The sequence below is a fragment of the Ruegeria sp. HKCCSA071 genome (assembly GCF_017872555.1).
Classification (GTDB): domain Bacteria; phylum Pseudomonadota; class Alphaproteobacteria; order Rhodobacterales; family Rhodobacteraceae; genus Ruegeria.
In genome coordinates this window covers 1132881-1358213 of sequence record NZ_JAEDOX010000001.1, presented here as the reverse complement: position 1 = coordinate 1358213, position 225333 = coordinate 1132881, and the positions used below count along the sequence as shown (strand labels likewise).

Below are 225333 nucleotides of genomic sequence, written 5' to 3'. Positions count from 1 at the left end.
CTTGTTCTTCTTCTGGCGCGGCCTGAACGGCAGCTTCCCTTTCGGGGATGTCGTGGCTGTCCAACTCGGTCAGCTTTTCTTCACCCGCCGCGATGTACAGCGCCAGTTCATCGTAGAAACCCAGAGTTTTTTCATAAAGCAGGTCCAGCGATTTGATGTCCTTGAGCAGTGTATGCTCATGCCCCAGAAGATCGTCGGTTATGCGGTCGATCTGCCCCTGAACTTCTTCGAACTGAGCGGTAAATTTCGCAAATGGCGCGGCCCTGCCCAGCAGCCTTTCCCACCAGCTGCGCTCGCGGCGCACATCCAGTTCACTGACTGAAAAACCGCGGATGGTGGTCACGATATTGCGTAGGCTGTCGCCTGCCGGGCCAACATCCTTGTTGCGCACATCCGCAAGCATGGCTTGACTGATTTCCTGCAATTCGGCCTGAGCGGAAGACCCGAAAGCAACAATCGAATTGGTGTTGCTCATGTCGATCTCGTCCATGCGCTTACGAATCTCGGCACTCACAGGTTCGTCGGCTTCTTCAAGCGAGATTACCTCGGCCTTTGGTTCGGGCAGGGCAACTGCGGTGACTTCCTGCACCAGTGTTTCGGCCTGAGCCGCCTTGTTCTTGATCTCATCGGACATGGGGATGTTCCTCGCTCAAATAATGGCCGGTCAGTCCAACCGGACGCCTTCGCGCTGCAGCCTTTCGCGCAGCACGTCGATTTCGACCGTCAGATCACTGCGGTCATCCAATAGCATTTTGCGCGTACGCGCGGCGAAATTCTGTTCCAGATCATCCAGTAGCGCGATGTAGTCTGTCATCGCCTGCGCATCGCGGGTCCGGGCATAGACATCCGCGAACTTGACAGTCGCATCACGCGCGCCCTGAAGATAAACCGTCATGTATTTCCGCGCGCCCGCCAGATCGCGGGGGTCTTCCTCGACCGTTCGGAAAAGGTCACGTGCGGTGTCCTGGAACCGTTCCAAACGGGCTTCGATCCGGCGATCACCCGCGCGTTTGATGGCGTCAGTCATCTCGGAAAGACGGTTTTCCGCATCCTCAACGACCCTGGCAACGCGATCTTGCTGAAAGGTGTCAATTCCTTCCATGCCCTTGTCCTTCATCGGATCAAACCCGAAGGAGGCCGAATGCAGAACGGTTGCTGCCACGCCGAACAAGACAGGGGCAAGCAGGCTGACTTGTGATGCCGCTTCAGCATTCAGAAACTCGGTCCGGTAGGACGCAAGACCGGCGCCCAGCCCTGTCAAAAGGCTGGCAAAGATTTTACGCGGAAACGCAGGCCGGCGTGCGGTTTTACGGGCGTTAAACGCGGCTTCGGCCCGCAGACCTTCGCGCAGCAAGAACGCAGCTGCCGTCAGCAGGCCAGCTGCGATCAGACCTATGGTCATGCCAATCGCGCCGTCGTTCAGCGACAGAAATACCAATGGGATGGCCGGTATGAACAAGACATTGGCACGCGCGCCCGCAGGTTCGACCCGCGCGCCATCGAATTGCCCACGGGGCTGAAGAGTGTTGCCGGACGTATCATCCTGAGGGCTGTATTTGCCGCCAAATCGCTTTGCCATGCGTTACAAGCCCCCAAGCACGCCTGTGCACACGCCAAACAAGAGCACCAGCAATACGGCGTAGGCGAATTTTTGCACTCCGCTTCCGGACATCACGCTCCCCAATTAGCAGCAATCACAGAAAATTTAGGGGATACGCAGGCTTGGCGCTAGGGGGAAGGTTGCCGAACCTGCATCACTTGCGGGGATTCTTGCCGATGGGCGGACGTTTTCTTTGCGGTCGCGTCGGGCGTTTGGGGGCCGCTTCGGGTTTGGTATCCGAATCCAGCCCAAGTTGATCGCGTATAACCCGGCGGCGGATTTCTTCGACTTCTCCCGGCTTCAGATTGCCCAATTGGAACGGGCCGTAAGAAACCCGCAACAAACGGTTCACATTAAAACCGATATCTTCCATCGCGCGACGGATTTCACGGTTCTTTCCTTCGCGCAGGCCGATGGTCAGCCAGGCATTGGCCCCTTGCTGGCGATCCAGCGTGACGGTCATCGGCTGGAACCGCTCTCCCTCAATCACCAGCCCTTTGCGCAGCGGTTCGAAATCTTCGTCTTTCGGGCGGCCGTTCACCCGTACACGGTATTTGCGCAACCAGCCGGTCGCGGGCAGTTCAAGCTTACGCTTGATAGCACCATCATTAGTCAGCAGCAGCAGACCTTCGGAATTCAGGTCAAGCCGACCAACGCTCATCACCCGCGGCATGTCTTCGGGCAGCTTGTCGAAAATCGTATCGCGCCCTTTTTCGTCGCGGGTTGTCGTAACCAGCCCAGCAGGCTTGTGATACAGCCACAAACGCGAGGGTTCCGGTTCCGAGACCGGTTTGCCGTCGACAATGATCTTGTCTTTCGCCGTCACGTTCAGGGCGGGGCTGTCGATGGTCTTGCCATTCACGGCCACGCGGCCAGCTTCGATCATGCGCTCGGCCTCGCGCCGCGACGCGACGCCAGCACGGGCCAGGACTTTGGCGATCCGGTCGCCAGGAGGAGGGGTCTTGTTCATGTCTGGGCCATACCCTATCCCGCGCGCTTGCGAAAGGCAGGTTTCTGATGCAGTCAGGGGCATGGTGTTCAAATCGCATATGGAACAGGCGCTGTGTGAGGCGCGCGCAGCAGCGGATCGCGGCGAAGTGCCCGTTGGTGCGGTCATAGTCGGGCCGGACGGCTCTGTTGTGGCGGTGGCAGGAAACCGGACTCGTGAGTTGAACGATCCTACGGCGCATGCAGAAATCCTGGCTTTGCGCGCGGCCTGTGCGCAGACAGGTTCAGAACGTTTGCCGGATCATGACCTTTATGTAACGCTGGAGCCTTGCGCTATGTGTGCCGCGGCCTTAGCGGCCGTGCGCATCCGGCGCATTTACTACGGGGCCGCCGACCCCAAATCGGGGGGCGTGGCACATGGGGCCCGCGTGTTTTCACACCCTCAGGCACACCATGCGCCCGAAGTCTATGACGGTATCGCCGGGGAAGACGCCGCAGAACTTTTGAAAGACTTCTTTGCGTCGCGCCGGAAGGGTGAGCCGGGCTGAAGCACGGACTACAGTTTGATTGGGTGCATCACCTCAGGCTCGATCACGTCCACACCGGGTAACCCGTCAACCAGCGCCTGAGCGGATTGCTCAAGAATCGGGAAGGTCTTGTAGTGGCACGGAATTACAGTCTTGAAGTTAAAATATCTATCAGCAGCGTAAGCGGTAGCTTTCATATCCATGGTGAAATGCCCGCCCGCTGACAGGATGCCGATATCGGGTTTGTAGTAATCCCCCATCCAGTCCATGTCGGCCATGATGTCGGTATCACCCGAAACATAAAGCATGCGCCCCTCGGCACTGATCATGAAGCCGACCTCGCTGCCGCCCGTGCGCAGGCCATCCGGTGTCGAAAAGGTCGAGCTATGAGAGGCCGGGACCATTGTTACCTTGACCCCGTCAAGGTTGACCGTGCCGCCCTTGTTGAAACCAATGGTCTCGATGCCTTCGGCTTCGGCCCAGTACCCCATCAGGTCATATTGTCCCACAACCGGAATTTTCAGGTGTTTGGCCAACGGCAGAACGTCGACGACATGGTCAAAATGCGTATGGGTCAGAAGGATGTGGGTGGCGCCATCAACGGCGGCGTTATGCTGTTCCTCGGGCAAGGCCGGGTTGCCGGTCAACCAGGGGTCGATTAGCAGCACCTGTCCCTGGGTTTCGATACGGAAACTTCCATGGCCCAACCAGATAATGTTCATAATTATTTCCTCCCGATCATTCTGTTGGCGGCAGCCTAACATCGGTTAAGTAAATTTCCATGGATTGGTTTCGTGAAATAGACGGGTACTGCGAGCGGTTGTCTCCAGCCTACTGGGCAGAGCCCGTTAACGCGGTTACAAACGCTGTATTTCTGATTTGCGCATGGGTCATGTGGCGGCGCTTGCGCAATCAGGACATGCTACTGGCCAAGGTACTGGTGGCGCTTTTGGCGATTATCGGGGTTGGCAGTTACCTGTTTCACACGCATGCGCAGGTATGGGCGGCTTTGTTGGATGTTGTGCCCATACTGTTGTTCATATTAGTCTATATTTTTGCGGTGAACAAAGACATCTGGAAGATGCCTTCGTGGTTGGCGTTCGGGGGTATGCTTCTTTTTCTTCCCTATGCGACGGCTGCTGTCCCACTGTTCCAAATGGTTCCGGGGCTTGGAGGGTCGGCGGTTTATGCACCGGTCCCTTTGCTGATCCTGATCTATGCTGTTCTTTTGAGCGGTCGTGATCCGATTCTGGCCAAAGGGCTGAAAATCGGGGCGTTGATCCTGATCCTGTCGATAACCTTCCGTGCCCTCGATATGCGTCTCTGTGGTCAATGGCCCGTGGGGACACACTTCATGTGGCATATCCTGAATGCCATCATGTTGGGCTGGATGATCGAAGTATATTGTGCGGCTCTCATCAGGGGTCATGTCACCCAAACTCATGGGTCATGAGCATACGGCACGGAGGCCTGTCGAGACCATCCTTCAGACTTGGGCTGGCTGTCAGTGAAGCTGCGCAGAGCTTTCTCAGTCCTTGAAGGCTGCGGCCAGATGATCGGGCAGGTTGAATTCGCTCAAGACCCGTGCGCGGCCCTCAGGCGACATCTTGCGAGCGGTCTTTTCAACGATGCTCTGGATTTTCTCGACCGAGTGTTTCGCCGCAAAGGGCTGGAAATACCATTTCAGAAACACAAAGCAGATCACATCTTCAAGCGCCTGCACCTCTGCATCGCGTTTGATGCCTTGCTTGCGCAGCATTCGGCCTGCAGCTTCGGCCTGCTCGGCGTCATAGCCTTCTTGAGTCATCAAACTCATCACCACGTCCGCGTGATGTACACCCTGCGCCTTTCGCCAGGCCAGATAACCCGCCCGGCCTTCCGGGAATTCACTGCGGGCAAGTTTCCACCGCTCCACATGTTGACCACGCGCCGCAATCTGCAAGGCGTCGGACGCACCCGGAAAAAGGCGGTCAAGCTCTGCGCTCATACGTTCGCCGTAAAGCTGCGCTTCGGGGCGGCCATCATCGCGATTGGGGTCATTTGCGTTGGCTGCATCGATGGCATCCAGGACCGCTTGTTTTTGCGTGTTCATCAGCTGCTCCACTTGCTTGTCAGAACCGCAAGTGCCCTGTGCAGTTCCCTTTTGGTATTTGCAGCAATGCTAACGACTCGCTTAGGGCTGTGCACCCTCGAATATGCGCTATGGCCGGGTCAGAGAGGGGAAATCCAACCCGGCCGGGACCTGCGCGTCACTTTGCAGGTTTAACCTTGTCCTGTGTGACCGGTTCCGTCACGGGCGACGGGAAGGTCAACGTGCGTGTCAGGTTGCTTGTGTCGATACCCAATGCCATGGCCGGTGCGGCCAAAAAGGTGGCGGACAAGACCGCGGCAATCATCAGGGGTTTCATGTTTTTCTCCGGTTTGCGTTGTGTCGCATAACTAGAAATGAACAATATAGTTCAGTTTTCAAGATCAATATTGAACTAATCAGTTCACTTTTTTGCATACCACTCATTCAGTTTTGAATGGCGGGTGTCATGCGGCGAAACTTAAACTCGGTACGGCCCATGGCGCAGCGGTCTTGCGACTGCCGCGACAGACAGGTAAACGCCCCATAACGTAGATGAGGGAAGCCGATGTCGATTGACCAAAGCACCGCCGCCAAAGTGGCCAAACTGGCCCGGATCAAGGTCGAGGATGACGCGCTGCCGGCGCTGGCATCCGAGTTCAATACCATCCTTGGGTTCATCGAACAGCTGAACGAAGTGGACGTCGACGGTGTCGAGCCGATGGTCTCGGTCACGCCGATGCGGCTGAAACGCCGTAAGGACGAGGTGACCGACGGCAACCAGCAGGACAAGGTTCTGGCCAACGCGCCTGACGCCCGCGAAGGGTTCTTCGCTGTTCCCAAAGTGGTGGAGTAAGACATGAGCGATTTGAACAAACTGGGTCTGGCCGAGGCGCGCGATGCCCTGCGTTCCGGTGACGTCACATCTGTCGAGTTGACCGACGCCTGCCTGAAAGCCATTGACGAGGCAGATGCGCTGAACGCCTTTGTCCACAAGACACCCGAACTTGCGATGGAGCGGGCCAAGGCCGCGGATGAGCGGATCCAGCATGGCGACGCACCGTCGATGTGTGGCCTGCCGATCGGTATCAAGGATCTGTTTTGCACCAAGGGTGTGCCGTCGCAAGCGGCGTCGAAAATCCTGGAAGGGTTCAAGCCGGAATACGAATCCACTGTTTCTCAGCAACTGGCCGATGCAGGCGCGGTGATGCTGGGTAAACTGAACATGGACGAATTCGCCATGGGATCGTCCAACGAAACCTCGACCTATGGCAATGCGGTCAGCCCGTGGCGCCGTGGCAACGATGATGCGCAACTGACACCGGGGGGCTCGTCTGGCGGGTCTGCATCTGCCGTGGCTGCTGATTTGTGCCTGGCTGCGACAGGTACCGACACCGGAGGCTCGATCCGCCAGCCTGCGGCTTTCGTTGGCATCACGGGCATCAAACCCACCTATGGTCGTTGCTCGCGGTGGGGCATCGTCGCCTTTGCGTCCTCGCTGGATCAGGCAGGACCAATGACCAAGAACGTACGTGATGCAGCGATCATGCTGGAAACCATGTGCGGGCATGACCCCAAGGATTCGACCAGTGCCGAACTGTCCGTCCCGAATTTCGAGGCCATGCTGACCGGTGACATCAAGGGCAAGAAGATCGGTATCCCGAAAGAGTACCGTATGGACGGCATGCCCGCCGAGATCGAAAAACTCTGGGCCGATGGCGCAGCGATGCTGAAAGCTGCGGGTGCCGAGATTGTCGACATCTCGCTTCCGCACACCAAATACGCACTGCCCGCCTATTACGTGATTGCCCCGGCCGAGGCGTCTTCGAACCTCGCCCGTTATGACGGTGTTCGCTATGGCCGCCGCGCACAGCTGGCGCAGGGCGATGGCATCACCGAGATGTACGAAAAGACCCGCGCCGAAGGCTTTGGCCCAGAGGTGCAGCGCCGCGTGATGGTCGGCACATATGTGCTGTCCGCAGGTTTCTATGACGCCTATTACAATCGCGCGCGCCGGGTCCGGACATTGATCAAGAAAGACTTCGAAGACGTGTTTGCCGCAGGCATCGATGCCATTCTGACACCGGCAACCCCTTCGGCGGCTTTCGGTCTGGGTGAAATGACCGAGGCGGACCCTGTTCAAATGTATTTGAACGACGTCTTTACAGTTACCGTGAACCTCGCTGGCTTACCCGGTATCTCGGTCCCCGCAGGGCTGGATGCACAAGGTCTTCCCTTGGGGTTGCAGCTGATCGGGCGCCCGTGGGAAGAAGGTGACTTGCTCAACACCGCTTATGCGCTGGAAAACGCAGCCGGATTTGTGGCCAAGCCCGGCAAATGGTGGTAAGCCTTCGGGCAACTGGATTTCTGAAAACGGAGCCAAACAATGCGTGTTTTGCTTTTGGTCCCGGCCCTGACACTGGCTGCGGCTTGCACCAATGTCGCGCCGTTGACCAGCACGGGTTTCAACACGCCTGAATATCAGGCGCAGCGCGAGGCTCAATTGGCGGGCCAGGGTGGGGCGATCAATCCTCTGCTGGCTCCGGTCGATGTTTCCCAGCAACCGCTGGGCGCGTCGGGAGCATCGACCTTTGCAACGGGTGAGAATGCGGACATCGCCAACCAGACTGCCGCTGCGTTGGCCAGCACGTCCGGGCAATCCGCGGTCCCCGTGTCGCCGGCTTCCGGCTCCAGCAGCAGTGCGATCTCTGACGAGCAGGACTTCGCAGTCGTGTCCGAGAGGCGCAGCATCCAATCCGATGCCGCCCGGATTGAGCAAAACCGCCAGACCTACGAAGTCGTCGCGCCAACCGCCGTGCCCGAGCGCACGGCGAGTGGCCAGCCGAATATCGTACAATATGCGCTGAGCACCTCCAATCCGGTGGGCACGCAACTCTACAGCCGCTCTGGTTTCAACCTGCAAGCCAAGGCACAGCGGAACTGCGCGCAATTCCCGTCACCGGATCAGGCTCAGATCGAATTCCTGTCCAACGGCGGTCCGCAACGTGACCGCAAGGGGCTGGACCCGGACGGCGACGGCTATGCCTGTGGCTGGGACCCCAGCCCGTTCCGCAGTGCCGTTAACAACTGACGCCCTGGCGCCGATCTGGCACCCGTCTCCGAATTTCGGCAAGCGCCGGGGCGGGCTGGTGCCATCCTTAATCGTGATCCACTATACGGCCATGGACGGTGCGCAGGCGGCTCTGGATCGCCTGTGCGACCCGGCTTCCGAGGTTTCGGCTCATTACCTGATCGGGTGCGATGGCACCCTTTGGCAAATGGTGCGGGAAGAAGATCGCGCCTGGCATGCCGGGGCAGGGGAATGGGACGGCAAGGACGACATAAACTCGCGCTCGGTTGGGATCGAACTGGATAACACCGGGACACATCCGTTTTCGCAGCCGCAAATGGCGGTGTTGGAACAGCTGTTGCCCCTGATCATGACCCGCTGGTCCATTACTCCGTCCGGGGTTATCGGACATTCCGACATGGCGCCCGGGCGCAAATCCGACCCTGGGCCGCGCTTTGACTGGAACAGGCTCGAAAAGCAGGCGCTGGCCAAACCGCGCGGCACAGGAGTTGATCCGATGTCACCCGACGCAGAAGCATTTCGCACCTCTGCTCGGATGGCAGGTTTCACCGCCCCCGTGGACGATGTAAAACTGCTGGCCGCTGTCCGATTGCGATTTCGCCCCTGGGCGAAAGGTCCGCTGGACATGGCGGATATCAATGCGCTCACCCCGTCGGACACAACAACCTGATCCGCTCTTCATCTGGCCAAAAATATCCCGGGGTTGAATTGGCCGCAGGCCAAGAAGGGGCTGGCCCCTTCTCGAACCCGTCAGCTCTTGACGCCGCAGACCACAAAGCCTACCCAGCCCAGGCGCGGAGGGCCGGATGGCCGCTGGGGCGTACGCCCGAGAGGAAAGTCCGGACTCCACAAGACAACGGTGCCGGGTAACGCCCGGGCGGGGCAACCCGACGGAAAGCGCCACAGAAATCAGACCGCCCAGGGCCTCGGCCCCGGGTAAGGGTGAAACGGTGGGGTAAGAGCCCACCGCGCCGCTGGCAACAGGGGCGGCACGGCAAGCCCCACCGGGAGCAATGCCAAATAGGGTCCCCGCGCGGTCCGGTCGGCGTAAGCCGATACCGCCGCTAAGCGCGTCTTGGCCGAGAGGGACCGGGTTGGCAGCTTGAGCCGTGCAGCAATGCACGGCCTAGAGGAATGGTCATCGAAGGGGGCAACCCCGGAACAAGATCCGGCTTACAGGCCCTCCGCGCGTATCTTCTTATCCTCCGGGCGGCGTGTAGGTCCCCGCCAATCTTGCGGCTTTCTCAGTGACCGAAACGAACTCGTCCGCAGTCCAGGCGCGAACCGTTTCTATGTTCGTGACCGCACCCGATGCCGCGACCGCCATGCCGACCGCCACAGCATCTGTTCCGTCCGGCGCTTCGCTGATCACGACCACGTCATTGCTGCCGGTTGTCATGTAGAAGGATAGCAGTCGACCGCCGACTTTCTCCAACAATGCTTTCACCGGGCCGGTACGGTTCTCGGGCTTTTGCAACATGCCTTTGACACCAGCTTGCGAGTAAGTTGCGTAGGTAATGAAAACAGGCATTGGTACCTCCGTTTTAACGAGAAATCACGGGGCCTTTCAGTCAGCCGACCCCGAGGGCCGTCGTACGTCAAATGCCGGAGATCAGCGGTGCCGCGATGTGCCAAAGACCCGCGCCGATAAGCGCCACACCTGACACCGGCACCAGCCACCGGGCTGTCGGCAGAAGCTTTTCCAGCGCGACATAGGCGGCAATGCCAACGATCCAGTAGAGGTTCATGATTCCACCGACGAAAAGCAGCAGCATCAACGCCCAGCAGCACCCCAGGCAATATGTGCCGTGCAGGGCTCCGGTTCTGAGCGCGCCGAAGGGGCCGGGCCGGTTGTGACCGGCCAGAAACCTTACAGGGCTCTGGCAGTAACGAAGGCACGCATTCTTCAAACTTGAAAACTGATAGAATCCGGCAGCCAGCAGAACACATCCCGCGAAGGGGCCAGAGCGGATTGTCATCATCGGCCCGCTCGACAGCCCGATATGTTCCAACCCCCACTGCAATGCCGTTGCAGTCAGGCTGAACGCACCCCAAGTCACCAGATAGCCCAACAGGAAACACAGGCTGAACGTTGCGGCGCGGTCTTTCTCAGGGCCTATGCGCTTTGTCGCTGCAAACAAAAGCACGGCTGGCGCGGCACTTGGGGTCATCATGGCAATCATCATGATCCACCACATCAGGAAGATGAGCAGGGTGTAACCGAAGCTCCAGACGGTTGCGGAACCCATCTGCATGGGCTCTCCAACCGGGCCTGCCATGCGGGTCATTTCGACCGCAGACATATTCATCCCGACGCCGGCAACTGTGTACCAGGTGGCTGCAAGAATGATCAGAAGGACGCTGCCCAACACGATTGCATTGTCCTGCCTCAACAGCCGCTCAATCGCCCCGGCAGGGGCTGTCGCACTCTGTCTGGTCATGAGAGGGTCTCCGGCTACGCGCCCAGAACACCGTGACCGGAGAGGTTCAGATGTGCGAGATGAGCGTGCGTGGCGTCAAAGGTAAGACTAATCTCACCACCCGTTGTTTTGGCCGACCCCGAGGCAGCCTCGGCGTGGCGGTACTCAAAGCCGTTCGGCAACTGGATCGATGCCCTGTGCGCAGCGCCCGATACGATATGAGGAATCGGGCTGACCTCGACGTCGAAGACCCCTTGAACCCTGGCATAGCCACTGCGATCATCGCGGTTCCAGTTCAATTCGATCGGTACAAAAAGCGTTTCATGTTTCGTCGGTGCCATCGCACTGTAAACGTACCACATGGTCGCCATTTCATCGGTGTCTTCGCCGGTCATGATGGCCTGCAATGCTGCGCGCTGTTCGGCTGTAGCACTTTCGTCAATGATCAGTTGCATCTGACCATTGCCTTCGTGGATCGGTCCCGGCCAGTGATAAACACCTGCTGCCCGCAAACCTGCCAGATCAGTATCGCCATAATGTCCGCTTTCGATGTCGAAAACGACCACTGCCTCGCAATTGCCATGAGATGGAAGAACGCTGAATTGGCAGGGGCAACCGAAATTGCAATTACAATTGGCCAGTTCTTCGCCCTGAATAACCCACTCTGTCATGATAGCCCCCCAAGAAAAGCTGCGTAAAACAACACTGCTCCGCGCGGGCATTACCTGTTTACACTGCCTTGGCCGTCGAGCCTGAAGTCGGCCTCTTGGACGTATCAGCCGCGGTAAACCTATCACGATATCGTGATATGTACAAACTTAGTCACTGCCGTCCGGTCCTCACCGGCTTGGAAATACAGTCCAGAATCCCGTGGGGGTTGAACGTGGTATTCGCCTTTGCATTCCTCTGATAGAATTGGGGCATATTTTGAAAAACCGGGAGGATTGTCATGAGCTTTATGAAGACACTTGCGTCCGTTGCAGTTGGTTTCGCAGCCGCGAAGGGGCTGGAAAAATACCAGAAAATGGGCGGAATGGCTGGCTTGCAGGACATGATGCAAGGCGCAGGCGGTGGCCTTGGCATGGAACAGCTCGGCAAGATGGCCGAACAGTTCGGCCTTCCCGGAGGTGCGACAGGCCTCCAGGATATGATGGGCAAGATGGGGTTGGGGGGCAGTTCCGCCGGTGCCGCCGGTCTTGGCGGGCTTTTGAATGCGATGCAGGGGGCGGCCAGAACGGGCAGCCAGCAGACCACCGACATGATGGAGACCGTGTTTGGCGAAACACCAGCCGGTGCCGCGATGGAAGCTCAGGCCAAGCTCATGTTGCGGGCGATGATTCAGGCGGCCAAGGCAGACGGCGAGCTGGACGAGCACGAGAAAGAAACGATCCTCGGAGAGTTGGGCGATGACATCAGTGACGAGGAACGCGCATTTGTGCAGGAACAACTGAACGCACCCGTCGATGTCATGGGCCTGGCAGCTGATTCTGGGGCGCCTCTCAGAACGCAGATTTATGCGACATCTCTGGCGGCAATACGGTTGGACAACGATCGCGAGGCCGCATATTTGCGGCAATTGTCCACTGCGCTGGGTCTTTCGGACAGTGAAAGAGACCAGATTCACAGCTATATGGGTGCACCAACGTTACCGGGTTAAATCTGTGCCCGATTCCTGTGCTGGGTTGTCCGATTGGCCTTGACATGCACAGCGTAGCGCGTAAAAGCGCACGCTCATAGGAATTCAACCGAAAGGCCCCTGCCTTTCCGGACGCAGGAGATAACCATGGCGAAGCCGACGACAATCAAGATCCGTCTGAACTCGACCGCGGGCACGGGCCACTTCTACGTGACCAAAAAGAACGCGCGCACCATGACCGAGAAAATGACCATTCGTAAATACGATCCGGTCGTTCGCAAGCATGTCGAGTACAAGGAAGGCAAGATCAAGTAATCTTTCCGTTCCATTTGGACTTTCCAAAAAGGCTCTGCTTGGCAGAGCCTTTTTTTGTGCTGAATTCCGGTGGTTGGTTGCCAAGAACATCAACATACCCATCTGGGGCCGTTGCAGGAGCGCATCAGCCACCGATGCAATCGCATTGGCTGTGGCTTGCTTTTTGTGCCGACCTGCAAGTACGCTTGAGCAAACCGCCACAAAATGTTGACCGCCATGAAAAAAATCTTGTTATCCACAATAGCCGTTCTGACTTTGGCGGCTTGTGAAGACCCGTTCAACCGTGAAGGTGTCGGGTTTACCGGAATCGATGGCGAACCCCGCACGATTTCCGACGTCCCCGGAGCCGTTGCTTTTTTGCCGCCTGAAACGAATGTCCCGGCTGAGCTGGCAGAACTTCAGACCGTTACTCTATTGGCTGATGAAGTGGACCCCTCCAAGGTGGCAGCCGTTGCTATCGACAATGGCGGGCGGACGCCGGACAATGCGGTTCAGCTACAAGGCAGCGATACGAACCTGTTCCTGAGCACCGTCAGCGTCAACGGAACCTTGTTTGGTGTCCTTCGCACGCCGACGAACAGCGTAAAAGTCGACAACTCGATCGGTGTTGGTTTTGCGCAAGAGGCCGAGCGTTTTACCGGGTGCCTGCCTGCTGGTGATGTGTTCCGCAAAGGCACGTCCGAGCGTAGTTCGGGCTTTGCGGTGCCGTTGAACTGCAGCTAAATCTCATACCTTCTGATGTATCAAGCCCTCGCCGATCTGGTGGGGGCTTTTTCTTGTCTGGGTACGCGCGGACGCCAAAGCTTTGTCTGGAAGGACTTGTGCATCGGGCAAGCGCGATCATCAGTTGGTTCTAAACGAAAAAAGGCCGGTCTGACGACCGGCCTTTATCCCTTACATTGGTTTGCAATTACTCGCGGTTACCCAAGAATTGCAGCAGGAACATGAACAGGTTGATGAAATCCAGGTACAGGTTCAACGCGCCCATGATAGCGGCCTTGCCCAGCCATTCCTGATCGCCACTATGGGCCATTTGCAAGTATGTGTTCTTGATATTCTGGGTGTCATAGGCGGTCAGGCCCGCGAAGATCAGAACGCCGATGGCCGAGATTGCAAAGGCAACCGCCGAAGACGCCAGAAAGATGTTCACAACCATCGCGACGATCAGGCCGATCAGGCCCATCATCAGGAAAGTGCCCATGGCGGACAAGTCTTTCTTGGTTGTGTAACCATACAGGGAAAGGCCCGCGAACGCGATTGCGGTGATCAGGAAGACCTGAATGACTGACTCACCGGTGAAAACAAGGAAAATCCAGCTGATCGAAACGCCCATCACCGCTGCAAAAACGTAGAACACCAGCTGTGCGGCGGCCGCCGACATACGGTTGATCCCGGCGCTGAAGCCGAAGACAAACAGCAGGGGTGCAAACATGATGACCCAGCGCAGGGGCGATGCGTAAATGCTATAGCCCAGCGATGTCAGATAGGTATCGGCATTCAACTGTGCCGCCGCGGCTGACGGATCGCTAGTGGTTGCCAGGCCCGCGATGGCCCAGGCTGCTGCGAATGTGATCAGCATGCCTACGGACATAGTGCCATAGACTTTGTTCATATGGGCGCGCAGGCCCTCATCAATCTCGGCAGCGCGCGCGCCGGCCGCCGTCCGGATCGTGTCGAATTGTGCCATCAAAGGGTCTCCCTTTACATAATTATGCAGCCCCCGGCTGTGCGGGAAGCGTTCTAGGCAAATATCGGCAACTCAGGGCTGTGTTTCAAGTATTTACCGCGGAAAACCAACTAATTTACGCAACAAAAGTGGCGATCCGTAACAAGTGACCGCCACTCATGAACTAAAGATTTGTATTTGCATCATTTCTGCCAGAAATCCGGCGCGTCCCAGACGAAGCGTCTGGCTTCGGCGTCGGCCTCTGATCTGGAGATTCCGATGTCCTGAAGGGCGCGATTATCAAGTCGCGCCAGCTGGCGGCGTTGACGCTTCAGGGAAACAGCACGCCTGATGATAGTGCTGAGTGATTGCTTTTTCTGCTTGCAGGGGCGATGAATGGCAATTTGGGTCATATTTATTGTCCTTTCGTCTCTTTTCGATGGTTTCGCTTGTCTTCATCAATTTCCTTGATTGATATGGGAGAGTATGACATATTTTAAAAACGAATATTTTTGATGAAACCCATAAGGAATTGTGAAGATGCGGAATCTGGACATCACAACCCTGCGCTCATTTGTTGCTGTGGCAGATCAGGGGGGAGTGACACGCGCTGCCGGGTTCCTGCATCTGACGCAATCTGCGGTCTCGATGCAGTTGAAACGGCTGGAGGAGTTGCTTGGCCTGCAGTTGCTGGACCGCAGTGGCAGAACGATTGCCCTGACCGCGTCCGGTGAACAATTGCTGGCTTATGCGCGCCGCATGATCGCATTGAATGATGAGGTCATCTCGAAACTGACCGATCAGGCCTTTGAAGGTGAGGTGGTGTTGGGGGTTCCTCACGACATAGTTTACCCGGCCATCCCCAGGGTCCTGCAACGATTCAACGCGGATTTCCCGCGGGTCAGAGTTCAGCTGGTGTCGTCTTATTCCTTGCAGTTGAAAGATATGTACAAACGCGGTGAATGTGACGTGATCCTGACAACGGAACCGTCGTCGGTGGACGGTGCGGAAACCATTGCAGAGCTGCCCTTGCGCTGGATAGGTGCACCGGGCGGGTCAGCCTGGCGCAAGCGTCCGCTACCTTTGGCACTTGGACGTCGCTGCTTGTTTCGACCACAGGTGATATCCGCGCTGGATGCAGCCGGTATTCCCTGGGAGTTGTCGGTGGAAACTGAAAACGACCGCACAATCGAGGCCACAGTCAGTGCTGATCTGGCAGTGTATGCGGCACTGGAAGGTACCGAAGCCGCACATCTTGAGCAGATCGAAGGCGGCGGTGCGCTACCGGACCTGCCTGCGCATATGATCAACCTGTATGGTGGCGAGCCGGGTCGAGACGCGGTTGTCGAAGCACTGGCGCAGTTGGTGCGTCAGAACTTCCGCCTGCTTGCGGGAACGCAACTGCGTGCCGTGGTGGGTTGATTGCGGTCAGGGGGTGATCACGATTTTGCCCGTCGATTTCCGCTCTTTCAGCAACCGCATGCCCTGCGCGACCTCATCAAGAGGCAAGACGTGGCTAATGTGCGGATTGATACGGCCCTCGGCGTGCCAGCGGAAAAGGGTGCCAAAGCTTTCGCGTACGGCTTCCGGCCGGAACTTCAAATACCCGCCAATGTAAAAGCCGATCACGGTCAGGTTCTTGACCAGCAGATGATTGGCGGGGATTTGCGGAACATCTCCCCCGGCAAATCCGATGGGCAGCAGGCGGCCTTCAGGATTGGTGGCGCGAAAGGCCGCCTTGAACACATCGCCGCCGATTGCGTCATAAACGACATCCGCGCCGCCAAGCGATCTGACCCGATCCCTCAGATCCTCTGAGGCATCAATCAGGTGGTCGGCCCCTGCGGCGCGTGCAACGGCCAGCTTTTCGAGGCCGCGGGCCTGTGCGATGACGGTGGCGCCCATGAGCTTGCCGATTTCAACTGCGGTCAGCCCGACACCGCCCGCTGCGCCGGTAACCAGAAGCGTCTCGCCGGGTTGCAGTCGGGCGCGGTGGTCAAGCGCCATGTGGCTGGTGCCATAGGCAATCTGGATCGCAGCGGCGTCTTCGAAACGGGTCGTGCCCGGCAACGGGATCGCGCGATCGGCATCGAATACGCCAAATTCTGCGAGCCCTCCCTGACCGGAATAGACGGCAATCCGGTCGCCTAGTTTCAGGGTGGACACATCTGGACCTATGGCATCCACGACACCGGCGATTTCCATACCCAAAGTAAACGGTGCAGGCGGTGTATCCTGATACGTGCCTTTCTGCATCAACAGATCAGCGAAATTCAAACCGCAGGCTTTGATCGCAACCCGCACCTGACCTTCACCCGGTTCGGGTTTCGGTACATCGCACAGCTGGGCAACTGCCCCGTCAGATCGAATACAATAGGCCTTCATTTGGCTCCTCACGTGTTTGGGGCATAGGCACGTGGGCTGTGCAAGATGTCAATTCCTTATGCGCGGCGCCCCGAAACGACTGCAAATCTGTCGCATGTCCAACCGGGCCACGCGAAAAGCGGGCAGGGCATTTGACGCATACAACCACAGCCCTTGTGAGGGGGGATCGATTCAACCAGCTTGAAAAAAAATTTAAAACGGGCAATATAGACTATCAGTGCTGGTAAACGGGGGACGGCACAGTCCGGATCAGGGGGCGTTTAAGGGGAGCCCTCTTGGTATTGCGATATCGGACGTCGCACGATCCCGTACAAATGTGTGTAGTAGAGGAGAATACCAATGACTCATCACGTCGATGTTCATGTGGGCAAGCGCGTTCGGCATCGCCGCTGGCTGATTGGGATGACCCAGCAACAGTTGGCGCAGCAAGTTGGTATCAAGTTCCAGCAGATCCAGAAATATGAGACCGGAGCCAACCGAATCAGCGCGTCGCGCCTGTGGGACATTGCCGAGGCATTGGATGTTCCGGTCAGCTTCTTCTTCGAAGGATTGGAAGAAGCCCAGAAAAGCAGCTCGGAAAAGAAATCTGTTCCAGCTGATCTGATGGGCGATAAAGAAGCCTTGGATCTTGTCCGCTCTTACTACGCAATTCCGGAAAACCAGCGCCGCCGCCTGTTTGAACTTGCACGTGTCCTCAGCGACGTCGCCTGATCAGACCGGCTTGACTTTGCCAGGTAATGCCCGCACCAGAGTGCCATGCATCCGGCGAGTTTAAGCGACATTGAAATTGCAGAAGAAATGGCCGAAGCGGCACGCGCGGCCATTCTTCCTTTTTTTCGTCAGACCAATCTGGAAACTGCGAACAAGCTGACCGATGGGTTCGACCCCGTCACCGTGGCGGACCGGGCCGCCGAAAAAGCCATGCGAGAGGTTCTGTCCCGGTTGCGCCCCGAAGATGGCGTGTTGGGTGAAGAATACGGTGCGCACAAAGGCAGCAGCGGCCGAACCTGGGTCTTGGACCCCATCGACGGGACGCGCGGGTTTATCAGTGGTACACCAACCTGGGGCGTTCTGATCGCGCTCAGCACAGCAGATGGGCCGATCATGGGGGTGATTGATCAGCCCTACATTGGCGAACGCTTTGTCGGATCGACTGCTGGTGCGCAGCTTAAAGGGCCGCTGGGGACCAGTAAGCTGCAAACACGGGGGACGAAATCTCTGGCGCAAGCGACGCTGTTCACCACTTTTCCTGAAGTCGGCACCCCGGATGACCGGGCCGGGTTTCAGGCCGTATCGGAACAGGTGCAACTGACCCGGTATGGAATGGACTGCTACGCTTATGCCTTGTTGGCCGCTGGGCAGGCGGATCTGGTGATCGAAGCAGGGCTGAACTCGTATGATATTCAGGCCCCTATTGCGGTTATTCAGGCGGCCGGTGGAATTGTGACCGACTGGCAAGGCGGCCCGGCGCATGAGGGCGGTCGTGCATTGGCCGCAGCCAACGCAGAGATTCATGCAGAGGCGCTTCAGATCCTGCGTCGGTTCTGAAACCTGTTGTCGCAGATCCCGATGGCGGGTACATAATAGACAGTCGGTTCTTGAGCCCGTTTTCCACCGACCTTCGCACTCCTTGCAAGAGACGGGCAGATTCAGGAGCGCGACATGACAGAAATCCTACTCAAAAATGCTGACCTGATCCTGACGATGGACGAGTCCCGGCAGGAACTCCCCGGGGCTGACATTTTGATCCGCGACGGCCAGATCGCGGGAATCGGGCAGGGATTGCAGGCACAAGGCGAGGTTCACGATGTTTCGGGCTGTCTGGTGACACCCGGGCTGGTGAACACTCATCACCATCTTTACCAAACGTTGACCCGCGCGGTGCCGGGCGGGCAGGACGCATTGCTGTTCGGGTGGCTTCAGACACTCTATCCGATTTGGGCGAAGTTCGGTCCAGACGAGATGTTCACCTCGGCCCAGATCGGTTTGGCAGAGCTGGCACTGTCAGGCTGTACGCTCAGTTCTGATCACCTGTACCTCTACCCCAATGGTTCGCGGCTGGAGGATACGATTGCTGCCGCATCCGAGTTGGAGATTCGATTTCACCCAACACGCGGCGCGATGAGCATTGGTGAAAGCGATGGCGGCCTGCCACCGGACAGTCTGGTTGAAGAAGAAACAGCCATACTGGACGACATGATCCGTGTCGTGGATGCGTTTCACGATCCGTCAGAAGGATCGATGTGCCGTGTGGGTCTGGCCCCGTGTTCACCGTTCTCGGTCAGCCGGGACCTGATGCGCGATGCAGCCCTTCTGGCACGGGACAAAGGTGTGATGTTGCATACGCATCTGGCTGAAAACGATGAAGATATCGCCTATTCACAGGCTCAGTTCGGTTGTCGGCCCGGTCAATACGCCGAAGATCTGGGTTGGACTGGCCCGGATGTGTGGCACGCCCATTGTGTCAAGTTGGACGGGGCCGAGATTGATCTGTTTTCACGTACGAAAACGGGTGTCGCTCATTGCCCATGTTCGAACTGCCGTCTGGGATCAGGCATCGCGCCGGTGCGGACGATGCGCGATGCGGGGGTAAAGGTGGGTCTCGGCGCTGATGGTTCGGCCAGTAATGACAACGGCAATCTGATGCTTGAGGCTAGGCAGGCGCTGCTGTTGCAGCGGGTGGTCAATGGGGCAGATGCGATGTCGGCCCGTGAAGCGTTGGAGATTGCGACACGTGGCGGGGCCGATGTGCTGGGGCGTCCCGATTGCGGGCGGCTTATGCCGGGAAAACGTGCGGATGTCGCTGTTTGGGATATGCGCTGTGTCGAAAGCGCAGGCAGTTGGGACCCGGCAGCTCTGCTTCTTGCAGGTCCGATGCAGGTAAAGCACCTGTTTGTCGAAGGCCGCCAGATCGTGCGGGATGGGCATATCACGACGATTGACCTGCCCCGCGTGATTGAGCGTCAAAACAGTCTTGCCAAGGAGTTGCAGGCCTAGGCGGCCTGCCGCCCACCGATCCAGACCTCGGCCACAGCCCGATCATCACCCATCATGATGGTAGGGAAGATGGCCTCCCAAACATCGTTTGCGCAAGCTTCGCGCTGGGCGATGGCCGGGGTCGAGGCGAGATCAATCACGACCAGATCCGCCTCCATTCCCGGCGCAATGTTGCCGATACAATCATCCATCCGCAGGCTGCGCGCCGACCCGACCGTACCCAGCCACAGCAATTGCGCCGGATGCAGGGGTCGCCCACGCAACTGACCTATTTCATAGGCGGCAGCCATGGTGCGCAGCATTGAAAAACTTGATCCGCCACCGGTATCTGTTGCCAAACCGATCCGGTGGCCATCATGGATCAAGCCGTTCATGTCGAACAGACCCGACCCTATGAAGGTGTTCGAGGTGGGGCAGTGGATCAGTGACGCATCAACCTCGCGCAGACGATCGCGTTCCCGATCTTCCAGATGGATGACATGCCCATAAAGTCCGTTCTGCCCCAGCAGCCCGAACTTTTCGTAAGTGTCCAGATAGTCCCGGGCATCGGGGAACAGGGAGCGGACCCACTCGATTTCGTCTGTCTGCTCGCTCAGGTGTGTTTGCATCAGGCAATGGGGATGTTCCGCCCAAAGCGCGCCCATGGCCTCAAGCTGTTCAGGAGTGGACGTAGGCGAAAACCGGGGCGTGATGGCATAAGACAGGCGGTCGACACGGTGCCATTTCTCAAGCAGCGCGGCAGATTGGTCATAGGCTGTCTGGGCCGTGTCACGCAGACCTTCAGGCGCATTGCGGTCCATGCAGGTCTTGCCCGCGACCACACGTTGTCCCCGTTGCTGCGCGGCAGTGAAAAAGGCATCCACGCTTTCGGGGTGGATTGTGCAAAAACTGCACATCGTCGTTGTGCCATGGGCGGCAGTCAGATCCAGATAACGGTTGGCGATTTCAGAGGCGTATTCAGGATCACCAAACTTCATCTCTTCGGGGAAGGTGTAGGTGTTCAGCCAGTCGATCAACCGCTTCCCCCAACTGGCGATCATGGCCGTCTGCGGGTAGTGCACATGCGGGTCAACGAAACCCGCGATGATCAGGTGATTGCTATGGTCCTTGATGACGGCATCAGGGTGACGCCGCATCAGCGCATCAGACGCTCCGACATCAGCAACGCGCCCTTTGTCAATCACGACCGCTTCGTCCAGCCGGGTCGCTTCGGTTGGCTCTCCGTCAAAGGGTGAGCCTGTGAAACTCAGAACGTGCCCTTTCAAAAGCGTCTTTTGCGCCATTTGCCCTGTTCTCCACCTGTTTGGGACCACGCTGTAGCATAGGCAGACGAAAGAAGTGGGTAAATCGGCGCATTGTCATTGTTTTCTGGTAGCTGCTTCTTCTATTTAGGGGCCAATCGCCGAACGAAGGGGTCAGCGCATGACGACAGGCAGTGATCAAGCCGAACACGATCTGCCCCAGGACGATGACGCGTATGCGCTGGATCGCCGGACCGTGGCGGCGATCCTATACGCCGTCGATGTGGATGATCGCGACAAGCTGATTGAGCTGATGGAGCCGCTGCACGCGGCCGATATCGCTGACCTTTTGGAGCAGATCAATCCTTATGATCGGGCGCGGCTGATCCGGCTTTATGACAAGGAATTTGACGGCGACATCCTGTCTGAACTGGATGAATCGGTTCGCGAGGAAATCATCGCCGTCCTGACTCCCGAGGTTCTGGCGGAAGCCGTGCGCGAGATGGAAAGCGACGACGTCGTTGACCTTCTGGAAGACCTTGAGGAACCGCAGCAGGAGACCATTCTGGGCGCGCTCGAAGATTCCGAGCGGCTAGCAGCGCAACAAGCGCTTGCCTATCCCGAGAATTCGGCTGGTCGTTTGATGCAGCGCGAGGTCGTCATGGCGCCCGAGCATTGGACCGTCGGTCAGGCCATCGACTTTATGCGTGCCAATGACGATCTGCCCGAGCAGTTCTATCATGTTGTTCTGGTCGATCCGCGTCTGAAGCCAACGGCGCAGGTGACATTGGGCAAGCTGATGGCGTCCCGACGCGAAGTGCCGTTGTGCGATCTGGCGGAAGAGGAGTTTCACATCATCCCCGTTGATCAGGACGAGGAGGACGTGGCTTATGCCTTCAACCAGTATCACCTGATCTCGGCCCCCGTGGTGGATGCCGATGGGCGTCTGGTTGGTGTGATCACCATCGATGACGCGATGGTCGTTCTGGATGAAGAGCACGAAGAAGACATCCTGCGCCTTGCCGGTGTGAGCGACGAAAGCTCTCTGTCAGATAGTGTCGCGGCGACCAGTCGGCGACGGTTGCCCTGGCTGGCGGTAAACCTGTGCACGGCAATCTGTGCCTCGTTGGTTATCTCGCAATTTGCGGCGGCTATTGACCAGCTTGTCGCGCTGGCCATCCTGATGCCGATTGTAGCATCCATGGGGGGCAATGCGGGTACTCAGTCGCTGACCGTTGCAGTGCGCGCATTGGCGACACGCGACCTGACCAATTCAAACGTGATGCGCGTTATCAGGCGGGAACTGCTGGTGGGCATGTTGAACGGGCTCTGTTTTGCCATTGTGCTGGGGACCGTGGGAATGCTGTGGTTCGGTTCACCTTGGCTGGGTGTCGTGATTGGGTCAGCCTTGGTCGTGAACATGATCATCGCGGGCTTTGCAGGTACGGTAGTACCGGTGGTGCTGGATCGTCTGGGAATTGACCCGGCGCTGGCTTCAGGAACCTTTGTGACAACCACAACCGATGTCATGGGGTTCTTCATCTTTCTTGGGCTTGCCAGTGTGGTGCTATTGTGACCGATCTGACAGAAATCAAAGCGGCTGCACGCAAAGCGGCGTTTGCGCGCCGCAAAGTCGCGTTCGACACGCGTGTTCCCGGTGCGGCCGGACGTTTGTCCGAGGTTCTGGCGGGTTATCGCGGCGTGCCCTTGTCAGGCTACATGCCAATCCGAACCGAGATCGACCCGGTGTCTGCCATGGCTGAAGCTGCGGCTTATGGACTTGTCGGTGTTCCCGTGATCCAAGCCGCTGGAAAACCTCTGAAATTTTCGCGCTGGACGCCAGAAGGACCGCTGAAAGACGGCCCATTCGGCGCCAAAGTGCCTGAGGTTGATGATTATTTCGATCCCGAAATTCTGATTGTGCCGCTGGTGGCTTTTGATGCCAACGGCGGGCGCCTTGGATATGGTGGTGGATTTTATGACCGCACGCTGGAAGGATTGCGAGGCAAGCGCGCGACAATGGCAATCGGTTTCGCTTTTGACGCGCAAGAGGCGCAGGATCTGCCGCTGGAGCCGACCGATCAGCCGCTGGACATGGTTGTCACGGAAAGCCGGGTGCTGACGTTCTAGCTGCTACTGTTCGAAATGGCTGCGCAAGTAATCCCAGGCATCCACCTCGGTGCCGTCTTTCAGGATGCAGACCCCAAAGACGCTTCCGTCTTCGTTCTTCCGAAGTTGGTAAACCCCATCATTCTCGATGCAAAAGGTCGCGGCGGGGTTGGGCATGGATGTCTTCGTACCTTGGGCCATAACGCCCGAAGCGGCCACAAGGCCGACTGTCAGTATTGCCAATAATTTCACAACATGTCCTTTTGACTTATGCGCATGGCTATGATTTTGCCGCGCCTGCATGCAATTTCAAGTTCGGGCTCAACTTAAATTTCACGGTTCCGCCTTGTTATTGCCCAGCACAGCCCCTACGACCCGGATCATGAGGATTTTGTTTCTTGGTGATGTCATGGGGCGCGCGGGGCGCGCGGCCGTTCAGCAGCATTTGCCGCGCCTGCGCGACGAATGGCGGCTGGATTTCGTTGTGGTCAATGGCGAAAACGCGTCGAACGGCATGGGGTTAAGCGGCGATCACGCCAAGCTGCTGCTGGATGCCGGGGCAGATTGCCTGACATTGGGCGATCATGCGTTCGACCAGAAAGACATGCTGCAATATATCGAGAAAGAACAGCGCATCGTGCGCCCGGTGAACTATGCCAAGGGCGCACCGGGGCGGGGGCACCGGCTGTTCAACGCACCCGGCGGGCGCAAGGTTCTGGTGGTGCAGGTGCTGGGGCAGGTATTTATGAAACGGCCATTTGACGACCCGTTCTCGGCCATTGAACCTATCCTGAAGTCGCACCCACGGGGTGGACAGGCTCAGGCTATCATCGTCGATATGCATTGCGAAGCGACGTCTGAGAAGATGGCCATGGGTCACTATTGCGACAAGCGTGCCAGCCTTGTGGTGGGCACACATACCCATGTACCGACAGCGGATTCACAAATTCTGCCGGGTGGCACAGGCTATCTGACGGATGCGGGCATGTGCGGCGACTATGACTCGGTCATTGGTATGGACAAGCAGGAACCGATGCGCCGGTTCATAACCGGGATGCCCAAGACCCGATTTACCCCCGCCAATGGTGAGGCCACGCTGAGCGGCGTTTTTGTCGAAACGGATGATCGCGACGGCCAGGCCAAATCTGTTCGCATGGTGCGCGTTGGTGGGCGTTTGGAACAAGCCGGGCCTGATTAACGAACGTCGGGCTTGCTCTGCCACGCGCAATGCGTGAAACTGCATGTCATCAGGCGCTTGGGCCAGGGTTCGGACAGAATACCACGAATGCATTTCCTTCCACTGACAGAGACGGGCAGCGCGATTCTGGCGCTGCTGATTGTTGCGAGCATGTTCGTCATGTTCCTGCGCGAGGTTTATCCGACCGAGGTCGTGGCCATCGGCGGTGTCTCACTGATGCTGGTCACAGGGATATTGCCCTATCAAAGCGCGCTGGCGGTCTTGTCCAATCCCGCGCCTTGGACGATTGCGGCGATGTTCATCATCATGGGGGCCTTGGTGCGGACCGGGGCCTTGGACGCCTTCACATCGACCGCGCAAAGGCAGGCACAGGTCAACCCGCGCATCGCCATCGGTTTGCTGATGGGGTTTGTCGTGCTGGCATCGGCTTTTGTGTCGAACACGCCCGTTGTTGTGGTCATGATCCCGGTTTTTGTTCAGATCGCCCGCACGCTGAATGTACCCGCGTCAAAGCTGCTAATTCCACTCAGTTATGCCGCCATTCTTGGCGGGACACTGACACTGATCGGAACGTCCACCAACCTGCTGGTGGATGGTGTGGCCCGTGCGCAGGGGATGAAAGCATTCACGATATTCGAGGTCACGCCGCTGGGGATTGCACTGGTGATCTACGGCATGATCTATCTGCGTTTCATCGCCCCCAGATTGCTGCCCGAGCGGGACAGCATGGCCTCGTTGCTTAGCGACCGGTCCAGAATGAAGTTTTTCACTGAAGCGGTCATTCCGCCTGACAGCAACCTGATCGGGCGTGAAGTGACCGGCGTTCAGTTGTTCAAACGCCCCGGCGTGCGACTGATCGACGTGGTCCGGGGCGATGAATCGCTGCGGCGCAATCTGAAGGGCGTCGAATTGCAGGTCGGTGACCGCGTGGTCCTGCGGACCGAGATGACGGAACTTCTTAGCCTTCAGACCAACAAAGAGCTCAAGCGCGTGGATCAGGTTTCCGCTGTCGAGACCAAGACGGTCGAGGTGCTGATCACACCCGGATGCCGGATGGTGGGGCGGACATTGGGAATGCTGCGGTTGCGGCGCCGGTACGGTGTCTATGTGCTGGCCGTTCACCGCCGTAATCAGAATATCGGCCGTCAGTTGGATGACCTGGTGGTGCGGGTCGGGGATACATTACTGCTGGAGGGCGCCCCGGCAGATATCCAGCGCCTAGCGGCGGACATGGACATGGTGGATGTCAGCCAACCCTCTGCACGCGCCTTCCGTCGCAGCCATGCGCCGATTGCAATTGGCGCGCTGGTCGGGATCGTCGTCCTGGCGGCATTGGGTGTCGCGCCGATCCTGCTGCTGTCGATTGTGGCCGTAGCCGTGGTTCTTCTGACCCGCTGCATCGATGCAGACGAGGCGTTTTCCTTTGTTGAAGGTCGCCTGTTGGCGCTGATCTTCGCGATGCTCGCCATCGGTGCGTCACTGGACAGCTCTGGCGCGGTTTCACTGATTGTCGAGGCCGTGGCACCGGGATTAAGCGCTTTGCCGCCCTTCCTGATCATCTGGGCGATCTATCTGCTGACCTCGGTGCTGACCGAACTGGTTTCCAACAATGCGGTTGCGGTTGTGGTCACGCCTATTGCCATCGGGCTGGCCCAGGCCGTCGGAATGGACCCGCGCCCGTTGGTGGTTGCGGTTATGGTGGCGGCTTCGGCATCGTTCGCAACACCGATCGGATACCAGACTAACATGATGGTCTACGGCCCCGGCGGTTACAGGTTCACCGATTTCATGAAGGTCGGTGTTCCGCTAAATCTGACAGTCGGATTGCTGGCATCGCTGCTTATTCCGTTGATCTGGCCTTTGTGATTTCGGCGCAGAATTGCCACTTTGTCGAAGCGCATCTTGCAAAGATCCAAGGGCACACGATCTTTTGCGAAGAGGGTTTGCAAAAGGATTTGACCTATGCAGCATTTAAGTCGCGCAATATGGGTGGGTGCAGCAACTTGGGTAGCGTCAAGCGGTGTCGCCATTGCCGGTGCAGTTGAAGGGACTGCCACGTACCGAGAGCGCATTGCACTGCCACCGGACGCAACCCTTTATGTCGAGCTTCAGGATATCTCGCTGGCCGATGCCCCCGCTGTCACACTTGCCGCGCAACGGTATGCGCTGAGCGGGGTGCCCGCGCAGTTCAAATTGACTTATGACGATGCGCTGATCATGGATGCCCATCGCTATGCTGTGCGGGCGTCAGTGATGCAGGGGCAAAACCTGCTGTTCACCACAGATACCGTTTACCCCGTTCTGACGAATGGGGCAGAAAATGCCGCTGATCTTCTGTTGGTTCAGGTCCAGGGGCAAGGGTCGGCAGCGCTGGACAACACCCAATGGACCGCCTCGGGCCTGAATGGTGCGCCTGTCGAATCCGAAAAACGCCCCGAGCTTGTCTTTGGTCAGGATGGGGTCTTTTCAGGAAGCAGCGGCTGTAACCGGTTCAGTGGTCAGGCCGAAATTTCCGGTAATCGCATTGCGTTTCCAGACAACATGGCGGCAACACTCATGGCGTGCCCGCCCCCGCTGGACGCGGTTGAGCGGCAATTCCTGCAAGCCTTGCAAAACGTTACGACATTCGCGATGCAGGGCAACGCTCTGGCTCTGCTAGATGCGCAGGGCCAGCCGGTGATCAAACTGGTGCGCAAGTAACAGGGAAAGTGCGTCAGGCAACGGCCCTTGATCGCCCGGCATTTCGACCGGAAAAGATGCAGCCGCCCAGGAATGTACCCTCCAGCGCGTTGTAGCCGTGATAGCCGCCGCCGCCGAATCCGGCGACTTCGCCAGCAGCGAACAGGCCCGGTACCACATTTCCGTCTGATCCAATCATCTGACTGTCCAGATTGGTCTGCAACCCACCCAGAGATTTGCGTGTCAGAATATGCAGCTTGACGGCAATCAGCGGGCCGTTGGCCGGATCCAGAAACTTATGCGGTTTGGCTGTGCGGATCAGTTTATCTCCGCGATAATTGCGCGCGGCAAGGATCGCCATCATCTGCGCATCTTTCGAAAAAGGGTTGTCGACCTGCGAATCCCGGGCTTCGATCTGGGCACGCAGTTGAGCCTCATCTATCGGAGTGTCGCCCAGATGGTTCATGCCGTTGACCAGTTCGGTCAGCGTGTTGGCAACAACAAAGTCCTCACCCTTTTCCTTGAACGCCTCGACCGGAGCAGTTGCGCTGGAACCTGACAGAATGCGCTGACGGATAACCTCTTTCCAACTGCCCGAAGTGAAGTCGGGGTTTTGTTCCGACCCGGACAGCGCAAATTCCTTTTTGATCACCTTCTGGGTCAGAACGAACCAGCTGTATTCATATCCGGTTTTCAGGATCTCACGCAGTGTCCCCAATGTGTCGAACCCCGGCAGACAGGGCGGTGCCAGGCGGTTGCCCCTGGCGTCAAACCACATTGAACTTGGGCCGGGCAGGATGCGAATGCCGTGGGCGGGCCAGATCGGGTCCCAGTTGTGGACGCCTTCGGTGTAATGCCACATCCGATCACCATTGATGACATGGCCGCCCGCTTTTTCGCTGATTGCGATCATGCGGCCATCAACGTGAAAGGGTACCCCTGCAACCATGTCTTTGGGAGGCTCACCCAAACGGTCCCGGGGCCAATTTTGACGCACCATGTCAAAATTGCCGCCAATACCGCCGGAGGTGACGATGATCGACGGGGCATAAACTTCGAACTCGCCAACCTCATCGCGGTTGGTTTTGCCACCGCGCTGGGAGGTGTCATCGGCCAGAATTTCTCCGGAAACACCTTTGGCGGTTCCGTTCTGCATGATGATATGGCTGACCTGGTGGCGGAACTTCATCTGGATCAATCCGGCGCTGACATGGTCGCGGACACGTCGGATAAAGTGTTCAAGAACGCCGGGGCCGGTGCCCCATGTGATGTGAAAGCGCGGGACTGAGTTGCCGTGCCCCGTCGCATAAGCCCCGCCGCGTTCGGCCCAGCCAACGACCGGAAACCAGCGCAGGCCCATTTCGTGCAGCCACTGACGCATCTCGCCAGCCGCAAACTCGATATAGGCTTCGGCCCATTTGCGGGGCCATGCGTCTTCGTCACGGTCAAACTGTGCGCTGCCCATCCAGTCGCGCAACGCCAGATCGTGGCTGTCGCGTATACCCATGCGGCGCTGTTCGGGGGTGTCGACCATGAACAGTCCACCAAGGCTCCAGAACGCCTGACCGCCCAGAAAGGTTTCAGGTTCCTGATCGAGTATGATTACCTTTTTGCCTCGGTCGCCCAGTTCGGCTGCGGCGGCCAATCCGGCCAGACCAGCACCGATTACGATCGCATCAGCAGTGTCGTTTGTCATAACGGTCCTTTCAGCGCCTGCGGAACCAGACAAGAAACGGCAGAACCACGGCGTACATCGTAATGCCATAAACCGCCGAGGGCAGGGCCAGCGGGCTGAACCCGCTTTCGGTATTCGTGATCAGCGCCGCCAGTGTAATGCCCAGCGTGGAGTTTTGAATACCGGTTTCGATCGAGATCGTCTTGCACTCATTCCAGGACAGGTTTGATATCCGCGCAAGCCCCAGCCCGATGAACAGCAGGGCGATATTCAAAGAAATCAAGCCTGCGCCCATGATGCCAAGATTGTCGACGAACAATTGCCAGTTCCCGGCCAGTGCCGCGGCAACGATCAGCACGAACAAAACGGTCGCGAGCGTTGACAATCCCGGCTCTACGCGGTTTGCAAACCCCGTTGCAAAGTAGCGAATTCCGACCCCGATTGCCACAGGCAGCGTTGTTATCAGAAACAATGCAACAGCCAGCCCGGTGATCGAAACCTCGGGTGCTTCGTCGCCCATGAATTGCCTGATCGACCACGCGGCCAGTATTGGTACGGTCACCATCGACAAAAGGCTGATCACGGCGGTCAGGCTGACCGAAAGTGCGACATCGGCTTTGGCGAGCTTGGAGAGGATGTTGCTGGTTACGCCGCCCGGGCAAAAACTGAGCAGCATGAAACCAACCGCGATCTCGGGGGGCAATCCAAAGATTGTGACCGTCACAAAGGCTGCGACCGGCAAGAGAACAATCTGGCTTGCTGCCCCGATGGCAAAGGCGCGTCGCCGGCTCAGGATACGACGGAAGTCTGCCACTTCCAGCCCGATGCCCAGAGACAACATGATAATGGCAAGCGACACCGGCAAGCCGACATTCAAAAGCAAATCCAAGGACAACCCCTCCCAAAGTTGCGTCAGATCAGCCTATGCGAGGGGGCAAGGCGCAGGCAACCGCGCCGTTGGGTCACTCGTATCGCTGGACGAAACGGCGCAGGATTTCGCCGGGTTGCGTAACCTCTGCCGAATGGCAATGGTCGATCAGTTTCTGCGCGTCTTCGGGCGGGAAGTAGCCATGGTTCTTGTAGATGTTGATGCGTTGTTCAAAGTCTTTGGCATCGGCTTCCGGGTGGAACTGAGTGGCATAGACGTTCTGGCCCCAGCGGATCATCTGGAACGGGCAGGGGTCGGACGCAACAAGGTGAACGCAGCCCTCGGGCAGGGTTTGAACCGCTTCTTTGTGACCAACAAAAGCATCAAAGGTGGCGTCCAATTCTGCGGTAAGCGGGTCTTGTTGTCCTTCGGGAGTCAGGCGGCACCTGGATGGTCCCACAGGCTCGCCATACCGGGCTTTGCTGACGTTGCCATCCAAATGTACGGCCAGAATACCAAGGCCATAGCAGCACCCCATGAAGGGGTGATCCAGCGCGGTAATCTGCGGCATCAAACCCAGGATTGCGGCTTCGATCCGCGCATCCGTCGCGGATTTGGTTGCGGGGTCATCACTGACGCATCCCGGCCCACCGCCTACGATGACACCGGCATAGTCCGTGACATCCAGCCCTTCAGGCAGGTCGTCGCAATCCAGACGGATGCGGTGTGTGCGTTCGGGCGATAACCCGCTGCGGTTCAGGATCGAAGCATATTCTGCGTCGGAGGCATCCGTTTCCGGGCGCAGTTGCAGGATCAAAAAGCGTTTCATGAACAGCCTTTACCCGTCACAGCGGCCAAAAGACAAGGATGGCGGGGACGGAAACCGCGATGATCAGAGCCTCAAGCGGCAGGCCCATGCGCCAGTAGTCGCCAAAATGATAGCCGCCGGGGCCCAGAACCAGCGTGTTGTTCTTGTGACCGATAGGCGTCAGGAACGCAGCCGAGGCCGCAACGGCCACGGTCATCAGGAACGGGTCGGGCGACACCCCGAGCGTTTGGGCCATCTGGATGCCCACCGGGGCCGCGACGATGGCGGTGGCGGTGTTGTTCAGGACATCCGACAAGGTCATCGTCACGACCATCAGTACGGTCAGGATCGCCCATGCAGGCAGGCCGTTGGTCAGCTGGATCAGCGCATTGGCAATTAGCTCGGTGCCGCCGGATGTTTCCAAAGCGCTGCCCAGAGGGATCATCGAACCCAGCAGCACAACAACGGGCCATTCGATATGGTTATAGATCTCCGTGATTGGCATGACCTTGGTTAGCACATAGGCAATGACGACAAGACCCAATGCGACTGGAAGGTAAATCAATCCGACACTGGCCGCGAAAACGGCAGCGGCAAACAGACCGATGGCCAGCCAGGCTTTGTCGTTTGCCGTCACGTTCAATCCGCGTTCGGCCAGTGGCAGACACCCCAGCCAATCGGTCACATCAGGGCTGCGATCACGAGGGCAAAGCAGCAGCAGGATGTCTCCCGGTTGAACCTCGGTCTTGCGAACCTGTTCGGTGATCTGACGACCCTGACGCGAGATGCCCATCAGGACGGTACTTTGGCGCCAGGCCAGTCCAATACCCTGCGCAGTACGGCCGGTTATGCGCGCGCTTTCGGGAACGACCACTTCGATCACTTCAAGCCCGTCGCCTTCAGCCGTCAGCAGCTCCTGCCGTCGTGTGTCCGAGAAATCCAGTTTCAGCGCAGAACGGAATTCGTCCAGTGCCTCGGGGCGTGCTTCCAGCACCAGCGCGTCGCCATCGTTCAGTGTGGCATGGGTTGACCGGCCATATCGCCGTTTCCCATTCCGGATCAGGCCGATGATAGCCACGTCGGATTTTTCGGCCGTTTCATAAAGTTCGCTGACCCGTTTGCCGATATGGGCAGACCCCGGCGGAATCGTCAGTTCGGCAATGTATTCGGCCAGCACCTCGGATGTTTCTTGTTGCACGCCGCGATTGGGGATCAACCGCCATCCGATCAGCGCGACAAATGCCAGACCGGCAATCGCTGCTGTTCCACCAACAGGGGCGAAATCGAACATGTGAAACGGCTCGCCGAGCGTTTCCTGCCGGATCGAGGCGATGATGATATTCGGAGGGGTGCCGATCAGGGTGACCATGCCTCCCAGAATGGTAGCAAAGCTCAGCGGCATCAGGGACAGGCTCGGAGGGCGACCTGCTTTGCGCGCGGTCTGAATATCCACGGGCATCAGCAGGGCAAGCGCAGCGACATTGTTCATGAAAGCCGACAGAATGGCACTGATCCCGCCCATCAGGGCGATATGCGCGCCCAGTCCCCGTGACGCATCAACCAGAGTGCGGGTGATCAGAAAGACCGCTCCCGACCTGACCAAACCGGCAGAGACCACAAGCACCAGCGCGACGATAATGGTCGCCGGGTGGCCAAATCCCGCGAAGGCGTCACCGACAGGCACTACGCCCAGCACCACGCCGATCATAAGCGCGGCAAAGGCCACAAGGTCATATCGAAACCGACCCCATAGCAGCATTCCGAAGACGGTGATGAAAAGGGCAAAAAGTATGATCTGATCTGTCGTCATGCCGTCACCATACAAGGCGGTGAGGTCGTCGCAAGCCGCTCTCTTGATCCTGCCCCCCGCAAACGTCTATATGAGCGCCGAACACGCAAACATGATGACGAGGACGCACTATGGCAGGCCACTCCAAATGGGCCAACATCCAGCACCGCAAGGGGCGTCAGGACGCCGCGCGGTCCAAACTATTTTCCAAACTGTCGAAAGAGATCACCGTGGCCGCCAAGATGGGCGATCCCGATCCAGACAAGAACCCGCGCCTGCGTCTGGCGGTCAAAGAAGCCAAGTCGAACTCGGTCCCCAAGGATGTGATCGACCGTGCGATCAAGAAATCGCAAGCGGGTGAAGGCGAGGACTACGAAGAAATTCGCTACGAGGGCTACGGGCCCAATGGAGTAGCGGTAATTGTCGAAACCATGACCGACAACCGAAACCGGACCGCTTCGACCGTTCGTTCCACGTTCTCAAAAAACGGTGGCAATCTGGGCGAGACCGGCTCGGTTGGGTTCATGTTTGACCGCAAGGGTGAGGTCATTTACCCGGCAGATGCTGGCGATGCCGACACGATATTTGAGGCCGCGATTGAGGCCGGAGCCGAAGACGTCGAGAGTTCGGAAGACGGTCACATCATCTGGTGCGCGGATACTGATCTGAACGATGTCTCAAACGCTCTGGAAGGGGCGCTGGGCGAGTCTGAATCCACCAAGCTGGTCTGGAAACCGACCACAACGACGGAACTGGGCCTTGAGGACATGCAAAAGCTGATGAAACTGGTCGATGCACTGGAAGACGATGACGACGTTCAGCGTGTCACGACCAACTTCGAAGCCACCGACGAGGTCATGGCTCAGCTTTGAGCTGACCCATACCAACTCATTGAAACCCGGTCGCAACGGCCGGGTTTTTTGTTTTTTGACGGTTTTATTGAATTATTGGCTGAAACATTCGATGCGCTTAGGCTGAAAGTGCGGGAAATCCAGAAAACATGAAGACACAGTACGAATGACATTCAAACCTTCCGATCAGGCCAAGCGCAACGTGCCCGTTCTGGCTGGGCAGAGTATCCTGTCTCAGGTCGCGTGGACGCTCGGCAGCCCGTCGGTTGTTTTGCCGTTTCTAGCCGTTTCCTTCGAGTTGCCGATGTTTGTGGCGGGTGCACTGGTGTCGGTGCGGATGGTCGGTTGCTTGATTGCGGATTTCTTTCTGGCACAACCCGTTGCAGCAAGAAGCAAGAAGAAACGTGCGATTGCGTTGACCGAAGCGGTCATTGGCGCCTGTCTGCTTCTGGCAATAGCTGCGGCCGCAACCGGGGCTGTCCCATTGATCGCTGTGGTTTTCCTGTCTGTATTTCTTGTGATCGGGCTTGTCAGCGAAGTGCAGACCCTGATGCTTACGGATCTGTTAGGCGACCACGTTCAGGCACGTTCGCGCATGGTCATACAATATCTGCAGCTTGGTGCCGGGGGGCTATGTGCCATTGGCCTTGCGTTGCTGGTGCATCAGATCACCAAGGATAATCCACCCTTTTCGCGCCATTCAGTCATGATTGGCGTTTCGGTTTTATTCTTCCTGCTGTCGGGTCTGTTCATGCTGGCGATGACAGAAACCGTGCGTGAGGTCGCGCCGACGACACCGCAGCAGTCCGAAAGGGGTATTTCGATTAAGGCGAATATCAAGGGTATTCTGGGTATGTTCGAATACCAGTGGTTCCGGCGCTATATGATCATGCGTCTGCCCTCGGTTGCTGTGTCGCTGTCCGTTCCGTTCTTCGCGCTCATCGCAGCCGAAGCGCATCACAGCTCGACACAGGGATTGACCGCGATGATCGTCTCTTCCGCTTCGGGATATCTTGTATCGGGCCCTCTGTGGCAAACCATCAACATGAAGTCCCATCGTGCGGTCATGGTGGTCGGGACATTGATGGTCGCCGCAACAGGCAGTGTTCTTTTGGTGTTCCACTATTTGGGCATCGACCATCGGGTTCACTTGCATGCAATTGCGCTGTTCGTTGTCACCGTTGCGGTGACCGGGATCAGCAGTGCGCGCAAGCTCTATTTTCTGGATGTGGCACCCAAAGAACAGCGGGTGCGGGGATCGGCAGCGGTCAAGGCGTTTGCGCGTTTAACCGCAGTGTTGTTGTCCGCGGGCCTTGCCGCTGTCGCCCATATGCACGAGGTCGCAATGGCCGTGGCTTTCATCGTCGTCGCCAGTCTGGCGTCCTGTGTAAACTGCTACCGCATGATGCAACCGGAACAGAAATAGACAGTACAGCCCACGAATTGAGTTTTCGGCCACCGTTGCGACGGCCTCAGAAGAAGGATGAAATCTCTTCCAGGGGTTTCTTGAGTTTTGCCACAGCAGGCACAGTCGCGTCTTCTGACGGATGCCCCACCGCGATGATCATGGTTGGTTTTTCCGACGCGGGCCGGTCCAGCGCGTCGTTCAGAAACCGCATCGGGTTCGGGGTGTGGGTCAGGGTGCTGAGGCCCGCGTGATGCAGCGCGGCAATCAGAAAGCCGGTGGCAATGTTTACACTCTCCGGGACGTAGTAGTTCTTGTACCGCGTTCCATCCTCGAATTGCCCCCAGCGCTGGGCAAAAACCACGATCAGCCAAGGGGCGATTGTCAGATGTTCTTTGACCGCGTTGGTGCCGATGGGCTCCAGTGCCTTGATCCATTCATCCCCGGCGCCACCTGCGTAGAACCGGCGTTCTTCTTCTTCGGCTTCTTCCCGGATGCGGTGTTTCAGGGCAGGATCCGAGATAGCTGCAAAATGCCAGGGTTGGTGATTGGCGCCCGACGGGGCGGTGCCCGCGGTGCGCAGGCTGGATTCGATTACCTCACGGGCAACGGGGCGGGGGCTGAAATCCCGGACAGTGTGACGCTGACGCATCTTTTCGTAAAATGCCTGCGCCGCGCCCAGCATGTCTGCATCGCTGATGTCGCAACGGTCCGGCAGGGGAATCGGGTCATAGCCAAGAGCGTCACGTGAGAACATCGGTTCCTCCGAAAATGTCGTGTTTGTTTAGCTGCTTTGAGGCGAAAGCAAAATCCGTTCTGAGGCACGTTTGACAGCCTGGGTCAGAGGTTTGAGCGCGGGCGCAAGAACACGCCCAACCTGCCAGCTCAGCGCGACATCCAACGGCGCATCGGGCACGATGGGGCGCAACAGCCCATGTGTCAAAGCCTCCTGCACCAGAGCTGCGGGGTTCATGCCCCACCCAAGCCCAGCAATCGCCGCGTCCACAAATCCGTGTGAAGAAGGCAAGAAATGAGACGGGGGTGAAAGGCGTTTGCCAGTGTGCTGAACAATCCATGCCCTTTGTAGCCCGTCCTTTTGGTTGAAAACCAGGCAGGGTGCCTTGTCCAGCTCTGCCTCGGTCACTTTGTCCCGAAACCAGGTGTTGATGAATTCCGGGCTGGCTGTTGGCAGATAGCGCAACACGCCCAATGGGATCGCGTCGCACCCGGTCACTGTCTGGCCACCAACGGTGACGGCGGCGCTTACCTCGCCCCGTCGCAGCCAATCTGCGGAGTGATCCTGATCGTCGATCACCAGATCGAACAGCATGTCAGGCACCTGCGCCATCGCATCAACAAACCAGGTGGCCAGACTGTCTGCCGGTACAGCGATGCGGACGCGGGCGGACCTTGGTTCCTGCTCCAGCGTCAGTTCTCGAACCAACTGTGCCTCAAGCAGCCCGACATCTTCCGCGTAACGGGCAATGCGCAGCCCGGCGGGCGTTCCGGTGCAAGGGCTGCCCCGATGTATCAGGGTGGCTCCAATCCGATCTTCAAGCGCCCTGATCCGCTGGGATATCGCCGAGGGCGTCACCGCCAGCTCTGCCGCAGCCGCATCAAAGCTACCATGGCGCAGAATGGCAGACAAAGCGGACAGGTGAAGAGGATCCAGCAACATTAGCCAAACTTAACATGAGATAACATCTTTAATTTGATAGATCACAACGACGGCCTTAGTCAACGTCTTGCAATAGCAGGAGGTCCCATGCCCACGTCCATGATCGCCGGTTTCGCGCTGGGTTTCAGTCTGATCCTCGCCATCGGGGCACAGAACGCCTTTATTCTGAGACAGGGATTGCGGCGTGAACATGTGTTTCTTCTGTGCCTGACCTGCTCAATGTCTGACGCGGTTTTGATCGTTGCAGGCGTCACAGGATTCGGGACTCTGGCCCATTCAGTCCCCTGGTTTGAACCTGTAATGCGATATGGCGGGGCCGCTTTTCTGACGTGGTATGGGCTGCGCAGCTTCGGGTCTGCCCTGCGGGGTGGCGCGGTGATGGAAACGGGCAGCGGCCCGCGAACCAGCCTCAGAACCGCGATGCTTGCCGTTCTCGCCTTCACCTGGCTGAACCCGCATGTCTATCTGGATACAGTGGTTCTGATCGGCTCAATCTCGGCACAGTATGATGACCGGGTCGGATTTGCCATCGGGGCGGTCACGTCCAGCTTTGTCTTCTTCTTTTCACTTGGATACGGCGCGGGTGTTCTGTCACCGGTGTTTGCGCGCCCGCGCGCCTGGCAGGTGCTGGACGCAGTGATCGGGGTCGTAATGCTGGGTATCGCACTGAAACTTGTTATCATGTGAAGGGTTGTTCCCGGCAGGGTTTCGGTGTTCAACCTAAGCCATGACATCGCTTGCCGTTTCGTCGCGCCCGCTTGCCGGTATGTTCTGGATGTTTGCCGCCGGGCTGTCCTTTGTTGTGATGACCGCTTTGGTCAAATCTCTGGGCACGACGATGAATCCGATCCAGGCTGCATTCCTGCGTTATGCGCTGGGATTGGTGTTTCTGTTACCGGCCTTGCGGTCGATCATGGCGACCCGGCTGACACCCCGCCTGCTGACGTTGTTCGGTTTGCGTGGTGTCGTACACGCGATAGCTGTCATGCTTTGGTTTTTCGCCATGACACAAATCCCCTTGGCCGAAGTCACTGCCATGAACTACATGACGCCGGTTTATGTCACCTTGGGCGCAGCTCTGTTTCTGGGCGAGAAGCTGGCTTTTCGCAGGGTTGCCGCCATTCTGGTCGCCTTGGTGGGCGTGCTGGTTATCCTGCGCCCCGGGTTTCGCGAGGTCTCGCAAGGTCACCTTGCCATGCTCGGAACGGCCCTGATGCTAAGCGGGTCCTATTTGCTGGCCAAGCTTCTTGTCCGCGACGTTCCGCCTTCGGTTGTCGTGGCGCATCTGTCCATCTGGGTAACTATCGCCTTGATCCCATTTGCGGTTGCCGTCTGGACCCGGCCCAGTATGCAAGAACTCGGGGTTCTGTTTCTGGTCGCCAGCTTTGCGACCGCAGGTCATTACTTCATGACATTGGCGTTGCAGGCCGCGCCTGTGGCCGTCACACAACCCGTTACATTCCTGCAGTTGATCTGGGCCACGCTTGTGGGTGCAGCGATCTTCCACGAAAGTGTCGACCTATGGGTTGTGGCTGGCGGAACCCTGATACTGGGCGCTGTAAGCTTCATCTCATGGCGCGAGTTCATGTTGAACCGTCGGGACTTGACGCCTCCCAGTATTGCGCCGAAGCTGTGAAGTGACATCTCTGCGCTTACATTGATTGACGAGTCAATAAAAACATCCTAGCTTGGTCGCATGACACCTGTATGGGGAAAGCGATGCCAAAAGTTGGAATGGAGCCGATCCGCAAGGACGCGATTGTTCGAGCGACGATTGCTGAACTGGGTGTCAAGAAATCCCTGGATGTAACTGTCAGCCAGATTGCCAAACGCGCGGGCATGTCCAGCGCATTGGCCCACCATTATTTTGGCGGAAAGGATCAGATATTTCTTGCCGCAATGCGTCAGATCCTCGCCGACTTCAGCGACGAAGCCAGGGCCCAGTTGAAAGCGGCCAAACCGGGCAACCGGGCAGAGGCGATTATCCACGCCTGTTTTGCCCCTTCGTGTTTCACACCTGACGTGACTGCCGCTTGGATGACGTTTTATGTGTTGGCGCAGACCAACAGTGACGCGCTGCGATTGTGGCAGATCTATCAGGCGCGCATCAGATCGAATCTGGTTCATGCCCTGCGTCCAAGGATGCAGGATCCGGTTGAGGCTGCCGAGAACATGATTGCCCTGATTGACGGGCTCTATATTCGCGCAGCGCTCAGCGCCCCGGAAGAACCGCAATTGGCCGTGAACCACGCTATGCGTGTGCTCGATACTCTGCTCGAGGCTGAAAAATGACAAAACCGAACATTCTGATCCTGATGGTGGATCAGCTGAACGGAACCCTCTTTCCCGACGGTCCCGCTGACTGGCTTCATGCTCCGAACCTGAAGAAACTGGCCGAAAGGTCGACCCGTTTTGCCAACGCTTATACAGCGTCGCCGCTTTGTGCGCCGGGGCGGGCCAGCTTTATGTCCGGTCAATTGCCCTCGCGCACTGGTGTCTACGATAACGCGGCAGAGTTCCGCAGCGATATCCCAACTTACGCACACCATTTGCGCAGGGCCGGATATTACACCTGTCTGTCAGGTAAAATGCACTTTGTCGGCCCGGACCAGATGCACGGGTTTGAGGATCGCCTGACAACTGATATCTACCCGGCCGATTTTGGCTGGACACCAGACTACCGAAAGCCGGGTGAGCGGATCGACTGGTGGTATCACAACATGGGGTCGGTGACCGGCGCGGGTGTTGCCGAGATTTCCAACCAGATGGAGTATGATGATGAGGTCGCCTATAACGCCAAGGCCAAACTCTATGACCTTGCGCGCGGCAAGGATGACCGCCCATGGTGCGTGACGGTCAGCTTCACCCATCCGCATGATCCCTATGTCGCCCGTCGCAAATACTGGGACCTTTACGAGGATTGCGCGCATCTGCTGCCCGAAATCGCTGATATCGGCTATGACAACCAGGATCCTCACGCCAAGCGGATCTTTGATGCCAACGACTGGCGTAGCTTCGACATCACCGAGGAAGACATTCGCAAGTCCCGCCGTGCTTATTTCGCCAACATCACATATCTCGATGACAAGATCGGTGAAATCCTCGAAGTGCTCGAAACGACACGGCAAGAGGCGATCATCCTGTTCGTCTCGGATCACGGTGACATGCTGGGCGAACGTGGCCTTTGGTTCAAAATGAACTTCTACGAAGGCTCGGCGCGCGTTCCTTTGATGATTTCATCCCCGGACTTGCCTGCCGGGCGGATCGATACACCGGTTTCCACCATCGATGTGACACCCACACTTGGGGCTCTGGCAGGCGTTGACATGGCCGAGATCGCCCCATGGACGGACGGCGAAAACCTGGTGCCATTGGCGCAAGGTGGCGCGCGAACCGCGCCTGTGGCCATGGAATATGCGGCCGAGGCATCTTACGCGCCGCTGGTGTCGCTGCGCTATGGCAAGTGGAAATACAATCGATGTGCGCTGGACCCGGATCAACTGTTTGATCTCGAGGTAGACCCGCATGAACTGACCAATCTGGCAGACAGCTCCGAACATGCGGGCACACTGCAAACACTGCGCGCAAAGTCCGAGGCCCGATGGGATTTGGAGCGCTTCGACGCGGATGTCCGCGCCAGTCAGGCGCGGCGTTGGGTTGTGTACGAAGCGCTGCGGCAGGGCGGATACTACCCGTGGGATTATCAGCCGCTGCAAAAAGCGTCGGAACGCTACATGCGCAATCACATGGATCTGAACATCGTCGAGGAAAACGCCCGGTTCCCACGCGGCAAGTAACCTCTTCATCTTTTTGAAAATACTCCCGCCGGAGGCGTCATACCCGGCGGGTGAGGAGTTGTGAATATGGAAGCAGATTTTGTCATCGTTGGCGCAGGGTCCGCAGGCTGCGCAATGGCATATCGTCTGAGCGAGGCCGGGGCCTCGGTTCTTGTGATCGAGCACGGTGGCACCGACATGGGGCCGTTTATCCAGATGCCTGCCGCGCTCAGCTATCCGATGAACATGTCGCGCTATGACTGGGGATATCAATCCGAGCCTGAACCGCATCTGAACAACCGCCGTCTGGCCTGCCCGCGCGGCAAGGTGATCGGCGGGTCATCGTCGATCAACGGCATGGTCTATGTGCGCGGTCACGCACGCGATTTCGACACATGGGCCGAGATGGGGGCTGACGGCTGGTCTTATGCGGATGTTCTGCCCTATTACAAACGTATGGAGACCTGGCATGACGGTGGTCATGGCGGCGATCCGGCATGGCGCGGCACTGACGGCCCGTTGCATGTGTCACGCGGCCCACGCGCAAATCCACTGTTTCAGGCCTTTGTCGATGCAGGCCAGCAGGCGGGATACGAGGTCACCGGCGACTATAACGGCGAAAAGCAGGAAGGCTTTGGCCCGATGGAACAGACCGTCTGGAAAGGGCGGCGCTGGTCAGCGGCGAATGCCTATCTGAAGCCAGCGCTCAAACGCGACAATTGCGATATCGTGCGGGGTCTTGCGTCTCGGGTTGTTATGGAAAACGGTCGCGCCACTGGTGTGGAACTGATCCGTGGCGATAAGAAAGAAATCATCAAGGCCCGGCGCGAGGTCGTTCTGGCCGCGTCCTCGATCAACTCGCCCAAGCTGCTTATGCTGTCCGGAATCGGACCGGGCGCGCATCTGGCCGAGCATGGGATCGACGTCGTTGCGGATCGTCCGGGGGTGGGTGCGAACCTTCAGGACCATCTGGAGCTGTATATTCAACAAGCTTCGCTACAGCCGATCACGCTCTACAAGCACTGGAACCTGTTCAGCAAAGGCCTGATCGGGGCGCAATGGTTGTTTACCAAGACAGGTTTGGGCGCATCGAACCAGTTTGAAAGCGCGGCGTTCATCAGGTCGAAACCGGGCGTGGAGTATCCCGACATTCAGTACCACTTTCTGCCGATCGCAGTTCGCTACGACGGGCAGGCGGCGGCAGAGGGGCACGGGTTCCAGGCGCATGTCGGCCCGATGCGGTCCCCGTCGCGCGGGGCGGTCACATTGCGCTCTGCCCAAGCCGCAGACGCGCCGGTGATCAAGTTCAACTACATGAGTCACGAAGAAGATTGGGAAGATTTCCGCACTTGTATCCGGCTGACCCGTGAAATCTTTGGGCAAAACGCTTTCAAACCCTATGCGGGCAAGGAAATTCAGCCGGGTGCCGCTGTGCAAACGGATGAAGAGCTGAACGCCTTTATCGCGGAACATGCCGAAAGCGCCTATCACCCCTGCGGCACCTGCCGGATGGGGCGTGCGGATGACAAAGGTGCGGTGGTCGATCCCGAGGGTCGCGTCATCGGCGTGGATGGGCTGCGCGTCGCAGACAGTTCGATTTTCCCGCAGATCACCAACGGCAATCTCAACGCCCCCTCGATCATGGTTGGCGAGAAAGTATCGGATTCTTTGCTGGGCAAAGACCCGTTGCCCAAGGCCAATGACCGCCCGTGGATTCACCCCGGCTGGGCAACCGCTCAGCGTTAATCCTTCTGAACTGCCCCCGGTTGAATGCGTAAATTTTCGGCGGTTGCCGGGGGTATGCTGGCAAAAAGTTCAGTGTTCCTGTCCAGATAAGCCTGAGCCACGTTTCAGAACAACTTGCCCCCTGCACGGCAGGATGGCGCGTGGCGTTGTTTTGAAATTCGCGGGATTATTACGGCTAGTTGATCCGGGTCAAAGCGAAAGCCCGATCACGCTTCTATCACTGATTTGCAACGACATATGAAGGAGCGAACAGAGATGTCTCACACCCCGCATGAACTGGCCGAAGAGTTTCCGGACAAAGTTGAACTGATGAGCCAGCTCAAGCAGTCGGATGCGCATTTTGCCCGGCTGGCCGATGAGTATCATGAGGTCAACCGCGAAGTACACCGCGCCGAAACCAATGTCGAACCCATGGAGGAGCTGGCCGAGGTTGATCTGCGCAAAAAACGCGCCGCGCTAAAGGATGAGATCTGGGCGATCCTGTCCAAGGCTTAAACCACTGGCGGGGGCTCTGCCCCCGTCGTGACCAGAGACGCGACTGCGGTGGGATAATAAATCAGACTAAGATCAGGTCACTTCATAGGGCAGAGTGCCGCGAATATGGGTGTCGATGCTCAGACGACGTTCCAGCGGCGGAACCGAACGCTGGTGACATGTTTGCCGCTCGCAGATGCGGCAGGAGATACCGATGGGCTCGTAGGCGCTGGCATTGTTGATGTCGAGGTTGTCGGCATAAACAAGCGCCGGGGCATGACGGACCTCGCATCCCAGCGCTATGGCGTACCGTCTGACGGGCGCACCGAATGAGCCCCCCGATTTTGAGACATCCCGCGCCAGCGAGATATAGCGAACGCCATCTGGTGTTTCCGCCAGCTGCCGCAAGAAATGCCCGGGCGTTTCAAAGGCCCGGTGCACGTTCCAAAGCGGGCAAGCCCCACCAAAGCGCGCAAATTGCAGGCGTGTGGCTGAGTGCCGCTTGGTGATCGTCCCCGCCTGATCAACCCGAACGAAGAAGAACGGGATGCCCTTGGCGCCGGGACGCTGTAGTGTCGACAGCCGATGTGCAACCTGCTCGACCGACGCCCCGAACCGGTTGCTGAGCAGCTCCAGATCGTGACGCTCTTCCTGAGCGGCGGTCAAAAACGCGGTATAAGGCATCAGAGAGGCACCAGCGAAATAGTTGGCAAGACCGATCTTGGCAATGGCGCGGGCTTCGTCGCTTTGGAATTTGGCGAAATCCAGGGTCGCCTCCAGCAACTGGTCCTGACTGATCAGCGCGACCTGCAACAGAAGCTGGAACACCTGCGTCTGCGGCGCTGCACGGGAGGACAGGCGCAAAATTTTGCTGTCGACATCATAAGCGCGCAAAGGGCCCATATCTGAAAAAACCACCTGAATTCCGCGCTCTGAAAGGCTACTCAGGGCGGCTTGCCGGATACCACCAGGCCCGTCGGCGCGGTTGGCAAACAGTTCTGCGGCCCTGTCCACGGCGTCGATGTAGTTGTCGCAATAGTGGAAGAAATCGCGCACTTCTTCCCACGGGCTGGCCTGAATACGCGCATCTTCACGCCCCAAAGCCTCGTCCAGCGAGGCTAGTCGTTCATGCGTCTGCCGGTAGGTTTTGTGCAATTCGATAAACGCGCGCGCCAGGGCGGGGGCGTTGGATGCCGTCAGGCGCAGATCGGCCAGAGGGGGCTGTATGTCGGCAAAAACAGGATCGGCCAGCGCCTCGCGCATGTCTGAAACAAGACGTTCGCTGTCACCTGTGCTGAGTTCGGTAACATCCATTCCGAACTCCTGCGCCAGAGCCAGCACAACCGTAGTCGAGATCGGCCGGTTGTTGTTTTCCATCTGATTCAGATAGGGCAATGAAACGCCCAGTTTGGCGGCAAATTCACGCTGCGTCAGGGTCAGGCGCGTTCGCATTTCGCGCAGTTTCGCGCCGGCATAGAGCTTTTGGGTGGCCATTGGGTGCCTTTGCAAGTTTTCCAATCTCCGAGGTTAACTTTGCAAAGTCATTGGGGCAAGCGATTACAGCCCCAATTGCCGTTCTCTTCGTACGACAGTTGAAATTGCGACGATTGCCAGAACGGCTGTTGCCAGCATCAGCCAAAGCAGCGGCATCGCGCCGGTTTCACGTGTCAGCAGGGCACCTGCCAACGCGCTCAGCCCGGCGCCGCCACCTAACATGATGGCGCCACTCAGGCCCGAGGCGGTTGCAGCCAGTTGAGGGCGCACTGATAGCGCGCCCGAGGTTGCGTTGGGGATGACCATGCCATTGCCGACGCCCACAAATGTCATGAACCCAAAGAAACTGAGTGCGGTTCCACGGTCGGCCAGAAACAGCAATGCCGACACAGCGACGCCAAACGCATTGAGCAGGCTTCCCCATAGCACCATGCGGTTCACACCGAACCGCACTGAAAAACGTCCGCTCATGAAATTACCAACAAAATACCCAACCGCAGGTGCGCCAAAATAAATGCCAACCTGTGCCGCGCTCAACCCGAACAATTCGGTGCCGATGAAAGGTGCGCCGCCGAGATAGGCGAAAAACGAACCCGATGAGAAGGCACAAGCCAGTGAATATCCCCAGAACCGTGGCGAGGTCAGAAGTTCGGGATATTCCTTGAATTGCTGGACAAGCGTTTTACCGCTTTTTGCCGATGTTTCCCCAAAGTCCGAATAGGTCAGTGCCATAGTCAGCAGACCCACGGCAAAGGGCAGCCAGAAATTCGCTTTCCAACCAAAACTCACTTCCAGCAAGCCGCCGATGGCAGGGCCGATCATCGGAACCACGGCCATGCCCATCGTCACATAACCGATCATCGAGGCAGCTTGATCCTGATCGTACATATCCCGCACCGCTGCGCGGCTGAGAACCATACCGACGACCACTACCGCCTGACACATCCTGAACGCCAGAAAAACCGTGGCATTGGGGGCGAAGATGCACCCAAGGGTCGCCATCAGGAACAGGCCAAGGCCCCACAGTAAAACTGGTCTGCGTCCTGCCTGATCCGCAATTGGACCTATGAGAATTTGCAGAATGGCATTGATCAGCAGATAAAGCGCAATCGACAGTTGCATGACCTTGTAATCAGTTTCGAAATACTCGGCCATGTTTGGCAGGCTGGGCAGAAACAGGTTCATGCTCAGGGCGGACAGGCCCGAGAGTAAAACAAGCGTCGCCAATGTGGGTGGTGTGCGGTGGACCGTGTCAGAGCTGAACTGCATGGTTCACATGTATAGCCGTGGATTTTCGGAAAGCCAGCCATTCGCAAAATTGCCTACGAGAATTCGCAGTTTTGCAGTTATCCAAATTACTGTTGCTGAAAGTTTGCAAATTTGCCGAAAATAGCTTTGGATGAGCGGCCCAAACAGGTAGGGTCCCGTCAAATTTATAAGGGGATAGTCGTCATGAAAGACATTCTTTCCGAGTTGGAAGGCCGCCGCGATAACGCGCGTCTGGGCGGTGGGCAGAAACGGATCGATGCCCAGCACGCTCGCGGCAAACTGACCGCGCGTGAACGGATCGAACTGCTGTTGGACGAGGGCAGCTTTGAAGAGTTTGACATGTTTGTCAGCCACCGCTGCACCGATTTCGGGATGGAAAAACAAAAGCCTGCGGGTGACGGTGTTGTCACCGGTTGGGGCACGATCAACGGGCGCATGGTTTATGTGTTCAGCCAGGATTTTACCGTCTTTGGCGGATCGCTGTCGGAAACCCATGCTCAGAAGATCTGCAAGATTATGGACATGGCGGTCCAGAACGGTGCTCCGGTGATCGGAATCAACGATTCGGGCGGCGCGCGCATTCAGGAAGGTGTGGCTTCGCTGGCGGGTTATGCCGAAGTGTTCCAGCGCAATATCATGGCTTCGGGCGTGGTGCCGCAGATCAGCGTAATCATGGGGCCCTGCGCGGGTGGTGCGGTGTACAGCCCGGCGATGACCGACTTTATCTTCATGGTCAAAGACACCTCTTACATGTTCGTGACCGGCCCGGATGTGGTGAAGACCGTAACCAACGAAGTGGTAACTGCCGAGGAACTGGGCGGGGCTTCGACCCATACCAAGAAATCCTCGGTCGCTGATGGCGCGTTCGAAAACGACGTCGAAGCTATGGCCGAGGTGCGGCGCCTGGTGGACTTCCTGCCCCTCAACAACCGCGAAAAGCCGCCCGTGCGCCCGTTCTTTGATGAACCCGGCCGGATCGAGGCTTCGCTGGACACTCTTATCCCAGAGAATCCCAACACCCCCTACGACATGAAGGAACTCATCGCCAAAGTTGCGGATGAAGGCGATTTCTATGAAATTCAGGAAGATTTTGCCAAGAATATCATTACCGGGTTCATCCGGCTGGAAGGTCAGACCGTAGGCGTCGTCGCAAACCAGCCGATGGTGCTGGCCGGGTGTCTGGATATCGACTCCTCGCGCAAGGCTGCGCGCTTTGTACGCTTCTGTGACTGCTTCGAAATCCCGATCCTGACACTGGTCGATGTTCCTGGCTTCCTGCCGGGAACAAGCCAGGAATATGGCGGCGTCATCAAACATGGAGCCAAGTTGCTGTTTGCCTATGGCGAGGCAACTGTGCCGAAGGTGACAGTGATTACCCGAAAGGCTTATGGCGGTGCTTACGACGTTATGGCCTCCAAGCATTTGCGCGGTGATTTCAACTATGCCTGGCCCACCGCCGAAATTGCGGTCATGGGGGCAAAAGGGGCGACCGAGATTATTCACCGCGCCGATCTGGGGGATGCGGACAAGATCGCATCTCACACCAAGGATTACGAAGACCGATTTGCAAATCCCTTCGTGGCAGCCGAGCGCGGCTTCATCGATGAGGTGATCATGCCGCATTCGACCCGCCGTCGTGTATCCCGGGCATTTGCCAGCTTGCGCGGCAAACAGCTGAAGAACCCTTGGAAAAAGCACGACAATATCCCGCTGTGATCCTTCTGGGGGCGGGGTGGCCCGCCCCGCTCAATCTTAGACTGCCACAGCGGCTCTGAGGCTAAAACGCCCTCAAATTGAGGCGGAATTGACAAAAACCGGCAAATAGTTGAATGATCCGACCCGTCAGACATAGAACCGCGCAGACCAATCGTACTGCGCGCGCGACCCCGGAAGGAGGAGCTCGCCGCTGGTGGGTCCGGGGTCGCGCCATTTGTCTGGTTGCTCTCGCCTTCAGCCATCCTGCTTTTGCAGACTCCGATACTTTGCTGCCGGTTCCGTCGGGCCAGCCAGTGCAACTGAGCGATGTCCTGCTGGACAACAATCCCGGCGAGCTTTGGCTGCGCTTTCGCTTTATCGCGCCCAGAATAGGCGCGTCAGTGGGACGGATCGGATATGATGTGGCGTCGAAGGATATGGAGCACCTGTGCCAGATTCTGGCCGTTCCATATGTCGCGCAGCATGAATTGCATCCGGCGCGGGTCGTGATCTCTTTGTCCGATCGCCCGGTAGAGTTTGGTGATGCCGCCCCTGATGCGACCCAGTTTTTTGAGGCCTACCGGCTGGAGCAGTCCCAGTGTATCTGGGAGGGGCTTTGACCATGACCGCAGGAATCCATGAGTACAAAGCGTCTCAGACCAACTGTGCGGCTTTGGAGGTGCGCATCATGACCCCATCCCTTTTCGGGCTCGAATTGCTTTTGTCTGCAAGTATGACACAAGAGGGCCTTTCATGCTGAAGCATCGTGGTTTCCCCGGTCGCCTTTCAGGCACTGACTTTCAGTTCACCATTCGTCGCGCCAACCCAAAGGGCGCTACACCGTTAACGCGGCGCGAGCGGTTTCGGGACCGTAAACCTGCGGACAGGCGCGCTGATAGTGCGTTCATGGAAGCCCTTTGGGCCCATTTCGGCGACCAGCCGTTCGAACGGGGCAATCTGGATGCTGGGCGTTTGAGCTGGCTGTTCGGGCGCGAAGTCATCCCGGCAGAAGACCCCTTTGATCCGGCCAGTTATGATGCCTTGCTCGTTATCGACGTAAACGCTGCGCGCGCATCCTTCCCGGACATCATCGACGGGATGGACTGATTGTGACATTCGCTGCCGCACATAATCCGATCACTGCCAGTTTCGGGAAAATCCTGCCCGAAACCGGGCAGGATTTATGTGTGGTCTCAGAAGTTCAACTGGGCTGCAAGCTGAACGCGGCTGCCGTCAAAGGTTCTGCCGGTGGGCGCGTCATTCCGCTCGCCATAGATGTATTCGGCGCTGAGCGTCAGACTGTCCGTCGCCTTGTAGAACGCGTTGACATGGATCGTTTCCAGCTCGGTGAAGGACAGCGTCCCGGTCGAGGTTGGCAGATCATAGTCTTCACGACCGTAAGCAATACCGACATTCCACTTTGCGCCGAGGTCCTGCCTGAATTCCACGGTGTAGCCATCCACATCGTTGGCCTGCCCACCGACAATGGCATCGCCGAGACCGATCAGGTACGGGCCAAGTGCCTCACCTGTGACGTAGTTGACCTGAAACAACCCGCCTTGCCAGGGGCGGATGCCGCCCGAAAGCGTAAAGCCGGTTTGATCCACTTCGACATTGCCGGAATTGGCTTTACCGTACAAAACGGCACCACGGGCAATGTACGTACCGTCGTTATATTCCGCCGAGGCCGTCAGGACGGGATCATCGGAATTCGACCCGCTGACGTTCTCTTCGATCGAGACCGCAAACTGTGCATTGCTGCCAAGCTGTCCGGTGTATCTCAGCTGTGGGACACGAGCGAATGCGATACCCACCGGGCCGTTGAATTCGACAGTGGTCGGGTAGGTGTCCAATGGTTGGAAGTTGGTCCAGTACTGACCAATCAGGAACTGATCGCCGATGGTGATGTTGGCATGGCGAATGCGCAATTCAGCCGTGCCGCCGGAACCGAACAGGTCAAGCTCAAGCTGTCCGCCAATGTCACCGATCCCGCTTGGGGTGGTGGTACGCAGTCCGATCCGCGATTGGCGAACGGTTGCCCCGAAGGTGCCGTCGGTTGCGGCAGAGGGTTCGCCGATAACATTCACGAACGCCGTATCCCCCTGATCGTAGTCGAAGTCATAGAAGAAATCGGCCTTCACGTATCCGTAAACGTCCAGAACGGTGTTGCCGATGCGGAAATCTCCGTTGGCGGGGCCGCTTTTGTCGGCTTCCAGCGCCTCGACCCGGGCGCGCAAAGCGTCGAGTTCGGCCTGGGTCTGGGCGTCCTGGGCGACAGCAAACGTGCCGGTCACACTGAGCGCAGAGGCAGCGAGCAGGAGTGCCTTTTTTCTAGTCATAGTCATGTGGGTGTTCCTTTGAGTGCGAGTGTGCCCAGGGACCGTTTCACGCAGCAGAAATCTTTGGAAATCACGAGAAAGAGAATAGAACTATCTGATTTCTCAAGAAAATGTGCCTTTTTCGACTTCTTGAATCACAGCGTCTTGAACCTGTCATCTAACGCTCTGCTGCGCCGTAATTCCTCCGCCGGTGGAGTGGCGGCGATTCGTGATGCTGCAACCGCAGAAAGCATCGGCAGCGGCCCGTTTTGTAACGAAACTGTGACGGTGAACGGGGCTTTCGCGCTGGTAATTCACTTGAATGCTGTCGGCACGAAGTTGCGCGCCCTTTTGCGGCTTGGGCAGAAACCAGCCGAGTTGTCCCTAGGAAACAATACTGTGATTGCCCAACGGATTGTGCCGTGCAAACTGAATAGGCCGTGCGGCTCTACTTTGCCTGCGCCGCACATGCACCTACTATTCCGTACCCCTTCCTTGCGCGGGCAGGCTTGTGTTCCCCACATAGACCTGTCCGCGTTTTTCTTTTTGGCTCCCATGGCCAAAGAGAAGCGAAAACCTGCACAAAACCTGCCTGCAACTGCATTGATATTGAATAACAGGCCCCATTTCGCGCATCTGATCCCAAACGAACCAAGAAACCTAAAAGGGCAGACACAATGCGATTCTCGAAACTCATCCTTGTTGCGGCGACCTGTGCGGGTCTGGCCGCGTGCGGTGACACCACGGGCGAACAGGCACTCCTCGGCGGTGGTGCAGGGGCTGTGGGGGCCGCGGTCCTCAATGCCGACCCGCTGTTTGGCGCGGCCGTCGGTGCAGCGGGCAACGTGCTGTACTGCAAGACGCAGAACAACTGTAACTAACGCATATCATTCGGGGCGCCTGGCGCCTCAGCCATCATTGCGCATCACGCCGTCGTGGGGATCGTACCCTGCGGCGGCGTTTTGCGTTTCCGGAACACCAAGCCAAAGGACGTTTCATGTTCAATAAGATCCTGATCGCCAACCGGGGCGAGATCGCCTGCCGGGTCATCAAGACCGCCCGCAAGATGGGTATCGGCACCGTTGCCATTTATTCGGACGCGGACAAGAACGCGCTGCATGTGTCGATGGCCGACGAAGCCGTGCATATCGGTCCGCCCCCGGCGAACCAGTCCTACATTGTGATCGACAAGGTCATGGATGCCATCCGTCAAAGCGGCGCGCAGGCGGTTCATCCCGGCTATGGCTTCCTGTCGGAAAATTCGAAGTTCGCCGAAGCGCTTGAGGCCGAAGGTGTCGCTTTTGTTGGCCCCCCTGTCGGTGCAATCGAAAGCATGGGCGACAAGATTACTTCGAAGAAGATCGCACAGGAGGCCGGAGTTTCGACGGTTCCGGGTTACATGGGGCTGATCGAGGACGCCGACGAGGCGGTCAGGATCTCGAACGACATCGGTTATCCGGTCATGATCAAAGCCAGCGCCGGTGGCGGTGGCAAGGGCATGCGCATCGCGTGGAGCGATGAAGAGGCGCGCGAAGGCTTTCAGTCGTCCAAGAACGAAGCCGCAAACTCGTTCGGAGATGACCGGATCTTCATCGAAAAATTCGTAACTCAGCCGCGCCATATCGAAATTCAGGTTCTGTGCGACAGTCACGGAAATGGCATCTACCTGGGCGAGCGTGAATGCTCGATCCAGCGCCGGAACCAGAAAGTGGTGGAAGAGGCGCCGTCACCCTTCCTTGATCCCGAAACCCGCAAGGCGATGGGTGAACAGGCTGTCGCTCTGGCCAAGGCCGTGAACTACGCGAGTGCTGGTACGGTCGAGTTCATTGTGGACGGAGACAAGAACTTCTACTTCCTCGAAATGAACACGCGCCTGCAGGTGGAACACCCTGTCACGGAACTGATCACCGGCGTCGATCTGGTCGAGCAGATGATCCGTGTCGCAGCGGGTGAAAAGCTATCGATAACACAGGATGACGTGACCCTGACCGGCTGGGCGATTGAAAACCGTCTGTATGCGGAAGACCCGTATCGCAACTTCCTGCCGTCGATCGGTCGTCTGACCCGGTATCGCCCGCCGCAGGAAACCGCGGCCGGTCCGTTGCTGGTCAACGGTAAATGGCAGGGTGAAGCACCCGAAGGCGAAACCGCCGTACGTAACGATACCGGCGTCTACGAGGGCGGCGAGATCAGTATGTATTACGACCCGATGATCGCCAAGCTCTGCACTTGGGCCCCGACCCGCGAAAAAGCAATCGAAGCGATGCGCGTGGCGTTGGACAGTTTCGAAGTGGAAGGCATCGGTCACAACCTGCCGTTCCTGTCGGCAGTGATGGATCACCCGAAGTTTGTCAGCGGTGACATGACAACGGCCTTTATCGCTGAAGAATATCCAGACGGGTTCGAGGGCGTAACGTTGCCCGAAGTGGATCTGCGCCGGATTGCTGCATCCTGCGCCGCGATGCACCGCGTCGCCGAAATCCGGCGCACCCGCGTGTCGGGCCGGATGGACAATCACGAACGCAAAGTAGGCAAGCGCTGGGTTGTGACATTGCAGGGGCAGGATTTCGCCGTGCAGGTCAATGCCGACAAAGAAGGGTCAACGGTCAAGTTTGACGACGGATCGTCCCTGCGTGTCGCGTCGGACTGGACACCGGGCGATCAACTTGCGGTTCTGGACGTGGATGGCAGCCCGCTGGTTCTGAAAATCGGCAAGATCTCGGGCGGTTTCCGCGTTCGCAATCGCGGCGCGGACTTGAAAGTGCATGTACGCCGTCCGCGTCAGGCGGAACTGGCCAAGCTGATGCCGGAAAAACTGCCACCAGATACCTCGAAAATGCTGCTCTGTCCGATGCCCGGCCTTGTCGTGAAGATTGACGTCGAAGTGGGGCAGGAAGTGCAGGAAGGTCAGGCGCTATGCACAATTGAGGCGATGAAGATGGAAAACATCCTGCGCGCTGAAAAGAGGGGCGTGGTCGCCAAGGTCAATGCAGGTCCCGGTGACAGCCTTGCTGTGGACGACGTGATCATCGAGTTCGAGTGACCATGTTGGCGCTTTCGACATACAACCCAAAGTTCCCGGCGCATCGCACCGGGGCCTTAGGGCATGGCGAAAGCGTTCAGCCCCCTTCGCGCCGTTCGCGAATCTCGCGTTCGCGCAGGGGGGTCTTGTCAATAGACCTTCCAATCTCACGCACGCTCCACGGGCTGGGTTTGCGCAATTTGACCACGCCGTCCTTGTCGACGAACACCATCTGGAATCCACGCGGCCGCAGCTTGGTCCGGATCGGAGACCGGGCAGACGGGTCCGTGTCTGTCAGCACGATGACATCACGGTCGCGCATGGCTGCTTCTTCTGCGACAAGCATATCGACCTGCTGCTGGAACCGCGGATCGGCGGGTGTGTCAGCGAAAACCACGATGGGGCGTTTTACCCACAAAAACTCGCTGAGTTCACTTTCACCCACCGGGCGGACAAAACTGTCATCAGACGTCGCGGTTCCGTCTGCCGCCAGAGCAGCCAGAGGGATTAGTGCCGAGAAAACAAAGGCAAGCGTGCGTATCATGTGGCCTCCTGTTCTATCGAATATAGCCCCTGTGCCCGCGATTGCGACCGGCGATTTGCGCCGGGTGACCACATTTTCGCGCTTGCGCCTGGATGATCAGGCCAAGTGCAGGACCTTGGCGCGGACGCTTTCAGCGGCCGCCATCCGTATTGACGAGAGGAAATCGAAATGACCGACACAAAGGACTGGACAGCGCTTGCCGAGAAAGAGCTGCGCGGACGTCCGTTGGACGACCTGACCAAGGAAACGCTGGAAGGCATCGCGGTCAAACCGCTTTACACCCAGGAAGACACCGCCGATCTGCCGCATATGGGGTCGTTGCCGGGCTTTGGCCCGTTTACTCGCGGTGTTAAGGCCACGATGTATGCCGGGCGTCCATGGACGATCCGCCAATATGCGGGTTTCTCAACCGCCGAGGAGTCGAACGCGTTCTACCGGCGCAATCTGGCGGCGGGCCAGCAGGGCGTTTCGGTTGCCTTCGATCTGGCGACACATCGCGGCTATGACAGTGATCACCCACGCGTTGTTGGCGATGTCGGTAAGGCAGGCGTTGCCATCGACAGTGTCGAGGATATGAAGATCCTGTTCGACGGCATTCCGTTGGACAAGGTCTCGGTCTCGATGACCATGAACGGTGCGGTTGTTCCGATTCTGGCCAGTTTCATTGTTGCGGGTGAAGAACAGGGTCACGACAAATCTGTCCTGTCCGGCACCATTCAGAACGACATTCTGAAAGAATTCATGGTGCGCAACACCTATATCTACCCGCCCGAACCGTCGATGAAGATCATCTCGGACATCATCGAATACACGTCGAACGAGATGCCCAAGTTCAACTCGATCTCGATCTCGGGCTATCACATGCAAGAGGCCGGGGCGAACCTTGTACAGGAACTGGCCTATACGCTGGCTGATGGGCGTGAATACGTCCGTGCAGCGACTGAGGCCGGGATGGACGTGGACAAGTTCGCTGGTCGTTTGTCTTTCTTCTTTGCCATCGGCATGAATTTCTTCATGGAGATCGCCAAATTGCGCGCCGCGCGCACGCTGTGGCACCGGGTCATGACCGAGTTCGGCGCGAAATCCGAACGGTCAAAAATGCTGCGCACCCATTGCCAGACTTCCGGTGTATCGCTTCAGGAACAAGACCCTTACAACAATGTCATCCGCACCGCCTATGAAGCGATGAGTGCAGTTCTTGGGGGCACCCAGTCCCTGCATACCAATGCTCTGGACGAGGCAATTGCGCTGCCCACCGATTTCTCGGCCCGCATCGCGCGGAACACGCAGCTCGTGCTTCAGGAAGAAACCGGTGTAACTGATGTGGTCGATCCGCTGGCCGGTTCCTACTATGTCGAAAGCCTGACCAATGAACTGGTCGAAAAAGCCTGGGCCCTGATGGAAGAGGTCGAGGAGATGGGTGGCATGACCAAGGCGGTTGCCTCGGGCATGCCCAAGCTGCGGATCGAGGAAAGCGCGGCCCGTCGTCAGGCCATGATTGACCGGGGCGACGAAGTGATTGTTGGCGTCAACAAGTACCGCAAGGAACAGGAAGACCCGATCGACATTCTGGATGTCGACAACGTCGCCGTACGCGAGGCGCAGGTGGCGCGGCTGGAACGCATTCGCGCAACCCGTGATGAAGCCGCGTGCCAAGCCGCGCTGGACGCCCTGACCAAGACCGCCCAGGAGGGCGGAAACCTGCTGGCCGCTGCGGTCGAAGCCGCCCGCGCCCGTGCATCCGTAGGAGAGATCAGCATGGCAATGGAGAAAGAATTCGGTCGCCACCGCGCCGAGGTGAAAACCCTGGCCGGTGTCTATGGTGCTGCTTATGAGGGCGACGAAGGCTTTGCCGCGATCCAGAAATCCATCGAGGACTTTGCCGAGGCCGAAGGCCGCCGCCCCCGTCTGCTGGTGGTCAAGATGGGGCAGGACGGGCATGATCGCGGTGCCAAGGTTATCGCCACAGCCTTTGCCGATATCGGTTTTGATGTTGACGTTGGCCCGCTGTTCCAGACACCTGCTGAGGCCGCGCAGGACGCGGTGGACAATGACGTTCACGTGGTCGGCATTTCCTCGCAGGCGGCGGGGCATAAAACGCTGGCACCGCAGCTGGTGGAAGAGCTGAAGAAAGCAGGGGCCGACGATATCATTGTGATCTGTGGCGGGGTGATCCCGCAGCAGGATTACCAGTTCCTGTATGACCACGGGGTTAAGGCCATCTTTGGTCCGGGCACCAACATTCCCGAGGCCGCTCAGGACATTCTGCGCCTGATCCGCGAAGCGCGGCCCTGACATAAGGCAAGACTTTCAACGAAAGCTCTTGTGATCCTGCGCCAATGGCGAAAACATGCGACCGGATCCCTTTGGGTCCGGTCGTTTTCGCAGGAGGGTGCACATGTTACTCGATCATCTGGCCGTCGCGGGCGAAACGCTTGAAGAAGCGTCTGCGCATATCGAACAGGCGCTTGGTGTTGCACTGCAACCCGGTGGGAAACACGAAAAATTCGGGACACATAACAGACTGCTGGGGCTCAGGGATGGGCTCTATCTGGAAGCGATTGCCATCGATCCGCAGGCGCACCCTCCGGGCAGGCCGCGATGGTTCGATCTGGACAATTTTCAGGGCGGACCGCGTTTGACGAACTGGATATGCCGGGTCGAGGATATCGTGGCCACACTGTCGATCTTCCCCGATGGCACCGGAGAGCCCATCGATCTGACCCGCGGCGCGTTGCAATGGCGCATGGCGGTTCCGCCAACGGGGCGTTTGCCGTTCGACAATCTGTTTCCCGCCCTTATCGAATGGCAGGGCGACCTGCACCCGGCAAACATATTGCAGGACAGCGCGTGCCGGTTGCGGCGTCTGGTTGTCTACCACCCCGACGCCCTGACACTGGCACGTCAACTGGGGGAGCTGGATCATGTGGTATTCGATTCCGGCCCCGCCGCCTTGCAGGCAGAGATCGAGACACCGCATGGGCTTCGGGTGCTGGAATGAACATACGCCCGGCCACAGTGTCAGATGCACCAGCCATTGCCCGGATCACCAATGCGATAATCCGGGACACTTTGGTCACTTTCACGACGGACGAACGCAGCGCCGCCCAGATTGCCGAAGATATCAAGGCACGCGTGCCTGGTTATCTGGTTGCCGAGCACGACAGCCACGTTATCGGCTTTGCCACATATGGCCCTTTCCGAACCGGGCCCGGTTATGCGCAAACATGCGAACATACGATCCAGCTGTTACCGGACGCGCGCGGCAGAGGGGTGGGGCGTGCGTTGATGTCCGCGCTTCAGGATATTGCGCAAGCCCAAGGCGTTCATGTTCTGGTCGCGGGCATATCCTCGGCCAATCCGGGGGCCGAGGCGTTTCATGCCGCACTTGGCTATTCGAAAGTCGGGCTGATGCCCGAAGTCGGCTTCAAATTCGGTCAGCGGCTGGACCTTGTGCTGATGCAGAAAATTCTTGGTGCTGAATGACCTGTTGGACCTGACAGTCCTGAATTGTGACGCTAGGGTGCGGTCATGTCGATCTGGACCCGCATATCCGATGCGCTGAGCGCGCTTGCCCAAGGCGAAAGCCTGACCGCAGTTTTTGAAAAACTACGCTCGCCACCGGAACGGTCCGTGGCCTTTACGATTGCGGTCATCGCACTGGGTGCCAAAATGGCCAAGGCAGACGGTCAGGTGACCCGTGATGAGGTCACCGCTTTTCGCGACGTGTTTCAGATCGCACGCGAAGATGAGGAAGGTGCAGCCCGCGTCTTCAACATGGCCCGTACGGACGTGGCGGGATATCAGGACTACGCCCGCAAAATCGCACGCATGTTCTCGGAAGACAGCACAACCCTGTGTGACCTGATGGAAGGGCTTTTTCACATTGCGATGGCGGACGGTTTCTATCATCCGAACGAAAACGCATTTCTCGAAGATGTCAGCCAAATCTTCGGACAAACCGACGCGCAGTTCAAAGCACTGCGGGCGCGCTTTGTCCCGGATGCGCCAAACGATCCATACACGGTACTGGGCGTTCCACATGACATGCCGCTGACCGATATTCGCAAGGTCTGGCGGCAACTGGTTAGGGAAACGCACCCCGACGCCATGATGGCACGGGGTGTCCCCGAAGAGGCGATCCGCCTGGCCGAGAAAAAGATGATCGATATCAATCGCGCCTGGGATGAAATCAACGGCGCGCGGGCCTGATCAGATGCGGCTGGCGACCTATAATATCGAATGGTTCGCCAATCTGTTCGACCAGAAAGACAGGCTGATCGTCGATGACAGCTGGTCCGGCAGGCACAACGTCACCAAAGCGCAGCAGGTCGAAGCGATTGCCAAGGTTCTGACCGCAATTGACGCTGATGCGATTCTGATTGTCGAGGCGCCCAACACCGGCAGACACCAGAACACGGTTCGGGCCCTGCAAGCCTTTTCCGAAGCGTTCGACTTGCGCACGTCTGATGCGGTGATGGGCTATGCAAACGACACACATCAGGAACTGGCATTGCTCTATGACAGAACGGTGCTGAGTGTTCGCCATGACCCCAAGGGAGATATCGCAGATACGGTAGCCCCCCGGTTCGATGGCGTATTTAAAATCGACCTCGACATTGATGCGACCGAGGACGTCGTGCGGTTCTCCAAACCGCCGATGGAACTGGCGGTGACGACGCAAGCGGGGCACAAAATTCGCCTGATCGGGGCACATCTGAAATCCAAGGCGCCGCACGGTGCCGAATCGCGGGACGAGGCGATCCGGATCTCGATTGCCAATCGCCGCAAGCAGTTGGCGCAAGCGATATGGCTTGCACGGCGGGTCGAATGGCATGTTGCGCAAAAACAGCCCGTCATTTTGCTGGGTGATCTGAATGATGGCCCCGGGCTGGATGAGTTTGAACACCTCTTTGGCCGCTCGTCGGTCGAGGTGTTGCTGCAAGCCGGATTGTTCGATCCGAACGCCGTCACAGCCTACAGGTTTCGGCCCGGGCCGGTGCCTGCCACTGCGCGCTTTGCCCGTCCGGAGGAAGGCAAATTTCTGGACGCTTTGCTGGATTACATAATGATTACCACGGACCTGCAAGCAAATCGCCCGTCCTGGCGTATCTGGCACCCGTTTCAGGATGCCGCCTGTTGGGCTGAACCGGAATTGCGACAGGCGCTTTTGACAGCCTCCGATCATTTTCCAGTCACGCTGGATATTGAACTGTGACCTTTCCAGCCTGCCACACGGGCCTTATATGTCAGGTATGAAACGGATATTGCTGATCAGCACGATCTACATGTTCCTTGCTGCGCCCTCCATGGCACAGGAAGACAGCGAAAAATCCCTGATGGAACAGGGGGCCGAACTGTTTTTCGAAGGTCTGCGCAAGGAAATGGAACCGGCATTGGAAAACTTGCTGGGTCTTGCGGAAGAGCTTGGCCCGGCGATGCAGTCCTTCTTGCAGCAGATGGGCCCGGCGCTTGCTGAACTGGCGGCCGAGGTCAAGGACTGGAGCGTTTATGAACCGCCCGAGATCCTGCCCAATGGCGATATCATTATCCGCAGAAAACCGACCCAAGAGCCATCTGAGCCTGAAAAGCGGGATATCGAGGTGCCCGAAGGGCCTACAGATATCTGACCCGCTCAAATGTCAGCCTTTGACAATCACGCGAGTCTGAGATTTCAGCGCTGCTGCCAAGGCGCTTAACCGGGCTTCTGCCACTTCGCTGAACAGGGGGGCTGCTGCTTCGGGCAGGTACAGCTCCAACTGTCGCTTTTTGGGATAGAATTTCAGGCGCCCCATATTGGCATCGTTGTGCATCCACAGCATCGCGCCAAAGCGCATGGCCTTGCCCAGAATCTCGGCCTGTTTCTGGCTTTTTTCATCCAGCAATTCGTAAAGCCGAGAGAACCGGTTGCCTTCCCGTTTGTTGCGATAGCGGTGTTGCAGTGCCAATCCAATGAAGACACGCTCGGAATGCTTCAGGCCACCCAGATTGGCGCGCGTGACGTTGTCGAAACACACCTCGGCCCGATAGTCGGGATGCGCGCGCCAGCTTACATCGTGCAGCAGGCAGGCCGCCTTGATCAGGCGCACTCTGCTGGGCGGTGCCGATCTGAACAGCGGGATGACAAAATCATAGAGATTGCTGCCAAATCCGGGCAGGCGCGCGTCCTTTGCTTCCGAGAACCGGCTGGCTTCGATCAGCGGGTCGCGATCGCGCACTTCCTGCGGCATCTGCTCATACAACAAGCCCTCGCGGATGCCATAGCTTGAGATGGCGATATCTTTGGGTTTGAACGTGCGGATCAGTCGCGCCAGAACATCCATCGCATATGGGATAAGCGCCATGCGCGAACTGGACACGCCCGCCTGAGCACGCAGCTTTTCGCTATCGTGTTTTTCGATGTATTTGATCGTCTCGCGCACCTGTTTGGTGGTCATGCGGTATTCATGCAGAACGTTCAGCGGATAGCCCCGCCGCAGCATGTCCAGCCGCGCAAAGGCGCGCCAGCTGCCGCCGACCAGAAACAAACGATCCCGCTGCTGGCCCATCTGATTGCGCAGATCCTCCATCGTTTCCTTGATATGCGCTTTTCGCGCACGTCGCCCGCCTTTGATGTCACGCAGTTTCAGCGGCCCCAGCGGCGAGGTCACGCGGCGGCCGACCTGACCACCGCCGATTTCGGCCAATTCCATCGACGACCCGCCGATATCGCAGATCAATCCATAGGCTCCGGGCCACCCCAGCAGGACACCTTGCGCCGACAGGCGGGCTTCTTCGTCACCGTCAATGATAGACACCTGCAAACCGGTTTCAGCCTTCACCTGATCGCAAAACTCGGGCCCATCCGAGGCTTCGCGCACAGCAGCGGTGGCGACAACATGCAAACCGGGCAAATCCAGATCCATTGCCAGGTGCTGGAACCGTCGTAGTGCCGACAAGGCGCGTTCGCGGCCACGCGGGTTCAGTCGCCCGGTTTCGGACAGGCCCGCCCCCAGTTCGCACATGACCTTTTCATTGTAGAAATAGGCCGGTGATCGGGCCGCCCCGTCGAAAATGACCATCCGGACCGAGTTCGACCCGACATCGACAACCCCGACGCGCGACAGCGCCCGTGCGTCCGGTTTGTCAAACAGGGGCTTTCCGAACGTTCCCCAGTCCGGGATATCGGTTTTGACGGTCTGATCCATGTGTGTTCCAGATAGTTCTGCCTGAGGATGCGAAATTGACGTCAGCGGGTCAATCATTGGTCTCGACCTCATCCGGGGCCGTGTTCAGTACGCGAATGGCAAGCGCGCGTGTAATGTCGCGTTTTTCCGCCAGGGCCAGTTGGTCCAGTTGGGATACAACGTCGGCTGCGCTTTCAAACCGCCGGTCCATATGCTTGACAAGATAGGCGATGACATCGGGGCCGGGGTTGAGCTGCCTGTCGACAAACAGCTTGGCAAGAACCGCGCCCAGCAATGCGTCGTCGGGCGGATCCAGTGCGACGTGATGGGCACCTTCGACCCGGCTTTGCAGGTCGGCCAGCGGCAACTCCCAGAATTTCGGTGCAAGACGGCCGGTCATCAGCAAGGGGTGCCCCTCGGCCAGAACAAGGTTATGCAGGTGGAACAGCGTTTTTTGCTGCTCGAGATCACCGGCTATCAAAGGCACGTCTTCGACCGCGATCGGCATACGCGCCAGGTCTGGCACATCGTCATATCTCAGGTCTCTGGCCTGAAGGATTCGACCGCCGGTTTCAGCGGCCCAGACATGGGCCAGATGGGTTTTGCCCGCGCCAGCAGGCCCACTCAGCACCAGTTTGTTGCCGGGCCAGGACGTGGCCGAGATCATTGCCACCGCCAGCGCATTGGCCGGTGACACAAAGAAGTCCTCTCGCCCGAGCGCAGTTTTGGCGGGCAGATCAAAGCTGAGTTGTCGGGCCATTTATTCGGTTTCCTGATCCAGACCTTCAAGACCAGTGTACAATCTGCTGTCGAGGTATAGCGATGTGGCAAAGCGGGCCAGAACGCCCAATGCTGCGGCGACCGGGACTGCCACCAACATGCCCACAAAGCCAAACAGCGCGCCAAAGACCGACAGGGCCAGCAGCAACCAGACCGGATGCAGCCCGACAGAGCTGCCGACCAGCTTGGGTGTCAGGAAATTGCCTTCAGTGACCTGCCCAATGGCAAAGATACCCGCGATAAGCCCGATATGAGCCCAGTCACCCCAGAACTGAAACAGCGCAAGCCCGATGGCCAGCGAGCCTCCGATAAGGGCGCCCAGATAGGGAATGAATGTGACCAGACCCGCGATAAAGCCCACAATCAGACCAAATTGCAGGCCAGCAAGCATCAGTGCGACTGCGTAATAGGTGCCAAGGATCAAGCAGACCGTTCCCATGCCGCGCACGAACGAGGCCAGAACCGCGTCGATCTCACCCGCCAGCCGCCTGATGATGGGGGCGTGGTCACGTGGCAGCAGCTCTCCGATGCGGGCGGTCATGCGGTCCCAGTCCAACAGCAAGTAGACGGCCACAACCGGCACAATGACCAACAGAACAACGATGTTGATCGCGGAACCCAGCGAGGTCAGCACCGTCTGCATAACGTCCCCGGTCTTGGATTTCAGCGTTTCGCCAAAGGACACCAGCATCGCGTGCGTGCTCGATTCCCGGTCAAGCAAGGACGGGAACTGTTTTTCTATGAAACTGCGCAACTGTTTGAACAGATCAGGCAGTACATCGACAAGATCCAACAACTGGGTGATCAGCGCAGGGACCACCATCAGAATTGCCAGTACAAATCCCAGAACACCGACGACCGTGATGAGCGCCGTGGCGGCCATACGCGACAAGCCCAGCCGCTCCAGCCGGTCAGCGACCGGATCCAGGAAATAGGCAATGGCCCCGCCGATGACAAAAGGCAACAAGACATCGCCAAGGGCCCACAGGATCAACGCGAAAACCGCAGCGGCGATGCTCCAGTATCTCAGCTGATCCTTAACCGGCAAAGCCATGGCGATCCCCTTGTTCAGGCCCTTGCAGGTGTTCTTGGCGCATCAAAGCCCATGATGCAAGCGGTTCATGGCGCTTGCGTTTGCAGGGGTCAGCCGCGCAACGTTCCCAATTCCGGGGTGTCTTTGGTGGCGGTTTCGTCGGGCCAGTTGGTGCGCCAAATCTCGGCCGACCAGTGACCGCAATGAACCGCCGGACGGTCAAAGCCGGGCAGGGGCGGCAGCAAAGGTGCGACGACGACGTCGTGACGGGGCACCGCGAAATAGGGAAAAGAATACCGTTCCCGCCCCGATCGGTTCACAACCCGATGCGGCGTGGATTTCAACCGCCCGCCCGACCACAGCTCCAGCATGTCACCGATATTCACCACGAAACCACCGGGCGGGCAATCGGGCGTGATCCAGCCGCCGCTGCGGGTCTGCACCTCAAGCCCGCCCACCGGATCGGGGGCAATGATGGTCAAGGCGTCGGTATCCTTGTGCGGATGGATGCCATAGCCCGCCTCATCCTCGGCCTGAGGCGGGTAATGCAGCAGGGTCATGTTGGTCATCGGGGCCCGGAATGCACTGCGCAGCGCGTCGGATTTCAGATCCAGCCCTGCCTCTAACGCGCCCAGCAACAGATCGGTGACGCGATCCAGTTGCCGCCAGTAACCCAGAATGACCTCTTTCGCACCGGGTACGTCGCCAGGCCAGATGTTTGGCCCGTATAACGCGCAATCCTCACGCACCGGATCGTCAGCCGCGACCTCGTGATGCAGTTTGTAGCCTTCGTATTTGTCGGCCTTGCCCGATCCATCATTGGGTGTGAAAAACCCCATGGGAATATAGCCGCGATAGTTGGCGCGGGTGATGGCCTGATCCCATTTTCGTGCGTCATCGACGGCAAAGATCTGTCGGGTGATCTGACGCACCTGATCCACGGTTTGCTGGGATATGCCAGTCCCGGTGATCGACAAAAAGCCGATCCCCTGACAGGCCGCAAGGATGTGCCGGACCGTTGTGTCATAGGCTGCGGTTCCTGGTGCAGTCAAAGGCGCGATATCAATCGTTGGGATACTGTCCATCAATGAATCCTCACCCCCTGGCGTTGCAGTTCAGCGCGAACCGGTGCCAGATTCAGCTGGTCCAGCTCCTGATTGCTTTTCAGTGAGACCGCAGCGGCAATGCCCGCGCCCTGACCCATGACGGCGCAGCAGGCCATATTTCGCGTTGCGGCATGCGCCACCCGGTCCGCGCCATGTGAGCGTCCTGCAACCAGCAGACCTTTGATGCCCTTGGGCAGCATCGACCGATAGGGGATTTGCATATACCGCCCCGTAGTTGGCAGGATCAGAATGCCATAGCCGTCGATGAACTCGGGATAGATACCTATCGTATCCTCGAACCGGCCCTGATGGCGGGCATCGTTTTCGGTCATGTTGTAAACGGCATCGATCTTGCGGGTGTCGCGGATGCCGATGGTCATCCCGAAATTCCGCAAACGCGCGTTTTCGCAACCGGGCATGAACCGGCGCAGCGCCTCGATGGCCAGCATGGTCTGGCGGCGACCTTCAATCTCGCCGCGCGTCAGGCTGTCCGGGTCGGTGCCATCGATCTCGGCCAGATGGATGAGGTTCATGTAGGTCAGCTCGCCCGTGTCATGCATCGCGCCCCAGGTTCCTGCGATGGTGTTCAGATGCGGTGGGATCAGCCCCTGATCGATCGCTTGTTGGAATGGTTTGTGCACGAAGGGTGAGAACATGTCGTCCTCTTTACCGCTGGTCTCAATGTTCCACTCGCCCCCGCCGCCCCAGTCCTTGTAGGTCTGCGGGTCAGCTTTCACACCTTCCATAAAGGCCCGCTTGTCGACGCCCGCCAGATGGAACATGACCGAGGCCGCCATCATGTCCTCGCGCGGAGTTTTGTGGGTCGGCGCGCCCGAACGATGGGCTACATCCGCGTCGCCGGTGGCATCAATGACGACCTTGGCCAAAATCGCTTCGCGCCCGGCCTTGGATTCTGTGATGACGCCGGTGATCCGGTCTCCATCCAGGATCGGCGCGACGAATTGTCGGTGCAGCATCGGGTGCACACCCGCCTCTTCGACCAGCTTGTCGGCGACCAGTTTGAAGCCTTCGCTGTCCAACTCATAACTTAGCGACTGGCTTTCGGGAACGGCGGCCCCCATCTCCTTGGCGCGGGTTTCGAACTCCATCCCGATGCCGCCTGCCTCGACGGTTTGCTCGTGCCGGTACCAGGCAAATCCTTCGACGCCGACCGCCGTGATGTTGCCACCCATGCAGCCGAACCGATCAATCAAAGATACCTCGGCCCCCGCACGTGCCGCTGCAAGCGCTGCGGCCAACCCGGCGGGGCCGGAACCAACGACCAGAACATCGGTTTGATGAATGACGGGGATTTGGCGTGCGGGTTCCTGAATGGTCTGCATTGGCGCCTCATGGAATTTGCGTTTCCGCTACCATTGGGATTCCCGATTGGCGGGTCAATCAAAAAACCGACTGCCGCGAGGTCGGAAAAACACCAATGCGCGATTGCCCCCGGCGGGGCTTTGGCATAATCACCTGTCCAGTCGAATTCTTACCTTTGAAGGTCCGTCCATGCGCCTGAGCCGTTACTTTCTGCCCGTTCTCAAGGAAAACCCGTCCGAGGCTCAGATCGTCAGCCACCGGCTGATGCTGCGTGCAGGGATGATCAAGCAGGCCTCTGCCGGGATTTATTCCTGGTTGCCGCTGGGCTTCAAAGTGCTGCGCAAGCTGGAAAACATCGTCCATGAGGAACAGGCGCGGGCCGGTCACATCGCGATCCAGATGCCCATCATCCAGTCGGCGGATCTGTGGCGTGAATCCGGGCGCTATGACGATTACGGTCAGGAGATGCTGCGGATGAAGGACCGGCATGACCGGGACATGCTGTTCACGCCCACGGCCGAAGAACTGGTGACCGATATTTTCCGCGGCCATGTCAACAGCTACAAAGACCTGCCGCTGACGCTTTACCAGATCCAGTGGAAGTTTCGCGATGAAATCCGCCCGCGTTTCGGCGTGATGCGGGGCCGCGAATTCTACATGAAGGACGGATACAACTTCGACCTGACCAAGGAAGATGCGCTGCACGCCTACAACCGCCATCTGGTCAGCTATCTGCGCACCTATGAACGGATGGGACTTCAGGCGATTCCGATGCGCGCCGATTCAGGCCCCATCGGCGGCGATGACACGCATGAGTTCCTGGTTCTGGCCGATACCGGTGAATCCGAAGTTTTCTATGACAGCGCTGTTACTGATCTGACCTTTGGCGACCGTGACATCGATTATGACAACCGCGAACAGTGTCAGGCCATTCTGGAAGAGTTCACTTCAAAATACGCGCGCACTGATGAAACCCATGATGAAGCGCTGTTCAACCAGATACCCGAAGAACGCCGCCGCGTGGCGCGCGGCATCGAGGTGGGCCAAATCTTCTACTTTGGCACCAAATACTCCGATCCCTTGGGTGCAACTGTCCAAGGCCCGGATGGCAAACCGGTTCCGGTTCACATGGGCAGCCATGGTATCGGTGTCAGCCGCCTTGTCGGTGCGATCATCGAGGCCAGCCATGACGATAAGGGCATCATCTGGCCCGAGGGCGTGACCCCGTTCCATTGCGGTATCGTCAACCTCAAGCAGGGCGATGAAGAAGCCGATGCAGCCTGTGACAAGATCTACACGGCGCTGACAGCTTTGGGTCTGGAGCCGCTCTATGACGACCGCAACGAACGCGCAGGCGGCAAATTCGCCACGATGGACCTGATCGGTCTGCCCTGGCGCATCACGGTTGGCCCGCGTGGTCTGAAGAATGGTGTGGTTGAACTGACCTGCCGCCGTACCGGCGAAAGCGAGGAACTGAGCCCCGAGGCGGCCGTTACCAAAGTTGCTGAGATTTACCAGCAGATCGCCTGAGCGACCATCCGTTGCTGCATTAAGCAGGCGTTGAAACACGCCCCATGATCTGGAAGGGGTGCCGGAAGCTCAGATCTGGCGGCCCTTCCTAAGCTACCTGAATGCTGACCGCGTCAGTCGGCAGGTTCTCAGTTTTGATCCGACGTCGGACGCTCGGCCAGGACGTCTCCGTTGGCTCCGTCACCTGTCGCCACAACTATCGGGCGGCCAAGGCGGCTGATCAGTTCGCGAAACTCGATATCCAGAAAGCGCAATCCGCAAATCCGCGCATCGGTTGCCCGATCCGTGATACACAAACGGCCTTGACGGAAAACCAGACGATATCCTTTGTCTTTCAGGATGTCTGCCAAATTGCCCCAGCTTGCCGCAGTGACAAAGATCGGCCGGATGGCCGCGCGCAGCAAGGCTGCGGTTTCACAATCCAATTCTGTTGAAGCCTGACGGGTCGAAATTGCACCCGCGCCACTGGTTGAAATTCGTAAATTCATTGAGCGACCCCCGCTCTTTAAATGTGTTCCCCCATGGTTAGGGTGGCAAAGTTTCTGAAAATAATCAAAAAGAGTAATAAAATTTCGCGCCTATTGTTGCCTTTACGATTCAGTGGCTCACGATGCGCGATGATTAACTTCATACCTGAAACAATCACCTTCTGTCTGTGATGCGCTTCACAACCCATGGTGAAGCGCCCTAATTGGAAGACACCTGTTTCGCACACGTATTTTGGATATGTACGGGAATGATTCGGCTCATTCAGGCTGAGAAACCAGTTCAGAGTGACAACCAGCTTGACCATTGGGCGAAATGCCGAAAGGGTCGCCGCAAACAAGAAAGCCCGGAGCAGGCATGGCCAAGACACCCCCGCCCTTTGCCCCTTTTGAATGGAAGATCGCTTGGCGGTATCTGCGCGCGCGCAGGGCCGAAGGCGGCGTCAGCGTGATGACATGGATATCACTGATCGGGATCACACTTGCCGTGTTTGCCCTGATCGCTACGCTCGCTGTTCGTTCAGGTTTTCGCTCTGAATTTGTCGGCACCATTCTGGGTGCCAATGCGCATGTGACGGTCTATTCCTCGGGTGAATTTGACGCTCAGGGTCGAGTGGATCGGACAATTGCCGATTACAACGAACGCACCGACCGCATAGCGCAGGTGCCCGGTGTTGAACGCGCCGCACCGCTGGTGAAGGGGCAGGTGCTGATCACCAATCGCGACAGCAGCAGCGGGGTCGAGGTGTTTGGCATCCGACCCGACGATCTGCTCAACCTGCCGGGTATCGCGCAGGCGGAACAGGCGGCGGGGGACCTGACGGACTTCCAGACGGGTGAGGATGCCATCGCCATTGGATCGGGTGTGGCCCGCAGCATCGGGGCCACTGTCGGGGATGTGGTCAAACTGACCTCGCCCAACGGGGTCAAAACCGCCTTTGGCACGTCGCCGCGCGTGAATGCCTATCGCGTTGTCTATGTGTTTTCAGCCGGTCGCTATGACATCGACCGCACCCGCGTCTACATGCCGTTTTCGCAGGCGCAGGGCTTTTTCAACCGTGAAGGTGTGGCGGATGAGATCGAAGTGATGGTGGACAAGCCCGAAGATCTTGGCCCGATCCTAGTTCCCATTCTTGAGGCGTCGGGCGAGCGCAGCCAGATCTGGACATGGCAGGACGCATCCGGTGGCTTTCTGCGCGCGCTCGAGGTTGAGGATAATGTGATGTTCATCATCCTGTCGATCCTCGTTCTGATTGCTGCGATGAACATCGTTTCGGGCCTGATCATGCTGGTCAAGAACAAAGGGCGCGACATCGGAATCCTGCGCACAATCGGCCTGAGCGAAGGATCGGTTCTGCGCGTCTTTTTCATCTGCGGTGCGTTCACCGGCCTGATCGGCACTGCAATGGGGGTTATCCTGGGATGCCTCTTTGCAATCTATATTGATCCGATCTTCTCATTCGTGAACTACGTGATGGGCGGCGGCGTATGGGATCCGTCGATCCGTGGCATCTACGCCCTGCCGGCCGAGCTGCATCTGAGCGATGTGCTCAAGGCGACGGGCTTGTCGCTGGGTCTGTCTTTCGTCGTCACCTATTTCCCTGCCCGCCGCGCGGCGCGGCTGAACCCGGTCGAGGCGCTGCGCTATGAATGATGTCACCTTGCGACTGAACGGTCTGACCAAGACCTACCTCAAAGGCACACCGGGTGAGGTACAGGTTCTGCGCGGGGTCGATCTGGAACTGCGCGCGGGTGAAGCCGTGGCCATGGTTGCGCCGTCAGGTGCGGGCAAATCAACGCTTCTGCACATCGCCGGTCTGCTGGATCGGCCTGACGATGGAACCGTGGAAATCGGGGGGCAGAATGTGAACGGCAAGGGCGACCGAACCAGAACGGCGTTGCGTCGGCGGGATATCGGGTTCGTATATCAGTTCCATCACCTGCTGCCCGAGTTTACGGCGCTGGAAAACATCACATTGCCGCAACTGGCCAATGGCGCGTCCGAAAAAGCAGCCCAGGCACGGGCGTTGGATTTGCTGGACCGTGTGGGCGTCGCCCCGCGCGCCAGCCACCGCCCTGCGGCGCTGTCGGGCGGTGAACAGCAACGCGTGGCCTTTTGCCGGGCACTTGCCAACGCGCCACGTGTTTTGCTGGCTGACGAACCGACAGGCAATCTGGACCCTGAAACTTCGGATCAGGTGTTCGATGCGCTGATGACACTGGTGCGGGGCGAGGGATTGTCGGCGTTGATTGCAACCCACAATCTCGAACTGGCGGCGCGCATGGACCGCATGGTTCGGCTTGAGGGCGGCGTGCTCAGGCCAGTTGAGTGATCGCAACACCGATGGCCATGACGGCGATACCACACGCCCGCATCAGGGTGAGGGGTGCCACCTGCGCGCCGAACAGGCCGAAGTGATCGATGGCCGCTGCACTGATCAATTGCCCCAACAGGACAAAGAACACGGCGTTTCCCACACCGAAATGCGGGGCGACATGGGTGATCGACAACACATAGAAAGCAATCAGGACACCTGCAAGCAACAGGTGTTTTGGGGCCTGTGCAACCTTGGACAAGGCTGCAATACCGGGAAACAACAGCATGGTCAGCGCCGAGGCGGTCAGGGCAATTGCAAACAGCACCACGGCTGCCGTTGTTGGTGATCCGATGACCTTGCCAAGGGCCGCGTTAAGAGCAGCCAGTATCGGAATTCCAAATCCGGCGGCCAGCATGATGGCTGCATATTGTGTCATTGCCCGAACCCTCTGCACCTGTTTCGTTGATCTGGATCATTGCGCCCATATGCCTGTCGGGCAACCCTGCAAATGTCAATCGTGACAGGAGGATACGATGTTCAAGGCAACGATCGGTATGCTGGTTCTCGGGGTTTCGGCTGCTGCCACACAGGCTGCTTGGGCGCAGGATGCGGCGACCGGAGAGGAACTCTATTTGCATTACTGTGCGACCTGTCACGGGATTGACGCAACGGGGCAGGGGCCGATGGCCAGCGTGCTGGTTGTTCAGCCGTCCGATCTGACCGCATTGTCCGGCGAAAGCGGGGTGTTTCCGACCGCCCGCGTTGTTGCCCGCATCGACGGCAGGGACCCACTGGTCAGCCATGGCAGCCCGATGCCGGTCTATGGCCCTTATTTCGACGGGCAGGACACATCCATGAAAACACCGGAAGGTCAGCCGATCCTGACCAGCCAGCCGATAGTTGATTTGGTGGCATATCTGGAAACCCTGCAGCGCGCCCGGAACTAACTGCAAATCCCCTCGATCCTGGCTTCGCTCCACGGGATCAGGACCGGGCGCTCGCGCCCCTGTTCCGGCAAGGGTGACAGATCAAAATGGGCACCCAGCATGTCATGCAGTCTTTTGGTGCGCTTGGCCTGAGGGGCCAGCGCGCGACAGCACACGTATTCCTCGACGATCGCGCCCTGCTGTTCGAATCCGTAGGTCAGAAAATCGGGAGAGGTTTCGAGGTCGAACAGATATGGATCCCTCCGGCCCCCATGTTCCGCTGCAGCGCGCAGGGGGTGGTAACCGGTGGTCCGGCGATTCTGCCATTGCCAGACATGCGTCAGCTCGTGGGCCAAAAGCATCGCGGCCAGCAGGTTCATCTGATCCGGAAAGTCGGACATATAGTCCTCCAGATACCAGTCGCGGGTAAAATAGACTTTGTTGAACAGGGCCACGGCGGCAGGTTTGCCCGTCACCGGCCCGGGGTCCACCGGGGGCAGAATGCGCTCGCGGCAGGCCAGTCGCGGGCGTTCTTCGCGGAAATACGTCACGTTGGTAACCGGGGCACCTTCGACCAGACGGATGTGATCCAGATTCAGGGTTCCCCCCTGAATGGTCTCCGCAAAATCGCGCTCCTGCTCGGTCAACTCACGACCGCAGGCGGCCAGCAACAAAAGAGAAGCAAAGAATACACGCAGAACCATAAGTTGAATCTTATTCCGCTGCGGGTATTCCGCAAACCGTTTTCACAGACTCATGGCCAGAACCCGGCTGATTTCCGTTAGTGATCGCCCGGACTGACCCATCCATGTATTAAAGGCGTTCTGAACCGCCTCCATCGCTTTCTTCGAGGTGGCAGGCTTGTCGATCACACCTTCGGCAATCAGGCGGGCGGTGACATCCTGGGACAGAATGAAACTGTCCCGCCCGGCAAACCGCATCGCGTATTGCGCCGAAGCACCGCCCAGTCGGGCCCCGCGTTTGGCCAACATGGCCAGAAGATTGACGTAGTCATCAGATGGCCAGCCGCCCAGCACTTTACCCACGCCGCCTTCCTCGCGCAGGTCAAGCAGGAACGCAGCGTTATCCCGTACAGCCGCGATCTTGGTTCCATTCCTGACGATGCGCGTATCCTGCAACAGGGTGTCAAACTTCTCATCATCCATGAACGCGCATCGCCCCACGTCGAACCCGTCAAAGGCTGTTTCGAACCCGTCCCATTTGTTTTCGATGACTTTCCAGTTGAAACCGGCCTGAAAGATGCATTTCGTGATGACCGACAGCCAGCGGTCCTCAGGCATCGCTGCCAGTTCCGCGGGGATTTTCGGTTTGCTCAGTTTTGCGTCCAGTGCTTCTGGACCGCCGTGGCGCACGGCTGCGATTTCAAAGATTTCGTCAAACGTTCGCATCTGTCTAACCTTGATGTTGCCCGACATTGAATGTTTATCTTTTGTTCTTGTTTGGCAACGAAAAATCTGACCTTTTCCAGATTTGAGGCAGTCCCCCGAATAACAGGATTCGCAGAAAAATGCGGATTTTTGAAAGAAGTTCTCGACAAAAGGTGGCAAAATGTTTTCTGATTGACTCGTCAGTCAACGTCCCGTCTTAGCGAAATGGAACAAGGGCAAGCCGGGTTGGATGCATAAAGAGAACCGGGAGGGGGAAACAAACTGGCCGCAAGATCTTTTCCACAATTTGGAAACGGATCACTGTTCTTTTCCAGCCAAATTTGTGCATGCTGCGGCATGGCATTGTCATCAGACAGATAGAACGGCGGGAAAATCCTTGCCGGGATGGGCAAAACAAATATGACAGGGAGTTAAGTCCATGAAAAAACTAAGTGTAAGCCTAATGGCTCTGAGCGTTGCAGGCGCAGCGCAGGCGGCGGATATGGGTGCCGTGGATGAACCGATCAAACTGGCGATCAACGAATGGACCGGCCAGCACGTGACTACGCATGTGGCGGGTGAGATGCTCAAGGCAGCCGGTTATAACGTCGAATATGTGACCGCGGGCATGATGAACCAGTTCCAGGCGCTGGCCGATGGCGACATCGACGCGACACTGGAAATCTGGTCTTCCAACGTTTCCGATGAATACGCCAAGAAAATCGGTGAAGGCACTGTGGTCGAAATCGGTGATCTGGGTCTGGATGCCAAGGAAGGCATCGCATACCCGGCGCATGTGGCCGATCTGTGCCCGGGCCTGCCCGCATGGGAAGCGCTGAAAGATTGCGCGCAGGTCTTTGCGACGGCGGAAACTCTGCCCGGTGGTCGTCTGGTCGACTACCCGGCCGATTGGGGTACTCCAGGCGCGGATCGCATGACCGGTCTGGAATTGCCGTTCAAAGCCGTACCAGCAGGGTCCGAAGGGGCGCTGATCGCGGAATTGCGCGCCTCGACCGAACGCAAATCGCCGCTGCTGATCACTTTCTGGCAGCCGCATTGGGCGATGTCGGCCTATGACGTTCAGTTCGTTGAACTGCCCGCCGGTGAAGAGGCGTGCTTCAGTGATCCGGCCTGGGGCCCGAACCCGAACGCTGTCAATGACTGCGACTTCTCGCCCTCGCGCATCTTCAAAGCTGGCTGGAGCGGAATGGAGGAGAAATGGCCAGCAGCCTTTGAAATCCTGACCAATTATCAGCTGGCGGTTGAAGACCAGCAGCCGATGATGGGCGCGATCGACGTTGACGGTGGAAAGGTCGAAGAAGTTGTCGCCGCATGGATGGCCGAAAACGAAGGCAAGTGGCGTCCGGTTGTTGACGCGGCAACCCAGTGAGCCCGCGTAAGTGACGGACACGACCATGCCAGCCATCGCCTGCCGGAATCTCTGGCAGGTGTTTGGCCCCGGCGCTGACAAAGCCCTGACCGACGCGCTGTCTCGGTCAGGGAATGACGCCGACAAGGCTGCCGCCGCCCTTCGCGAACAGGGGCTGATCCCCGCCGTTCAGGATGCCAATTTCGAAGTTCAGGAAGGTGAGCTTTTTGTCATCATGGGCCTGTCGGGCTCGGGCAAATCCACGCTGATCCGCTGCATCTCGCAGCTGCTGCCCGGCACGGGCGGCGAGATTCGGGTGGACGGCGAAAACGTCATCGGAGCCTCAAAGAAGGCGCTGACAGAGTTGCGCCGCAAAAAACTGGGCATGGTGTTCCAGCATTTCGGCCTGTTCCCCCACATGACCGTTGCTGAAAACGTCGCATATCCTCTGCGCGTTCAGGGCGTGGGCAAAAAGGAACGGCTGGACCGCGCGCAGGAAGTGATCTCGCTGGTCGGTCTGGAAGGGCGCGAAGACAGCTTCCCGCGACAGCTTTCCGGCGGGCAGCGGCAGCGTGTGGGCATTGCCCGCAGCCTCGCCGTAAATCCCGATATCTGGTTTCTGGATGAACCGTTCTCGGCGCTTGATCCACTGATCCGTCGCCAGTTGCAGGATGAATTCCTGCGCATTCAGGCGACGCTGAAGAAATCCATCGTCTTCATTACGCACGATATTCAGGAAGCGCTGAAGCTGGCCGACCGCATCGCCATCATGCGCGACGGCAAGATTGTTCAGATCGGAACGCCCACAGATATCGTGTTGCGCCCGGTGGATGATTACGTGCGCGAATTCTCGAAGGATGTCGCCAAAGGTCAGCACGCCAAGGTCGCCTCGGTGATGCGAAGCGAGGCGGAATGTGGCCCGGATGATCCCGGCCTCACCACCTCGATGACGCTGGACGCAGCCCTTGCGCATTGCATGGAGCTGTATGAACCCGTGCCCGTACGGGATGAGGCAGGTAATGTCGTCGGCACGGTGCATCCGTCCGATCTGGCCGCAGCTCTTCAGGTGGACGAGACATGACCGCCATAACCGACCTCCCGACACGGCGTGGTGCGCAGTTGACGGCAGGTGCGAAGGCCGCCCTGATAACGGTTGTCGTCGGTGCAGTTTGCCTTGCGCTCGAGGGTGTCGCCCCGTGGCTGGTCAAATGGCCTGCCGCGTGGGAACTGCCTGCAACCCAATGGGTTGGCGCGTTTCTGGACTGGTTTCTGAACCTGATCAAACCGGCAATGCGGCTGTTTTCGGACCTGATGACCCACCCAATGAACTGGGCGAATTTCGTGCTGGGCAAAACGCCATGGCCCATCCTGATCGGGATCGTGACCGCACTGGGCTGGTATCTGGGCGGCTTGTCCATGGCCGCACTTGGCTTTCTGGGCCTCAGCTTTGTTTTGGCCTCGGGCTATTGGGCCGAAAGCATGAATACGCTGGCGCTTGTTGCCGTCTCTGTCCCTGTGGCGTTGGTCATTGGGGGCGGCATCGGCATCCTCGCCAACGAAGTGCCAAAGGTGAAAACCTTTGTACAGGCCGTGCTGGACATCATGCAGACGGTGCCGACCTTTGCCTATCTGACACCGCTGCTGCTGCTGTTTGGATTTGGTCCTGTTGTTGGTCTGATTGCTTCGGCCATCTATGCCGCACCGCCCATGGCGCGCAACGTGATGCTGGGGCTGGAACGGGTAGAGCCCGAGATCAAAGAGGCGGCCATCATGTCTGGCGGTACGCGGTTCCAGCAACTGTTCCAGGTCGAAATCCCTGCCGCCACCACTCAGATCATGGTCGGTGTGAACCAATGTCTGATGGCTGCTCTGTCGATGGTTATCATCGCCGCCGTCATCGGTGGGTTCAACGATATCGGCTGGGAGGTACTGCTGACCATGCGCAAGGCACAGTTTGGCGAATCGCTGATGGCGGGTCTGGTTATCGTGGTCTTTGCCGTGGTGATCGACCGGATGAGCGGTACTTTGGCGACCGAGCGTAAACGCTATGACAGCCGTGTTGTCTGGGCGATGCTGGGTTTTGCTGTTGTCTTCACAGCGGCCTTCTGGGCGTGGTTGCCAAACCCTACGGAACTGACCCTGCTGGACCCGATGGCCGAAGCCGTGGACAGCGGCCTGACCGCATTCACGCAGGCCAATGGCCAGTGGCTGGACGCCCTCAAGAACAACTCATTGTTCTATGTTCTGCTGCCGCTGCGGATCGGGTTGGATCAGGCGGTGCTGCCCTTCACATGGGGTTTCCAGTGGACGTCGAGCATGAGCTATGGCCTGTTCGCGGCCGGTGCCGGGATTGCGCTTTTGATGGCGTGGCGCGGACGGCTGACTGGTGGGCTGGTCGTTCTAATCCTGATCGGAATGCTGGAAACCGGTATCGCGAACCTGCCGTGGCCCTTTGTCCTGACCGGCGCTGCCGCGCTGGGCTGGGTCGCCGGGGGCTGGCGCTTGGCCGCGCTCTGCGTGGGGCTGCTCTGCACCATCCTCGTCTCAGGCCTGTGGGAAAGGGCGCTGCTGTCGCTTTATCTCAGCGGCGCAGCGGTTTTTACCTGCGCTTTGGCAGGTGGCCTGATCGGCCTTGCCAGCGCGGTATGGCAGTCGGTGTGGAACGTGGTTCGCCCGATCTGCGACATGTTGCAGACGATCCCCCTTTTCGTGTTCCTGATTCCGGTGCTGATGGTGTTCCAGATTGGTGAGTTCTCGGCCTTTCTGGCCATCTGTGCCTATGCGATTGTCCCGATGATCCGCTACACGCGGCACGGGCTGGTCAATACACCGGATGAGATGATGGAGGCCGCAATCTCAAGCGGTGCGACCGAGTGGCAGATCATGCGCGATGTGCGGGCGCCTTATGCGGCGCCGACCATTCTGCTGGGGCTGAACCAGACCATCCTTTATGCGTTTGCCATGCTGGTTATCGCGGCACTGATCGGGACCACCGGTCTGGGCCAGTCGATCTATCTGGCGCTGGGTCAGGCGGATGTAGGATTGGGCATATCTGCCGGGGCCGCGATGGCGATTCTGGCACTGATCGCCGACCGCATCGTTCAGGGCTTTGCCGAAGAACGCCGCGCGGCGCTTGGGCTGTAATACAGGGCAGGGGCGGTGCGTCCGCCCCTGCGACCCAACTTGATTTCGGGCAAGGAAGTCGCTGCCCTCCCAGTCTAGACCGACCCCAACACGTTTGGAGAATATCATGACCGGTTGGGGCCTGTTTCTTGCAGCACTCATTGCTTTCCTGCTCAGCCATGCAATTCCTGTACGGCCCACCGTGCGGGGATGGCTGATCGGCACGCTCGGGCGCCGGGGGTATTTCGCTGCCTATTCACTTCTGTCTTTGGCCTTGCTGGCCTGGCTGATTGTCGCCGCGGCAAACGCCCCCTATGTCGAGGTCATTCCACCGTTCGCAGTCTTGCGCTGGGTGCCGATACTGATCATGCCAGTGGTGTGCTGGCTGGCTGTGGCCGGGCTTGCGATCCAGAATCCGTTTTCTTTCGGAGGGATGGGCAAAAGGCCCTTTGACCCCGAACACCCCGGTATTCTGCGCACCACCCGCCACCCGATCCTTGCTTCGCTGCTGTTGTGGTCTTTGGCGCATCTTCTGGCCAATGGAAGCCTGTCACATGTGATCCTGTTTGGCCTGTTTGCCGGATTTTCTGTTATGGGCACGATCCTGATCGACAGGCGTAAATCGCGTGAGATGGGCTTTGAATGGGTTCGGTTGTCCCGAAATACGGCGCGGTTCTCACTGCGCTCACCGCGACCCTGGCCACGCCCTTGGGTCTGGCTGACCGCACTGGCCGCTTATGCGGTTCTTCTTCACCTGCACGCACCTGTGATTGGTCTGTCGCCGCTTCCTTGACTGGGGGAGTGGTCGGGCTGCGCCTTGCGTGCTATTTGAAACGTCACAATCGAATTACAAGAGGTCCAAGATGTATCTGGCCTATGTCACCACCACCGACCGCGGCGCGACGGATCGCCTGCTGAGCGCTGTTGCTGAGCGTCTGCTGGCATCCAGCGCGAAACTGGCCGGTGTTGTCCAGACGAATACGGAATGTACCGACAGCAGCAAATGCGACATGGATGTCCGCGTGTTGCCGGATGGGGAAACCATCCGTATCTCGCAATCGCTGGGCACGCAGTCGCGCGGCTGCCGTCTGGACCCCGCAGCGCTGGAACAGGCGGTTGGGTATGTGACCGCCTCGCTTGCGAACGCACCGGACCTGTTGATTATCAACAAATTCGGCAAGCATGAATCCGATGGGCGGGGGTTCCGTCCGGTGATCGGCGAAGCGCTGGCGCTGGATATTCCGGTGCTGGTCGGCGTGAACGGGTTGAACGCGGAAAAGTTCAACGCTTTCGCCGAAGGCGCAGCGGAAGCCCTCCCGGCGGATCTGGATGCAATCGAGGCGTGGTTCAACCGCATAGCGCAGATGCGCCCGGCTGCGGAATAGGTGCGCAATCGACCGGCGCATTGATCTGAACGTCATGACATGAGGTGGCGAAGACCACGCGGCCCCCTTCGTTCACAATCCGGTCGGGTTGGCGCCGGGTTAATATCTGTAAAACGGATCAGGGCTGTCGCATCTGAGAATGGCGGCAGACCAACAGCAATGACACAGCTGCCAGAGATTAACGCAGCGCGGGACACGCGTCCGGACCATCTTCGGAATATGTTGGAAAGATGGTGGGCGACCCTGGAATCGAACCAGGCGTGCGTCTCCGCGAGGGAGTTACAGTCCCCTGCCACACCTTGCGGCCTGTCGCCCACTGTCAGGCGTTGCACCTGACGTGGAGGCGTGATTACTAGCGCACCAAAGGAGCGTCAACAGGAAAATTTCCCTTTGGCGCAGGAAACCGAATTCCCGGCCCGGAGGCCCTTGAAATGAAGAAACCCAAATGGGTCGTCGAAAAGGAACAGGCGCGCAAAGCAGCTGCTGCGGAAACAGTCTGGCTGTTTGGCCTGCACGCGGTTCGCGACGCTTTGATGAACCCGAAACGGCAAAAACTACGCCTGATGGTGACGCGGAATGCGTGTGACAAACTGGCGGAAGCTGTTGAATTTGCTGGGATCGAGGCCGAAATAGTTGACCCGCGCAAGTTCTCTGCACCCATCGATACTGGATCAGTGCATCAGGGCGCAGCGCTGGAGGTCAAGCCGTTGGAATGGGGCAGTCTGGCCGATAACTGCATCGGTCGCGAAAACCCTCGCGTCATTCTGCTGGACCGGGTCACAGACCCGCACAATGTTGGGGCGATTCTGCGCTCGGCCGAAGTTCTGGGGGCCAGTGCGGTGATCGGCACACGCCACCACTCCGCACCCGAGACCGGAGCACTGGCAAAAACCGCCAGCGGCGCGCTTGAGCGGCAGCCCTATCTGCGGGTGCGCAACCTTGCGGACGCGATTGTCGAGCTTCAGAGCATGGGCTTTCTGGTCCTTGGGCTGGACGGAGAAGCCGATGTGACAATCGAAGGCGCGTTGGGCACTGGCCGGGACCGCCCCGTCGCGCTTGTGCTGGGTGCGGAAGGTCCGGGCTTGCGGCAGAAGACAAAGGAAACCGTGGATCAGTTGGTTAAAATTGACGCAGCCGGGGGATTTGGTTCGCTGAACGTCTCAAATGCCGCGGCAATCGCCTTATATGCATCGCGACCCTGAAAAAAGGAGAGCGTCATTCCCGGCCCTGCCAAAATCGCGACCTGCTGCTATTGCGGCACCCGGGCTGCCCTGATCCTGAAAGGCAAGGAACGGCACGAGCTTAGCTGCTCCAGCTGTGGGGCACCGTTGCACGACCTGAAGATGTTGCCCGCTCGGAAAGTACTTAAACCCGAACCGGTGCGCGTAGCTGTGTCTCATGCCGCCCCGCGGAAAACAAAGCGCAAAAAGAGGAATAAGACCATGCTGGCGCGCGTGTTCGACGAAGCCTGGGACGTGATCGAAGACATCTTTGACTAAGTTTCAACTGGCGGGCACGCGTTCACATCCTTGTCAACAGGGGTTTCGAAAAGCGCCAAAAGTTGCATTTTGATGGTCTTGAATGTGCAGATTCCCATATGACGATGCTGAACCGACGTACTCTTCTTTGCTCGCTGAGCACTGTGTTGCTTGCCCCTGCCGTATTAGCGCAGGACAACCCCGTGTATTACGCCACTGACGGTGTGGCGTTGGCGGGGTATGATCCTGTGTCCTTTTTTGACAGCGACGCGCCCTTGAAAGGGGTGCCCGAAAATGCGGTCATGTGGAAGGGTGCCCGGTGGCATTTCAAATCGCAAGCAAATCGTGAGCTCTTCGAAGGCAATCCGCGCGCTTTTGCGCCGCAGTTCGGTGGCTATTGCTCGTACGGGATGGCGATGGGCGTGCTGAAAAGCACGGATCCCAAGGCGTGGCAGGTGGTCGACGGGCGCCTTTATCTGACGCATTCGCCCGAGGTCGAGGAAATCTGGCAGCAGGATCGGGCAGGTTACATTGCGATGGCAGAGGAAAACTGGCCCGCAATTCTCTACGGAAAGTAGGCAACCTTCAGAAAATTGTGAAAAGTCATCACAAAAATACGCCCGCCCTCTTTTTTTTAATCAAGTCATGCTTAAATGTCACAGTGACCGCGGAACGGAACTGCCGCGGGTCATTTCACTGTCCCTCGTTCCAACAACTGGCGCCCAAGCATTCTTGGGCGCTTTTTTCTTTTTGGAACCCTGTTAAGGATAGGGCATGCCAGACTATTCCGATCAGTACCTCAAGGCCATTTTGCAACGCACCAAGACGGTGGCCGTTGTCGGTGTTTCCATGAACCCGGTGCGACCCAGCTATTACGTGGCGCGCTATTTGTCGCTGAAAGGCTTCAAGGTGATTCCCGTCAATCCGGGCCACGCGGGCAAAGACCTGTTTGGTCAGACGGTTCGCGGCAACCTGTCAGAGATCTCCGAGCCTGTGGACATGGTGGATATTTTCCGGCGGTCCGAGGCTGTGCCACCCATTGTGGATGAGGCGCTGGACGCTTTCCCGTCGCTTGGTACGATCTGGATGCAGATTGGCGTGGAACACCCTGAAGCGGCGGCAAAGGCCAAGGCCCGTGGCGTGGATGTGGTGATGAACCGCTGCCCCAAAATTGAATATCAGCGCCTGTTTGGCGAATTGCGCATGGGCGGATTTTCGACCGGGATCATTTCGTCCAAGCTTTAGGGTTTGGCGGGGACGTAAGGTTTCAGGCGGGCGACCTGTTCCTTCCGCCGCTTTTCCAGCACCACGTCGCGCGGGACCCAGTCATACCGGGTATCCTCGACCAGCGGAGACCAGAACAACACGCCGCCATAACGCCACGGGTCCAGTACGACACCATCATACAGCGTCGCGCCTTTACGGCTGATGATTGCGGTGCTGTGGTCGATCCGCGTCGGGTTGTCCGCGTTTGCGATGGCACGGTGCAGATCCAGCGTCCGGAAGTTTTCCTGTTTCAGCCGCCGCTCGATATCCTCGGCCCAATGCCAGCACAGCCCACGCGGGCGCAGCCCCTTGTTGACCTTCATGTTATGGATCAGGGGCGGGTCTGTGATCTGGTATTCCTCGACCAGCTGAGCGGTATAGGCGTAAGCAATTCCCGCCGCGCGTCGGGCTTCTTCTGGGTCGATATCCGAGCCAAGGCCCTGAATCTCCGAGGCGAGCCGCTGTACCTCATCCCCGGTCGAGCGCGGCGGCGCGGCGCAGCCAGCGACGATGGCAAAGTTTGCCACAAGCATCAAAATTCGGATCATATCGCGCCTTCGCCCTGACAGTCTGGCATCCGAGTATAACGGCCCAGGAGCCAGTGCGGAACCCGGACCTTACCCTTTGGGGCGGGCAGCTTTTTCAGCGACACCACTGGTGCCCTGACGGCGGTCCAGCTCGGCCAGAACATCATCCAGCGCCACGTCCCGCGCGGCCAGCATGACCAGAAGGTGATACAACACGTCCGCCGCTTCCGAGGTCAGCTTAACCTGATCCCCTTTTACGGCTTCGATGATGGCCTCTATGGCCTCCTCACCGAATTTCTCGGCGCATTTCTCAGGGCCTTTCGCAAGCAGCTTGGCCGTCCAGCTGCCTTCGGGATCAGCCCCCTTGCGTGCCTCGATCGTGGCGGCCAGATCGTGCAAGATGCTCATGTCAGCCTCATGGGGATGCCAGCGGCGGCCATATGTTCCTTGGCCTCGCGGATGGTGTATTCGCCGAAATGGAAAATCGATGCCGCCAACACGGCGCTTGCACCGCCCTTGGTGACGCCCTCGACCAGATGGTCCAAAGTACCAACACCGCCCGAGGCGATCACGGGCACATCCACCGCGTCGGAAATGGCGCGGGTCAGCGGCAGGTTGAACCCGGATTTGGTGCCGTCGCGGTCCATCGAGGTCAGCAGGATTTCACCGGCCCCCTTGGAGACCACGGTTCTGGCAAAGGCAACCGCATCAATGCCGGTGGGTTTGCGCCCACCATGGGTAAAGATTTCCCACTTGCCGGGGCTGACGGTCTTTGCGTCGATGGCGCAGACAATGCACTGACTGCCGAACTGATCTGCCGCTTCGGCAATCACATCCGGATTGGCAACCGCGGCCGAGTTGAAGCTGACCTTGTCCGCCCCCGCCAGCAGCAAGGCGCGCACATCGTCTTTTGTTCGCACCCCACCGCCCACGGTCAGCGGCACGAAACACTGTTCCGCCGTGCGCTGAACCACATCGAACATGGTGCCGCGATTCTCATGGGTCGCGTGAATGTCGAGAAAGCAGATCTCGTCCGCTCCGGCAGCATCATAGGCCTTGGCCGATTCCACCGGGTCGCCCGCATCGCGCAGGCCCACGAAATTCACACCTTTGACCACACGGCCATCGGCAACATCAAGGCAGGGAATGATCCGGGTTTTCAGCATAGGATATCCTTTATGGGCGCACCTCTAGCGGCAAAGCCCTGCCGATGCCAGACTTGTGATTGTGAGAGATCTCAATTCTGTGAAAACTGGGGTGAATTTCACAGAAGGAATATCGATATGCGTAGACTGATACTGGCTTGTGTTTTTTCATTCGGAGGCGCGCTGACCGCTATGGCTGATGATCTGATCAAGGTTCAATCCGACAAATCCGTGGCCGAGGCGCTGGACGCGCTTGAAGTTGCCGTCGGAAATGCAGGCGCAACCGTGTTTGCCCGCATTGACCACGCGGCCGGGGCGGAAAAGATTGGCACACCCATTCCGGCCAATCAGGTGTTGATTTTCGGCAACCCTGCGCTGGGTACGCCAGCCATACAGATCGACCCGCGCGCCGGGCTGTTTCTGCCTCTCAAGGTGCAGGCGTACGAAGATGCCAATGGTCAGGTCTGGCTGATCTATGAAGACCCGAAAGAGACATTGGACGACCTGAACGATGTCGACAAATCTCCGGTCATCGAAAAGATGCGCGGTGCACTGGCCAAGCTGACCGCCGCAGCCGCGCAATAACCGATCACGACAGGGCGCGTATGGCCTCGGCCAGGTCGATCGCGCCATCATAAAGCGCCCGGCCTGAAATCGCGCCGTTCAGCGCAACGCCGCAATCGCGCAGGGCGATCAGGTCGTCCAGCGAACTGACACCGCCCGAGGCGATCACCGGGATGGAAACGGCCTGTGCCAGGGCAGCGGTCGCTTCGATGTTTGGGCCCTGCATGGCACCGTCTCGGTTGATGTCGGTGTAGATGATTGCGGCTACGCCTGCGTCCTCGAAACTACGGGCCAGATCGGTGACCTGAACGTCGGTCTCTTCGGCCCAGCCCTTGGTAGCCACCATGCCGTTGCGTGCATCGATGCCGACGGCGACCTTGCCGGGAAAAGCTTTGGCTGCTTCGCGCACCAGATCGGGGTTTTCGACAGCGACAGTGCCCAAAATGACCCGCGCCAGCCCCTTCTCGATCCATGTTTCGATCGTGGCCATGTCGCGGATGCCACCACCCAGTTGCGCGGGCACCTTGCAAGCTTTCAGAATTGCCTCAACCGGTGCTGCGTTGACCGGCTCGCCTGCGAATGCACCGTTCAGGTCGACCAGATGCAGCCATTCGCATCCCGCCTCGACAAAGGCACGGGCCTGAGCGGCCGGGTCTTCGTTGAATACGGTGGCCTTGTCCATTTCACCACGCAGCAGGCGTACGGCCTGGCCGTCTTTGAGGTCGATGGCGGGGTAGAGGATCATGTCGGGCGGCCCTATATCACTGTTACACGCGCGGGATATCGCACAAGCAGGGCAGGGGATGCAACGCGACGCTGGGTCATTCTTGCCCGCCGCCCATTAGCGGGTCAGACTGCCCACAAAACAGGGAGAAAATCATGAAGACTTTTACTCTTTCAGCGGGCCTGATGCTGCTTGCTACAGCTGCTTTTGCCGACGATCCGGTTGACGGCCTGTGGAAAACAGCGCCGGGCGACACGGGTGGCTATCTGCATGTGACGATTTCCGAATGCGGCAGTGCGATCTGCGGCACCATCGACAGCGCGTTCGACGCCGATGGTAACCAGCAGCTGGAATATGAGAACCTTGGCAAAAAGATCATCTGGGACATGGTCCCCGAAGGGGGCGGCAGCTATGACAGCGGCAAGATCTGGGCACCGGACCGGGACAAAACCTACAACTCGAAAATGTCGCTGGACGGCCAGAACAAACTGACCGTCAAGGGATGCGTGGCGGGCGGTCTGATCTGTCGCGGTCAAACCTGGACGCGTGTTCAGTAAGCCTCAGGGTTTCCAGGTCAGGAAGTTTCCCAGCATACGCAGGCCAACGTCCTGGCTTTTTTCAGGGTGAAACTGCATCCCAACCATCGTGTCGCGGCCAATCACGGCCGTGACGTCTTGCCCATAGTCCACATAAGCCAACCGCTGTGCCGGGTTGTTTACACGAAAGTGGTAGGAATGGACGAAATAGGTGTGATCGCCTGATTTCACCCCGTTGAAAACTGGATGATCGCTTTCCAGAACCAGATCGTTCCAGCCCATATGCGGCACTTTCAGCGCGGCATCTGAAGGTTCGATCCGAACAACATCGCCTGCCACCCAGCCCAGACCATCGGTCTCGGTGTATTCATGGCCTTTGGTTGCCATAAGCTGCATGCCAACGCAGATGCCCAGAAAAGGGCGGCCCTTCTGTTCGACCGCCTCGACCATCGCGTCATAAATACCCTTATGGCCGCGCAGCTCGGCAGCACAGGCCGGGAAGGCACCATCACCGGGCAGAACCAGTCGGTCCGCGCGCGCAACGACATCCGCGTCCGAGGTGACAACAACGTCACCAGCGCCGACCTCTTGCGCCATGCGTTGAAACGCCTTTTCCGCTGAATGCAGATTGCCGCTTTCATAGTCGATGATGGCTGTCAGCATCTACAGCGCGCCCTTGGTCGACGGAATCGCATCCGTCTTGCGCGGGTCGGTTTCGACGGCGTCGCGCAACGCGCGCGCAACAGCCTTGAACGCGGCCTCGGCGATGTGGTGGCTGTTGAAGCCGTGCAGTTGGTCGATATGCAGGGTGATGCCGCCATGGGTGCTGAGCGCCTGAAAAAACTCGCGCACCAGTTCGGTGTCGAACGCTCCGATCTTTTGCGTCGGCAGATCGACATTCCAGATCAGGAACGGGCGGCCCGACAGGTCCAGCGCACAGCGTACCTGCGCGTCATCCATCGGAAGATGGCATTCGCCATAGCGCCGGATACCCTTCTTGTCGCCCAATGCCTGTGCCAAAGCCTGACCCAGCGCGATGCCGGTATCCTCGACCGTGTGGTGATCGTCGATGTGATAGTCGCCGTTGGCGCGGATCGTCATGTCGATCAACGAGTGGCGCGCCAGCTGGTCCAGCATATGGTCAAAGAACCCGACGCCGGTCTGATTGTCATAGGTGCCGGTGCCATCCAGATTGACCTTGACCGAAATATCGGTTTCGGCGGTTTTGCGGCTGATCGAAGCGGTGCGCATGGGCGAAATCCTTTTGCTACAGGCGCGCTTATAGACGGGGTGGGGCGGGTTGATCCAGACCATGCGTTGCAATCGCTGCAAACTGTTGCAAGGGATTGCACCCGGCCCGGCACCATGTCAGCTTGCAGACAACATGAACCAACAGGGCCAAGCCATGTCCACCTGCGTATTCATCCAGATCCGCTGCAAACCCGGCACCACCTACAAGGTCGCCGAGGAAATCGCCCTGCGCGAAATACATTCAGAGCTTTACTCCACCAGCGGTGAGTTTGATCTGATGCTCAAGCTCTACATCCCCGAAACCGAGGATGTGGGCCATTTCATCAACGAACACCTGCTGGTGATTCCCGATATCGAACGCTCGCTGACGACGATGACGTTCAAGGCGTTCTAACCCAACTCAAACGTTGTCACGCCATAGATGCGGGTCAGGTCGATATCCGGCTGATCGCCGGAATACATCCGGGCCGTTTCGAACACTTTCACAAGCCCCAGCCTGTCGGCCAATGCAAAGGCGGCGTTGTTGGGCTGTGGCATGTCGATGAACACCTCTTGCCCGCTTTGATCTTCGGGCAGAGCCTTTAACACGCTTGCAAGCAGCGCTTCGGCAATGCCGGCGCGGTCTGCAAACAGCGGCCCAACCTTGTATCCGGTCTGACAAGGGCGCAGCGTGGCATAGCCTTTGATCTGCCCGTCTTCGGAAAACACGCGGGACACATGGCCGCTTGCGCTCAGCCAACCATGCAGGAACGCATCGCGCCGGGCTGGGAAAAGCTGACGGTCATAGTCCCTTAACGCATCAGAAACCGTGCTCAGCACGTCAACACCAGCGGTCGGTGCCAGCGCGCGCAGGATATCTGCAACCCGCCCCGAAAAGCGGTAGTTGTTATAGGCAAAGGCGAATCCGGATTTCCGGTAGTTGTCCTGCTGCTCGACCACTCCATCCAGACCCATGTTGCGCCCAGTGCAGTGGGCCAGCGCATGCTGCGCAATCTCAAGCCCGTGGCCATGGTGCCTGTATTCCGGCTTGACGATGTAGAAACCCAAAAAGGCAAAATCATCGTCATAATTCACCGCCGATACAGACGCGATCATTTCGCCATCCAGAAAACCGCCCAGGAACCCGTCAGGGTCGGTGCTGCGAAAACACAAGGCATCGTGATGGCCCGGATTCCACCCCTCGCGCCCGGCCCAATCCACGGCTTCCTGCAACTCATCAGCGGTCAAGGGGCGTATAATATATTCAGACATGCAGAAATCCCGTGTTGCGAATTGCATTCAGGATGCCGCAACGCGATGCAAAGAACCAGCATGTTCGGAAGGCTTGGTATCTGGAGCGGGCGAGGCGATTCGAACGCCCGACCCTAACCTTGGCAAGGTTATGCTCTACCCCTGAGCTACGCCCGCATCAGATACATATGTGGTCCGAAGACCTCTCAATGGAGCGGGCGAGGCGATTCGAACGCCCGACCCTAACCTTGGCAAGGTTATGCTCTACCCCTGAGCTACGCCCGCGCCGTTGAGTGAGGAGGGATGTATAAATTCCCACGCGGGGCTGCAAGCGGAAAAACACAAAAAGCGGGAAAAATCTTTTCGACGGAATCCGGCCCATGACCCGTTCAACCCGTATTGCAAATCACTAAAACACAGGCAGGAGGTGCCGTCATGATATCCGTTGTGGACCTGAAGATCGTGATGCTTGCTGCGATGATTCTGATCGGGGCTGCCATCCTGAAACCGGACCGGCATGAACATGACCGGTTCATACCGGTTCTGCTGGGTGCACCGCAGATCGAAACAACCGTTCTGGCAGGGTAACACCCGCCAGACGGCCTAAAGCGCCAGAATCAGGTTTGCAAAAGCCGCACCCAGAATGGCGAGGAACGTCAGGCTCATGCCGGCCTGCCGCAGGATGACGATCTGTGGCGTCCGTCCAAATCCGTACGCGTGCAAAAGACGCCCCGCCAGCAACATCAGCCCCAGCAGATGGACCAATATTCCGGCCGCGCCTTGCAACTCGACCATAGCAATCAGCAGCAGGGAAATCGGGGCGTATTCGGCGCAGTTCGCGTGTGTCCGTATCGCCTTGATCATCAGCTTGCTGCCGCCGTCCCCGACCGAGATTTTGTCGCTGCGTCGTTGCAGGATCACTTTGACGCTGAGTGCGACGTAGAGAATTGCGATCAGGGCCGCATAGATCGGGGTGATTGCAAGCATAATGGGTCTCCGCTCAATCATAGAAAAAGGCCGTGCGGTCTCCCACACGGCCTGATGAACATTAGGTTGTTTTCCGTCTTATTCCAGTTCGATCAGAAGGTCCTTTGCGTCAATCTGGCCGCCGGGCTGGATATGCACGGCTTTGACGGTCGCATCACGCTCGGCATGGATGCCGGTTTCCATCTTCATCGCCTCGATGGTCAGCAGCATGTCGCCTTCCTTGACCTGCTGGCCCGCGGTCACGGCAACAGTGGCCACAACACCCGGCATCGGCGCCCCGACATGATCGGGGTTGCCGACCTCGGCCTTGGGGCGCGCCTGAGTGGTTGATGTGACCATCCGGTTCGGCACCCGGATCACACGCGGCTGGCCGTTGAGCTCGAAGAACACTTTGACCTCGCCCTTTTCATCCGTTTCGCCAATGGCCTGACACCGGATTTCCAGCGTCTTGCCGGGGTCGATTTCCGCCGTGATCTCTTCGCCGGGCTCCATGCCGTAGAAGAAGGTGCGCGTGGGCAGGGTGCGGACCGGGCCGTAAATCCGGTGACGACCCATGTAATCCAGAAACACCTTGGGATACATCAGGTACCCGTTCAGATCCTCGTCATCGACCTCTTTGCCTTCCAACTGCTTGGACAACTCGGCGCGGGTGGCCTCAAGATCGACGGCAGGCACGTCCTTGCCGGGGCGCTGGATGTTGGGGGCCTCGTCCTTCAGCACTTTCTTGATGATGGTGTTCGGGAATCCGCCCGGAGGTTGGCCCAGATTGCCGCGCATCATATCGACGACCGATTCGGGGAAGGCCACATCTGTCGCCGGATCCTCGACCTGCTCGCGGGTCAGGCCCTGGCTGACCATCATCAGGGCCATGTCACCAACAACCTTCGACGAGGGCGTTACCTTTACGATATCACCGAACATCTGGTTCACATCGGCGTACATCTGCGCGACCTCGTGCCAGCGCTCTTCCAGACCCAGGCTGCGTGCCTGTGCCTTGAGGTTGGTGAACTGACCACCCGGCATTTCGTGCAGATACACTTCGGACGCCGGGGCCTGCAGGCTTGATTCGAAGGCCGCATATTGGCCACGCACAGCCTCGAAGTAATCGCTGATCTCGCGGATCGCCTTGATGTCCAACCCGGTGTCACGGTCGGTATGGCGCAGCGCCTCGACCACAGTGCCCAGCGTTGCCTGGGACGTGTTGCCACTGAAGCTGTCCATCGCGCAATCCACCGCGTCCACTCCCGCCTCAGAGGCGGCAAGGATGGTCGCGCTGGCGATACCGGCCGTGTCATGGGTGTGGAAGTGAATCGGTAATCCAACCTCTTCCTTCAGCGCCCGGATCAGAATCTTGGCCGAGGCCGGTTTCAGCAGGCCCGCCATATCCTTCAGACCCAGAACATGCGCGCCTGCGTCGCGCAACTCTTTGGCCATTCCGACATAGTATTTCAGGTTATACTTGGCGCGGTCAGGGTCCAGAATATCGCCGGTATAACAAACGGTACCCTCGCAGATTTTGCCGCTGTCGATTACAGCATCCATCGCAACGCGCATGTTCTCGACCCAGTTCAGCGAGTCGAAGACGCGGAAGACGTCGATGTTTTTCGATGCCTGGCGCACGAACTCCTGCACCACGTTGTCGGGATAATTGGTGTACCCAACCCCGTTTGCGCCCCGCAGCAGCATCTGCGTCATCAGGTTCGGCATCGCCTCGCGCAGATCGCGCAGACGCTGCCAGGGGCATTCCTGCAGGAACCGATAGGCCACGTCGAACGTCGCACCGCCCCAGCACTCGACCGAGAACAGCTGCGGCAGGTTCGCGGCATAGGTTGGCGCCACCTTGATCATGTCGATCGACCGCATCCGGGTCGCCAACAACGACTGGTGCCCGTCGCGCATGGTGGTGTCGGTGATCAGCAGCTGCCGCTGCGCTTTCATCCAGTCCGCCACGGCCTGCGGGCCTTTCTGCTCCAGCAGGTTGCGCGTGCCCATCCGCGGCTCGGCCTTCTGCGCGGGGGGCTTGGCGACTTTCAGGTCGGCGCGCGGCTCGGGGCGGCCTTTGGTTTCGGGATGACCATTCACCGTAATATCGGCGATATAGGTCAGAACCTTGGTGCCCCGGTCGCGGCGGCGCTTGAAGGCAAACAGATCCGGCGTCGTGTCGATGAATTTGGTGGTGTATTCATTCGACAGGAAGGTCGGGTGCTTCAGCAGGTTGATGACGAAATCGATATTGGTGCTGACGCCGCGAATACGGAACTCGCGCAGGGCGCGGTCCATCCGGCTGATCGCCTTCTCGGGCGTCGGCGCCCAGGCGGTGACCTTTGTCAGAAGCGAGTCGTAATACCGCGTAATGACACCGCCCGCATACGCGGTTCCGCCATCCAGACGAATGCCCATGCCCGTGGCCGAGCGATAAGCGGTGATCCGGCCATAGTCGGGGATGAAATTGTTCTGCGGGTCTTCTGTGGTGATCCGTGTCTGCAGCGCATGACCGTTCAGATGCACCTCGGCCTGACTGGCGGCGCCGGTGGCCTCGGCCAACGTTTTGCCCTCGGCGATCAGGATCTGCGCCTGAACGATGTCGATCCCGGTGACTTCTTCGGTGACCGTGTGTTCGACCTGTACGCGGGGGTTCACCTCGATGAAGTAGAATTTGCCGGTCTCCATATCCATTAGGAACTCGACAGTGCCTGCGCATTCGTAATTCACATGGGCGCAGATCTTACGGCCCAGTTCGCAAATCTCGGCGCGCTGTTCTTCGCTCAGGTAAGGGGCAGGGGCGCGTTCGACGACCTTCTGGTTCCGGCGCTGGACCGAACAGTCGCGTTCATAAAGGTGATAAATCTCACCATGCTTGTCGCCCAGAATCTGAACCTCGACATGGCGGGCACGGGTGATCATCTTTTCCAGATAACCCTCGCCATTGCCAAAGGCGGCCTCAGCCTCGCGGCGGCCTTCCAGAACCTTTTCTTCCAGCTCGTCTTCCGACTGGATCGGGCGCATCCCGCGTCCGCCGCCGCCCCAGGACGCCTTGAGCATCAGCGGGTATCCGATCTCGGCGGCCTCCTTGCGGATCGCGTCCATCTTATCACCCAAGACCTCGGTGGCCGGAATGACAGGCACACCGGCCGCAATGGCCACGCGCCGCGCGCTGGCCTTGTCACCCAATGCGCGCATGGTCTCGGCCCGGGGGCCGATGAAGGTGATGCCGTTCTTGACACAGGCATCCACGAAATCCGGGTTTTCGGACAGCAGGCCATAGCCCGGATGGATCGCGTCCGCGCCGCAATGCTTGGCCACGCGGATGATCTCGTCAATCGACAGGTACGCCGCGACCGGACCCATGCCCTCGCCAATCTGATAGGCCTCATCCGCCTTGAACCTGTGCAGGCCCAGTTTGTCTTCTTCAGCGTAAACAGCGACGGTGCGTTTGCCCATCTCGTTTGCTGCGCGCATGACGCGGATGGCAATCTCGCCGCGATTGGCGATCAGGATCTTGTTGAAGTCTGTCATATCAGGTCCCGGTCTTTGGTGTTTGGGCGTCTTAATGGGCGGAGAATACGCACAGGTACATCCGTTCTTCTGGGTAGAACCGGCATGTTATCGCTCGCAAACGCCCTTTGGCCTCGGCACACTTATAGGGATGCCGCGTTGCAGCATCAATAATTTAGCATTTCGTCTCAAACTGACACAAATCGGCCAGTCCCATCTGACCCATATTCGCGTGCAGATCCTGCCTCAGGATATCGATCACATGCGCGGGGCCTTTTGCGCCAAGTGCCGCAAGACCGTACAGAAATGCGCGTCCCAACATGACAAAGTCCGCGCCCAGCGACAGCGCACGCAGGATATCCAGCCCGCCTTCGACACCGCTGTCGAAAATCAGCGGCAGGCGGGTCGCGCTCCGGATTGCGGGAAGAACCTCGATGCTGGCCGGGGCCGCGTCGAACTGTCGGCCCCCGTGATTCGACACCCACAGGGCGTCCACACCCACCTGTTCCAGCCTGTCCGTGTCCTCGGGGCGCAGGATGCCTTTCACGACAAACGGCCCTTCCCAATGATCACGCAGCCATTTGACGTAATCCAGATCCGGCGAGGTTCGCAGCAGGTATCCGACATGGGCCGTCGGCGGCAGATCACCAGGGTCATCGATATACTTGTCCAGTGTGCGCATGTGCGGAACGCCGCTGCGCAGCATGCCCAGGGCCCATGCAGGTCTTTGGGCGATCTGTGCCAGCAGGCGCGGTGTCAGTTTCGGCGGCTGCCGCAGGCCCGAGCGCGTCTGCCGTTCCCTGCGTGAGGCGACAGGGACGTCAGCGGTCAGAACCAGAGTTCGAAATCCCGCCCGGCGGGCCCGGTTCAGCATGTCCATGCGAATATCTGGGTCCCTTGGCGGATACAGCTGGAACCACGCGGTCTCACCCAGATAGGGGGCCAGGTCTTCGGGGCTCTGACTGGCCACCGTCGACAGCGAATAGGGAATGCCTGCCTTGGCGGCGGCCTGTGCCAGCAACCGCTCCGCATCGGGCCAAACCAGGCCGGACATCCCGATCGGCGCAATACCGAAGGGCAAAGGACAGGTGCCGCCCAAGAATTTCACCGACGTATCGAATTCAAGTTCCCCATGCAGGATCGAGGGGCTCAGACGGACATCATCCAGCGCCTTTCGATTGCGATGCCGCGTCGTTTCTATCCCGGTGCCACTGTCGATGTATTCCCATACGAAGTGCGGCAGCCGACGGCGTGCGCGGCGTTTCAGATCGGGAATACCGGGATAGGTACTGTGCAGGTCCATAAGGATTGATCGGACCTGCGGGGCGATTCGGCAAGGTTTTCAAGCGACTTCCGGCGATGGGCGTTTACCCGTTGCGGGAACGCGCCTGGCCTGCTCCAGCGCCCCGGCGGCGACGTGAACCTGATTGCGCCCCTTGTCCTTGGCGACATACAGCGCATCATCCGCGGCACGCATCAGATCCTGCGGCATGGTGCCGTGGGCGGGGTAATGCGCGACCCCGACCGAGATTGTGATACGGGGCAGGGCCTTTTCGCCATAGCGGACAATGACCGCCTCGACCGACTGGCGCAACTGCTCGGCCCGGGTCATGGCATCTTCGGGGCTGTTGTCGGGCAGGATCAGCATGAAATCCTCACCGCCGATGCGGCAGGCGATCTCGTCCCGGTCGCAGCCCTGTTCCAGCGCCGCGCCGACCGCGCGCAACACCATGTCTCCGGCGTCATGACCATGCGTGTCGTTGAATTTCTTGAAGTGATCCACGTCCACAGCAATCAGGCTCAGCGCCGCACCGGTCTGCTGGCTGCGGCTGATGGCCTTGCGCAATGTCTCGGTCATGTGGCGGCGGTTGAACAGCCCGGTCAGCGGGTCGCGCACCGATTGGTCATGCAGCTGATCGCGCATACGGACATTGGCGATTGCCATGCTGATCTGTTCGGCGCACAGCTGCGCCAGCTTGCGGCTTTTGTGGAAACAGGCCTCTCGCCCCTCAGCCGCGCGCAGATGCAACAGACCAACGGTTTCCCCGTGGGCCAGAATGGGAAAACAGAAATAGGGCCGCCCGTCATGCGGTTCGGCATGTTCGCAGACAAAATCGATCTCGGATGCACCGAACTCGTAAGTCCGGCCGCGCCTCAAACCCCAGCATCCTTCCGGATGGATATGAGACTTGTGCGTTCCCCCGTTCCAGCTGGCACACCCGTCCAGCACATCGCGCGAGTTGGAATAGACGTACACGCTCCCCTCGGCCTTAGGCAGTATATGGGTCATAAAGCGCGCTACCATGTCGAAAAGCTCATCCAGTGAGCGGCTTGATTGCAGCCACTCGTTCAACTCGCCCAGCAGGCGCACCTCACGCGCCAGGCGAAGCTGCTCTCCCATCAGTTCGCGTTCTTTCACGGCGCGCTTGTGTAGATCACGCATCTGACGGCGGTTGGTGCGGTGGACGATCAGGATGACCGTGGCCAGCGCCAGCAACGCGACACTGCTCAGCAACGCCAGCGACAGGCGCACGCGCGTGATGAACAGGGTTCTGAGATTGGTGATGTCCGAATAAAATTCGATAGCGCCAAGGAAAACGCCGTCCCTGACGATTGGTGTATAAACCTCGGCCACATGTTTGGTGATTGGGCCCGCATGTCCGGCTGGGTCATTGTCGATCGAGTCAACCTCTGCCGCGGGTTTTTCCGCGTGATTGTAATAAATGCTTCCGGCGGCGACGACCGACTGAAAGTACGGTTTTGTATTCACCGCCCCCACATCGCTGGCACGGGTCGACCAGAACACCTGACCGGACGCATCAAACAGTTTGAACCGGTAGATGTCCGAGGTTTCGGGCAGCAGCATCAGGAATTCCGCGTCATGCTCGTGCAGCTCATGGTACCGAAACGTTGCATCCAGATCGTCCAGATGGCTTTCGACCTGACGGCTTAGCTGCATGGCGTCTTTTCGCAAATCCGATTCCAACATGCGGTCCACAACCGGGGCAGGGGCCGCATAGATGCCCCATCCCGCTGCTGCTGTCAGCGCGATCAGAATCAGGGTAACGCCCACAGGTTTCAGCCGTGACGACCCGCCCGTCAGTTCCTTCGCTTCCATCTGTTCCACTCCCGCAGCAATGGGGTCAGCATCCGGGCCAGGACTTGACAGAGGGTTAACAGCCCCACAGGGCAGCGGCATCTTTGTTTAGAATTGAATGCAAAAAGACGTGAAAAATCCTTGCGAACAAGCCGTGAACAAACTCTTTCCCTCGGCGTCCATCCGGCGTAGTTTGGGGGTATGAGCAGTTTTGACGAAATGGACGCCTTCGAAGGCGCATCCCTGTCGGCGCGGGCTATGGCCGTGCGCCCTTCGCCCTATCTGGATGAGCTGAACCCGGCGCAACGTGACGCGGTCGAACATCTGGACGGCCCGGTTCTGATGTTGGCCGGGGCGGGGACCGGCAAGACCAAGGCGCTGACGGCCCGGATTGCGCATCTGCTCAACACGGCGCGCGTGCGCCCGAACGAGATTCTGTCGGTGACCTTCACCAACAAGGCCGCGCGCGAGATGAAGGAACGAGTGGGCCGCCTGCTTGGTCAACCCGCCGAAGGAATGCCATGGCTGGGCACCTTCCATTCCATTTGCGTCAAACTGCTGCGCCGCCACGCGGAACTGGTCGATCTGAAATCGAACTTCACCATTCTGGACAGCGACGATCAGCTGCGCCTGCTCAAGCAACTGGTTCGGGCTGCCAACATCGACGACAAACGCTGGCCCGCGCGGATGCTGGCGGGGATCATCGATGACTGGAAAAACCGGGCGCTGACGCCCGACAAGGTGCCTGCGGCGGATACCGGGGCCTATAACAACAAGGGCATTGAGCTTTATGCTCAGTACCAAACTCGCCTGCGCGAGCTGAACGCGGTGGATTTTGGCGACCTGCTGCTACACATGGTCACGATTTTCCAGACCCACCCAGATGTTCTGGAACAATACCAGCGCTGGTTCCGCTACATCCTTGTGGATGAATATCAGGATACCAACGTCGCCCAGTACCTGTGGTTGCGCCTACTGGCCGGTGGACACAAGAACATCTGTTGCGTCGGCGACGACGACCAGTCGATCTATGGCTGGCGCGGGGCCGAGGTCGGCAACATCCTGCGGTTCGAAAAGGACTTTCCCGGCGCCTACGTGGTGCGACTGGAGCAGAACTACCGCTCGACCCCGCATATTCTGGCGGCTGCATCGAACGTCATTCGGGGCAACGAAAGCCGTTTGGGTAAAGAGCTTTGGACCGATGCCAAAGACGGCCACAAGGTCAACCTGATCGGTCATTGGGATGGCGAGGAAGAGGCCCGCTGGATCGGCGAGGAAATCGACGCCATGCAGGGCGGGACGCGCGGTATCCGTCCGATGAACCTTGATGAGATGGCGATTCTCGTCCGCGCCAGCCACCAGATGCGCGCGTTCGAGGACCGGTTCCTGACCATCGGTCTGCCCTACAAGGTGATCGGCGGCCCGCGTTTCTATGAGCGGATGGAGATCCGCGATGCCATGGCCTATTTCCGGCTGGTGGTCAGCCCCGAAGATGATCTGGCCTTCGAGCGGATCGTGAACACGCCGAAGCGCGGACTGGGCGACAAGGCGCAGCAGAACATTCAGATTGTGGCGCGTGAGAATGGCGTGTCTCTGGTCGAAGGTGCGCGGATTGCAGTCGACAACGGGCTGATTAAGGGCAAGGGCGGCAAAGCCCTGCGCGAATTGATCGACGGGTTGGCCCGGTGGAATGCGATGACACGCGGTCCCCGGATTGAAGTCGATGATGACACGGTTATTGATGACGGGGTTTCGCCGATCCGCTATGGCGCGCCCGAGCATACGCATATTGAGCTTGCACAGATCGTCCTCGACGAATCCGGCTACACGGCCCATTGGCAGAACGACAAGACCCCCGAAGCGCCGGGGCGTCTGGAAAACCTCAAGGAACTGGTCAACCAACTTGACAATTTCGAGAACCTGCAAGGGTTTCTGGAACATGTCAGCCTGGTCATGGACAATGAACAGGACGGTGACGGGGCCAAGGTCTCGATCATGACCCTGCACGCGGCCAAGGGGCTGGAGTTTCCCGTCGTCTTCCTGCCGGGCTGGGAAGACGGGCTGTTCCCCTCGCAACGGTCGATGGACGAAACCGGCCTCAAGGGGCTCGAGGAAGAACGCCGTCTGGCCTATGTTGGCATAACCCGTGCCGAAGAGGTTTGTACGATTTCCTTCGCCGCCAACAGGCGGGTATTTGGGCAATGGCAGAATTCCATGCCCTCGCGCTTCATTGACGAGTTGCCCGAGGACCATATCGATGTGCTGACACCTCCGGGCCTTTATGGCGGCGGTCATCAGACGGCGGGCATAGAAACCCGCGCGGCCGAAGCCAATGTCTATAACTCGCCGGGCTGGAGACGGTTGCAGGCGCGGCAGGGCCAATATGGCATGTCGCAACCCCGCGAAAGCCGCAACACGGTGATCGACGCCACCGCACTGGCCAGTTTCACGCTGGGCGAGCGGGTGTTTCACCAGAAATTCGGCTATGGCGCGGTGATCGGGATCGAAGGCGACAAGGTCGAGGTCGATTTTGACAAGGCGGGTATCAAGAAAGTGGTCTCGCGTTTTCTGACCAACAAGGATGACGTCCCGTTCTGAACCGTCATATCCCGTCGACCAGAACCAGATTGGTGGTTGCGGTGGCCTGTCGGATCTTCGCCAGATCAATGTAATCCGGGTCGTCCTTCCAGGCTTTCGCTGCTGCAAGATCCGGAAACTCCATCAACACAATCCCGCCTTCGGGCCAATCGCCTTCGATCCGTTCGACCGGTTTGGATGAGACCGTCAGCAGGCGACCGCCGTGGCGGTCGAAGATCGGCATGAAACCCGCCAGATAGGCCTGGTACCCGTCCGGGTCGTGAATGTTGATCTGTGCAATGAAATAGGCGGCCATGGCATCCTCCGCATCAGAAGTCAGGACGCCATCCTACACCAGTGTCCGAAAAACAAAAAACGGCGGTTCCCAGGGAGGAGGAGAGGGAACCGCCGTCTTGTCAACATCAGAGCAGGGAGGAGGAGAGCCCTGATGTATGCGAGCCCGGGTTTGAACCCGGTATGAGGAAGACGCGGCGATGTCAGGGAGGAGGAAGACATCGCCGCGCGCTTTCAACATCAAGGCAGGGAGGAGGACGCCCCGATGTATCCGTGTCCGGCAGGTTGAGGCCGGTATAAGGTGCGGCAACGTCAGGGAGGAGGAAGACGTTGCCGCTGATTACAGACCCTAAGGGAGGAGGAAGGGCCTGATCTCAGTATACGTGTCGCGCTTACCGCGCGGTTTGTTCGTTTGCCGCCTGCAGCGCAACACGGCGGATCATCGAGCGGTGCAGGCCAAGATCGGCCAGCTCGCGGTTCGACAGAGCGGACAGTTCATTGACGGTCTGGCGGTACAGGCGGTAGCGCACGAACCGGGTCTTTGCGTTTTCCAGAACTGCGCCAAAACCGAACGCCGGTGCGTTCTTTACTGCTGTATGCGTGCTTGCGACTGCCATGCTCATCATCCGTATCTTTTTGTCTTGCCGGTATCGTCCGGCTCTTGCTTGAGATTGAAGATAGGCAAATGCTGCAATTGCACAATGGGTCACGACATCAATGCTGCTATGCAGCAAACGCATAGATTGGCTCAGTTTTTTCTTCTTGCCGCGATGCGCCTTGAAAATATGGGGTCGACCCTAGGTCAGCTTTGTCGGCGGCATCTGGCCCTTCCCGATGGTCTGCCTCTGAATTGAGCGCACTCGGCGGGAAATTGGGCAAAACATATCCGTTCCGATGTTGACAAGGCTTGGGTGAATCGCGCGTGGGAAATCATGGGGCGATGTGGTCGCGTGGGGGGGATTGCCGGAAAACGACCCAATATTCTGAACGATTCGAAGGGCTGATTGTGCATTTGAGGCCAATATTTCCAGTCCAAAAGAAAATCCGGCAAAATTCTTGGGAAATCGCGGGAAAAATTTCAACTGAAGAATTCTCCTATATATAGGGGTTGATTTTTCATCTTCCGCTAATACTGGTGTCGCGGATCTCGAGTCCTTCAATGATATTCCGTTCTGGCCGTGTTCCTCATGACACGTTGCGCAAAATTCCTATTGATTTCCATGAAATCCCATGGCATCCCTAATACATCCGATGAGGACGAGGCAGCAGGGGCACCAAACGACCCCGACCAAAAATATTCAGGTTTCATACAGGCATCTCGCTTTCATCAACCAAGAGATCCGGCGCGCGGGCGAGCAGACATCCCCCCAGGTGGCGCGCGCAGCTGGACATCCCGCAAAGCGGGTCAATGCGGCGGGTTGATCAGTGGCAGCAGATCAACCCGCCGTTTTTCATCCGGGGGGAACGTGAATTCAAGGTGGGGCGCAAGCGAAAGGGACAGTCGTCTTGGCGCGCAGGTTTAGAGGTGAAAGCCACCACAAGGTGGATACGAAGGGCAGGGTATCGATCCCGGCCTCGTTTCGCCGCGTGCTTGAATCGTCCGATCCCAACTGGCAGCCCGGTGACAACCCTGAACTGGTGATTGTCTATGGCGACCACCGCCGCAAGTTCCTTGAATGTTATACCATGCAGGCGATTGACGAGGTCGATGCCAAGATCGATGCCCTGCCGCGCGGCTCGATGCAGCGGCGGATGTTGCAGCGCATGTTCCACGGTCAGTCCTTCCCGACTAACGTGGACGAAACCGGGCGTCTTGTGCTGCCCGCCAAGCTGCGCAGCAAGATCGGCCTCGAAGGCGAGGCGTTCTTTATTGCCGCAGGCGACACCTTTCAGATCTGGAAACCCGAGACCTACGAGGTCGAGGAGCTGGCCAAGACCGAAGAATGGATGGATGATCTGCCGGACGATTTTGATCCGATGCAGTTCCTAGATGGCACCGGGGATGCGTAACGGCATGGCCGGCGCTGCGTCCTCATCTGAAAAACCCCATATTCCTGTTCTGTTGCGCCCCTTGCTGGCCGCAGTTGCGCCGGTCACGGGCATCTGGCTGGACGGCACGTTTGGCGCGGGCGGCTATACGCGCGGTCTGTTGGAGGCCGGGGCGGACAAGGTGATCGGTGTAGACCGTGACCCGCTGGCCTTTGAAATGGCGGCAGACTGGGCGCAGGATTACGGCGACCGGCTGGTGATGCAGCCCGGCGTATTCTCGCGCATGGACGAATATGCGCAGGATCTGGACGGCGTTGTACTGGATCTTGGCGTGTCCTCGATGCAGCTGGATCAGGCCGAGCGCGGGTTTTCCTTTATGAAGGACGGCCCTCTGGATATGCGCATGAGCCAGCAAGGCGAAAGCGCCGCCGATTTGGTGAACACGGCGACCGAGGCGCAACTGGCTGATATCCTGTTCCACTATGGCGAAGAACGCGCCAGCCGCCGGATTGCCAAGGCAATTGTCAGGGCGCGAACCGAGGCGCCGATCACAACGACCCTGCGTCTGGCCGAGATTGTCGAATCCTGTCTGCCACGCCCGAAACCGGGGCAATCGCATCCCGCAACACGCAGTTTTCAGGGCCTGCGGATCGCGGTGAATGCCGAATATGAAGAGTTGTTTCAGGGCCTTATGGCCGCCGAACGTGCGCTGAAACCCGGTGGGCAGCTGGCCGTTGTCACCTTCCATTCCATCGAAGACCGGATGGTCAAACGGTTCTTTCAGTCGCGCGCGGGCAAAACAGGGCGTGCGAACCGCTATGCGCCCGAGATGGAACAGGACCAGCCGCAATTCACACTGAAGACCCGCAAGGCCGTAGGACCCGACGAACAGGAATTGCAGGAAAACCCGCGCGCGCGTTCGGCCAAGCTGCGTGTTGCGATCCGCACCGATGCTCCGGCGGGGGAAATTGAGGCCCGCGCCATTGGAATGCCTCAACTGGGGGGAAGGGCAAGATGAAGAGTGTTTTGTATGTGTTGACTGCTCTGTCTGTGTTCGGATTGGCGCTTTGGGCCTATCAGGAGAATTATCGCACCCAACAGGTGGTGAAGGAAACGCAATCCCTGCAACGCGAGATCGGCATGGCGCAGGTGCGGTTGGCGGTCTTGAACGCAGAATGGGCCTATTTGAACCGTCCCGACCGGCTGCGAGAACTGGCGGACCTGAATTTTGAACGCCTTGGTCTGTTGCCATTGCGGGCCGAGCAGTTCGGGCGCGCCGATCAGATTGCCTTTGCCGAAGACCCGGACCTGCCCATCGTTGACCCGATTGAATTGCAGGCCATCACCGACATTCAGGCCTTGGGCGAGGTGCAGATCCCATGACACGCACGCCCCTTCGCCCACTGGCCCGTATCCTTGACGCCCGCGCCCGGGGCGAAAACCCAAAGGCGATCGAGCGTGAAAACATTCGCAAGCGCCACGAAGACATGAAAGACCGCGCCCGCGCCCGCGCCGAAGGGCGTCTGCTGGTGCTGGGCCTGTTCTTCTTTTGCGCTTTCTCAGTTGTCGGTGTCCGCATGGGCATGTTGGCAACATCCGAGGTGCAGGAACCACTGGCCAACGCTCCGGGGGCTGCGATTGCCATGCAGCGCGCCAATATCGTCGACCGCGAAGGACGCATTCTGGCAACCAATCTGGATACCTATTCCGTTTATGCACAGCCCCCCCTGATGATCGACCCGATTGCGGCAGCAGATCAGCTGGTCGCGATCTTCCCCGATTTGGATAAAGAGCGTCTGGTCAAGGATTTCACTGGTAAGCGCAAGTTCCTGTGGATCAAGAAACGCATTTCGCCCGAACAGAAACAGGCCGTGCACGACATTGGCGATCCCGGTATCCTGTTTGGCCCGCGCGAGATGCGCCTCTATCCCAACGGCAAGCTGGCCGCTCATATCCTCGGCGGGTCCGGCTTTGGCCGCGAGGGCGTCAGCGCCGCCGAGGTGATCGGTGTGGCCGGGGTGGAAAAGCAGTTTGACGACTATCTGCGCGACCCGGCCAACGGCAACAAGCCACTGCAACTGTCGCTGGACCTGACCATTCAGGCCGCGGTCGAACAGGTGCTCTACGGCGGTATGAAGATCATGAACGCCAAGGGCGCATCGGCGGTTCTGATGAATGCGCATACGGGCGAGGTTGTGTCCGCCGCCTCGCTGCCCTCATTCGATCCCAATGATCGTCCGCGCCCGCCGACCTCGGGGTTTGATCCCTCGGACAGCCCGCTGTTCAACCGCTATGTGCAGGGCGTGTACGAACTGGGGTCGGTCTTCAAGATTTTCACCGCCGCGCAGGCGGTTGACCTTGGGCTGGTGAACTCGAACACCATCATCGATACATCCGGCCCGATGAAGATCGGGCGCTTCCCGATCGGAGAGTTCAACGGCAAGAATTACGGCAAGATCAGCGTGGCGGATGTGATCGTCCACAGCTCGAACCGTGGCACCGGGCGTCTGGCGTTGCAGATCGGCGCGCAGCGGCAGCAGGATTTTCTGAATGCGCTCGGCATGTTCGACCCGACCCCGTTTGAGATTGTCGAGGCCACGGGAGGTGTGCCGCTGAAGCCAAAGAAATGGGGCGAGCTGAGCACCGTAACCATTTCCTACGGCCATGGCCTGTCAACCAGCCCGATGCATCTGGCGGCGGGATATGCCGCGATTGCCAACGGTGGGCACTATGTCAGCCCGACCATCCTGCGCCAGAACGGCCCGCAATACGGCCCTCGCGTGATGTCGCAGGGAACCGCGCGTCAGGCGCAGAAGATGCTGCGCAAGGTGGTGACGGATGGCACCGCCAGCTTTGGCGAGGTGAAGGGGTATGACGTGGCTGGAAAGACCGGCACGGCAGACAAGCCCAAACCGCGCGGCGGGTATTACGAAGACAAGGTTATTGCTACTTTCGCAACGATCTTCCCGGCTTATGATCCGAAATATGTGCTGATCGTCACGCTGGATGAACCCTCAATCGTGGCTTACGGCGAAAAACGCCGCACCGCAGGCTGGACCGCGGTGCCTGTAGCTGCCGAACTTATTGGTCGCGTGGCACCTCTGCTGGGCTTGCGTCCCCGGCTTGAGCCTGAGGCGGGCGCTGCTATAACGCTGACCTCAAACTAGGCTGTCCGGCAAGAGGTGGGTCATGGGCATAAGGACAAAGAAACTCAGCCAACTGGCCCTGACCGCGCGAGGCGGGGCAAACCCCGAGATCACCGGTCTGGCCGTTGACAGCCGCGAGGTGAAAGACGGTTTCCTGTTTGCAGCCCTTCCCGGCACGCGGGTTCATGGTGGTTCGTTCATCCAATACGCCCTGCGCATGGGGGCCGCCGCCATCCTGACCGATGCCGAAGGGGCGAAAATCGCAGCAGCTGATCTTGCAGCGTCGGATGCGGCGCTGGTGGTTGTCGAAGACCCGCGTCAGGCGCTGGCCGGGGCCGCCGCGTTGTGGTTCGGCGCGATGCCGCAGACCATTGTCGCGGTCACCGGAACCAACGGAAAAACCTCGGTTGCCACCTTTGTGCGCCAGATCTGGACCGAACTGGGCCACGCGGCCGTCAATCTTGGAACAACCGGGGTCGAAGGGGCATGGACCGCACCGCTGGCCCATACCACGCCCGAGCCGATCACCCTGCATCGCTGTCTCGCCGAAGCCGCCGAAAACGGCGTGACCCACGCTGCGATGGAGGCCTCGTCCCACGGCCTCGAACAGCGCCGCCTGGATGGCGTGCACCTGACCGCTGCCGGGTTTTCGAACTTCACGCAGGACCATCTGGATTACCACGAGACTTTTGAAGCGTATTTCGCAGCCAAGGCCGGGTTGTTCGACCGGGTTCTGCCGCAGGATGGCACCGCGGTCATCAATCTGAGCGATCCCAAGGGGTCTCGGGTCCGCCGGATCGCCGAGGCGCGCGGTCAATCGGTGCTGACCGTCGGGTTGGGCGACGCCGATCTGTGCCTGATCAACCAGCGGTTCGATGCCACCGGGCAGGATCTGCGATTTGCGTGGCAGGGCCGGACCTTCCAGACCCGCCTGAACCTGATCGGAGGGTTCCAGGCCGAAAACATCCTGCTGGCTTGCGGGCTGGTGATTGCCGCGGGCGACAGCCCCGAACGGGTTTTTGAAACGCTCCCGCATCTGACCACCGTGCGCGGGCGTATGCAGCTGGCCGCAACCCGCGAAAACGGCGCGACGGTTTTTGTGGATTACGCGCACACCCCCGACGCCGTGGCCACCGCTCTCAAGGCGCTGCGTCCGCATGTGATGGGTCGTTTGATCGCCATTGTCGGCGCGGGCGGCGACCGCGATGCCACGAAACGCCCGCTGATGGGAAAGGCAGCCGCCAACCACGCAGATATGGTTTTCGTCACCGACGACAACCCACGCAGCGAAGACCCCGCCGCCATACGCGCCGCCGTCATGGCAGGTGCGCTCGAGGCAGCGGGCGACGTCAGCGTGACCGAGGTCGGCGACCGCGCCGAAGCCATTCTGCGCGGCATCGATGCCCTGCAACCCGGCGACGCGTTGCTGATTGCGGGCAAGGGCCACGAAACCGGGCAGGTCGTCGGAGATCAGGTGCTGCCCTTCGATGATGCCGAACAAGCCAGCATTTCCGTCGCCGCGCTGGACGGGAGGGTCGCATGACGCTCTGGACAGCATCCGAGGCCGCTCAGGCAACGGGTGGGCGGGTCACGGCCGATTGGACAGCTGATGGTGTCTCCATCGACACGCGCACCCTTCAACCCGGTGATCTGTTTGTTGCGCTGAAAGCGGCACGGGACGGGCATGAGTTCGTTGCCCAAGCGCTTGAGAAAGGCGCGAGCGCGGCTTTGGTCTCGCATATTCCCGACAACGTATCGCCAGACGCACCACTGCTGATCGTTAATGATGTGCAGGCGGCGCTCGAGGCTTTGGGGAAGGCAGCACGCGCCAGAACGGATGCGCGTGTGGTAGGGGTGACCGGCAGTGTCGGCAAGACGTCGACCAAGGAAATGCTGGCCGTGATCCTTGAAACGCAAGGCAAAACCCATGCCAGCGTGGCCAGTTACAACAACCACTGGGGCGTTCCGCTGACCCTTGCACGGATGCCGCGCGACACTGAATTCGCGGTGATCGAGATTGGCATGAACCATCCGGGCGAGATTGCCCCGCTGGCCCGGCAGGCCCGCCCGCATGTGGCGCTGGTTACAACCGTGGCGGCGGTGCATCTGGAAGCCTTCGAGTCAGTCGCTGGCATCGCCCATGAAAAAGCAACGATCTTTGAAGGGCTCGAACCCGGTGGGGCGGCAATCGTCAATGCGGATATCGACCACGCGGATATCCTGCGCCATACGGCCCTTGGGCAGGGGGCCGGGATCGTGGATTTCGGCCAAGGCGCAACGGATTACCGGCTGACCGACGTTCAGCAGGGGGCGAACACCGTGATTGCCGAAGCTGCCGTTGGTGATCAGGTATTCCGCTTTGCGGTGAACTCTGCCGGTACGCATTTCGCCATGAACGCGCTGGGGGCCTTGGCTGCCTGCGTGGAACTGGGTGTCGATCTGGATCAGGCCATTGCGGGCCTGCGCGCATGGTCCCCGGTCAAGGGGCGCGGTGTACGGGAAAGCATTCCTCTGCCCGGCGGCGGGCAGATCGAACTGCTAGATGACAGCTATAACGCCAACCCGACCTCGATGGAGGCCGCGCTGGACGTGCTCGCCGCCTCACAAGGCAAACGCCGCATCGCCTTTCTGGGCGACATGAAAGAGCTCGGCACGCAGGAAGAGGCGATGCACGCCGCCATGGCCGATGCCAATGCGATGGCGCATGTCGATCAGGTGCATTGTATCGGCCCGTTGATGCGGGCACTGCACCACGCGCTGCCTCCGGCGAAACGCGGCCTCTGGTCTGAAACCAGCACCGAGATGGCCGACCAGTTGCCTTCGCTGGTCAGGGACGGCGATACTGTGCTGGCCAAGGGCTCTCTCAGCATGGGATTGGCCTCGATTGTTGACGGTCTGCGCAAAATGGGGCAAGGGGGCGCGCTTGATGGGTGATCACGCCCATGCGCCTCGTGTGAGAAAGGTATTGTCATGCTGTACTGGTTGACCGCCCTGTCGGATGGCGGGGATTTCTGGAACCTCTTCCGGTATATCACCTTCCGCGCAGGCGGTGCCTTCATGACGGCACTGATCTTTGGGTTCATCTTCGGAAAACCGCTGATCAACGTGCTGCGCAGAAAGCAGGGCAAGGGCCAGCCGATCCGCAATGATGGCCCCGAGGGGCATTTTTCCAAGGCAGGCACGCCAACAATGGGCGGGTTGCTGATTGTCGGGGCACTTGTGACCTCGACCCTTGTCTGGGCGCGTCTGGACAACCCTTATGTCTGGATGGTGCTTTTCGTGACCCTGTCTTATGCGGCCATCGGATTCGCGGATGACTACGCGAAGGTCTCAAAACAGAACACGCAGGGGGTTTCAGGCAGGATGCGCCTCGCATTGGGCGTGATTATTGCCGTGCTGGCATCGCTTTGGGCGACGTTGCACCACCCCGAAGCGTTGCAGAACCAACTGGCTGTACCCGTATTCAAGGACACGCTGGTCAATCTGGGCATCTTCTATATTCCGTTCTCGATTGTCGTGATCGTGGGGGCCGCCAACGCGGTAAACCTGACCGACGGTCTTGACGGCCTGGCCATCATGCCAGCCATGATCGCCGCCTCGACGCTGGGCGTGATCGCCTATGCCGTGGGCCGCGTCGACTTTACCGAATATCTCGATGTGCATTACGTGCCCGGCACGGGTGAGATCTTTATCTTCACCTCAGCGCTTTTTGGCGCGGGTCTCGGATTCCTGTGGTACAACGCCCCCCCGGCGGCGGTCTTCATGGGCGACACCGGATCGCTGGCGCTGGGCGGCGCGCTGGGCGCCATTGCCGTGGCCACCAAGCACGAGCTTGTTCTGGCCGTTGTTGGCGGCCTGTTCGTGGTTGAGGCGCTGAGCGTGATCATTCAGGTCCTCTACTTCAAACGCACCGGCAAACGGGTCTTCCTGATGGCCCCGATCCATCACCATTATGAGAAAAAGGGCTGGGCCGAGCCGACAATTGTCATCCGCTTCTGGATCATCTCGCTGATCCTGGCGATGATCGGTCTGGCAACGCTGAAGGTGCGGTAAGGCTCCCGCCAGGTTCGGTGGGCCTGCGGCCCTACTGCCACCTGTTGGGCCCGGCTCGCGCCGCTGCGCAAGCCTGACACGCCCCTTGTCATTGTGATTTTCTTCAGTGCAGTGTGGCCTCCAAATCCAAATCAAAGAAGGTGGGTAGAATGATCCCGGTCAAAGGCTTTTCAGGGCAAAAAGTTGCGGTTCTGGGATTGGGCCGGTCCGGTCTGGCAACGGCACGCGCCTTGCGCGCAGGCGGGGCGGAACCGGTCTGCTGGGATGACAACCCCACAGCCCGCGCCAACGCCGAGGGCGAAGGGTTCTCCTGTGCCGACCTGCGCAAACAGGGGGCGTTTGACACGATTGCCGCGCTCATCGTTTCACCGGGCATTCCGCATCTTTATCCCGAACCCAACCCCGTGGTTGCCGCAGCTCTGGACGCAGGCGTGCCGGTCGACAATGACATCGGGCTGTTCTTCCGCTCTTTTGCGGGGCCGGAGTGGAACAACTATGACACTCCGCCACGTGTCATCGCGGTCACCGGCTCGAACGGGAAATCCACCACTGCGGCGCTGATCCATCACATCCTGACCGAGGCCGGACGCGAGGCGCAGCTGGCCGGAAATATCGGGCGCGGGGTTCTGGATATCGATCCGGGCGGTGATGGCTCGGTCGTGGTGCTGGAGCTTTCCAGCTATCAGACGGAACTGGCTCGCGCGCTGACCCCGGATGTGGCGGTGTTCACCAATCTCTCGCCAGATCATCTGGACCGCCACGGCGGCATGGGCGGATATTTCGCGGCCAAACGAAGGTTGTTTGCCGAAGGCGGCCCGGACCGCGCAATTGTCGGCATCGACGAAACCGAAGGTGCGTTTCTGGCCGGGCAACTGGCCGAAGGGCCGGCGGATGACCGGGTGATCCGTATCTCGGTAGCGCGAAAGCTGACCGGGCCGGGTTGGCAGGTCTTTGCGCGCAAGGGGTTTTTGTCGGAATACCGCAAGGGGCGGCAGGCCGGGTCCATCGACCTGCGCGCGATCAAGGGCCTTCCCGGTGCCCATAACCACCAGAACGCCTGCGCGGCTTATGCGGCCTGCCGGTCGCTGGGCCTTGCGCCGCGCGTGATCGAAGACGCGCTGCACTCGTTCCCGGGCCTGCCCCACCGCAGCCAGATCATCGCTGAGGCGGGCGGAGTAACCTATGTCAACGACTCCAAGGCGACCAATGTCGACAGCGCCCTGAAGGCGCTGACTGCGTTCAAAAAGATCCGCTGGATCTGTGGCGGGCTTGAGAAAGAAGGCGGTGTCGCAGCCCTGAACGCAGCAGCGGATCAGGTGATCAAAGCCTATGTCATCGGCCGTGAGGCAGCTGGCTTTGCGATGCAGCTGACGTCCGACGCACAGGTTTGTACCACGATGGAGGCGGCAGTGGCGCAAGCCATGGAGGATGCGCAGGCGGGCGAGACCGTTCTGCTGGCCCCGGCCGCGGCAAGTTTCGATCAATATGACAATTTCGAACAGCGTGGCGACGATTTCACAGCGCAGGTGCAAAAACGGCTGTGCTAAGGCCGCACCTGCAACAGACCGCCGGTAGATGTGGACATTTTTCAATCAGATTGACACTTTGTTGGAATTGAGGTTGCGTCACCTTAAGTTCAATAAAGAGGAAGCGGAAAATGTCTGCACGCAAAATTCTCTCCATCCTTCCCGTCGTTGCGCTGGCCGGGGCCTGTGCCAATAGCGGGGCGAATTATGTTCCTATCGTCGACGGGCCTGTGGGCCCGAACTACCAGTCCGATCTGGCCAATTGTCAGGCGCTGGCCCGGTCCCGTCCGACGCTGGACAGCAACACCGCGGGCGCTGCCGCCATCGGCGCGGCCGGTGCTGCGGCAACCACGGCAATTATCGACAACAGCGCCAGCGATCTGGGGCGCGCGGCGGCCGCTGGTGCTCTGGTCGGTGTGGGTGCCAGTGCGATCAGCAACACCCAGAATCAGGAAGTGATCGTGCGCAACTGCATGCGCGGTCGCGGCTACAACGTCGTAGGTTAATTCATGGCGGCAATGGCGACACCTACGGCATGGCCTGATGACCATGCCCATTGAAAGTTGTAGCCGCCCAGCCACCCGGTGACATCCACCGCTTCGCCAATCGCATAGAGGCCAGGGACATCCTTGGCCTCCATCGTTTTCGACGACAGATCATCGGTATCTATTCCGCCCAGTGTGACCTCGGCGGTGCGATACCCTTCGGTTCCCGACGGTACCAGCCGCCAATCTGACAGGGCCGCGACCAGTTCAGACAGTTTCGCGTCCGACTGATCAGCCAGATTGCCGGACATCGGGATGATTTGGCTCAGGTACTCAACCAGCCGGGACGGCAGATGCCGCGCCAGTTCCGTTGTCAGCGCCCTGCGCCCGGCGTTTTGCCGTTGCGCGCGCAGCAGATCGAACAGGGGCAGTTCGGGGATCAGGTTCACGCCGATCTCCTCACCTTCGCGCCAATAAGAGGACAGCTGCAAAACGGACGGCCCGCTGAGGCCGCGATGGGTGAACAACAGCGCTTCGTCAAAACTTGTGCGGTCATTGGACAGCCGCACGGGCAGGGAAACACCGGAAAGGTCCTTGAACCGGTCATCCGAAAAAGTGAACGGCACCAGTGCCGCGCGGGTGTCGGTCACCCGCAAGCCAAACTGTCGGGCAATGTCATAGGCCAGCCCGGTCGCGCCCATCTTGGGGATGGATTTGCCTCCCGTGGCCAGCACCAGATTGGCACAGGTCAGATGCAGGCGCTGCCCCTCACGCTCGACCTCCAGCGCGAATCCGGCGTCCTCCTTGCGCAGATCACGCAGCGCGGTCTGCACCCAAAGCTCGGCGCCGGCGCGGCTCATCTCGTCCAGCAACATCTGGATGATCTGCTTTGAAGAGCCATCACAGAACAACTGCCCCATCGTTTTCTCATGCCATTTGATGCCGTGCCGGTTCACCAGATCGACAAAATCCCACTGCGTAAACCGCGCCAGCGCGGATTTGCAAAAATGCGGGTTCTGCGACAGGAAATTGTCCGGCCCCGCATACATATTGGTGAAATTGCACCGCCCTCCGCCCGAGATGCGGATTTTCTCGCCCGGCGCCTTGGCGTGGTCGATCACCAGCACCCGCCCACCGCAACGGGCCGCACACATCATGCCTGCCGCTCCGGCACCCAATATGATCGTATCGAACCTCATGCACCGCCCTTGGCGTGGATTTTCGGCGATGACAAGGGTGAAACCCGGCGCATCGTGCCTGAGGCAAAGGATTTAGTTGTCAGGTGAATGATTCCCGGAAAATCGGGGCCTGCGGGCGGTGACACCCTTGCACGGGGGCCGGTTTGGGCTGGTTGTCGGGATTTTGCGCGCGCGTCGCGGGGCGGGGCTGGAAGGGTGCAGATCGCAGAAAGCCACGCCCGGGTCCGGTCAAAATGCGGCACCGTTCAGGTTGTGCAAGGCACCTGATCCCACCACAAGTGGGGCCACCGAACAGGGTGGTGGCAGGCATGTCTGGCAGAAACGGTGAAGGCATTACAACGTTCGGATACTTTTTGGAGAATCGATTTCCGGTGTCAGTTAGCCGCAACTGTCTCGGGCCATCCGCTTGGTTCAAGAGTATCGGGCCGGTTCAATACCAAGTGCTTGACCGGGATCAGCCCTCGCGCACTCCTAACGGGAAGTCTTGCCGCATCAGCCCGTCTTGCCCGCCAAGCACCAAGCGCCACAGGTGCCGGGTAAATTGGCCAAATTACACCGAAAAATATGTTCAAAAATAAAAAATATGTCGACGGAAGTTCACTAAAACAATACAATAACCCTTATTATTTTGAACTTAACGCATTTTAGAAACCAAATCTCATCAGCGGGCCGATTAATGCCTCGTGATTTCCATTCAGGCCCGAGGCCCGTCCCGCGCAATGCAGCGCCATTCACACCCGTCGGCTGCATTTGCAATCGCAACACGCCTTTGATGCGTGCCAGCCTGCCTGTTTTCGGGGTGGCACATTTCAACAAGTTAAAGAGTTCCGAGACACGATCATGGGTATTAATCTGAATTTGAACAATCAAAGCGACCTCCCCAAGGCGCGGCTCAGGGCGATCCTGTTCCTTGATGCATGTGATTACTCTGCCGCCGTCCGCGAGGACGAGCTTGAAACGCTGGCCAGAATCCGCCGCGATCTGAACTGCGTCAGCGATCTGGTTAACAGCTTTCGGGGTCGGGTGACCGGCCTGACCGGTGACGGACTGTGCGCCGTCTTTCCAAGTGCGCGTGCCGCCGTCGAAACTGCGCTGGGGGTGCAGGATGTCCTGACCCATGCCCCCGACCGGTACGCCAAGGGGTATCGAATTGGGATACATCTTGGCGACACGTTCGAGGTTGACCAGCAGATCATCGGTGACGCCGTGAATACGGCAGCTCGGATCGAAAGCGTCGGCTCATCCGGCGAGGTTCTGGTCTCAAGCGTTGTGCGCAATGCGCTGCGCGGGCGGCAGGATTTCCTGTTCAACTCGATCGGGCGGCCCAATCTCAAGAATATCGGTGCCACGCTCGAGCTGTTCAAAGTGGCCCGCGCAACCATCGACGTCCCCTATGAGAAGGACGGAAAAGCACAGCCGGTTCCCGTTCCCACCAAACCAACGGCCTTCCGGTCCGAGCAGATGTCGTTCTCCATACCGCGCCCGAATTTCGTGATAGGTCTGTTGTCTCCGGATGTCGGTGGCAGTTCCGAAACCGCGACATTCGTGTCCAACATCGTCGCGGAACAGCTGTCCAAATCCCTTACCGAAACCGAGGCGCTCGAGGTTCAGGATTACCGGGTGCCGCAGGTCGCGCTTCCAAAGGAACCACTGTCGGCTGGACCTGATCTTTTCCTTCAGTGTCGCGCTTCGACCTGTGGCAGCATGTTGCAAGTGTCCGCCACCGCAATGCGGTCGGAAGACAGAAAAGTGATCTGGAGCCAGAATGTGGTGGCCGATCAGGGTGACTTTCTGGGGCAAAACTGCTCGGGTCTGACATCGTTCATCAGCTATGCCACCGACGCTTTGCTGACGGCTTTGCTGAACGGGCGTCACATGCGCGACCCGGCCTCCCATCACGCGGCGAAAACCGCCGTTGCCGCCGTGCATCACCTGTTGACCATGACCGGGCCGGGGCTGGACCAGCTCGAGGCGGATATTCTGGCGGCTTACGAGCTTGATCCCAAGCCGGTCTACCTTGCGTGGCTGGCCTATGTCACGACCTTCAAGGTCGGCGAACGGTACGGAACCTGGGATGCTACACTTGAAGCGCAGGCGCGAGATCTGGCCCGCCGCGCGGTCGAGGCTGACCCGGACAACGGCACTGTTCTGGGCCTTGTCGCCCACGTGCATTCCTACGTGTTCCGAGAGTTTTCGGTGGCGCAGGATCTGGTCGACCGCGCGCTCGAGCTCAGCCCTTATCGGGCGATGAGTTGGGATTCCGCCGCCATGCTCTATTGCTACACGGATCGTCCGACGCTGGCGGTTGAAGCCGCGCAGAAGGCACGGCTTATCGGACGGCACAGCCCGTACCGGCACCTGTTTGACGGGGCAGGATGCGTCGCCGCGCTGGTCAATGGCGAGTTCGAGAAATCCATCAGGTTCGGCGAATCCGTGATGGAGGTTCAACCGCAGTTCAAAACCGTCATGCGCTATCTGGCTGCGGCTTACGGGCACGCAGGTGACCGGCAGCGAGGCGAGTTCGCCTTGCAGCGGTTGACTAATTTGGAACCGGACATGTCGCTGGCCTGCATCCAGCAAGACCGGTTCCCGGTGCCAACACGGTTCAGCGCGCAACTGATGGAAAGCGGCCTGTCCAGGATCGGATTGCCGCAACACGCTTAAAGTAGGGGTAAAAGTAGGGGGTTTACTTATGTCTTACGTTTCCACGCTCAACGACTTTGGCATGATGGTCCGACGTGGTGAGCTGATCTCGTGCAAAGTGGTGAAACTGATGAACCTTGCCGGAACCGGTGGTCTCGGCTCCTCATTGGGGGCGAACCAATCTGAGCTGAACAATTTCATTTTCGATGCCCAGAGAGAGAGTTACCTGCAATACAGTAAAGCGATCAACGCGCTGGACCCAGAGGTGTTGGACGATGAAACGCTGCGCAAACTCAGTGATTTCATGCAGGACGAGCGGTTCATTGATCCGCTCAAGGCTGACGCAGGTGTAATGGATTCGATAGACGATGAGATCGGGAAACGCTCTGCCCTCGGCGCGGCCTCAATCGCGATGAGCGCATCTTCGGCATTCGCACTGAACCGGAACCGCAACAGAAACCGCAATCGGAACAGAAACCGGAACCGAAACAGAAATCGCAATCGTAACCGGAACCGCAGCGATTTTGACGTCGGCGGCAGCGATGCTTCCTTCGGCTGGCGCGAGATGCGCGATCTGTGCCGGATCGGAATGCTGCCCGCATCCGGCCTGCTGGGCAAAATCTGGGAAAACATCGATCTTCTACCGCCGCCGGGCCCTGACGAAAGCATGAAGGAAACCGAATACCTGCTGATCCTGCAAGGGCGGCTCAAGTGGTCAAATCAGGCGACGCGGCGCGAGGAAATCGTGACGCAGGCAGGCTTTGGCATTGATGACTATCTCAGCCCGCTGGGCATTGACGAGCAGGGCGGCTTTGATGCGACCCGCGCGCTAATGACGATCCTGCTGGAACTGACGAATGAGATTGGCCTGACCTACAAGAACCGCTTCAGCCGACCCAGACCCAATATCATCCAGCCGCTGATCCGGCCCTTTATCCCGGTGCCTTTTCATGCGGCTTACCCCTCGAACCACTCCTACCAATCCTTCGCGATTGCCGAACTGTTCTCGCGGCTGATCCCTGAACATCCGGGCACTGTCGCTTTGTTCCACCGCGCCCAGCGGATTGCTGAAAACCGCGAATGGGCTGGTCTGCACTACCCAAGCGACACAGCCGCCGGGCGAAGTCTGGCCAGAAAAACCGTGGCTTACCTGACCGAGGTTCTGGACGAACTGATGGACGAAGCACAAGACGAATGGCTGGGTTAAGGATCAACGCGAGGTGACGAAATGACCGCAGGAAACGAAGACTACGCACGATATTACTATCTCTGGCACCTGGTCGCGATCAAAGCCTTGACCGTCAAGGCGCCCCCGCCCGCTGACGGAGAGACCTGCCCGGAAATCGACAGCGCGATCTGGGATTTCACAGGCCCTGCTCTGGCCGAGGCGAAGATCGCCCTGATCGACATGGGCGTGGCCCCGCATCACCCAAACCTGAAAGCGCCGGACACCGGACCGGTTCCGGCGGACAGGGTCATTCGGGACGAAGCCCTTGATCTGGCCAGCCATCCGTTCGGTGTCAAATACATCGACCGGTCGGCCGTTAGTGCAGGGGCAGAACATATCGAAGAACATGTGCAACATCTGTCGGGCATTCAGAACCCCTTGGGCATTCCGGGCCTGACGTCGCAGGAACAGCGGGTGATTGCCGGGCTGAGATCGGGGTTTGGTGTCAAGCGTTACATCGATGCTTATGATGATCGCTATGCCGGGCACGGCACAAGCTGTGCCGGGCTGGCCTGCGGAACCAGCTTTGCAGCGGATCAATTCGGCAATACCGGCAATATCGCGGCGTATTACGGGGTTGATCCCAAAAGCAGGGTTATTCCGATCACGACGTCGATCTCACCCAGCCCGGAAGAGTTGATTGCGGCGTTTCTTTATGCTCATGAAAAGGATGTTCATGTCATCCTGTTTCCGCGCGACATAGCGAACCCGGACCATTGGCCCGGGTATGATGACCGTCCTGCCACTGTTACCGAACCGTTCTATCCGGGTCTGGACAGGCACGAAAAGACGCGCCTGCACGAGACGATGCGCGATGAACCCGACGGTGACGCGCGCGATATTTCAGTGGCGTGGTCGGCGCTCCACAAGGTCGTCGAATGGGTCAGCACGAAAATTCCGGTGGTCTGCGCGGCTGGCAATGACGGTCGAAGTGAATTGATTTACCCGGCCAGCCTGTCCGGTGATCCAGCCAACGGGATCATTTCCGTGGGGGCCGTGAACTATAATGGCTACCGGTCCGGGTATTCGAACTATTCTGCTGATCTGACCGTGTCCGCCCCCTCGGATGACGGTGAGATTTACAACCGCTATCAAATACGTCTGGACCGGGACGCGGCCTCGGCCACTGATTTCCATCTGGAGGATCGGGCCGCTCTTCCCAAACATCACCTCAAACGCGATGGCAGTGGTGACGCGATCCCGATTGTCGATTTCGCACCTCAACGGTTGGTGACGTTGGACGTGCCGGGCCCCCGGGGTTATGTCGAAGGCAGCCTTGCCGCGGCTGTCGAAATCCGAAAAAAGGCCGTGGACGATCCTGCCGGTCTGTATACCGAATTCGGCGGCACTTCGGGGGCTTCGGCCCTCGTTGCCGGGGCAATCGCGATGATGCAACGAAAGTCGCCCAGTGTTCTCAATGGGGTGCAGATCAAAGCCATCTTCAAGAACCTCGAAACATCTGCAACGCGATTCAACAACGCCCACTGGTATTGGTCCTCGGCCGCAGGAACTCTGCAAGCTGATGCGATCAACGGTTACACGCCTCCCCCCAGGGCCGAACTGTTCGGTGTGGCGGGGCTGCTGGATGTGCCGCTGCTGCTGACCAAAGTCTGACAGCCCGCCGCCTCCCGCCTGGTGGCCGTCGCAACACGGTTGACAGGCGGTCTGAGTCTGCGGCGCGGGTCTTGCGCGGGAAATCCCGATTTGCCCGCGAACAGGCTGGCCTGATCGCCAAATTGCATGTAGACTCGTAGCCAGACCCCGAAAACGGGGCGTTAACGAGGCAGAGAGTGGCGGTATCTCATGACTGAGATGGTGTATGGCGCGGTCCAGGACCAGCGCGGAGAACCGATTCTACCGAAGTGGTGGCGTACTATCGATCGCTGGACGATGTCCTGCGTTCTGATCCTGTTTACCATCGGGCTGTTGCTGGGGCTGGCCTCTTCGCCGCCACTGGCCGGTCGCAACGGGTTCGACCCCTTCCATTATGTCGAGCGTCAGGCCTTGTTCGGCGGATTGGCGCTGATCGCGATGCTGCTGACTTCGATGATGTCTCCAACCTTGGTGCGGCGTCTGGCCGTTCTGGGTTTTCTGGGGGCCTTCGTCGCTCTGGTCTTCCTGCCGGTGTTTGGAACGGATTTCGGCAAGGGTGCGGTGCGTTGGTATTCGCTGGGCTTTGCCTCGCTGCAACCGTCCGAGTTTCTGAAACCCGGCTTTGTCGTCGTGGCCGCTTGGCTGCTGGCGGCCTCACAGGAAATCAATGGCCCTCCGGGGCGGTTGTGGTCCTTTGCGCTCTGCATGGCCATCGTGGCCATGCTGGTGATGCAACCCGATTTCGGTCAGGCCTGCCTGATCCTGTTCGGCTGGGGCGTCATGTATTTCGTAGCCGGGGCCCCGATGCTGCTGTTGCTGGGCATGGCCGGTGTTGTCGTTCTGGGCGGGATGTTGGCCTATTCGAATTCTGAACACTTTGCCCGCCGCATCGACGGCTTTCTAAATCAAGAGGTCGATCCCACAACCCAGCTGGGCTATGCCACCAACGCCATCCGCGAAGGCGGGTTGTTCGGCGTCGGCGTGGGGGAGGGGCAGGTGAAATGGTCGCTGCCCGATGCCCATACCGATTTCATCATCGCCGTCGCGGCCGAGGAATACGGCCTGATCCTCGTCATGATCATCATTGCGCTTTATGCGCTGATCGTCGTGCGCTCGCTGCTGCGGCTGATGCGCGAACGCGACATGTTCATTCGTCTGGCCGGTACCGGTCTGGCCTGCATGTTTGGCGTTCAGGCGATGATCAACATGGGTGTTGCGGTACGTCTGCTGCCCGCCAAGGGCATGACTTTGCCGTTCGTCAGCTATGGCGGCTCGTCCCTGATTGCTGGCGGTATTGCCGTTGGCATGCTGCTGGCCTTCACCCGAAACCGTCCACAGGGCGAACTAGGCGATATTCTGCGCGGACGAGGATAATGGGGAACCCTTACCTGTTGATTGCGGCTGGCGGCACCGGGGGCCATATGTTCCCCGCTCAGGCGCTGGCCGAGGCGATGCTGCACAAGGGCTGGCGTGTGCGCTTGTCCACCGACCCGCGCGGTGCGCGCTATACCGGTGGCTTTCCCCGTTCGACCGAAATTGTCGAGGCATCCTCGGCCACCTTCGCTCGTGGCGGTCTGGCGGCAAAGGCGATGGTTGGCCCGATTATCGCTGGTGGTGTCACCAGCATGATCTTCCAGATGATGCGCGACAAACCGGGTGTTGTCGTGGGCTTTGGCGGTTATCCGTCGATCCCGGCGCTGGGCGCCGCGACCCTGCTGAAAATACCGCGAATGATCCATGAACAGAACGGGGTTCTGGGCCGCGTGAACCAGTTGTTCGCAACCCGCGTTGCACAGGTGGCCTGCGGCGTCTGGCCGACGGATCTGCCCGAAGGCGCGCATGGCATCCACACTGGCAACCCGGTACGTGCCGCGGTTCTAGACCGCGCCGCCGCCGGGTATATCCCGCCGGGAGATTACCCGATGTCGGTTCTGGTGATGGGCGGCTCGCAGGGTGCGCGCATCCTCAGCGATATGGTGCCCGGAGCGATTGCCGCGCTGCCCGAGGACCTTCGCGCGCATATCCGTGTCTCGCATCAGGCGCGGGATGAAGATGGTGAACGGGTCAGCGCATTCTACCAAGATCATGGTATCCGCGCGGACGTTCAGCCCTTCTTCGATGACATTCCCCGCCGCATGTCGGATGCGCAGCTTGTGATCTCGCGCTCGGGCGCGTCCAGCGTGGCCGATATCTCGGTCATCGGTCGTCCTTCGATCCTGATCCCGTTTGCTGCTGCCGCCGGGGATCATCAGACCGCCAACGCGCGCGGGCTGGTGCAGGCCGGCGGGGCCATCATGATCCCGGAAAATGCGCTTGACGTTCCCACGCTGACACAGCAAATCACCACGGTTCTTACGAACCCCGAAGCCGCACAGAAAATGGCCCATGGCGCTCTGTCGGTCGGGGCGCCCGATGCCACCCAGCGTCTGGTCGCTCTGGTCGAGCAGCTGGCGCAGAAGGAGACCACATGAACCCAGCAACCAAACTGCCGCAGGACGTAGGGCCGATCCACTTCGTGGGCATCGGCGGGATTGGCATGTCGGGTATCGCCGAGGTGCTGCTCAATCTGGGGTATCAGGTGCAGGGCTCGGACCTGAAGGCCTCGAAGATCACCGACCGGCTTGCCAGTTTGGGGGCCGAGATTTTCGTCGGCCAGCGCGCCGAAAACCTTGAAAACGCGGCCGTCGTGGTTGTCTCGACCGCGATTAAACCGGGCAACCCGGAGCTGGACCAAGCCCGCGCCCGAGGGCTGCCGGTTGTCCGCCGCGCCGACATGCTGGCCGAACTGATGCGCCTGCGCTCGAACATTGCCATTGCCGGAACACACGGCAAGACCACCACGACGACCATGATGGCCGAACTGATGGTGGCAGGCGATTTCGATCCGACCGTGATCAATGGCGGCATCATCCACGCCTATGGATCGAACGCGCGGATGGGGCAGGGCGAATGGATGGTGGTCGAAGCCGACGAGAGCGATGGCTCGTTCAACCGCCTGCCCGCAACCATTGCCATTGTCACCAATATCGACCCCGAGCATATGGAACATTGGGGTGATTTCGACAGGCTGCGCGACGGCTTTTACGAATTCGTCTCGAACCTGCCATTCTACGGTCTGGCCGTCTGCTGCACCGATCATGCCGAGGTTCAGGCCCTTGTCGGCCGCATCACCGACCGCCGTGTGCGAACCTATGGGTTCAACGCGCAGGCGGATGTGCGGGCTGTGAACCTGACCTACAAAGGCGGCGTGGCGCATTTCGACATCCATCTGCAATACGAAGACAAGATGATCGAAGGCTGCACCCTGCCGATGCCCGGCGATCACAACGTCTCAAACGCGCTGTCCGCCGCTGCCGTCGCCCGTCATCTGGGCATGAAAGCTGCGGAAATCCGCGACGCGCTGGCCAATTTCGGCGGCGTCAACCGTCGCTTTACAAAGGTCGGAGAAATCGATGGCGTCACCATCATCGACGATTACGGCCACCACCCCGTCGAAATCGCAGCCGTTCTCAAGGCCGCCCGTCAGGCGACCGAAGGTCGCGTGATCGCCGTGCATCAGCCGCACCGCTATTCGCGCCTGTCCAACCTGTTTGACGATTTCTGCACCTGCTTCAACGACGCCGATGTCGTGGCCATTGCCGAGGTTTTTGCCGCTGGCGAAGACCCGATCGAAGGCGCGTCACGCGACGATCTGGTGCAGGGCCTGATCCGTCACGGCCACCGCCACGCCCGTGCGCTGCTGGATGAAGACGACCTTGAACGCCTCGTGCGCGAACAGGCCCGTCCCGGCGATATGGTCGTCTGCCTCGGTGCTGGTACGATCAGCGCCTGGGCCAATGGCCTGCCCGAGAGATTGCAAAGAAAACAAGCTGTTTGACGCGTCATTTGTTTGTCGCACAACTTAAAAGTGTGATACTCTGACCGCAACAGTCGCGTGTCCTCGGAGGGGCGAATGGACTATTCGATGATCTTTGCAGCGCTATGGGTGATCTGCGCCACCATCGTGGCAATGTTGCCGATGCGGCTGCAATTCCCGCCGGGGTTTGTCCTGTTGGTCTGCGCGCCAGTGCTGGTCGTATGGCTTGGATATGTCCACGGCTGGTTCTGGTCGGTCGCGGCATTTGCCGGGTTCGTGTCGATGTTTCGCAACCCCATCCGGTATTACTGGCGCAAATGGACAGGGCGCGAGGTCGCAGAATGACGTGGTCTATCGCTCTGGCAGCCCTGTGGGGCATTGCCGCCAACGTCCTTGCGCTGATCCCCAGCACCGACAACCACTGGACGCGCGCCTATATCCTGATCATCGTGGGCATTCCCATCGTCGGCTATGTCACCTATGAAAATGGCCCCTGGATCGGGCTGCTGGTGCTGGCAATGGGCATGTCCGTGCTGCGCTGGCCGGTGATTTATCTGACCCGTTGGACAAAGGTGAAAATGCAGGGCATGAAGGCGGCCAAAGAATAACCGGCCAACTTCAGGAGGTCTGTCATGGCGACAATCGCCACATTTGCCTATCTGCCGCTTGTTTCCTTCGTTCTGGGTGCCGCTGCCGGGTTTACAGCGGGCCGCTGGCTTGGCCTGCGCAGCCTATTGTGGCTGATCGGGCTGACATCCGCGGTTGGTCTGGGGCTGATCGTCGTGCTGGCCGGTGTCGGAACGGGTGAAGAGGACAAAGCGTTCGGCCCGCTGGTCTGGTTGACTGCCGGTGTTCTTCCCTTCCTTTTTGCCGCAATCATGGGCGGGGTCGGTGGGCGCAGCCTGGCGGTGCGCGCGACTACATGACACGGTTTTCCGCTATACTTCCCGACGTCCGGGGCCGCCTGTCCAAAGCGCGCAACCTGTCTGACCTCACATGGCTCCGCGTCGGTGGGCCAGCGGATTACCTGTTTCAACCTGCCGATATCGAAGACTTGCAGGCCTTCCTGCGCGATCTGCCGGATGTTGTGCCGGTTTTTCCGATGGGGGTCGGCTCGAACCTCATCGTGCGCGATGGCGGCATGCGGGCCGTTGTGATCCGGCTGGGGCGCGGGTTCAACGCCATCTCGGTTGAGGGCAACACCGTCACCGCGGGCGCGGCGGCGCTGGACGCGCATGTTGCGCGCAAGGCGGCGGATGCGGGTGTGGACCTGACCTTTCTGCGCACCATCCCCGGCTCGATCGGGGGCGCGGTGCGGATGAATGCGGGCTGTTATGGCAGCTACACGGCGGATGTGCTGCGCAAGGCCACCATTGTCACCCGGCAGGGCGACCTGCGGGACCTGACGCCCGAGGATCTGAACTTTCGCTATCGTCAGTCCGACCTGCCCGAAGGTGCCGTTCTGATTTCGGCCACGTTCGAAGGCCCGTCCGGCGATCCCGATGACCTTCACGCCCGAATGGAAGCGCAACTGAAAAAGCGTGACGAAACCCAGCCCACCAAGGACCGCAGCGCCGGATCGACCTTCCGCAACCCGGCCGGTTTTTCCTCGACCGGGCAGGCTGATGACGTGCATGACCTCAAGGCGTGGAAAGTGATCGACGATGCCGGAATGCGCGGCGCGACACGCGGCGGGGCACAGATGAGCCCGAAACACTCGAACTTCCTGATCAATACCGGCACCGCCACCGCTGATGACCTCGAAGGTCTGGGCGAAGAGGTGCGAAAAAAGGTTTACGAAACAAGCGGCATCACGCTAGAGTGGGAAATCATGCGGGTCGGTGATCCGCTAAAAGAATAAAGCCCCGACCGTCAGACCAAAACAGGCAAATTCAGGCGACGGATCAAAGGCATAAACGCAGTACGGACCACCACATAAGGTCCGGGGACATTGAGGCGCACGTTGGGTATGTCGAGCAGGACAAACCCCAAAGTGGCGGTATTGATGGGTGGCCCCTCGGCGGAACGCGAGGTGTCTCTCAGCTCTGGGCGCGAATGCGCGGCCGCCCTTGTGGGAGAAGGTATTGAAGTGGTCGAACTGGACGCTGGTCCCGACCTCTATGCGCGCCTGTTGGATATTCAGCCGGATGTGGTTTTCAACGCCTTGCATGGCCGCTGGGGCGAAGATGGCTGCGTGCAGGGGATGCTGGAATGGATGCGGATTCCCTATACCCATTCGGGCGTTCTGGCCTCGGCCCTTGCCATGGACAAGCAACGCAGCAAGGACGTCTATCAGGCCGAGGGTCTGCCCGTTGTCCCCAGCGTGATCGTTCCACGGGCCGCGGTGACCCGCGCCCACGTGATGGAACCGCCCTATGTGGCCAAACCCAATAACGAAGGGTCCAGCGTCGGCATCTACATCGTCCACGAAAACGCCAATGGCCCGCCGCAGCTGTCCGAAGACATGCCCGACCAGATCATGGTCGAGAAATACGTGGCCGGGCGCGAGTTGACCGTGACCGTGATGGGCGACCGCGCCCTGACCGTGACCGAGATCATGACCGATGGCGGCTGGTACGACTACGACGCCAAGTACAAACCCGGCGGATCATGGCACGTGGTCCCCGCCGATATCCCGCAGGACATCTTTGATCGCTGCATGGATTATGCCCTGCGCGCGCATGATGCTTTGGGCTGCAAGGGCGTCAGCCGCACCGATTTTCGCTGGGATGACAGCGCGGGTGCTGATGGGCTGTTTCTGCTGGAAACCAACACCCAGCCGGGCATGACACCCACTTCGCTGGCCCCGGAACAAGCCGCGCATCTGGGCATGACATTTGGTCAGCTCTGCGCCTGGATGGTTAAGGACGCCTCATGCAACCGTTAATCGCCAGCCGCTCTCTGGAAATCCATCGCACCAAACCCCTTGCCGGGCCGGATGCCGATTTTGCCTCGGCCGATACGGAACCGCATGACACCCAGCCTATTCTGCGTCTGCGCGGGGCGCGGGTGTTTTCCCGCACCGCACGCCGCAGTGATCCGGCCCCGTCGCGCCTCAGCTATCGTCTTCAGCGCTGGATGCTGACACCGGGCATCCGTCTGGGCGTCAAGCTTGGCCTGCCGATCTGTGCCATTGCCGCGGCAGTTGGCGTCTATTTTGCCTCTCAGGACCGGCGCGAGGCGCTTGGCACCTATATCGCCGATATTCGCACCTCGATTCAGGAACGCCCCGAGTTCATGGTTAACCTGATGGCCATAGACGGGGCAGGCACCAGCCTGTCCGATGATATCCGCGAGGTCGTGCCTCTGGATTTCCCGATCAGTTCATGGGATCTGGACGTCGAACAGATGCGCGACACGATCACCGGGCTTGATCCGGTGAAATCGGCAACCGTACGCATCCGCCCCGGCGGCATCCTTCAGGTCAATGTGGTCGAGCGTCAGCCCGTGATTGTCTGGCGGACGCATGACGGCCTCGAACTGCTCGACGAGACCGGCGCGCATGTCAAGGAAACCACCTCTCGCAAAGACCATGCCGACCTGCCGCTGATCGCGGGCGCGGGTGCGGGTGCCCATGTGGCGCAGGCGCTCGAGATTTTTCAGACCGCCCGCAGCCTGGGCAACCGTGTGCGCGGGCTGGTGCGCGTGGGTGAACGACGCTGGGATCTGGTCCTCGACCGTGGCCAGCGCATCATGCTGCCGACCGAGCGCCCGGTGCGCGCGCTGGAACGCGTGCTTGCGGTGAACGAAGTGCAGGACCTTCTGGAACGCGACGTGGCCGTGGTCGACATGCGCCTTGGCCAGCGTCCCACCATCCGAATGACCAAAGCCGCCAGCGAAGACTGGTGGAATACTAAAGTGACAATGAGTAACGGGCAGTAACGAGCATGATGACCGATCTTTATCAGTCCCAACGTGCCATGCGTCAGATGCGGCGCCAGGCATTGCAACGCGGTGTGATCGCGATTCTGGATGTGGGCAGTTCCAAGATTGCCTGCCTCGTTCTGCGTTTTGACGGATCGGGTCGGCTGAGTGAAGATAACACCATCGGCTCAATGGCGGGGCAGACGGGGTTTCGGGTGATCGGCGCCGCAACGACACGTTCGCGCGGCGTACAGTTTGGCGAAGTCACCGCCATGCAGGAAACCGAACGCGCCATCCGCACCGCCCTGCAAGCGGCGCAGAAGATGGCCGATATCCGTGTCGATCACGTCATCGCCTGTTTCTCGGGGGCCAACCCGCGCTCTTACGGGCTGGACGCGCAGGTCGATCTGGATGGCCAACTGGTGTCCGAGGCCGAAGTGGGCCGTGTTCTGAACGCCTGCGACGTGCCGGATTACGGCGACGGGCGCGAGGTGCTGCACGCACAGCCGGTCAATTTTGCGCTCGACAACCGTTCGGGCCTGATCGACCCGCGCGGGCAGATGGGCCAAAGCCTTGCGGTCGATATGCACATGCTGACCGTCGATGCGATGGCGATCCAGAACATCGTGCGCTGTATCAAACGCTGCGATCTGGAACTCGCCGGGATTGCAAACTCCGCTTATGTCTCGGGTATTTCGGCGCTGGTCGAGGATGAGCAGGAACTGGGCGCGGCCTGTATCGACATGGGCGGCGGCACCACCAGCGTTTCGATCTTCATGAAGAAACACATGATCTATGCCGATTGCGTGCGTATGGGCGGCGATCACGTGACCGCCGATATCTCGATGGGGCTGGGCGTGCCCGCGGCAGTGGCGGAACGGATCAAGACGTTCAATGGCGGCGTTCATGCGACCGGCGCTGATGACCGTGACATGATCGATATCGGTGGCGATACCGGTGACTGGGAACACGACCGCCGCACCGTCAGCCGGGCCGAGTTGATCGGCATCATGCGCCCGCGCGTCGAGGAAATCCTTGAAGAGGTCCGCGTGCGTCTGGATGCGGCCGGGTTTGAACACATGCCAAGCCAGCAGATCGTTCTGACCGGTGGCGGCAGTCAGATCATGGGGCTGGACGGTCTGGCGACCCGCATCCTTGGTCAACGCGTGCGTCTGGGTCGCCCGCTGCGGGTGCATGGCCTGCCGCAATCGGCGACAGGTCCGGCGTTCTCGTCCTCCGTGGGGCTCAGCCTGTTTGCGGCGCACCCACAGGACGAATGGTGGGATTTCGAAATCCCGGTCGACACCTACGCCGCGCGCCCGTTCAAGCGGGCCGTCCGGTGGTTCCGTGACAATTGGTAGCCCCCTGTACCGGGCCGCTTTGTATGCGGCCCTGTTGCCGGGGTGGGTTTCGGCCCAGACCATCATCACGCCCGAGGCATTTCTGGATGCCGCCGTCGGCAAAACGCTCACCTTCCATGAGATTCGCAGCAACGATCTGGTCGGGACCGAGCAATTTCTGAACCGTCACATCTCGGTCTGGCGGCAAGAGGGGCAGGGCTGTGTCTATGGGCAGATCACCACGCCAAACGGTCAGATCTGCTTTCTCTATGACAACGATCCGGATGGTATTCCCGTCTGCTGGTGGCCCTTCCTGCACGAAGGCCGTCTGATGGTGCGTCTGGCCTCGTTTGCAGATGGCGAAATCCAGGAGGTGCGCAGCATCACCGAAACCAGCCTCAACTGTCCAAGTGCTCCGCTCAGTTGAAAAATCCGGTTGCAGCGCGTCGATTTATCCCTCAAGATATCCACAAGGCCCGGCAGAGGCCTCGCGGCAGGACCTGAGCAGTTTTCCGCAGTGTAAATGATGGTCGACGAAAGCGTGACGAACGGCTGAGTCCTCGCGCCGGGACCGTCTGCCTTGTGATGGTCGCCGCTGTTTCCGCTATATCTGGCAGTACCTGCGAAATGCCGCCGGTTTCTGCCTTATTTCCTCCATATTTTGTGGTGAATCGCGATTTTTGACGTGACCTTTTCGCATCAGCCCGCTAGAATCGAGCAAGGATAGGTAAGAAAAACACCGCTTTGGCGGAGCATAAATACAGGCGGACAGAGCATGACATTGAATCTTTCGATGCCCGGGCAAGACGAACTGAAGCCTCGGATTACAGTATTTGGCGTTGGCGGTGCGGGCGGTAACGCTGTCAACAACATGATTGAAAAACAGCTGGACGGCGTCGATTTTGTCGTAGCCAACACCGACGCGCAGGCGCTGCAGCAAAGCCAGTCCTCGGCGCGGGTGCAACTGGGTGTGAAGGTCACCGAAGGTCTGGGGGCGGGGGCCCGTCCGGCCGTGGGTGCCGCAGCTGCCGAAGAAAGCATCGAACAGATCGTCGATCATCTGGCAGGCGCGCATATGTGCTTTATCACCGCGGGCATGGGCGGCGGCACCGGCACCGGCGCTGCTCCGATCATCGCGCAGGCCGCGCGTGAGCTGGGTGTGCTGACGGTGGGTGTCGTAACCAAGCCCTTCCAGTTCGAAGGTGCCAAGCGGATGCGTCAGGCCGAAGACGGCGTTGAGGCGCTGCAACGGGTCGTCGACACGCTGATCATCATTCCGAACCAGAACCTGTTCCGCCTCGCCAATGAAAAGACCACCTTTACCGAGGCGTTCTCGATGGCCGACGATGTCCTGTATCAGGGTGTCAAAGGCGTAACCGACCTGATGGTGCGTCCGGGCCTGATCAACCTCGACTTTGCGGATGTGCGCGCCGTAATGGACGAGATGGGCAAAGCCATGATGGGCACCGGCGAGGCAACAGGCGAAGACCGCGCCATCCAGGCGGCGGAAAAAGCCATTGCAAACCCGCTGCTGGACGAAATCAGCCTCAAGGGCGCCAAAGGCGTTCTGATCAACATCACCGGTTCGCACGACCTGACCCTGTTCGAGCTGGACGAAGCCGCCAACCGCATCCGCGAGGAAGTGGACCCCGAGGCGAACATCATCGTCGGCTCGACGCTGGATACTGCCATGGAAGGCGGTATGCGCGTGTCGGTTGTTGCAACCGGCATCGACGCCACCGAAAAAACGGCTGATGTCCCGGTCGCGCGCCGCTCGATGTCCGAGCCGCTGACCCGCACCGTTTCGGCCGAAGAATATGGTCGCGAAGAAGCACCCGCAGCCGCCGAAATGGCAGAGCCCGCGCCGCAGATGGAAGAAAACCGCGAACCTTCGCTGTTTGAAGCCGCGGAAGAGCCCGCCCAGCCGCAGTTCCAGCCGCTTGACGAGCGGGATGAGGATGACCTGCCGCCCCCGGCCTATCAGCCGCGCGTCGCAGAGTTCGAGCCGCAGCCCGAGCAGGTCGAACCGGCGCCCGAGGCATTTGTTGCCCCACGCGCGCCTGTCGCAGGCACCCCGTCGCCCGAAGCGCTCCAGCGTTTGCAGGCAGCGGTTCAGAAGGTTCCCTCGGCAGCTCAGCGCGCCGCAGCACCCCGCCCACACGCGGCGGTTTCGCATCACGAACCCGAAGAACGCTCGCGGTTTGGCTTCAATCGGCTGATCGACCGGATGACCGGGCACGCCTCTGACACACCGGCTCAACCGCCGCGTCAGCAGCCCGTTCTGCGCCAGTCCGAGGCCACGGCACCGATTCACGATGAGACCGACCCGGATCAGGATCGTATCGAAATTCCTGCCTTCCTGCGCCGTCAGGCCAACTGATCGCGGTAACAAAATCCACTCATGGGGTCGCCATTTGGCGGCCCTAATTCTTTTTAAAACAGTGGCTTACGAACGTGTAAGCAGGGTTTTGCCGATCTGTTACATACATGTTTCATTCGGTTACAAAGAGTGAGTTGAGCCTTGACGCGGCCTTCCTTAACTCAGTGTTCAACACAGCCCGAGAAGGCTGGACACCACTCGCCGAGGCCCATTTTGCAACATACGCTCAAATCTCCGGTCACGTTTAAAGGCGTCGGGCTGCACAGCGGCAAGCCTGCGACCATGGTCCTGAAACCGGCGGCAGTTGGTCATGGCATCTGGTTCAAACGGACGGATATCCATCTGGGCGATGCGATGATCCCGGCGATCTATCACGTGGTCGAACGGACCCCGCTTTGCACCCGTCTGGTCAATGACGCCGGGGTGTCGGTATCCACGATCGAACATATCATGGCTGCTTTGGCCGGGTGCGGCGTTCACAACGCGCTGATTGAAATCGACGGCCCCGAAGTTCCGATCATGGACGGGTCTTCGATCGATTTCGTACGCGGTATCATGGCCCGAGGCGTGCGTCGTCAGGCCAGCCCGGTGCTGGCCTATGAGGTGCTGAAGACCGTCACCGCATCGCGGGAAGGCGCCAGCGCAAGCATCGCGCCCGCGGATGGGCTGATCATCGACTTTCACATCGATTTCGAAGACAGCGCAATCGGCAGCCAGACCAAGACGCTGGATATGCGCAACGGGTCGTTCGCGCGCGAACTCAGCGATTGCCGCACCTTCTGCCGCCGCATTGATGTCGAAGCCATGCGCGAAAACGGGCTGGCCCTTGGCGGTACCCTGAATAACGCCGTGGTCGTGCAGGGCAACGAGGTGCTGACCCCCGGTGGGTTCCGCCGCGCCGACGAAGCCGTGCGCCACAAGATGCTGGATGCTCTGGGTGATCTCTATCTGGCAGGCGGGCCGATTCTGGGCCATTTCACGGGCGACAAGTCGGGTCATTCGCTGACCAACACATTGCTGCGCAATCTGTTTGAAACACCCGGCGCGGTGCGTCCGGTTCTGTGCACGCCGGAACAGGCCGCACGCCTGCCGGGGCAGGGCCTGATCGTAAACGAAATTCCCCAAGTCGCCTGATCAGATCAACTCTGACGACATTTGCGCCAGATGTTGCATAAGGCGTTTTGCACCGGAATTTTCTGTGCTAGACCATGGCTCAATTCGGGGCGAACCCCCTTAAGTAAGACGACAAGGATGGGCGGTATGGTTGGCAGCAAAGCGGCAGTCAGATTCGCAGGCGCGGTTCTTCTGGCAGCAGTTTTGACGGCATGTGGAAACGCAAGCGGCCTTTTTGGCAACAAGGGCGCGGACCGGGATCAGAATCTGGAAGGGTTCACACCGGAACAGATCTACACCCGTGGCGAATACGAACTGTCGCAGAATCGCTCGGATGACGCGGCCTGGTATTTCTCCGAGGTCGAGCGTCTGTATCCCTATTCCGACTGGGCCAAGCGTGCGCTGATCATGCAGGCGTTCTCGTTCCATTCCGACAAGAACTACGAAGAAAGCCGGGCTGCGGCCCAGCGGTATATCGACTTCTATCCAACGGACGAAGATGCGGCCTATGCCCAGTATCTGCTGGCGCTCAGCTATTATGACCAGATTGACGAGGTCGGGCGCGATCAGGGGCTGACCTTCCAGGCGCTGCAATCGCTGCGCACCGTGATTGAGGTTTATCCCGACAGCGAATATGCCACCTCGGCAGTGCTCAAATTCGATCTGGCCTTTGACCATCTGGCCGGCAAAGAGATGGAGATCGGGCGATACTACCTGCGTCAGGATCACTTTGTCGCCGCCATCAACCGCTTCCGCGTCGTGGTCGAGGATTTCCAGACCACATCCCACACCGCCGAAGCGCTTTATCGTCTGGTCGAGGCTTATCTGTCCCTCGGCCTGCTGGATGAGGCGCAAACCGCAGGTGCCATCCTTGGCTACAACTACCAATCCTCGGAATGGTATGACGATGCCTACAAGCTGCTGACCTCACGCGGGCTCCAGCTCAAGAGCCGTGGCAACAACTGGCTCAGCACGATCTATCGCCAGACCATCAAGGGTGAGTGGTTGTAATCGCCATGGCATTAGGCTTGGGACGCTGAAGACCCGATGCTGCGCGCCCTTGATATCCGCGACATGCTGATCATCGACCGGCTGGAACTCAGTTTTCAGCCGGGCCTGAATGCGTTGACCGGCGAAACCGGCGCGGGCAAGTCGATCCTTCTGGATTCTCTGGGCTTTGTTCTGGGTTGGCGCGGGCGGGCCGAACTGGTGCGGCAGGGTGCGGCGCAGGGCGAGGTTGTGGCAGAGTTTGAACTATCCCCCGATCATCCCGCACATGCGATATTGGCCGAAGCGGGCCTGCCGGGCGGGGATGAACTGATCCTGCGACGGATCAACACCGCCGAGGGGCGCAAGACCGCCTGGGTCAATGACCGCCGCTGCTCGGGCGATGTGCTGCGGGCGCTGTCGGAAACCCTGATCGAACTGCACGGCCAGCACGATGACCGGGGGCTGCTGAACCCGCGCGGTCACCGGGCCATGCTGGACGATTTCGCCGGGGTCTCGGACCGGCTGACATCCGTTCGTGCGGCCTGGACCGATATGTCACGCGCCCGCAAGGCTCTGGCCGGGACCGAGGCCGCGCTGGCCGCTGTCCGAAGTGAGGAAGATTTCCTGCGCCACGCGGTTTCCGAACTGGATCAGCTTGATCCTCAGCCCGGTGAGGATGCCGAACTAGATGCCCGCCGCCGCATGATGCAGGGGGCCGAGCGTATTCGCGATGATGTCGCCCGCGCCTACGCCCTGCTGTCGGGGGACGGTGCCGAAGGTGCGATGTCCGACGCCATCCGCTGGCTGGAAGGTGTGTCCGGCAACGCGGGTGGTCAGCTGGACGAACCGATTGCCGCGCTGGGGCGCGCGATGATTGAACTGGGCGAGGCGCAGGATGGCGTGAACGCCTGCCTTCAGACGCTGGACTTCGACCCGTCGGAACTGGAACAGGCCGAAGAACGCCTGTTTGCCATCCGCGCACTGGCTCGCAAACACGACGTGGCCCCGGATGATCTGGGCGCGTTTGCCGACACTCTGCGCACCCGCCTCAACCAGTTGGAAGCAGGCGATGCCGACCTGGCAGACAGGCGTGCCGCCGTAGACGCCGCGCAGAAGGCTTATGATAATGCCGCCGCCGACCTCAGCGCGGCCCGCGCGACGGCTGCCGGTCGGCTGGATGCCGCCGTCATGGCGGAACTGGCCCCGCTCAAGATGGAACGCGCGGTGTTTCGGACCGAACTCAGCCCAGCCGAACCCGGCCCCGAAGGGACGGACGCGGTGGCCTTTACCGTGGCCACCAACCCCGGCGCGCCTGCCGGGCCGCTGAACAAGATCGCGTCAGGGGGTGAACTCAGCCGCTTCCTGCTGGCGCTCAAAGTGTGCCTGTCGGGCGATGACAGCGCCCGCACGATGATCTTTGACGAGATTGACCGCGGCGTCGGCGGGGCCACTGCCGACGCGGTCGGGCGCAGGCTCGCGTCATTGGCGCAGGGCGGGCAGGTGCTGGTTGTCACCCATTCTCCGCAAGTCGCCGCCCGTGCGGCGCATCACTGGCGGGTGCAGAAACAGGTCACGGACGGGCAAACCCTGTCCACCGTCATCCCTCTGGCCCAACCCGACCGGGTGGACGAGATTGCGCGCATGGTGGCGGGCGACACCATCACGGACGAGGCCCGCGCCGCCGCCCGGGCCCTGCTGCAGGCCTGATGCGCCCGTGGCACGAAATGGCCTCACACTGTCGCTATCTCACTTTTATTAGGGTGCTCCGTGGCTTACTAAGGGTTACGTGATGATCCCCGAGGGCCAATGACCCAGTCGACCCGCACCGTTCTGCGCAACCAGCTCAATCAGGCTCTGGCCGCGATCAGGGATGCGTGGCGGGTGATGCTGCGCCAGGGACCAAGCCAGATCCAGTTCTGGTTCATCGCGCTGGTCATCGGTATCGCTGCCGGGTTCATGGCGCTTGGATTCCGCAAGGCCATCCGCGCGTTGCAGGCCTATCTCTACGACACCGACGACGTTCTGCTGCTGCACAGCCATGCCGAGAAACTGCCGTGGTTCATGATCCTGATCATCCCGATCATCGGAGGGCTGGTCGTGGGCCTGATCCTGAACCGGTTTACCAATGACGGGCGCGTCAGGTCCGTCGCTGATGTGATCGAAGGGTCCGCCATCACCGACGGGCGGGTCGAGGTCAAGGCCGGCATCGCCTCGTTCTTTGCCTCGCTGATCACGCTCAGTTCCGGGGGGTCAACGGGCCGCGAAGGCCCCGTGGTGCATATGGCAGGGGTCATCTCCACCTGGGTCAGCAACCGCATCCATGCCGACGGGATCACGGGCCGTGACCTGCTGGGCTGTGCTGTCGCCGCCGCCGTATCAGCCAGTTTCAACGCCCCCATCGCCGGGGCCCTGTTCGCGCTCGAAGTTGTGCTGCGCCACTTCGCCGTGCATGCCTTTGCCCCGATCGTCATCGCCTCGGTCGCCGGAACTGTGATCAACCGGTTGGAATATGGCGATGTTACCGAGTTCACGCTGGAAACGCCCGGATCGCTGCAATTCTATGTCGAACTTCCCGCCTTCCTGATCCTCGGCCTGATCTGCGGCTTTGTCGCGCTGCTGCTGATGCGGTCAATCTTTTTTGCTGAAGATATCGGCAGCCATATCCAGAACCGCCTGTCCATTCCGGGCTGGCTGCGCCCGGCCGTGTCCGGCGCGATGCTGGGGCTGATGGCGATCTGGTTCCCGCATATCATCGGTGTCGGCTACCAGACCACGATCCGCGCCCTGACCGGTGATCTGGTTTTGACAACCGCAATCCTGTTTGCGGTGACCAAGACAGTGGCTGTGGCGATCACCATGGGCGGGCGCATGGGGGGCGGGGTGTTTTCACCGTCTCTGATGATCGGCGCGCTGACCGGGCTGGCGTTCGGACTGATCGCCACTGGGCTGCTGCCGGATGTGTCCGGCACGCATACGCTTTATGCCTTTGCCGGAATGGGCGCGGTGGCTGCTGCGGTTCTGGGCGCGCCCATCTCGACCACTCTGATCGTGTTTGAACTGACCGGAGACTGGCAGATCGGCCTTGCCGTGATGGTGACTGTATCCATATCCACCGCATTGGCGTCGCGCCTTGTGGACCGGTCGTTCTTCCTGACCCAGCTGGAACGCCGCGACGTCCACCTGGCCGCCGGGCCGCAGGCTTATCTGCTCGCGATGCTGCGCGCCGGGGCGGTGATGCGCCCTATCGGGGATGACCGCTCAATCACTGCGGACGAGGCGCACGCCCTGATCGAACAGGGCCTGTGCATTCAGGCCAGCGCCACGCTTGAGGCCGCGATGCCCTATTTCGACCGTGACGACATACCCTGCATTCCGGTTATCGTTCTGGAACAGGACGGGTCCGAGACACCGGTCGGCGCGCTCTACCATGTCGACGCGCTCAAGGCTTACAACCGGGCCCTCGCAGCCACCGCGGCCGAGGAACATTCATAAAGCTTCCGCCGCGGGGCAAGCGTTCCGGAAGCCTCCGTTGAAACCCTGTCCGGTGCCCTTAAATCTGTTCCACCTTCACCGAGTCCACCGGATAAAACGCCAGGTATCCCTTGATCTCGGCCACGGCGGAAACCGGGTCTTCATAACTCCAGACCGCGTTTTCGGTCACCGAGGATTTGTTGACGATGGAAAAATGCGTCGCATCACCCATGCGGGCGCAATGCGTCACCTTGTCGGTCTGGTCCAGAAATGCCATGGCAACATCGCCGCGCGGAAAGTAAATCACCGGAGCTTTGTCGCCTTCGTGCAGTTCCAGCGCGTTGCTCGTTTCGCCCAGAATCGCGCCGCCCGAACGGACAGTCCATTTGCCCGGCGCTTTTTGGATCGTGATCTCAGTCATCTCTGGTCCTTCCGTCGACGTATTGGGGCCTCTCCTCTGCCCGTTCTATGTAACAGGCGGGTGTCAGATCGGCGCAGTTGCGGCATCCAACCACAGTTGCGCGTCATGTCCCAGCCTTGGGCGGATTTTTTCCGCGACGTCGCGATGATAGGCGTTCAGCCAGCCGCGCTCGTCAGGCGTCAACATATCCACCATGATCAGCCTGCGGTCAATTGGCACAAATGTCAGGGTGCGCCAGCACAGCATCGCGCGTTCCGCATCGCCACCGGGCAGGGCCGGGGCCTCTTCCACCACCACAAGGTTTTCAATGCGGATGCCAAAGGCGCCTTCGCGGTAATATCCCGGCTCATTCGACAGGATCATGCCGGGTTGCAGTGGGACATGGCTGACCTTCGACAGGCGCTGCGGCCCCTCATGCACGCTCAAGTAGGCCCCGACGCCATGTCCGACGCCATGGTTGAAATCCTGCCCCGCCGCCCATAGCGGCGTGCGGGCCACGCATTCGATATCGCGCCCGGCCAGCCCTGCGGGCCAGCGCAGCATCGACATGGCGATCATGCCCTTCAGCACGCGGGTGAAGCAGGTCTTTTCCTCCGCCCCGACAGAGCCGATGGCAAGCGTCCGCGTGATATCGGTGGTGCCATCCAGATATTGCCCGCCGCTGTCCAGCACCAGCAGATGACCGTCCTGCAACCGGCTGTCGGTCTCGTTCGTCACGCGGTAATGCATGATCGCGCCGTTCGGACCCGTCCCGGCAATGGTATCGAACGAGATATCCTGCAACACATTGTCCCTGCGGCGGTTTTCTTCCAGCCGCGTGACCACCTGCGTCTCGGACAGGCTGCCGGGGGGCTGTGCGTCCAGCCAGCACAGGGTTTCGACCACCGCCACCGCATCACGCAAATGCGCCTCGGCGCTGCCCGCGATTTCGGCCGGGTTTTTGCAGGCCTTGGGCAGGGCACAGGGGTCGCCGCCATCCACCATGGCATCACCCAACGCGTCGGCCACGATCTGCGGCACCGTGTTCAGGTCCACCTGCACCACACCGTCCAGCGCTTTCACCGCCTCCAGAAACTCCGCGGGGTTGTGCACCGTCACCTTCGGGTCCAGATGATCCTGCACGTCCAACAGTTTTGCCGTAGCCATGAACAGATCGACCCGGCCGTCGTCATGCAGGATCGCAAACCCGTGGGCCACGGGGTTGTAAGCGATATCCGACCCCCGAACGTTCAGCAGCCACATGATCGAATCCGGCAACGTGATCACCGCGGCCTTTCGCCCGGCCTGCCGCAGGTCTGCGGCCAGTCTGGCAATCTTGCTGTCAGCGGTTTCGCCCGCAAACTCGATCGGATGCGCCTTGACGGCCTGCATCGGCGGTTCAGGCTGATCCGCCCAAATGCGGTCCACCAGATTGCCGCAGCGCACCAGTTCGATGCCTGCGCCCTCAAGCTCGCCCAGCGTGGACGAGATCTGCCCTGCCGCGTGCAGCCACGGGTCGAAACCCACCTTGCCACCACCGGGCAACTGCTCCTTCAGCCATGCACTCAGGCTCACGTCAGGCCACGGCACCGGCGTGAACACATCCGCGACCTGCGCCTTGACCTGCGTGCGATACCGCCCGTCGACGAATACGCCAGCCATGCCGGTCAGCGCAGCACAGAACCCGGCCGATCCCGTAAATCCGGTCAACCAGGCCAGTCGTTCATCCCGCGGGGCCACATACTCGCCCTGATGCGCATCAGCACGCGGGATCAGAAACCCGTCCAACCCTTCGCGCGCCAGCTCCGCGCGCAACGCAGCCAGACGCGGCGGCCCCTGCTCGGGCCGCGCGGTCACCTCAAAGGATTGGAACATACTACACCTCCCTCAGCCGGGCGGTCGAAATCGCCGCCTTTTCATCTTTTGGGAAATACTCCCGCCGGAGGCAAGGCCAGCCTAGCTGACCTTCTTCATCCCCATCACCCGCGCCCGCGCGCGCGGATCACTGTCGAACAGGGCCGCCAGTTGTTCCGTCATCGCACCGGCCAGCTGTTCCACATCGGTGATTGTCACCGCACGGTCGTAATACCGGGTCACATCATGACCGATGCCAATCGCCAGCAGCTCGACCATTTTGCGCTTTTCCACCATGGCAATCACATCGCGCAGGTGCTTTTCCAGATAGTTGGCGGGGTTCACGCTCAGGGTTGAATCATCAACCGGAGCCCCATCCGAAATCACCATCAAAATCTTGCGCTGCTCGCGCCGCGCGATCATCCGGCGATGCGCCCATTCCAGCGCCTCGCCGTCGATGTTTTCCTTCAGCAGGCCCTCTTTCATCATCAGACCCAGATTGGTCCGCGCCCGCCGCCACGGGGCATCAGCGCCCTTGTAGATGATATGGCGCAGGTCGTTCAGACGGCCGGGTTGCTGCGGGCGGCCATCGTTCAGCCACGCCTCGCGCGCCTGACCGCCTTTCCACGCCCGCGTGGTAAAGCCCAGAATCTCGACCTTCACATTGCAGCGCTCCAGCGTCCGCGCCAGAACATCGGCACAGATGGCCGCGATCGAGATCGGACGCCCCCGCATCGACCCCGAATTGTCCAGCAGCAACGTGACCACCGTATCGCGGAACTCGGTATCCTTCTCGACCTTGAAACTCAGCGGTGTGGTGGGGTTGGCGACAACGCGCGCCAGACGGCCCGCATCCAGAATGCCTTCCTCGCGGTCGAACTCCCAACTGCGGTTCTGTTGCGCCTGCAACCGGCGCTGCAACTTGTTGGCAAGGCGCGAAACCGCCCCTTTCAAAGGTTCAAGTTGCTGATCCAGATAGGCGCGTAGCCGTTCCAGTTCCGCGGGTTCGGCCAGATCTTCGGCGGCAATCTCTTCATCATGCGTGCTCAGATAGACCTTGTAATCCGGATCGGCCTCAGAGGCGGGCGGCGGGGCAGGCGGCTCCAGCGGGGCTTCGCCATCAGGCATCTCCGCCTCGTCACCCAGCTCATCCTCGGCCATCTCATCCATCGAGACCTGCGCCTGAGATTGATCCTGCTGCTCTTCCTGCGTCTGCTCAGGCGTCGCATCCGCGTCCTGCTCGTCCTGATCATCCTGACCGGTGCTGTCAGGATCGGGCTGTTCCTCGGCGTCGTCCTCGGCCTGATCTTCCTGCTCGTCGTCCAGCTCATCAGGGTCATCACCCAGCTGGTCGCCATAGCCCAGATCCTTGATCATCTGCCGCGCGAACTTGGCAAACTCCGCCTGATCCGACAGCACGTCATCAAGGTTCTCCAACACTCCACCGGCCTGTTCCTCGATGAACCCGCGCCACAGGTTCATGATGTTCTCGGCCGCAGGCGGCAGATCGCGCCCGGTGGCCAGATGCCGGATCAGATATCCCGCCGCCACCGACAAGGGCGCATCGGCAGGCTGCTTGCACTGGTCATATCCGCGCCGGATCGCCTCATGCCCGATCTTGACGTCGATATTGCTGGCAGTGCCGGGCATATCCCGCGCGCCCATCGCCTCGCAGCGCGCCGTTTCCATCGCCTCGTACAAGTCCCGCGCCATGTCCCCCGGAGGCGCATAGCGCGCATGGGTGGCGTCATCATGGTACCGGCGCTGCAACGCCAAAGCATCCGCCGTGCCGCGCGCCAGCAGAACCTCTTCCCGCGTCATACGGCGCGACACCTGCGGCAGCCGCATCGACTCACCCGAAAGGCCCGACGGATCGACCGTATAAGTTACCGACAGCTCAGGATCATCGGCCATGACCTTGGTGGCCTCGGCCAGCGCTTTTTTGAACGGATCAGCGGGGTTGTCGTTCTTCTGTGCCATGTCCTTAAGCCCTCATCAAAGTGACCTGCCCGGCGCGGAAAACTGTAGCGGATCCGACTTCATCTGGCCAAAAATATCCCCGCCGGAGGCATTGCGCCCGGAACGGGCGCAATCCGGGCGTTTAGCCCAAGCTCGCACTCGCGGCGCTTTCTGGCAATTCCTCGTCAAAGCAGCGCTGATAGAACTCGGCCACGGTCTGACGTTCCAACTCGTCGCACTTGTTTAGGAACGACAGGCGGAACGCATAGCCCACATTGCGGAAAATCTCGGCATTCTGCGCCCAGTTGATCACGGTCCGCGGGCTCATGACGGTGGACAGGTCGCCATTCATGAAGGCGGTCCGGGTCAGGTCGGCCACGGTGACCATCTGGCTGACGGTCTTGCGGCCCTCGGCGGTGTTGTAATGCGGCGCCTTCGACAGCACGATCATCGTCTCGGCATCATGGCTCAGATAGTTCAGGGTCGAGACCAGCGACCAGCGGTCCATCTGCGCCTGGTTGATCTGCTGGGTGCCGTGATACAGACCCGTGGTATCGCCCAGACCCACGGTGTTTGCAGTGGCAAACAGGCGGAAACACGGGTTCGGCGTGATGATCTCATTCTGGTCCAGCAGGGTCAGCTTGCCGTCATGTTCCAGCACGCGCTGGATCACGAACATCACGTCGGCCCGGCCCGCGTCATATTCGTCGAATACGATGGCGACGGGGTTGCGCAGGGCCCAGGGCAGGATGCCCTCGTGGAATTCGGTCACCTGCTTGCCATCGCGCAGTTTGATCGCGTCCTTGCCGATCAGGTCGATCCGGCTGATATGGCTGTCCAGGTTCACGCGCACGGCGGGCCAGTTCAGACGGGCGGCGACCTGCTCGATATGGGTCGATTTGCCGGTGCCGTGATAACCCTGAATCATCACCCGGCGATTATGGGCAAAACCCGCCAGGATCGCCAATGTCGTCTCGGGGTCAAACTTGTAGGTCGGGTCGATGACGGGCACTCGGTCGGTGGCTTCGGCAAACCCTTTGACCTTCATATCCGTCTCAATGCCAAATACGTCACGGACCGAGATATCTTCGGTGGGTTTTGCGTTTACATCGATCGATCCGTCAGCCATTCGCCTTGTCCTTATCCTTTGGCCCGCATTGCCGGGTTTGAACCCGTGTGTGGTGCAACATATTGCGGACAAGGGCAAGGGAAAGCCGCCCGCTCGGAAAGGTGAGCAGGTTTTTCTTTCAAACTGGCCCTATCGACGCGCGGGTGATCCTTGGTCGCGACAGGTAAAAGACGCAGATCACGCCGCGTTCCTCAATGACAGAACCGCCTTCAGACGCACCTGCCAAACCATGTGTCCGATATGCTGCATGCAGGTAAGTATTCAGCAATCCATATGTTGTTGAAAACGACGTTATCAATCATATAAGTTGTTCTTATGGGGCGTTTTGTAAGTGATCGGGTATTGGTGAAGCAGGAATGTCAAGCGCAGGCCTTTCCGGGATGTTGCTCTGTGTTGAATAACAGGTCGACGTTGGAGAATGCCCGCACGACCTTGGTGACGCCCGGTGGCATTTAACGTTCTTCTCCATACGGCCAAGACAACGGGCCAGAACGATCTCATCGTCCAGAACACGACACAATCCGCGATCATCAGCGGATCGATGGTGTCGTTTGACGGGGGCGCGACTTTCCAGCCTTACACCTATCTGGGGCAAGGAAACTACCGCGGAACCGGGGAAACCGGAGAATTCATTCAGGTCGGCGGGCAAATCTACGCCTGGGATGCCAATAACCCAACCGGTCCGATGACCACTGGCAACTGGAAGATCACCCCGAGTGATCTGAACCCAACCAATCCGCCCTGTTTTGTCTCGGGCACCCTGATCGAAACGGATCGCGGCCCGCGCCCGGTCGAAGATCTGGCTGTGGGCGACCGGGTTTGCGTGGCCGGTGGAACCCCGCTGCCCATCGAATGGATCGGCAAACGAACACTCAGCGCGCAAATCCTGCGGGTCCGGCCCCAGTTCAACCCGGTCTGCATCCGGCGCGATGCGTTGGGCAAGGGGCTGCCGGACAGGGATCTTTACCTCTCTCCGCAACACCGGGTTGTGCTGGGGGGCTGGCGGGCCGAGCTTTATTTTGGCGCACCAAGCGTGTTCTGCGCGGCCATTCATCTGGTCAACGATGATACCATCCGGCAAGTGACCACGGGCGAGGCGGTGACATATTATCACATCGCATGCGCCGAACATGTGATCCTCACCTCGCACGGGCTGCAAAGCGAAAGCCTGTTTCCGGGCGACATGGCGCTGAAATCACTGCATCGCGAGGATGTCGAAGAACTGCGCGCGCTCTTTCCGGTGTTGCGTTCAGACGCAGGACCACACCCCCAAACGCGCCTAAGCTGCCTGACCGGGCGCGAGGCGCGCGCGTTGCGCAAATCATACGTGGCCTAGGGCAGCCAGGCTCCAGTCACAGCACAACACCCCTTTTCCAAGGACGTCTGGCGAAACACGCGGGGTCTGAGGCGGCGAGATTTGCCGCAGGTCGGTCTCTATTCGGTTGAATGTCCCGGTATCGTCTGAAATCAAGAACATGGATCGCGAACCAGCAGGTCGCAACACCCCCGGAGGCGGCGCATGCCCAAGGCATCGGTTCTCACCAAGATCAAGCGCAACGCCATTCCCATCGGTTTGGTACTGGCCGCGCTGATCGGCGTCCTTGGCCTGTTCCTGACCTTCGTGCCGCTGCCCGTTTCCAAAGTCGAAGAGTTGGGCGTTTTTGTCTTGGACACCTCCGAAAACGAACGCAGCGGCGGCTTTTCCGGGCTGGAGGTTCAAGGCAATGGGCTCGACTTCATCGCCTTGTCGGACCGCGCCGCCTTCCAGCACGGCCGCTTTCAGCGGCAGGAGGGGCGGATTGTCGGCGTTTCGGACAGGCACCTCGACCGCCTGGTCAGTGATCTGGGGAATTACTCGTCCGCAGATTCCGAGGGTTTGGCATTGGCATCCGACGGGCGTCTCTTTGTCTCCATTGAGGGATCCCAGGGTCTCAACCTGTTTTTGCCAGGGCATAACGACTCCGCCTGGGTGCCGGCGCCGAAACAGGTCGGGCAGCTATCGTACAATAAAGGGCTGGAATCGTTGGCGATCGACCCGGATGGCAAACTGATCGCAATCCCCGAGCGCTGGCCAGAGGAAGACGGAGTGGTCCCGCTGTTTCGCTCCAGTGTCGGTGCCACCGAGATGGTCGTAACGCTGATCCCGCTGAAGGGAACCGACAAAAACGAAGCGGCGGTGAAAACCGACTGGGATATCCCATTTTACATGCCGGTCACGCCGGGATTTGACCCTGTCGGGGCTGATTTTGGCCCGGACGGTCGCCTGTATGTTCTCGAGCGCAGATATGTCTGGCCTTTGGGCGTCGCCACCCAGATTCGAAGCTTTCTGTACACCGAAACAGGTTTGGAAGACGCGCAACTGCTTCTGAGGACACGTCTGGGGGCTTACGACAACCTCGAGGGGATATCGGTATGGCGCGACGAAGCAGGTGACATACGCATATCCGTGATATCCGACGACAATTTCAACTGGTTTCAGGAAACTGAAATTGTCGAGTTCCGGCTCAGACCCTAGGTTGACAACCCGCCCATGGCCCAATCGGCATGGGTCTCGATAACACTGGCCACGGCCAGCGCCTTTTCCACGATATCCTCCGGAGTGTCCTCGGCGAACGCAATGCGGGTCATCCTGTCGTGCATCACTTCCGAGGTGTAGAACTCAAAGGCCCGCGTATTGCCGGGGCTGTTCCAGAATGCGGTGATCCAGATCGAGTCCCGCCCCGGAACGCAATATGCGCACCAATCGCGCCACAGGCGCAGCACCAAATCGGTATCCGGGCTTGCGGCGACCTGTTCGAACAGCGACTCCAGCGGCCACCCCGCCAGGGCGAACATGCAAAGCGTATCGTCCAGACAGCCGCGTTCCCGTGCCATCTCGCGTTTCAGATATGCGCGCTGGAACCGGTCTAGAACCTGCCATTCCTCGGGCGACCAGTTCTTCGAGTTGCCGGTTTCATACCGGTTCAGGCTCACCTCCAGCCCAACGCTGGCGAGGTCTTCGTCCATGGCCAGAATCTCAAGGATCCGGGGCAGCAGGTATCCCCATGTGTCGTGGGCTATCCCTGCGGGATCACAAGCGGCAAAGAACCAGTCCTGAACGTAATGCAGGGGCAGCTGGGCAATGGGCGGCGTGAAGAAATCCGCCTCAATGTCGGCGTCCATGCAGCAGCCTTCGCAAACTTCGATGCTGCTCGGCTTTGGATAGGCAAAAACCCTGTACGCATCGCTGATGATGTCTGAAAACGGATGATCCGGCGGGATCTTGGCTTTTGGCGGGTTCTGCTCTTTGCGTGCCACGGTCCTTGCATCCAAAACTGTTCTGCCGGGGCAGGGCCCCGTCAGTGTCATCCCTGAACGCTACGAAACCCGGATCGTTGCGTAAAGCTGTGGTCGCGTGGTCAAAGCGAAAACCAAAGCTCATCCTTGCGAAAACCACCTTTCACAAGACGATCCGTTTTCAACACATCCGGGAACTCGTCTTCCCAGTCCCGGAACCTGTCATTTGTCACGATACGCGCCTTGCTGTCCCGCGCCGCCTGCAAGATCAGGGGATCTGCCGGCGTGCCTTTGGGCGCCACCATGACTCGCTTGGCCCGCAAGCCCAGAGCGCGGCTCAGCGCCCGGTCGTTCATGTATTCCCCTTCGACCTTGTACCCGACATTCGCATCGAACACGACGCCCGGTTTGAACCCGGCTTGCTTCAGGCTGGCCAGAACCTGCCGCAACGTAGCCAGATCCGGTGCGCCGTCTTTCCAGTGCATCACGTTCGACCCGTCCACGATGATCCATGTGTTGGCCCTGCGCCAGTCGAACCATGCCCGGATCAGAAGGATCGTACTGGCGAACACACAAAGCAGGGACAAAAGGAATAGCCAGTCCATCTCGGTCGGATAGAACTGCGCCACGACCAGCCCGCAAAGAGAGGCAAGCAACAGTAAGAAAGGCATACGCACAGTGGACGCTCCGGGAAAAGCTCTGGTTCTATACCCTGCCACTATCGCGGGAATTGAAACAGGTTTCCAGACAGCATCCTCACAATCGTTTCAAACTGTGTATACAACTGGCGACTGACGGTGACCTTACTTGAAATTCCGGCTGTCCTTGATCTGGTCCCAGGCCCAGACGACCTCTTGCAGCTGCTCTTCCTGCGACCGGTCGCCGCCGTTCATGTCCGGATGCAGCACCTTGATCAGCTTCTTGTAAGCTTTGCGCACTTCGGCCTTGGTCCAGCTGTCATTGGCCTCCAGTATCTCGATTGCGCGGCGTTCAGTGGGGGGCAGGCGACGTCCACCTCCACCCGAGGTGCGCCCCTTGTTCTGCGTGCTGTTGGCGCCCAGTACCTGATACGGGTCCTCAATGCCCAGACGGGCCCAGGCGCGCGCCTCGGGGTCTCCCATCGGCTTGGTTTCGCGCTCCCAAACCTTGTCTTTCGAGCGTTGCGCGTTCAGCTCGGCCTCGGTGGTGCCGTCGAAGAAATTCCACTTCTGGTTATACTCGCGCACGTGCTGCTGGCAGAACCAGAAATAGTCATCCAGCACATCCGGTGCCTTGGGGGCGCGGAACTTGCCCGGCTCTTCACACCCGTCGTGATCGCAGATCCGGACCGAGGTCTCGGACGCGCCCGACATGCCCCGGCGCCCGCGCGGGTTCTTTTTCTTGGCGCTGGAAACGGACATATCGAATCCGAAGGGGTCTGATTTCGCCATGCTCTATCCTCACGAACGCATCTTTTCGACTCGGAGGCAGCAGTTTAGTCTAAGCAGCCGAAAGTAGAAGAGGGGGGCGGCAAAAATTTTGCCGCTGAGCAAAAAAATGAGCGTGACCGACGAAATCCGAACCCGCCTGCAAGCCGCCTTTGACCCGCATGAACTTGACGTGATTGACGACAGCGAAAGCCATCGCGGCCATGCAGGCCACAGGGAAGGCGGCGAAAGCCATTTCAACGTCCGCATCCGCGCCGCCGCATTCGCCGGTCAATCCCGCGTCGCCCGCCACCGGGCCGTGCACAAAGCGCTGGGCGATATCGTGCCCCGCATCCACGCGCTGGCGCTGGATATCGGTGTCTGAAGACCTGTGCGTGTCAGCCCGCCTCTATCTGCGCGGACGGTGTTGATGCCGAGATGGCGTATTCCTCTTCCGTCATGACCTCTTCGATTCCCTCGAACAGGGGGGTCGACAAGTATCGCTCGCCGGTGTCCGGCAACATGACCAGCATGACAGAGCCCGCCGGCGCGGATTCGGCCAGCTTCATGGCCACGGCAAAGGTCGATCCACCCGAAATCCCGGTGAAGATCCCCTCTTCCGAGGCAAGCCGGCGTGACCATTCAATCCCTTCGGGTCCGGGAATGGGGATCAACTCGTCATAGTATGAATTGTCGATGGCTTCCTGAAGGACCCACGGGATGAAATCCGGTGTCCAGCCCTGAATCGGGTGGGGCTCGAAATCGGGGTGGCTTTCGGTCGGTTGATGGTCAGCGTTGCGCGTGTTGACGTAACCTGATGATACTATTGCGGCATTTGCCGGTTCGGTCAGGATGATCCTGGTATCGGGCCGCTCTTTCCGCAATACACGCGAAACCCCCGAAACGGTGCCGCCGGTCCCATAGCCCGTCACCCAAAAATCCAGCCGTTGCCCTTCGAAATCGGCAAGAATTTCCCGCGCCGTCGTGTTTTCGTGAATATCGGCATTGGCTGCGGTCTCGAACTGGCTGGCAAGGAACCATCCGTTTTCTTCGGCCAGTTCCTTGGCCTTGGTATACATGCCGAACCCTTTTTGCGCCTTCGGGGTCAGAACAACCTTCGCGCCCAGAAACCGCATCAGCTTGCGCCGCTCGACCGAAAAGCTTTCGGCCATCGTCACGACCAGAGGGTATCCCTTGGCCGCACAGACCATGGCAAGCCCAATCCCGGTATTGCCGGATGTCGCTTCGACAACGGTTTGTCCGGGTTTCAGCCGCCCGTCACGTTCCGCGGCCTCGATGATGTTCAGCGCCAGCCTGTCCTTGACCGAGCCTGCCGGGTTGAAGGCCTCAAATTTCACATAAACGGTCACATGCTCCGGCGCGATCCGGTTGACCCGGATACAGGGCGTGTCGCCGACTGTATCAAGGATGCTGTCATATAGGCGTGCCCGCCCCTGTGTCTGCCGAATACCCATTTCAAAATCCCTCCCGGTTGTCCGGTTAACATGCCACAGATTTCGCTGGGTTGATAAGCACATATCGCACCCGCAGCGCCAAGCCCGCCCGCGGGCGGGCTGCTCAACCTGCGGTCCACACCGTGTTGCAGGTGTAACCGCACGTCAAACTCTGACCCGTTTCAGGCGTCTTTCTTGTCGTCGGCGGTGTCAGTGTCCTGGTCAACCTGGTCCCGGCTTTTCAACGACAAAGGCGGCTCATGCGCTTCTTCCGAGATTGGTTTCGGCGCGGCCACCACACCGGGGCCGGGGATCGGTTGGGCCAACGGGGTGTTGTCAAACTCGGGTACGTCTCCGATCACCGACGCATCGACTTCCTCGGCCACGGCCCGCCGGAACACCAGCACATTGCGCCAGTTTGTGGTCGATCCGGTCAGGCCCGAGCGTTCCTCGCTGGGCAGCAGCTCGGCGCGCTGGTATTCCCAGCCGTCCTGCGCCATCTGGTTCAGAACCTGTTCGACCGAGACCGCAAAGCGGCCCTCGGCCGTTTTCACGCCCTTGGCTTTCACGCCCTTTTGCGGCGCGGGGACGACCTTGTATTCAAAAAGCTGCATCAAGTGTTCCTAAATACCTGTTCACGCCAACTTACCACGCTGACCCCCGGGTGAAAGGGTCGTCGCCCGACCGGCGGCTTTCAGCCCTGATTATTGCCGCCAGCCTGTGCCGCCTTGGTCACAACCGACAGGCACAGCTCGGTCGCCACTGCCATGTCCTGCACCGAAATCCATTCCAGCGGCCCGTGAATGCACTGCATTCCGGTGAACAGGTTGGGGCAGGGGGTGCCGAACTCGGTCAGGCGCGATCCGTCGGTGCCGCCGCGGATCGGGACCGACAGCGGCTCGATCCCCAGCTCGCGGCAGGCGTCGCGCGCCAGATCAACAGGCGTCATGTCGTTTTCCAGCCAATAGCGCATGTTCCGGTATTGGTGGCTGATGTCGCAGGTGATGGTCGCGCGCGGTTCCGTGGCCTGCACGGCGGCACAGACCTGCCGTACGATGTCACGTTGCGCCTCAAGGCCCTCCATCTCGAAATCGCGCAGGATCAGCTTGATTTCCATCTCGGACGATCCGCCGCTCATGTCGGTGACATGGATGAACCCGTCTCGGCCATCGGTTGTTTCGGGTGTCATGGTGGCCTGCGGCAAGGTCTGCACGATCTTCGCCGCCAGATGGGCTGCGTTCACCATCTTGTCCTTGGCCAGTCCGGGATGGATCGATACCCCCTCGATCCGGATCACGGCGCGGTCGGCCGAGAAGCTTTCATATTCGATCTCGCCTACTTCGGCACCGTCCAGAGTATAGGCGAAATCCGCCTCCAGATCCTTGGGCAGCTGTTCGGTAACGCCGCGCCCGATCTCTTCATCCGGGGTAAAGGCAATGCGGATAGGGCCGTGCGGGATATCCGGGTTTTCGATCAGATGCCGCGCCATGGTCATCAGGATCGACACCCCGGCCTTGTCATCCGCGCCCAGCAGGGTGGTACCCGACGCCGTGATCAGATCATGTCCGATCTTTTCGGCCAGATAGGGGTTCTCGTCCGGGGACAGCACCAGATCCGGGTCGTCCGGAAAGGAAATGTCGCCACCGTTATATCCCTTGATCACCCGCGGCTTGACGCCCGTTGCATTGAACTGGGGGGCCGTATCCACATGCGCCAGAAAGCCCACCGTCGGGCCGGGTGCGGTGCCGGGGATGGTCGCGACGACCACGCTGTCACCCGTCAGCGTCACATCGCTAGCGCCGATCTCGGTCAGTTCCTGCTTCAGCAGGTTCAGCATGTCGAACTGTATCGGGGTGCTCGGCGTGGTCGCCGAGGTCTCGTCGCTCTGACTGTCGATCGCCGCGTAACGCACCAGCCGATCTTCGAGTTCCTGATCAAATCTGTTCTGCATGATACCTCACCTCTCTGGGGCGGAAGAAAGGGTGCAATCACGGGCGAAGTCAAGCCGATGAGCTGACCTCATTTCTTAAGAAATCGTGGAAATCTGGTTGTACAAACCTGACAATTGCCACTGGCAGGCTTGTACAAAATGTAAGGTTCAGGAACTCAGCTTCTTGCTGACCAAATCGTTAACGGCCTTCGGGTTGGCCTTGCCGCCGGTGGCTTTCATCACCTGACCCACGAACCAGCCAGCCAGCTTGGGGTTTACCTTGGCCTTTTCGACCTGGGCCGGATTGGCCGCGATGATCTCGTCCAGTGCGGCCTCGATCGCACCGGTGTCGGTGACCTGTTTCATCCCGCGATCCTCGACGATCTGCGCCGGATCACCGCCTTCGGTATAGACGATTTCAAACAGGTCCTTGGCGATCTTGCCCGAGATAGCATCAGAGGAAATCAGGTCGATAATCCCACCCAGCTGCGCCGGAGAAACCGGCGAATCCGTGATGTCGTGGTCTTCTTTTTTCAGACGTCCGAACAGCTCGTTGATCACCCAGTTCGCGGCCAGTTTGCCATTGCGGCCCTGCGCGACTTCTTCGAAATAGGCCGCCGATTCAACTTCGGCAGTCAGTACCGAGGCGTCATAGTCGGTCAGGCCGAACTCACTGATAAAGCGCGCTTTTTTGTCGTCAGGAAGCTCTGGCAGATGGGCGGCGATATCGTCCACCCATGCCTGTTCGATCTCCAGCGGCAGCAGGTCGGGATCGGGGAAATAGCGGTAATCATGCGCTTCTTCCTTGGACCGCATCGACCGGGTTTCGCCCTTGTCCGGATCATACAGGCGGGTTTCCTGCTCGACCTTGCCACCGGCTTCGACAATAGCGATCTGGCGGCGGGCTTCGACCTCAATGGCTTGCTGGATGAACCGCATCGAGTTCATATTCTTGATCTCGCAACGGGTGCCTAGATGCGAAAAGTCCTGTGTTTCCTGATACTTCTCATACGCGCCCGGCATACAGATCGAGACGTTCACATCCGCCCGCAGGTTGCCGTTCTGCATGTTGCCGTCACAGGTGCCCAGATAGCGCATGATCTGACGCAGCTTGGCAATGTATGCAGCGGCCTCTTCCGGCCCGCGAATATCAGGGCGGCTGACGATCTCCATCAGGCAAACACCGGTCCGGTTCAGGTCGACAAAGGACATGTGCGGGTCCATGTCGTGGATCGATTTGCCGGCGTCCTGTTCCATGTGGATGCGTTCAATGCGAACCATGCGCGCAGTGCCGTCCCCCATCTCGACCAGAACCTCGCCTTCGCCCACAATCGGATGATAAAGCTGGGAAATCTGGTAACCTTGCGGCAGGTCAGGGTAGAAATAGTTCTTGCGGTCAAAGGCCGATTTCAGATTGATATCCGCCTTCAGGCCCAGCCCGGTGCGCACTGCCTGTTCCACGCAGAACTCGTTGATCACCGGCAGCATTCCCGGCATTGCCGCATCCACGAAAGCCACGTTCGAATTCGGCTCGGCCCCGAATTTTGTGGACGCGCCCGAGAACAGCTTGGCATTGGATGAGACCTGCGCATGCACCTCCATCCCGATCACCAGTTCCCAATCGTGCTTGGCCCCGGCAATGGTTTTGGGTTTGGGCATTTCGTATGTCAGGTCGAGCATGGCGCGCCTCATTTCCGCAGAAGTCTAAACCTGCGTATTAGGCCCGGCAGGGCCTAGGGGCAAGGGGGAATCCTGACGCGTTCAGTTCTTGGAAAACTGCAGACCGGACGGTGTGAAGGTTACATCCTTACCGCTGCGTAGTTCATCCCGGAACAAATCCGAGATGGCGCGCAGCGCATCGCGCTGACCGCGCGCAGCAAACCGCTCGGGCGAGTTGATGCGGACAGAGTTGTTGAACCCGTTGGCGGCATGGGCCCAGATCAGGGGGTGAAGCTCGGTCAGGTGATCGCGGATCAGCCAGTTTGCGGTGTCGCGCATCTGGGCGCGGACATTGTCTGCCTTTTCGTTCAGCCCGCGACCATTCTGAATGGTGATTGCACAATAGGCCGACAACATATTGATCATCTGTTGGTCAGGGCGCAGACCTACGATATCGCGCAATCCTTCAAGGAAATATTCGACATCGACCTGCGCGCAGGCCTCTTCGTCCAAAGCGATGGCATCGAATTGCACCCACGTATATCCACCTGCGCCCCAGACATCCTGTGTCCGGACGGCATTGCGCAAGGCCTGCAATTCCAGTTCTGCGTAGCTGCCGAACCACCGGGGCAAAAGGTGGCTGCCCATCGCGCGCATGTGACGCTGATTGCGTGGGTCCAGTGTGATCAGGCGCTCGTACTCATCGGCAACGCGGGCGTTTGACTTGCGCTGCCCGGCCAACAGAGCACAACCGGCGGCCGCAATCAGAGGGCTGTCCGGTGCATCCGCCTTGCATTTGGGAAGGATCGCAGCGGCCCGGTCGAAATGAGCGGCGCAGCGCGAGCGGTGCAAGGGCGGCAAGGCCGTGTCCGTGGCGTTCCCGCGCCAGGCCCAGGCCAGATCGATATGGGCCAGCGCCACAACGGCAGCGATCATCGGATCACCAGGATTGTCCGACAACTCGCCTTCCAGTTCCGAAATACCACCCAGCAAATCGTAGTCAGATATGGCCTTGCCGTCCGACAGCGCATGTTCCGCAGCCAGAACCACGTCAGATCGGGCCCCGAACGCCAAAAGATCGGCAATCGGCATACCATCCGACACGGCAGCACGATCCTGATCCGCTGCACGCATTTCATCGGACAACTCGGTCCAGCGATCCTGTCTGGCCAGATAGCGCCCATGTTCGATAGTTGAGTGTCCAATCAGATTGTCGCAATTCGACGTTGCAACAGGAATGTTGAGCTGCCCATGTTCAGGCAGGGCAGCAGCCAACGCTGATTTCGTTGCGCACAGATCTTCTGAGGCGTCCGTGGGATTGGATGAAGGCTGGGCAAACAGCGCCCTTATCGACCGAAACATGGTAAAACTCAAAACTGTAAAAACACTTAACTGAGTCCGAATTCTGGCGCGGTCTTGGGTTCAATTCAAGTAATTTGCTTAATAAACTTTGTTTTTTGTGTCCAATGAGCCCGTAGATCACGCAGTGTTTCAGAAAACAGTGAAATGATGACGGTCTACGCGAAAACCTGCCTGTTTTAGAATGGTTTCCAGCTCCCGATGCGGTGGCAGAGACTCATCTGGCAGCCGGATTCGTTTCTCGGATTTCAGGACGATGGATACGCGAACGGAAAAGTCCCACCGGGTGTCAAATCGGAAATGGTCGATATCCCGCATTGGGATATCGCCCTGCCGATTGCCGGTGAACCAGCGTACCGCATCCCGGTCCAGCTGCACGCCAGCGCTGGTGTTCTGGATCACGTCCCAGATTGCGGGGAGGGTGGCCAGAGACAGCAGGCCGACAATCCACCAAGCGGCGTCGAACAGGATGACCAGCGCCAGCAGTGCCATGTAGACACTGGCCAGAATGATCAGTGTGCGCGAGTTTCGGTTGCGACGGGTAAAGCTGTAAGGTGTCATGCGCCGAGGATACGGGATACCATTTCCGTCGTGTCGCGCGACAGGTTCGGTGTTTCCGCAATGCGAGAAAGCTGCGTGCGCATCTGGTCCTGACGCCCGGTGTCGTACCGTTTCCAGGTCTGGAAGGCAGAACACATCCGTGCCGTGGTTTGCGGGTTCACAGGATCAAGGCGGATCAGCCAACCAGCCAGCAGGCTGTACCCGGCACCATCCGGCTGATGGAACCCCGCGTGGTTCATCGCCAGCGCGCCCATGACAGCGCGGAACCGGTTCGGGTTCTTCCAGTTGAAATCAGGATGCCCGGTCAATGCCTTCGCCGTTTCCGGTGTCGCCTCGGGTGCGGCCATGGTCACCTGCAAGCCAAACCATTTGTCCATGACCAGCCGGTCATGCTGCCATTGGTCATAGAAGGCGGCCAGTTGCACCTCGCCCTTGCGGGCGCGCAGCAGGTAGGACAGGGCTGTTAGTTGCAGGGTCATGTTATCCGCGTTGGCATACACAGTGGCCGCCATTGCCCCTCCATCCAGCCGAGAGGTCAGTGCCAGTGCCGCGCTGCCAAGGGCGCGCTTCCCGGATTGCTGGGCATCCGGGCTGTAGGGGCCATCAACCAACGCCTCGCTGTGCAGGCGGGGCAGCAGATCCTGCACATGCTGTGCCGTGGCCTGCCGCAGCGTTTCGACCGCCGACCAGATTGCCATCGGATCGGGCGTGTGACCGCGTTCGTGTAAGGCCGCAGCCAGTTCGGATTGCGTCGGCAGCCCAAGCATCAAGGCGCGATAGGCCGGGTCCAGCGTGTCGTCGCGCAGCACGGCCTGCAGCCCATTAAGGTAATCGGCGTCCGGGGTTGCCTCGTCCAAGATCATCCGCAACAAGGTGTCCTGCGCCAGCGATCTGCCAGCCTGCCAGCGGTTGAACGGATCTGTGTCATGCGCCAGCAGAAAAGCGCGTTCGGCGCTTGAATGATCGTGTTCCAGAATGACCGGTGCCGAGAATTCGCGCAGGATTGATGCGGTGGGTCTTGTCGCAAGCGCTGTGAACTGAAAACTTTGCTCGGCCTCTGTCAGTTCCAGCACTTCGGTCGCACGGACCTCATCCCCGTTTGGCCCCAGCAGGCCAACGGCGACCGGGATCACCTGGGGCAGTTTCTCTGCCTGACCCGGTGTCGGATCGGTGCGCTGTTTCAGTGTCAGGGTAAAGGTCCCGTCGGCCCAATCTTCAGATACGGTCAAACGCGGCGTGCCCGACTGGCTGTACCAGCGTTTGAACTGGGTCAGGTCGCGGCCTGTGGTGTCTTCGAACACTTTCAGCCAATCCTCGATCGTGCAGGCCTGCCCGTCATGGCGGTCAAAATAGAGGTCCAGCGCCTTTGCATAGGCCTCATCCCCGACCAGCCGCTTTAACATGCCGATGACTTCGGCGCCTTTTTCGTAAACTGTGGCCGTGTAGAAATTGTTGATTTCCTGAAAGCTTTCGGGTCGTACCGGGTGCGAGAGCGGGCCGTTATCCTCGGGGAATTGCCGCGCGCGCAGGTCGATGGCGTCGTGTATGCGCTTAACGGGGGCCGAGCGCATGTCGGATGTGAACTGTGCATCGCGGAAGACGGTCAAACCTTCTTTCAGGCACAGCTGGAACCAGTCGCGGCACGTGATGCGGTTGCCTGTCCAGTTGTGGAAGTACTCATGCGCGATGATCGCCTCGATCCGTTCGAAATTGGCGTCGGTCGAAGTTTCGGGGCTAGCCAGAACAGCCGAAGAGTTGAAGATATTCAGCCCCTTGTTTTCCATCGCGCCCATGTTGAAGTCATCGACGGCGACGATGTTGAAGACGTCCAGATCATATTCCCGGCCATAGACATCTTCGTCCCATTTCATGGACTTCTTCAGCGCCTCCATGCCGAAGGCGCATTTGCCCTCATCCCCCGGACGCACCCACAGGTTCAACGCCACATCCCGGCCTGATCTGGTGGTGAACCGGTCGGGATGGGCCACAAGATCCCCAGCGACAAGCGCAAACAGATAAGCAGGCTTGGGCCACGGGTCGGTCCATTCGGCCCATCCTTCGCCTATGCCCGAAGGGTTGCCATTCGACAGCAGAACCGGCAGGTCGCCATTGATACGCACGGTAAAGGTGGACATGACATCGGGGCGATCCGGGTAATATGTGATCTTGCGGAAACCTTCTGCCTCGCACTGGGTGCAATACATGCCGTTCGACATATAAAGCCCCTCCAACGCCGTGTTGTTGCCCGGATCAATCTCAACTTGGGCTTCCCAGAGGAACGGGGCGTCGGGAACATCGGCGGTCAGGCCCTTGCCCGTGACATCAGGCGAAACTTCGGTTCCGTTGATGGACGCGCGGATCAGGTTCAGATCTTCGCCGTGCAGAAAAAAGGTGCGATCGGTCGCGTCGGGATTTGGACGAAACGCGATACGCGACGTGACCCGTGTTGCATGTGCGGACAGATCGAAGGTCAGGTGTACGCTGTCCAGCAGATAACCAAACGGAGTGTAGTCTTTCAGGAAGATCGTGGTGGGGGCAGCGTCGCGCATGGGGGCCTCGCATCGGTTCGTGTCTGGCGCGACGTTAGGGGCATCGTTCCAGAGCTGCAACTGGCCCCCGCCATTCCCTTGTTGTTTTTGAAACAGCTTCCCTTCGATCCGAATAACCCTAACGCAAAGTCGAAAGTTGCCTATCGGAAACTTTCGGCCTAAGTCACTTACGCATACAATGGCACACAATCGCAGGAGAGCAGGAAGATGAGTGGCAGACAAACCCTGAGCGGGCTGCAGATCGATCCAATACTGGCAGAGTTTATCGAGACGCGGGCATTGCCGGGTACGGGTGTGTCGGCGCAGGATTTCTGGGCGGGTCTGGCGCGACTGGTGTCTGAACTGGGGCCGAAGAACCGCGCGCTTCTGGCCAAGCGCGCCGAGATTCAAGGGCGCATCGACAGCTGGCATATTGCGCGCGAGGGTCAGAGCATTGATCCCACTGACTATCGGGCTTTTCTGAAGGAAATCGGTTATTTGGTCGAGGAAGGCGACGGGTTTCAGATCGACACGACACATGTCGACCCCGAGATTGCGCTGACGCCGGGCCCGCAGCTGGTTGTGCCGATCACCAACGCGCGCTTTGCGCTGAACGCGGCGAACGCGCGATGGGGCAGCCTGTATGATGCGCTTTATGGCACCGATGCGATAGGCGATCTGCCAACAGGTGGTGGGTATGATGCGGCGCGCGGTGCGCGGGTGATAGCCTGGGCAAAAGCCTTTCTGGATGACGCCGTGCCTCTGGCGGGTGGGTCTTGGGCCAAGGTGTCGGGACTGCATGTTGAAGAAGGTGTTCTTTCCCCGGCACTGGCAAACCCCGCTCAATTTGTTGGTTTCGGTGGCGCGGCAGACAAGCTGGATTTTGTGCTTCTGAAAAACAATGGCCTGCATATTCAGATCATGATCGATCCGACTGGCGCCATCGGCGCCTCTGATCCCGCAGGTATCGCGGATGTCCGGTTGGAATCAGCCCTTTCAACGATTATGGACTGCGAAGACTCGGTCGCTTGTGTTGATGCGGCAGACAAGGTCGTGGCCTATGGCAACTGGCTGGGCCTGATGAAGGGCGATCTGACCGAAGACGTCACCAAGGGCGACACCACATTTACCCGCAAACTGGCAGAAGATCTGACCTTCACCACACCGACAGGTGAGCAGGCGACCCTGAAAGGTCGTTCGCTGATGCTGGTGCGAAATGTCGGCCACTTGATGACGAACCCGGCCGTTCTGGACGCCGAAGGGCGCGAGATTGGCGAGGGGCTGATGGACGCGCTCTGCACCACTCTGATCGCAATGCATGACCTGCAACGGGATGGGGGTAACTCGGTCGAAGGGTCGGTCTACGTGGTGAAACCCAAGATGCACGGGCCGGAAGAGGTTGCCTTTGCGGTCGAGATTTTCGACATGGTCGAAGACATCCTTGGCCTGCCGCGCAACACCGTGAAGCTGGGCATCATGGATGAGGAACGCCGCACGTCGGTGAACCTGAAAGAATGCATTCGCGCCGCAAAATCGCGCGTCGCCTTCATCAATACCGGTTTCCTGGATCGCACTGGCGATGAAATTCACACCTCGATGGAGGCCGGGCCGATGCTGCCCAAGGGCGACATCAAGAACACGCCCTGGATTGCGTCTTATGAAGACCGAAATGTCGATATCGGTTTGGCCTGCGGCCTGAAAGGCAAGGCGCAGATCGGCAAAGGCATGTGGGCGATGCCGGACCGGATGGGCGATATGCTGGAGCAAAAGATTGGCCATCCGCAATCCGGCGCCACCTGCGCCTGGGTGCCGTCGCCGACCGCCGCGACTTTGCACGCCACACATTACCACAAGGTCAACGTACTGGCCCGTCAGGACGAGATCGCAGCGGCGGGTGCACGTGGAACGCTTGACGATTTGCTGACCATTCCCCTGCTGGGGGGGCGCAATCTTGGTGACGCGGAAATCTCGCGCGAGGTCGAGAATAATGCACAAGGCATTCTAGGCTATGTCGTGCGTTGGGTCGATCAGGGCGTGGGATGTTCCAAAGTCCCCGACATCAACGACATCGGGTTGATGGAAGACCGTGCGACCTGCCGGATATCGTCTCAGGCTCTGGCCAACTGGTTGCATCATGGAATTGTCGACGAAGCGCAGGTGATGGCTGCGATGCAGAAAATGACGGCTGTCGTGGATCGCCAGAATGCAAGTGATCCGGGTTATGTCCCGATGGCGCCGGGCTTTAACGGAATTGCTTTTCAGGCGGCTTGTGACCTTGTGTTCAAAGGCCGTGTGCAGCCCTCGGGCTACACCGAACCGGTCCTGCACGCGCGCCGTCTGGAATTGAAGGCGGCCACCGCGTAATACAAAGGGGGCGATCTGCCCCCTTTCTTCTTTCGACATGCAGACACAGGAATGCACATGGAAGTTTCCCTTCGCAAAGCCCGCACCATTATCCGCAAAGCACTTGAGAAAGGCCGCGAGATGGAGCTGAAGCCACTTTCAGTGGTTGTTCTGGACGCAGGCGGCCACGTCATCGCGTTCGAGCGTGAGGATGATGCAGCACCGGGCCGCTTTGCGATTGCGCATGGCAAGGCATATGGCTCTGTCATGCTGGGTATGGCGGGCACGGCGCAGATGCAGCGGGCCGAGGCGCAAGCCTACTTCATGGCGGCGGTAAACGGAGTGTATGGCGGGCAGGTCGTACCAGTTCCGGGCGGGGTCTTGATACGGGGTCGAAAGGGCGACGTGATCGGTGCCGTTGGAGTTACCGGCGACACGTCTGAAAACGACGCTGCCGTTGCGATGGCGGGAATTGAAGCTGCCGGGTTGGACGGAGAGAAATAGATCCGACCATAGAGAGTTCCGTCACAGGAGCGTTTGGCGCATGTTCCCGACTTGAAGTTTGGGGCGGGGAAAGCGTGCCGAGACTTGATTGGTTGTCGGGAGAAAGTTTGTGCACCCCTGAACACGTCCCTGCGCTGTCACGCAGGAGGTGTATTCTTGCACGACTGTGAAGCTGCGGTTAGCTTCCTTTCCAAGGGGATGAATAACAAGGAAAGCGGAATGTCTCGACCCGTTGTTGGTATTATCGGCAACTCATACCTCATGAACGATCAATACCCGACCCATGCAGGGGGGACGATGAATTCTGACGCTGTGGCGAACGTATCGGGATGTTTGCCGCTGCTGATCCCCGCCGATCCCCGTTATGTGTCGGTTGAGGAGTTGCTGGAGGTTTGCGACGGCTTTCTTCTGACCGGCGGTCGCCCCAATGTGCATCCCGAAGAATATGGTGAACCTGCAACCGAGGCGCATGGAGAGTTTGACCGCGCGCGTGACGCGATCACCTTACCACTGGTTCGGGCCTGTGTGGAACGGGGTCAGCCGTTTCTGGGCATTTGCCGTGGATTTCAAGAGGTCAACGTGGCCATGGGTGGAACGCTCTATCCGGAGATTCGCGATCTGCCGGGGCGGATGAACCACCGGATGCCGCCTGATGGTACACTTGAGGAAAAATTTGCAATGCGCCATGTAGTGAAACTGACCGAAAACGGTGTGTTCCACGACTTGTTTGGTGCGCAGGAGGTCATGACAAACACGCTGCACGGGCAGGGGATCAAGTGCATCGGACAGCGTGTGGTGATCGATGGGCATGCGCCGGATGGAACGCCCGAGGCGATCTACATCAAGGACGCGCCCGGATTTACGCTGTCCGTGCAATGGCATCCCGAATGGGATGCGATCAACGACCCGGTTTCACGCCCCTTGTTCGAAGCCTTCGGCATGGCTGTGCGGGGATGGGCGGCGGGGATTGCCTGTCAGGCAGTTCAGAAATCAGCCTGACTTGGGCACCGGACCGTGCGGGCGCGCGACGGACCGGTGCAGGGGAAGGTGAATGGCAATCAGACCAGCAGGTTGAACTGATTGACCAGCGGCAGGCTGCGCGCGCGGTTTCCCGTCAAATCAAACAGGGCGTTGCCCAGTGCGGGCATCGAGGGGGGCGTGCCGGGCTCACCAGCGCCGCCCATATGGCGGTTGGTTTCCAGAACGCGCACCTCGACTTGTGGCGCAGTATGCATACGAAGGGCGTCATAGTCGGGGAAATTGAACTGCTCGACTTCCCCGTCGGCAAAGGTGATCGCGCCGAAACACGCAGCCGACAGGCCATACATCATGCCGCCAAACATCTGTGCCTTGACGTTTTCCGGGTCCAGCGCCAGCCCCATGTCGCAGGCGATCCAGACCTTGTGGATGCGGATGGCACCGTCTTCGTCAACCACTTCGATAACCTGAGCCACCGGAGTGCCGAAGCTGTAGGTGAAGGCCACGCCACGGCCTACGCCGTCAGGTGTTTTTCCGGTCCAGTTGGACATTTCCCTGACCGCCTCCAGACATCCGGCAGACGGGGCATGTTCGGTTCTCATCAGTTCTAGCCTGAAGTCCAGCGGGTCGCGCCCTGCGGCATGGGCCAATTCGTCCATGAAGGTCTCGTGGAAAAAGCCGTTGTGGCTGTTGCCGACCGAACGCCAGAAGCCCACCGGGACAGCCAGATCAGCGACGTGGCCGCTCATCCGGTAGTTTGGCACGGCGTAAGGCTGGTTGAAGAACCCTTCGACCAGCACTTTGTCGGGTCCGCCTCCGGGGAAGCCGGTGTAACGCTCGACCGCCTGTTGCATGCAGGACTGCGCTGCAACCTTGCCGTCAATAAGAACGGCCTTGCCGTCCTGAACAGCGCCGCGCATCCGGGCGATGGCGCCGGGGCGGAAGTAGTCGTGACGCATGTCTTCTTCGCGGCTCCAAGTTGTCTGGACCGGTGTGCCAGGCATGGCCATGGCGACCTTGGTGGCGATTTCTCCGAAATCCAGTTCGCCCCGGCGGCCAAACCCACCCCCCAGATAGGTGGTGTGAATCTGAACAGCCTCAGTGTCTAGATTTGCAGTGTTTGCTGCGCGAAACCGGATCAGCGTCGGGGCCTGATTGCCGCACCACAGCTCCAGAGCATCTCCGTTATAGAGCGCGGTGGCATTCATCGGCTCCATCGTGGCGTGCGCCAGATAGGGCACTTGGTATTCGGCAGTGATCTCGGTCGCGCCATCCGGCGTCACGCTGACATCGCCATCATCGCGCATAGTCGAGTTCGGCGCGCCGTCAAACGCCTCGACAATCTTTAAGAAAATGCCATCGGTTTCAGGTGGATATGGCGCATCACCCCAGTCGATCTCAACAGCCTCAACCGCCTGATTGGCCAGCCATGTGTTGTTCGCGATCACGGCAACACCTGTGCCCAGATCTACAACCGTCTCGACCCCCGGCATGGATTTTGCAGCGCTGTCGTCAAAGCTGTTCATCGCACCACCCAGTTTGGGATTCATGCGCACGGCAGCAAATCTCATACCGGGCAGGCGAACATCGATACCGAACTCGGCAGTGCCTGTCACTTTGCCCACCATGTCCAGTCGCGGTTGTATCCGTCCCAGATAACGCCATTCGGACGGGTCTCGCAAAGGTACCTCGACGGGTTCCAGTCCGGCCGCTTCCACTGCAAGATCGGTATAAGCGATCTTGTCACCGTTTGGCGTGATGACATGGCCTGAAGCTGTTTTCAGATCCGAGGGGTCGATACCCAACCGATCAGCGGCGGCGCGTTTCAGCGTTTCACGGGCCGAGGCGCCGGCTTGCCGCATCCTCTCGAACCCGTCCTTCATCGAGGTTGAGCCGCCTGTGACTTGCAGGCTAAGAGCCTTTCCAAGAATCCCCAGTGCTTCACCTAAGTTGTGTTGGAAGTCCGAGATGTCATAGCCCTTGTTTGGCAGTCCCTCGCCCATCATGGCTGAGTTGTAATAGGCGGCGGCTGCCGGACCGTGCAGAACAGTGATCTGATCCAGATCGACGTCCAGTTCTTCGGCGATCAGCGCAGCCCACGTGGTTTTCACGCCCTGTCCCATCTCGGCACGGGGCGCGAACAGGGTGATGCCATTCTGATCGATCAGCACGAAGGGGTTCAGGGCCGCTTCACCCTCTTTCGGTTTCAGCGGGTTAGGGGCAGGGCGGGTGACATAATACGCGCCAAAGGCGACGCCGCCAACAATCGCGGCCGAGCCGATCAGGAATGTGCGGCGGATAATTTTGCCAACAGAAGCCATCTCTTACGCCTCCTTCAACTTGGATGCTGCGTCGTGGATCGCGGCCCGGATGCGGGGGTAGGTGCCACAGCGGCACAGGTTTCCTTGCATCGCTTCATCGATCTCTGCGTCCGTGGGTGCGGGGTTTTCCGCAAGCAGGGCAGCGGCCTGCATGATCTGGCCCGATTGGCAGTAGCCACATTGCGCCACCTGATGATCAGCCCAGGACTGCTGGATCGTAGCCAGAGCTTCTGGCGTGCCGACACCTTCGATTGTGGTCACCTCGCCCCAGACATCCGACAGCGCCACCTGGCACGAACGTACCGCTTCGCCGTCGATATGAACCGTACAGGCCCCGCAAGCGGCGACACCACAGCCGAACTTGGTTCCGGTCAGGCCAACCTCATCCCTCAGAACCCAAAGCAGGGGAACATCATCCGGCAGGTCGATCTGGTGGGGAGTTCCGTTAATCTTAAGGGCCGTCGCCATGGCGCACCTTTTGTATCTGTGGTAGGTTTTGACATAATAGGTGCAAAGTGTCAGTTTGTCAATTGACAAATTAAACAAAAAATGTCAGAGATTTGCGTATGAAAGAAACGAGTGACGAATCCCGGCAGAAAGCGATCCTTGCATCTGCTTTTCAGGCTTTTTCCGCATACGGGTTCCGCAAGACCTCGATGGATGACATTGCGCGCGGTGCGGGGATGTCGCGGCCAGCGGTCTACCTGTATTACAGGAACAAGGAAGCGATCGTTCGCAAGCTGACCGAACGGCATTACGAGGAAAAGACCGCAGCGGTGGCCGAGGCGCTGAACAGCGAAGGTTCGGTTTCGGACATTGCCAAAAAGGCGATCCACGCCCAGACCGAGGGCATGGCTGCGATTTTGGCGTCGCCGCATGGGCTTGAGATGCTGGACACAACCAAATCCATGGCCATCGATATTGTAGAGCGGGGCGAAGGGGAACTTGCCGCGCTTTATGCCGAATGGCTGAGGCGAGAGCAGGGTGCTGGCCGCGTTCGTCTGTTCGACACCCCTGAAGAGACGGCGAAAACACTTACGGTCACGCTGAAGGGGGTCAAGCTGACCGCGTCAGACGCCGAGGAATTTGAAAGGCGCACCAACCAGCTGGCAGCCCTGATTGGGGCTGGGCTGGAAATCAGGTAACGCGCTGCCGGGTTTGGTACTCGGGCGTGTCCCAAAGCTTGTTCTGCATGACATCCGCCAGAATATCGACTGCACGCTCGACATCGCTTTCATCGACATACAGCGGTGTGAAACCAAACCGCATTGTGTCAGGTGCGCGGAAATCTCCGACGACACCACGCGCGATCAGCGCTTGCATCGCGGCGTAGCCTTCCTTGAAGCGGAATGAAACCTGACTGCCACGCTGCTCGGGCGCGCGCGGACTGTCCAGCTGCAAGTCTGGGCAGGTCGCCTCGACCCGACGGATGAAAAGCTCGGTCAATTCAATGGATTTGGCGCGCACATCCGCCATATCGGCCATATCCCAGATATCCATGGCCGCCGACAGTGCGGTCATTTGGATAATGGGAGGTGTTCCTACGCGCATACGCTCAATCCCGCTTCCGGGCCGATAGTCCAGGTCAAAGGCAAAGGGCGCTTCGTGCCCCAGCCAGCCGGACAGGGCCGGGCGCGTACTATCTGCAAGTCGGGGCGCAACATAAATGAACGCGGGCGCACCAGGGCCGCCATTGAGGTATTTATAAGTACACCCGACTGCGAAATCGGCATTGCACCCTGCAAGGTCAACGGGGATGGCACCTGCGGAATGCGCCAGATCCCAAACCGTCACGACACCGTTGGCATGGGCCAGTTCGGTCAGCGCCTTCATGTTGTGCATCCGGCCCGTGCGGTAATCCACTTCGGTCAGCATCAGGACAGCAACCTCTTCTGTGATTGCATCTGCGACGTCCTGCGGATCGACGACGCGTAGTTCGAATGCGCCCCCAAGAGACCGCAGCAGGCCATCGACCATGTACAGGTCTGACGGAAAGTTCCCATTGTCGGAAAGCACAACCTTGCGGGTCGGGTTCAGTTCAAGGGCAGAGGACACGGCCTGATAAACCTTGATCGACAGGGTATCGCCGGTCACGACGCTGCCTGGCTCGGCTCCGATCAGGCGGCCAATTCGATCTCCAAGCCCCGTGGGAAGGCCCATCCAGCCGGCCTTGTTCCAGCCGGTGATCAGCATTTGCCCCCATTCGTCGGTCAGCATGTTCTGCACACGAGAGGCAGCCGTTTTAGGCAGCGGGCCCAAGGAGTTGCCATCCAGATAAATCACGCCCTCGGGTAGGTCGAACATGGCTTTGGTTGCTGCAAAATCGGTCATGAAGGCTCACTCACTTGTGTGGTCGTCTTTTGTTGCATTTGGGGTAGCCGATCCTGACATGTCTGTCTATCGATGCGACATACTGGTCTTTTGCCAATCCGGTCGAAAAACGGTAGGACGTCGGTCAGAAGCGACATATACCCGACATTGTCGTCGCTCATGAGGGCTTAGAATGCGCTGGATAGATGTACCGCCAGTTTGGTTGATCGCTTTTGCGGCGCTGGCATGGGCGCAGGCCAGATACATGGCGCTGGGCCTGTCACTTGAGAGCGGCCTGACCGACCTTCTGAGCGGAGTTCTGATCGGCGGTGGCGCTCTGATGGCCGTTCTGGCCATTGTCGAGTTTCGCCGCCACAAGACAACCGTCATTCCCCATGAGACGCCGACCGCGATGGTGCAAACGGGCATCTACAAACGCAGTCGAAACCCGATCTACGTCGGTGACGTTCTGATTCTTGCGGGTTTGATCCTGCGGTTTGACGCCGTGTTGTCACTGGTGTTGGTTCCGGTCTTCGTCTGGGTGCTGGAACGCCGGTTCATCTTGCCGGAAGAAGACCGCCTGCGCCGACAATTCCGCACGGATTTCGCACGCTACGAACGCAAAACGCGGCGTTGGATCTAAAGTGGCTGATCTTGTGATGTCACGTAAAAAATGCTGCGCTTGCGAAATAATGTTGCGCAGGATACATCTTTGCTTAACGAAGAATACCGACCACCCGCTCGGACAGAGTAAGAATTAGGGGGACTGCCAGTGAAGATAGGCACGCCAAAGGAAATACTGGACGGTGAGAACCGGGTTGCAATGACGCCCGACTCGGCCGTGCAATTGCAGAAACTGGGCTATGAGTGCCTGATCGAGAAAGGCGCGGGCACGGCTGCCGGTTTTTCGGATGCCGCATACGAGGCCGTAGGCGTAGAGGTGGTCAAGACCGCAGCGTCGCTGTGGAAGGCCGCGGATATCGTTGCCAAGGTTCGTATCCCGACTGAGGCCGAACTGAAACGATTGACCAAGGGCAAGACCCTGATTTCGTTCTTCAATCCTGCGGGCAACGAAGAAGGAATGGAGCTGGCCAAATCCAAGGGCGCCAACGTGATCGCCATGGAGATGGTGCCACGCATTTCGCGCGCGCAGAAGATGGATGCGCTGTCGTCGATGGCAAATATCGCGGGCTATCGCGCCGTGATCGAGGCAGGCAACAACTTTGGCCGTTTCTTCACCGGTCAGGTGACCGCCGCCGGTAAAGTTCCTCCTGCCAAGGTTCTGATCGTTGGGGCCGGTGTGGCCGGTTTGGCCGCAATCGGGACGTCCACGTCGCTGGGGGCCATCACCTACGCGTTTGACGTACGCCCGGAAGTGGCCGAACAGGTCGAATCGATGGGGGCGGAGTTCGTCTATCTGGACTTCGAAGAAGAGCAGCAGGACGGCGCGGCGACCGGTGGTTATGCCTCGGTCCAGTCGGAAGAATTCCGCAATGCCCAGCTGGCCAAGTTCCGCGAGCTTGCACCTGAGATGGACATCGTCATCACGACGGCCCTGATCCCCAACCGTCCGGCGCCCAAGCTGTGGCTGGAGGATATGGTCAAGGCGATGAAGCCGGGCTCAGTCATCGTTGACCTTGCGGCCGAGCGTGGCGGGAACGTCGAAGGTACCGTGCCGGACGAAAAGGTCGTGACGCCCAACGGCGTGACCATCATCGGTTATACCGACTTCCCCAGCCGGATGGCGGCGCAGTCGTCGTCTCTGTACGCGACCAACATCCGTCACATGATGACTGATCTGACGCCTGAAAAGGACGGCCAGATCAATCACAACATGGATGACGATGTGATCCGCGGTGCGACTGTAACGCATGAAGGTGAAATCACTTTCCCGCCACCACCGCCCAAGATTCAGGCGATTGCGGCGCAGAAGAAGCCCGAGGTCAAGGAACTGACCCCGGAAGAGAAAAAGGCGCAGGAGATTGCGGCCTTCAAGGCGCAGACCAAGCAGCAGTTTACATTGTTGGGTGTTGGTGGCGCGCTGATGCTGCTGGTGGGGCTGGTTGCCCCGGCCAGCTTCATGCAGCATTTCATCGTCTTCGTGCTGGCCATTTTCGTGGGCTTCCAGGTGATCTGGAATGTCTCGCACAGCCTGCACACACCGCTGATGGCGATCACCAACGCGATCTCGTCGATCATCATCGTCGGGGCCTTGATGCAGATCGGATCGGGGTCGTTCCTGGTCATTCTGCTGGCGGCACTGTCCGTTTTCATGGCCGGGATCAACATCTTCGGCGGCTTCCTCGTAACCCGGCGCATGCTCGCCATGTTCCAGAAATCTTAAGGAGGCCGGGCACATGGAATTTGGCTTCACCACTGCCGCCTACGTTGTTGCGGCTGTTTTGTTCATCCTTTCCCTTGGCGGGTTGTCGAACCAGGAAAGCGCCAAGCGCGCGGTCTGGTACGGCATCGTCGGTATGGCGTTGGCGGTCTTTGCCACGCTGGTTGGCCCCGGGTCTGGCCTGTGGCTTCTGTCGATCCTGCTGATCATTGGCGGCGGTCTGATCGGTCAATACGTGGCGCAGCGCGTCCAGATGACCGAGATGCCGCAACTTGTGGCCGCGATGCATTCGCTGGTCGGTCTGGCCGCGGTGTTTGTGGGTTTCAATGCGCATTTTGAGATCGGCAACGTGGCGCAGGTCCTGGCGATTGCGGATACGGCGAAAGAGGCGGATCTGCATGATCTGGGCACCTTTGCCAAACTGATCGCCAAGAAGACGCCGGCCGAGCTGGCGATCCTTCATGTAGAACTGTTCCTGGGCATCTTTATCGGTGCGATCACCTTTACCGGTTCGGTCGTGGCCTATGGCAAGTTGGCGGGCAAAGTGACCTCGGCGGCGACAAAGCTGCCCGGTGGTCATGCGCTGAACGCAGCGGCGGCGGGTCTCTCGCTGATCTGCTTGATCTGGTATACCTCGTCCGGTGGGCTGCTGCCGCTGATCCTGATGACCCTGGCCGCGCTGTTCATCGGTTATCACCTGATCATGGGCATCGGTGGCGCGGACATGCCGGTGGTTGTGTCGATGCTGAACAGTTATTCGGGCTGGGCCGCGGCGGCTATTGGTTTCTCGCTGGGCAATGACTTGCTGATCGTGGTCGGTGCGCTGGTGGGCTCAAGCGGTGCAATCCTGTCCTACATCATGTGCAAGGCGATGAACCGTCACTTTGTCAGCGTGATTCTCGGCGGCTTTGGTGGCCCGCAGGGTGAACAGATGGCCGTCGAGGGCGAGCAGGTGGCCATCGAGGCGGATGGCGTTGCTGCAGCCCTGAACGACGCCGACAGCGTTATCATCATTCCCGGTTATGGTATGGCGGTGGCGCAGGCACAGCAATCGGTCAGTGAACTGGTCCGTAAGCTGCGCGCCAAGGGTAAAGAGGTGCGTTTTGCGATCCACCCGGTCGCGGGCCGTTTGCCGGGCCATATGAACGTGCTGCTGGCCGAGGCGAAGGTGCCCTATGATATCGTTCTGGAAATGGACGAGATCAATGACGACTTCCCGGACACGGATGTGGCCATCGTCATCGGCTCGAATGACATCGTGAACCCTGCGGCGCAGGAAGATCCCAACAGCCCGATTGCCGGTATGCCGGTTCTGGAATGCTGGAAGGCCAAGCAGGTCTTCGTGTCCAAACGCGGTCAGGGTACAGGGTATTCGGGTATCGAAAACCCGCTGTTCTTTAAGGAAAATACCCGCATGTTCTATGGCGACGCCAAAGCATCGCTGGACAAGCTGCTGCCGATGATCGATTGATCCACCGGTCTGATCCAATTGCAAAGGGCGCCTTTGGGCGCCCTTTTCTTTACTTGTACTATTGGGGGCTTTGCCCCCAAACCCCCAGGATATTTATGGCCAGATGAAGCGGGCGGGTTGTGGTATAATAGACATGCGTATTGTTGGAGCGAAGCATGGAGAAAGTGAACGGTATAGGGGGCGTATTTTTTCGGGCCAGTGATCCTGAGGCATTGAGCCGCTGGTACGAAGAACATTTGGGTGTAAACCACTATGATCCGGTGCCCTGGAAGCAGCGCGAAGGGTATACGGTGTTTGCGCCGTTCGCGAAAGACACTGAGTATTTCGGAAACCCGGATCAGCAATGGATGATCAATTTTCGAGTCGACGATCTGGGCGCGATGATACAGCAGCTTGAAGCTGCCGGAATCGCTGTTGAGACTCGCCCCGACTGGGACAGTGAGATCGGAAAGTTCGCGCGGCTTCACGATCCGGAAGGAAATCCGATCGAGCTGTGGCAGCCAAATCAATGAGATAGTCGGTTTGTATACCTTTGTATTCGTGTAAGTACATGAAATAAAATAAGAATTGATGTATCCGAGTTGTGACGTATAGTGCGGACACCGCTATCGGAGCCTCGGAATGACGCCAATCGATGATCACCCGCTGCGCTATGCGCTGGCCAATGAACTTCATGCCCGCCCGTTTCCGGCCGCCGATACGCCGTGCACGGTCGCCTTTCTTGCGATTAAGAAGCCGGAAGCAGCCGTCGCTCGGGACCGCAGTCAGGATATCGCCCATCTGATTGATCTGCTTGACCGACATGGGGCGCAACATCCGCAGCCGGGGGCCACGCATTATGCCGGGCAGATCGGACGCCATTGGTTGAAATGGGAGCAGCACACAGAGTTTGTCACGTATACGGCGATTGTGCCGAACGTTAGCGGCCGCCCTTTCAACCCCGCCGATTTCGAGGTTTTTCCCCCGGATTGGCTGATGGCCAGCCCGGGCCAGAGGATCACTTCGTTGCTGATGCGGGTGGTACCGCGCCCGGAAGATGCGGCTGTAAAGGTCGCTCTGGCTGATTGGTTCGAACCTGAAAGTCTTGCCGTGTCTCGGGTGTTGGATGCTTCGGCAATTTGCGCTAGCGATTTCCGTATCGACCCGGCTGGTCACATGCGTTTTGCCCTGTTCGTGACCGAAGGCACGGGCACGCGCCGCACAGGGCGTATTATCCAGCGGCTGTGCGAGATCGAGACATACAAGGCGATGTCGATGCTTGGCTTTGCCCGCGTCAAACAATTGGCCCCCCGGATCGAGGAACTGGACGCCCAGCTGGCGAAGCTGATGGTTGAAATGACAGATGACACCACACCACCAGATGCGCTGTTGCCTCAATTGCTGGCCACATCGACCGAGCTCGAGACCATTTCGGCCCGCAGTTCGTTCCGGTTTGGGGCAACCGGCGCTTACGAGGCGCTGGTGAATCAACGGATCGACGTCCTGCGCGAGGAAAGGTTCGAAGGTGGTCAAAGCTTTGCCGATTTCATGATGCGCCGTTATGATCCTGCGATCCGTACCGTGAAATCAACAGAACGCCGCCTGCAAGCGCTGTCTGACCGGGCCATCCGTGCGGGTGAGTTGTTGCGCACTAGGGTGGACGTCGAGCGGAGTGCACAAAATCAGGCCCTGTTGGAAAGCATGGATCGTCGGGCCGATCTTGCCTTGCGCTTGCAACACACGGTCGAGGGGCTTTCTGTGGTGGCCATCAGTTATTATGCAGTCTCACTGGTTGGCTATCTTCTGTATCCGTTGACGGCCACCGGTATAAGCAAGGGAACGCTGACGGCGGCGGCGACGATCCCGGTAGTGGCGGGCGTTTGGTTCGCCGTTCGGCGCATCCGCAAACGCCTGGGTTAAGCTGCAATTGCCAATTTGCGCCCAACCTGTAGAACGGGTGGGGCGCGCAGACAGCACGAGGTTCTCTGTTGATTGGTGTTTTCTCGGCATGGCGGGCAGTTGCGGCCATGTTCATCCTGAACGGGGCCTTGTTTGGCATCTGGGCCTCGCGCATTCCGGCCGTGCGCGACCGGTTGGATTTGTCTCATGACGCGTTGGGGTACGGGTTGTTGTTCATGGCGGCCGGGGCCGTCTGTTCCTTTCCGGTCACAGGGCGGTTGACGGATCGGTATGGCGCTGTTGCGGTCACCCGGATTGTGGCCGTTCTGTACACGCTGTCGCTGGTTCTGCTTGCTGTGGCTGGCGGGTTTTGGGTGCTGGCGTTTTGTTTGTTTGTTTTCGGCGCGTTCCACGGATCGATGGATGTGGCAATGAATGCCTGGGCCGCCGAAGTCGAGCAGGCATATGACAAACCCGTAATGTCGTCATTCCACGCCATGTGGAGCCTTGGGGCCGGTCTTGGCGCGCTCAGCGGATATGTGGCTGTTCAGATGGGGCTGACGGTTCTGGTGCACTTCCTAGTGGCGGGTGGCGCGGTTGTCGCCTTCGCGCTGGCCTTGTCGTGGGTGCGCTGGACGTCGAAACGGTCCGATCGGTCGCAAAGCTCGGTTTTTGCTTTGCCCTCGGGTGCGCTGATACTGGTCGGATTCGCGGCCATGTGTGGTGCATTGGGTGAAGGCGCCGTCGCAGACTGGAGCGCGATTTTCCTGCGAGACGTGTCCGGTGCGCCTGAAAGTGTTGCCGCATTGGGCTATGCCGTGTTTTCCGTGACGATGGTTGCGTTTCGACTTGCGGGTGCTGTTGTCATCACTTGGTTTGGTCCTGTCGCCACGGCTCGGTTTGGCGGGATCTGCGCGGCACTGGGCGTTTTCGCTGTGGTTTCTTCGGTCGCGCCCTTGCCCGCATTGGCGGGGTTTGCGCTGATGGGTATAGGGTATGCGGTGATCATGCCGCTGGCGTTCAGCCGTGCAGCCAGCGATCCGCATGTGCCGCCGGGGCAAGCCATCGCAAGTGTAGCTACGCTGGGATATGGCGGGCTGTTGATTGGGCCGCCGCTGATCGGATTTTTGGCGGAACTGTTCAGCCTGCGTCTGGCGTTTGCCGTGCTGTTGCCATTGGCCGTTCTGATCGTGCTGTTGGCCGGCGCGCTGAAGCGCGCCGACTGAACTTGTTTCAGCGTCCGCGAATGCGGGGATCCAGCGCGTCGCGCAGACCATCACCCAGATAGTTGACGCTCAGCACTGTCAGCGAGATTGCCAGACCGGGCCAGAATACACGCTCGGGGTATTGCTGAAGATAGTCGACACCATCAAACAACAGGCGGCCCCATGTCGGGAAGTCGGGCGGGAAGCCCAACCCAAGGAAGGACAGCGCGCTTTCGGTGATGATCGCCGTGGCAATCCCCAGTGTTGCCGACACCATGATTGGTGATAGAACGTTCGGCAGGATATGCCGCGTGATGATCTGGCTATTGCTGGTGCCGATGGAGCGTGCGGCCAGAACGAATTCACGTTCCTTGATGGCCAGCACGTCACCGCGCACGATCCGTGCAGTCGGCATCCATGAGGTGATTCCGATGGCGCAGACGATCAGGATGAAAATCCCGCGCTCCAGCCCAAAAGCCGCTGACAGGGGCTCGCGGAACAGAAGCATCATGACCAGCAGCAAGGGCAGCAGGGGCAGGGCCAGAAACAGGTCTGTCAGACGCATCAGTGGCCCATCGAGCCGTCTGAAGAACCCGGCCAGAACGCCGATGAACGATCCCAGAAACAGCGCCAGCAACATCGCGGTTATGCCAACCGAGACTGAGGTTTGCCCACCCGACATCATGCGCGCAAGAATGTCGCGACCCAATTGGTCGGTGCCAAAGGGATGGGCCCAACTGGGCCCCTGATTGCGCGACCGGATATCGATCTGGGTCGGATCGATGCTCCACAGATACGGGCCCAAATAGACACCGGCCACGATGATGATAAACAGGATCGCCCCGACCATCGCGCCTTTGTGGGTCTTGAACTGATCCCAAACATCGCGCCATTGGCTGCGGGGCGGGGTGGCGAGTTCTTCCATCACGTCGGCCGTTGGCAGCGCGGTGGATGCCGGGGCCAGACCTTCGTCGGGGATCAGCGTGTCTGATTTGTCGTGATCAGTCATAGCGAATCCTCGGGTCCAGAATGCCATACAGGACGTCGGCGATCAGGTTGAACAGCACGATCAGTACAGCGAAGATAAAGGTCAGGGTTTGCACCATCGGCAGATCATTGGCCTGAATCGCTCCGATCAGCAGCTGACCGATGCCATTCACCTTGAACACCTGCTCGGTGATGATGGCGCCACCAAAGATGGACGGAATACCCAGCGCAATCACGGTGACCACCGGGATCATCGAGTTTCGCAGCACGTGAACCATGACCACGGTATATTCGCTGAGACCCTTGGCGCGGGCGGTGCGAACGTAATCCTGATTGAGGTTATCCAGCATGGACGCGCGCATGAACCGGCTGAGCTGCGCAGTGATCTGCAAGGCCAGAACCATGACCGGCATGATCATCTGTTTGAGCTGTACAACAAAGCTGTCCCAGCTGTTGACCACCAGCGTTGTGTCATAGATCGACGGGAACCAGCCCAACTGAACCGAAAAGATCACGATCACCAGCACGCCCGAGAAAAACGGCGGGACCGAGAAGCCGACCATCGACACGAAGGTACCCATCTGGTCGAACCAGGAATATTGGCGGTAAGCCGAATAGATGCCGATGGGCAGCGCGATCAGGATGGCGACCACATAGGCGGTGCCGACAACCCACAGGGTCTGCGGGATACGCTGAACGACGATGTCCATGACCGGCGAGCGGGTCTGCCATGAAATCACGCGCAGGTCGCCTTCGGAGAAGGTTGTACCGAATACAGAGTCGACCAATACCTGCGGTTCTATCCAGAAGAACTGCACAATCCATTTCCAGAACCGGATATGCATCGGTTGGCCGAGGCCAAGCGCCTCGCGCATCTTCTCTTTGACTTCCGGGGGAACGGTGAGTGGAACCTGTGCCATCGGGTCGCCAGGGGCAAGCTCGAGCAGCAGGAAAATGACGAGGCTGATGAACAGCAGTGTGGGCACCGCCAACACCAGTCGTCTGATTGTAAAGTTGAGCATTCAAAGGCGCCTTTGTTGATGCGTCTTCTTGTTGGAGCGGCCTGCAAATGACCGCGCCCCGAAGATCGGGGCGCGGCTTGGCAGGTTTAACGCTTAGGAGCCGGTCTTGCGGTACCAGTCCGCAACGTTCCAAAGCTCGCTGTCCCAAGTGTTCAGGATCACGCCACCCAATGTGTTGGAATGTGCAGAGACTCGTCCACGATCAACCAGCGGAACCACGACATAGCTGTCCTTGGTCAGCATATCGTTGAGTTTACGGGCGATTTCGCCACGCTTTTCAAGCTCGCCAGTGCGGCCCAGTTCGGCCACCAGCTTGTCATACTCGGCATCACAGTAGCGGTTGATGTTCTCACCCTGCCACTGGCTTTCCGGTTTGGGTGCCTTGTCACAGGTGTGCTGCGCAAGATAGCTTTCCGGATCGGTGCCATCGAAGTTGTTGGCGTACATTTCAACGTCTGCATAGAAACGCTGGAACGTGTCCGGGCTGCCCGGGTCACCGCCGAAAAAGACCGACGCGTTGATGTTGCGCAACTCGGTTTCAACACCGATCTGGCTCCACCATTCCTTAATCAGCGCCTGGAAGTCCTGACGAACAGCGTTGGTCGAGGTTTGATAGACCAGAGACAGTCGTACACCATCCTTGGCGCGGACGCCGTCTGCGCCTTTCACCCAACCGGCTTCATCCAGCATCTGGTTCGCACCGTCGATGTCCTGCGTCAGACACTCGGTGTTGTCGCTTGCGTACAATGCCGGGGCCGGTACCAGGTTGCAGGTCGGGCGACCGGCTTGACCGTAGCCAATCTCAACCAGCAGATCACGGTCGATTGCCATCGACAGTGCCTTGCGAACCGCCAGCTCCGACAAGGCCGGGTGCGGATGTTTGGCGGTTGAACGTTCGCCTTCAGGCAGGCTGGGGGACGGATCTGTCATGTTCATTTCGATCCGTTCGACCAAGGTTCCGAATGCCGCGATCGGAGTACCCTTGCCGCCTTCTTTCATCTGCTCGATGACTTCGGGCGCCAGTTGCAGGTTCCACGCATAGTCGAATTCGCCGGTTTCCATCACAGCACGGCCAGCCGCTGTCGCATCGCCGCCACCTTTGAAGGTCAGCGTGGCAAAAGCGGGCTTGTTCGGGTCACGATAGTTCGGGTTGGCCGACATGGTGATCACGTCGTTTGGCTTGAATTCGTCTACCACAAACGGGCCGGTTCCGATCGGGCCAAAGTTCTGATCTGTACATTCGGGCGCCTTGGAGCCCATGCAGTTCTGAAACTGGGCCATCTGGATAATTGGCGACTGGCCACCCATGAATGGGCCATAGGGGTTCGGCTTTGGTTCGGCAAAGTTGACCTTGATGGTCAGATCGTCGATTGCCTCGACGCTTTCGACGCCTTCAAACTTGGCAAGCTGGGCGCAACCACCTTCCGGATGCATGCAATAATCTGCGGTGAACTTTACGTCGGCCGACGTCACGGGCGACCCATCGGACCAGACCAAACCGGATTTTAGCTTCCACGTGATCGATTTCAGATCCGACGAAACACCACCGTTTTCCACGGTCGGGATATCCTCGGCGAGATAGGCTACCAGATTCCCGTCTTGGTCATAGCGACCGAGCGGTTCAATCACCAACGAAGCCGATTCGATGTCCTTGGTGCCCGAGGACAGGTACGGGTTCAGGATCGACGGAGCCTGCCAGTAAATGATGCTGACATTGCCGTCCGATCCACGCTCGGCCATAGCCACAGGGGCCATCGCCGTGCTTGCAATCGCACCAAGCAAAAGGGTTTTGATTTTCATAAGTTACTCCCAAGTTGGACACGTTCGTGTCTCGATTATCTCCGCAAGGCCTGCGGGTTTGGCGTTGCCGCCCCAAGGTAAGGTTTTGATCAACAAAGATAATAGCGCTAACGATTTCGGTCTGCGCCGCCTCCCCAGGTCGGTTACATGGCGTATCGAAACAGAACCTGAGAAAAATGCAAGTAGTGCCGTCGCGAAAATGTGTAATGGGTTTGACTTTTCCCGGCGGCCCGCCTTAGCGTTCGGAATTCAGAAAAAGAAAACCGTCGTCAAGGGAGCGCGCGCGTGCTGGATCAGCCTATTGCACAGATAAAAAAACTGCGGGTGGAGTTTCAGACGAAGGATGGCCCCGTTGTTGGTGTTGAGGATGTCTCGTTCGAGGTCAAACCGGGTGAAACCGTTTGTATCGTTGGCGAATCGGGCTCGGGGAAGTCGGTGTCGTCGCTGTCGCTGATGCGGCTGGTCGAGTTCGGAGGCGGCGAAATCGCGGGTGGTGAACTTCTGTTTGACCGCCGCGACGGGAGCGAGATGGACCTGTCCAAAGCCGATCCGGATCTGATGAAACAGATTCGCGGCAACGAGATCGGGATGATTTTTCAGGAGCCGATGACGGCGCTTAATCCGGTTTTTACCGTTGGCCGCCAGTTGACCGAAGGTCTGCGCATCCACAAGCAGATGTCAAAGGCACAGGCCGAGGACCGGGCGCTTGAGTTGCTGCGCCAGGTTCGCATCCCCGAGCCCGAGCGTCGTCTGAAACAGTACCCGCACGAGCTGTCGGGCGGGATGCGCCAGCGTGTCGTCATCGCGATGGCCATGGCCTGCGAGCCCCGCCTGCTGATCGCCGATGAACCCACCACAGCGCTGGACGTGACCATTCAGGCCGAGATTCTGGCCCTGATGGACCGCCTGAAGCGGGAAACCGGAACTGCGGTGATGTTCATCACCCATGACATGGCGGTTGTGGCGCAGATGGCTGACCGCGTGGTGGTGATGTTCCGCGGCAACAAGGTCGAAGAGGGGACCGTCAAGGAAATCTTTGAAAACCCGCAGCATGATTACACCAAGGCCCTTTTGGCCGCAGTACCGAAGCTGGGTGAAATGCAGGGCAAGTCGGCACCCGAACCGATGAAGTTGCTGGGTGTCGAGGGGCAGAAAATTGCGCCCATCCACGGAACCGAAGAGGTTTTGTTGACCGTAAAGAACCTGACCACGCGGTTTCCTGTCAAAGGTGGTCTTCTGCGGCGCACGATCTCGAATGTTCATGCGGTCGAGGATGTGTCGTTCACACTGAACAAAGGTCAGACACTCAGCCTTGTGGGCGAATCCGGGTGCGGCAAGTCCTCGGCCGGGCGTTCGATTCTGCGGCTGGTCGAACCGATGGCAGGCGAGGTCAATCTGGACGGTGTCGATATCATGAAGCTGGATCCGTCCGGCCTGCGCAAGGCGCGTTTGGACATGCAGATGATCTTTCAGGACCCGTTCGCCTCGCTGAACCCACAGATGCAGTTGGTCGATCAGGTTGCCGAGCCGATGCGCAACTATGGCGTGGCGTCGGGATCAGAGTTGCAGGACCGCGTCGCGCAGTTGTTTGACAAGGTGCAGCTGCCGCGCAGCTTCATGCGTCGTTTCCCGCATGAAATGTCGGGAGGACAGCGCCAGCGGATCGCGATTGCCCGCGCACTGGCCCTGAACCCCAAGCTGATCATCGCGGATGAGGCAGTCTCGGCCCTCGACGTGTCGGTTCAGGCGCAGGTTCTGAACCTGATGATGGAGCTGCAGTCCGATTTGGGGCTGTCCTATCTGTTCATCAGCCATGACATGGCCGTGGTTGAACGTGTTAGCCACTATGTCGGTGTTATGTATCTGGGCCGCATTGTGGAACTGGGCCCGCGTGCGCGTGTGTTCGAAAACCCGCAACACCCCTATACGCAGGCATTGATGAAGGCAGTTCCGATTGCTGACCCGAACAAGCGAAAGACAGAAAAAGACCTGAACTTCAAACCGATCCCGTCACCGATTCACCCTGTCGACTACAAACCGGAACCCTCGCAATATCAAGAGGTTGAGCCGGGTCACTTTATCCTGACCACCGACAGTGGGTACTGACACGATGGCCAAGCGCCTGACGCCGCTTGAGATCATGACCAAGCTGATCTCATTCCCAACCGTGAGTCGTGACACCAACCTGCCATTGGTCGACTGGGTGGAAGAATACCTGCAAAGCCACGGGATCACATCGCACCGCTGGCCTGATCCGGATCAGCCGCATAAGGCGGCGATCTTTGCGCATGTCGGCCCTTTTGAAGAAGGCGCAGTTGTGCTGTCCGGGCACACGGATGTCGTGCCGGTTGACGGGCAACCCTGGGACACCGATCCCTTCACGGTGACCGAGAAGGACGGCAAATATTTCGGGCGCGGCACCTGCGATATGAAAGGGTTTGATGCGTTTGCCATCTGGGCGCTGGTCGAGGCGCATTACGCAAATGTGAGACGACCGCTCCAACTTGCGCTGAGTTTTGATGAGGAAGTCGGGTGTACCGGAGCGCCGCCAATGATCGAGGCGATGCAGGGCGTTCTTCCCAAAGGCTCGGCGGTGATCGTGGGTGAGCCATCGATGATGCAGGCGGTAACGGGTCACAAGGGCGGGTTCGGCTTTGACACCCATATCGTCGGGTTCGAAGTTCACAGCTCGATCATGCACACAGGCGTTAACGCGATCATGGCAGCGGCCTCGCTGATCGACTGGGCCAACCAACAGAACGCGCGGAACATGGCGGCGCAACCCAGTACCGTTGCTGCCGTGTTCGATCCGCCCTGGACAACCTGCCATGTCGGTATGATTGAAGGCGGAACAGCCCATAACATTACCGCCAAAGACTGCCGGTTCATGATGGATTTCCGGACTGTGCCCGATGAAACGCAGGCCCAATGGCGCGATGCCTATTTCGAACAGGTTCGGCACATTGAGGCTCAGATGCAGGCTGTTCACCCGGATACCCGCATCGAACTGAGTGAAAACTTCGCGATTCCGGGGTTGATCCCGGAAGAGGATGGTGAAGCCGAAGCACTGGTACGCGCCCTGACCGGAGACAACGCAAGCCATGTGGTCAGTTACGGGACCGAGGCAGGTCAGTTTCAAGAGGCCGGGTATTCTGCCGTGATATGCGGACCCGGAGACATAGCGCAGGCCCATCAGCCGAATGAGTTCATTACGATTGAACAATTCGAAGCCGGTCATAAATTCATGCAGCGATTGGTTGAAAAACTATGCGCCTAGCCCGGTGTAATACGGTGCCAGCGGTTGAGAGAAAGGTCTTGAGATGCCCGTAAAAAACAGACTTGCGGAAATGCATGGCGAGATCACCGAATGGCGCCGCCACCTGCACGCCCATCCTGAGCTGATGTATGACGTCCATGAAACTGCGGCCTTTGTTGCCGCCCGTCTGAAAGAGTTCGGAGTGGACGAGATCACACCGGGCGTTGGCAAAACGGGCGTTGTCGGGGTGATCAAAGGGCGCACGGATACGCAGGGGCGTGTCATCGGCCTGCGTGCAGACATGGACGCGCTTCCGATTGAAGAGGCGACAGGGCTGGACTATGCCTCGACCGTGTCGGGCAAGATGCACGCCTGCGGACATGACGGGCATACTTCGATGCTGCTTGGGGCCGCTCAGTACCTTTCAGAGACGCGCAATTTCGATGGCACTGTGGTTTTGATCTTCCAGCCTGCCGAGGAAGGCGGGGCCGGCGGTCTGGCCATGTGTCAGGACGGGCTGATGGACCGCTGGGGCATTCACGAGGTCTATGGCATGCACAACATGCCCGGTCTTCCGGTGGGGGAGTTCGCAATTCGACCCGGTGCGTTGCTGGCCTCGTCCGATGAGTTTGAAATCACCGTCACCGGCAAGGGCGGACACGCCGCTGCACCGCACGAGGCGGTGGATACAACGCTTGTGGCCTCGCATATCGTTGTTGCCTTGCAATCGGTGGTGTCCCGGACCGTTGACCCGATCAAGCGAGTTGTCCTCACCGTTGGTACGTTTGTGACTGACAGTGTTGCGTCGAACGTGATCGCTCATACGGTTCGTTTGCAGGGAACCGTGCGGACACTTGACCCCGAGTATCGTTCAATTGCCGAAGAACGCGTGCGCCGGATCGCCGAGGATACGGCCTCGGCTTTTGGCGCGAAGGCGGAGGTTACCTGGACACCCGGATACCCGGTGACAGTGAATTCCGAGGCCGAAACGGGCTATGCGGCCAAGGCGGCAGCTGCGGTTGCGGGCAAGGTCAACGACAGCACGGACCCGATCATGCCGTCCGAAGATTTTGCCTATATGCTTGAAGAACGCCCCGGCGCGTACATCTTTATCGGGAACGGGGATACGGCCATGTGCCACCACCCGCGATACAACTTTGACGACGACGCGATCCCCGCCGGTTGCAGCTGGTTTGCCGAGCTTGTGGAACGACGATTGCCCGTCGCATGAAACAGGGAGAATGACATGCCGATCAAGAACCGTCTCGCAGAGATGCATGATGAGATCACCGGTTGGCGGCGTGACATTCACCAACACCCGGAAATTCTGTACGACACCCACCGCACCAGTGCGCTGGTTGCGGAAAAGCTGAACGAGTTTGGTTGCGACGAGGTCGTGACTGGAATCGGTCGCACCGGAGTCGTCGGGGTCATTCGCGGCAAAAGCGACACGCGGGGCCGCGTGATTGGCTTGCGGGCCGATATGGATGCCCTGCCGATGCAGGAACAGACCGGGTTGGACTATGCCTCGGAAATACCGAATGCGATGCATGCCTGTGGGCATGACGGGCATACGGCGATGGTCTTGGGGGCTGCCAAGTATCTGGCGGAAACCCGCAACTTTGATGGCACGGCAATCGTGATCTTTCAGCCTGCCGAAGAGGGTGGGAATGGTGCCGAGGCCATGTGCAAGGACGGTCTGATGGATCGGTTCGGCATTCAGGAAGTCTATGCGATGCACAATGTGCCGGGTGTTCCCACCGGGCAGTTTGCCATTCGTTCGGGCTCGTTGCTGGCAGCGGCGGATGAGTTTGACATCCATCTTGAAGGGCGCGGCGGCCACGCGGCAAAACCTCATCAGACGATTGATACAACGGTTATGCTGTCGCAACTGATCGTGGCGTTGCAGACGATTGTGTCGCGCAACGCGGATCCGATTTTGCAGGCCGTGCTGTCTGTGACTTCGGTCGAGACGTCCTCGAAAGCGTTCAACGTGATCCCGCAATCAGCGCGGATACGCGGCACCGTGCGGACCCATTCCAACGAGTTGCGCGACCTGATCGAACAACGGCTGAAGGAAGTCTCGGAAGGGACCGCTGCAACACTTGGCGGGTCTGTGAACGTCACTTATTCGCGGGGTGTTCCAGTGACGATCAATGCCGAAGCCCAGACGGGATATGCAGCAGAGGCTGCGGTGTCGGTCGGGGGCAGTTGCATTGAAGCGCCGATGGTGATGGGGGGCGAGGATTTCTCGTTCATGCTGGAAGAGAGGCCCGGGGCATTCATCGTCTTGGGCAACGGTGACAGTGCCGGGCTGCACCACCCCGAATACAATTTCAATGACGAGATCATCCCCATTGGGTGCTCGTGGTTTGCGGAAATGGTCGAGCGCCGGATGCCGGCGGCGTGACCTGAATCAGGAGAGAGAAAAGACATGCCAGTCAAGAACCGCTTTGCCGAATTGCAGAATGAAATCACCGAATGGCGAAGGGATCTGCACGAAAATCCAGAAATCCTGTTTGAGACCCACCGCACCAGCGCGAAGGTGGCTGAGAAGCTGAAGGAGTTCGGCTGCGATGAGGTTGTGACCGGTATCGGACGTACCGGCGTTGTGGGGGTGATCAAAGGCAAGTCGGACAGCAAGGGAAAGGTGATCGGCCTGCGTGCAGATATGGATGCTTTGCCGATACACGAGGCAACGGGGTTGGACTATGCCTCGAAAACGCCGGGCGCGATGCATGCCTGTGGCCATGACGGGCACACCGCGATGCTGCTGGGGGCGGCAAAGTACCTGTCGGAAACCCGCAACTTTGACGGCACTGTTGTTGTGATCTTCCAACCTGCTGAGGAAGGTGGTGGCGGGGGCCGCGAAATGTGCGAAGACGGCATGATGGACCGTTGGAACATTCAGGAAGTCTACGGCATGCATAACTGGCCGGGACAGCCTGTCGGCAAGTTCGCAATCCGGCCGGGTTCGTTCTTTGCGGCGACCGATCAGTTTGACATCACCTTTGAAGGTCGCGGCGGACATGCCGCCAAGCCGCATGAGACAGTGGATACCACAGTTCTGGCGGCGCAGGCTGTCCTTACGTTGCAAACGATTTCTTCGCGCAATGCCGACCCGATCGATCAGGTCGTGGTGTCCGTGACGTCGTTCGAGACGTCATCAAAGGCATTCAATGTGATCCCTCAGACCGTGCAGATCAAAGGCACCGTGCGCACCATGAGCAAGGGCATGCGGGATCTGGCTGAAAAGCGGATCAACGCGATTTGCAACGGTGTTGCGGCCACGTTTGGAGGCACCGCTGACGTGACCTATATTCGCGGGTATCCGGTGATGGTGAACAGCGACGAGCAAACAGAGTTTGCGGCGTATGTGGCCCGGTCGGTGTCCGGTGATTGCGACGAGGCACCTTTGGTCATGGGGGGCGAAGATTTTGCCTTCATGCTGGAGGAACGTCCAGGCGCCTACATTCTTGTGGGCAACGGTGACACCGCAATGGTTCATCACCCGGAATACAATTTCAACGACGAAGCCATTCCGGCCGGATGCAGCTGGTGGGCGGAGATTGTCGAACAGCGGATGCCAGCCGCCTGATGGTGAGGGTGGGGGCTCTGCCCCCACACCCCCGGGATATTTCTAGCCAGATGAAGCGGGATCCTTTGCTTGCAGATCAAGCACCGTGCAGAGGGTTTCGACGACGGCATCCAAGGCGGTCGACTGCGTATTGACGCAGGATTGTGCAGCCATTCTGGCGACTTGAAGGGCATTCTGATCTGACAGCCAATGTGAAACGGCCTCAGAGAGGTCAGTGGATGTTTGGACCTCGACAGCGCCCTTGGCGTCGATCAGCGGGGCAAAGGTTTCTGCAAAGTTGAAATACCCCGAGCCGGTGATCACGGCGGCCCCGGCCTGAGCCGGTTCAAATGGGTTGTGTCCGCCAATCTCTTTCAATGATCCCCCAAGGAAAACGATCGGGCAAAGCGCGTACCAGGTTCCGGTTTCGCCCAGTGTGTCGGCAACATACACGCGCGTCGTATTTGTAATGGGTTCATTTTTTGACCGGAAGGACGCGTTAAGCCCGGCATTGTTCAGAAGGCCCGCGACCTCGCCGCGCCGTTCGGGGTGGCGTGGGATCAGGAGCAGCAGAAGGTCGGGCCAATGCTGCAATAATGCCTTGTGGGCTGTCAGAACGCTGTCTTCTTCTCCGGCATGGGTGGAACTCGCGATCCAGACCGGCCTGGCGGCTATTTGCGCGCGAATGTCGTCCAGCGTATTCTGGTCTACAGGCAAAGGGTCGGACATGGCCTTGAGGTTGGTACCCGGCTGCACGCGTTGAGCAGGGGCGCCCATGGCAATCAGGTTGGAAGCTGTTTTGTCGTTTTGCGTCAGGAACAGGCGAAATTTGTTCAGGATAAACCTCGCCGTTTTAGGGCGCTTGTTCCATCCGGCGACAGATTTGTCCGACAATCGTGCATTCAGCAGAGCCAGCGGAATGTCGCGCGCTGCGCTTTCGACAATCAGCCGCGGCCAGATCTCGCTTTCGACGAAGATCCCGGCATCGGGTTGCCAATGGTCCAGAAAGCGCCGGACCGGGCCGGCTGTGTCAAGCGGTGGGTACTGGTGCCGGGTGCGGAGCGGCAGGCGCTTTTCGATCAGGGCCGCTGAGGTTGGCGTGCCCGAGGTGATCAGAAACTCGACCCCGGGAAGGCGGGCGCTCAGCCGATTGATCAGAGTGAGGACCGACAGGCTTTCGCCGACACTGGCGGCGTGGAACCAGATCAACTGCCCTGCGGGGCGGGGCATACTGGCGTGGCCAAGACGTTCGTGCTGGCGGTCGGCTGCTACGCCGGCAGCCTCAAGTTTCTTTCGGACGGTTCTCCAGACCAGAGGTGCGGCCAGAGAGATCAGGGCGCAGTACAGATGGTACAGCGCTGTGGGGCGGTCTTTGTGATCCGGCATGTATCAGCCGCCTGTATGGCTCATATGGCGGCTCATCCGGCCATCGACTGAATGGCGGGAATAGTCGAAGTCGTGACCTTTTGGTTTCAGGTTGACCGCCGCGCGGATGGCATCTTCAAGCGGCTGTTCGGTGTCGGGGTAATCCCGCAATGCGCCGCGCAGATCCGCCATGTCCTCCTGCCCCAGACACATATAGAGTTCACCGGTGCAGGTTAGGCGCACGCGGTTGCAGCTTTCGCAGAAATTGTGAGACAGGGGCGTAATGAAGCCGATCTTCTGACCGGTTTCTTCCAGCCTGATATAGCGGGCCGGACCGCCAGTGCGTTCAGCCAGATCCGTGATCGAGTAATGGTTTTCGTACTCTTTGCGCACATCCTTGAGCGACCAGTACTGATCCAGTCGATCCTCGTTGCCGATATCGCCCATCGGCATGACCTCGATCCAGGTCAGGTCCATATCACGCTCGGCGCACCATTCGGTGATCTTGGGCAGTTCGGGTTCGTTGAATCCCTTGAGTGCAACAGCATTGATCTTGATCCGCAGCCCAGCCTTTTGCGCCGCGTCGATGCCGTTCAGTACCTGTTTGAGGCGGCCCCAACGCGTGACTTTTGCAAATTTGTCGTCATCCAGAGTGTCCAGGGAAACATTCACACGGCGCACACCGGCAGCATAAAGATCTTCGGAAAAGCGATGCAATTGCGAACCGTTTGTCGTCAGCGTCAGCTCTTTCAACGCGCCGCTGTCCAAGTGGCGAGTCATGGCGTTGAAGAAAGTCATGATATTGCGACGAACCAATGGCTCACCGCCGGTAATGCGCAGTTTCTCGACGCCCATTCTTACAAAGGCCGAGCACATGCGATCCAGCTCTTCCAGCGTAAGAAGGTCTTTCTTGGGCAGAAAGGTCATGTTTTCGGACATGCAGTAGACGCAACGAAAATCACAGCGGTCCGTGACGGAGACGCGGAGATACGTGATAGCGCGGGCAAACGGGTCGATGAGCGGAGCAGACATGCGACATAGGTAAAGCTGTAACCTGCCTGCGACAAGTGCGAACTGCGCTTTGCACTGGATCACACCCGCATGGGGTTGTAGTTTCCGGGCATGAAAAAGGCATCTGTTTTTCTATGCGTTGTTTTGACCGGGTGCGACACTGTCCGGGCAACGACGGAACGTGTGTTCGGGTCGGGGGACGAGGCGGCTGTGGCCGTACCAGATGTCGAAACTGCGCCAGTTGTCGCTGAGGAAGTTCTACAGCCCGAGCCTGTTGCGGCACGCCCCAGTTGGGTCGGGGCCAAAACAACCATTGCCGGGCTTGGTGATCCGACCACGCCAGGACGCTGGATGCAGACGCCGCTGGTCGAAAGCGAGGTAACGGCGCGGGTTGTTGTGCCCAGAACCGGCGCGCAGGCCTATATCACCCTGGTTCCTGCCGCAGGCCCGGAAAGTAGCGGCAGCCGCTTGTCGCTGGATGCCATGCGGGCCCTACTGGTGCCATTAGACGAACTGGTCGAAGTCGCGGTTTATGCTGACTGACTTTTCAGGTATTTGGCCGCTTCGCGGCGGGCAAACGGTTTCATGCCATCACCGTGTTTGTCCAGAAACGCGATCACGCGTTCGGAGTCGTGTTTGGACAGTTCCCGCAGCCACCAGGCAATTGATTTCTGAATGAACCAGTTGCGGTCAGGGACATATCCGGCGGCCCAGCCGAGGATACGGTCGCGGCGTTGCAGGTCTTCGGGCTTGGGGTGGTTCTGTTTGGTCCAGGGCAGGGTTGCGACAAGTGCCGCGCGCCGGGTCCACATGTGATAGGACTGTGTCCACTGTTCGATGGCATTTAGCCTGTCGGGGTTGGCCATCAGTCGTTTTTGCATCGCCATGCAGGCGTGATCGGCGACGGCCCAGGCGTCAAAATCCGGTAGCCAGCTTTGAAGCAGGTCCCAAACCTGATCGTCGGGCCGGATGCGGGCCTGGGTTAGAAGCTTGGCCGCGGCAAGGCGCCCTTCGTGGATATCGGTTTGCCACAGCGCCTTGGCAAGCGTGACGCGTTTGTTCACATCCAGCTCTTGCCGCCATGCTTTGGTCAGATCGTTGAGAACCGGGTTGGCGACGCCCAGATAGACGCGATCCGCCTTGTGATAACTGGCCATCTGACCCGCACGTTCGGGGTCGGCATGGGCTTTGATCTGATCAAGAAAAGAGGTCAGCATCGGGGTCAGACCGGAACGCCTGTTGGTTCGCCGTCTATCGTCTGGCTGTTCTTTTCGGCCCAATAAGACCGGATGTCGCCGTCCGTCTTGCCATCGACCCACTTCTGCATCGTGTCGCGGTCGGACTGGAATTCCATGAACGGCACTGCATACCCGCAAGAGGTCTGAACCATTTCGATCGACTGGTCGTAGATCTGTCGCGCACTGCGGTGGTTGGGAAAATGATTGGCCAGTTCATCCCAGCCCTCATCTCTGACGTGCAGAGTGCGGGCTGTGCCATATGTGCGCAGGATCAGTGGGCGCGTGGTGAAGGAGCACCACATCAGTGTCATCCTGTTGACCTGCATCAGATGCCCCGCCGTCTCGTTGCCGCTGCCAGTCAGGTTCATCCAGACGATGCGGTTTGGCCCCAGCACCCGCAGCGAGTCCATACCTTTGGGTGAGATATTGACCTTTCCCTCGGACCCGGCGGTGCCGACGAAGAACATATGCTGATCTTCGATGAACTTTTGATGCGCGTCATCAAGCTGGGGAAACTGTTTGGACATGGGTCACTCTACCGTCACTGATTTTGCCAGATTGCGCGGCTGGTCTACATCCGTCCCTTTGGCTACAGCCGTGTGATAGGCCAGCAACTGTGCGGGAACCGAATAAAGGATCGGCGCAAGACTGGTGTGAACATGCGGCATCCGGATCGTGCTCCAGACTCCGTCTCCGGCCTCGTCAATTCCATCATCATCAGACACAAGGATCACTTTGCCCTTTCGCGCCATCACTTCCTGCATGTTTGACACGGTCTTGTCGAACACCGTGTCGCGGGGTGCCATGACGACAACAGGCATATGCTTGTCGATCAAGGCGATGGGTCCGTGTTTCAACTCGCCCGATGCATACCCTTCGGCGTGGATATAGCTGATTTCCTTGAGCTTCAGCGCCCCTTCCATTGCCAGCGGATACATCAGGCCACGGCCCAGGAACAGAACGTCGCGCGCCTCGGACAGGCGTTGGGCTGCTTTGCGGATCGCCCGGTTCTGATCCAGTGCCGTGTTCAGCACGGTCGGCAATCCACGCAGCGCAGCGGTGTGATCGGCAATCTCCTCATCGGTCAGAGTGCCGCGGTCGGCCGCTGCCTTGAGCGCCAGCATCAGTAGAACACTTAGTTGACAGGTGAAGGCTTTGGTCGAAGCCACACCGATTTCAACGCCAGCATGGATCGGCAGGGCGATATCGCTTTCCCGAGCAATCGAACTTTCAGGGACATTGACGACAGAAACGATCTTGTCCGCCTTGCCCTCGCAATAGCGCAGCGCGGCCAGGGTGTCGGCGGTTTCACCTGACTGGCTGACAAACAGCGCCAGTGTGCGACCCGTGATCGGTGGCTCGCGATAGCGGAACTCGCTGGCGATATCGACCTCGACCGGCATCTTGGCCAGTTGTTCGAACCAGTATTTCGCGGTCAGGCAGGCGTAAAACGCGGTGCCGCAGGCGACCATGGTCAGACGGTCCAGCTTGCTGAAATCCAGCTCGGCGTCGGGTAACACCACGCGATCACCGCCCGTGGGCAGGTAGGATCGGATGGCCTCTGCCACAACGATAGGTTGTTCAGCGATTTCCTTGGCCATGAAATGTTTATGTTCGCCCTTGTCGGCGCGCGCATGATCCACCTTGATCTTGCGCTTTTCCCGGTTGGCCAGTTCACCGGCCTCGTTGCGGATTTCCAGTGATGTTCGGGTCAGAACCGCGCGATCACCTTCCTCGAGATAGGTGATCTGGTTGGTCAGCGGCGCAAGGGCAATGGCGTCCGAACCCACATACATCTCACCATCGCCGTGGCCGATGGCCAGGGGTGATCCTTTGCGAGCGGCTACAATCAGGTCGTCCTCACCATCGAACAGGAATGCAAGGGCGAAGGCGCCTTCCAATTTGTCGATGGTCTTGAAGGCGGCCTCGACCGGGGACAAGCCTGTGTTAAGGTGATGTTCCGTCATCAGCGCGACGGTTTCCGTGTCGGTTTCGGTTTTGAAGGCGACACCGTGTTTGGCCAGTTCGGCCCTCAGTTCGCGGTAGTTTTCGACAATTCCGTTGTGAACCACGGCCACCGGGCCAGCTTTGTGGGGGTGCGCGTTGTTGACGGAAGGCGCACCATGCGTGGCCCAGCGGGTGTGACCAATGCCGGATTTTCCCGGCAGCGGATCATGCACCAACAGATCGCTGAGGTTGACCAGTTTGCCGACCGCACGCCGACGACCCAGGACACCGTCATTAACGGTTGCAATCCCGGCACTGTCATAGCCGCGATATTCCAGCCGTTTCAGGGCTTCTACCAGAATAGGGGCCGCTTCATGCTTTCCCAAGACACCTACAATTCCACACATATCTCAGGCCTCGTTATCGCGGCGAGCCTTCTTCGCCTTCAACATATCAAACAGTTTTCGCGCGTAGCCGGGTTTGTTTTCTTGCTTGGCGCGCGCCACGGCCAACGCCTCGGGCAGTACGTCTTTGGTCACCACGGTGCCTGTCGCTGTCATTGCGCCATCGCCCACCGTGACCGGGGCCACGAGCATGGTGTTGGAGCCGATAAAGACATTCGCACCAATGGTGGTTTTGTGCTTCATCACGCCATCATAGTTGCAGGTGATTGTTCCCGCGCCGATATTCGTCGCAGCACCCACTGATGCGTCCCCGATATAACTGAGGTGGTTGACCTTCGCGCCTTCGGCGATTTCGGCATTCTTGATTTCAACGAAATTGCCTACCCGCGTGTTTTCGGCCAGTTCCGCGCCGGGGCGCAGCCGCGCGTAGGGGCCGACGATGGCACCGCGACTGACATGGCACCCTTCCAGATGGGAGAAGGCCCGGATGCTCGCGCCGCTTTCGACCGTCACTCCGGGGCCGAAGACCACGTTGGGTTCGATTACTGTGTCACGCCCAATCACAGTGTCTGCGGACAGGTATACCGTTTCCGGTGCCATCAATGTGACTCCCATATCCAGCAGTTCTGCTCGCGCGCGTGCCTGAAACACCGCGTCGGCGGCGGCCAGATCTGCGCGAGAGTTCACGCCCAGCGTCTGGGCCTCGTCACAGGCGACGGCGGTTACGTTCAGACCGCGGTTGCGGGCGATCTCGACTACGTCTGTCAGATAGTATTCGCCCGAGGCATTGTTGTTTTCAACGGCGTCAATCAGCGAAAAAAGCAACCGGGCATCACAAGCTAAAAGGCCCGAGTTGCAAAATGTTATGGCGCGCTCTTCATCTGATGCGTCTTTGAATTCGACAATGCGTTCTAACGTGTCGCCATTCATGACCAACCGGCCGTAACGGGCCGGATCAGCCGCTTCGAACCCAAGGATGACCAGGTCGTTCCCAGTTCGTGCCTCGACCATCCGCTCCAGCGTGTCGGGTTGTAAAAACGGGGTGTCGCCGTAAAGAACCACAACATCACCGTCGAACCCGTCCAGTGCCGTCCGGGCCTGACCGACCGCGTGGGCTGTACCCAATTGTTCTTCCTGAACGGCTATCCGGGCATCTTCGTCTTCGTCCTGAGCAACCTTTGCCACTGCCTCGGACCCGTGGCCGGTGACGATCACCGTACGTTCGGGCGACAGAACAGACCCGGCGCGCATCGCGTGAACAAGCATCGGAGCCTGAGCGATGGGGTGCAGGACTTTGGGAAGATCCGAATTCATCCTGGTGCCTTTTCCGGCGGCAAGGATGACAAGGGCAATGGTCATGAAATCGTTTTCTCTTTGTGTTTTGTTGCTGACCGTTTTATCCGCTGGGGGCAAAGGCGCAAGCTGTTCGGCCATCAAACAAGATTGCCGATTGAAACAGGACACGGCGAAAACCTGCCGAAACAGGAGGCTACATGCGGACCGTCATCTTCGATCTGGACGGCACATTGGCGGATACATCGGGCGATTTGCTGGCTGCGGCGAACCATTGTTTTCGCGAAATGGGGCATGGTGATGTGCTGGTCCATGGGCAGGATGCAGGCATCGCTTTGCGCGGCGGGCGTATGATGTTAACCCAAGGGCTGAAACGCGTTGGAGCTTACGACGAGGACACCGTTCAGACCTATTATCCTGTACTGCTTGAGGCTTACGCGCAGGATATCGACACCCACACAAGCTTCTATCCGGGAGCGTTACAAGCCGTCGAGATGCTGAGTAACGCGGGCTACGGTGTCGGCATTTGCACCAACAAGCCGGAACATCTGGCCGAATTGTTGCTGACGCGCATGGGAGTGCGGGATCGTTTTGCCTCGTTGGTCGGTGCGGATACGCTGCCGGTGCGCAAGCCGGACCCAGCCCCTCTGCGCGAGGCTGCGCGCCGTGCCGGGGGCGACCCGGCCTGGTGCGTGCTGATCGGCGACTCGGATACTGACCGCAATACCGCCCGGGCGGCAGGGGTCCCATCGGTTTTGGTGACTTTCGGACCGTCAGGCGAGGACATGGCAGCGCTGGAGCCCGAAGCGCTGCTGCATCATTTTGATGACTTGCCCGATCTTGTGCCTGATCTGATCGGTGCGGCAGCCTGAAACCTTGACCGGACCCTGTCGGAGAGCCAGAAAAAGACCATGACGGAAACATTCACTGGTAATTTCACGCAGCAGGAACCCCTTCCAGACGACGCAATCGAGGCAGCGCTGGCTGTTCTGCGTCACGGGCGACTGCATCGCTATAACGTGGTCCCAGGTGAGTTGGGGGAAACGGCCCTGTTGGAGCAGGAGTTTGCGGCACAGATGGGGGCCAAGTATTGCTTGGCGGTTTCCTCTGGCGGTTATGCGCTTGCCACCGCGTTACGGGCTGTTGGTGTGCAGCCGGGCGACCCGGTTCTGACCAACGCGTTCACTCTGGCCCCGGTGCCGGGATCAATTGCTTCGGTCGGGGCGCGGGCGATCTTTGTCGGCGTCACCGAAAACCTGACCATCGATCTGGAGGATCTTGAGGGCAAATTGGATCAGGCCCGTGTCCTGATGCTTAGCCATATGCGCGGGCATCTGTGTGACATGGATCGTCTGATGCAGATGTGTGAGGCGGCAGGCGTTATCGTGATCGAGGATTGCGCACACACGATGGGCGCGGCTTGGCGTGGTCAGTTGTCGGGGCGGCAGGGGGCAATCGGGTGTTATTCCTGCCAGACCTATAAGCACGTAAACTCGGGCGAGGGTGGTTTGCTGGTTACTGATGACGCGGAACTGGCGGCCAAGGCTACAATGCTGTCGGGGTCATACATGCTGTATGAACGCCATCTGGCAGCGCCGGGACCTGAAGTGTTCGAGCGGATAAAGTACACTACACCCAATGTGTCCGGTCGCATGGACAATTTGCGCGCCGCCATCCTGCGCCCTCAGTTGCGGGAATTGGACCGGCAGGTGGAACGGTGGAACGAGCGCTATCGCGAGATCGAAACCGGACTGCGCGGCACTCCGGGCCTGACGATTGTCGAGCGCCCCGAAGAGGAAACCTATGTCGGGTCTTCGATCCAGTTCCTGCTGTTGGATTGGTCGCCTGAGCAGATTGCTGACGTAATCAGCCGCTGCGCCGCGCGTGGGGTCGAGATCAAGTGGTTTGGCGGGGCTGAACCAACAGGGTTCACGTCGCGCTATGACAGCTGGAGATATTTCGAAAGCGAACGCATGCCGGAAAGTGATCGTGTTCTGGCGGGCATCATGGATATGCGTGTACCGCTGACCTTTTCACTGGAGGATTGCCGAATGATCGCGCGTATTATTCGGGCCGAAGTGGGCGCAGTTTATCAATCCTAGCCAAACAGAGTGCGCTTTCTGCGCACGTTCGACCCTTGAGAGCGCCGCCCCGTCCGAGGCGGCGTTTTGCGTTTCGGTCCGGGCTTTCACAAAGATTGACCGGAGACAGATTCGCTGTTAGAGATTTATTGAACACTTGTTCATTAATGCGGAGGGAGGACACAGATGTTCATGGCCACGATGAAGTTTGATCTGGGTGAGGATGTGAACGCCCTGCGCGAGATGGTGCATCGGTGGGCGCAGGAGCGTGTCAAGCCGATGGCGGCTGACATTGATGCCAAGAACAGCTTTCCGAATGAACTGTGGAAAGAAATGGGAGAGCTTGGTCTTTTGGGTGTCACCGTGCCAGAAGAATACGGCGGTGCGGGCATGTCCTATTTGGCGCATACAATTGCTGTCGAAGAGGTCGCGCGCGCCTCGGCCTCGGTTTCGCTGTCTTATGGGGCGCATTCCAACCTGTGTGTGAACCAGATCAAGCTGAACGGTACGGAAGAGCAGAAACAGAAATACCTGCCGCGACTGGTCTCGGGCGAACATGTGGGCGCGCTGGCCATGTCGGAACCTTCCGCAGGTTCGGACGTGGTGTCGATGAAGCTGCGGGCGGAAAAGCGCAACGATCATTACCGACTGAACGGCAACAAGTACTGGATCACCAACGGGCCGGATGCGAATACACTGGTGGTTTATGCCAAGACAGATCCCGATGCCGGATCGAAGGGTATTACCGCATTTCTGATCGAAAAAGAGATGAAGGGTTTTTCAACCTCGCCCCATTTCGACAAGCTGGGTATGCGCGGGTCGAACACGGCTGAACTGATCTTTGAAGATGTCGAAGTGCCGTTCGAGAACGTATTGGGAGAAGAGGGCAAGGGTGTCGCCGTGCTCATGTCAGGTCTGGATTATGAGCGGGTTGTGCTGGCAGGCATCGGGACCGGCATCATGGCCGCCTGTTTGGACGAAGTGATGCCTTATCTGGCTGAACGCAAGCAGTTCGGCAAACCGATTGGCAGCTTCCAGTTGATGCAGGGCAAGATTGCCGACATGTATACCGCGATGAACTCGGCGCGGGCCTATGTCTATGAGGTGGCCAAGGCATGCGATCGTGGAGACGTAACCCGGCAGGATGCGGCGGCGTGCTGTCTTTATGCATCCGAACAGGCGATGGTTCAGGCGCATCAGGCGGTTCAGGCGCTGGGCGGGGCGGGCTTCCTGTCGGATGCGCCGGTCAGCCGGATTTTCCGGGATGCCAAGCTGATGGAGATCGGCGCGGGCACCAGCGAGATTCGCCGGATGCTTATTGGCCGGGAAATGATGAACGAAATGCGCTGAATGAAGACGCCCCGCAGACGAGGTTACAGCGGGGCGTTTCGATCAAAGGATCAGAAGCGATGAACGTAGGAAATACCGACCAGCCAGGGGTCGATGTTCGCAGTGCCAATATCGGCTCCGTTCAGCGTGACGTCCGAGTCGATGTCGAACCAGCGCACATTCAGACGGACCGCACCTTTGTCGGTGATCATGTAGTCGAGACCGGCTTGCAACGAAACGCCGAAGGAATCATCGACCTTGAGGTTGCCAAGGGCAGATTGCTCGTCAAAGAAGATGGTATAGTTCAGACCGGCGCCGACATAGGGCTTCCAGGCGCTATTGGTCGGGAAGTGATAGTTCAGCGACAAGGTGGGCGGCAGATGCTTGACGCTGCCAGCGTCCACGCTTCCGCCCAAGGTGACGTTATGTTTGAACGGGGTCGCGGCCAGCAGCTCGATCCCCAGATTGTCTTGGATGAAATACTCGGCGGTGAAGATCGGGCGCGTATCCGAGTCGATGTCGGCGCTAAGGCCGGCCAGTGTTCCGTTGTTGGATTTCGGGTCCAGGTAACCCACACCGATACCGAGCGTCCAATCCCCCTGAGATTGGGCAAACGCAGGTGCAGCCAGGGCCACCAACGCGGTGGAAAGGGTCAATGCGGCGAGTTTCTTGGTCATTGTCTTGCCTTTGGTTCTGTTGATGACCTTGGTGTTGCAGGGATTGGAACTGCCCACTCTGATCTGCATCAAATTAACGTGAAGGAATTGTGTGGGGCGGAATCGGGAAGTGCAGGAAATATAGGGAAAATTCGCCGTGCTAACCGCTGAGCGCATACCGGGTTTGCGCCGGGATGGAGGCTGGGATCTGCCGGACAGGCTGAACATGGCGCAGCAGTGCCTGCGGCATGCGGGGGATCGGGTTGCGCTGATCGATTTGACCGGACCTGACCCGCAGCGCATCAGCTATGCGCAGCTGTCGCAAATGACAGACGGAATAGCCCGCGCATTATTGCGCCATGTGCAGCCCGGTGATCGCGTCGGAGTGTTGTTGAGCCAGTCGCCATGGTGCGCGGCGGCCCATCTGGCGATTTGGAAGGTCGGCGCGGTGTCGGTCCCTTTGTTCAAACTGTTCAAACAGGACGCGCTGCGGTCGCGGGTCAGCGACGCAGGTGCCCGGATTGTACTGACCGACGCCAAAGGGGCTGATCTGTTGGGTGATCTGGCCACGCCCTTGATTGCATCGGAAATTGGCGAGGAAGATCACACCGTAGAATTCGCCGCGACCGGCCCTGACGATCCTGCCGTATTGATCTACACCTCTGGTACAACCGGCAGCCCGAAAGGCGCACTGCACGGGCACCGAGTCCTGACCGGTCATTTGCCAGGTGTTTCGATCAGCCATAATCACTTGCGCGAAGGTGACTGTCTTTGGACCCCGGCGGATTGGGCGTGGATCGGCGGGTTGTTCGACGTGCTGATGCCGGGTCTTGCGCTGGGCATTCCCGTTGTTGCCGCGCGGCTTGAGAAATTCACTCCCGAGGCCTGCGCTGACATCATCGCGCGTGGCGGGGTGCGGAACGTCTTTTTCCCACCAACGGCGCTGCGAATGCTCAAGGCAGCAGATCAGGTGATCCCCGGTCTGCGCTCGGTCGCGTCCGGGGGGGAACCGCTGGGGGCCGAAATGCTGGCATGGGGCCAGAAGGCGTTCGGCCTGACGATCAACGAATTCTATGGCCAGACCGAATGCAACATGGTCGTATCCTCCTGCGCCGAAGATTTCCCTGTGCGCCCCGGCTGTATCGGCCAACCAGTGCCGGGGCATGAGGTTGCGGTGATTGATGAGGACGGAAACCCGACCGGCGAAGAGGGCGACGTGGCCATCCGGCGCGGCTCGGCCTCGATGCTGCTGGAATACTGGAACCGACCCAAGGCGACGGCTGAGAAGTTCCGGGGCGACTGGCTGATCACCGGTGATCGCGGCGTGTGGGAGGGCGACTATCTGCGCTTTGTCGGTCGTGATGATGACGTGATTACCTCAGCCGGATATCGCATCGGACCGGCTGAGATTGAAGACTGCCTGCTGACCCACCCGGCAGTGGCGACGGTTGGCGTGGTCGGCAAACCCGACCCGCTGCGGACCGAGATCGTCAAGGCGTATGTGGTGCTGAAACCGGGGGCTCAGGCTGCGGAGCAGGAGCTGCAGGATTGGGTCAAAGACCGTCTGGCGCACTATTCCTATCCGCGTGAGGTCGCGTTTCTGGAGGAGCTGCCGATGACGGTGACGGGGAAGGTGATCCGAAAGGAACTGAAGGCGCGGGCGGCGGGGGAGATTGGTTCGTGAGAGAGACTCGCGTCATAAGCAGGTTACTATGGTCGGCCTCGGTCGCTCTGATCTTTCCGTCAGTAGCACTGAGTACTGACGATGATCCGAGTCAGTTCCATGAGCCCGTCCTCGGCGTTGAAGATTGGTTAGATGGGTGCGCGCGACTCAGCGAAGAAACGGTGATGACGGTTTCGAAAACCGAACTGGAAACCGACTGTGTCTTGTTAGCGTTGGAATATTGTACACGGGAGCAGTCGAACTCTTATGGCGAGATATGTCACGACATTTTGGTTGAGCATATTCTATTTCGAAGTGAAGAAATTTCGAAATCATTGCCTGTGAACCCGAACCTAACGGAAGTCAGGCGTTTTTCGTATGCCAATGCTTTGCAGCGTGCGTCGGAAGTTACTCAAGCAATTTGCGGTGCCGATTTGTCTGAAAAACAGTGCCAATTAAAGAATGCAACTTTGAGGTGGCTGGATTTGCGGCATGCAGACCGGCTGCTGGAGGGTGAACGAAAATGAAACTCACATCCAAAGCCATGCCCGCCTCCGAGGGCTTCAAGACAAACCGCGCCGCTCATCTCGATGCGCTGGCGCAAATCTCTACTGCTGCCGAAGCAGCCCGTATGGGGGGCGGTGAGAAATCCCGCGCGCGGCATGAATCCCGAGGAAAGATGCTCCCCCGACGACGGGTGGCGAACCTGCTGGACCCGGGGTCTCCGTTTCTGGAAATCGGGGCGACAGCGGCGCATGGGATGTATGGCGATGCAGCACCTTGTGCCGGGGTCATCGCGGGCATTGGCCGGGTGCAGGGGCGCGAGGTTATGGTGGTGTGCAATGATGCCACCGTGAAGGGCGGCACCTATTATCCGATGACCGTCAAGAAGCACCTGCGCGCGCAGGAGATTGCCGAGGAAAACCATCTGCCCTGCATCTATCTAGTCGACAGTGGCGGCGCGAACCTGCCCAATCAGGATGAGGTGTTCCCAGACCGCGACCACTTTGGGCGTATCTTCTACAATCAGGCGCGGATGAGCGCGAAGGGTATCCCACAGATCGCCGTTGTCATGGGATCATGCACGGCGGGTGGGGCTTATGTTCCTGCAATGTCCGATGTGACGATCATCGTGAAGGAACAGGGCACGATCTTTCTGGCCGGGCCGCCGCTGGTCAAGGCTGCAACGGGTGAGGTTGTCAGCGCCGAAGATCTGGGTGGCGGCGATGTGCACACGCGCCTGTCGGGGGTGGCAGACTATCTGGCCGAAGATGATGCACATGCGCTGGCATTGGCGCGGCGCGCGGTCGGATCATTGGGGGGTGCCGGGCTGAAGCCCGGCCTACGGTTCGACGCACCCGAGGAGCCTGCTTATGATCCGGAGGAAATTCTGGGAGTCGTTCCCGCCGACCTGCGCACGCCCTATGACATCCGTGAAGTGATTGCGCGGCTTGTCGATGGGTCACGGTTTGATGAGTTCAAACCCCGGTTTGGCGAGACACTGGTCACCGGCTTTGCCCATGTCAAAGGGTGTCCCGTCGGGATCATTGCCAACAATGGGGTGTTGTTCTCGGAGGCCGCGCAAAAGGGCGCGCATTTCGTTGAGCTGTGTTCGCAGCGCAAAACGCCCCTGGTCTTCTTGCAGAACATCACCGGCTTCATGGTCGGCCGCAAATACGAGAACGAGGGGATCGCCCGCCACGGCGCCAAGATGGTGACGGCAGTTGCAACGACGAGCGTTCCCAAGATCACGATGCTGGTGGGCGGCTCGTTCGGGGCCGGGAACTATGGCATGGCTGGACGCGCCTATCAGCCGCGGTTCCTGTGGACATGGCCGAATTCGCGGATTTCGGTGATGGGGGGCGAGCAGGCAGCGGGTGTTCTGGCCACCGTCAGGCGCGATGGGATCGAACGACAGGGCGGCACCTGGTCGGCCGAGGAAGAGGCCGAATTCAAACGTCCGACGCTGGAGATGTTCGAAGAGCAATCGCACCCGCTTTATGCCTCGGCCCGTCTCTGGGATGACGGCATCATCGACCCGCGCAAAAGCCGCGATGTGCTCGCCTTGTCTCTGAGCGCCGCACTGAACGCCCCGATAGAGGAGACACGTTTCGGCGTGTTCAGGATGTAAGATGAACGTTTCATTGAATGACGTCATGGCACGCTATCCGGGTGCCCAGACTTTCAAGTTTGGTGACAATGCCGGGCTGAGTGCTGAGCTTCTGGCATTAGTAAGATCAGGGAGGAAAACGGCAACCTGCGGTGCGTTGCGTGACTATCCCGAAGGTAGCCCTGACACTCCTGTGGTCGGGCGGAGAGATATTGCGCTGGAATGGGACGACCGTCCGGCCTTGGTGATCGAAACGGTCGAGGTCTCGACCTGCCGATACTGCGACGTGACCGAGGATTTCGCTTTGGCAGAGGGCGAAAATGAAACGCTTGAAGGATGGAGAGAGGGGCATCGCCAGTATTTCGAACGCAATGGCGGATTTGATCCCGAGATGGAGCTTCTGTGCGAACGATTTCGCCTTGTCGAAGATCTGGCGGTTGAGGGGTAAGCTATGTTCAACAAAATCCTGATTGCCAACCGGGGCGAGATTGCTTGCCGGGTTATGGAAACCGCTCAGAAGATGGGCGTGTCCTGTGTGGCTGTTTATTCCGATGCGGACGCGGCGGCCAAGCATGTGCAGATGGCGGATGAGGCTATTCATATCGGCGGTCCCGCACCAGCGGAAAGCTATCTGAAGGGCGATGTGATTATTCAGGCTGCGCTGGATACCGGCGCGCAGGCGATTCATCCCGGCTATGGCTTCCTGTCAGAGAACCCCAATTTCGTCGACGCGGTCGAGGCCGCGGGTTTGACCTTTATCGGCCCATCAGCGGATGCGATCCGCAAGATGGGTCTCAAGGATGCGGCCAAGGTGTTGATGGAACAGGCTGGCGTGCCAGTGGTGCCCGGCTACCATGGCGACAATCAGGATCCCGAACACCTGGCAGGTGCGGCTGATACGATTGGGTATCCGGTGCTGATCAAGGCCGTTGCAGGCGGTGGCGGTAAAGGGATGCGTCTGGTCGAACGCCCCGAGGATTTCCGTTCCGCATTGGACAGCGCACGGGGCGAAGCCAGAACCGCTTTTGGCAATGACGCTGTGCTGGTAGAGAAATTCGTGGCCAAACCCCGCCATATCGAAGTGCAGGTATTTGGTGACGGTACCCATGCGGTGCATCTGTTCGAACGCGATTGCTCGCTACAACGCCGCCATCAGAAAGTGATCGAAGAGGCACCAGCCCCGGGCATGACAACTGAGATGCGCGAGGCTATGGGTCAGGCGGGTGTGCGCGCCGCCGAGGCGATCGGGTATAAGGGCGCAGGCACGGTTGAATTCATTGTCGATGCCTCAGACGGGCTGCGCTCCGACAGGTTCTGGTTCATGGAGATGAACACGCGCCTACAGGTGGAACATCCGGTAACAGAGGCCATCACTGGTGTCGATCTGGTGGAATGGCAGTTGCGCGTTGCAGCAGGAGAGAGCCTTCCCAGGCGACAGGATGATCTGTCGATCTCGGGTCACGCATTCGAGGCCCGGCTTTATGCCGAGGATGTACCAAAAGGGTTCTTGCCGGCGACAGGTACATTGACCCATCTGGTTTTCCCGGCCAATTGCCGCGCGGATAGTGGTGTTCGCACAGGTGACACGATCAGCCCGTGGTATGACCCGATGATCGCCAAGGTAGTGGTGCATGGATCGACGCGTGCCATTGCACTTGAGACGTTGAGCCGGGTGCTGCGGGAGACCGAAGTGGCGGGCACCGTTACGAATCTCGCCTTTCTGGGCATGCTGACCCGCCATGATGGATTTGCCTCGGGCGATGTGGATACGGGCCTGATCGGGCGCGATCTTGACGGGTTGGTGCAGGAAGCGCCGACGTCTGCCATAACCGCTGTTGCGGCCGCGATGACCGCACTGGATTTGGTTGATGTCACGCCTGACACCGGGTTTTCGCTCTGGGCTCCGTTGCATCGGGCGGTGCAGCTGTCCGATCAGGGAGAGATTCTTGATCTTGACGTGCAGGTCGATGGTCCGGATCGCCAGCTTTGGCAGCTGGGCGAACACCGTGTCGTGGCCGAGCGGATCTCGGGGCGGTGGGCGCTGAGCGGCGCACCGATGCCCCGGGTGGCTGCCAGCGGAACAACTGTGACCGTATTTACCGACTACGGTCACAGTTTCGACGTTATCGATCCGCTGGACCGGGACGCTAGCGCGACGGGTGACACCAATGTGATCGAAGCGCCGATGCCGGGTCTGGTCAAGGCAGTCTTTGCCACTGCGGGGCAGACCGTTCAGGAAGGCGACCGTTTGGCCATTCTCGAAGCGATGAAAATGGAGCATTCGTTGCTGGCCGCGCGCGATGGTGTGGTGGCCGAGGTGCTGGTCGAAGATGGCGCGCAGGTCGAGGCTGGGGCAGCTTTGGTGCGTTTGGAAGAAGAGTGATCTGTACCCGCGCGGCTTGACGTGCCACGGTCGCGCTATCCGTATTTGGAATGAGAGCAAGCCATAAGGGGTTCTGACATGGGTGATCTGGTCGAAATCTATGAGGTTGGACCGCGCGACGGGCTGCAAAACGAAACCCGTGAGATACCGGTTGCCGACAAAGTGGCGCTGATCGACTGCCTTAGCCGCGCCGGGTTCCGTCGGATCGAAGTTGCAAGCTTTGTCTCTCCCAAATGGGTGCCCCAAATGGCGGGATCGGCGCAGGTTCTGGCCGGCATAACCCGGGCGGACGGAGTGCGGTACGCGGCGTTGACGCCGAATATGCGCGGGTACGAGGATGCGCTGGCCGCCAAAGCGGATGAGATTGCCATTTTTGCGTCTGCTTCCGAGGGGTTTTCCAAGGCAAACATCAATGCCTCGATCGCCGAGTCAATCGAACGGTTCACGCCGATACTCGAAGCGGCGCGCCATATCGACCTTCCGGTTCGCGGCTATGTCTCTTGCGTGACGGATTGCCCTTATGACGGCCCGACCCCGCCCGAGAAAGTGGCCGAAGTTGCCGATCGCCTGTTTGCGTTAGGCTGTTACGAGGTGTCATTGGGGGACACAATCGGGCAGGGCACACCAGACAAGATCGCTCATATGCTTCTGGCGGTTAGGGAAAGGGTTCCTGTGACGCGGCTTGCCGGGCATTTTCATGACACCAATGGGCGTGCAATCGACAATATCGATGCGGCACTTTCGCTGGGGGTGCGCGTGTTCGACGCGGCCGTGGGTGGGCTTGGCGGTTGCCCGTATGCTCCGGGGGCCGCAGGCAATGTCGCGACTGAAACCGTTGCAGCGCATTTGCAACGGTTGGGCTATCAAACCGGTCTGGATATCGATGTGGTCGAAGAGGCCGCGCATATGGCCAGGGCGTTGAGGGGCTAACATGTTCGAAACAATCTCGATTTCAGCAGACGAACGCGGTGTTGCCACGTTAACTCTGGACCGGGCAGATAAGCACAACGCGCTGTCGGGTCAAATGATTACCGAGCTGACACAGGCCGCGTCGCAGTTGGGGCAGGATGGCGCTGTCCGAGCGGTCGTTCTGGCTGCTGCGGGAAAGACGTTTTGCGCCGGTGGTGATCTGGGATGGATGCAGGACCAGATGGCGGCCGACAAGGCGACACGATTTGTCGAGGCGCGCAAGCTGGCCGAGATGTTGCAGGCGTTGAACACAATGCCCAAACCCTTGATCGGGGCGTTGCAAGGCAATGCCTTTGGCGGAGGCGTTGGGATGGCCGCCGTGTGCGATGTCGCCATCGGTGTAGTTAGTCTGAAGATGGGGCTGACCGAGACCCGTCTGGGGCTGATTCCGGCGACAATCGGCCCTTATGTTATCGCTCGGATGGGTGAGGCGCGGGCACGGCGTGTGTTCATGTCGGCCCGGTTGTTCGATGCGCCCGAAGCGGTTGATCTGGGATTGCTGGCGAGGGTTGTGTCCCCCGAGCAGCTTGCGACCGCGATAGAAGATGAAGTCCGGCCCTATCTTTCGTGCGCGCCGGGGGCAGTCGCGTCAGCCAAGGCTCTGGTTCAAACTCTGGGACCACGTATTGATGATGCCACAATCGACCAGACCATTAACGAACTGGTCGAACGCTGGGAAACGGAAGAGGCGCGTGAAGGGATCGCGGCGTTCTTCGAAAAACGTAAACCTGCATGGAATAAGTAAGTTTACCGAGTTTCCGCAAGCCAATGCAAAACGCGTGAAATGCGATTCTATGCCGCGCTGTCAAGCGTATGTTTGATGGTGAACGGGGCTGTGTTCGGTTGACCCTCTGACCCGGCAGGGATAGAGAATGTCCAGTCAACACGCCAATTGACGGCGCACCCGACAAGATGCGTGCGCAAGAAAGGAGCTATTCGTGGAAGACCTGCTGCGGGAGTACCTCCCGATTCTGGTGTTTCTGGCCGTTGCCGTAGGCCTTGGAATCGTCCTGATTCTTGCCGCCGTTGTACTGGCTGTCCGCAATCCCGACCCCGAAAAGGTCAGCGCATATGAATGTGGCTTCAACGCCTTCGACGATGCGCGAATGAAATTCGACGTCCGATTCTATCTGGTCTCGATTCTCTTCATTATCTTCGATCTTGAGATCGCATTCCTGTTCCCCTGGGCCGTCGGGTTCCGCGATATCAGCGATGTCGGCTTCTGGTCCATGATGGTGTTCCTGGCAGTGCTGACCATTGGCTTTGCCTATGAATGGAAGAAAGGGGCCCTGGAATGGGAGTGATGACGGGTGCAAATACCGCTGGCGTCGACAAGGAAGTCGCGACCCAGGCCCTGAATGCCGAGTTGCAGGACAAAGGTTTTTTGCTGACCTCGAGCGAGGATATCATCAACTGGGCCCGTACCGGTTCGCTGCACTGGATGACCTTTGGTCTGGCCTGCTGCGCGGTTGAAATGATGCACACCTCGATGCCGCGCTATGATGCGGAACGTTTCGGTATCGCCCCGCGCGCCTCTCCGCGCCAATCTGACGTGATGATCGTGGCTGGCACGCTGACCAACAAGATGGCCCCTGCCTTGCGCAAGGTTTACGACCAAATGCCCGAGCCGCGCTATGTGATCTCGATGGGGTCCTGCGCGAATGGCGGCGGTTACTACCACTATTCCTATTCCGTCGTGCGCGGCTGTGACCGGGTTGTTCCGGTGGATATTTATGTGCCCGGCTGCCCTCCGACCGCCGAGGCGCTGCTTTACGGTCTGCTACAGCTACAACGCAAAATCCGCCGCACCGGCACAATTGTACGCTGAGGGGAAGGGTAGATGAGCGAAGCACTCGAAGAACTCGGCGCGCAGCTGGAAATCAAACGGTCTGATTGTGTTCTGTCCTGGGATGTGACCCATGGCGAACTGAACGTCGATGTGGCCCAGTCGAACCTTGTGGAATTTGTCGAGTTCCTGAAGACTGACCAGAACTGCAAGTTCTCGACTCTGGTGGACATCACCGGTGTCGACTACCCCGAACGCGCCAAGCGGTTCGATGTGGTTTATCACTTCTTGTCGATGTACCAGAACCAGCGCATCCGCCTGCGGGTTTCGATCCGGGAAGAGGATATGGTGCCTTCAATTGTCGACGTGCACCCCTCGGCCAACTGGTTTGAACGCGAAGTGTTCGACATGTTCGGTATCCTATTCTCGGGCCATCCGGACCTGCGGCGCATCCTGACGGATTATGGTTTCCGCGGCTATCCTCTGCGCAAGGATTTCCCGACCACTGGCTACACCGAAGTCCGCTATGACGAGGCGCAAAAGCGTGTGGTCTATGAGCCGGTCTCGCTGGTGCAGGAATACCGTCAGTTTGATTTCATGTCCCCATGGGAAGGCGCGAACTATATTTTGCCGGGGGATGAAAAGCAGGAGACCGAATAATGGATGGCATCTGGTGGCTGATCCTGTCTGCGCTAACCATCATTCCGATGGTGAAGATTTTGCCGTTCTTCGGGATCAACAAATACTGGTGCCTTCTGTGTCTGGTTCCCTTTGGCACGATCGCGTTGTTGTGGTGGGTCGGGCTGAAACTGCAAGAGTTGGAGCGCCGCTGAGATGATGGGTGAGTTGATCATACTGGGCGCGTTAGGGGTTCTACTGGCCGGAGCTGCGGTCAAGGCGACCGAGGCGGAAAAGGTCCGGGTTCGGGCCGAAGCAAAGAAGAAACGAGGGCGTTGATGGACGGCTCAAGATACGATGACGGCAGCACGGACGCGCTGAGCGGCGAGCAGAAGATCCGCAACTTCAACATCAACTTCGGCCCGCAACACCCGGCGGCGCACGGGGTTTTGCGTCTTGTGCTTGAGCTGGACGGCGAGATTGTCGAGCGCTGCGACCCGCATATCGGCTTGCTGCACCGTGGCACCGAAAAGCTGATGGAAAGCCGGACCTATCTTCAAAACCTGCCGTATTTCGACCGTCTGGATTATGTGGCACCGATGAACCAGGAACATGCCTGGTGCCTGGCCATTGAAAAGCTGACCGGGGTCGAGGTACCGCGCCGTGGCTCGTTGATCCGGGTTCTGTATTCCGAGATCGGGCGCATCCTGAACCACCTGCTGAACGTCACCACGCAGGCGATGGATGTGGGCGCGCTGACCCCGCCGCTTTGGGGCTTTGAAGAGCGTGAAAAGCTGATGGTGTTTTATGAACGTGCCTGTGGTGCCCGCCTGCACGCCGCTTATTTCCGCCCCGGTGGTGTGCATCAGGACCTGCCGCCGGAATTGCTGGACGATATCGAGGCATGGAGCCACGAATTCCCCGCAGTTCTGGATGACATTGACGGTCTGCTGACCGAAAACCGCATCTTCAAACAGCGTAACGCCGATATTGGAATTGTCACCGAAGATGACATCCAGAAATACGGCTTCTCGGGCGTGATGGTCCGTGGATCGGGGCTGGCCTGGGACCTGCGCCGCGCGCAGCCCTATGAATGCTATGACGAGTTCGAATTCCAGATCCCCGTTGGTAAAAATGGCGACTGCTATGACCGTTACCTCGTCCGCATGGAAGAGATGCGCCAGTCGCTGCTGATCATCCGTCAGGCCATCGCCAAAATCCGCGAGTGCCCCGGTGACGTTCTGGCGCGCGGCAAGATCACTCCACCGAAACGCTCGGACATGAAGACCTCGATGGAGAGCCTGATCCATCACTTCAAGCTGTATACCGAAGGCTTCCACGTGCCTGCTGGTGAGGTCTATGCTGCCGTCGAAGCCCCCAAGGGCGAGTTCGGCGTCTATCTGGTCGCCGACGGCACCAACAAACCCTACCGTGCCAAACTGCGCGCGCCAGGTTTCCTGCACCTGCAAGCCATGGACCATGTTGCCAAGGGCCACCAACTGGCCGACGTCGCCGCCATCATCGGCACCATGGACGTCGTATTTGGAGAGATTGACCGCTAATGCTCCGCCGTCTGCACCCCGAACAACCTGAAAGCTTTGCCTTCACCGCTGCCAACCAGCAATGGGCCGAAGCGCAGATCACCAAATACCCCGAAGGCCGTCAGGCCAGTGCGGTCATTCCGCTTCTGTGGCGCGCGCAGGAACAAGAGGGATGGCTGAGCCGTCCGGCGATTGAATCCGTCGCCGACATGCTTGGTATGGCCTATATCCGTGTGCTTGAGGTGGCCTCGTTCTACTTCATGTTCCAGCTGCAACCGGTTGGAACGGTTGCGCATATTCAGGTTTGTGGCACGACCTCTTGCATGATCTGCGGGGCCGAGGATCTGATCGCTGTCTGCAAGGAGAAGATCGCGGCCAAGCCACACGTGCTGTCCGCCGATGGCAAGCTGAGCTGGGAAGAGGTCGAATGCCTTGGCTCCTGCACCAATGCGCCGATGGCGCAGATCGGCAAGGATTACTACGAAGACCTGACCGCTGAGAGCTTTGGCAAGATTCTTGATGATCTGGTGGCAGGCAAAGTTCCGACGCCGGGCCCGCAGAATGGTCGCTATGCGGCTGAACCGCTCAAGGGGCTGACCAGCCTGACGGAGTATGACAGCGGCAAAACGCGGTACAACGCCAGCGTCGAACTGGCCACCGATATTGGCGATACGGTCAAGCGTATCGATGGGACCGAGGTTCCGATCCTGACCCCTTGGTTGGGCAAGGATGGCAGAGCGGCTGCGACCAAAGCTGCACCGAAGCCGCCCAAAGCGCCAGCCCCGGCGAAACCCGCTGTGAAACAGGCCGCTGAGGCGAAGGCAGCGAAAGAGGACCAGCCCGAAACACTGACAGGTGCGCGCGACGGCAAGGCTGATAACCTGAAACTGTTGAAAGGCGTAGGCCCCAAGCTGGAGCAGACGCTGAACGAGCTGGGATTCTTCCACTTTGATCAGATCGCAGCCTGGACACCGGAACAGGTCGCCTGGGTCGATGCGCGGTTGAAGTTCAAGGGCCGGATCGAACGCGATGGTTGGATTGAACAGGCAGCTAAGCTTGCGGCGGGTGAGGAAACCGAATTTGCCAAACGCGCCAAGGAAGATGGCACCTAAAAAGACTAAACGGGTGCCCCATCCGGGCATCGGGGGATGATGGACAAGGATAAGGATCAGGCCATAGCCCGAAAGGGCAGACATATCAGCATCGTCATTGCCGTGACGATGGTGATCTGGCTTGCCATGAACCTTTTCATTGGCCCCGCGCTGGGTTTGACAGCCCGGCACGCGCTGCTGTTTGATTTTGCTGCTCTGGCGGCTTTCATTTATGCGGGTGTGAACATTTTTCAACTCTGGCGCATGCGTCAGGACAGCTGAAGGTAACGAATGATGCTGAAGGATCAGGACCGGATCTTTACCAACATCTACGGGATGCACGAACGCACGCTGAAAGGCGCGCAAGCCCGCGGGCATTGGGACGGCACCGCTGGCCTGATTGAAAAGGGCCGGGACTGGATCATTCAGACAATGAAGGATTCCGGGCTGCGTGGACGCGGCGGTGCGGGCTTCCCAACAGGCCTGAAATGGTCGTTTATGCCAAAGGAAAGCGACGGTCGACCTTCCTATCTGGTGGTTAACGCGGACGAATCTGAACCCGGCACCTGCAAAGACCGTGAGATCATGCGCCATGATCCGCATACGCTGATCGAGGGTTGCCTGATCGCGTCTTTCGCGATGAACGCCCATACCTGCTATATCTACCTGCGCGGCGAATACATCCGCGAGCGTGAAGCATTGCAGGCCGCGATTGATGAGGCCTATGACGCGGGTCTTCTGGGCAAAAATGCCGCTGGTTCGGGCTGGGATTTTGATCTTTTCCTTCATCACGGGGCAGGGGCCTATATTTGTGGCGAGGAAACAGCCCTGATCGAAAGCCTTGAGGGCAAGAAGGGTATGCCGCGGATGAAACCTCCGTTCCCGGCGGGTGCGGGGCTGTACGGATGTCCGACCACTGTGAACAACGTGGAATCCATCGCGGTGGTGCCGACCATTCTGCGTCGGGGTGCGGATTGGTTCGCTGGATTTGGTCGTCAGAACAACGCTGGTACCAAGCTGTTTGCGATCTCGGGCCACGTGAACAACCCTTGTGTCGTCGAAGAGGCGATGTCGATTCCGTTTGAACAGCTGATCGAAACCCATTGCGGCGGTATTCGCGGCGGGTGGGATAATCTGCTGGCGGTTATCCCCGGTGGGTCCTCGGTTCCCTGCGTGCGTGGTGAAAACATGCGCGACGCGATCATGGATTTCGATTACCTGCGCAACGATCTGGGGTCGGGTCTGGGCACGGCAGCGGTGATTGTGATGGACAAATCCACCGACATCATAAAGGCGATCTGGCGCCTGTCGAAGTTTTACAAGCATGAAAGCTGTGGTCAGTGTACGCCGTGTCGCGAAGGCACCGGCTGGATGATGCGTGTGATGGATCGTCTGGTGCGCGGCGAGGCTGAACTGGAAGAGATCGACATGCTGTTCGACGTGACAAAACAGGTCGAAGGACACACGATCTGTGCCTTGGGTGATGCGGCCGCCTGGCCGATCCAGGGCCTGATCCGCAACTTCCGGGAAGAGATCGAAGACCGCATCAAGGCTCAGAAATCGGGCCGTATGGGTGCCATGGCAGCGGAGTGAACAAGATGGAAGTGTTTGCTGAATATAGCCACGCAATTGCGTCGGTTGTGCTATTCACACTGGTTGTATTGTTTCTGGCACCGTTTTCGGCACTGGCCAAACAAGCCAAGGGGCTGGCACCCGGTGCGACGCCAGAGCAGGACTATGCCGACAACGCGTATCGCCTGAACCGGGCTTATCTGAACGGGACGGAAACACTTCCTGCATTTGTGACAGTCATTACAGCGGCGATTTTGGTTGGTGTCAGCCCGTTTTGGGTAAACCTGCTGGCCTCGGTGGCGCTGGTTGCGCGCTTGGCGATGCTGGTGGTGCACCTGAAAGGGATTGGCAAGCCAAGCAGCGGTCCGCGGACAATTCTGTATGTGATTGGCTGGGCGTGCATGGTCGTGATCGGACTTATGGCACTGGTGGCGGCGTTTTGATAGCGACGCAGTGGAACAGAAAACAAAGAGGGAAGGTATGAAGGCCCCGAAAGCCCTTATTGTTGTGTTGGCGCTGGCTGGTGTTTCTGCATGCGGTCTGGTGAAACCGTCTGCAGATCGGTTGTTGTTCGACGGCAAGTCCTTCAGGACCAAGGCGAAGGTTGTCGACAAGAAAACCTCGCCCGCGGACTTTACGGTAGTCGTCAAAGGCGTCTCTGCTTCACTCGACGGAGCGCGCGAGGCCGGACGTCACGAAGGCACAAAATTCTGCATCCAGAACTTCGGATCGTCGCGGATTGCGTGGAAGGTGGGCCCGGACACTGACCCGCAGAAGCTCAGCATCAGCGATGATCAACTGACATTTGCAGGAACTTGCCAGCGGCCATGACCGGTGTTTTTCCATATCATCGGTTGGTGCGCGGGGTGATATTGCCTAGCAGCAGCGAACCGCTTCGTCTTGGACAGTCCAAGACGAAAGGAAAACTCATGTCTGTCATAAAACTAGTTGCCCTCGCATCGTTGATTGCCTTGCCGGTGGTGGCAGAAGCAAAGCCGCCCTTGAGGGATGTCAAAGAGATCGACAACGAACTCTACTACATCGCCATTGCAAATGAGATCTCCGAGTTCTGCCCATCGATCAGCGGGCGGCGATTGAAAGCGATCAGTGTGATGTGGGGACTGCGGTCCAAAGCGAATAATCTGGGGTACTCGGACACGGAAATCCGCTCATATGTCGAGTCGGATGCTGAAAAGGATCGGATGCGGGCCAAAGGCGAGGCCTATCTGGCGAAAAACGGCGTGTCCTACGATAGCCCCGAAACATTCTGCTCTCTGGGGCAGAAGGAAATCCAAAGAAACAGCGCCATTGGCGTTTATTTGAGAGCGAACTGAGAGCCATGTCTGACCTCCGCAAGATCAATATCGACGGGCAGGAAATCGAAGTCGATGGTGCGATGACCCTGATACAGGCTTGTGAACAAGCCGGGGTCGAGGTGCCGCGTTTCTGCTATCACGAGCGTCTGTCGATTGCGGGAAACTGCCGGATGTGTCTGGTAGAAGTGGTGGGCGGACCGCCGAAACCGGCTGCCTCCTGCGCGATGCAAGTGCGCGATCTGCGTCCAGGGCCGGAAGGGCAGCCGCCGGTGGTCAAGACGAACTCTCCCATGGTCAAGAAGGCCCGCGAGGGAGTGATGGAGTTCCTGCTGATCAACCATCCGCTGGATTGCCCGATCTGCGATCAGGGCGGCGAATGCGATCTTCAGGATCAGGCGATGGCTTATGGCCTGTCCGGTTCGCGGTTCAAGGAAGCCAAACGCGCGGTCGATGATCTGGATCTGGGACCGCTTGTGGGCACGGCAATGACTCGCTGCATCAGTTGCACCCGCTGTGTGCGCTTCACGACCGAAGTCGCGGGGATCACCCAGATGGGTCAGACAGGGCGCGGTGAGGATGCCGAGATCACCTCGTATCTGAACCAGACGCTGGATTCGAACCTACAGGGCAACATTATCGACCTGTGCCCGGTTGGGGCGCTGACCTCGAAGCCTTATGCGTTTACGGCACGCCCGTGGGAATTGACCAAAACCGAAAGCATCGACGTCATGGACGCGCTTGGATCGAACATTCGTGTCGACACCAAAGGGCGCGAGGTGATGCGCTTCCTTCCTCGCAATCATGACGGCGTGAATGAGGAGTGGATCAGCGACAAAACCCGCTTTGTCTGGGACGGACTGCGTCGCCAGCGACTGGACAAGCCTTACATTCGCGAAAACGGTAAGCTGCGCCCGGCCTCATGGTCCGAAGCACTGACCAAGGCCGCAGATGCGCTGAAAGGCGCCAAGAAACCCGCTGGCATCGTCGGTGATCTGGTACCGGTCGAAGCCGTATTCGCGTTGAAGCAGATGATCGAAGGGCAGGGCGGTGTTGTCGAATGCCGTACCGATGGGGCCAAGCTTCCGGTCGGGAACCGTGGCGCATATGCCGGGACCGCCGCGATTGAGGATATCGACACGGCGGAGCGTATTCTTCTGATTGGCACCAACCCGCGCGATGAAGCACCGGTTTTGAACGCGCGTATCCGCAAGGCGTGGGCGCATGGGGCCGAAGTCGCTTTGGTGGGTACAGCAGTCGATCTGACTTATGGGTACCATCATGTGGGCGATGATCGCGCAGCGCTGCAAAAGGTTGTCGATATGGGCGGCGACGAAGAAATCAGGGGCAAACGCTCGCTGGTCGTCGTCGGGCAGGGCGCGCTGCAGGAAGCGGATGGTGCCGCTGTTCTGGCTGCCGCGCAAACGATTGCCGCAAATACGGAAAGCGGCCTGATCATTCTGCACACTGCGGTGTCGCGCGTGGGCGCGATGGATGTGGACGCCACCAACGATGGCGGCATGGAAGCAATCAATGCTGCCGATGTGATCTATAACCTTGGTGCGGATGAGATCGAAATCGGCGAAGGCGCCTTTGTGATCTACCAGGGCAGCCACGGGGATCGGGGCGCGCACCGCGCAGATGTGATCCTGCCGGGCGCGGCCTATACCGAGGAAAATGGTCTGTTCGTGAATACGGAAGGCCGTCCGCAACTGGCGATGCGCGCCGGGTTTGCACCGGGTGAGGCCAAGGAAAACTGGGCGATCCTGCGTGCGCTGTCGGCCGAACTGGGCGCGACGCTCCCCTATGACTCGCTGGCGCAGTTGCGTACAGCCTTGATCGAGGCGGTTCCGCATCTGGCCCGCATCGACGAGGTGATCGAGAATGAGGTTCAGGCGCTGGAGGCCGGTTCTCTGGGCCAGGCGACATTCCGCAATGCGATCAAGGATTTCTATCTGACCAACCCGATCGCACGGGCCTCGCAACTGATGGCCGAGCTGTCGGCGCAGGCGCAGGCCCGCAAAGCTGAGAAGATTGCGGCGGAATGAACGAAAGCTGTTTCATATCGCAAGCCAGCGCCGTGGTCGGGTGGCACCTGACTGCGCCGGAAATGTGCGTGAAACGAAAGAAAAAGGGTGGCGCAATGGCGGCAGATACTGTTTACACCAACGCGCCGACCCAGCCGCAGTTTGCGCAGGCATCTGGCCTTTGCATCGCGCGCGAAAAACGGAATACCCACGGTGTGAGGACCAATGGCTGAATTCTTTAACACCCCCGGCGGAATAGCCATCATCATTCTGGCGCAAGTGCTTGCTGTTGTTGCCTTCGTGATGATCTCGCTGTTGTTCCTTGTTTATGGCGACCGCAAGATCTGGGCCGCTGTCCAGATGCGCCGCGGGCCCAACGTGGTCGGCGTCTACGGTCTGCTGCAATCGGTGGCGGATGCGTTGAAATACGTCGTCAAAGAGGTCGTGATCCCCGCAGGAGCCGACCGTACGGTTTTCATCCTCGCGCCGCTCACTTCTTTCGTGCTGGCGATGATCGCCTGGGCGGTGATCCCGTTCAACGATGGCTGGGTCCTGTCGGATATCAACGTTGCGATCCTCTATGTCTTCGCCGTATCTTCGCTTGAGGTTTATGGCGTGATCATGGGCGGTTGGGCGTCGAACTCAAAGTACCCGTTCCTCGGCTCGTTGCGCTCTGCCGCGCAGATGATTTCATACGAGGTTTCCATCGGCCTGATCATCATCGGTGTGATCATCTCGACCGGGTCGATGAACTTTGGTGACATCGTGCGGGCACAGGATGGGTCGTTCGGGTTCTTCAGCTGGTACTGGCTGCCGCATTTCCCGATGGTCTTCCTGTTCTTCATCTCGGCACTGGCCGAGACGAACCGACCACCGTTTGACTTGCCCGAAGCGGAATCGGAACTGGTGGCGGGTTATCAGGTCGAATACTCGGCCACGCCCTTCCTGCTGTTCATGGCGGGCGAATACATCGCCATCTTCCTGATGTGCGCCCTGACGTCACTGCTGTTCTTCGGCGGATGGCTGTCGCCGATCCCGGGCCTGCCGGACGGTGTGCTGTGGATGGTCGCCAAGATGGCGTTCTTCTTCTTCATCTTCGCGATGGTCAAGGCCATCACGCCCCGCTACCGCTATGACCAGCTGATGCGGTTGGGCTGGAAAGTGTTCCTGCCGTTCAGCCTCGTTTGGGTGGTTTTTGTTGCCTTCGCGGCAAAATTCGACTGGTTCTGGGGCGCGTTTGCGCGTTGGAGCGTAGGAGGCTGATATGACCCAAATCGACTACACCCGCGCTGCCAAATACTTCCTGCTGCAAGACTTTTGGGTCGGCTTCAAACTTGGCATGAAGTACTTCTTCGCACCCAAGGCCACCGTGAACTATCCACACGAAAAAGGCCCCCTGTCCCCGCGCTTCCGGGGTGAACACGCCCTGCGTCGTTATCCCAACGGTGAGGAACGCTGCATCGCCTGTAAACTGTGCGAGGCGGTGTGCCCGGCGCAGGCCATCACCATCGACGCCGAGCCGCGCGAGGACGGCAGCCGCCGCACCACGCGCTATGACATCGACATGACCAAGTGCATCTATTGCGGCTTCTGTCAGGAAGCATGCCCGGTTGATGCCATCGTCGAAGGCCCGAACTTTGAATTCGCGACAGAAACCCGGGAAGAGCTGTTCTACGACAAGGAAAAACTCCTGTCGAACGGCGAGCGCTGGGAAGCCGAGATCGCGCGCAATCTGGAACTGGACGCACCGTACCGATGACTGACAGCCCGACAAATCCGTTCGAGCTGATGATGAAGCAGGCTCAGGACATGGCCAAGGCGATGAACCCGGCGATGGAAAGCTTCTCGCCCAAAGGGTTCGAGGCGCTGTGGCCGACCATGCCCAAAGAGGTCATGGAGATGATGTTCGGCAACACCGTCAACAAGGACGGGCTGGATGCCAAAACGCGCCTGTTGCTGACGCTTGCCGGGCTGACCTGTCAGGGCGCGCAGGCGGATTCGGCCGTGCGTCAGACCGTGCGCCATGCGCTTGAGGCGGGCGCAAAGAAACAAGAGATCGTGGAAACGATCGGTCAGATGTCGGTCTTTGCCGGCATCCCGGCCATGACCCGCGCGCTGGATCTGGCGCAAGAGGTCATGGGCGACAACGAGGATGAGGATCAATGACCGTCTTTGCCTTCTACCTGTTTGCCATCAGCGCCATCACCGGCGGGCTGTTCACGGTGATCAGCCGCCAGCCGGTTCACTCGGTCCTGTGGCTGATCCTGGCGTTTCTGTCCTCGGCAGGGCTGTTCGTGCTGCTGGGGGCCGAGTTCGTGGCGATGCTGCTGGTCATCGTCTATGTCGGCGCGGTCGCGGTTCTGTTCCTCTTCGTGGTGATGATGCTGGACGTGGATTTTGCCGAGCTCAAGGCCGAAATGGCGCGCTATATGCCGCTGGCCCTGCTGATTGGTCTGATCATCCTGATGCAGTTTGTCATGGCCTTTGGGGCTTGGGACAGCGCACAGGGTGCTGCGGCCAATCTGGTGCAACCGGTCCCGGCAGACCGCCACAACACCGAGGCGCTTGGCCTCATCCTTTACGATCAGTACTTCCTTCTGTTCCAACTGGCGGGCCTGATCCTGCTGGTGGCCATGATCGGAGCCATCGTTCTGACACTGCGCCACCGCAAGGACATCAAGCGTCAGGACATCATCGGCCAGATGATGCGCGACCCGGCCAAGGCGATGGAGTTGAAGGACGTGAAACCGGGGCAGGGGTTGTGAATAAGATGAAGTTATTTTTCGCAACCTTGGCATTGGCAGGTCTGTCGACGATGGCATCGCAGTCTTACGCCCAAACTGTGGGAGAACTGCTGCACGGTTGTGAAGACGTGTTGAAGCCCAGGGGTGAACGTAACTCGACCTTGCATTCAGATGGCGTGATGTGTCTTGGGATAGCCGCAGGTGTTTCTCAGGTGCTGTGGTTTAACTGCTCATCGCGAACTGAAGGCAACTATCCCCATGACACATTAGTTGCGGCTATGCCGCCATCACGAACTGCGGCTCTGCAAGCTTTCGTCAATTGGAGCAAAGAAAACCCTGGCATGTGGGGCTTTCAAGCTGAACTCGGATTCATAGAAGCGTTGCCAACGTATTTTCCGTGCACCGAACAAAGCGCCGGCGCGGTAGAGGGATAAGTAAGAATGATCGGACTTGAACACTATCTCACCGTCGCGGCGACGCTGTTCGTCATCGGCATCTTCGGTCTCTTCCTGAACCGCAAGAACGTCATCATCCTGCTGATGAGCATCGAACTGATGCTGCTGGCGGTAAATATCAACCTCGTGGCGTTTTCCAGTTTCCTCGGCGATCTGGTCGGGCAGGTGTTCACGCTGTTCGTGCTGACCGTTGCGGCGGCCGAGGCGGCGATTGGTCTGGCCATTCTGGTCTGTTTCTTCCGCAACCGCGGCACCATCGCGGTTGAAGACGTCAATATGATGAAGGGGTAAGGGAACATGGAAACCACCATCCTCTTTGCCCCGCTGGTGGGCGCGCTGATTTGCGGGTTCGGCTGGAAGTTCATTGGCGAGAAGGCTGCCATGTGGACCGCCACGGGCCTGCTGTTTCTGGCCTGTCTGCTGTCCTGGATCGTGTTTTTTGCCTTCGACGGCCACACACAGCAGATCGAGATCATGCGCTGGATCGAGAGCGGCTCGCTTTCGACAAGCTGGGCCGTCCGTCTGGACCGACTGACGGCAATCATGCTGATCGTGGTGACGACCGTCTCGGCGCTCGTGCACCTGTATTCCTTCGGCTACATGGATCACGACCCGCAATGGCGCGAAGGCGAAAGCTATAAGCCGCGCTTCTTTGCCTATCTGTCCTTCTTCACCTTCGCCATGCTGATGCTGGTGACGGCGGACAATCTGGTGCAGATGTTCTTTGGCTGGGAAGGCGTGGGTGTCGCCTCATACCTGCTGATCGGGTTCTATTATCGCAAGCCTTCGGCCAATGCGGCGGCAATCAAGGCTTTCGTGGTCAACCGGGTTGGTGACTTTGGGTTTGCTCTGGGCATCTTCGCGCTGTTCTTCCTGACCGACAGTATCAACTTCTCGGATATCTTTGCCTCTGCCCCTGCTTTGGCCGAAGAAAAGCTGCATTTCCTGTGGGGGGAGTGGACCGCGATCGAAGTGATCTGCGTGTTGCTGTTCATCGGCGCTATGGGTAAGTCGGCGCAGTTGATCCTGCACACATGGTTGCCGGATGCGATGGAAGGCCCGACGCCTGTGTCAGCGCTGATCCACGCTGCGACCATGGTGACCGCAGGTGTCTTTTTGGTCTGCCGCATGTCCCCGCTGATGGAGTTCGCACCGGGCGCGACAGGGTTCATAACCGTTCTTGGGGCCTCGACTGCGTTCTTCGCTGCTACTGTTGGTCTGGTTCAGACCGATATCAAACGTGTCATCGCGTATTCGACCTGTTCGCAGCTGGGCTACATGTTTGTGGCGGCGGGCGTCGGCATGTATTCGGCGGCGATGTTCCACCTGTTCACGCATGCCTTCTTCAAGGCCCTGTTGTTCCTTGGGGCCGGTTCCGTGATCCACGCGATGCATCACGAACAGGAGATGACCGAATATGGCGGTCTGCGCAAAAAGATCCCCTATACCTTCTGGGCGATGATGATCGGCACTTTGGCGATTACCGGTGTTGGCATCCCGCTGACCACCTTTGGTTTTGCCGGTTTCCTGTCAAAAGACGCAATTATCGAGAGTGCCTATGCGGGCGGATCAAGCTATGGCTTCTGGTTGCTGGTCGTCGCTGCCGCGTTCACCTCGTTCTACAGCTGGCGTCTGATCTTCCTGACCTTCTATGGCGAGCCGCGCGGCGACAAGCACACGCATGATCACGCACATGAAAGCCCGAAGGTGATGTTGGTGCCGCTGGGAGTTCTGTCGCTGGGTGCGGTATTCGCGGGCATGATCTGGTACGGAAACTTCTTTGGCCATGCGGACAAGGTTGGCAAATTCTACGGTATTCCGGTTGCAGAAGCTTCAGAGCATGCCGAGGCCGGTGATCACGCGGCGGCGGATGCGTCGCACAGCGAAGACAGCCATGCCGATGAAAGCCATGCGGCTGACAGCCATGCTGATGAAGGTCATGGTGAGAAGGATGTCAAGGGTGGCGATCATCACTATGTCTTTGCGGGCGAGCCGGGTGAAGGTGCGCTTTATATGGCGCCGGACAACCACATTCTGGAGGATGCGCATGCGGCCCCGAAATGGGTCAAGGTTTCACCCTTCGTCGCCATGTTGCTTGGCTTTGTCGTGGCCTATTGGTTCTACATCGTGAACACATCGCTGCCGGCACGTCTGGCCGCGAACCAGCGTCCGCTGTACCTGTTCTTGCTGAACAAATGGTATTTCGACGAAATCTACGACGCGATCTTTGTCAAACCCACTATCGCTCTTGGCCGGTTCCTGTGGAAACGCGGTGACGGCAACACGATTGACGGCTTCCTGAACGGGGTTGCAATGGGCGTTGTTCCCTTCTTCACCCGCCTCGCAGGCAAGGCGCAGACCGGGTACATCTTTACTTACGCCTTCTGGATGGTTTTGGGCATTGCGGCCCTTGTCACCTGGATGTCGATCGGCGGAGGCGCACACTAATGGACAATATCCTATCTATTGTCACCTTTATCCCCGCCATCGCAGCAAGCATTCTGGCGCTGTTCCTGCACGGCAGCGACGTCGCGGCTCAGCGCAACGCCAAGTGGATTGCATTGCTGGCGACAACTGTGACGTTTCTGGTGTCAATTGGCATCTACACAGGCTTTGATCCTTCGAACACCGGCTTCCAGATGGTGGAAGAGGGTGAATGGCTGATGGGTCTGAAATACAAGATGGGCGTGGATGGCATTAGCGTTCTGTTCGTGTTGCTGACCACTTTCATCATGCCGCTGACCATTCTGGCCAGTTGGAATGTGACAGACCGCGTCAAGGAATACATGATTGCTTTCTTGCTGCTGGAAACGCTGATGCTGGGCGTGTTCATGGCGCTGGATCTTGTGCTGTTCTACCTGTTCTTCGAGGCAGGTCTGATCCCGATGTTCCTGATCATCGGTATCTGGGGCGGCAAGGAACGTATCTATGCCAGCTTCAAGTTCTTCCTTTACACCTTCCTTGGTTCGGTGCTGATGCTGGTGGCCATGGTCGCAATGTATGCTGACGCGGGCACCACGGATATCGAAGCTCTAATGGCCCATCAGTTCGCATCCGAGAGTTTCAGCGTGTTGGGCATCTATGTCACCGGCGGTATGCAGACGTTGATGTTCCTGGCCTTCTTCGCGTCTTTTGCGGTGAAAATGCCGATGTGGCCGGTGCACACCTGGTTGCCCGATGCGCACGTTCAGGCGCCGACGGCGGGCTCGGTTGTGCTGGCGGCGATCCTGTTGAAGATGGGCGGCTACGGCTTCCTGCGGTTCAGCCTGCCGATGTTCCCGGTTGGCTCGGCGGTGATGACTGATCTTGTGCTTTGGATGTCAGCCATAGCGGTTGTCTACACCTCGCTGGTGGCACTGGTGCAGGAAGACATGAAAAAGCTGATCGCGTATTCCTCGGTGGCGCATATGGGCTTTGTCACGATGGGCATCTTTGCTGCGAACCAGCAAGGCATTGACGGCGCGATTTTCCAGATGCTGAGCCACGGGTTCATCTCTGCCGCGCTCTTCCTGTGTGTCGGTGTGATCTATGACCGGATGCACACCCGCGATATCGAGGCTTATGGCGGTCTGGTCACCCGGATGCCCGCCTACGCTCTGGTCTTCATGCTGTTCACCATGGCCAATGTCGGCCTGCCGGGCACCAGCGGGTTTATTGGTGAGTTCCTGACACTCATGGGCACATTCCAGGTCAACACCTGGGTGACCGCTGTTGCGGCGACCGGTGTGATCTTCTCGGCAGCCTACGCGTTGTGGCTATACCGCCGCGTTGTCTTTGGAGACCTGATTAAGGAAAGCCTGAAGGCGATGACCGACATGAGCTCGCGCGAGCGGCTGATTTTTGCCCCGCTGATCGTGATGACGATCCTTCTGGGCGTTTACCCGTCGCTGGTGACCGATGTGATCGGCCAATCGACGACGGCACTCATTTCGAACTATGACACGGCTCTGGCCGCGGCTGAGGCTGCGACCCAGACTGCCGCTTCGCATTAAGGGAGCTTTGGAGACATGATCCAGGCTGATCTGACAATTATCCTGCCGGAAATCGTTCTGGCGATCTATGCGATGGTGGCTCTGTTGGGGGCTGTCTACACCTCGAGAGACGGGCTGGCTTCGGTTCTGGTCTGGACCACAGCGGGCTTGATGGCGGTCCTGGCGATCTGGATCGCAACCCAAGGCAGTGGTACCAACGTGGCCTTCAACGGCATGTTCGTAGATGACGGGTTCGCGCGTTTTGCCAAAGTTGCCATCCTTTTGTCGGCAGGTGCCGTAATGGTGATGAGCCAGGAATACATGGCACGCCGGGGTTTGCTGCGCTTTGAATATCCGTTGCTGGTGGCTCTTGCCGCCGTAGGGATGATGATGATGGTCAGCGCAGGCGATCTGATGTCTCTTTACATGGGGCTCGAGCTGCAATCCCTTGCTCTTTATGTTGTTGCCGCGCTGCGTCGTGACAGCGCAAAATCAACCGAAGCAGGGCTGAAATACTTTGTTCTGGGTGCTCTCAGTTCAGGTCTGCTGCTGTATGGTGCGTCGCTGGTCTATGGGTTCACCGGCACGACACTGTTCTCGGGCATTATTCAGACGGTCCATCATGGGGACGTCTCGGTTGGTCTGTTGTTTGGCCTGATTTTCCTGATCTCGGGTCTGGCATTCAAGGTGTCGGCGGTTCCGTTCCATATGTGGACGCCAGATGTCTATGAAGGGTCGCCGACGCCAATTACGGCTTTCTTTGCCACCGCTCCGAAAGTCGCGGCAATGGCCTTGTTTGCACGTCTTCTGCATGACGCTTTCGGAGGCGTGGTCAAAGACTGGCAGCAAGTGATTGTTTTGCTGTCCGTGCTGTCGATGCTGCTGGGGGCGGTTGCCGCAATTGGTCAGCGCGACATCAAGCGACTGATGGCGTTCTCGTCGATTGCCCATATGGGCTACGCGCTGATCGGTTTGGCGGCTGGCACCGAGTTGGGTATTCAGGCGATGCTGATGTATCTGGCGATTTATGTGACCATGAACATCGGCACGTTTGCGTTTATTCTGATGATGGAACGCGACGGCAAACCCGTCACTGACATTGATGCGCTGCGGCAGTTTTCCAAACGTGATCCGGGCAAGGCCCTTGCTGTTCTGATCCTGATGTTCTCGCTTGCCGGTGTGCCACCGATGCTGGGTTTCTTTGCAAAGTTTGGTGTTTGGCGGGCTGGTGTAAGTGCCGATTTGACCGGCCTTGTTGTGGTATCGGCCATCGCATCGGTAATTGGCGCCTTCTATTACCTGCGGATCGTGTTCTACATGTATTTCGGGGCCGAGAACGAGGACCCGATCGAAACGCGGTCGACACCCGTTCTGTGGCTCGCCCTGATGGGGTCCGCGGCGCTGATGCTGATCGGGGTCTTCTATCAGTTCGGGATCGAGGGAGCGGCCGCGGCCGCGGCAGCGACTCTTGTCAACTGAACGTTATGAACAATCTGAAAGAGGGGCTCGGTCGCGTGACCGGGCCTTTTTGATATGACCAAGTGGCCACAAGGCTATGGCCTGCACGAGGTGCAGGAAGTCGATAGCACGCTCAACGAAGCGGCGCGGATTGCCCCCAATGCCCGTGGTCCTGTCTGGATTATGGCGCATCATCAGACGGCTGCGCGTGGGCGACGCGGACGGTCATGGGCCAACCCCATGGGCAACCTTGCAGCGACCCTATTGATGCGCCCGGAAGGTGCGCCAGAACAGGCGGCACTGCGCAGTTTTGTTGCGGCATTGGCCCTGTTTGACGCTTGCGTCTCTGTGACGGGGCGTGCCGCGGGATTGTCGTTGAAATGGCCCAATGACGTACTACTGAACGGTGGCAAGCTTGCTGGTATTTTGCTGGAAAGCGCCGGGCAGGGGCGCGGTGTGGCGTATCTGTCCATCGGTATTGGCGTGAATCTGGCCAACGCCCCGGACGCCGACGCGGTAGAACCGGGCGCGGTTCGACCCGTCTCGCTTTTGTCGGAAACCGGTGTAAACGTCACGCCCGAGGATTTTCTGACCGAGCTTGCCTCGGCCTATGCCAAATATGAAGCTCAGTTTGTTACCTACGGGTTCGAACCCATTCGCACTGCGTGGCTGTCCCGAGCTGCCCGGCTGGGCGAGGTTATCACGGCGCGTACCGGCACGTCTGAGACGGTTGGGACCTTCGAAACGGTGGACGCAGCCGGTAACCTTGTCTTAAACACCGCCAAAGGTCGCGTGAGCATTCCTGCGGCGGATGTCTATTTCTGAAAGGGGCACAGATGCTTCTGGCCATTGATTGCGGCAATACCAACACAGTGTTCTCGATCTGGGATGGTCAGGAATTTCTGTGCACCCTGCGCACCTCGACCCATCACGCACGCACGGCGGACGCCTATTTCACCTGGTATTCGACCCTGGTGAAACATTACGGGATCGAGGCGAATATCTCGGATGTCATCATTGCCTCGACCGTGCCGCGCGTCGTGTTCAACCTGCGCATTTTTGCAGATCGCTTTTTTGGGTGCAGGCCGTTGGTGGTGGGAAGGCCGGATTGCCTGTTGCCCGTGCCGCCGCGCGTGGATCAAGGAACTGTGCCGGGCCCGGATCGACTGGCCAACGCGGTCGGCGCATTTGACCGTCATGGCGGCAATGTCGTCGTGGTGGACTTTGGTACCGCAACAAATTTCGACGTTGTCGCCGCGGACGGTGCCTATGTGGGGGGCGTCATCGCTCCGGGTGTTAACCTCAGCCTTGAGGCTTTGCATCAGGGCGCAGCCGCACTGCCGCATATCGACATCACGCGTCCCGAGAAGGTGATCGGTACAAATACGGTTGGTTGTATCCAGTCGGGCGTGTATTGGGGATATTCCGGCCTGATCGAAGGGCTGATCGCGCGGATCAAGGCCGAATATGGAATGCCGATGAAAGTCGTGGGAACCGGAGGGTTGGCCCCCTTGTTCGATCAGGCCGACGTGGGGTTCGACGTAATCGAGGATGATTTGACGATGCACGGCTTGACCGTGATTCATCGCTACAACAAGGAAAATGGCTCGATATGAGCAGTGAAAGATTGATCTACCTGCCGCTGGGTGGCGCGGGCGAAATTGGCATGAATGCCTATGTGTACGGATATGGTCAGCCCGGGCAGGAACGCCTGATCCTGGTGGACCTGGGCGTCACCTTTCCCGATATGGACACAACACCGGGCGTCGACCTGATCTACGCGGATATTTCATGGTTGAAAGAACGGGCCGACCGGCTGGATGGCGTTTTCATCACCCATGCGCATGAAGACCATGTCGGCGCCGTGGCTCATTGCTATGAGGCACTGGGAGCCCCGGTTTATGCCCGGGCTTTCACGGCCAATATCGCGCGTCGCAAGATGGAAGAATATGCGCACCCGACCGATGTTGTGACAACCGTGTCCGCATGGCCCGAAAAGGTCTCAGTCGGACCGTTTACGGTGGGTTTCCTTCCAGTTTCACACTCGATCCCGGAAAGTGCTGCGTTGGTCATCGACACGCCCGCAGGGCGCGTGGTGCACTCGGGTGATTTCAAGCTGGATGTAAACCCGGTCGTGGGGGAACCCTTTGATCCCGACCTGTGGGCCGAGATTTCCAAGCCGGGCGTCAAGGCGTTGGTTTGCGACAGCACGAATGTTTTCTCGGCGCATCCGGGCCGTTCGGAATCCGAGGTCGGGCCAGAGATTACCAAACTGGTCGAAAGCGCCGAGGGTATGGTTGTGGCAACTACCTTCGCGTCGAACGTGGCACGGGTCAAAACATTGGCCGAGGCGGGCGCGCGCGCGGGGCGTTCGGTTGTGTTGCTGGGGCGAGCAATGCGGCGGATGATCGAAGCTGCAACAGAAACCGGTATCCTGTCGGACTTCCCCAAGGTGATCAGCGCGGAAGAGGCGTTGGACCTGCCGCGCCAGAACCTGATGCTGATCGTGACCGGCAGCCAGGGCGAACGCCGTGCGGCAAGTGCGCAACTGGCCCGTGGCAAGTACCGAGGTCTGGAACTGTCCGAAGGCGATCTGTTCCTGTTTTCGTCGAAAACCATTCCCGGAAACGAACGTGGCGTGATTTTCATCATGAACCAGCTCAGTGAAAAGGGCGTGGATGTGGTGGATGACAGCTCGGGCCTCTATCACGTCTCTGGCCATGCGAACCGGCCTGATCTTGAGAAGGTTCACGCGCTGATCGATCCACAAATTGTGATCCCAATGCATGGAGAGCACCGTCACCTGCGCGAGCATGTCAAACTGGCTGAGCAGGGTGGCAGAACTGGCGTGCTGGCCGTGAACGGCACCATGCTGGACCTCGGCGGCAATGCTCCTGTGGTGGTCGACTATGTAGAAACCGGGCGTACCTATCTGGACGGGTCGGTGAAAATCGGTGCGTTGGATGGCGTGGTACGGGACCGTATTCGCATGGCGCTGAACGGCCACGTAACTGTGACGGTTGTTCTGGATGAAGAAGACGAGCCGCTGGGCGAACCGTGGTGCGACACGATGGGCCTGCCCGAGGTCGGAACGTCCCGCGCCGGATTGGTCGAAGTATTGGAAGAAGACCTGAACCAGTTCCTGATGCGGGCTGCGGCCAAGACCCTACGGGATGACGACAAGCTGGAAGACGAAATGCGCCGGATCGTGCGTCAGACGGCAAAAGCGGAAATCGGCAAAAAACCCGAAGTGACGGTAGTTGTCAGCCGGATGCGGTGAAATTGACCTGTCAGTCGTGCTCGGGCATCGGATAGCCTCTGAGCCGCAGGAACAGATTGGCTTCTTCGTTGTTCTGATAGAATGGAACCGATATTGGCGGCTCGGGTGAGGTCACCCGGGCCGCGACCTCGGCCAGAACAACCTCGGTGATAAACGGCAGATCCAGATCGCGCGCCCTATCCAGCTCCACCCATTGCAGATGCGACAGCTCGTCCGAGGCATGGCTGAAATCATCCAAGTCGCCCTGCAGCGCATCGGCATCGACCAGAAAGAACCGCGCATCGAACCGACGGGGGCGGCCGGGCGGTGTGACCGCGCGAAAAACAAATTGCAACGCAGCTGCCGACGGCACGTAACCCATGGCAGAAAAGCTCTGCCAGTCGTCGGGAATGCTGCCCGGCCAGTGTCCCGTCTGGCCCAGGACAAGTCCTGTCTCTTCCCAAAGCTCGCGAATTGCTGCGGCGGCAAGGGCGTGTTGTTTTCCGGATTCCGCCTGTTCCGCCAACCGCTCGGAACACAGGTCAGGCAATGTGGTCGCAAGTGGTACATCCGAATCCGCCGGATCGACCGCTCCGCCGGGGAATACGAATTTGTTGGGCATGAACACGGCCTTGGACCCACGTTGACCCATCAGGATCGACGGGTTGGTCCACCTGTTCCGCAAAACGATGACGGTTGCGGCGTCGCGGATGGCGGTCTTGTCGGTCGTCATGCCCAAAACAATCGTTTCTTGAGGCTCATGAATCGTTGCCAAAACCGTGCATACGACGCGCCCACTGATATGCGACCACAGCGCCTTTCAAGCGGGGGAGCAAAAACAGCGACAGTGCAACGCAAGCAATGGAAAACCCGATGGCCATCACCCATGGGTCCGGGCGCCAGTTCACATACGAGACGTGCAGGGCCGGGGCCAACAAGTGCCCGACCAGCAGGATCGTCAGATAGGCGGGCCCATCATCAGCGCGGTGATGAAACAGTTCCTGTCCACAGTTCGTGCAGGTGTCATTCACCTTCAGGTAGCTGTGCAACAGCTTGCCTTCGCCGCAATTAGGGCACTTGCACCGAAACCCTTTGACCAATGCAGGCCAGGTTTCACGCTCGCTCTGGGTTGTGGTGTCGATCGTCTGATCTGTCATAATATTACTCGCGCAGTAATCTTTGGCGGATAATGCGCCTGAACAGGTGATTTTTAAAGGGGGGTGCGTCGCTTTGCAACGCACCTCAGCTGAACTTCGTCGTGAAATACCACGCTGGTTCAAAAAAGTTGCTGGCACTGCGACGGAATTCCCTACTTCGCGCGTTTGAATGGATATGAGCAGCGGCACTCAGGCCGCGTTAACAAGGGAAAACCGAAATGAAAAATGCAAAATTCATCACGGCGATTGTCCTGTCGGGTGTTGCAATCACCGGCACGTCTGTTCTCGCGGCTGGCCCGGGTGGTCGTGAGCCAGTGTCCTTTCAGGAATTGGATGCCAATGGCGACGGTCAGGTGACGCAGCAAGAGATGGAAGCGCGTTTCACCGAACGCTTCTCGGCCGCGGATACTGATGGGGACGGTCAACTCAGCCTTGAGGAAATGCAGGCCGCCGCTCAGAAAAAGGCAAACGACCGGGTCGCCAAAATGTTCGAAAACAACGATGCGAACAACGACGGTTTCCTAAGCCAGGACGAGTTGCCGAAACCGCGTCGGGGTGACAAGATGTTTGACCGGATGGATGCAGATAACAGTGGTGGAATATCGGAGCAGGAATTTGCTGATGCCAAAGACCGGATGGGACGTCACCATAAGAATAAGCGCCACAAGTCGGGTGCAATCGACAACTGATGCAGGGTGGAGGACCTGACCTCTCACCTACACGATGTTCGCGGTGCGGGTTGCACCGCGAGCTCTCTCAGCGACGATGTGTTGCTGAGCCAATTCGCTGATGGTGACGCACAGGCTGCGCGGGTTTTAACCGATCGTCTCGGGCCTCTTTGTTATTCCGTCGCGTTGCGTATGTTGGGCAATCGGGCCGAGGCAGAAGACGTAACGCAGGAGGCGATGATGCGGTTGTGGCAGATGGCGCCGGATTGGGTGCCGGGTCAGGCCAAAGTGTCGACATGGTTGTATCGCGTGACGCTGAATCTGTGTGTGGACATCCGGCGCAGGAAGGCCCCCGGCAGGTTGTCGGATATTCCTGAGCCGGAAGATGGCAAAGCCAGCGTAGCCGACCGACTGCAGGATGAGGCCCGCGTGGATGCGTTGCAGCTTGCCTTGGCGCAGCTGCCCGAAAGGCAGAGGCAGGCAGTGGTTCTGCGCCACATCGAAGAGTTGCCCAACCCTGAAATTGCCGGGATCATGGGAATTTCAGTAGAAGCGGTTGAAAGTTTGACCGCGCGGGGCAAACGAAGTCTGACCGCGATATTGGCCGGGCGACGTGAAGAACTGGGGTATGACGATGACGGATGAAAACCTGGAACTGGATCATTTGTTTGCGCAGGCTCGGCAGAACCGACCGGCGCTGCCCGACGATCTGGCCGTGCGCATTCAGATTGATGCCGAAAAACTACGCCTGAGTCGCTTAAGGCCTGAACCGCGTCCACAATTTTCGCTCTGGCATCGAATGATGGGCAACGTAGGTGGCTGGCAGGGGGTGGGCGGCTTGATCGCCGCCAGTGCAGCGGGGCTCTGGATCGGCTTTTCCGCGCCGGGGTTCCTGCCCGATCCCGCCAATCTGCTGGCATCGCAAGAGGCGGCCCTTTTTGTGGCGGACCTTGGATATGACACGAGTTTTCTGGAGAGCACAGAATGAATGCTGCCCCTAAACCGAAACGCCGGTGGATGACGGTTTTGCTGGTCTTGTCATTGGCTCTGAACCTGTTGGTTGTCGGTGTTGCAGTCGGAACCATGCTGCGCCTGAAGGATGGAGTTCACACCGAAGCACCGCCGGGATTCGGCCCGGCGCTATATCGCGCTTTGCCGAAAGATGATCGAAAAGCGATGCGAGGGGAACTGTCTGCGCTACGCGAAAAAGACCTAAGAGGGCGCAGACAGGACTTTGAAGCCCTGAGCCTGGCACTGCGCACAGTGCCCTTCGATCCGGTCGCCGTTGAAGTGTTGTTGCAGAAACAGTCGCAGGCAACGGCAGAACTGCAACTAGCCTTGCAGACACAATGGCTGGCTCGCGTCACCGCCATGAGCGACGCAGAGCGGCAATCTTATGCGGACCGGTTGCAAAAGATCGTCAAACGCGGGCCGCATGGGCACAAGAAAAAGGACTGACAGGTTCAGGCTGCGCTTTGCCTGATACTCACCTGATTGCGCCCCGCTTTTTTTGCCGCGTAAAGGGCTTTGTCGGCGGCTTTCAGGATATCTTCTACAGGACCGGGTGTGCGTTCTTTTCCCGGCGTACCCGATTGCGGCATCTCCAGCCCAATGCTGATCGTGACGTTAACCTGCAAACCTTGATCCGTTAGCAGGAACGGCACGCGACAAATGCTGTCACAGATGGCCTCAGCCAGTTTTCTGGCTTGCTTTTCTGACACATCAGGCACCGCGAACATGAACTCTTCACCGCCGATACGGGCGACAAAACCCTGGGATCCAAGTGCGCTTTGCATGCGTTTTGCGGCCTGCGTCAGAACACAATCACCAGCGCCATGGCCATGGCAGTCATTGATGGTCTTGAAGTGATCCAGATCCGCCAGCATGACGGCAAAGCCACGCCCGGTACGGGCAGACTGGCGCGCGATCTGATCCAATGCCCGCATGGCGTAACGACGATTGTGCAGCCCGGTGAGCGGATCAATACAGGACTCGGCGATCCCTTTTCTCAGTGATACGCGCAGATGATCAAGCCGTGCCTTGCGCGCAATCTGATTATTCAGCCGCAACAGAATCTCTTGCGCGCAGAACCCCCCAAGGCATACGGCGTCCGCTCCTCTGTCCAGCGCTTCCGAGGCATGCACGGCATCGTTGTCCTGCAAGACGCCAATCAGGACGGTATTCCGGGTTGCTCCCCGTGACCTGAGATCCGCAAGGATATTCAGCGCGGATGGGTGCGAGCCCAATTCGACGACAATCGCGTCCGGTATCGGCCCGGACAAAACGCCTTGTAAGTTCGATTGAAGGTGCCAGCACAGATCGAAACGGTGCTGGCCTTGCAGGGCCTTGTACCAAAGGGCACCGGTTTGGACAGTATCGGCCAAGATATCAACCCGGGCCGCGTTCGGGGGGCTGATCATCACAGGGGCGGGTTCCCCAAATCCAATAGGTTGCGATCCGGTGCTGACCTGCAAATCTTGAGTAACTGCGCGCGCGCGTAAAAGGCTGCGAATGCGTGCCAGCAGCAACGTATCTTTGAAAGGATGCGTCAGCACATCGTCCAGCCCGTCTTTCAGGGCACGCAGGCGCGCGTTTTTGTCATTCTGTGCTGCCAGTACGACGACGGGCACGTCATCAAGGCCAGATACTTCGGTGAGGGCTTTTTTGACATCAGCGGCTGTTCCGTCGGGCAATGTTTGGGCTGTCAGAACAAGGTCTGGCTGCACGCGACGTGCAAGGGCTTGTAGCCCTTCAAGTTTTCCACCCTGTACCACGTGGTACCAGGCAGCAGTCAGTTGAACCTTCAGCATTATGCGGTTGGTTGATACCCCGTCGAGGACAAGGATGGTGCCTTGCACAGACATAGTCGTTCACCGTTGATTGCATGCGTGAACAAATTGTTTATGAGTCTGGTTAACAAACTCTTTCCAGCACCATTCTCTGAGCGCAGTTTATGCCCCTTTCGCCCGATTCAGCCGAGACTCTTGCTCTGACAGCCCTGGGGTGGTTGGTCAGCAACGACGAGCTTTTGCCTTTATTTCTTGGCTCGACGGGCGCTTCGATCGGGGATGTTCGCAATCGGGCCGGTGATCGGGACTTTCTGACTTCGGTTCTCGATTTTCTGGTGCTTGACGATTCGTGGGTCATGGCGTTTTGTGACGCCAACTCAATCGCCTATGATCACCCGGCCCAGGCGCGGGCGGTTCTGTCAGGCGGCGGCGATGTACACTGGACCTGAACACCTTTTCCACAGGAGCACGCGATGCCAATAGAAGCAATCGTCTTCGACAAGGATGGCACTTTGTTCGATTTTGCCAAAACCTGGGGAACGTTCGGGCGCTCGTTGCTGATGCGCCTGACAAAGGGGGATGTAGACCGGGCGGTGGAACTCGGCAGCGTCATCGGATTTGACTTCGAGCAAGAGCGGTATACTACAGATAGCATTGTGATAGCCGCAACGGTCGAAGAAATCGCCGAAGTGCTTATTTCGCATGTTGACGATGTGACATTGCAGGAAGTTGTGGACATGATGAACGCCGAAGCCGCGGCGGCTCCTCAATCCCCTGCCGTTCCGTTGGGTCCGTTCCTGAAAGGGTTGCAGCAATCCGGGATCAAACTGGGCGTTGCGACAAATGACAGCGAGCATCCGGCATTGCAGCATCTGGAATCTGCGGGAATACGCGAACACTTCGATTTTATCGCCGGGTATGACAGTGGTCATGGGTTCAAACCGGGGCCAGGTCAGTTGCTGGCCTTTGCCGCACAGATCGGGGTCGAGCCGTCGCGCATCGCAATGGTAGGTGACAGTGTTCATGACCTGCAAGCGGGACGCGCAGCCGGAATGATCACCATTGGCGTTTTGACCGGATTGGCCGAAGCAGAAGCGCTGGCGCCGATGGCGGATGTTGTCCTGCCGGATATCGGTCACATTCCGGCATGGCTGGCCGAAAAATGATGCGTTGATCCGGAAAATCGACGAACAATTATAGAAAACCGACAAGCTCTGTCGCAGATGGAGCGGCCAGAAACGCGTCTTCGGGTCTTGCTTGTACCAAGCCAGAACGGAGGCAACCATGGCCGAGACCAACACACGCAAACGCCGCGGCGGAGGACGCGCAGGTGCGGCAGCGCGCAGGGGCAGCGCGGTGATTGACCAGATGCCGTGGGACCCACCCATCAACATAGATCGCCCGACTGAACCGCTGGATCAGGCCGGGATCGAAGCGATCCATGAAGGGGCCATGCGTATTCTGGAAGAGATCGGGATCGAATTCTACAATGAAGAGGCAATCGGCATCCTGCGCGAGGCAGGGTGCACGATCAAAGGTGACAACGTCCGCATGGGGCGCGATTTTGTCATGGAGATGATCGCCAAGGCGCCCAGCCAGTTTTCCATTACCCCCCGCAATGTTGACCACAGGATCGAGATCGGTGGAAAGAACATCCTGTTCGGCAACGTTTCTTCTCCACCCAATTACTGGGACATGGAGATCGGGAAAAAAGTGCCCGGCAATCGCGAGATGTGCCAGAATCTTCTGAAGCTGACGCAGTACTTCAACTGTATTCACTTCGCAGGCGGATATCCTGTAGAACCTGTCGATATTCATGCCAGCGTCCGGCATCTGGATGTGCTGTATGACAAGCTGACCCTGACCGACAAGGCGATGCACGCCTATTCGTTGGGCAAGGAGCGTGTCGAAGACGTGATGGAGATGGTGCGCATCGCGGGCGGTCTCAGCCACGAAGAATTCGAGGCCTCGCCACGGATGTACACTAACATCAACTCGACCTCACCATTGAAACATGACCATCCGATGATAGATGGCTGCCTGCGGCTGGCACGCCGTGGGCAGGCGATTGTGGTCACGCCCTTTACGCTGGCGGGGGCAATGGCGCCCGTAACAATGGCGGGGGCGGTTGCACAGTCTCTGGCCGAAGCCTTATGTGCCATCGCTCTGTTCCAATATGTGCGCCCTGGTAATCCCTGCGTAATTGGAACGTTCACGTCGAACGTGGATATGAAATCAGGCGCACCCGCTTTCGGGACGCCGGAATACATGCGCTCGACACAGATGACCGGGCAGATGGCACGATATTATAGGCTGCCGCTGCGTTCATCCGGTGTGTGTGCGGCCAATGTGCCAGACGGGCAATCCGTGTGGGAAACCTCGAATTCGCTCTGGGCGGCCGTGCAGTCAGGCACCAACATGGTGTATCACGCCGCCGGTTGGCTGGAAGGCGGCCTGATCGCGAGCCCAGAAAAATTCATTATGGATTGCGAAGTTTTGCAGCAAATTCAGCGCTATATGAACCCTGATCTGACCGCGACCGGGCCGGATGAGATTGCTTTGGATGCCATCCGCGCGGTTGGCAATGACGGTCATTTTTTTGGAATCCAGCATACACAGGACCGCTACACCACGGCCTTCTACCAGCCTTTCCTGAGCGACTGGAAGAACTATGAAGGCTGGGAGGCCGCAGGCGGCATCTGGACGGCTGAGCGTGCGCATCACATGTTCAAAGAGATCATCTCGAGCTTTGAGGCCCCTCCGATGGACGATGGTATCCGCGAGGAACTGGCCGAGTTTGTCGAACGCCGCAAGGCTGAAGGCGGTGCGCCGACAGACTTCTGACATGGTGAGTAGTGTCGGTTTGATACTCCGTTGCATTCACAGCAACTCGGGGCGGATTTTGGCTATTTGTTAAGGTTTCTCAGACCACAGTGCCAAGGACACCAATCTGAGGCATCCGATGCATGGTCTGATCAACCGGGCGATACAGTCTTTTGTCGGCGCAACCTATGGGCAATCCTGTTGGGTTCGCGTGACCGAAGGTGCGCGGCTGGGGTTTGTCGAGTTTGAAGCCATGCTCATCTATGATGATGAAATGACGACCCGTGTGCTCGAGGCCCTGAGTATTGATCTCAACCGACCGCAGGCGGAAATCCTTGAAGATCTGGGAACATATCTGGTGTCCCACCCGAATATGGAAGGGCTGCGCCGACTGCTCAGGTTTGGGGGGGTCACCTATGTCGAGTTCCTTCATTCCCTCGATGATCTTACGGATCGTGTAAGACTGGCTGTTTCTGATCTGAATTTGCCTGCGCTTGAGTTGAGAGAGCTTTCAGCCAAGGAATACCAGTTGTGCTGCCTTCCGGATATGCCGGGATTTTCCAGTGTTATGGTCGGGGTCCTGCGCGCGATGGCCGATGATTATGGCGCGTTGGTGATGCTGTCGCATGAGGGTCGGCAGGAGTGTTGTGAAATCATTTCAATCATTTTGGTCGAAAGCGCCTTTTCCGAGGGGCGCCATTTTGATCTGGGGGCTCGGAACAGATGACACATACTCAGGAACAGGCAGATCTTCTGGAAACACTTTGTCCGATGTTCTTGTTGGTGGACCGCAGCGGATGCATTCAACAAGCGGGCCCGACATTGCAAAAGTTGCGGCCCGAGTTGCCTTTGGTCGGGCTGGGGGTTCTGGACGTGTTCGAGCTGATCCGCCCCAGAACAGTCACCACCCTTCCCGCGTTGATGTCGATGGCCGGTGCCAAACTGCATCTGAGATTTCGCGATGAACCGCGTACGACCCTGAAAGGTCTGGTCGCACCCTTGCCCGAGTCAGGCGGTGCAGTCATCAATCTGTCATTCGGTATTTCGATTTTGGATGCGGTTCGGGATTACGCCCTGACGAGCGCGGATTTTTCCGGCACCGACCTGGCGATCGAGCTGTTGTATCTGGTCGAAGCCAAATCCGCCGCGATGGAAGCGTCCCGTTCACTTAATCTCAGGCTTCAGGGGGCAATGCTGGCCGCGGAAGAGCAGGCATATACCGATACATTGACGGGATTGAAGAACCGCCGCGCGATGGATCATTTGCTGGGGCATCTGATCCTGGCAAATTCTACATTTGCCCTTATGCATCTGGATCTGGATTTCTTCAAATCCGTGAATGATCGGCTGGGCCATGCAGCCGGGGATTACGTTCTGCAACAGGCGGCCCGCATCATGCTTGAAGAGACGCGTGGCGACGATACGGTTGCGCGGGTTGGTGGGGATGAGTTTGTCATTATTTTCAAAAACCTGACGCGGGTAGAAACTCTGGAGTCCATCGCGGGTCGCCTGATCGCGAGGTTGAATGAACCCATGATGTTTCAGGACCAACCGTGCTGTATCTCTGCAAGTATAGGAACGGCCTTGTCCACCCAGTTCAAGGTGCCCAAAGCCGCTGACATCCTTCACGCCGCCGACGTTGCCCTTTATCAGGCCAAGCGAGATGGCCGGTCCTGCCACCGCCTCTATTCCACTCTGATCAAAGCGCAAACCTGAGTTTTGCCTGTTTCCGGGTCAAAGATCTCAGCAAATTATCACGCGAGCTGAACGGCCTTTGTTACCTGCTTGGCAATCTGGTGCCGGATGGGTGGCAGTTCCCCAACCACTGGCAGC

224 protein-coding genes, 3 tRNA genes and 1 other RNA gene (2 of these 228 running past the window's edge) are annotated in these 225333 nt (G+C 59.0%); 146 read left to right on the top strand and 82 right to left on the bottom strand.

The genetic code is table 11. The features are described 5' to 3' along the window. The 3 genes from I9188_RS06755 to I9188_RS06745 all read right to left on the bottom strand — a co-directional run. Positions 1-634, bottom strand: the 5' portion of a protein-coding gene (locus I9188_RS06755) for a toxic anion resistance protein (RefSeq protein ID WP_209504635.1). It extends 557 nt beyond the left edge of the window; only the first 634 of its 1191 coding nucleotides appear in the window; the start codon lies at positions 632-634; its stop codon lies off the left edge, out of view. A gap of 30 nt (positions 635-664) precedes the next feature. After that, a complete protein-coding gene (locus tag I9188_RS06750) occupies positions 665-1579 on the bottom strand; it encodes a 5-bromo-4-chloroindolyl phosphate hydrolysis family protein (RefSeq protein WP_209504634.1) in 915 nt (304 codons plus the stop codon). A 175-nt stretch (positions 1580-1754) separates the two neighbouring features. Then, a complete protein-coding gene (locus tag I9188_RS06745) occupies positions 1755-2570 on the bottom strand; it encodes a pseudouridine synthase (protein ID WP_245220429.1) in 816 nt (271 codons plus the stop codon). A 61-nt stretch (positions 2571-2631) separates the two neighbouring features. Here I9188_RS06745 and I9188_RS06740 point away from each other — a divergent pair, with 61 nt between their 5' ends. Then, entirely contained in the window at positions 2632-3096 is a 465-nt protein-coding gene (locus I9188_RS06740; protein ID WP_209504632.1) for a nucleoside deaminase, read from the top strand. 8 nt (positions 3097-3104) lie between these two features. Here I9188_RS06740 and I9188_RS06735 read toward each other — a convergent pair whose 3' ends face one another. Beyond that, the gene (locus tag I9188_RS06735) at positions 3105-3797 is read right to left on the bottom strand and encodes a metal-dependent hydrolase (protein ID WP_209504631.1); all 693 of its coding nucleotides are present in this window, start codon (positions 3795-3797) and stop codon (positions 3105-3107) included. 59 nt (positions 3798-3856) lie between these two features. Between I9188_RS06735 and I9188_RS06730 the strand changes: the two genes are divergently transcribed. Beyond that, entirely contained in the window at positions 3857-4528 is a 672-nt protein-coding gene (locus I9188_RS06730) for a ceramidase domain-containing protein (RefSeq protein WP_209504630.1), read from the top strand. A gap of 75 nt (positions 4529-4603) precedes the next feature. Here the strand turns inward: I9188_RS06730 and I9188_RS06725 are convergent, their stop codons facing one another. Both I9188_RS06725 and I9188_RS06720 read right to left on the bottom strand, forming a co-directional pair. Then, positions 4604-5167 carry a DUF4202 domain-containing protein gene (locus I9188_RS06725; RefSeq protein ID WP_209504629.1) on the bottom strand — a complete coding sequence of 188 codons (564 nt, stop codon included), beginning with the start codon at positions 5165-5167 and terminating at the stop codon, positions 4604-4606. Positions 5168-5324: 157 nt separating this feature from the next. Further along, entirely contained in the window at positions 5325-5483 is a 159-nt protein-coding gene (locus I9188_RS06720; RefSeq protein WP_209504628.1) for a hypothetical protein, read from the bottom strand. Between the two features lie 228 nt (positions 5484-5711). Between I9188_RS06720 and gatC the strand changes: the two genes are divergently transcribed. From gatC to rnpB, 5 genes are all read left to right on the top strand, one after another. Next, positions 5712-5999: an Asp-tRNA(Asn)/Glu-tRNA(Gln) amidotransferase subunit GatC gene (gene gatC, locus I9188_RS06715; RefSeq protein ID WP_209504627.1), complete on the top strand. Its 288-nt coding sequence runs from the start codon at positions 5712-5714 to the stop codon at positions 5997-5999. 3 nt (positions 6000-6002) lie between these two features. Further along, entirely contained in the window at positions 6003-7490 is a 1488-nt protein-coding gene (gene gatA, locus I9188_RS06710) for an Asp-tRNA(Asn)/Glu-tRNA(Gln) amidotransferase subunit GatA (RefSeq protein WP_209504626.1), read from the top strand. 39 nt (positions 7491-7529) lie between these two features. Next, positions 7530-8234 (top strand): excalibur calcium-binding domain-containing protein, encoded by a 705-nt coding sequence (locus I9188_RS06705; RefSeq protein WP_209504625.1) that lies wholly within the window; start codon positions 7530-7532, stop codon positions 8232-8234. Further along, positions 8185-8904 carry an N-acetylmuramoyl-L-alanine amidase gene (locus tag I9188_RS06700; RefSeq protein WP_209504624.1) on the top strand — a complete coding sequence of 240 codons (720 nt, stop codon included), beginning with the start codon at positions 8185-8187 and terminating at the stop codon, positions 8902-8904. The genes I9188_RS06705 and I9188_RS06700 overlap by 50 nt, the downstream gene beginning before the upstream one ends. Positions 8905-9028: 124 nt before the next feature. Then, positions 9029-9426: RNase P RNA component class A (gene rnpB / locus I9188_RS06695), an RNA gene on the top strand. A gap of 6 nt (positions 9427-9432) precedes the next feature. Here rnpB and I9188_RS06690 read toward each other — a convergent pair. From I9188_RS06690 to I9188_RS06680, 3 genes are all read right to left on the bottom strand, one after another. Next, positions 9433-9765, bottom strand: coding sequence for a GYD domain-containing protein (locus tag I9188_RS06690; RefSeq protein ID WP_209504623.1), 333 nt, complete (start codon positions 9763-9765; stop codon positions 9433-9435). A 67-nt stretch (positions 9766-9832) separates the two neighbouring features. Beyond that, positions 9833-10675, bottom strand: a complete 843-nt coding sequence (locus tag I9188_RS06685) for a DUF2182 domain-containing protein (RefSeq protein ID WP_209504622.1) — start codon at positions 10673-10675, stop codon at positions 9833-9835. Between the two features lie 14 nt (positions 10676-10689). Beyond that, on the bottom strand, positions 10690-11325 hold the full coding sequence (locus I9188_RS06680; RefSeq protein ID WP_209504621.1) for a DUF1326 domain-containing protein: 636 nt from the start codon (positions 11323-11325) through the stop codon (positions 10690-10692). Positions 11326-11603: 278 nt separating this feature from the next. Between I9188_RS06680 and I9188_RS06675 the strand changes: the two genes are divergently transcribed. The 3 genes from I9188_RS06675 to I9188_RS06665 all read left to right on the top strand — a co-directional run bounded on the left by I9188_RS06675 (position 11604) and on the right by I9188_RS06665 (position 13328). After that, positions 11604-12311: a DUF533 domain-containing protein gene (locus tag I9188_RS06675; RefSeq protein WP_209504620.1), complete on the top strand. Its 708-nt coding sequence runs from the start codon at positions 11604-11606 to the stop codon at positions 12309-12311. 126 nt (positions 12312-12437) lie between these two features. Further along, positions 12438-12605: a 50S ribosomal protein L33 gene (gene rpmG / locus I9188_RS06670; RefSeq protein WP_037309480.1), complete on the top strand. Its 168-nt coding sequence runs from the start codon at positions 12438-12440 to the stop codon at positions 12603-12605. A gap of 216 nt (positions 12606-12821) precedes the next feature. Further along, positions 12822-13328, top strand: a complete 507-nt coding sequence (locus tag I9188_RS06665; protein ID WP_209504619.1) for a hypothetical protein — start codon at positions 12822-12824, stop codon at positions 13326-13328. A 187-nt stretch (positions 13329-13515) separates the two neighbouring features. Here the strand turns inward: I9188_RS06665 and I9188_RS06660 are convergent, their stop codons facing one another. After that, positions 13516-14292: a Bax inhibitor-1/YccA family protein gene (locus tag I9188_RS06660; protein ID WP_209504618.1), complete on the bottom strand. Its 777-nt coding sequence runs from the start codon at positions 14290-14292 to the stop codon at positions 13516-13518. A 182-nt stretch (positions 14293-14474) separates the two neighbouring features. Next, positions 14475-14684, bottom strand: a complete 210-nt coding sequence (locus I9188_RS06655) for a DUF1127 domain-containing protein (protein WP_209504617.1) — start codon at positions 14682-14684, stop codon at positions 14475-14477. Positions 14685-14811: 127 nt separating this feature from the next. On the opposite strand from I9188_RS06655, the gene I9188_RS06650 reads away from it, so the two are divergent. Then, positions 14812-15693, top strand: a complete 882-nt coding sequence (locus I9188_RS06650; RefSeq protein WP_209504616.1) for a LysR family transcriptional regulator — start codon at positions 14812-14814, stop codon at positions 15691-15693. Between the two features lie 6 nt (positions 15694-15699). Here the strand turns inward: I9188_RS06650 and I9188_RS06645 are convergent, their stop codons facing one another. After that, the gene (locus I9188_RS06645; protein ID WP_209504615.1) at positions 15700-16656 is read right to left on the bottom strand and encodes an NADPH:quinone oxidoreductase family protein; all 957 of its coding nucleotides are present in this window, start codon (positions 16654-16656) and stop codon (positions 15700-15702) included. A gap of 339 nt (positions 16657-16995) precedes the next feature. On the opposite strand from I9188_RS06645, the gene I9188_RS06640 reads away from it, so the two are divergent. The 3 genes from I9188_RS06640 (at position 16996) to I9188_RS06630 (ending at position 19653) form a co-directional block, all read left to right on the top strand. After that, complete coding sequence (locus I9188_RS06640; protein WP_209504614.1) at positions 16996-17367, top strand: helix-turn-helix transcriptional regulator; 372 nt, start codon at positions 16996-16998, stop codon at positions 17365-17367. Between the two features lie 45 nt (positions 17368-17412). Further along, positions 17413-18204, top strand: a complete 792-nt coding sequence (gene hisN, locus I9188_RS06635; protein ID WP_209504613.1) for a histidinol-phosphatase — start codon at positions 17413-17415, stop codon at positions 18202-18204. A gap of 114 nt (positions 18205-18318) precedes the next feature. Beyond that, positions 18319-19653 carry an 8-oxoguanine deaminase gene (locus I9188_RS06630; RefSeq protein WP_209504612.1) on the top strand — a complete coding sequence of 445 codons (1335 nt, stop codon included), beginning with the start codon at positions 18319-18321 and terminating at the stop codon, positions 19651-19653. On the opposite strand, the gene guaD is transcribed toward I9188_RS06630, so the two are convergent. Next, positions 19650-20936, bottom strand: coding sequence for a guanine deaminase (gene guaD, locus I9188_RS06625; RefSeq protein ID WP_209504611.1), 1287 nt, complete (start codon positions 20934-20936; stop codon positions 19650-19652). The genes I9188_RS06630 and guaD overlap by 4 nt on opposite strands. A 139-nt stretch (positions 20937-21075) precedes the next feature. Between guaD and mgtE the strand changes: the two genes are divergently transcribed. Both mgtE and I9188_RS06615 read left to right on the top strand, forming a co-directional pair. Further along, on the top strand, positions 21076-22470 hold the full coding sequence (mgtE, locus tag I9188_RS06620) for a magnesium transporter (RefSeq protein WP_209504610.1): 1395 nt from the start codon (positions 21076-21078) through the stop codon (positions 22468-22470). After that, positions 22467-23024, top strand: coding sequence for a 5-formyltetrahydrofolate cyclo-ligase (locus I9188_RS06615; RefSeq protein WP_209504609.1), 558 nt, complete (start codon positions 22467-22469; stop codon positions 23022-23024). The genes mgtE and I9188_RS06615 overlap by 4 nt, the downstream gene beginning before the upstream one ends. 3 nt (positions 23025-23027) lie before the next feature. Here the strand turns inward: I9188_RS06615 and I9188_RS06610 are convergent, their stop codons facing one another. Continuing rightward, entirely contained in the window at positions 23028-23255 is a 228-nt protein-coding gene (locus tag I9188_RS06610; protein WP_209599575.1) for a DUF333 domain-containing protein, read from the bottom strand. A gap of 130 nt (positions 23256-23385) precedes the next feature. On the opposite strand from I9188_RS06610, the gene I9188_RS06605 reads away from it, so the two are divergent. The 3 genes from I9188_RS06605 to I9188_RS06595 all read left to right on the top strand — a co-directional run bounded on the left by I9188_RS06605 (position 23386) and on the right by I9188_RS06595 (position 26901). Further along, the gene (locus I9188_RS06605) at positions 23386-24201 is read left to right on the top strand and encodes a TIGR00282 family metallophosphoesterase (RefSeq protein ID WP_209504607.1); all 816 of its coding nucleotides are present in this window, start codon (positions 23386-23388) and stop codon (positions 24199-24201) included. 87 nt (positions 24202-24288) lie between these two features. Continuing rightward, a complete protein-coding gene (locus tag I9188_RS06600) occupies positions 24289-26067 on the top strand; it encodes an SLC13 family permease (protein WP_209504606.1) in 1779 nt (592 codons plus the stop codon). A 96-nt stretch (positions 26068-26163) separates the two neighbouring features. Beyond that, positions 26164-26901, top strand: coding sequence for a YbaY family lipoprotein (locus tag I9188_RS06595; protein ID WP_209504605.1), 738 nt, complete (start codon positions 26164-26166; stop codon positions 26899-26901). Positions 26902-26914: 13 nt separating this feature from the next. Here I9188_RS06595 and I9188_RS06590 read toward each other — a convergent pair whose 3' ends face one another. From I9188_RS06590 to I9188_RS06575, 4 genes are all read right to left on the bottom strand, one after another. Beyond that, positions 26915-28576, bottom strand: a complete 1662-nt coding sequence (locus tag I9188_RS06590) for an FAD-binding dehydrogenase (protein WP_209504604.1) — start codon at positions 28574-28576, stop codon at positions 26915-26917. Between the two features lie 10 nt (positions 28577-28586). Continuing rightward, positions 28587-29444 carry a bile acid:sodium symporter family protein gene (locus I9188_RS06585; protein ID WP_209504603.1) on the bottom strand — a complete coding sequence of 286 codons (858 nt, stop codon included), beginning with the start codon at positions 29442-29444 and terminating at the stop codon, positions 28587-28589. A gap of 73 nt (positions 29445-29517) precedes the next feature. Further along, positions 29518-30252, bottom strand: a complete 735-nt coding sequence (locus I9188_RS06580) for a glutamine amidotransferase (protein ID WP_209504602.1) — start codon at positions 30250-30252, stop codon at positions 29518-29520. 16 nt (positions 30253-30268) lie between these two features. Continuing rightward, positions 30269-32041 carry an SLC13 family permease gene (locus tag I9188_RS06575; RefSeq protein ID WP_209504601.1) on the bottom strand — a complete coding sequence of 591 codons (1773 nt, stop codon included), beginning with the start codon at positions 32039-32041 and terminating at the stop codon, positions 30269-30271. 110 nt (positions 32042-32151) lie between these two features. Here I9188_RS06575 and I9188_RS06570 point away from each other — a divergent pair, with 110 nt between their 5' ends. Both I9188_RS06570 and I9188_RS06565 read left to right on the top strand, forming a co-directional pair. Continuing rightward, the gene (locus tag I9188_RS06570) at positions 32152-32892 is read left to right on the top strand and encodes a YebC/PmpR family DNA-binding transcriptional regulator (protein WP_209504600.1); all 741 of its coding nucleotides are present in this window, start codon (positions 32152-32154) and stop codon (positions 32890-32892) included. Between the two features lie 145 nt (positions 32893-33037). Further along, positions 33038-34297: a permease gene (locus I9188_RS06565; protein WP_209504599.1), complete on the top strand. Its 1260-nt coding sequence runs from the start codon at positions 33038-33040 to the stop codon at positions 34295-34297. 46 nt (positions 34298-34343) lie between these two features. Here the strand turns inward: I9188_RS06565 and I9188_RS06560 are convergent, their stop codons facing one another. Next, a complete protein-coding gene (locus I9188_RS06560) occupies positions 34344-35033 on the bottom strand; it encodes a nitroreductase family protein (RefSeq protein WP_209504598.1) in 690 nt (229 codons plus the stop codon). Positions 35034-35060: 27 nt separating this feature from the next. Continuing rightward, the gene (locus tag I9188_RS06555; RefSeq protein WP_209504597.1) at positions 35061-35954 is read right to left on the bottom strand and encodes a LysR family transcriptional regulator ArgP; all 894 of its coding nucleotides are present in this window, start codon (positions 35952-35954) and stop codon (positions 35061-35063) included. An 87-nt stretch (positions 35955-36041) separates the two neighbouring features. Between I9188_RS06555 and I9188_RS06550 the strand changes: the two genes are divergently transcribed. From I9188_RS06550 to I9188_RS06525, 6 genes are all read left to right on the top strand, one after another. Continuing rightward, positions 36042-36641: a LysE/ArgO family amino acid transporter gene (locus tag I9188_RS06550; RefSeq protein WP_209504596.1), complete on the top strand. Its 600-nt coding sequence runs from the start codon at positions 36042-36044 to the stop codon at positions 36639-36641. A 40-nt stretch (positions 36642-36681) separates the two neighbouring features. Beyond that, complete coding sequence (locus I9188_RS06545; RefSeq protein ID WP_209504595.1) at positions 36682-37590, top strand: DMT family transporter; 909 nt, start codon at positions 36682-36684, stop codon at positions 37588-37590. An 83-nt stretch (positions 37591-37673) separates the two neighbouring features. Beyond that, positions 37674-38246: a transcriptional regulator BetI gene (gene betI / locus I9188_RS06540; protein ID WP_209504594.1), complete on the top strand. Its 573-nt coding sequence runs from the start codon at positions 37674-37676 to the stop codon at positions 38244-38246. Further along, positions 38243-39751 carry a choline-sulfatase gene (betC, locus tag I9188_RS06535; RefSeq protein WP_209504593.1) on the top strand — a complete coding sequence of 503 codons (1509 nt, stop codon included), beginning with the start codon at positions 38243-38245 and terminating at the stop codon, positions 39749-39751. Before betI ends, betC begins: the two co-directional genes overlap by 4 nt. A gap of 66 nt (positions 39752-39817) precedes the next feature. Further along, the gene (betA, locus tag I9188_RS06530) at positions 39818-41476 is read left to right on the top strand and encodes a choline dehydrogenase (protein ID WP_209504592.1); all 1659 of its coding nucleotides are present in this window, start codon (positions 39818-39820) and stop codon (positions 41474-41476) included. A 255-nt stretch (positions 41477-41731) separates the two neighbouring features. After that, the gene (locus I9188_RS06525; protein WP_209504591.1) at positions 41732-41971 is read left to right on the top strand and encodes a YdcH family protein; all 240 of its coding nucleotides are present in this window, start codon (positions 41732-41734) and stop codon (positions 41969-41971) included. Positions 41972-42043: 72 nt separating this feature from the next. Here the strand turns inward: I9188_RS06525 and I9188_RS06520 are convergent, their stop codons facing one another. Further along, a complete protein-coding gene (locus I9188_RS06520) occupies positions 42044-43444 on the bottom strand; it encodes a helix-turn-helix transcriptional regulator (RefSeq protein ID WP_209504590.1) in 1401 nt (466 codons plus the stop codon). A 63-nt stretch (positions 43445-43507) separates the two neighbouring features. After that, complete coding sequence (locus I9188_RS06515; RefSeq protein ID WP_209504589.1) at positions 43508-44713, bottom strand: multidrug effflux MFS transporter; 1206 nt, start codon at positions 44711-44713, stop codon at positions 43508-43510. Between the two features lie 183 nt (positions 44714-44896). On the opposite strand from I9188_RS06515, the gene I9188_RS06510 reads away from it, so the two are divergent. From I9188_RS06510 to I9188_RS06500, 3 genes are all read left to right on the top strand, one after another. Continuing rightward, positions 44897-46429 (top strand): acyl-CoA carboxylase subunit beta, encoded by a 1533-nt coding sequence (locus I9188_RS06510; RefSeq protein WP_209504588.1) that lies wholly within the window; start codon positions 44897-44899, stop codon positions 46427-46429. Between the two features lie 113 nt (positions 46430-46542). After that, on the top strand, positions 46543-47028 hold the full coding sequence (locus tag I9188_RS06505) for a DUF6497 family protein (protein WP_209504587.1): 486 nt from the start codon (positions 46543-46545) through the stop codon (positions 47026-47028). Positions 47029-47161: 133 nt separating this feature from the next. Then, complete coding sequence (locus I9188_RS06500) at positions 47162-47515, top strand: hypothetical protein (protein WP_209504586.1); 354 nt, start codon at positions 47162-47164, stop codon at positions 47513-47515. Positions 47516-47601: 86 nt separating this feature from the next. On the opposite strand, the gene I9188_RS06495 is transcribed toward I9188_RS06500, so the two are convergent. Then, positions 47602-48753, bottom strand: coding sequence for a DcaP family trimeric outer membrane transporter (locus I9188_RS06495; RefSeq protein ID WP_209504585.1), 1152 nt, complete (start codon positions 48751-48753; stop codon positions 47602-47604). A gap of 650 nt (positions 48754-49403) precedes the next feature. Here I9188_RS06495 and I9188_RS06490 point away from each other — a divergent pair. Together I9188_RS06490 and I9188_RS06485 are read left to right on the top strand one after the other, a co-directional pair. After that, positions 49404-49607 (top strand): hypothetical protein, encoded by a 204-nt coding sequence (locus tag I9188_RS06490; protein ID WP_209504584.1) that lies wholly within the window; start codon positions 49404-49406, stop codon positions 49605-49607. Between the two features lie 116 nt (positions 49608-49723). Next, entirely contained in the window at positions 49724-51769 is a 2046-nt protein-coding gene (locus I9188_RS06485) for an acetyl/propionyl/methylcrotonyl-CoA carboxylase subunit alpha (RefSeq protein WP_209504583.1), read from the top strand. 76 nt (positions 51770-51845) lie between these two features. On the opposite strand, the gene I9188_RS06480 is transcribed toward I9188_RS06485, so the two are convergent. After that, the gene (locus tag I9188_RS06480; protein WP_209504582.1) at positions 51846-52292 is read right to left on the bottom strand and encodes a DUF4174 domain-containing protein; all 447 of its coding nucleotides are present in this window, start codon (positions 52290-52292) and stop codon (positions 51846-51848) included. A gap of 168 nt (positions 52293-52460) precedes the next feature. Between I9188_RS06480 and scpA the strand changes: the two genes are divergently transcribed. The 6 genes from scpA to I9188_RS06450 all read left to right on the top strand — a co-directional run bounded on the left by scpA (position 52461) and on the right by I9188_RS06450 (position 57922). Beyond that, positions 52461-54587 (top strand): methylmalonyl-CoA mutase, encoded by a 2127-nt coding sequence (scpA, locus tag I9188_RS06475; RefSeq protein WP_209504581.1) that lies wholly within the window; start codon positions 52461-52463, stop codon positions 54585-54587. A gap of 103 nt (positions 54588-54690) precedes the next feature. Beyond that, on the top strand, positions 54691-55293 hold the full coding sequence (locus tag I9188_RS06470; RefSeq protein WP_209504580.1) for a VOC family protein: 603 nt from the start codon (positions 54691-54693) through the stop codon (positions 55291-55293). Further along, positions 55290-55778 (top strand): GNAT family N-acetyltransferase, encoded by a 489-nt coding sequence (locus I9188_RS06465; protein ID WP_209504579.1) that lies wholly within the window; start codon positions 55290-55292, stop codon positions 55776-55778. The genes I9188_RS06470 and I9188_RS06465 overlap by 4 nt, the downstream gene beginning before the upstream one ends. Positions 55779-55823: 45 nt before the next feature. Continuing rightward, positions 55824-56504, top strand: a complete 681-nt coding sequence (locus I9188_RS06460) for a molecular chaperone DjiA (protein ID WP_209504578.1) — start codon at positions 55824-55826, stop codon at positions 56502-56504. A gap of 4 nt (positions 56505-56508) precedes the next feature. Then, on the top strand, positions 56509-57510 hold the full coding sequence (locus tag I9188_RS06455) for an endonuclease/exonuclease/phosphatase family protein (protein WP_209504926.1): 1002 nt from the start codon (positions 56509-56511) through the stop codon (positions 57508-57510). A gap of 37 nt (positions 57511-57547) precedes the next feature. After that, on the top strand, positions 57548-57922 hold the full coding sequence (locus I9188_RS06450; protein WP_209504577.1) for a hypothetical protein: 375 nt from the start codon (positions 57548-57550) through the stop codon (positions 57920-57922). Positions 57923-57934: 12 nt separating this feature from the next. Here I9188_RS06450 and I9188_RS06445 read toward each other — a convergent pair whose 3' ends face one another. From I9188_RS06445 to I9188_RS06425, 5 genes are all read right to left on the bottom strand, one after another. Continuing rightward, entirely contained in the window at positions 57935-59479 is a 1545-nt protein-coding gene (locus I9188_RS06445; protein ID WP_209504576.1) for a Ppx/GppA family phosphatase, read from the bottom strand. Positions 59480-59528: 49 nt separating this feature from the next. Next, the gene (locus I9188_RS06440; RefSeq protein WP_209504575.1) at positions 59529-60218 is read right to left on the bottom strand and encodes a DnaA/Hda family protein; all 690 of its coding nucleotides are present in this window, start codon (positions 60216-60218) and stop codon (positions 59529-59531) included. After that, positions 60219-61292, bottom strand: coding sequence for an AI-2E family transporter (locus I9188_RS06435; protein WP_209504574.1), 1074 nt, complete (start codon positions 61290-61292; stop codon positions 60219-60221). It lies immediately after the preceding gene. A gap of 89 nt (positions 61293-61381) precedes the next feature. Further along, positions 61382-62356: a 2OG-Fe(II) oxygenase family protein gene (locus tag I9188_RS06430; RefSeq protein WP_209504573.1), complete on the bottom strand. Its 975-nt coding sequence runs from the start codon at positions 62354-62356 to the stop codon at positions 61382-61384. Then, positions 62356-63720, bottom strand: coding sequence for an FAD-dependent oxidoreductase (locus I9188_RS06425; RefSeq protein ID WP_209504572.1), 1365 nt, complete (start codon positions 63718-63720; stop codon positions 62356-62358). The genes I9188_RS06430 and I9188_RS06425 overlap by 1 nt, the downstream gene beginning before the upstream one ends. Before the next feature lie 169 nt (positions 63721-63889). Here I9188_RS06425 and proS point away from each other — a divergent pair, with 169 nt between their 5' ends. Beyond that, a complete protein-coding gene (gene proS / locus I9188_RS06420; protein ID WP_209504571.1) occupies positions 63890-65230 on the top strand; it encodes a proline--tRNA ligase in 1341 nt (446 codons plus the stop codon). Positions 65231-65358: 128 nt separating this feature from the next. On the opposite strand, the gene I9188_RS06415 is transcribed toward proS, so the two are convergent. Beyond that, on the bottom strand, positions 65359-65718 hold the full coding sequence (locus tag I9188_RS06415; RefSeq protein WP_209504570.1) for a hypothetical protein: 360 nt from the start codon (positions 65716-65718) through the stop codon (positions 65359-65361). Positions 65719-65735: 17 nt separating this feature from the next. Further along, the gene (locus I9188_RS06410) at positions 65736-66023 is read right to left on the bottom strand and encodes a hypothetical protein (RefSeq protein ID WP_209504569.1); all 288 of its coding nucleotides are present in this window, start codon (positions 66021-66023) and stop codon (positions 65736-65738) included. A gap of 50 nt (positions 66024-66073) precedes the next feature. Here I9188_RS06410 and I9188_RS06405 point away from each other — a divergent pair, with 50 nt between their 5' ends. Together I9188_RS06405 and I9188_RS06400 are read left to right on the top strand one after the other, a co-directional pair. Then, positions 66074-67369 carry a lipoprotein-releasing ABC transporter permease subunit gene (locus I9188_RS06405; protein WP_209504568.1) on the top strand — a complete coding sequence of 432 codons (1296 nt, stop codon included), beginning with the start codon at positions 66074-66076 and terminating at the stop codon, positions 67367-67369. Then, positions 67362-68048, top strand: a complete 687-nt coding sequence (locus tag I9188_RS06400) for an ABC transporter ATP-binding protein (RefSeq protein WP_209504567.1) — start codon at positions 67362-67364, stop codon at positions 68046-68048. Before I9188_RS06405 ends, I9188_RS06400 begins: the two co-directional genes overlap by 8 nt. On the opposite strand, the gene I9188_RS06395 is transcribed toward I9188_RS06400, so the two are convergent. Continuing rightward, positions 68032-68469 (bottom strand): DMT family transporter, encoded by a 438-nt coding sequence (locus tag I9188_RS06395; RefSeq protein ID WP_209504566.1) that lies wholly within the window; start codon positions 68467-68469, stop codon positions 68032-68034. The two genes, I9188_RS06400 and I9188_RS06395, sit on opposite strands and share 17 nt — an antisense overlap. Positions 68470-68566: 97 nt before the next feature. On the opposite strand from I9188_RS06395, the gene I9188_RS06390 reads away from it, so the two are divergent. Next, complete coding sequence (locus I9188_RS06390; protein ID WP_209504565.1) at positions 68567-68980, top strand: cytochrome c; 414 nt, start codon at positions 68567-68569, stop codon at positions 68978-68980. On the opposite strand, the gene I9188_RS06385 is transcribed toward I9188_RS06390, so the two are convergent. Then, positions 68977-69663, bottom strand: a complete 687-nt coding sequence (locus I9188_RS06385; protein ID WP_209504564.1) for a hypothetical protein — start codon at positions 69661-69663, stop codon at positions 68977-68979. The genes I9188_RS06390 and I9188_RS06385 overlap by 4 nt on opposite strands. A 42-nt stretch (positions 69664-69705) precedes the next feature. After that, on the bottom strand, positions 69706-70368 hold the full coding sequence (locus tag I9188_RS06380; RefSeq protein ID WP_209504563.1) for a DNA-3-methyladenine glycosylase I: 663 nt from the start codon (positions 70366-70368) through the stop codon (positions 69706-69708). Positions 70369-70786: 418 nt separating this feature from the next. Here I9188_RS06380 and I9188_RS06375 point away from each other — a divergent pair, with 418 nt between their 5' ends. The 5 genes from I9188_RS06375 to I9188_RS06355 all read left to right on the top strand — a co-directional run bounded on the left by I9188_RS06375 (position 70787) and on the right by I9188_RS06355 (position 76224). After that, positions 70787-71737 (top strand): ABC transporter substrate-binding protein, encoded by a 951-nt coding sequence (locus I9188_RS06375; protein ID WP_209504562.1) that lies wholly within the window; start codon positions 70787-70789, stop codon positions 71735-71737. Between the two features lie 10 nt (positions 71738-71747). Beyond that, positions 71748-72797 carry a betaine/proline/choline family ABC transporter ATP-binding protein gene (locus I9188_RS06370; protein WP_209504561.1) on the top strand — a complete coding sequence of 350 codons (1050 nt, stop codon included), beginning with the start codon at positions 71748-71750 and terminating at the stop codon, positions 72795-72797. After that, on the top strand, positions 72794-74860 hold the full coding sequence (locus tag I9188_RS06365) for an ABC transporter permease subunit (protein WP_209504560.1): 2067 nt from the start codon (positions 72794-72796) through the stop codon (positions 74858-74860). Before I9188_RS06370 ends, I9188_RS06365 begins: the two co-directional genes overlap by 4 nt. 106 nt (positions 74861-74966) lie before the next feature. Then, positions 74967-75632, top strand: coding sequence for an NnrU family protein (locus I9188_RS06360; protein WP_209504559.1), 666 nt, complete (start codon positions 74967-74969; stop codon positions 75630-75632). A 70-nt stretch (positions 75633-75702) separates the two neighbouring features. Next, entirely contained in the window at positions 75703-76224 is a 522-nt protein-coding gene (locus I9188_RS06355) for a DUF2478 domain-containing protein (RefSeq protein ID WP_209504558.1), read from the top strand. A 231-nt stretch (positions 76225-76455) separates the two neighbouring features. Here I9188_RS06355 and I9188_RS06350 read toward each other — a convergent pair. Further along, positions 76456-76539 (bottom strand) — tRNA-Tyr (locus I9188_RS06350). A 116-nt stretch (positions 76540-76655) separates the two neighbouring features. Between I9188_RS06350 and rlmB the strand changes: the two genes are divergently transcribed. From rlmB to I9188_RS06330, 4 genes are all read left to right on the top strand, one after another. Continuing rightward, positions 76656-77426 carry a 23S rRNA (guanosine(2251)-2'-O)-methyltransferase RlmB gene (gene rlmB, locus I9188_RS06345; protein ID WP_209504557.1) on the top strand — a complete coding sequence of 257 codons (771 nt, stop codon included), beginning with the start codon at positions 76656-76658 and terminating at the stop codon, positions 77424-77426. 126 nt (positions 77427-77552) lie between these two features. Beyond that, the gene (locus I9188_RS06340; protein WP_348540323.1) at positions 77553-77723 is read left to right on the top strand and encodes a hypothetical protein; all 171 of its coding nucleotides are present in this window, start codon (positions 77553-77555) and stop codon (positions 77721-77723) included. A gap of 98 nt (positions 77724-77821) precedes the next feature. After that, the gene (locus I9188_RS06335) at positions 77822-78280 is read left to right on the top strand and encodes a YHS domain-containing (seleno)protein (RefSeq protein WP_209504556.1); all 459 of its coding nucleotides are present in this window, start codon (positions 77822-77824) and stop codon (positions 78278-78280) included. A gap of 196 nt (positions 78281-78476) precedes the next feature. After that, on the top strand, positions 78477-78947 hold the full coding sequence (locus I9188_RS06330; RefSeq protein WP_209504555.1) for a CoA-binding protein: 471 nt from the start codon (positions 78477-78479) through the stop codon (positions 78945-78947). Here I9188_RS06330 and I9188_RS06325 read toward each other — a convergent pair. From I9188_RS06325 to hisF, 3 genes are all read right to left on the bottom strand, one after another. Beyond that, entirely contained in the window at positions 78944-79516 is a 573-nt protein-coding gene (locus I9188_RS06325) for a hypothetical protein (RefSeq protein WP_209504554.1), read from the bottom strand. The two genes, I9188_RS06330 and I9188_RS06325, sit on opposite strands and share 4 nt — an antisense overlap. Before the next feature lie 69 nt (positions 79517-79585). Further along, complete coding sequence (locus tag I9188_RS06320) at positions 79586-79903, bottom strand: phosphoribosyl-ATP diphosphatase (protein WP_209504553.1); 318 nt, start codon at positions 79901-79903, stop codon at positions 79586-79588. Then, positions 79900-80661 (bottom strand): imidazole glycerol phosphate synthase subunit HisF, encoded by a 762-nt coding sequence (gene hisF, locus I9188_RS06315; protein WP_209504552.1) that lies wholly within the window; start codon positions 80659-80661, stop codon positions 79900-79902. The genes I9188_RS06320 and hisF overlap by 4 nt, the downstream gene beginning before the upstream one ends. A gap of 117 nt (positions 80662-80778) precedes the next feature. On the opposite strand from hisF, the gene I9188_RS06310 reads away from it, so the two are divergent. Continuing rightward, positions 80779-81225, top strand: coding sequence for a DUF302 domain-containing protein (locus I9188_RS06310; protein ID WP_245220427.1), 447 nt, complete (start codon positions 80779-80781; stop codon positions 81223-81225). A 4-nt stretch (positions 81226-81229) separates the two neighbouring features. Here I9188_RS06310 and hisA read toward each other — a convergent pair whose 3' ends face one another. Continuing rightward, entirely contained in the window at positions 81230-81949 is a 720-nt protein-coding gene (hisA, locus tag I9188_RS06305; RefSeq protein ID WP_209504551.1) for a 1-(5-phosphoribosyl)-5-[(5-phosphoribosylamino)methylideneamino]imidazole-4-carboxamide isomerase, read from the bottom strand. Positions 81950-82083: 134 nt separating this feature from the next. Between hisA and I9188_RS06300 the strand changes: the two genes are divergently transcribed. Then, positions 82084-82485, top strand: coding sequence for a DUF2147 domain-containing protein (locus I9188_RS06300; RefSeq protein ID WP_209504550.1), 402 nt, complete (start codon positions 82084-82086; stop codon positions 82483-82485). Positions 82486-82488: 3 nt separating this feature from the next. Here I9188_RS06300 and hisH read toward each other — a convergent pair whose 3' ends face one another. Next, positions 82489-83127, bottom strand: a complete 639-nt coding sequence (gene hisH, locus I9188_RS06295) for an imidazole glycerol phosphate synthase subunit HisH (RefSeq protein WP_209504549.1) — start codon at positions 83125-83127, stop codon at positions 82489-82491. After that, positions 83128-83715, bottom strand: coding sequence for an imidazoleglycerol-phosphate dehydratase HisB (gene hisB, locus I9188_RS06290; RefSeq protein ID WP_209504548.1), 588 nt, complete (start codon positions 83713-83715; stop codon positions 83128-83130). Positions 83716-83869: 154 nt separating this feature from the next. On the opposite strand from hisB, the gene I9188_RS06285 reads away from it, so the two are divergent. Continuing rightward, positions 83870-84109: an Lrp/AsnC ligand binding domain-containing protein gene (locus tag I9188_RS06285; protein WP_209504547.1), complete on the top strand. Its 240-nt coding sequence runs from the start codon at positions 83870-83872 to the stop codon at positions 84107-84109. Here I9188_RS06285 and I9188_RS06280 read toward each other — a convergent pair. The 3 genes from I9188_RS06280 to I9188_RS06270 form a co-directional block, all read right to left on the bottom strand. Beyond that, positions 84106-84966, bottom strand: a complete 861-nt coding sequence (locus tag I9188_RS06280; RefSeq protein WP_209504546.1) for a GNAT family N-acetyltransferase — start codon at positions 84964-84966, stop codon at positions 84106-84108. The two genes, I9188_RS06285 and I9188_RS06280, sit on opposite strands and share 4 nt — an antisense overlap. 81 nt (positions 84967-85047) lie before the next feature. Next, positions 85048-85122, bottom strand: a tRNA-Gly gene (locus tag I9188_RS06275). Between the two features lie 33 nt (positions 85123-85155). Further along, positions 85156-85230 (bottom strand) — tRNA-Gly (locus tag I9188_RS06270). Between the two features lie 150 nt (positions 85231-85380). Between I9188_RS06270 and I9188_RS06265 the strand changes: the two genes are divergently transcribed. Beyond that, on the top strand, positions 85381-85533 hold the full coding sequence (locus I9188_RS06265; protein WP_209504545.1) for a hypothetical protein: 153 nt from the start codon (positions 85381-85383) through the stop codon (positions 85531-85533). Positions 85534-85548: 15 nt separating this feature from the next. Here I9188_RS06265 and I9188_RS06260 read toward each other — a convergent pair whose 3' ends face one another. The 4 genes from I9188_RS06260 to I9188_RS06245 all read right to left on the bottom strand — a co-directional run bounded on the left by I9188_RS06260 (position 85549) and on the right by I9188_RS06245 (position 92545). Next, positions 85549-85932 (bottom strand): MAPEG family protein, encoded by a 384-nt coding sequence (locus I9188_RS06260; protein WP_209504544.1) that lies wholly within the window; start codon positions 85930-85932, stop codon positions 85549-85551. Positions 85933-86010: 78 nt separating this feature from the next. Continuing rightward, complete coding sequence (locus tag I9188_RS06255) at positions 86011-89448, bottom strand: pyruvate carboxylase (protein ID WP_209504543.1); 3438 nt, start codon at positions 89446-89448, stop codon at positions 86011-86013. Between the two features lie 154 nt (positions 89449-89602). Then, complete coding sequence (locus tag I9188_RS06250; protein WP_209504542.1) at positions 89603-90730, bottom strand: alpha-hydroxy acid oxidase; 1128 nt, start codon at positions 90728-90730, stop codon at positions 89603-89605. Between the two features lie 39 nt (positions 90731-90769). Beyond that, the gene (locus I9188_RS06245) at positions 90770-92545 is read right to left on the bottom strand and encodes a diguanylate cyclase (RefSeq protein ID WP_209504541.1); all 1776 of its coding nucleotides are present in this window, start codon (positions 92543-92545) and stop codon (positions 90770-90772) included. Between the two features lie 180 nt (positions 92546-92725). Between I9188_RS06245 and I9188_RS06240 the strand changes: the two genes are divergently transcribed. Next, positions 92726-95122, top strand: coding sequence for a UvrD-helicase domain-containing protein (locus I9188_RS06240; RefSeq protein ID WP_209504540.1), 2397 nt, complete (start codon positions 92726-92728; stop codon positions 95120-95122). 4 nt (positions 95123-95126) lie between these two features. Here the strand turns inward: I9188_RS06240 and I9188_RS06235 are convergent, their stop codons facing one another. Both I9188_RS06235 and I9188_RS06230 read right to left on the bottom strand, forming a co-directional pair. Further along, entirely contained in the window at positions 95127-95417 is a 291-nt protein-coding gene (locus tag I9188_RS06235) for a DUF1330 domain-containing protein (protein WP_209504539.1), read from the bottom strand. A 370-nt stretch (positions 95418-95787) separates the two neighbouring features. After that, the gene (locus I9188_RS06230; RefSeq protein WP_209504538.1) at positions 95788-96012 is read right to left on the bottom strand and encodes a DUF1127 domain-containing protein; all 225 of its coding nucleotides are present in this window, start codon (positions 96010-96012) and stop codon (positions 95788-95790) included. 889 nt (positions 96013-96901) lie between these two features. On the opposite strand from I9188_RS06230, the gene mraZ reads away from it, so the two are divergent. From mraZ to I9188_RS06185, 9 genes are all read left to right on the top strand, one after another. Beyond that, the gene (gene mraZ / locus I9188_RS06225) at positions 96902-97405 is read left to right on the top strand and encodes a division/cell wall cluster transcriptional repressor MraZ (protein WP_209504537.1); all 504 of its coding nucleotides are present in this window, start codon (positions 96902-96904) and stop codon (positions 97403-97405) included. A gap of 4 nt (positions 97406-97409) precedes the next feature. Then, positions 97410-98402, top strand: a complete 993-nt coding sequence (gene rsmH / locus I9188_RS06220; protein WP_209504536.1) for a 16S rRNA (cytosine(1402)-N(4))-methyltransferase RsmH — start codon at positions 97410-97412, stop codon at positions 98400-98402. After that, positions 98399-98767 (top strand): cell division protein FtsL, encoded by a 369-nt coding sequence (locus I9188_RS06215; RefSeq protein ID WP_209504535.1) that lies wholly within the window; start codon positions 98399-98401, stop codon positions 98765-98767. Before rsmH ends, I9188_RS06215 begins: the two co-directional genes overlap by 4 nt. Next, positions 98764-100551 carry a penicillin-binding protein 2 gene (locus tag I9188_RS06210; protein ID WP_209504534.1) on the top strand — a complete coding sequence of 596 codons (1788 nt, stop codon included), beginning with the start codon at positions 98764-98766 and terminating at the stop codon, positions 100549-100551. The genes I9188_RS06215 and I9188_RS06210 overlap by 4 nt, the downstream gene beginning before the upstream one ends. Positions 100552-100573: 22 nt before the next feature. Next, complete coding sequence (locus tag I9188_RS06205) at positions 100574-102073, top strand: UDP-N-acetylmuramoyl-L-alanyl-D-glutamate--2,6-diaminopimelate ligase (RefSeq protein ID WP_209504533.1); 1500 nt, start codon at positions 100574-100576, stop codon at positions 102071-102073. Continuing rightward, complete coding sequence (gene murF, locus I9188_RS06200) at positions 102070-103464, top strand: UDP-N-acetylmuramoyl-tripeptide--D-alanyl-D-alanine ligase (RefSeq protein WP_209504532.1); 1395 nt, start codon at positions 102070-102072, stop codon at positions 103462-103464. The genes I9188_RS06205 and murF overlap by 4 nt, the downstream gene beginning before the upstream one ends. 36 nt (positions 103465-103500) lie before the next feature. Next, positions 103501-104583 (top strand): phospho-N-acetylmuramoyl-pentapeptide-transferase, encoded by a 1083-nt coding sequence (gene mraY, locus I9188_RS06195; RefSeq protein WP_209504531.1) that lies wholly within the window; start codon positions 103501-103503, stop codon positions 104581-104583. 149 nt (positions 104584-104732) lie between these two features. Then, on the top strand, positions 104733-106130 hold the full coding sequence (gene murD, locus I9188_RS06190; protein WP_209504530.1) for a UDP-N-acetylmuramoyl-L-alanine--D-glutamate ligase: 1398 nt from the start codon (positions 104733-104735) through the stop codon (positions 106128-106130). A 110-nt stretch (positions 106131-106240) separates the two neighbouring features. Further along, positions 106241-106615, top strand: coding sequence for a glycine zipper family protein (locus I9188_RS06185; protein WP_209504529.1), 375 nt, complete (start codon positions 106241-106243; stop codon positions 106613-106615). Here I9188_RS06185 and I9188_RS06180 read toward each other — a convergent pair. Further along, positions 106612-107793, bottom strand: coding sequence for an NAD(P)/FAD-dependent oxidoreductase (locus tag I9188_RS06180; protein WP_209504528.1), 1182 nt, complete (start codon positions 107791-107793; stop codon positions 106612-106614). The two genes, I9188_RS06185 and I9188_RS06180, sit on opposite strands and share 4 nt — an antisense overlap. Before the next feature lie 840 nt (positions 107794-108633). Between I9188_RS06180 and I9188_RS06175 the strand changes: the two genes are divergently transcribed. The 19 genes from I9188_RS06175 to I9188_RS06085 all read left to right on the top strand — a co-directional run bounded on the left by I9188_RS06175 (position 108634) and on the right by I9188_RS06085 (position 130292). Beyond that, positions 108634-110457 carry an adenylate/guanylate cyclase domain-containing protein gene (locus tag I9188_RS06175; protein ID WP_209504527.1) on the top strand — a complete coding sequence of 608 codons (1824 nt, stop codon included), beginning with the start codon at positions 108634-108636 and terminating at the stop codon, positions 110455-110457. 28 nt (positions 110458-110485) lie between these two features. Beyond that, positions 110486-111643: a phosphatase PAP2 family protein gene (locus tag I9188_RS06170; RefSeq protein ID WP_209504526.1), complete on the top strand. Its 1158-nt coding sequence runs from the start codon at positions 110486-110488 to the stop codon at positions 111641-111643. Positions 111644-111664: 21 nt separating this feature from the next. Beyond that, entirely contained in the window at positions 111665-113278 is a 1614-nt protein-coding gene (locus I9188_RS06165; protein WP_209504525.1) for a S8 family serine peptidase, read from the top strand. A gap of 189 nt (positions 113279-113467) precedes the next feature. Next, positions 113468-114631: a putative lipid II flippase FtsW gene (gene ftsW, locus I9188_RS06160; protein ID WP_209504524.1), complete on the top strand. Its 1164-nt coding sequence runs from the start codon at positions 113468-113470 to the stop codon at positions 114629-114631. Further along, positions 114631-115728 (top strand): UDP-N-acetylglucosamine--N-acetylmuramyl-(pentapeptide) pyrophosphoryl-undecaprenol N-acetylglucosamine transferase, encoded by a 1098-nt coding sequence (locus I9188_RS06155; RefSeq protein WP_209504523.1) that lies wholly within the window; start codon positions 114631-114633, stop codon positions 115726-115728. Before ftsW ends, I9188_RS06155 begins: the two co-directional genes overlap by 1 nt. After that, on the top strand, positions 115725-117134 hold the full coding sequence (gene murC, locus I9188_RS06150; RefSeq protein ID WP_209504522.1) for a UDP-N-acetylmuramate--L-alanine ligase: 1410 nt from the start codon (positions 115725-115727) through the stop codon (positions 117132-117134). Before I9188_RS06155 ends, murC begins: the two co-directional genes overlap by 4 nt. A 75-nt stretch (positions 117135-117209) precedes the next feature. Then, positions 117210-117458 carry a DUF2484 family protein gene (locus I9188_RS06145; RefSeq protein ID WP_209504521.1) on the top strand — a complete coding sequence of 83 codons (249 nt, stop codon included), beginning with the start codon at positions 117210-117212 and terminating at the stop codon, positions 117456-117458. Then, positions 117455-117721, top strand: coding sequence for a DUF2484 family protein (locus tag I9188_RS06140; RefSeq protein ID WP_209504520.1), 267 nt, complete (start codon positions 117455-117457; stop codon positions 117719-117721). The genes I9188_RS06145 and I9188_RS06140 overlap by 4 nt, the downstream gene beginning before the upstream one ends. A 24-nt stretch (positions 117722-117745) precedes the next feature. Further along, a complete protein-coding gene (locus tag I9188_RS06135; RefSeq protein WP_209504519.1) occupies positions 117746-118039 on the top strand; it encodes a hypothetical protein in 294 nt (97 codons plus the stop codon). Continuing rightward, the gene (murB, locus tag I9188_RS06130; protein ID WP_209504518.1) at positions 118036-118974 is read left to right on the top strand and encodes a UDP-N-acetylmuramate dehydrogenase; all 939 of its coding nucleotides are present in this window, start codon (positions 118036-118038) and stop codon (positions 118972-118974) included. The genes I9188_RS06135 and murB overlap by 4 nt, the downstream gene beginning before the upstream one ends. A gap of 102 nt (positions 118975-119076) precedes the next feature. Continuing rightward, the gene (locus I9188_RS06125) at positions 119077-120000 is read left to right on the top strand and encodes a D-alanine--D-alanine ligase (RefSeq protein ID WP_209504923.1); all 924 of its coding nucleotides are present in this window, start codon (positions 119077-119079) and stop codon (positions 119998-120000) included. Continuing rightward, the gene (locus tag I9188_RS06120; RefSeq protein WP_209504517.1) at positions 119988-120995 is read left to right on the top strand and encodes a cell division protein FtsQ/DivIB; all 1008 of its coding nucleotides are present in this window, start codon (positions 119988-119990) and stop codon (positions 120993-120995) included. The genes I9188_RS06125 and I9188_RS06120 overlap by 13 nt, the downstream gene beginning before the upstream one ends. Positions 120996-121003: 8 nt before the next feature. Further along, complete coding sequence (gene ftsA, locus I9188_RS06115) at positions 121004-122338, top strand: cell division protein FtsA (RefSeq protein ID WP_209504922.1); 1335 nt, start codon at positions 121004-121006, stop codon at positions 122336-122338. Then, positions 122325-122744: a hypothetical protein gene (locus tag I9188_RS06110; protein WP_209504516.1), complete on the top strand. Its 420-nt coding sequence runs from the start codon at positions 122325-122327 to the stop codon at positions 122742-122744. Before ftsA ends, I9188_RS06110 begins: the two co-directional genes overlap by 14 nt. 348 nt (positions 122745-123092) lie before the next feature. Next, positions 123093-124697 carry a cell division protein FtsZ gene (gene ftsZ / locus I9188_RS06105; protein ID WP_209504515.1) on the top strand — a complete coding sequence of 535 codons (1605 nt, stop codon included), beginning with the start codon at positions 123093-123095 and terminating at the stop codon, positions 124695-124697. 213 nt (positions 124698-124910) lie between these two features. Next, positions 124911-125831: a UDP-3-O-acyl-N-acetylglucosamine deacetylase gene (gene lpxC / locus I9188_RS06100; protein WP_209504514.1), complete on the top strand. Its 921-nt coding sequence runs from the start codon at positions 124911-124913 to the stop codon at positions 125829-125831. A gap of 126 nt (positions 125832-125957) precedes the next feature. Beyond that, positions 125958-126821, top strand: coding sequence for an outer membrane protein assembly factor BamD (locus I9188_RS06095; RefSeq protein WP_209504513.1), 864 nt, complete (start codon positions 125958-125960; stop codon positions 126819-126821). Positions 126822-126857: 36 nt separating this feature from the next. Then, a complete protein-coding gene (recN, locus tag I9188_RS06090) occupies positions 126858-128507 on the top strand; it encodes a DNA repair protein RecN (RefSeq protein ID WP_209504512.1) in 1650 nt (549 codons plus the stop codon). A 99-nt stretch (positions 128508-128606) separates the two neighbouring features. Beyond that, positions 128607-130292, top strand: a complete 1686-nt coding sequence (locus tag I9188_RS06085) for a chloride channel protein (RefSeq protein WP_209504511.1) — start codon at positions 128607-128609, stop codon at positions 130290-130292. 58 nt (positions 130293-130350) lie between these two features. Here I9188_RS06085 and I9188_RS06080 read toward each other — a convergent pair whose 3' ends face one another. From I9188_RS06080 to cobS, 4 genes are all read right to left on the bottom strand, one after another. Further along, positions 130351-130692, bottom strand: a complete 342-nt coding sequence (locus I9188_RS06080) for a DUF427 domain-containing protein (protein ID WP_209504510.1) — start codon at positions 130690-130692, stop codon at positions 130351-130353. Positions 130693-130755: 63 nt separating this feature from the next. Further along, a complete protein-coding gene (locus I9188_RS06075; RefSeq protein WP_209504509.1) occupies positions 130756-132546 on the bottom strand; it encodes an aminopeptidase P family protein in 1791 nt (596 codons plus the stop codon). A gap of 81 nt (positions 132547-132627) precedes the next feature. Next, on the bottom strand, positions 132628-134505 hold the full coding sequence (cobT, locus tag I9188_RS06070) for a cobaltochelatase subunit CobT (protein WP_209504508.1): 1878 nt from the start codon (positions 134503-134505) through the stop codon (positions 132628-132630). Between the two features lie 121 nt (positions 134506-134626). Beyond that, entirely contained in the window at positions 134627-135613 is a 987-nt protein-coding gene (gene cobS, locus I9188_RS06065; protein ID WP_209504507.1) for a cobaltochelatase subunit CobS, read from the bottom strand. A 445-nt stretch (positions 135614-136058) separates the two neighbouring features. Between cobS and I9188_RS06060 the strand changes: the two genes are divergently transcribed. Together I9188_RS06060 and I9188_RS06055 are read left to right on the top strand one after the other, a co-directional pair. Then, entirely contained in the window at positions 136059-136949 is an 891-nt protein-coding gene (locus I9188_RS06060; RefSeq protein ID WP_209504506.1) for a Hint domain-containing protein, read from the top strand. A 183-nt stretch (positions 136950-137132) separates the two neighbouring features. Beyond that, positions 137133-138128, top strand: a complete 996-nt coding sequence (locus I9188_RS06055; protein WP_209504505.1) for an esterase-like activity of phytase family protein — start codon at positions 137133-137135, stop codon at positions 138126-138128. On the opposite strand, the gene I9188_RS06050 is transcribed toward I9188_RS06055, so the two are convergent. From I9188_RS06050 to I9188_RS06040, 3 genes are all read right to left on the bottom strand, one after another. After that, a complete protein-coding gene (locus I9188_RS06050; RefSeq protein WP_209504504.1) occupies positions 138125-138910 on the bottom strand; it encodes a hypothetical protein in 786 nt (261 codons plus the stop codon). The two genes, I9188_RS06055 and I9188_RS06050, sit on opposite strands and share 4 nt — an antisense overlap. A gap of 101 nt (positions 138911-139011) precedes the next feature. Then, the gene (locus I9188_RS06045) at positions 139012-139560 is read right to left on the bottom strand and encodes a hypothetical protein (RefSeq protein WP_209504503.1); all 549 of its coding nucleotides are present in this window, start codon (positions 139558-139560) and stop codon (positions 139012-139014) included. Between the two features lie 132 nt (positions 139561-139692). Continuing rightward, complete coding sequence (locus I9188_RS06040) at positions 139693-140319, bottom strand: J domain-containing protein (RefSeq protein ID WP_209504502.1); 627 nt, start codon at positions 140317-140319, stop codon at positions 139693-139695. Between the two features lie 106 nt (positions 140320-140425). On the opposite strand from I9188_RS06040, the gene I9188_RS06035 reads away from it, so the two are divergent. After that, the gene (locus I9188_RS06035) at positions 140426-140680 is read left to right on the top strand and encodes a BolA family protein (RefSeq protein ID WP_209504501.1); all 255 of its coding nucleotides are present in this window, start codon (positions 140426-140428) and stop codon (positions 140678-140680) included. Between the two features lie 13 nt (positions 140681-140693). Here I9188_RS06035 and I9188_RS06030 read toward each other — a convergent pair whose 3' ends face one another. The 7 genes from I9188_RS06030 to pepN all read right to left on the bottom strand — a co-directional run bounded on the left by I9188_RS06030 (position 140694) and on the right by pepN (position 149807). Continuing rightward, positions 140694-141770 (bottom strand): pyridoxal-phosphate dependent enzyme, encoded by a 1077-nt coding sequence (locus I9188_RS06030; protein ID WP_209504500.1) that lies wholly within the window; start codon positions 141768-141770, stop codon positions 140694-140696. A 161-nt stretch (positions 141771-141931) separates the two neighbouring features. Then, positions 141932-142363: a DUF4177 domain-containing protein gene (locus I9188_RS06025; RefSeq protein ID WP_209504499.1), complete on the bottom strand. Its 432-nt coding sequence runs from the start codon at positions 142361-142363 to the stop codon at positions 141932-141934. Positions 142364-142443: 80 nt separating this feature from the next. Then, entirely contained in the window at positions 142444-143700 is a 1257-nt protein-coding gene (pepT, locus tag I9188_RS06020; RefSeq protein ID WP_209504498.1) for a peptidase T, read from the bottom strand. Between the two features lie 147 nt (positions 143701-143847). Further along, entirely contained in the window at positions 143848-145359 is a 1512-nt protein-coding gene (gatB, locus tag I9188_RS06015; RefSeq protein WP_209504497.1) for an Asp-tRNA(Asn)/Glu-tRNA(Gln) amidotransferase subunit GatB, read from the bottom strand. Positions 145360-145440: 81 nt separating this feature from the next. Beyond that, positions 145441-146700 (bottom strand): hypothetical protein, encoded by a 1260-nt coding sequence (locus tag I9188_RS06010; protein WP_209504496.1) that lies wholly within the window; start codon positions 146698-146700, stop codon positions 145441-145443. 129 nt (positions 146701-146829) lie between these two features. Next, on the bottom strand, positions 146830-147258 hold the full coding sequence (locus I9188_RS06005) for a hypothetical protein (protein WP_209504495.1): 429 nt from the start codon (positions 147256-147258) through the stop codon (positions 146830-146832). After that, on the bottom strand, positions 147255-149807 hold the full coding sequence (gene pepN / locus I9188_RS06000) for an aminopeptidase N (protein ID WP_209599574.1): 2553 nt from the start codon (positions 149805-149807) through the stop codon (positions 147255-147257). Before pepN ends, I9188_RS06005 begins: the two co-directional genes overlap by 4 nt. Before the next feature lie 207 nt (positions 149808-150014). Between pepN and I9188_RS05995 the strand changes: the two genes are divergently transcribed. The 3 genes from I9188_RS05995 to I9188_RS05985 all read left to right on the top strand — a co-directional run bounded on the left by I9188_RS05995 (position 150015) and on the right by I9188_RS05985 (position 153632). After that, positions 150015-152150 (top strand): malate synthase G, encoded by a 2136-nt coding sequence (locus tag I9188_RS05995; RefSeq protein WP_209504493.1) that lies wholly within the window; start codon positions 150015-150017, stop codon positions 152148-152150. A gap of 57 nt (positions 152151-152207) precedes the next feature. Then, positions 152208-152633: a heme-binding protein gene (locus I9188_RS05990; RefSeq protein WP_209504492.1), complete on the top strand. Its 426-nt coding sequence runs from the start codon at positions 152208-152210 to the stop codon at positions 152631-152633. A 219-nt stretch (positions 152634-152852) separates the two neighbouring features. Further along, positions 152853-153632: a gamma-glutamyl-gamma-aminobutyrate hydrolase family protein gene (locus I9188_RS05985; protein WP_209504491.1), complete on the top strand. Its 780-nt coding sequence runs from the start codon at positions 152853-152855 to the stop codon at positions 153630-153632. A gap of 59 nt (positions 153633-153691) precedes the next feature. Here the strand turns inward: I9188_RS05985 and I9188_RS05980 are convergent, their stop codons facing one another. Together I9188_RS05980 and I9188_RS05975 are read right to left on the bottom strand one after the other, a co-directional pair. Continuing rightward, a complete protein-coding gene (locus I9188_RS05980; protein WP_209504490.1) occupies positions 153692-155932 on the bottom strand; it encodes a molybdopterin cofactor-binding domain-containing protein in 2241 nt (746 codons plus the stop codon). Positions 155933-155935: 3 nt separating this feature from the next. After that, positions 155936-156400, bottom strand: coding sequence for a (2Fe-2S)-binding protein (locus I9188_RS05975; RefSeq protein WP_209504489.1), 465 nt, complete (start codon positions 156398-156400; stop codon positions 155936-155938). Between the two features lie 98 nt (positions 156401-156498). Between I9188_RS05975 and I9188_RS05970 the strand changes: the two genes are divergently transcribed. After that, positions 156499-157077: a TetR/AcrR family transcriptional regulator gene (locus tag I9188_RS05970; RefSeq protein WP_209504488.1), complete on the top strand. Its 579-nt coding sequence runs from the start codon at positions 156499-156501 to the stop codon at positions 157075-157077. Here the strand turns inward: I9188_RS05970 and kynU are convergent. After that, on the bottom strand, positions 157070-158263 hold the full coding sequence (gene kynU / locus I9188_RS05965) for a kynureninase (RefSeq protein ID WP_209504487.1): 1194 nt from the start codon (positions 158261-158263) through the stop codon (positions 157070-157072). The genes I9188_RS05970 and kynU overlap by 8 nt on opposite strands. A 172-nt stretch (positions 158264-158435) precedes the next feature. Here kynU and I9188_RS05960 point away from each other — a divergent pair, with 172 nt between their 5' ends. From I9188_RS05960 to I9188_RS05935, 6 genes are all read left to right on the top strand, one after another. Then, positions 158436-158885, top strand: a complete 450-nt coding sequence (locus I9188_RS05960; protein ID WP_209504486.1) for an isoprenylcysteine carboxylmethyltransferase family protein — start codon at positions 158436-158438, stop codon at positions 158883-158885. A gap of 129 nt (positions 158886-159014) precedes the next feature. Further along, complete coding sequence (locus I9188_RS05955; protein WP_209504485.1) at positions 159015-160586, top strand: Re/Si-specific NAD(P)(+) transhydrogenase subunit alpha; 1572 nt, start codon at positions 159015-159017, stop codon at positions 160584-160586. Positions 160587-160599: 13 nt separating this feature from the next. Then, positions 160600-162054: an NAD(P)(+) transhydrogenase (Re/Si-specific) subunit beta gene (locus I9188_RS05950; RefSeq protein ID WP_209504484.1), complete on the top strand. Its 1455-nt coding sequence runs from the start codon at positions 160600-160602 to the stop codon at positions 162052-162054. A 155-nt stretch (positions 162055-162209) separates the two neighbouring features. Then, positions 162210-162566: a VOC family protein gene (locus I9188_RS05945; RefSeq protein WP_209504483.1), complete on the top strand. Its 357-nt coding sequence runs from the start codon at positions 162210-162212 to the stop codon at positions 162564-162566. Positions 162567-162675: 109 nt separating this feature from the next. Further along, positions 162676-163953: a DUF3422 domain-containing protein gene (locus I9188_RS05940; protein ID WP_209504482.1), complete on the top strand. Its 1278-nt coding sequence runs from the start codon at positions 162676-162678 to the stop codon at positions 163951-163953. Positions 163954-164021: 68 nt separating this feature from the next. Beyond that, positions 164022-165158 (top strand): MFS transporter, encoded by a 1137-nt coding sequence (locus I9188_RS05935; protein ID WP_245220426.1) that lies wholly within the window; start codon positions 164022-164024, stop codon positions 165156-165158. 7 nt (positions 165159-165165) lie between these two features. On the opposite strand, the gene I9188_RS05930 is transcribed toward I9188_RS05935, so the two are convergent. From I9188_RS05930 to I9188_RS05920, 3 genes are all read right to left on the bottom strand, one after another. After that, entirely contained in the window at positions 165166-166146 is a 981-nt protein-coding gene (locus I9188_RS05930) for an ABC transporter permease (protein ID WP_209504481.1), read from the bottom strand. Further along, positions 166139-167146 carry an ABC transporter permease gene (locus I9188_RS05925; protein WP_209504480.1) on the bottom strand — a complete coding sequence of 336 codons (1008 nt, stop codon included), beginning with the start codon at positions 167144-167146 and terminating at the stop codon, positions 166139-166141. The genes I9188_RS05930 and I9188_RS05925 overlap by 8 nt, the downstream gene beginning before the upstream one ends. Positions 167147-167239: 93 nt before the next feature. Then, complete coding sequence (locus I9188_RS05920; RefSeq protein ID WP_209504479.1) at positions 167240-168946, bottom strand: peptide ABC transporter substrate-binding protein; 1707 nt, start codon at positions 168944-168946, stop codon at positions 167240-167242. 285 nt (positions 168947-169231) lie between these two features. Here I9188_RS05920 and I9188_RS05915 point away from each other — a divergent pair, with 285 nt between their 5' ends. From I9188_RS05915 to I9188_RS05895, 5 genes are read left to right on the top strand one after another with little or no spacing between them, the layout of a single operon-like run. After that, positions 169232-171052 (top strand): ABC transporter ATP-binding protein, encoded by a 1821-nt coding sequence (locus tag I9188_RS05915; RefSeq protein ID WP_209504478.1) that lies wholly within the window; start codon positions 169232-169234, stop codon positions 171050-171052. A gap of 4 nt (positions 171053-171056) precedes the next feature. Beyond that, on the top strand, positions 171057-172223 hold the full coding sequence (gene argE / locus I9188_RS05910; RefSeq protein WP_209504477.1) for an acetylornithine deacetylase: 1167 nt from the start codon (positions 171057-171059) through the stop codon (positions 172221-172223). A gap of 43 nt (positions 172224-172266) precedes the next feature. Next, on the top strand, positions 172267-173433 hold the full coding sequence (locus I9188_RS05905) for a M20 aminoacylase family protein (protein ID WP_209504476.1): 1167 nt from the start codon (positions 172267-172269) through the stop codon (positions 173431-173433). Positions 173434-173448: 15 nt separating this feature from the next. Then, the gene (locus tag I9188_RS05900) at positions 173449-174612 is read left to right on the top strand and encodes a M20 aminoacylase family protein (RefSeq protein WP_209599573.1); all 1164 of its coding nucleotides are present in this window, start codon (positions 173449-173451) and stop codon (positions 174610-174612) included. 24 nt (positions 174613-174636) lie between these two features. Further along, a complete protein-coding gene (locus I9188_RS05895; RefSeq protein WP_209504474.1) occupies positions 174637-175800 on the top strand; it encodes a M20 aminoacylase family protein in 1164 nt (387 codons plus the stop codon). 42 nt (positions 175801-175842) lie between these two features. Here the strand turns inward: I9188_RS05895 and I9188_RS05890 are convergent, their stop codons facing one another. Beyond that, positions 175843-177165 (bottom strand): 3-deoxy-D-manno-octulosonic acid transferase, encoded by a 1323-nt coding sequence (locus I9188_RS05890; RefSeq protein WP_209504473.1) that lies wholly within the window; start codon positions 177163-177165, stop codon positions 175843-175845. 3 nt (positions 177166-177168) lie between these two features. Continuing rightward, positions 177169-178176, bottom strand: coding sequence for a GTP 3',8-cyclase MoaA (gene moaA / locus I9188_RS05885; RefSeq protein ID WP_209504472.1), 1008 nt, complete (start codon positions 178174-178176; stop codon positions 177169-177171). Positions 178177-178266: 90 nt separating this feature from the next. Here moaA and I9188_RS05880 point away from each other — a divergent pair, with 90 nt between their 5' ends. Beyond that, positions 178267-178698, top strand: coding sequence for a hypothetical protein (locus I9188_RS05880; RefSeq protein ID WP_209504471.1), 432 nt, complete (start codon positions 178267-178269; stop codon positions 178696-178698). Here I9188_RS05880 and I9188_RS05875 read toward each other — a convergent pair. Genes I9188_RS05875 through glmU form a run of 4 tightly spaced genes read right to left on the bottom strand, consistent with a single transcriptional unit; the run spans position 178686 to position 183103 of the window. Beyond that, the gene (locus I9188_RS05875) at positions 178686-179372 is read right to left on the bottom strand and encodes a DNA alkylation repair protein (RefSeq protein WP_209504470.1); all 687 of its coding nucleotides are present in this window, start codon (positions 179370-179372) and stop codon (positions 178686-178688) included. The genes I9188_RS05880 and I9188_RS05875 overlap by 13 nt on opposite strands. Positions 179373-179377: 5 nt before the next feature. Further along, complete coding sequence (locus tag I9188_RS05870) at positions 179378-179920, bottom strand: pyridoxamine 5'-phosphate oxidase family protein (protein ID WP_209504469.1); 543 nt, start codon at positions 179918-179920, stop codon at positions 179378-179380. 3 nt (positions 179921-179923) lie between these two features. Then, the gene (glmS, locus tag I9188_RS05865; RefSeq protein ID WP_209504468.1) at positions 179924-181747 is read right to left on the bottom strand and encodes a glutamine--fructose-6-phosphate transaminase (isomerizing); all 1824 of its coding nucleotides are present in this window, start codon (positions 181745-181747) and stop codon (positions 179924-179926) included. Between the two features lie 3 nt (positions 181748-181750). Then, entirely contained in the window at positions 181751-183103 is a 1353-nt protein-coding gene (gene glmU / locus I9188_RS05860) for a bifunctional UDP-N-acetylglucosamine diphosphorylase/glucosamine-1-phosphate N-acetyltransferase GlmU (protein WP_209504467.1), read from the bottom strand. 134 nt (positions 183104-183237) lie between these two features. Here glmU and I9188_RS05855 point away from each other — a divergent pair, with 134 nt between their 5' ends. From I9188_RS05855 to I9188_RS05845, 3 genes are all read left to right on the top strand, one after another. Further along, positions 183238-183909, top strand: coding sequence for an HAD-IA family hydrolase (locus I9188_RS05855; RefSeq protein WP_209504466.1), 672 nt, complete (start codon positions 183238-183240; stop codon positions 183907-183909). A 39-nt stretch (positions 183910-183948) separates the two neighbouring features. Then, on the top strand, positions 183949-185139 hold the full coding sequence (locus I9188_RS05850; protein WP_209504465.1) for a DegT/DnrJ/EryC1/StrS family aminotransferase: 1191 nt from the start codon (positions 183949-183951) through the stop codon (positions 185137-185139). Positions 185140-185304: 165 nt separating this feature from the next. Further along, positions 185305-186468, top strand: coding sequence for an isovaleryl-CoA dehydrogenase (locus I9188_RS05845; RefSeq protein WP_209504464.1), 1164 nt, complete (start codon positions 185305-185307; stop codon positions 186466-186468). 50 nt (positions 186469-186518) lie between these two features. Here the strand turns inward: I9188_RS05845 and I9188_RS05840 are convergent, their stop codons facing one another. Further along, positions 186519-187124: an OmpW family outer membrane protein gene (locus tag I9188_RS05840; RefSeq protein WP_209504463.1), complete on the bottom strand. Its 606-nt coding sequence runs from the start codon at positions 187122-187124 to the stop codon at positions 186519-186521. 136 nt (positions 187125-187260) lie between these two features. Between I9188_RS05840 and I9188_RS05835 the strand changes: the two genes are divergently transcribed. The 31 genes from I9188_RS05835 (at position 187261) to I9188_RS05685 (ending at position 216084) form a co-directional block, all read left to right on the top strand. Continuing rightward, complete coding sequence (locus I9188_RS05835) at positions 187261-188787, top strand: AMP-binding protein (protein WP_209504462.1); 1527 nt, start codon at positions 187261-187263, stop codon at positions 188785-188787. Then, positions 188784-189293: a hypothetical protein gene (locus I9188_RS05830; protein ID WP_209504461.1), complete on the top strand. Its 510-nt coding sequence runs from the start codon at positions 188784-188786 to the stop codon at positions 189291-189293. The genes I9188_RS05835 and I9188_RS05830 overlap by 4 nt, the downstream gene beginning before the upstream one ends. Continuing rightward, a complete protein-coding gene (locus I9188_RS05825; protein ID WP_209504460.1) occupies positions 189290-190897 on the top strand; it encodes a carboxyl transferase domain-containing protein in 1608 nt (535 codons plus the stop codon). The genes I9188_RS05830 and I9188_RS05825 overlap by 4 nt, the downstream gene beginning before the upstream one ends. Before the next feature lies 1 nt (position 190898). Further along, positions 190899-191324, top strand: coding sequence for an ASCH domain-containing protein (locus I9188_RS05820; protein WP_209504459.1), 426 nt, complete (start codon positions 190899-190901; stop codon positions 191322-191324). A gap of 3 nt (positions 191325-191327) precedes the next feature. After that, on the top strand, positions 191328-193259 hold the full coding sequence (locus I9188_RS05815) for an acetyl/propionyl/methylcrotonyl-CoA carboxylase subunit alpha (protein ID WP_209504458.1): 1932 nt from the start codon (positions 191328-191330) through the stop codon (positions 193257-193259). A gap of 78 nt (positions 193260-193337) precedes the next feature. Continuing rightward, on the top strand, positions 193338-194189 hold the full coding sequence (locus tag I9188_RS05810; RefSeq protein WP_209504457.1) for a hydroxymethylglutaryl-CoA lyase: 852 nt from the start codon (positions 193338-193340) through the stop codon (positions 194187-194189). A 1-nt stretch (position 194190) separates the two neighbouring features. After that, positions 194191-194973: a crotonase/enoyl-CoA hydratase family protein gene (locus I9188_RS05805; protein ID WP_209504456.1), complete on the top strand. Its 783-nt coding sequence runs from the start codon at positions 194191-194193 to the stop codon at positions 194971-194973. A gap of 193 nt (positions 194974-195166) precedes the next feature. Next, complete coding sequence (locus I9188_RS05800) at positions 195167-195532, top strand: NADH-quinone oxidoreductase subunit A (RefSeq protein ID WP_209504455.1); 366 nt, start codon at positions 195167-195169, stop codon at positions 195530-195532. Further along, entirely contained in the window at positions 195523-196056 is a 534-nt protein-coding gene (locus I9188_RS05795; RefSeq protein WP_209504454.1) for an NADH-quinone oxidoreductase subunit B, read from the top strand. Before I9188_RS05800 ends, I9188_RS05795 begins: the two co-directional genes overlap by 10 nt. A 12-nt stretch (positions 196057-196068) precedes the next feature. Beyond that, positions 196069-196674, top strand: a complete 606-nt coding sequence (locus I9188_RS05790) for an NADH-quinone oxidoreductase subunit C (protein WP_209504453.1) — start codon at positions 196069-196071, stop codon at positions 196672-196674. Next, a complete protein-coding gene (locus I9188_RS05785; protein ID WP_209504452.1) occupies positions 196674-196847 on the top strand; it encodes a hypothetical protein in 174 nt (57 codons plus the stop codon). Before I9188_RS05790 ends, I9188_RS05785 begins: the two co-directional genes overlap by 1 nt. Positions 196848-196970: 123 nt before the next feature. Next, positions 196971-198194 (top strand): NADH-quinone oxidoreductase subunit D, encoded by a 1224-nt coding sequence (locus I9188_RS05780; RefSeq protein WP_209504451.1) that lies wholly within the window; start codon positions 196971-196973, stop codon positions 198192-198194. Further along, a complete protein-coding gene (nuoE, locus tag I9188_RS05775; protein WP_209504450.1) occupies positions 198194-199285 on the top strand; it encodes an NADH-quinone oxidoreductase subunit NuoE in 1092 nt (363 codons plus the stop codon). Before I9188_RS05780 ends, nuoE begins: the two co-directional genes overlap by 1 nt. 39 nt (positions 199286-199324) lie before the next feature. Beyond that, positions 199325-199546 carry a DUF5337 domain-containing protein gene (locus tag I9188_RS05770; RefSeq protein ID WP_209504920.1) on the top strand — a complete coding sequence of 74 codons (222 nt, stop codon included), beginning with the start codon at positions 199325-199327 and terminating at the stop codon, positions 199544-199546. 12 nt (positions 199547-199558) lie between these two features. Continuing rightward, entirely contained in the window at positions 199559-200857 is a 1299-nt protein-coding gene (gene nuoF, locus I9188_RS05765) for an NADH-quinone oxidoreductase subunit NuoF (protein WP_209504919.1), read from the top strand. 5 nt (positions 200858-200862) lie between these two features. Further along, on the top strand, positions 200863-201279 hold the full coding sequence (locus I9188_RS05760; RefSeq protein ID WP_209504449.1) for an MAPEG family protein: 417 nt from the start codon (positions 200863-200865) through the stop codon (positions 201277-201279). Between the two features lie 37 nt (positions 201280-201316). Beyond that, positions 201317-201667: a hypothetical protein gene (locus I9188_RS05755; protein ID WP_209504448.1), complete on the top strand. Its 351-nt coding sequence runs from the start codon at positions 201317-201319 to the stop codon at positions 201665-201667. After that, positions 201664-202170, top strand: coding sequence for a DUF5333 domain-containing protein (locus I9188_RS05750; RefSeq protein WP_348540322.1), 507 nt, complete (start codon positions 201664-201666; stop codon positions 202168-202170). Before I9188_RS05755 ends, I9188_RS05750 begins: the two co-directional genes overlap by 4 nt. A gap of 5 nt (positions 202171-202175) precedes the next feature. Further along, positions 202176-204197: an NADH-quinone oxidoreductase subunit NuoG gene (gene nuoG / locus I9188_RS05745; RefSeq protein WP_209504447.1), complete on the top strand. Its 2022-nt coding sequence runs from the start codon at positions 202176-202178 to the stop codon at positions 204195-204197. Between the two features lie 204 nt (positions 204198-204401). Beyond that, positions 204402-205439 (top strand): NADH-quinone oxidoreductase subunit NuoH, encoded by a 1038-nt coding sequence (gene nuoH / locus I9188_RS05740; RefSeq protein ID WP_117868407.1) that lies wholly within the window; start codon positions 204402-204404, stop codon positions 205437-205439. A gap of 1 nt (position 205440) precedes the next feature. Further along, the gene (gene nuoI, locus I9188_RS05735; protein WP_209504445.1) at positions 205441-205935 is read left to right on the top strand and encodes an NADH-quinone oxidoreductase subunit NuoI; all 495 of its coding nucleotides are present in this window, start codon (positions 205441-205443) and stop codon (positions 205933-205935) included. Beyond that, positions 205932-206342 (top strand): carboxymuconolactone decarboxylase family protein, encoded by a 411-nt coding sequence (locus tag I9188_RS05730; RefSeq protein WP_152458579.1) that lies wholly within the window; start codon positions 205932-205934, stop codon positions 206340-206342. Before nuoI ends, I9188_RS05730 begins: the two co-directional genes overlap by 4 nt. Next, on the top strand, positions 206339-206941 hold the full coding sequence (locus I9188_RS05725; protein ID WP_209504444.1) for an NADH-quinone oxidoreductase subunit J: 603 nt from the start codon (positions 206339-206341) through the stop codon (positions 206939-206941). The genes I9188_RS05730 and I9188_RS05725 overlap by 4 nt, the downstream gene beginning before the upstream one ends. A 5-nt stretch (positions 206942-206946) precedes the next feature. Continuing rightward, entirely contained in the window at positions 206947-207354 is a 408-nt protein-coding gene (locus I9188_RS05720; protein ID WP_209504443.1) for a hypothetical protein, read from the top strand. A 6-nt stretch (positions 207355-207360) separates the two neighbouring features. Further along, positions 207361-207666 (top strand): NADH-quinone oxidoreductase subunit NuoK, encoded by a 306-nt coding sequence (gene nuoK / locus I9188_RS05715; RefSeq protein ID WP_005984024.1) that lies wholly within the window; start codon positions 207361-207363, stop codon positions 207664-207666. Positions 207667-207672: 6 nt separating this feature from the next. After that, a complete protein-coding gene (nuoL, locus tag I9188_RS05710; RefSeq protein WP_209504442.1) occupies positions 207673-209823 on the top strand; it encodes an NADH-quinone oxidoreductase subunit L in 2151 nt (716 codons plus the stop codon). After that, on the top strand, positions 209823-211367 hold the full coding sequence (locus I9188_RS05705; RefSeq protein ID WP_209504441.1) for an NADH-quinone oxidoreductase subunit M: 1545 nt from the start codon (positions 209823-209825) through the stop codon (positions 211365-211367). Before nuoL ends, I9188_RS05705 begins: the two co-directional genes overlap by 1 nt. A 15-nt stretch (positions 211368-211382) precedes the next feature. Beyond that, positions 211383-212825, top strand: a complete 1443-nt coding sequence (gene nuoN, locus I9188_RS05700) for an NADH-quinone oxidoreductase subunit NuoN (protein ID WP_209504440.1) — start codon at positions 211383-211385, stop codon at positions 212823-212825. Between the two features lie 54 nt (positions 212826-212879). Then, positions 212880-213629: a biotin--[acetyl-CoA-carboxylase] ligase gene (locus I9188_RS05695; RefSeq protein ID WP_209504439.1), complete on the top strand. Its 750-nt coding sequence runs from the start codon at positions 212880-212882 to the stop codon at positions 213627-213629. An 11-nt stretch (positions 213630-213640) separates the two neighbouring features. After that, positions 213641-214420 carry a type III pantothenate kinase gene (locus tag I9188_RS05690; protein WP_209504438.1) on the top strand — a complete coding sequence of 260 codons (780 nt, stop codon included), beginning with the start codon at positions 213641-213643 and terminating at the stop codon, positions 214418-214420. Further along, a complete protein-coding gene (locus I9188_RS05685) occupies positions 214417-216084 on the top strand; it encodes a ribonuclease J (RefSeq protein ID WP_209504437.1) in 1668 nt (555 codons plus the stop codon). Before I9188_RS05690 ends, I9188_RS05685 begins: the two co-directional genes overlap by 4 nt. A 10-nt stretch (positions 216085-216094) precedes the next feature. On the opposite strand, the gene I9188_RS05680 is transcribed toward I9188_RS05685, so the two are convergent. Then, complete coding sequence (locus I9188_RS05680; protein ID WP_209504436.1) at positions 216095-216796, bottom strand: NUDIX hydrolase; 702 nt, start codon at positions 216794-216796, stop codon at positions 216095-216097. 25 nt (positions 216797-216821) lie between these two features. Next, positions 216822-217220 carry a DUF983 domain-containing protein gene (locus tag I9188_RS05675; RefSeq protein WP_209504435.1) on the bottom strand — a complete coding sequence of 133 codons (399 nt, stop codon included), beginning with the start codon at positions 217218-217220 and terminating at the stop codon, positions 216822-216824. A 218-nt stretch (positions 217221-217438) separates the two neighbouring features. Here I9188_RS05675 and I9188_RS05670 point away from each other — a divergent pair, with 218 nt between their 5' ends. Genes I9188_RS05670 through I9188_RS05655 form a run of 4 tightly spaced genes read left to right on the top strand, consistent with a single transcriptional unit; the run spans position 217439 to position 219346 of the window. Continuing rightward, entirely contained in the window at positions 217439-217909 is a 471-nt protein-coding gene (locus tag I9188_RS05670; protein ID WP_209504434.1) for an EF-hand domain-containing protein, read from the top strand. A gap of 6 nt (positions 217910-217915) precedes the next feature. Continuing rightward, positions 217916-218533 carry an RNA polymerase sigma factor gene (locus I9188_RS05665; protein WP_209504433.1) on the top strand — a complete coding sequence of 206 codons (618 nt, stop codon included), beginning with the start codon at positions 217916-217918 and terminating at the stop codon, positions 218531-218533. Next, a complete protein-coding gene (locus I9188_RS05660; RefSeq protein ID WP_209504432.1) occupies positions 218523-218876 on the top strand; it encodes a hypothetical protein in 354 nt (117 codons plus the stop codon). The genes I9188_RS05665 and I9188_RS05660 overlap by 11 nt, the downstream gene beginning before the upstream one ends. Further along, complete coding sequence (locus I9188_RS05655) at positions 218873-219346, top strand: periplasmic heavy metal sensor (RefSeq protein ID WP_209504431.1); 474 nt, start codon at positions 218873-218875, stop codon at positions 219344-219346. Before I9188_RS05660 ends, I9188_RS05655 begins: the two co-directional genes overlap by 4 nt. 5 nt (positions 219347-219351) lie before the next feature. On the opposite strand, the gene I9188_RS05650 is transcribed toward I9188_RS05655, so the two are convergent. After that, positions 219352-220752, bottom strand: a complete 1401-nt coding sequence (locus tag I9188_RS05650; RefSeq protein ID WP_209504430.1) for a diguanylate cyclase — start codon at positions 220750-220752, stop codon at positions 219352-219354. Between the two features lie 89 nt (positions 220753-220841). Here I9188_RS05650 and I9188_RS05645 point away from each other — a divergent pair, with 89 nt between their 5' ends. The 5 genes from I9188_RS05645 to I9188_RS05625 all read left to right on the top strand — a co-directional run bounded on the left by I9188_RS05645 (position 220842) and on the right by I9188_RS05625 (position 225216). Next, positions 220842-221126, top strand: coding sequence for a DUF3572 domain-containing protein (locus I9188_RS05645; RefSeq protein WP_209504429.1), 285 nt, complete (start codon positions 220842-220844; stop codon positions 221124-221126). Between the two features lie 24 nt (positions 221127-221150). After that, on the top strand, positions 221151-221843 hold the full coding sequence (locus I9188_RS05640; protein ID WP_209504428.1) for an HAD family hydrolase: 693 nt from the start codon (positions 221151-221153) through the stop codon (positions 221841-221843). A 118-nt stretch (positions 221844-221961) separates the two neighbouring features. After that, positions 221962-223521 carry a trimethylamine methyltransferase family protein gene (locus I9188_RS05635; RefSeq protein ID WP_209504427.1) on the top strand — a complete coding sequence of 520 codons (1560 nt, stop codon included), beginning with the start codon at positions 221962-221964 and terminating at the stop codon, positions 223519-223521. 118 nt (positions 223522-223639) lie between these two features. After that, positions 223640-224227, top strand: a complete 588-nt coding sequence (locus tag I9188_RS05630) for a heme NO-binding domain-containing protein (RefSeq protein WP_209504426.1) — start codon at positions 223640-223642, stop codon at positions 224225-224227. Next, positions 224224-225216 carry a diguanylate cyclase gene (locus I9188_RS05625; protein WP_209504425.1) on the top strand — a complete coding sequence of 331 codons (993 nt, stop codon included), beginning with the start codon at positions 224224-224226 and terminating at the stop codon, positions 225214-225216. Before I9188_RS05630 ends, I9188_RS05625 begins: the two co-directional genes overlap by 4 nt. 38 nt (positions 225217-225254) lie before the next feature. Here I9188_RS05625 and I9188_RS05620 read toward each other — a convergent pair whose 3' ends face one another. Beyond that, a protein-coding gene (locus tag I9188_RS05620; RefSeq protein ID WP_209504424.1) for a CbiX/SirB N-terminal domain-containing protein crosses the window boundary here: on the bottom strand, positions 225255-225333 show its 3' portion. The gene runs 620 nt beyond the window's last position; the window shows 79 of its 699 coding nt (coding positions 621-699); its start codon lies beyond the right edge, outside the window; the stop codon is at positions 225255-225257.

What these genes read in the sequence shown, in the direction of transcription:
- I9188_RS06750 (WP_209504634.1), bottom strand. Translation starts at nt 1,579, where the DNA reads ATGGCAAAGCGATTTGGCGGCAAATACAGCCCTCAGGATGATACGTCC.
- I9188_RS06745 (WP_245220429.1), bottom strand. Translation starts at nt 2,570, where the DNA reads ATGAACAAGACCCCTCCTCCTGGCGACCGGATCGCCAAAGTCCTGGCC.
- I9188_RS06740 (WP_209504632.1), top strand. Translation starts at nt 2,632, where the DNA reads ATGGTGTTCAAATCGCATATGGAACAGGCGCTGTGTGAGGCGCGCGCA.
- I9188_RS06735 (WP_209504631.1), bottom strand. Translation starts at nt 3,797, where the DNA reads ATGAACATTATCTGGTTGGGCCATGGAAGTTTCCGTATCGAAACCCAG.
- I9188_RS06730 (WP_209504630.1), top strand. Translation starts at nt 3,857, where the DNA reads ATGGATTGGTTTCGTGAAATAGACGGGTACTGCGAGCGGTTGTCTCCA.
- I9188_RS06725 (WP_209504629.1), bottom strand. Translation starts at nt 5,167, where the DNA reads ATGAACACGCAAAAACAAGCGGTCCTGGATGCCATCGATGCAGCCAAC.
- I9188_RS06720 (WP_209504628.1), bottom strand. Translation starts at nt 5,483, where the DNA reads ATGAAACCCCTGATGATTGCCGCGGTCTTGTCCGCCACCTTTTTGGCC.
- gatC (WP_209504627.1), top strand. Translation starts at nt 5,712, where the DNA reads ATGTCGATTGACCAAAGCACCGCCGCCAAAGTGGCCAAACTGGCCCGG.
- gatA (WP_209504626.1), top strand. Translation starts at nt 6,003, where the DNA reads ATGAGCGATTTGAACAAACTGGGTCTGGCCGAGGCGCGCGATGCCCTG.
- I9188_RS06705 (WP_209504625.1), top strand. Translation starts at nt 7,530, where the DNA reads ATGCGTGTTTTGCTTTTGGTCCCGGCCCTGACACTGGCTGCGGCTTGC.
- I9188_RS06700 (WP_209504624.1), top strand. Translation starts at nt 8,185, where the DNA reads ATGCCTGTGGCTGGGACCCCAGCCCGTTCCGCAGTGCCGTTAACAACT.
- I9188_RS06690 (WP_209504623.1), bottom strand. Translation starts at nt 9,765, where the DNA reads ATGCCTGTTTTCATTACCTACGCAACTTACTCGCAAGCTGGTGTCAAA.
- I9188_RS06685 (WP_209504622.1), bottom strand. Translation starts at nt 10,675, where the DNA reads ATGACCAGACAGAGTGCGACAGCCCCTGCCGGGGCGATTGAGCGGCTG.
- I9188_RS06680 (WP_209504621.1), bottom strand. Translation starts at nt 11,325, where the DNA reads ATGACAGAGTGGGTTATTCAGGGCGAAGAACTGGCCAATTGTAATTGC.
- I9188_RS06675 (WP_209504620.1), top strand. Translation starts at nt 11,604, where the DNA reads ATGAGCTTTATGAAGACACTTGCGTCCGTTGCAGTTGGTTTCGCAGCC.
- rpmG (WP_037309480.1), top strand. Translation starts at nt 12,438, where the DNA reads ATGGCGAAGCCGACGACAATCAAGATCCGTCTGAACTCGACCGCGGGC.
- I9188_RS06665 (WP_209504619.1), top strand. Translation starts at nt 12,822, where the DNA reads ATGAAAAAAATCTTGTTATCCACAATAGCCGTTCTGACTTTGGCGGCT.
- I9188_RS06660 (WP_209504618.1), bottom strand. Translation starts at nt 14,292, where the DNA reads ATGGCACAATTCGACACGATCCGGACGGCGGCCGGCGCGCGCGCTGCC.
- I9188_RS06655 (WP_209504617.1), bottom strand. Translation starts at nt 14,684, where the DNA reads ATGACCCAAATTGCCATTCATCGCCCCTGCAAGCAGAAAAAGCAATCA.
- I9188_RS06650 (WP_209504616.1), top strand. Translation starts at nt 14,812, where the DNA reads ATGCGGAATCTGGACATCACAACCCTGCGCTCATTTGTTGCTGTGGCA.
- I9188_RS06645 (WP_209504615.1), bottom strand. Translation starts at nt 16,656, where the DNA reads ATGAAGGCCTATTGTATTCGATCTGACGGGGCAGTTGCCCAGCTGTGC.
- I9188_RS06640 (WP_209504614.1), top strand. Translation starts at nt 16,996, where the DNA reads ATGACTCATCACGTCGATGTTCATGTGGGCAAGCGCGTTCGGCATCGC.
- hisN (WP_209504613.1), top strand. Translation starts at nt 17,413, where the DNA reads ATGCATCCGGCGAGTTTAAGCGACATTGAAATTGCAGAAGAAATGGCC.
- I9188_RS06630 (WP_209504612.1), top strand. Translation starts at nt 18,319, where the DNA reads ATGACAGAAATCCTACTCAAAAATGCTGACCTGATCCTGACGATGGAC.
- guaD (WP_209504611.1), bottom strand. Translation starts at nt 20,936, where the DNA reads ATGGCGCAAAAGACGCTTTTGAAAGGGCACGTTCTGAGTTTCACAGGC.
- mgtE (WP_209504610.1), top strand. Translation starts at nt 21,076, where the DNA reads ATGACGACAGGCAGTGATCAAGCCGAACACGATCTGCCCCAGGACGAT.
- I9188_RS06605 (WP_209504607.1), top strand. Translation starts at nt 23,386, where the DNA reads ATGAGGATTTTGTTTCTTGGTGATGTCATGGGGCGCGCGGGGCGCGCG.
- I9188_RS06600 (WP_209504606.1), top strand. Translation starts at nt 24,289, where the DNA reads ATGCATTTCCTTCCACTGACAGAGACGGGCAGCGCGATTCTGGCGCTG.
- I9188_RS06595 (WP_209504605.1), top strand. Translation starts at nt 26,164, where the DNA reads ATGCAGCATTTAAGTCGCGCAATATGGGTGGGTGCAGCAACTTGGGTA.
- I9188_RS06590 (WP_209504604.1), bottom strand. Translation starts at nt 28,576, where the DNA reads ATGACAAACGACACTGCTGATGCGATCGTAATCGGTGCTGGTCTGGCC.
- I9188_RS06580 (WP_209504602.1), bottom strand. Translation starts at nt 30,252, where the DNA reads ATGAAACGCTTTTTGATCCTGCAACTGCGCCCGGAAACGGATGCCTCC.
- I9188_RS06575 (WP_209504601.1), bottom strand. Translation starts at nt 32,041, where the DNA reads ATGACGACAGATCAGATCATACTTTTTGCCCTTTTCATCACCGTCTTC.
- I9188_RS06570 (WP_209504600.1), top strand. Translation starts at nt 32,152, where the DNA reads ATGGCAGGCCACTCCAAATGGGCCAACATCCAGCACCGCAAGGGGCGT.
- I9188_RS06565 (WP_209504599.1), top strand. Translation starts at nt 33,038, where the DNA reads ATGACATTCAAACCTTCCGATCAGGCCAAGCGCAACGTGCCCGTTCTG.
- I9188_RS06560 (WP_209504598.1), bottom strand. Translation starts at nt 35,033, where the DNA reads ATGTTCTCACGTGACGCTCTTGGCTATGACCCGATTCCCCTGCCGGAC.
- I9188_RS06555 (WP_209504597.1), bottom strand. Translation starts at nt 35,954, where the DNA reads ATGTTGCTGGATCCTCTTCACCTGTCCGCTTTGTCTGCCATTCTGCGC.
- I9188_RS06550 (WP_209504596.1), top strand. Translation starts at nt 36,042, where the DNA reads ATGCCCACGTCCATGATCGCCGGTTTCGCGCTGGGTTTCAGTCTGATC.
- I9188_RS06545 (WP_209504595.1), top strand. Translation starts at nt 36,682, where the DNA reads ATGACATCGCTTGCCGTTTCGTCGCGCCCGCTTGCCGGTATGTTCTGG.
- betI (WP_209504594.1), top strand. Translation starts at nt 37,674, where the DNA reads ATGCCAAAAGTTGGAATGGAGCCGATCCGCAAGGACGCGATTGTTCGA.
- betC (WP_209504593.1), top strand. Translation starts at nt 38,243, where the DNA reads ATGACAAAACCGAACATTCTGATCCTGATGGTGGATCAGCTGAACGGA.
- betA (WP_209504592.1), top strand. Translation starts at nt 39,818, where the DNA reads ATGGAAGCAGATTTTGTCATCGTTGGCGCAGGGTCCGCAGGCTGCGCA.
- I9188_RS06525 (WP_209504591.1), top strand. Translation starts at nt 41,732, where the DNA reads ATGTCTCACACCCCGCATGAACTGGCCGAAGAGTTTCCGGACAAAGTT.
- I9188_RS06520 (WP_209504590.1), bottom strand. Translation starts at nt 43,444, where the DNA reads ATGGCCACCCAAAAGCTCTATGCCGGCGCGAAACTGCGCGAAATGCGA.
- I9188_RS06515 (WP_209504589.1), bottom strand. Translation starts at nt 44,713, where the DNA reads ATGCAGTTCAGCTCTGACACGGTCCACCGCACACCACCCACATTGGCG.
- I9188_RS06510 (WP_209504588.1), top strand. Translation starts at nt 44,897, where the DNA reads ATGAAAGACATTCTTTCCGAGTTGGAAGGCCGCCGCGATAACGCGCGT.
- I9188_RS06505 (WP_209504587.1), top strand. Translation starts at nt 46,543, where the DNA reads ATGATCCGACCCGTCAGACATAGAACCGCGCAGACCAATCGTACTGCG.
- I9188_RS06500 (WP_209504586.1), top strand. Translation starts at nt 47,162, where the DNA reads ATGCTGAAGCATCGTGGTTTCCCCGGTCGCCTTTCAGGCACTGACTTT.
- I9188_RS06495 (WP_209504585.1), bottom strand. Translation starts at nt 48,753, where the DNA reads ATGACTATGACTAGAAAAAAGGCACTCCTGCTCGCTGCCTCTGCGCTC.
- I9188_RS06490 (WP_209504584.1), top strand. Translation starts at nt 49,404, where the DNA reads ATGCGATTCTCGAAACTCATCCTTGTTGCGGCGACCTGTGCGGGTCTG.
- I9188_RS06485 (WP_209504583.1), top strand. Translation starts at nt 49,724, where the DNA reads ATGTTCAATAAGATCCTGATCGCCAACCGGGGCGAGATCGCCTGCCGG.
- I9188_RS06480 (WP_209504582.1), bottom strand. Translation starts at nt 52,292, where the DNA reads ATGATACGCACGCTTGCCTTTGTTTTCTCGGCACTAATCCCTCTGGCT.
- scpA (WP_209504581.1), top strand. Translation starts at nt 52,461, where the DNA reads ATGACCGACACAAAGGACTGGACAGCGCTTGCCGAGAAAGAGCTGCGC.
- I9188_RS06470 (WP_209504580.1), top strand. Translation starts at nt 54,691, where the DNA reads ATGTTACTCGATCATCTGGCCGTCGCGGGCGAAACGCTTGAAGAAGCG.
- I9188_RS06465 (WP_209504579.1), top strand. Translation starts at nt 55,290, where the DNA reads ATGAACATACGCCCGGCCACAGTGTCAGATGCACCAGCCATTGCCCGG.
- I9188_RS06460 (WP_209504578.1), top strand. Translation starts at nt 55,824, where the DNA reads ATGTCGATCTGGACCCGCATATCCGATGCGCTGAGCGCGCTTGCCCAA.
- I9188_RS06455 (WP_209504926.1), top strand. Translation starts at nt 56,509, where the DNA reads ATGCGGCTGGCGACCTATAATATCGAATGGTTCGCCAATCTGTTCGAC.
- I9188_RS06450 (WP_209504577.1), top strand. Translation starts at nt 57,548, where the DNA reads ATGAAACGGATATTGCTGATCAGCACGATCTACATGTTCCTTGCTGCG.
- I9188_RS06445 (WP_209504576.1), bottom strand. Translation starts at nt 59,479, where the DNA reads ATGGATCAGACCGTCAAAACCGATATCCCGGACTGGGGAACGTTCGGA.
- I9188_RS06440 (WP_209504575.1), bottom strand. Translation starts at nt 60,218, where the DNA reads ATGGCCCGACAACTCAGCTTTGATCTGCCCGCCAAAACTGCGCTCGGG.
- I9188_RS06435 (WP_209504574.1), bottom strand. Translation starts at nt 61,292, where the DNA reads ATGGCTTTGCCGGTTAAGGATCAGCTGAGATACTGGAGCATCGCCGCT.
- I9188_RS06430 (WP_209504573.1), bottom strand. Translation starts at nt 62,356, where the DNA reads ATGGACAGTATCCCAACGATTGATATCGCGCCTTTGACTGCACCAGGA.
- I9188_RS06425 (WP_209504572.1), bottom strand. Translation starts at nt 63,720, where the DNA reads ATGCAGACCATTCAGGAACCCGCACGCCAAATCCCCGTCATTCATCAA.
- proS (WP_209504571.1), top strand. Translation starts at nt 63,890, where the DNA reads ATGCGCCTGAGCCGTTACTTTCTGCCCGTTCTCAAGGAAAACCCGTCC.
- I9188_RS06415 (WP_209504570.1), bottom strand. Translation starts at nt 65,718, where the DNA reads ATGAATTTACGAATTTCAACCAGTGGCGCGGGTGCAATTTCGACCCGT.
- I9188_RS06410 (WP_209504569.1), bottom strand. Translation starts at nt 66,023, where the DNA reads ATGGTCAAGCTGGTTGTCACTCTGAACTGGTTTCTCAGCCTGAATGAG.
- I9188_RS06405 (WP_209504568.1), top strand. Translation starts at nt 66,074, where the DNA reads ATGGCCAAGACACCCCCGCCCTTTGCCCCTTTTGAATGGAAGATCGCT.
- I9188_RS06400 (WP_209504567.1), top strand. Translation starts at nt 67,362, where the DNA reads ATGAATGATGTCACCTTGCGACTGAACGGTCTGACCAAGACCTACCTC.
- I9188_RS06395 (WP_209504566.1), bottom strand. Translation starts at nt 68,469, where the DNA reads ATGACACAATATGCAGCCATCATGCTGGCCGCCGGATTTGGAATTCCG.
- I9188_RS06390 (WP_209504565.1), top strand. Translation starts at nt 68,567, where the DNA reads ATGTTCAAGGCAACGATCGGTATGCTGGTTCTCGGGGTTTCGGCTGCT.
- I9188_RS06385 (WP_209504564.1), bottom strand. Translation starts at nt 69,663, where the DNA reads ATGGTTCTGCGTGTATTCTTTGCTTCTCTTTTGTTGCTGGCCGCCTGC.
- I9188_RS06380 (WP_209504563.1), bottom strand. Translation starts at nt 70,368, where the DNA reads ATGCGAACGTTTGACGAAATCTTTGAAATCGCAGCCGTGCGCCACGGC.
- I9188_RS06375 (WP_209504562.1), top strand. Translation starts at nt 70,787, where the DNA reads ATGAAAAAACTAAGTGTAAGCCTAATGGCTCTGAGCGTTGCAGGCGCA.
- I9188_RS06365 (WP_209504560.1), top strand. Translation starts at nt 72,794, where the DNA reads ATGACCGCCATAACCGACCTCCCGACACGGCGTGGTGCGCAGTTGACG.
- I9188_RS06360 (WP_209504559.1), top strand. Translation starts at nt 74,967, where the DNA reads ATGACCGGTTGGGGCCTGTTTCTTGCAGCACTCATTGCTTTCCTGCTC.
- I9188_RS06355 (WP_209504558.1), top strand. Translation starts at nt 75,703, where the DNA reads ATGTATCTGGCCTATGTCACCACCACCGACCGCGGCGCGACGGATCGC.
- rlmB (WP_209504557.1), top strand. Translation starts at nt 76,656, where the DNA reads ATGAAGAAACCCAAATGGGTCGTCGAAAAGGAACAGGCGCGCAAAGCA.
- I9188_RS06335 (WP_209504556.1), top strand. Translation starts at nt 77,822, where the DNA reads ATGACGATGCTGAACCGACGTACTCTTCTTTGCTCGCTGAGCACTGTG.
- I9188_RS06330 (WP_209504555.1), top strand. Translation starts at nt 78,477, where the DNA reads ATGCCAGACTATTCCGATCAGTACCTCAAGGCCATTTTGCAACGCACC.
- I9188_RS06325 (WP_209504554.1), bottom strand. Translation starts at nt 79,516, where the DNA reads ATGATCCGAATTTTGATGCTTGTGGCAAACTTTGCCATCGTCGCTGGC.
- I9188_RS06320 (WP_209504553.1), bottom strand. Translation starts at nt 79,903, where the DNA reads ATGAGCATCTTGCACGATCTGGCCGCCACGATCGAGGCACGCAAGGGG.
- hisF (WP_209504552.1), bottom strand. Translation starts at nt 80,661, where the DNA reads ATGCTGAAAACCCGGATCATTCCCTGCCTTGATGTTGCCGATGGCCGT.
- I9188_RS06310 (WP_245220427.1), top strand. Translation starts at nt 80,779, where the DNA reads ATGCGTAGACTGATACTGGCTTGTGTTTTTTCATTCGGAGGCGCGCTG.
- hisA (WP_209504551.1), bottom strand. Translation starts at nt 81,949, where the DNA reads ATGATCCTCTACCCCGCCATCGACCTCAAAGACGGCCAGGCCGTACGC.
- I9188_RS06300 (WP_209504550.1), top strand. Translation starts at nt 82,084, where the DNA reads ATGAAGACTTTTACTCTTTCAGCGGGCCTGATGCTGCTTGCTACAGCT.
- hisH (WP_209504549.1), bottom strand. Translation starts at nt 83,127, where the DNA reads ATGCTGACAGCCATCATCGACTATGAAAGCGGCAATCTGCATTCAGCG.
- hisB (WP_209504548.1), bottom strand. Translation starts at nt 83,715, where the DNA reads ATGCGCACCGCTTCGATCAGCCGCAAAACCGCCGAAACCGATATTTCG.
- I9188_RS06285 (WP_209504547.1), top strand. Translation starts at nt 83,870, where the DNA reads ATGTCCACCTGCGTATTCATCCAGATCCGCTGCAAACCCGGCACCACC.
- I9188_RS06280 (WP_209504546.1), bottom strand. Translation starts at nt 84,966, where the DNA reads ATGTCTGAATATATTATACGCCCCTTGACCGCTGATGAGTTGCAGGAA.
- I9188_RS06265 (WP_209504545.1), top strand. Translation starts at nt 85,381, where the DNA reads ATGATATCCGTTGTGGACCTGAAGATCGTGATGCTTGCTGCGATGATT.
- I9188_RS06260 (WP_209504544.1), bottom strand. Translation starts at nt 85,932, where the DNA reads ATGCTTGCAATCACCCCGATCTATGCGGCCCTGATCGCAATTCTCTAC.
- I9188_RS06255 (WP_209504543.1), bottom strand. Translation starts at nt 89,448, where the DNA reads ATGACAGACTTCAACAAGATCCTGATCGCCAATCGCGGCGAGATTGCC.
- I9188_RS06250 (WP_209504542.1), bottom strand. Translation starts at nt 90,730, where the DNA reads ATGGACCTGCACAGTACCTATCCCGGTATTCCCGATCTGAAACGCCGC.
- I9188_RS06245 (WP_209504541.1), bottom strand. Translation starts at nt 92,545, where the DNA reads ATGGAAGCGAAGGAACTGACGGGCGGGTCGTCACGGCTGAAACCTGTG.
- I9188_RS06240 (WP_209504540.1), top strand. Translation starts at nt 92,726, where the DNA reads ATGAGCAGTTTTGACGAAATGGACGCCTTCGAAGGCGCATCCCTGTCG.
- I9188_RS06235 (WP_209504539.1), bottom strand. Translation starts at nt 95,417, where the DNA reads ATGGCCGCCTATTTCATTGCACAGATCAACATTCACGACCCGGACGGG.
- I9188_RS06230 (WP_209504538.1), bottom strand. Translation starts at nt 96,012, where the DNA reads ATGGCAGTCGCAAGCACGCATACAGCAGTAAAGAACGCACCGGCGTTC.
- rsmH (WP_209504536.1), top strand. Translation starts at nt 97,410, where the DNA reads ATGGCCGGCGCTGCGTCCTCATCTGAAAAACCCCATATTCCTGTTCTG.
- I9188_RS06215 (WP_209504535.1), top strand. Translation starts at nt 98,399, where the DNA reads ATGAAGAGTGTTTTGTATGTGTTGACTGCTCTGTCTGTGTTCGGATTG.
- I9188_RS06210 (WP_209504534.1), top strand. Translation starts at nt 98,764, where the DNA reads ATGACACGCACGCCCCTTCGCCCACTGGCCCGTATCCTTGACGCCCGC.
- I9188_RS06205 (WP_209504533.1), top strand. Translation starts at nt 100,574, where the DNA reads ATGGGCATAAGGACAAAGAAACTCAGCCAACTGGCCCTGACCGCGCGA.
- murF (WP_209504532.1), top strand. Translation starts at nt 102,070, where the DNA reads ATGACGCTCTGGACAGCATCCGAGGCCGCTCAGGCAACGGGTGGGCGG.
- mraY (WP_209504531.1), top strand. Translation starts at nt 103,501, where the DNA reads ATGCTGTACTGGTTGACCGCCCTGTCGGATGGCGGGGATTTCTGGAAC.
- murD (WP_209504530.1), top strand. Translation starts at nt 104,733, where the DNA reads ATGATCCCGGTCAAAGGCTTTTCAGGGCAAAAAGTTGCGGTTCTGGGA.
- I9188_RS06185 (WP_209504529.1), top strand. Translation starts at nt 106,241, where the DNA reads ATGTCTGCACGCAAAATTCTCTCCATCCTTCCCGTCGTTGCGCTGGCC.
- I9188_RS06180 (WP_209504528.1), bottom strand. Translation starts at nt 107,793, where the DNA reads ATGAGGTTCGATACGATCATATTGGGTGCCGGAGCGGCAGGCATGATG.
- I9188_RS06175 (WP_209504527.1), top strand. Translation starts at nt 108,634, where the DNA reads ATGGGTATTAATCTGAATTTGAACAATCAAAGCGACCTCCCCAAGGCG.
- I9188_RS06170 (WP_209504526.1), top strand. Translation starts at nt 110,486, where the DNA reads ATGTCTTACGTTTCCACGCTCAACGACTTTGGCATGATGGTCCGACGT.
- I9188_RS06165 (WP_209504525.1), top strand. Translation starts at nt 111,665, where the DNA reads ATGACCGCAGGAAACGAAGACTACGCACGATATTACTATCTCTGGCAC.
- ftsW (WP_209504524.1), top strand. Translation starts at nt 113,468, where the DNA reads ATGACTGAGATGGTGTATGGCGCGGTCCAGGACCAGCGCGGAGAACCG.
- I9188_RS06155 (WP_209504523.1), top strand. Translation starts at nt 114,631, where the DNA reads ATGGGGAACCCTTACCTGTTGATTGCGGCTGGCGGCACCGGGGGCCAT.
- murC (WP_209504522.1), top strand. Translation starts at nt 115,725, where the DNA reads ATGAACCCAGCAACCAAACTGCCGCAGGACGTAGGGCCGATCCACTTC.
- I9188_RS06145 (WP_209504521.1), top strand. Translation starts at nt 117,210, where the DNA reads ATGGACTATTCGATGATCTTTGCAGCGCTATGGGTGATCTGCGCCACC.
- I9188_RS06140 (WP_209504520.1), top strand. Translation starts at nt 117,455, where the DNA reads ATGACGTGGTCTATCGCTCTGGCAGCCCTGTGGGGCATTGCCGCCAAC.
- I9188_RS06135 (WP_209504519.1), top strand. Translation starts at nt 117,746, where the DNA reads ATGGCGACAATCGCCACATTTGCCTATCTGCCGCTTGTTTCCTTCGTT.
- murB (WP_209504518.1), top strand. Translation starts at nt 118,036, where the DNA reads ATGACACGGTTTTCCGCTATACTTCCCGACGTCCGGGGCCGCCTGTCC.
- I9188_RS06120 (WP_209504517.1), top strand. Translation starts at nt 119,988, where the DNA reads ATGCAACCGTTAATCGCCAGCCGCTCTCTGGAAATCCATCGCACCAAA.
- ftsA (WP_209504922.1), top strand. Translation starts at nt 121,004, where the DNA reads ATGACCGATCTTTATCAGTCCCAACGTGCCATGCGTCAGATGCGGCGC.
- ftsZ (WP_209504515.1), top strand. Translation starts at nt 123,093, where the DNA reads ATGACATTGAATCTTTCGATGCCCGGGCAAGACGAACTGAAGCCTCGG.
- I9188_RS06095 (WP_209504513.1), top strand. Translation starts at nt 125,958, where the DNA reads ATGGTTGGCAGCAAAGCGGCAGTCAGATTCGCAGGCGCGGTTCTTCTG.
- recN (WP_209504512.1), top strand. Translation starts at nt 126,858, where the DNA reads ATGCTGCGCGCCCTTGATATCCGCGACATGCTGATCATCGACCGGCTG.
- I9188_RS06085 (WP_209504511.1), top strand. Translation starts at nt 128,607, where the DNA reads ATGACCCAGTCGACCCGCACCGTTCTGCGCAACCAGCTCAATCAGGCT.
- I9188_RS06080 (WP_209504510.1), bottom strand. Translation starts at nt 130,692, where the DNA reads ATGACTGAGATCACGATCCAAAAAGCGCCGGGCAAATGGACTGTCCGT.
- I9188_RS06075 (WP_209504509.1), bottom strand. Translation starts at nt 132,546, where the DNA reads ATGTTCCAATCCTTTGAGGTGACCGCGCGGCCCGAGCAGGGGCCGCCG.
- cobT (WP_209504508.1), bottom strand. Translation starts at nt 134,505, where the DNA reads ATGGCACAGAAGAACGACAACCCCGCTGATCCGTTCAAAAAAGCGCTG.
- cobS (WP_209504507.1), bottom strand. Translation starts at nt 135,613, where the DNA reads ATGGCTGACGGATCGATCGATGTAAACGCAAAACCCACCGAAGATATC.
- I9188_RS06055 (WP_209504505.1), top strand. Translation starts at nt 137,133, where the DNA reads ATGCCCAAGGCATCGGTTCTCACCAAGATCAAGCGCAACGCCATTCCC.
- I9188_RS06045 (WP_209504503.1), bottom strand. Translation starts at nt 139,560, where the DNA reads ATGCCTTTCTTACTGTTGCTTGCCTCTCTTTGCGGGCTGGTCGTGGCG.
- I9188_RS06040 (WP_209504502.1), bottom strand. Translation starts at nt 140,319, where the DNA reads ATGGCGAAATCAGACCCCTTCGGATTCGATATGTCCGTTTCCAGCGCC.
- I9188_RS06035 (WP_209504501.1), top strand. Translation starts at nt 140,426, where the DNA reads ATGAGCGTGACCGACGAAATCCGAACCCGCCTGCAAGCCGCCTTTGAC.
- I9188_RS06030 (WP_209504500.1), bottom strand. Translation starts at nt 141,770, where the DNA reads ATGGGTATTCGGCAGACACAGGGGCGGGCACGCCTATATGACAGCATC.
- I9188_RS06025 (WP_209504499.1), bottom strand. Translation starts at nt 142,363, where the DNA reads ATGCAGCTTTTTGAATACAAGGTCGTCCCCGCGCCGCAAAAGGGCGTG.
- pepT (WP_209504498.1), bottom strand. Translation starts at nt 143,700, where the DNA reads ATGCAGAACAGATTTGATCAGGAACTCGAAGATCGGCTGGTGCGTTAC.
- gatB (WP_209504497.1), bottom strand. Translation starts at nt 145,359, where the DNA reads ATGCTCGACCTGACATACGAAATGCCCAAACCCAAAACCATTGCCGGG.
- I9188_RS06010 (WP_209504496.1), bottom strand. Translation starts at nt 146,700, where the DNA reads ATGTTTCGGTCGATAAGGGCGCTGTTTGCCCAGCCTTCATCCAATCCC.
- I9188_RS06005 (WP_209504495.1), bottom strand. Translation starts at nt 147,258, where the DNA reads ATGACACCTTACAGCTTTACCCGTCGCAACCGAAACTCGCGCACACTG.
- pepN (WP_209599574.1), bottom strand. Translation starts at nt 149,807, where the DNA reads ATGCGCGACGCTGCCCCCACCACGATCTTCCTGAAAGACTACACTCCG.
- I9188_RS05995 (WP_209504493.1), top strand. Translation starts at nt 150,015, where the DNA reads ATGAGTGGCAGACAAACCCTGAGCGGGCTGCAGATCGATCCAATACTG.
- I9188_RS05990 (WP_209504492.1), top strand. Translation starts at nt 152,208, where the DNA reads ATGGAAGTTTCCCTTCGCAAAGCCCGCACCATTATCCGCAAAGCACTT.
- I9188_RS05985 (WP_209504491.1), top strand. Translation starts at nt 152,853, where the DNA reads ATGTCTCGACCCGTTGTTGGTATTATCGGCAACTCATACCTCATGAAC.
- I9188_RS05980 (WP_209504490.1), bottom strand. Translation starts at nt 155,932, where the DNA reads ATGGCTTCTGTTGGCAAAATTATCCGCCGCACATTCCTGATCGGCTCG.
- I9188_RS05975 (WP_209504489.1), bottom strand. Translation starts at nt 156,400, where the DNA reads ATGGCGACGGCCCTTAAGATTAACGGAACTCCCCACCAGATCGACCTG.
- I9188_RS05970 (WP_209504488.1), top strand. Translation starts at nt 156,499, where the DNA reads ATGAAAGAAACGAGTGACGAATCCCGGCAGAAAGCGATCCTTGCATCT.
- kynU (WP_209504487.1), bottom strand. Translation starts at nt 158,263, where the DNA reads ATGACCGATTTTGCAGCAACCAAAGCCATGTTCGACCTACCCGAGGGC.
- I9188_RS05960 (WP_209504486.1), top strand. Translation starts at nt 158,436, where the DNA reads ATGCGCTGGATAGATGTACCGCCAGTTTGGTTGATCGCTTTTGCGGCG.
- I9188_RS05950 (WP_209504484.1), top strand. Translation starts at nt 160,600, where the DNA reads ATGGAATTTGGCTTCACCACTGCCGCCTACGTTGTTGCGGCTGTTTTG.
- I9188_RS05945 (WP_209504483.1), top strand. Translation starts at nt 162,210, where the DNA reads ATGGAGAAAGTGAACGGTATAGGGGGCGTATTTTTTCGGGCCAGTGAT.
- I9188_RS05940 (WP_209504482.1), top strand. Translation starts at nt 162,676, where the DNA reads ATGACGCCAATCGATGATCACCCGCTGCGCTATGCGCTGGCCAATGAA.
- I9188_RS05930 (WP_209504481.1), bottom strand. Translation starts at nt 166,146, where the DNA reads ATGACTGATCACGACAAATCAGACACGCTGATCCCCGACGAAGGTCTG.
- I9188_RS05925 (WP_209504480.1), bottom strand. Translation starts at nt 167,146, where the DNA reads ATGCTCAACTTTACAATCAGACGACTGGTGTTGGCGGTGCCCACACTG.
- I9188_RS05920 (WP_209504479.1), bottom strand. Translation starts at nt 168,946, where the DNA reads ATGAAAATCAAAACCCTTTTGCTTGGTGCGATTGCAAGCACGGCGATG.
- argE (WP_209504477.1), top strand. Translation starts at nt 171,057, where the DNA reads ATGGCCAAGCGCCTGACGCCGCTTGAGATCATGACCAAGCTGATCTCA.
- I9188_RS05905 (WP_209504476.1), top strand. Translation starts at nt 172,267, where the DNA reads ATGCCCGTAAAAAACAGACTTGCGGAAATGCATGGCGAGATCACCGAA.
- I9188_RS05900 (WP_209599573.1), top strand. Translation starts at nt 173,449, where the DNA reads ATGCCGATCAAGAACCGTCTCGCAGAGATGCATGATGAGATCACCGGT.
- I9188_RS05895 (WP_209504474.1), top strand. Translation starts at nt 174,637, where the DNA reads ATGCCAGTCAAGAACCGCTTTGCCGAATTGCAGAATGAAATCACCGAA.
- I9188_RS05890 (WP_209504473.1), bottom strand. Translation starts at nt 177,165, where the DNA reads ATGCCGGATCACAAAGACCGCCCCACAGCGCTGTACCATCTGTACTGC.
- moaA (WP_209504472.1), bottom strand. Translation starts at nt 178,176, where the DNA reads ATGTCTGCTCCGCTCATCGACCCGTTTGCCCGCGCTATCACGTATCTC.
- I9188_RS05880 (WP_209504471.1), top strand. Translation starts at nt 178,267, where the DNA reads ATGAAAAAGGCATCTGTTTTTCTATGCGTTGTTTTGACCGGGTGCGAC.
- I9188_RS05875 (WP_209504470.1), bottom strand. Translation starts at nt 179,372, where the DNA reads ATGCTGACCTCTTTTCTTGATCAGATCAAAGCCCATGCCGACCCCGAA.
- I9188_RS05870 (WP_209504469.1), bottom strand. Translation starts at nt 179,920, where the DNA reads ATGTCCAAACAGTTTCCCCAGCTTGATGACGCGCATCAAAAGTTCATC.
- glmS (WP_209504468.1), bottom strand. Translation starts at nt 181,747, where the DNA reads ATGTGTGGAATTGTAGGTGTCTTGGGAAAGCATGAAGCGGCCCCTATT.
- glmU (WP_209504467.1), bottom strand. Translation starts at nt 183,103, where the DNA reads ATGACCATTGCCCTTGTCATCCTTGCCGCCGGAAAAGGCACCAGGATG.
- I9188_RS05855 (WP_209504466.1), top strand. Translation starts at nt 183,238, where the DNA reads ATGCGGACCGTCATCTTCGATCTGGACGGCACATTGGCGGATACATCG.
- I9188_RS05850 (WP_209504465.1), top strand. Translation starts at nt 183,949, where the DNA reads ATGACGGAAACATTCACTGGTAATTTCACGCAGCAGGAACCCCTTCCA.
- I9188_RS05845 (WP_209504464.1), top strand. Translation starts at nt 185,305, where the DNA reads ATGTTCATGGCCACGATGAAGTTTGATCTGGGTGAGGATGTGAACGCC.
- I9188_RS05840 (WP_209504463.1), bottom strand. Translation starts at nt 187,124, where the DNA reads ATGACCAAGAAACTCGCCGCATTGACCCTTTCCACCGCGTTGGTGGCC.
- I9188_RS05825 (WP_209504460.1), top strand. Translation starts at nt 189,290, where the DNA reads ATGAAACTCACATCCAAAGCCATGCCCGCCTCCGAGGGCTTCAAGACA.
- I9188_RS05820 (WP_209504459.1), top strand. Translation starts at nt 190,899, where the DNA reads ATGAACGTTTCATTGAATGACGTCATGGCACGCTATCCGGGTGCCCAG.
- I9188_RS05815 (WP_209504458.1), top strand. Translation starts at nt 191,328, where the DNA reads ATGTTCAACAAAATCCTGATTGCCAACCGGGGCGAGATTGCTTGCCGG.
- I9188_RS05810 (WP_209504457.1), top strand. Translation starts at nt 193,338, where the DNA reads ATGGGTGATCTGGTCGAAATCTATGAGGTTGGACCGCGCGACGGGCTG.
- I9188_RS05805 (WP_209504456.1), top strand. Translation starts at nt 194,191, where the DNA reads ATGTTCGAAACAATCTCGATTTCAGCAGACGAACGCGGTGTTGCCACG.
- I9188_RS05795 (WP_209504454.1), top strand. Translation starts at nt 195,523, where the DNA reads ATGGGAGTGATGACGGGTGCAAATACCGCTGGCGTCGACAAGGAAGTC.
- I9188_RS05790 (WP_209504453.1), top strand. Translation starts at nt 196,069, where the DNA reads ATGAGCGAAGCACTCGAAGAACTCGGCGCGCAGCTGGAAATCAAACGG.
- I9188_RS05785 (WP_209504452.1), top strand. Translation starts at nt 196,674, where the DNA reads ATGGATGGCATCTGGTGGCTGATCCTGTCTGCGCTAACCATCATTCCG.
- I9188_RS05780 (WP_209504451.1), top strand. Translation starts at nt 196,971, where the DNA reads ATGGACGGCTCAAGATACGATGACGGCAGCACGGACGCGCTGAGCGGC.
- nuoE (WP_209504450.1), top strand. Translation starts at nt 198,194, where the DNA reads ATGCTCCGCCGTCTGCACCCCGAACAACCTGAAAGCTTTGCCTTCACC.
- I9188_RS05770 (WP_209504920.1), top strand. Translation starts at nt 199,325, where the DNA reads ATGGACAAGGATAAGGATCAGGCCATAGCCCGAAAGGGCAGACATATC.
- nuoF (WP_209504919.1), top strand. Translation starts at nt 199,559, where the DNA reads ATGCTGAAGGATCAGGACCGGATCTTTACCAACATCTACGGGATGCAC.
- I9188_RS05760 (WP_209504449.1), top strand. Translation starts at nt 200,863, where the DNA reads ATGGAAGTGTTTGCTGAATATAGCCACGCAATTGCGTCGGTTGTGCTA.
- I9188_RS05755 (WP_209504448.1), top strand. Translation starts at nt 201,317, where the DNA reads ATGAAGGCCCCGAAAGCCCTTATTGTTGTGTTGGCGCTGGCTGGTGTT.
- I9188_RS05750 (WP_348540322.1), top strand. Translation starts at nt 201,664, where the DNA reads ATGACCGGTGTTTTTCCATATCATCGGTTGGTGCGCGGGGTGATATTG.
- nuoG (WP_209504447.1), top strand. Translation starts at nt 202,176, where the DNA reads ATGTCTGACCTCCGCAAGATCAATATCGACGGGCAGGAAATCGAAGTC.
- nuoH (WP_117868407.1), top strand. Translation starts at nt 204,402, where the DNA reads ATGGCTGAATTCTTTAACACCCCCGGCGGAATAGCCATCATCATTCTG.
- nuoI (WP_209504445.1), top strand. Translation starts at nt 205,441, where the DNA reads ATGACCCAAATCGACTACACCCGCGCTGCCAAATACTTCCTGCTGCAA.
- I9188_RS05730 (WP_152458579.1), top strand. Translation starts at nt 205,932, where the DNA reads ATGACTGACAGCCCGACAAATCCGTTCGAGCTGATGATGAAGCAGGCT.
- I9188_RS05725 (WP_209504444.1), top strand. Translation starts at nt 206,339, where the DNA reads ATGACCGTCTTTGCCTTCTACCTGTTTGCCATCAGCGCCATCACCGGC.
- I9188_RS05720 (WP_209504443.1), top strand. Translation starts at nt 206,947, where the DNA reads ATGAAGTTATTTTTCGCAACCTTGGCATTGGCAGGTCTGTCGACGATG.
- nuoK (WP_005984024.1), top strand. Translation starts at nt 207,361, where the DNA reads ATGATCGGACTTGAACACTATCTCACCGTCGCGGCGACGCTGTTCGTC.
- nuoL (WP_209504442.1), top strand. Translation starts at nt 207,673, where the DNA reads ATGGAAACCACCATCCTCTTTGCCCCGCTGGTGGGCGCGCTGATTTGC.
- I9188_RS05705 (WP_209504441.1), top strand. Translation starts at nt 209,823, where the DNA reads ATGGACAATATCCTATCTATTGTCACCTTTATCCCCGCCATCGCAGCA.
- nuoN (WP_209504440.1), top strand. Translation starts at nt 211,383, where the DNA reads ATGATCCAGGCTGATCTGACAATTATCCTGCCGGAAATCGTTCTGGCG.
- I9188_RS05695 (WP_209504439.1), top strand. Translation starts at nt 212,880, where the DNA reads ATGACCAAGTGGCCACAAGGCTATGGCCTGCACGAGGTGCAGGAAGTC.
- I9188_RS05690 (WP_209504438.1), top strand. Translation starts at nt 213,641, where the DNA reads ATGCTTCTGGCCATTGATTGCGGCAATACCAACACAGTGTTCTCGATC.
- I9188_RS05685 (WP_209504437.1), top strand. Translation starts at nt 214,417, where the DNA reads ATGAGCAGTGAAAGATTGATCTACCTGCCGCTGGGTGGCGCGGGCGAA.
- I9188_RS05680 (WP_209504436.1), bottom strand. Translation starts at nt 216,796, where the DNA reads ATGACGACCGACAAGACCGCCATCCGCGACGCCGCAACCGTCATCGTT.
- I9188_RS05675 (WP_209504435.1), bottom strand. Translation starts at nt 217,220, where the DNA reads ATGACAGATCAGACGATCGACACCACAACCCAGAGCGAGCGTGAAACC.
- I9188_RS05670 (WP_209504434.1), top strand. Translation starts at nt 217,439, where the DNA reads ATGAAAAATGCAAAATTCATCACGGCGATTGTCCTGTCGGGTGTTGCA.
- I9188_RS05660 (WP_209504432.1), top strand. Translation starts at nt 218,523, where the DNA reads ATGACGGATGAAAACCTGGAACTGGATCATTTGTTTGCGCAGGCTCGG.
- I9188_RS05655 (WP_209504431.1), top strand. Translation starts at nt 218,873, where the DNA reads ATGAATGCTGCCCCTAAACCGAAACGCCGGTGGATGACGGTTTTGCTG.
- I9188_RS05650 (WP_209504430.1), bottom strand. Translation starts at nt 220,752, where the DNA reads ATGTCTGTGCAAGGCACCATCCTTGTCCTCGACGGGGTATCAACCAAC.
- I9188_RS05645 (WP_209504429.1), top strand. Translation starts at nt 220,842, where the DNA reads ATGCCCCTTTCGCCCGATTCAGCCGAGACTCTTGCTCTGACAGCCCTG.
- I9188_RS05640 (WP_209504428.1), top strand. Translation starts at nt 221,151, where the DNA reads ATGCCAATAGAAGCAATCGTCTTCGACAAGGATGGCACTTTGTTCGAT.
- I9188_RS05635 (WP_209504427.1), top strand. Translation starts at nt 221,962, where the DNA reads ATGGCCGAGACCAACACACGCAAACGCCGCGGCGGAGGACGCGCAGGT.
- I9188_RS05630 (WP_209504426.1), top strand. Translation starts at nt 223,640, where the DNA reads ATGCATGGTCTGATCAACCGGGCGATACAGTCTTTTGTCGGCGCAACC.
- I9188_RS05625 (WP_209504425.1), top strand. Translation starts at nt 224,224, where the DNA reads ATGACACATACTCAGGAACAGGCAGATCTTCTGGAAACACTTTGTCCG.